General features: G+C 35.7%; 218 protein-coding genes, 10 tRNA genes, 1 other RNA gene and 1 pseudogene (2 of these 230 cut by a window edge). 83 read left to right on the top strand and 147 right to left on the bottom strand.

The features are described from left to right. The 3 genes from AC2A1G_RS05015 to sucC form a co-directional block, all read right to left on the bottom strand. Nucleotides 1-848: the 5' portion of a reprolysin-like metallopeptidase gene (locus AC2A1G_RS05015; RefSeq protein ID WP_484045842.1), read on the bottom strand. It extends 1,357 nt beyond the left edge of the window; the window shows 848 of its 2,205 coding nt (coding positions 1-848); it begins with the start codon at nucleotides 846-848; its stop codon lies beyond the left edge, outside the window. Nucleotides 849-865: 17 nt separating this feature from the next. Next, nucleotides 866-1,315: a hypothetical protein gene (locus tag AC2A1G_RS05010; protein WP_484045841.1), complete on the bottom strand. Its 450-nt coding sequence runs from the start codon at nucleotides 1,313-1,315 to the stop codon at nucleotides 866-868. A 117-nt stretch (nucleotides 1,316-1,432) separates the two neighbouring features. Continuing rightward, the gene (gene sucC, locus AC2A1G_RS05005; RefSeq protein ID WP_484045840.1) at nucleotides 1,433-2,623 is read right to left on the bottom strand and encodes an ADP-forming succinate--CoA ligase subunit beta; all 1,191 of its coding nucleotides are present in this window, start codon (nucleotides 2,621-2,623) and stop codon (nucleotides 1,433-1,435) included. Nucleotides 2,624-2,898: 275 nt separating this feature from the next. Between sucC and AC2A1G_RS05000 the strand changes: the two genes are divergently transcribed. Genes AC2A1G_RS05000 through AC2A1G_RS04985 form a run of 4 tightly spaced genes read left to right on the top strand, consistent with a single transcriptional unit; the run spans nucleotide 2,899 to nucleotide 7,957 of the window. Beyond that, nucleotides 2,899-3,570, top strand: coding sequence for a TetR/AcrR family transcriptional regulator (locus AC2A1G_RS05000; protein WP_484045839.1), 672 nt, complete (start codon nucleotides 2,899-2,901; stop codon nucleotides 3,568-3,570). Nucleotides 3,571-3,575: 5 nt separating this feature from the next. Then, nucleotides 3,576-5,243 carry a peptidase domain-containing ABC transporter gene (locus AC2A1G_RS04995; protein ID WP_484045838.1) on the top strand — a complete coding sequence of 556 codons (1,668 nt, stop codon included), beginning with the start codon at nucleotides 3,576-3,578 and terminating at the stop codon, nucleotides 5,241-5,243. Between the two features lie 13 nt (nucleotides 5,244-5,256). Further along, nucleotides 5,257-6,570 carry an HlyD family secretion protein gene (locus AC2A1G_RS04990; RefSeq protein WP_484045837.1) on the top strand — a complete coding sequence of 438 codons (1,314 nt, stop codon included), beginning with the start codon at nucleotides 5,257-5,259 and terminating at the stop codon, nucleotides 6,568-6,570. Further along, on the top strand, nucleotides 6,554-7,957 hold the full coding sequence (locus tag AC2A1G_RS04985) for a TolC family protein (RefSeq protein WP_484045836.1): 1,404 nt from the start codon (nucleotides 6,554-6,556) through the stop codon (nucleotides 7,955-7,957). Before AC2A1G_RS04990 ends, AC2A1G_RS04985 begins: the two co-directional genes overlap by 17 nt. A 335-nt stretch (nucleotides 7,958-8,292) precedes the next feature. Here AC2A1G_RS04985 and AC2A1G_RS04980 read toward each other — a convergent pair whose 3' ends face one another. The 3 genes from AC2A1G_RS04980 to AC2A1G_RS04970 form a co-directional block, all read right to left on the bottom strand. Continuing rightward, nucleotides 8,293-9,570: a chloride channel protein gene (locus AC2A1G_RS04980; protein WP_484045835.1), complete on the bottom strand. Its 1,278-nt coding sequence runs from the start codon at nucleotides 9,568-9,570 to the stop codon at nucleotides 8,293-8,295. Nucleotides 9,571-9,739: 169 nt separating this feature from the next. Next, complete coding sequence (locus AC2A1G_RS04975) at nucleotides 9,740-10,126, bottom strand: DUF423 domain-containing protein (RefSeq protein ID WP_484045834.1); 387 nt, start codon at nucleotides 10,124-10,126, stop codon at nucleotides 9,740-9,742. Between the two features lie 14 nt (nucleotides 10,127-10,140). Beyond that, nucleotides 10,141-11,469, bottom strand: a complete 1,329-nt coding sequence (locus AC2A1G_RS04970; RefSeq protein WP_484045833.1) for a hydroxymethylglutaryl-CoA reductase, degradative — start codon at nucleotides 11,467-11,469, stop codon at nucleotides 10,141-10,143. A 194-nt stretch (nucleotides 11,470-11,663) separates the two neighbouring features. Here AC2A1G_RS04970 and AC2A1G_RS04965 point away from each other — a divergent pair, with 194 nt between their 5' ends. The 5 genes from AC2A1G_RS04965 to gap all read left to right on the top strand — a co-directional run bounded on the left by AC2A1G_RS04965 (nucleotide 11,664) and on the right by gap (nucleotide 16,643). Then, nucleotides 11,664-12,923 carry a putative DNA modification/repair radical SAM protein gene (locus AC2A1G_RS04965; protein WP_484045832.1) on the top strand — a complete coding sequence of 420 codons (1,260 nt, stop codon included), beginning with the start codon at nucleotides 11,664-11,666 and terminating at the stop codon, nucleotides 12,921-12,923. 2 nt (nucleotides 12,924-12,925) lie between these two features. Beyond that, nucleotides 12,926-13,357 carry a hypothetical protein gene (locus AC2A1G_RS04960; protein WP_484045831.1) on the top strand — a complete coding sequence of 144 codons (432 nt, stop codon included), beginning with the start codon at nucleotides 12,926-12,928 and terminating at the stop codon, nucleotides 13,355-13,357. Nucleotides 13,358-13,584: 227 nt separating this feature from the next. Further along, nucleotides 13,585-14,343: a TIGR03915 family putative DNA repair protein gene (locus AC2A1G_RS04955; RefSeq protein ID WP_484045830.1), complete on the top strand. Its 759-nt coding sequence runs from the start codon at nucleotides 13,585-13,587 to the stop codon at nucleotides 14,341-14,343. Nucleotides 14,344-14,613: 270 nt separating this feature from the next. Beyond that, entirely contained in the window at nucleotides 14,614-15,600 is a 987-nt protein-coding gene (gene pfkA / locus AC2A1G_RS04950; RefSeq protein ID WP_484045829.1) for a 6-phosphofructokinase, read from the top strand. A 32-nt stretch (nucleotides 15,601-15,632) separates the two neighbouring features. Beyond that, nucleotides 15,633-16,643, top strand: a complete 1,011-nt coding sequence (gene gap / locus AC2A1G_RS04945) for a type I glyceraldehyde-3-phosphate dehydrogenase (RefSeq protein ID WP_484045828.1) — start codon at nucleotides 15,633-15,635, stop codon at nucleotides 16,641-16,643. A 57-nt stretch (nucleotides 16,644-16,700) separates the two neighbouring features. On the opposite strand, the gene AC2A1G_RS04940 is transcribed toward gap, so the two are convergent. Further along, on the bottom strand, nucleotides 16,701-17,084 hold the full coding sequence (locus AC2A1G_RS04940) for a hypothetical protein (protein WP_484045827.1): 384 nt from the start codon (nucleotides 17,082-17,084) through the stop codon (nucleotides 16,701-16,703). A gap of 463 nt (nucleotides 17,085-17,547) precedes the next feature. Here AC2A1G_RS04940 and AC2A1G_RS04935 point away from each other — a divergent pair, with 463 nt between their 5' ends. The 6 genes from AC2A1G_RS04935 to AC2A1G_RS04910 all read left to right on the top strand — a co-directional run bounded on the left by AC2A1G_RS04935 (nucleotide 17,548) and on the right by AC2A1G_RS04910 (nucleotide 25,916). Then, on the top strand, nucleotides 17,548-18,321 hold the full coding sequence (locus AC2A1G_RS04935) for a response regulator transcription factor (protein WP_484045826.1): 774 nt from the start codon (nucleotides 17,548-17,550) through the stop codon (nucleotides 18,319-18,321). A 316-nt stretch (nucleotides 18,322-18,637) separates the two neighbouring features. Further along, nucleotides 18,638-19,834 (top strand): oxygenase MpaB family protein, encoded by a 1,197-nt coding sequence (locus tag AC2A1G_RS04930; RefSeq protein WP_484045825.1) that lies wholly within the window; start codon nucleotides 18,638-18,640, stop codon nucleotides 19,832-19,834. 263 nt (nucleotides 19,835-20,097) lie between these two features. Further along, a complete protein-coding gene (recA, locus tag AC2A1G_RS04925; protein ID WP_056034424.1) occupies nucleotides 20,098-21,105 on the top strand; it encodes a recombinase RecA in 1,008 nt (335 codons plus the stop codon). Nucleotides 21,106-21,259: 154 nt separating this feature from the next. After that, nucleotides 21,260-23,152: a molecular chaperone HtpG gene (htpG, locus tag AC2A1G_RS04920; RefSeq protein WP_484045824.1), complete on the top strand. Its 1,893-nt coding sequence runs from the start codon at nucleotides 21,260-21,262 to the stop codon at nucleotides 23,150-23,152. A 99-nt stretch (nucleotides 23,153-23,251) separates the two neighbouring features. Next, nucleotides 23,252-24,385 (top strand): helix-turn-helix domain-containing protein, encoded by a 1,134-nt coding sequence (locus AC2A1G_RS04915; RefSeq protein ID WP_484045823.1) that lies wholly within the window; start codon nucleotides 23,252-23,254, stop codon nucleotides 24,383-24,385. A 118-nt stretch (nucleotides 24,386-24,503) separates the two neighbouring features. Further along, complete coding sequence (locus AC2A1G_RS04910) at nucleotides 24,504-25,916, top strand: serine hydrolase (RefSeq protein WP_484045822.1); 1,413 nt, start codon at nucleotides 24,504-24,506, stop codon at nucleotides 25,914-25,916. A 54-nt stretch (nucleotides 25,917-25,970) separates the two neighbouring features. On the opposite strand, the gene AC2A1G_RS04905 is transcribed toward AC2A1G_RS04910, so the two are convergent. Both AC2A1G_RS04905 and AC2A1G_RS04900 read right to left on the bottom strand, forming a co-directional pair. Next, nucleotides 25,971-26,765, bottom strand: coding sequence for an alpha/beta hydrolase (locus tag AC2A1G_RS04905; protein ID WP_484045821.1), 795 nt, complete (start codon nucleotides 26,763-26,765; stop codon nucleotides 25,971-25,973). Between the two features lie 178 nt (nucleotides 26,766-26,943). After that, nucleotides 26,944-27,240: an MGMT family protein gene (locus AC2A1G_RS04900; RefSeq protein ID WP_059136069.1), complete on the bottom strand. Its 297-nt coding sequence runs from the start codon at nucleotides 27,238-27,240 to the stop codon at nucleotides 26,944-26,946. 149 nt (nucleotides 27,241-27,389) lie between these two features. Between AC2A1G_RS04900 and AC2A1G_RS04895 the strand changes: the two genes are divergently transcribed. Then, the gene (locus tag AC2A1G_RS04895) at nucleotides 27,390-28,181 is read left to right on the top strand and encodes a glucose 1-dehydrogenase (protein WP_484045820.1); all 792 of its coding nucleotides are present in this window, start codon (nucleotides 27,390-27,392) and stop codon (nucleotides 28,179-28,181) included. A gap of 172 nt (nucleotides 28,182-28,353) precedes the next feature. Continuing rightward, nucleotides 28,354-28,500, top strand: a complete 147-nt coding sequence (locus AC2A1G_RS04890; RefSeq protein ID WP_185113222.1) for a hypothetical protein — start codon at nucleotides 28,354-28,356, stop codon at nucleotides 28,498-28,500. A gap of 146 nt (nucleotides 28,501-28,646) precedes the next feature. Here AC2A1G_RS04890 and AC2A1G_RS04885 read toward each other — a convergent pair whose 3' ends face one another. The 5 genes from AC2A1G_RS04885 to AC2A1G_RS04865 all read right to left on the bottom strand — a co-directional run bounded on the left by AC2A1G_RS04885 (nucleotide 28,647) and on the right by AC2A1G_RS04865 (nucleotide 33,004). Beyond that, the gene (locus tag AC2A1G_RS04885) at nucleotides 28,647-29,735 is read right to left on the bottom strand and encodes an acyltransferase family protein (protein ID WP_484045819.1); all 1,089 of its coding nucleotides are present in this window, start codon (nucleotides 29,733-29,735) and stop codon (nucleotides 28,647-28,649) included. A 66-nt stretch (nucleotides 29,736-29,801) separates the two neighbouring features. Beyond that, on the bottom strand, nucleotides 29,802-30,773 hold the full coding sequence (locus tag AC2A1G_RS04880; protein WP_484045818.1) for a deoxyhypusine synthase family protein: 972 nt from the start codon (nucleotides 30,771-30,773) through the stop codon (nucleotides 29,802-29,804). A 27-nt stretch (nucleotides 30,774-30,800) separates the two neighbouring features. After that, nucleotides 30,801-31,445: a hypothetical protein gene (locus AC2A1G_RS04875; RefSeq protein WP_484045817.1), complete on the bottom strand. Its 645-nt coding sequence runs from the start codon at nucleotides 31,443-31,445 to the stop codon at nucleotides 30,801-30,803. Nucleotides 31,446-31,501: 56 nt separating this feature from the next. Further along, a complete protein-coding gene (gene arfB / locus AC2A1G_RS04870) occupies nucleotides 31,502-31,894 on the bottom strand; it encodes an alternative ribosome rescue aminoacyl-tRNA hydrolase ArfB (protein WP_484045816.1) in 393 nt (130 codons plus the stop codon). Between the two features lie 39 nt (nucleotides 31,895-31,933). Beyond that, nucleotides 31,934-33,004 carry an AMP-binding protein gene (locus tag AC2A1G_RS04865; RefSeq protein WP_484045815.1) on the bottom strand — a complete coding sequence of 357 codons (1,071 nt, stop codon included), beginning with the start codon at nucleotides 33,002-33,004 and terminating at the stop codon, nucleotides 31,934-31,936. Nucleotides 33,005-33,102: 98 nt separating this feature from the next. Between AC2A1G_RS04865 and AC2A1G_RS04860 the strand changes: the two genes are divergently transcribed. Then, nucleotides 33,103-33,173, top strand: a tRNA-Gln gene (locus AC2A1G_RS04860). 245 nt (nucleotides 33,174-33,418) lie between these two features. Here AC2A1G_RS04860 and AC2A1G_RS04855 read toward each other — a convergent pair. The 9 genes from AC2A1G_RS04855 to AC2A1G_RS04815 form a co-directional block, all read right to left on the bottom strand. Then, entirely contained in the window at nucleotides 33,419-33,703 is a 285-nt protein-coding gene (locus AC2A1G_RS04855; RefSeq protein WP_484045814.1) for a hypothetical protein, read from the bottom strand. Between the two features lie 157 nt (nucleotides 33,704-33,860). Next, on the bottom strand, nucleotides 33,861-34,931 hold the full coding sequence (locus AC2A1G_RS04850; RefSeq protein WP_484045813.1) for a type I restriction endonuclease: 1,071 nt from the start codon (nucleotides 34,929-34,931) through the stop codon (nucleotides 33,861-33,863). 11 nt (nucleotides 34,932-34,942) lie between these two features. Continuing rightward, nucleotides 34,943-35,275 (bottom strand): YegP family protein, encoded by a 333-nt coding sequence (locus AC2A1G_RS04845; RefSeq protein ID WP_484045812.1) that lies wholly within the window; start codon nucleotides 35,273-35,275, stop codon nucleotides 34,943-34,945. 5 nt (nucleotides 35,276-35,280) lie between these two features. After that, the gene (gene yidD / locus AC2A1G_RS04840) at nucleotides 35,281-35,565 is read right to left on the bottom strand and encodes a membrane protein insertion efficiency factor YidD (protein ID WP_484045811.1); all 285 of its coding nucleotides are present in this window, start codon (nucleotides 35,563-35,565) and stop codon (nucleotides 35,281-35,283) included. Nucleotides 35,566-35,569: 4 nt separating this feature from the next. Beyond that, nucleotides 35,570-35,755 (bottom strand): hypothetical protein, encoded by a 186-nt coding sequence (locus tag AC2A1G_RS04835; protein WP_484045810.1) that lies wholly within the window; start codon nucleotides 35,753-35,755, stop codon nucleotides 35,570-35,572. Nucleotides 35,756-35,812: 57 nt separating this feature from the next. Beyond that, nucleotides 35,813-36,019 (bottom strand): hypothetical protein, encoded by a 207-nt coding sequence (locus AC2A1G_RS04830; RefSeq protein WP_484045809.1) that lies wholly within the window; start codon nucleotides 36,017-36,019, stop codon nucleotides 35,813-35,815. A gap of 129 nt (nucleotides 36,020-36,148) precedes the next feature. After that, nucleotides 36,149-36,814, bottom strand: a complete 666-nt coding sequence (locus AC2A1G_RS04825) for a response regulator transcription factor (protein ID WP_484045808.1) — start codon at nucleotides 36,812-36,814, stop codon at nucleotides 36,149-36,151. Between the two features lie 4 nt (nucleotides 36,815-36,818). Next, the gene (locus AC2A1G_RS04820; RefSeq protein ID WP_484045807.1) at nucleotides 36,819-38,480 is read right to left on the bottom strand and encodes a tetratricopeptide repeat-containing sensor histidine kinase; all 1,662 of its coding nucleotides are present in this window, start codon (nucleotides 38,478-38,480) and stop codon (nucleotides 36,819-36,821) included. A 68-nt stretch (nucleotides 38,481-38,548) separates the two neighbouring features. After that, a complete protein-coding gene (locus tag AC2A1G_RS04815) occupies nucleotides 38,549-38,761 on the bottom strand; it encodes a hypothetical protein (protein WP_484045806.1) in 213 nt (70 codons plus the stop codon). Between the two features lie 380 nt (nucleotides 38,762-39,141). Between AC2A1G_RS04815 and AC2A1G_RS04810 the strand changes: the two genes are divergently transcribed. Next, nucleotides 39,142-40,014, top strand: coding sequence for a hypothetical protein (locus AC2A1G_RS04810; RefSeq protein ID WP_484045805.1), 873 nt, complete (start codon nucleotides 39,142-39,144; stop codon nucleotides 40,012-40,014). Between the two features lie 59 nt (nucleotides 40,015-40,073). On the opposite strand, the gene AC2A1G_RS04805 is transcribed toward AC2A1G_RS04810, so the two are convergent. Then, complete coding sequence (locus tag AC2A1G_RS04805) at nucleotides 40,074-40,367, bottom strand: helix-turn-helix domain-containing protein (protein ID WP_484045804.1); 294 nt, start codon at nucleotides 40,365-40,367, stop codon at nucleotides 40,074-40,076. 439 nt (nucleotides 40,368-40,806) lie between these two features. On the opposite strand from AC2A1G_RS04805, the gene AC2A1G_RS04800 reads away from it, so the two are divergent. The 4 genes from AC2A1G_RS04800 to AC2A1G_RS04785 all read left to right on the top strand — a co-directional run bounded on the left by AC2A1G_RS04800 (nucleotide 40,807) and on the right by AC2A1G_RS04785 (nucleotide 50,143). Next, nucleotides 40,807-45,846 (top strand): translocation/assembly module TamB domain-containing protein, encoded by a 5,040-nt coding sequence (locus AC2A1G_RS04800; RefSeq protein ID WP_484045803.1) that lies wholly within the window; start codon nucleotides 40,807-40,809, stop codon nucleotides 45,844-45,846. Nucleotides 45,847-45,890: 44 nt separating this feature from the next. Next, nucleotides 45,891-46,382, top strand: coding sequence for a hypothetical protein (locus AC2A1G_RS04795; protein WP_484045802.1), 492 nt, complete (start codon nucleotides 45,891-45,893; stop codon nucleotides 46,380-46,382). A gap of 67 nt (nucleotides 46,383-46,449) precedes the next feature. After that, nucleotides 46,450-48,795, top strand: a complete 2,346-nt coding sequence (tamL, locus tag AC2A1G_RS04790; protein ID WP_484045801.1) for a translocation and assembly module lipoprotein TamL — start codon at nucleotides 46,450-46,452, stop codon at nucleotides 48,793-48,795. A gap of 415 nt (nucleotides 48,796-49,210) precedes the next feature. Continuing rightward, on the top strand, nucleotides 49,211-50,143 hold the full coding sequence (locus AC2A1G_RS04785) for a YihY/virulence factor BrkB family protein (protein WP_484045800.1): 933 nt from the start codon (nucleotides 49,211-49,213) through the stop codon (nucleotides 50,141-50,143). A 41-nt stretch (nucleotides 50,144-50,184) separates the two neighbouring features. Here AC2A1G_RS04785 and argS read toward each other — a convergent pair whose 3' ends face one another. From argS to AC2A1G_RS04770, 3 genes are all read right to left on the bottom strand, one after another. Further along, on the bottom strand, nucleotides 50,185-51,945 hold the full coding sequence (gene argS / locus AC2A1G_RS04780) for an arginine--tRNA ligase (protein ID WP_484045799.1): 1,761 nt from the start codon (nucleotides 51,943-51,945) through the stop codon (nucleotides 50,185-50,187). Between the two features lie 83 nt (nucleotides 51,946-52,028). Then, entirely contained in the window at nucleotides 52,029-53,666 is a 1,638-nt protein-coding gene (locus AC2A1G_RS04775) for a SusD/RagB family nutrient-binding outer membrane lipoprotein (RefSeq protein ID WP_484045798.1), read from the bottom strand. Between the two features lie 8 nt (nucleotides 53,667-53,674). Next, nucleotides 53,675-56,668, bottom strand: a complete 2,994-nt coding sequence (locus tag AC2A1G_RS04770; protein ID WP_484045797.1) for a SusC/RagA family TonB-linked outer membrane protein — start codon at nucleotides 56,666-56,668, stop codon at nucleotides 53,675-53,677. Nucleotides 56,669-56,875: 207 nt separating this feature from the next. Between AC2A1G_RS04770 and AC2A1G_RS04765 the strand changes: the two genes are divergently transcribed. Next, on the top strand, nucleotides 56,876-57,460 hold the full coding sequence (locus AC2A1G_RS04765) for a ribonuclease HII (protein ID WP_484045796.1): 585 nt from the start codon (nucleotides 56,876-56,878) through the stop codon (nucleotides 57,458-57,460). 121 nt (nucleotides 57,461-57,581) lie between these two features. Here the strand turns inward: AC2A1G_RS04765 and yidC are convergent, their stop codons facing one another. Both yidC and AC2A1G_RS04755 read right to left on the bottom strand, forming a co-directional pair. Continuing rightward, nucleotides 57,582-59,405 carry a membrane protein insertase YidC gene (gene yidC / locus AC2A1G_RS04760; RefSeq protein ID WP_484045795.1) on the bottom strand — a complete coding sequence of 608 codons (1,824 nt, stop codon included), beginning with the start codon at nucleotides 59,403-59,405 and terminating at the stop codon, nucleotides 57,582-57,584. 233 nt (nucleotides 59,406-59,638) lie between these two features. Beyond that, nucleotides 59,639-61,246, bottom strand: a complete 1,608-nt coding sequence (locus tag AC2A1G_RS04755) for a CTP synthase (protein ID WP_484045794.1) — start codon at nucleotides 61,244-61,246, stop codon at nucleotides 59,639-59,641. 693 nt (nucleotides 61,247-61,939) lie between these two features. On the opposite strand from AC2A1G_RS04755, the gene radA reads away from it, so the two are divergent. The 5 genes from radA (at nucleotide 61,940) to AC2A1G_RS04730 (ending at nucleotide 67,154) form a co-directional block, all read left to right on the top strand. Then, nucleotides 61,940-63,289, top strand: coding sequence for a DNA repair protein RadA (gene radA, locus AC2A1G_RS04750; RefSeq protein WP_191737756.1), 1,350 nt, complete (start codon nucleotides 61,940-61,942; stop codon nucleotides 63,287-63,289). Nucleotides 63,290-63,407: 118 nt separating this feature from the next. Continuing rightward, nucleotides 63,408-64,946, top strand: coding sequence for a zinc-dependent metalloprotease (locus tag AC2A1G_RS04745; protein WP_484045793.1), 1,539 nt, complete (start codon nucleotides 63,408-63,410; stop codon nucleotides 64,944-64,946). 245 nt (nucleotides 64,947-65,191) lie between these two features. Then, nucleotides 65,192-65,863 (top strand): class I SAM-dependent DNA methyltransferase, encoded by a 672-nt coding sequence (locus tag AC2A1G_RS04740; RefSeq protein ID WP_484045792.1) that lies wholly within the window; start codon nucleotides 65,192-65,194, stop codon nucleotides 65,861-65,863. Then, entirely contained in the window at nucleotides 65,860-66,567 is a 708-nt protein-coding gene (locus AC2A1G_RS04735; RefSeq protein ID WP_484045791.1) for a VanW family protein, read from the top strand. The genes AC2A1G_RS04740 and AC2A1G_RS04735 overlap by 4 nt, the downstream gene beginning before the upstream one ends. Then, nucleotides 66,564-67,154, top strand: a complete 591-nt coding sequence (locus tag AC2A1G_RS04730; protein ID WP_484045790.1) for an acyl carrier protein phosphodiesterase — start codon at nucleotides 66,564-66,566, stop codon at nucleotides 67,152-67,154. Before AC2A1G_RS04735 ends, AC2A1G_RS04730 begins: the two co-directional genes overlap by 4 nt. A 92-nt stretch (nucleotides 67,155-67,246) precedes the next feature. Here AC2A1G_RS04730 and AC2A1G_RS04725 read toward each other — a convergent pair whose 3' ends face one another. From AC2A1G_RS04725 to AC2A1G_RS04645, 17 genes are all read right to left on the bottom strand, one after another. Then, entirely contained in the window at nucleotides 67,247-68,017 is a 771-nt protein-coding gene (locus AC2A1G_RS04725) for a DUF3575 domain-containing protein (RefSeq protein ID WP_484045789.1), read from the bottom strand. Nucleotides 68,018-68,070: 53 nt separating this feature from the next. Beyond that, complete coding sequence (locus AC2A1G_RS04720; RefSeq protein WP_484045788.1) at nucleotides 68,071-69,042, bottom strand: T9SS type A sorting domain-containing protein; 972 nt, start codon at nucleotides 69,040-69,042, stop codon at nucleotides 68,071-68,073. A gap of 241 nt (nucleotides 69,043-69,283) precedes the next feature. Then, entirely contained in the window at nucleotides 69,284-69,868 is a 585-nt protein-coding gene (locus AC2A1G_RS04715; RefSeq protein ID WP_484045787.1) for a hypothetical protein, read from the bottom strand. 1 nt (nucleotide 69,869) lies between these two features. Then, nucleotides 69,870-70,634: a hypothetical protein gene (locus AC2A1G_RS04710; RefSeq protein WP_484045786.1), complete on the bottom strand. Its 765-nt coding sequence runs from the start codon at nucleotides 70,632-70,634 to the stop codon at nucleotides 69,870-69,872. A gap of 220 nt (nucleotides 70,635-70,854) precedes the next feature. After that, on the bottom strand, nucleotides 70,855-71,280 hold the full coding sequence (gene arr, locus AC2A1G_RS04705; protein ID WP_484045785.1) for an NAD(+)--rifampin ADP-ribosyltransferase: 426 nt from the start codon (nucleotides 71,278-71,280) through the stop codon (nucleotides 70,855-70,857). A gap of 118 nt (nucleotides 71,281-71,398) precedes the next feature. After that, complete coding sequence (locus AC2A1G_RS04700) at nucleotides 71,399-72,208, bottom strand: hypothetical protein (RefSeq protein WP_484045784.1); 810 nt, start codon at nucleotides 72,206-72,208, stop codon at nucleotides 71,399-71,401. A 90-nt stretch (nucleotides 72,209-72,298) separates the two neighbouring features. Continuing rightward, nucleotides 72,299-73,462: a Kelch repeat-containing protein gene (locus AC2A1G_RS04695; protein ID WP_484045783.1), complete on the bottom strand. Its 1,164-nt coding sequence runs from the start codon at nucleotides 73,460-73,462 to the stop codon at nucleotides 72,299-72,301. 335 nt (nucleotides 73,463-73,797) lie between these two features. Continuing rightward, a complete protein-coding gene (locus AC2A1G_RS04690; RefSeq protein ID WP_484045782.1) occupies nucleotides 73,798-74,064 on the bottom strand; it encodes a hypothetical protein in 267 nt (88 codons plus the stop codon). Nucleotides 74,065-74,264: 200 nt separating this feature from the next. Next, nucleotides 74,265-74,870, bottom strand: coding sequence for a Pr6Pr family membrane protein (locus tag AC2A1G_RS04685; protein ID WP_484045781.1), 606 nt, complete (start codon nucleotides 74,868-74,870; stop codon nucleotides 74,265-74,267). Between the two features lie 269 nt (nucleotides 74,871-75,139). Next, nucleotides 75,140-76,066, bottom strand: coding sequence for a Kelch repeat-containing protein (locus AC2A1G_RS04680; protein ID WP_484045780.1), 927 nt, complete (start codon nucleotides 76,064-76,066; stop codon nucleotides 75,140-75,142). A gap of 191 nt (nucleotides 76,067-76,257) precedes the next feature. Then, complete coding sequence (locus AC2A1G_RS04675) at nucleotides 76,258-77,241, bottom strand: DUF4062 domain-containing protein (RefSeq protein ID WP_484045779.1); 984 nt, start codon at nucleotides 77,239-77,241, stop codon at nucleotides 76,258-76,260. A gap of 178 nt (nucleotides 77,242-77,419) precedes the next feature. Beyond that, on the bottom strand, nucleotides 77,420-78,655 hold the full coding sequence (locus AC2A1G_RS04670) for a hypothetical protein (RefSeq protein WP_484045778.1): 1,236 nt from the start codon (nucleotides 78,653-78,655) through the stop codon (nucleotides 77,420-77,422). 86 nt (nucleotides 78,656-78,741) lie between these two features. After that, complete coding sequence (groL, locus tag AC2A1G_RS04665; RefSeq protein WP_267267484.1) at nucleotides 78,742-80,367, bottom strand: chaperonin GroEL; 1,626 nt, start codon at nucleotides 80,365-80,367, stop codon at nucleotides 78,742-78,744. Between the two features lie 110 nt (nucleotides 80,368-80,477). Beyond that, a complete protein-coding gene (locus AC2A1G_RS04660; protein ID WP_484045777.1) occupies nucleotides 80,478-80,834 on the bottom strand; it encodes a four helix bundle protein in 357 nt (118 codons plus the stop codon). Between the two features lie 52 nt (nucleotides 80,835-80,886). Next, nucleotides 80,887-81,165, bottom strand: coding sequence for a co-chaperone GroES (locus tag AC2A1G_RS04655; RefSeq protein ID WP_484045776.1), 279 nt, complete (start codon nucleotides 81,163-81,165; stop codon nucleotides 80,887-80,889). 146 nt (nucleotides 81,166-81,311) lie between these two features. Further along, complete coding sequence (locus AC2A1G_RS04650; RefSeq protein WP_484045775.1) at nucleotides 81,312-82,181, bottom strand: hypothetical protein; 870 nt, start codon at nucleotides 82,179-82,181, stop codon at nucleotides 81,312-81,314. 128 nt (nucleotides 82,182-82,309) lie between these two features. Continuing rightward, nucleotides 82,310-83,365, bottom strand: coding sequence for an NAD(P)-dependent alcohol dehydrogenase (locus tag AC2A1G_RS04645; protein WP_484045774.1), 1,056 nt, complete (start codon nucleotides 83,363-83,365; stop codon nucleotides 82,310-82,312). Between the two features lie 136 nt (nucleotides 83,366-83,501). Here AC2A1G_RS04645 and AC2A1G_RS04640 point away from each other — a divergent pair, with 136 nt between their 5' ends. Continuing rightward, entirely contained in the window at nucleotides 83,502-84,830 is a 1,329-nt protein-coding gene (locus AC2A1G_RS04640; protein ID WP_484045773.1) for a carboxylesterase family protein, read from the top strand. A gap of 98 nt (nucleotides 84,831-84,928) precedes the next feature. On the opposite strand, the gene AC2A1G_RS04635 is transcribed toward AC2A1G_RS04640, so the two are convergent. The 9 genes from AC2A1G_RS04635 to lpxK all read right to left on the bottom strand — a co-directional run bounded on the left by AC2A1G_RS04635 (nucleotide 84,929) and on the right by lpxK (nucleotide 97,796). Continuing rightward, entirely contained in the window at nucleotides 84,929-86,407 is a 1,479-nt protein-coding gene (locus AC2A1G_RS04635; RefSeq protein ID WP_484045772.1) for an alpha-amylase, read from the bottom strand. Nucleotides 86,408-86,445: 38 nt separating this feature from the next. Continuing rightward, entirely contained in the window at nucleotides 86,446-87,540 is a 1,095-nt protein-coding gene (gene dinB / locus AC2A1G_RS04630; RefSeq protein ID WP_484046035.1) for a DNA polymerase IV, read from the bottom strand. A gap of 240 nt (nucleotides 87,541-87,780) precedes the next feature. Further along, the gene (locus AC2A1G_RS04625; protein WP_484045771.1) at nucleotides 87,781-89,055 is read right to left on the bottom strand and encodes a hypothetical protein; all 1,275 of its coding nucleotides are present in this window, start codon (nucleotides 89,053-89,055) and stop codon (nucleotides 87,781-87,783) included. Between the two features lie 70 nt (nucleotides 89,056-89,125). Next, nucleotides 89,126-90,937 carry an OmpA family protein gene (locus tag AC2A1G_RS04620; protein WP_484045770.1) on the bottom strand — a complete coding sequence of 604 codons (1,812 nt, stop codon included), beginning with the start codon at nucleotides 90,935-90,937 and terminating at the stop codon, nucleotides 89,126-89,128. Between the two features lie 91 nt (nucleotides 90,938-91,028). Continuing rightward, nucleotides 91,029-91,955: a hypothetical protein gene (locus AC2A1G_RS04615; RefSeq protein WP_484045769.1), complete on the bottom strand. Its 927-nt coding sequence runs from the start codon at nucleotides 91,953-91,955 to the stop codon at nucleotides 91,029-91,031. Nucleotides 91,956-92,291: 336 nt separating this feature from the next. Continuing rightward, nucleotides 92,292-92,912, bottom strand: a complete 621-nt coding sequence (locus AC2A1G_RS04610) for a response regulator (protein ID WP_484045768.1) — start codon at nucleotides 92,910-92,912, stop codon at nucleotides 92,292-92,294. 95 nt (nucleotides 92,913-93,007) lie between these two features. Next, nucleotides 93,008-95,806, bottom strand: coding sequence for a sensor histidine kinase (locus AC2A1G_RS04605; protein ID WP_484045767.1), 2,799 nt, complete (start codon nucleotides 95,804-95,806; stop codon nucleotides 93,008-93,010). A 117-nt stretch (nucleotides 95,807-95,923) separates the two neighbouring features. Continuing rightward, complete coding sequence (locus AC2A1G_RS04600; RefSeq protein WP_484045766.1) at nucleotides 95,924-96,439, bottom strand: TlpA family protein disulfide reductase; 516 nt, start codon at nucleotides 96,437-96,439, stop codon at nucleotides 95,924-95,926. A 328-nt stretch (nucleotides 96,440-96,767) separates the two neighbouring features. After that, on the bottom strand, nucleotides 96,768-97,796 hold the full coding sequence (gene lpxK / locus AC2A1G_RS04595) for a tetraacyldisaccharide 4'-kinase (RefSeq protein WP_484045765.1): 1,029 nt from the start codon (nucleotides 97,794-97,796) through the stop codon (nucleotides 96,768-96,770). 284 nt (nucleotides 97,797-98,080) lie between these two features. On the opposite strand from lpxK, the gene truA reads away from it, so the two are divergent. From truA to AC2A1G_RS04565, 6 genes are all read left to right on the top strand, one after another. Continuing rightward, complete coding sequence (truA, locus tag AC2A1G_RS04590; RefSeq protein WP_484045764.1) at nucleotides 98,081-98,812, top strand: tRNA pseudouridine(38-40) synthase TruA; 732 nt, start codon at nucleotides 98,081-98,083, stop codon at nucleotides 98,810-98,812. Between the two features lie 75 nt (nucleotides 98,813-98,887). Continuing rightward, entirely contained in the window at nucleotides 98,888-99,229 is a 342-nt protein-coding gene (locus AC2A1G_RS04585; RefSeq protein WP_484045763.1) for a hypothetical protein, read from the top strand. A gap of 5 nt (nucleotides 99,230-99,234) precedes the next feature. Then, nucleotides 99,235-99,822 carry a Crp/Fnr family transcriptional regulator gene (locus AC2A1G_RS04580; RefSeq protein ID WP_484045762.1) on the top strand — a complete coding sequence of 196 codons (588 nt, stop codon included), beginning with the start codon at nucleotides 99,235-99,237 and terminating at the stop codon, nucleotides 99,820-99,822. A gap of 391 nt (nucleotides 99,823-100,213) precedes the next feature. Further along, the gene (locus AC2A1G_RS04575; protein ID WP_484045761.1) at nucleotides 100,214-100,984 is read left to right on the top strand and encodes an alpha/beta hydrolase; all 771 of its coding nucleotides are present in this window, start codon (nucleotides 100,214-100,216) and stop codon (nucleotides 100,982-100,984) included. Nucleotides 100,985-101,114: 130 nt separating this feature from the next. Continuing rightward, the gene (locus tag AC2A1G_RS04570; protein ID WP_484045760.1) at nucleotides 101,115-102,866 is read left to right on the top strand and encodes an ABC transporter ATP-binding protein; all 1,752 of its coding nucleotides are present in this window, start codon (nucleotides 101,115-101,117) and stop codon (nucleotides 102,864-102,866) included. Between the two features lie 477 nt (nucleotides 102,867-103,343). Further along, the gene (locus AC2A1G_RS04565; RefSeq protein WP_262149192.1) at nucleotides 103,344-103,556 is read left to right on the top strand and encodes a hypothetical protein; all 213 of its coding nucleotides are present in this window, start codon (nucleotides 103,344-103,346) and stop codon (nucleotides 103,554-103,556) included. Nucleotides 103,557-103,613: 57 nt separating this feature from the next. On the opposite strand, the gene AC2A1G_RS04560 is transcribed toward AC2A1G_RS04565, so the two are convergent. Both AC2A1G_RS04560 and AC2A1G_RS04555 read right to left on the bottom strand, forming a co-directional pair. Further along, nucleotides 103,614-104,138, bottom strand: a complete 525-nt coding sequence (locus AC2A1G_RS04560; RefSeq protein WP_484045759.1) for a DUF6702 family protein — start codon at nucleotides 104,136-104,138, stop codon at nucleotides 103,614-103,616. Nucleotides 104,139-104,412: 274 nt separating this feature from the next. Then, nucleotides 104,413-104,661: a hypothetical protein gene (locus AC2A1G_RS04555; RefSeq protein WP_484045758.1), complete on the bottom strand. Its 249-nt coding sequence runs from the start codon at nucleotides 104,659-104,661 to the stop codon at nucleotides 104,413-104,415. 66 nt (nucleotides 104,662-104,727) lie between these two features. On the opposite strand from AC2A1G_RS04555, the gene AC2A1G_RS04550 reads away from it, so the two are divergent. Together AC2A1G_RS04550 and AC2A1G_RS04545 are read left to right on the top strand one after the other, a co-directional pair. Then, nucleotides 104,728-105,306 (top strand): HupE/UreJ family protein, encoded by a 579-nt coding sequence (locus tag AC2A1G_RS04550; protein ID WP_484045757.1) that lies wholly within the window; start codon nucleotides 104,728-104,730, stop codon nucleotides 105,304-105,306. A gap of 61 nt (nucleotides 105,307-105,367) precedes the next feature. Continuing rightward, nucleotides 105,368-107,749 (top strand): M1 family metallopeptidase, encoded by a 2,382-nt coding sequence (locus AC2A1G_RS04545; protein ID WP_484045756.1) that lies wholly within the window; start codon nucleotides 105,368-105,370, stop codon nucleotides 107,747-107,749. Between the two features lie 125 nt (nucleotides 107,750-107,874). On the opposite strand, the gene AC2A1G_RS04540 is transcribed toward AC2A1G_RS04545, so the two are convergent. Then, nucleotides 107,875-108,243 (bottom strand): winged helix-turn-helix transcriptional regulator, encoded by a 369-nt coding sequence (locus tag AC2A1G_RS04540; RefSeq protein ID WP_484045755.1) that lies wholly within the window; start codon nucleotides 108,241-108,243, stop codon nucleotides 107,875-107,877. A 78-nt stretch (nucleotides 108,244-108,321) separates the two neighbouring features. Here AC2A1G_RS04540 and AC2A1G_RS04535 point away from each other — a divergent pair, with 78 nt between their 5' ends. Further along, a complete protein-coding gene (locus AC2A1G_RS04535) occupies nucleotides 108,322-109,206 on the top strand; it encodes an NmrA family NAD(P)-binding protein (RefSeq protein WP_484045754.1) in 885 nt (294 codons plus the stop codon). 78 nt (nucleotides 109,207-109,284) lie between these two features. On the opposite strand, the gene AC2A1G_RS04530 is transcribed toward AC2A1G_RS04535, so the two are convergent. Beyond that, nucleotides 109,285-110,646: an RCC1 domain-containing protein gene (locus AC2A1G_RS04530; RefSeq protein ID WP_484045753.1), complete on the bottom strand. Its 1,362-nt coding sequence runs from the start codon at nucleotides 110,644-110,646 to the stop codon at nucleotides 109,285-109,287. Between the two features lie 152 nt (nucleotides 110,647-110,798). Continuing rightward, nucleotides 110,799-112,073 carry an alkaline phosphatase family protein gene (locus AC2A1G_RS04525; RefSeq protein ID WP_484045752.1) on the bottom strand — a complete coding sequence of 425 codons (1,275 nt, stop codon included), beginning with the start codon at nucleotides 112,071-112,073 and terminating at the stop codon, nucleotides 110,799-110,801. A 278-nt stretch (nucleotides 112,074-112,351) separates the two neighbouring features. Here AC2A1G_RS04525 and AC2A1G_RS04520 point away from each other — a divergent pair, with 278 nt between their 5' ends. Both AC2A1G_RS04520 and AC2A1G_RS04515 read left to right on the top strand, forming a co-directional pair. After that, nucleotides 112,352-113,413, top strand: coding sequence for a YcjF family protein (locus AC2A1G_RS04520; RefSeq protein ID WP_484045751.1), 1,062 nt, complete (start codon nucleotides 112,352-112,354; stop codon nucleotides 113,411-113,413). Between the two features lie 85 nt (nucleotides 113,414-113,498). Continuing rightward, nucleotides 113,499-114,062: a uracil-DNA glycosylase family protein gene (locus AC2A1G_RS04515; protein WP_484045750.1), complete on the top strand. Its 564-nt coding sequence runs from the start codon at nucleotides 113,499-113,501 to the stop codon at nucleotides 114,060-114,062. Nucleotides 114,063-114,330: 268 nt separating this feature from the next. Here AC2A1G_RS04515 and AC2A1G_RS04510 read toward each other — a convergent pair whose 3' ends face one another. The 9 genes from AC2A1G_RS04510 to rpoB form a co-directional block, all read right to left on the bottom strand. Then, complete coding sequence (locus AC2A1G_RS04510) at nucleotides 114,331-115,074, bottom strand: T9SS type A sorting domain-containing protein (RefSeq protein WP_484045749.1); 744 nt, start codon at nucleotides 115,072-115,074, stop codon at nucleotides 114,331-114,333. Nucleotides 115,075-115,192: 118 nt separating this feature from the next. Continuing rightward, nucleotides 115,193-115,720, bottom strand: a complete 528-nt coding sequence (locus AC2A1G_RS04505; protein WP_484045748.1) for an ankyrin repeat domain-containing protein — start codon at nucleotides 115,718-115,720, stop codon at nucleotides 115,193-115,195. Beyond that, a complete protein-coding gene (locus AC2A1G_RS04500; RefSeq protein ID WP_484045747.1) occupies nucleotides 115,717-116,262 on the bottom strand; it encodes a YceI family protein in 546 nt (181 codons plus the stop codon). The genes AC2A1G_RS04505 and AC2A1G_RS04500 overlap by 4 nt, the downstream gene beginning before the upstream one ends. A 12-nt stretch (nucleotides 116,263-116,274) precedes the next feature. After that, nucleotides 116,275-116,616, bottom strand: coding sequence for a hypothetical protein (locus AC2A1G_RS04495; RefSeq protein WP_484045746.1), 342 nt, complete (start codon nucleotides 116,614-116,616; stop codon nucleotides 116,275-116,277). Nucleotide 116,617: 1 nt separating this feature from the next. Then, nucleotides 116,618-117,460: a DUF5777 family beta-barrel protein gene (locus AC2A1G_RS04490; protein WP_484045745.1), complete on the bottom strand. Its 843-nt coding sequence runs from the start codon at nucleotides 117,458-117,460 to the stop codon at nucleotides 116,618-116,620. Nucleotides 117,461-117,583: 123 nt separating this feature from the next. Next, the gene (locus AC2A1G_RS04485) at nucleotides 117,584-118,234 is read right to left on the bottom strand and encodes a Crp/Fnr family transcriptional regulator (RefSeq protein WP_484045744.1); all 651 of its coding nucleotides are present in this window, start codon (nucleotides 118,232-118,234) and stop codon (nucleotides 117,584-117,586) included. A 632-nt stretch (nucleotides 118,235-118,866) separates the two neighbouring features. Then, nucleotides 118,867-119,172: a DUF3467 domain-containing protein gene (locus AC2A1G_RS04480; protein WP_484045743.1), complete on the bottom strand. Its 306-nt coding sequence runs from the start codon at nucleotides 119,170-119,172 to the stop codon at nucleotides 118,867-118,869. A gap of 86 nt (nucleotides 119,173-119,258) precedes the next feature. Then, nucleotides 119,259-123,524 (bottom strand): DNA-directed RNA polymerase subunit beta', encoded by a 4,266-nt coding sequence (rpoC, locus tag AC2A1G_RS04475; RefSeq protein WP_484045742.1) that lies wholly within the window; start codon nucleotides 123,522-123,524, stop codon nucleotides 119,259-119,261. A gap of 96 nt (nucleotides 123,525-123,620) precedes the next feature. Next, a complete protein-coding gene (gene rpoB / locus AC2A1G_RS04470) occupies nucleotides 123,621-127,439 on the bottom strand; it encodes a DNA-directed RNA polymerase subunit beta (RefSeq protein ID WP_484045741.1) in 3,819 nt (1,272 codons plus the stop codon). 613 nt (nucleotides 127,440-128,052) lie between these two features. On the opposite strand from rpoB, the gene AC2A1G_RS04465 reads away from it, so the two are divergent. The 7 genes from AC2A1G_RS04465 (at nucleotide 128,053) to AC2A1G_RS04435 (ending at nucleotide 137,402) form a co-directional block, all read left to right on the top strand. Continuing rightward, nucleotides 128,053-128,226 carry a hypothetical protein gene (locus tag AC2A1G_RS04465; RefSeq protein WP_484045740.1) on the top strand — a complete coding sequence of 58 codons (174 nt, stop codon included), beginning with the start codon at nucleotides 128,053-128,055 and terminating at the stop codon, nucleotides 128,224-128,226. Between the two features lie 74 nt (nucleotides 128,227-128,300). After that, the gene (locus AC2A1G_RS04460; protein WP_484045739.1) at nucleotides 128,301-129,116 is read left to right on the top strand and encodes a hypothetical protein; all 816 of its coding nucleotides are present in this window, start codon (nucleotides 128,301-128,303) and stop codon (nucleotides 129,114-129,116) included. Between the two features lie 30 nt (nucleotides 129,117-129,146). Further along, on the top strand, nucleotides 129,147-130,307 hold the full coding sequence (locus tag AC2A1G_RS04455) for a hypothetical protein (RefSeq protein ID WP_484045738.1): 1,161 nt from the start codon (nucleotides 129,147-129,149) through the stop codon (nucleotides 130,305-130,307). Nucleotides 130,308-130,485: 178 nt separating this feature from the next. Then, nucleotides 130,486-131,142, top strand: a complete 657-nt coding sequence (locus AC2A1G_RS04450) for a hypothetical protein (RefSeq protein WP_484045737.1) — start codon at nucleotides 130,486-130,488, stop codon at nucleotides 131,140-131,142. Nucleotides 131,143-131,228: 86 nt separating this feature from the next. After that, nucleotides 131,229-136,007 (top strand): beta strand repeat-containing protein, encoded by a 4,779-nt coding sequence (locus AC2A1G_RS04445; RefSeq protein WP_484045736.1) that lies wholly within the window; start codon nucleotides 131,229-131,231, stop codon nucleotides 136,005-136,007. A 37-nt stretch (nucleotides 136,008-136,044) separates the two neighbouring features. Next, entirely contained in the window at nucleotides 136,045-136,653 is a 609-nt protein-coding gene (locus tag AC2A1G_RS04440; RefSeq protein ID WP_484045735.1) for a hypothetical protein, read from the top strand. A gap of 182 nt (nucleotides 136,654-136,835) precedes the next feature. After that, nucleotides 136,836-137,402 (top strand): TlpA family protein disulfide reductase, encoded by a 567-nt coding sequence (locus AC2A1G_RS04435; RefSeq protein WP_484045734.1) that lies wholly within the window; start codon nucleotides 136,836-136,838, stop codon nucleotides 137,400-137,402. A 496-nt stretch (nucleotides 137,403-137,898) separates the two neighbouring features. Here the strand turns inward: AC2A1G_RS04435 and AC2A1G_RS04430 are convergent, their stop codons facing one another. The 7 genes from AC2A1G_RS04430 to rplK form a co-directional block, all read right to left on the bottom strand. Continuing rightward, the gene (locus tag AC2A1G_RS04430) at nucleotides 137,899-138,504 is read right to left on the bottom strand and encodes a hypothetical protein (protein ID WP_484045733.1); all 606 of its coding nucleotides are present in this window, start codon (nucleotides 138,502-138,504) and stop codon (nucleotides 137,899-137,901) included. 17 nt (nucleotides 138,505-138,521) lie between these two features. After that, nucleotides 138,522-143,891, bottom strand: a complete 5,370-nt coding sequence (locus tag AC2A1G_RS04425; protein ID WP_484045732.1) for a beta strand repeat-containing protein — start codon at nucleotides 143,889-143,891, stop codon at nucleotides 138,522-138,524. A 63-nt stretch (nucleotides 143,892-143,954) separates the two neighbouring features. Then, a complete protein-coding gene (locus tag AC2A1G_RS04420; RefSeq protein WP_484045731.1) occupies nucleotides 143,955-144,608 on the bottom strand; it encodes a hypothetical protein in 654 nt (217 codons plus the stop codon). Between the two features lie 784 nt (nucleotides 144,609-145,392). Further along, the gene (gene rplL, locus AC2A1G_RS04415) at nucleotides 145,393-145,761 is read right to left on the bottom strand and encodes a 50S ribosomal protein L7/L12 (protein ID WP_055983830.1); all 369 of its coding nucleotides are present in this window, start codon (nucleotides 145,759-145,761) and stop codon (nucleotides 145,393-145,395) included. A 48-nt stretch (nucleotides 145,762-145,809) separates the two neighbouring features. Further along, nucleotides 145,810-146,397, bottom strand: a complete 588-nt coding sequence (gene rplJ, locus AC2A1G_RS04410) for a 50S ribosomal protein L10 (RefSeq protein WP_484045730.1) — start codon at nucleotides 146,395-146,397, stop codon at nucleotides 145,810-145,812. Between the two features lie 17 nt (nucleotides 146,398-146,414). Beyond that, entirely contained in the window at nucleotides 146,415-147,107 is a 693-nt protein-coding gene (rplA, locus tag AC2A1G_RS04405) for a 50S ribosomal protein L1 (RefSeq protein WP_055983824.1), read from the bottom strand. A gap of 11 nt (nucleotides 147,108-147,118) precedes the next feature. Continuing rightward, nucleotides 147,119-147,565 carry a 50S ribosomal protein L11 gene (gene rplK, locus AC2A1G_RS04400; protein ID WP_034679146.1) on the bottom strand — a complete coding sequence of 149 codons (447 nt, stop codon included), beginning with the start codon at nucleotides 147,563-147,565 and terminating at the stop codon, nucleotides 147,119-147,121. A gap of 220 nt (nucleotides 147,566-147,785) precedes the next feature. Between rplK and AC2A1G_RS04395 the strand changes: the two genes are divergently transcribed. Both AC2A1G_RS04395 and AC2A1G_RS04390 read left to right on the top strand, forming a co-directional pair. Beyond that, nucleotides 147,786-148,286, top strand: coding sequence for a hypothetical protein (locus tag AC2A1G_RS04395; RefSeq protein ID WP_484045729.1), 501 nt, complete (start codon nucleotides 147,786-147,788; stop codon nucleotides 148,284-148,286). A 7-nt stretch (nucleotides 148,287-148,293) separates the two neighbouring features. Then, nucleotides 148,294-149,028, top strand: a complete 735-nt coding sequence (locus AC2A1G_RS04390; RefSeq protein ID WP_484045728.1) for an LVIVD repeat-containing protein — start codon at nucleotides 148,294-148,296, stop codon at nucleotides 149,026-149,028. A gap of 3 nt (nucleotides 149,029-149,031) precedes the next feature. Here AC2A1G_RS04390 and AC2A1G_RS04385 read toward each other — a convergent pair whose 3' ends face one another. From AC2A1G_RS04385 to tuf, 5 genes are all read right to left on the bottom strand, one after another. After that, nucleotides 149,032-149,892 carry a hypothetical protein gene (locus AC2A1G_RS04385; protein ID WP_484045727.1) on the bottom strand — a complete coding sequence of 287 codons (861 nt, stop codon included), beginning with the start codon at nucleotides 149,890-149,892 and terminating at the stop codon, nucleotides 149,032-149,034. A gap of 153 nt (nucleotides 149,893-150,045) precedes the next feature. After that, nucleotides 150,046-150,588, bottom strand: coding sequence for a transcription termination/antitermination protein NusG (gene nusG / locus AC2A1G_RS04380; protein WP_056034714.1), 543 nt, complete (start codon nucleotides 150,586-150,588; stop codon nucleotides 150,046-150,048). A 17-nt stretch (nucleotides 150,589-150,605) separates the two neighbouring features. After that, nucleotides 150,606-150,812: a preprotein translocase subunit SecE gene (secE, locus tag AC2A1G_RS04375; RefSeq protein WP_056074831.1), complete on the bottom strand. Its 207-nt coding sequence runs from the start codon at nucleotides 150,810-150,812 to the stop codon at nucleotides 150,606-150,608. 12 nt (nucleotides 150,813-150,824) lie between these two features. Continuing rightward, nucleotides 150,825-150,895 (bottom strand) — tRNA-Trp (locus tag AC2A1G_RS04370). A 52-nt stretch (nucleotides 150,896-150,947) separates the two neighbouring features. Next, a complete protein-coding gene (gene tuf / locus AC2A1G_RS04365) occupies nucleotides 150,948-152,159 on the bottom strand; it encodes an elongation factor Tu (RefSeq protein ID WP_055983809.1) in 1,212 nt (403 codons plus the stop codon). A gap of 247 nt (nucleotides 152,160-152,406) precedes the next feature. Here tuf and AC2A1G_RS04360 point away from each other — a divergent pair, with 247 nt between their 5' ends. Next, nucleotides 152,407-153,915, top strand: coding sequence for a DUF4394 domain-containing protein (locus AC2A1G_RS04360; protein ID WP_484045726.1), 1,509 nt, complete (start codon nucleotides 152,407-152,409; stop codon nucleotides 153,913-153,915). 77 nt (nucleotides 153,916-153,992) lie between these two features. Here the strand turns inward: AC2A1G_RS04360 and pyk are convergent, their stop codons facing one another. From pyk to AC2A1G_RS04325, 7 genes and pseudogenes are all read right to left on the bottom strand, one after another. After that, nucleotides 153,993-155,438 carry a pyruvate kinase gene (gene pyk, locus AC2A1G_RS04355; protein ID WP_484045725.1) on the bottom strand — a complete coding sequence of 482 codons (1,446 nt, stop codon included), beginning with the start codon at nucleotides 155,436-155,438 and terminating at the stop codon, nucleotides 153,993-153,995. Further along, a complete protein-coding gene (locus AC2A1G_RS04350) occupies nucleotides 155,431-155,904 on the bottom strand; it encodes an IPExxxVDY family protein (RefSeq protein ID WP_484045724.1) in 474 nt (157 codons plus the stop codon). The genes pyk and AC2A1G_RS04350 overlap by 8 nt, the downstream gene beginning before the upstream one ends. Continuing rightward, complete coding sequence (gene rnc, locus AC2A1G_RS04345) at nucleotides 155,882-156,646, bottom strand: ribonuclease III (protein ID WP_484045723.1); 765 nt, start codon at nucleotides 156,644-156,646, stop codon at nucleotides 155,882-155,884. The genes AC2A1G_RS04350 and rnc overlap by 23 nt, the downstream gene beginning before the upstream one ends. A gap of 8 nt (nucleotides 156,647-156,654) precedes the next feature. Next, nucleotides 156,655-157,899 (bottom strand): beta-ketoacyl-ACP synthase II, encoded by a 1,245-nt coding sequence (gene fabF / locus AC2A1G_RS04340; RefSeq protein ID WP_484045722.1) that lies wholly within the window; start codon nucleotides 157,897-157,899, stop codon nucleotides 156,655-156,657. A gap of 37 nt (nucleotides 157,900-157,936) precedes the next feature. Then, complete coding sequence (locus tag AC2A1G_RS04335) at nucleotides 157,937-158,176, bottom strand: acyl carrier protein (protein WP_002976354.1); 240 nt, start codon at nucleotides 158,174-158,176, stop codon at nucleotides 157,937-157,939. 732 nt (nucleotides 158,177-158,908) lie between these two features. Further along, nucleotides 158,909-160,004: pseudogene (locus AC2A1G_RS04330) on the bottom strand (nuclease/transposase family protein). A gap of 1 nt (nucleotide 160,005) precedes the next feature. After that, nucleotides 160,006-160,821: an RNA polymerase sigma factor gene (locus tag AC2A1G_RS04325; protein ID WP_484045721.1), complete on the bottom strand. Its 816-nt coding sequence runs from the start codon at nucleotides 160,819-160,821 to the stop codon at nucleotides 160,006-160,008. Nucleotides 160,822-161,205: 384 nt separating this feature from the next. Between AC2A1G_RS04325 and AC2A1G_RS04320 the strand changes: the two genes are divergently transcribed. Continuing rightward, complete coding sequence (locus AC2A1G_RS04320; RefSeq protein WP_484045720.1) at nucleotides 161,206-161,427, top strand: hypothetical protein; 222 nt, start codon at nucleotides 161,206-161,208, stop codon at nucleotides 161,425-161,427. A gap of 21 nt (nucleotides 161,428-161,448) precedes the next feature. Here AC2A1G_RS04320 and AC2A1G_RS04315 read toward each other — a convergent pair whose 3' ends face one another. The 4 genes from AC2A1G_RS04315 to ssrA form a co-directional block, all read right to left on the bottom strand. Continuing rightward, on the bottom strand, nucleotides 161,449-162,288 hold the full coding sequence (locus AC2A1G_RS04315) for a hypothetical protein (protein WP_484045719.1): 840 nt from the start codon (nucleotides 162,286-162,288) through the stop codon (nucleotides 161,449-161,451). Continuing rightward, entirely contained in the window at nucleotides 162,254-163,297 is a 1,044-nt protein-coding gene (locus tag AC2A1G_RS04310; RefSeq protein ID WP_484045718.1) for a restriction endonuclease subunit S, read from the bottom strand. Before AC2A1G_RS04310 ends, AC2A1G_RS04315 begins: the two co-directional genes overlap by 35 nt. A gap of 13 nt (nucleotides 163,298-163,310) precedes the next feature. Then, nucleotides 163,311-164,702: a type I restriction-modification system subunit M gene (locus AC2A1G_RS04305; protein ID WP_484045717.1), complete on the bottom strand. Its 1,392-nt coding sequence runs from the start codon at nucleotides 164,700-164,702 to the stop codon at nucleotides 163,311-163,313. 464 nt (nucleotides 164,703-165,166) lie between these two features. Next, nucleotides 165,167-165,566: a transfer-messenger RNA gene (ssrA, locus tag AC2A1G_RS04300) on the bottom strand. A 605-nt stretch (nucleotides 165,567-166,171) separates the two neighbouring features. Here ssrA and rpsU point away from each other — a divergent pair. The 11 genes from rpsU (at nucleotide 166,172) to AC2A1G_RS04245 (ending at nucleotide 169,944) form a co-directional block, all read left to right on the top strand. Next, complete coding sequence (gene rpsU / locus AC2A1G_RS04295; protein ID WP_056028873.1) at nucleotides 166,172-166,369, top strand: 30S ribosomal protein S21; 198 nt, start codon at nucleotides 166,172-166,174, stop codon at nucleotides 166,367-166,369. 81 nt (nucleotides 166,370-166,450) lie between these two features. Beyond that, complete coding sequence (locus AC2A1G_RS04290) at nucleotides 166,451-167,338, top strand: tyrosine-type recombinase/integrase (RefSeq protein WP_484045716.1); 888 nt, start codon at nucleotides 166,451-166,453, stop codon at nucleotides 167,336-167,338. Further along, complete coding sequence (locus tag AC2A1G_RS04285) at nucleotides 167,335-167,625, top strand: HPF/RaiA family ribosome-associated protein (protein WP_484045715.1); 291 nt, start codon at nucleotides 167,335-167,337, stop codon at nucleotides 167,623-167,625. Before AC2A1G_RS04290 ends, AC2A1G_RS04285 begins: the two co-directional genes overlap by 4 nt. A gap of 110 nt (nucleotides 167,626-167,735) precedes the next feature. Continuing rightward, nucleotides 167,736-167,809, top strand: a tRNA-Thr gene (locus tag AC2A1G_RS04280). Between the two features lie 16 nt (nucleotides 167,810-167,825). Next, nucleotides 167,826-167,906 (top strand) — tRNA-Tyr (locus tag AC2A1G_RS04275). An 86-nt stretch (nucleotides 167,907-167,992) separates the two neighbouring features. Continuing rightward, a tRNA-Gly gene (locus AC2A1G_RS04270) sits at nucleotides 167,993-168,065 on the top strand. Nucleotides 168,066-168,157: 92 nt separating this feature from the next. Beyond that, a tRNA-Thr gene (locus AC2A1G_RS04265) sits at nucleotides 168,158-168,231 on the top strand. 20 nt (nucleotides 168,232-168,251) lie between these two features. Beyond that, nucleotides 168,252-168,332 (top strand) — tRNA-Tyr (locus AC2A1G_RS04260). Between the two features lie 86 nt (nucleotides 168,333-168,418). Continuing rightward, nucleotides 168,419-168,491, top strand: a tRNA-Gly gene (locus AC2A1G_RS04255). Nucleotides 168,492-168,530: 39 nt separating this feature from the next. Further along, nucleotides 168,531-168,602, top strand: a tRNA-Thr gene (locus AC2A1G_RS04250). Nucleotides 168,603-168,942: 340 nt separating this feature from the next. Beyond that, the gene (locus tag AC2A1G_RS04245) at nucleotides 168,943-169,944 is read left to right on the top strand and encodes a hypothetical protein (RefSeq protein ID WP_484045714.1); all 1,002 of its coding nucleotides are present in this window, start codon (nucleotides 168,943-168,945) and stop codon (nucleotides 169,942-169,944) included. A gap of 87 nt (nucleotides 169,945-170,031) precedes the next feature. Here the strand turns inward: AC2A1G_RS04245 and AC2A1G_RS04240 are convergent, their stop codons facing one another. After that, complete coding sequence (locus AC2A1G_RS04240; protein ID WP_484045713.1) at nucleotides 170,032-171,024, bottom strand: AlbA family DNA-binding domain-containing protein; 993 nt, start codon at nucleotides 171,022-171,024, stop codon at nucleotides 170,032-170,034. Between the two features lie 70 nt (nucleotides 171,025-171,094). Here AC2A1G_RS04240 and AC2A1G_RS04235 point away from each other — a divergent pair, with 70 nt between their 5' ends. Then, nucleotides 171,095-171,364, top strand: coding sequence for a hypothetical protein (locus tag AC2A1G_RS04235; protein WP_484045712.1), 270 nt, complete (start codon nucleotides 171,095-171,097; stop codon nucleotides 171,362-171,364). Nucleotides 171,365-171,366: 2 nt separating this feature from the next. Here AC2A1G_RS04235 and AC2A1G_RS04230 read toward each other — a convergent pair whose 3' ends face one another. Together AC2A1G_RS04230 and AC2A1G_RS04225 are read right to left on the bottom strand one after the other, a co-directional pair. Further along, nucleotides 171,367-171,642 carry a hypothetical protein gene (locus AC2A1G_RS04230; protein WP_484045711.1) on the bottom strand — a complete coding sequence of 92 codons (276 nt, stop codon included), beginning with the start codon at nucleotides 171,640-171,642 and terminating at the stop codon, nucleotides 171,367-171,369. A gap of 64 nt (nucleotides 171,643-171,706) precedes the next feature. Continuing rightward, entirely contained in the window at nucleotides 171,707-171,979 is a 273-nt protein-coding gene (locus AC2A1G_RS04225) for a hypothetical protein (protein WP_484045710.1), read from the bottom strand. Nucleotides 171,980-172,040: 61 nt separating this feature from the next. Between AC2A1G_RS04225 and AC2A1G_RS04220 the strand changes: the two genes are divergently transcribed. Both AC2A1G_RS04220 and AC2A1G_RS04215 read left to right on the top strand, forming a co-directional pair. Further along, nucleotides 172,041-173,015, top strand: a complete 975-nt coding sequence (locus AC2A1G_RS04220) for a DUF2806 domain-containing protein (protein WP_484045709.1) — start codon at nucleotides 172,041-172,043, stop codon at nucleotides 173,013-173,015. 75 nt (nucleotides 173,016-173,090) lie between these two features. Next, a complete protein-coding gene (locus AC2A1G_RS04215; RefSeq protein WP_484045708.1) occupies nucleotides 173,091-173,447 on the top strand; it encodes a hypothetical protein in 357 nt (118 codons plus the stop codon). Nucleotides 173,448-173,485: 38 nt separating this feature from the next. Here AC2A1G_RS04215 and AC2A1G_RS04210 read toward each other — a convergent pair whose 3' ends face one another. The 12 genes from AC2A1G_RS04210 to AC2A1G_RS04155 form a co-directional block, all read right to left on the bottom strand. After that, entirely contained in the window at nucleotides 173,486-174,049 is a 564-nt protein-coding gene (locus AC2A1G_RS04210; RefSeq protein WP_484045707.1) for an N-acetylmuramoyl-L-alanine amidase, read from the bottom strand. After that, nucleotides 174,046-174,609: a hypothetical protein gene (locus AC2A1G_RS04205; RefSeq protein WP_484045706.1), complete on the bottom strand. Its 564-nt coding sequence runs from the start codon at nucleotides 174,607-174,609 to the stop codon at nucleotides 174,046-174,048. Before AC2A1G_RS04205 ends, AC2A1G_RS04210 begins: the two co-directional genes overlap by 4 nt. Beyond that, complete coding sequence (locus tag AC2A1G_RS04200) at nucleotides 174,584-175,138, bottom strand: hypothetical protein (protein ID WP_484045705.1); 555 nt, start codon at nucleotides 175,136-175,138, stop codon at nucleotides 174,584-174,586. The genes AC2A1G_RS04205 and AC2A1G_RS04200 overlap by 26 nt, the downstream gene beginning before the upstream one ends. Nucleotides 175,139-175,154: 16 nt before the next feature. Beyond that, nucleotides 175,155-175,391 (bottom strand): DUF551 domain-containing protein, encoded by a 237-nt coding sequence (locus AC2A1G_RS04195; protein WP_484045704.1) that lies wholly within the window; start codon nucleotides 175,389-175,391, stop codon nucleotides 175,155-175,157. Further along, nucleotides 175,392-177,929: a hypothetical protein gene (locus AC2A1G_RS04190; protein ID WP_484045703.1), complete on the bottom strand. Its 2,538-nt coding sequence runs from the start codon at nucleotides 177,927-177,929 to the stop codon at nucleotides 175,392-175,394. It abuts the gene before it with no gap. After that, nucleotides 177,929-178,216: a hypothetical protein gene (locus AC2A1G_RS04185; protein ID WP_484045702.1), complete on the bottom strand. Its 288-nt coding sequence runs from the start codon at nucleotides 178,214-178,216 to the stop codon at nucleotides 177,929-177,931. Before AC2A1G_RS04185 ends, AC2A1G_RS04190 begins: the two co-directional genes overlap by 1 nt. Next, entirely contained in the window at nucleotides 178,213-178,869 is a 657-nt protein-coding gene (locus AC2A1G_RS04180; protein WP_484045701.1) for a DUF6712 family protein, read from the bottom strand. Before AC2A1G_RS04180 ends, AC2A1G_RS04185 begins: the two co-directional genes overlap by 4 nt. Then, nucleotides 178,859-180,100, bottom strand: coding sequence for a hypothetical protein (locus AC2A1G_RS04175; RefSeq protein ID WP_484045700.1), 1,242 nt, complete (start codon nucleotides 180,098-180,100; stop codon nucleotides 178,859-178,861). Before AC2A1G_RS04175 ends, AC2A1G_RS04180 begins: the two co-directional genes overlap by 11 nt. Nucleotides 180,101-180,314: 214 nt before the next feature. Then, a complete protein-coding gene (locus AC2A1G_RS04170; protein WP_484045699.1) occupies nucleotides 180,315-180,959 on the bottom strand; it encodes a hypothetical protein in 645 nt (214 codons plus the stop codon). A gap of 2 nt (nucleotides 180,960-180,961) precedes the next feature. Continuing rightward, nucleotides 180,962-181,552 carry a hypothetical protein gene (locus AC2A1G_RS04165; protein ID WP_484045698.1) on the bottom strand — a complete coding sequence of 197 codons (591 nt, stop codon included), beginning with the start codon at nucleotides 181,550-181,552 and terminating at the stop codon, nucleotides 180,962-180,964. Nucleotides 181,553-181,562: 10 nt separating this feature from the next. Further along, the gene (locus AC2A1G_RS04160) at nucleotides 181,563-182,693 is read right to left on the bottom strand and encodes a hypothetical protein (RefSeq protein ID WP_484045697.1); all 1,131 of its coding nucleotides are present in this window, start codon (nucleotides 182,691-182,693) and stop codon (nucleotides 181,563-181,565) included. Between the two features lies 1 nt (nucleotide 182,694). Beyond that, nucleotides 182,695-183,858 (bottom strand): ATP-dependent Clp protease proteolytic subunit, encoded by a 1,164-nt coding sequence (locus AC2A1G_RS04155; RefSeq protein WP_484045696.1) that lies wholly within the window; start codon nucleotides 183,856-183,858, stop codon nucleotides 182,695-182,697. A 225-nt stretch (nucleotides 183,859-184,083) separates the two neighbouring features. Here AC2A1G_RS04155 and AC2A1G_RS04150 point away from each other — a divergent pair, with 225 nt between their 5' ends. The 3 genes from AC2A1G_RS04150 to AC2A1G_RS04140 are packed head-to-tail and all read left to right on the top strand — an operon-like array spanning nucleotide 184,084 to nucleotide 184,896. Beyond that, complete coding sequence (locus AC2A1G_RS04150; protein WP_484045695.1) at nucleotides 184,084-184,278, top strand: hypothetical protein; 195 nt, start codon at nucleotides 184,084-184,086, stop codon at nucleotides 184,276-184,278. A gap of 7 nt (nucleotides 184,279-184,285) precedes the next feature. Beyond that, complete coding sequence (locus AC2A1G_RS04145) at nucleotides 184,286-184,588, top strand: hypothetical protein (protein ID WP_484045694.1); 303 nt, start codon at nucleotides 184,286-184,288, stop codon at nucleotides 184,586-184,588. Beyond that, nucleotides 184,585-184,896, top strand: a complete 312-nt coding sequence (locus AC2A1G_RS04140) for a hypothetical protein (RefSeq protein ID WP_484045693.1) — start codon at nucleotides 184,585-184,587, stop codon at nucleotides 184,894-184,896. Before AC2A1G_RS04145 ends, AC2A1G_RS04140 begins: the two co-directional genes overlap by 4 nt. Nucleotides 184,897-184,905: 9 nt before the next feature. Here the strand turns inward: AC2A1G_RS04140 and AC2A1G_RS04135 are convergent, their stop codons facing one another. The 11 genes from AC2A1G_RS04135 to AC2A1G_RS04085 all read right to left on the bottom strand — a co-directional run bounded on the left by AC2A1G_RS04135 (nucleotide 184,906) and on the right by AC2A1G_RS04085 (nucleotide 194,890). After that, nucleotides 184,906-185,172 (bottom strand): hypothetical protein, encoded by a 267-nt coding sequence (locus AC2A1G_RS04135; RefSeq protein WP_484045692.1) that lies wholly within the window; start codon nucleotides 185,170-185,172, stop codon nucleotides 184,906-184,908. Further along, on the bottom strand, nucleotides 185,163-185,477 hold the full coding sequence (locus tag AC2A1G_RS04130; RefSeq protein ID WP_484045691.1) for a hypothetical protein: 315 nt from the start codon (nucleotides 185,475-185,477) through the stop codon (nucleotides 185,163-185,165). The genes AC2A1G_RS04135 and AC2A1G_RS04130 overlap by 10 nt, the downstream gene beginning before the upstream one ends. A gap of 2 nt (nucleotides 185,478-185,479) precedes the next feature. Beyond that, the gene (locus tag AC2A1G_RS04125) at nucleotides 185,480-189,259 is read right to left on the bottom strand and encodes a hypothetical protein (RefSeq protein ID WP_484045690.1); all 3,780 of its coding nucleotides are present in this window, start codon (nucleotides 189,257-189,259) and stop codon (nucleotides 185,480-185,482) included. Nucleotides 189,260-189,326: 67 nt separating this feature from the next. After that, nucleotides 189,327-189,701 (bottom strand): hypothetical protein, encoded by a 375-nt coding sequence (locus tag AC2A1G_RS04120; RefSeq protein WP_484045689.1) that lies wholly within the window; start codon nucleotides 189,699-189,701, stop codon nucleotides 189,327-189,329. Then, nucleotides 189,695-192,256, bottom strand: a complete 2,562-nt coding sequence (locus AC2A1G_RS04115; RefSeq protein WP_484045688.1) for a hypothetical protein — start codon at nucleotides 192,254-192,256, stop codon at nucleotides 189,695-189,697. Before AC2A1G_RS04115 ends, AC2A1G_RS04120 begins: the two co-directional genes overlap by 7 nt. Continuing rightward, entirely contained in the window at nucleotides 192,253-193,149 is an 897-nt protein-coding gene (locus AC2A1G_RS04110; RefSeq protein ID WP_484045687.1) for a hypothetical protein, read from the bottom strand. The genes AC2A1G_RS04115 and AC2A1G_RS04110 overlap by 4 nt, the downstream gene beginning before the upstream one ends. Nucleotides 193,150-193,303: 154 nt before the next feature. After that, a complete protein-coding gene (locus tag AC2A1G_RS04105) occupies nucleotides 193,304-193,777 on the bottom strand; it encodes a hypothetical protein (RefSeq protein ID WP_484045686.1) in 474 nt (157 codons plus the stop codon). 9 nt (nucleotides 193,778-193,786) lie between these two features. After that, nucleotides 193,787-193,915, bottom strand: coding sequence for a hypothetical protein (locus tag AC2A1G_RS04100; protein WP_484045685.1), 129 nt, complete (start codon nucleotides 193,913-193,915; stop codon nucleotides 193,787-193,789). A gap of 4 nt (nucleotides 193,916-193,919) precedes the next feature. Continuing rightward, nucleotides 193,920-194,417: a hypothetical protein gene (locus tag AC2A1G_RS04095; protein WP_484045684.1), complete on the bottom strand. Its 498-nt coding sequence runs from the start codon at nucleotides 194,415-194,417 to the stop codon at nucleotides 193,920-193,922. Then, the gene (locus tag AC2A1G_RS04090; RefSeq protein WP_484045683.1) at nucleotides 194,417-194,695 is read right to left on the bottom strand and encodes a hypothetical protein; all 279 of its coding nucleotides are present in this window, start codon (nucleotides 194,693-194,695) and stop codon (nucleotides 194,417-194,419) included. Before AC2A1G_RS04090 ends, AC2A1G_RS04095 begins: the two co-directional genes overlap by 1 nt. A 123-nt stretch (nucleotides 194,696-194,818) precedes the next feature. Beyond that, nucleotides 194,819-194,890 (bottom strand) — tRNA-Cys (locus tag AC2A1G_RS04085). A 122-nt stretch (nucleotides 194,891-195,012) separates the two neighbouring features. Here AC2A1G_RS04085 and AC2A1G_RS04080 point away from each other — a divergent pair. Continuing rightward, complete coding sequence (locus AC2A1G_RS04080) at nucleotides 195,013-195,198, top strand: hypothetical protein (RefSeq protein ID WP_484045682.1); 186 nt, start codon at nucleotides 195,013-195,015, stop codon at nucleotides 195,196-195,198. 178 nt (nucleotides 195,199-195,376) lie between these two features. On the opposite strand, the gene AC2A1G_RS04075 is transcribed toward AC2A1G_RS04080, so the two are convergent. The 25 genes from AC2A1G_RS04075 to AC2A1G_RS03955 form a co-directional block, all read right to left on the bottom strand. Further along, nucleotides 195,377-195,955: a hypothetical protein gene (locus tag AC2A1G_RS04075; RefSeq protein WP_484045681.1), complete on the bottom strand. Its 579-nt coding sequence runs from the start codon at nucleotides 195,953-195,955 to the stop codon at nucleotides 195,377-195,379. 73 nt (nucleotides 195,956-196,028) lie between these two features. After that, nucleotides 196,029-197,249 (bottom strand): phage terminase large subunit, encoded by a 1,221-nt coding sequence (locus AC2A1G_RS04070; RefSeq protein ID WP_484045680.1) that lies wholly within the window; start codon nucleotides 197,247-197,249, stop codon nucleotides 196,029-196,031. Then, a complete protein-coding gene (locus tag AC2A1G_RS04065) occupies nucleotides 197,233-197,649 on the bottom strand; it encodes a hypothetical protein (protein ID WP_484045679.1) in 417 nt (138 codons plus the stop codon). The genes AC2A1G_RS04070 and AC2A1G_RS04065 overlap by 17 nt, the downstream gene beginning before the upstream one ends. A gap of 32 nt (nucleotides 197,650-197,681) precedes the next feature. Beyond that, nucleotides 197,682-197,909 carry a hypothetical protein gene (locus AC2A1G_RS04060; RefSeq protein ID WP_484045678.1) on the bottom strand — a complete coding sequence of 76 codons (228 nt, stop codon included), beginning with the start codon at nucleotides 197,907-197,909 and terminating at the stop codon, nucleotides 197,682-197,684. 162 nt (nucleotides 197,910-198,071) lie between these two features. Further along, complete coding sequence (locus AC2A1G_RS04055) at nucleotides 198,072-199,541, bottom strand: class I SAM-dependent methyltransferase (protein ID WP_484045677.1); 1,470 nt, start codon at nucleotides 199,539-199,541, stop codon at nucleotides 198,072-198,074. Between the two features lie 58 nt (nucleotides 199,542-199,599). After that, on the bottom strand, nucleotides 199,600-200,013 hold the full coding sequence (locus AC2A1G_RS04050) for a hypothetical protein (RefSeq protein ID WP_484045676.1): 414 nt from the start codon (nucleotides 200,011-200,013) through the stop codon (nucleotides 199,600-199,602). Continuing rightward, nucleotides 200,010-200,927 carry a hypothetical protein gene (locus AC2A1G_RS04045; protein WP_484045675.1) on the bottom strand — a complete coding sequence of 306 codons (918 nt, stop codon included), beginning with the start codon at nucleotides 200,925-200,927 and terminating at the stop codon, nucleotides 200,010-200,012. Before AC2A1G_RS04045 ends, AC2A1G_RS04050 begins: the two co-directional genes overlap by 4 nt. Continuing rightward, nucleotides 200,893-201,690 carry a DUF4373 domain-containing protein gene (locus AC2A1G_RS04040; RefSeq protein ID WP_484045674.1) on the bottom strand — a complete coding sequence of 266 codons (798 nt, stop codon included), beginning with the start codon at nucleotides 201,688-201,690 and terminating at the stop codon, nucleotides 200,893-200,895. Before AC2A1G_RS04040 ends, AC2A1G_RS04045 begins: the two co-directional genes overlap by 35 nt. Before the next feature lie 303 nt (nucleotides 201,691-201,993). Continuing rightward, entirely contained in the window at nucleotides 201,994-202,728 is a 735-nt protein-coding gene (locus AC2A1G_RS04035) for a hypothetical protein (RefSeq protein ID WP_484045673.1), read from the bottom strand. Further along, nucleotides 202,700-203,035 (bottom strand): hypothetical protein, encoded by a 336-nt coding sequence (locus AC2A1G_RS04030; protein WP_484045672.1) that lies wholly within the window; start codon nucleotides 203,033-203,035, stop codon nucleotides 202,700-202,702. Before AC2A1G_RS04030 ends, AC2A1G_RS04035 begins: the two co-directional genes overlap by 29 nt. 7 nt (nucleotides 203,036-203,042) lie before the next feature. After that, nucleotides 203,043-204,869: a DEAD/DEAH box helicase gene (locus AC2A1G_RS04025; RefSeq protein ID WP_484045671.1), complete on the bottom strand. Its 1,827-nt coding sequence runs from the start codon at nucleotides 204,867-204,869 to the stop codon at nucleotides 203,043-203,045. Nucleotides 204,870-204,880: 11 nt separating this feature from the next. Further along, the gene (locus AC2A1G_RS04020) at nucleotides 204,881-205,123 is read right to left on the bottom strand and encodes a hypothetical protein (protein WP_484045670.1); all 243 of its coding nucleotides are present in this window, start codon (nucleotides 205,121-205,123) and stop codon (nucleotides 204,881-204,883) included. Between the two features lie 2 nt (nucleotides 205,124-205,125). Next, a complete protein-coding gene (locus AC2A1G_RS04015) occupies nucleotides 205,126-206,892 on the bottom strand; it encodes a ParB/RepB/Spo0J family partition protein (RefSeq protein WP_484045669.1) in 1,767 nt (588 codons plus the stop codon). A gap of 185 nt (nucleotides 206,893-207,077) precedes the next feature. Then, entirely contained in the window at nucleotides 207,078-207,527 is a 450-nt protein-coding gene (locus AC2A1G_RS04010; protein ID WP_484045668.1) for a hypothetical protein, read from the bottom strand. Then, nucleotides 207,520-208,098, bottom strand: coding sequence for a hypothetical protein (locus AC2A1G_RS04005; RefSeq protein WP_484045667.1), 579 nt, complete (start codon nucleotides 208,096-208,098; stop codon nucleotides 207,520-207,522). The genes AC2A1G_RS04010 and AC2A1G_RS04005 overlap by 8 nt, the downstream gene beginning before the upstream one ends. 2 nt (nucleotides 208,099-208,100) lie before the next feature. Then, nucleotides 208,101-208,364, bottom strand: coding sequence for a hypothetical protein (locus AC2A1G_RS04000; RefSeq protein WP_484045666.1), 264 nt, complete (start codon nucleotides 208,362-208,364; stop codon nucleotides 208,101-208,103). Further along, nucleotides 208,364-208,558, bottom strand: coding sequence for a hypothetical protein (locus AC2A1G_RS03995; protein WP_484045665.1), 195 nt, complete (start codon nucleotides 208,556-208,558; stop codon nucleotides 208,364-208,366). The genes AC2A1G_RS04000 and AC2A1G_RS03995 overlap by 1 nt, the downstream gene beginning before the upstream one ends. Nucleotides 208,559-208,560: 2 nt before the next feature. Continuing rightward, a complete protein-coding gene (locus tag AC2A1G_RS03990; RefSeq protein ID WP_484045664.1) occupies nucleotides 208,561-209,292 on the bottom strand; it encodes an MBL fold metallo-hydrolase in 732 nt (243 codons plus the stop codon). Beyond that, nucleotides 209,289-209,546, bottom strand: a complete 258-nt coding sequence (locus AC2A1G_RS03985; protein ID WP_484045663.1) for a hypothetical protein — start codon at nucleotides 209,544-209,546, stop codon at nucleotides 209,289-209,291. The genes AC2A1G_RS03990 and AC2A1G_RS03985 overlap by 4 nt, the downstream gene beginning before the upstream one ends. Next, the gene (locus AC2A1G_RS03980; protein WP_484045662.1) at nucleotides 209,546-210,445 is read right to left on the bottom strand and encodes a recombinase RecT; all 900 of its coding nucleotides are present in this window, start codon (nucleotides 210,443-210,445) and stop codon (nucleotides 209,546-209,548) included. Before AC2A1G_RS03980 ends, AC2A1G_RS03985 begins: the two co-directional genes overlap by 1 nt. Nucleotides 210,446-210,449: 4 nt before the next feature. Continuing rightward, nucleotides 210,450-210,698 carry a hypothetical protein gene (locus AC2A1G_RS03975; RefSeq protein ID WP_484045661.1) on the bottom strand — a complete coding sequence of 83 codons (249 nt, stop codon included), beginning with the start codon at nucleotides 210,696-210,698 and terminating at the stop codon, nucleotides 210,450-210,452. Between the two features lie 18 nt (nucleotides 210,699-210,716). After that, complete coding sequence (locus tag AC2A1G_RS03970) at nucleotides 210,717-212,720, bottom strand: AAA family ATPase (protein ID WP_484045660.1); 2,004 nt, start codon at nucleotides 212,718-212,720, stop codon at nucleotides 210,717-210,719. 9 nt (nucleotides 212,721-212,729) lie between these two features. Then, entirely contained in the window at nucleotides 212,730-212,954 is a 225-nt protein-coding gene (locus AC2A1G_RS03965; RefSeq protein ID WP_484045659.1) for a hypothetical protein, read from the bottom strand. 179 nt (nucleotides 212,955-213,133) lie between these two features. Then, nucleotides 213,134-213,322, bottom strand: coding sequence for a hypothetical protein (locus tag AC2A1G_RS03960; RefSeq protein WP_484045658.1), 189 nt, complete (start codon nucleotides 213,320-213,322; stop codon nucleotides 213,134-213,136). A 3-nt stretch (nucleotides 213,323-213,325) separates the two neighbouring features. Continuing rightward, entirely contained in the window at nucleotides 213,326-213,571 is a 246-nt protein-coding gene (locus tag AC2A1G_RS03955) for a hypothetical protein (RefSeq protein ID WP_484045657.1), read from the bottom strand. A 113-nt stretch (nucleotides 213,572-213,684) separates the two neighbouring features. Here AC2A1G_RS03955 and AC2A1G_RS03950 point away from each other — a divergent pair, with 113 nt between their 5' ends. From AC2A1G_RS03950 to AC2A1G_RS03890, 13 genes are all read left to right on the top strand, one after another. Next, complete coding sequence (locus tag AC2A1G_RS03950) at nucleotides 213,685-214,401, top strand: S24 family peptidase (RefSeq protein ID WP_484045656.1); 717 nt, start codon at nucleotides 213,685-213,687, stop codon at nucleotides 214,399-214,401. 4 nt (nucleotides 214,402-214,405) lie between these two features. After that, complete coding sequence (locus AC2A1G_RS03945) at nucleotides 214,406-214,870, top strand: hypothetical protein (RefSeq protein WP_484045655.1); 465 nt, start codon at nucleotides 214,406-214,408, stop codon at nucleotides 214,868-214,870. Between the two features lie 3 nt (nucleotides 214,871-214,873). Next, the gene (locus tag AC2A1G_RS03940) at nucleotides 214,874-215,146 is read left to right on the top strand and encodes a hypothetical protein (protein ID WP_484045654.1); all 273 of its coding nucleotides are present in this window, start codon (nucleotides 214,874-214,876) and stop codon (nucleotides 215,144-215,146) included. 603 nt (nucleotides 215,147-215,749) lie between these two features. Further along, nucleotides 215,750-216,430: a response regulator transcription factor gene (locus AC2A1G_RS03935; protein WP_484045653.1), complete on the top strand. Its 681-nt coding sequence runs from the start codon at nucleotides 215,750-215,752 to the stop codon at nucleotides 216,428-216,430. A 1-nt stretch (nucleotide 216,431) separates the two neighbouring features. Continuing rightward, nucleotides 216,432-217,796 (top strand): sensor histidine kinase, encoded by a 1,365-nt coding sequence (locus AC2A1G_RS03930; protein WP_484045652.1) that lies wholly within the window; start codon nucleotides 216,432-216,434, stop codon nucleotides 217,794-217,796. Between the two features lie 215 nt (nucleotides 217,797-218,011). After that, nucleotides 218,012-218,788, top strand: coding sequence for an SDR family oxidoreductase (locus tag AC2A1G_RS03925; RefSeq protein ID WP_484045651.1), 777 nt, complete (start codon nucleotides 218,012-218,014; stop codon nucleotides 218,786-218,788). A gap of 5 nt (nucleotides 218,789-218,793) precedes the next feature. After that, nucleotides 218,794-219,240, top strand: a complete 447-nt coding sequence (locus AC2A1G_RS03920; RefSeq protein ID WP_484045650.1) for a DUF2147 domain-containing protein — start codon at nucleotides 218,794-218,796, stop codon at nucleotides 219,238-219,240. Further along, a complete protein-coding gene (locus AC2A1G_RS03915; protein ID WP_484045649.1) occupies nucleotides 219,237-219,452 on the top strand; it encodes a hypothetical protein in 216 nt (71 codons plus the stop codon). Before AC2A1G_RS03920 ends, AC2A1G_RS03915 begins: the two co-directional genes overlap by 4 nt. Before the next feature lie 7 nt (nucleotides 219,453-219,459). Further along, nucleotides 219,460-219,813, top strand: a complete 354-nt coding sequence (locus AC2A1G_RS03910) for a hypothetical protein (protein WP_484045648.1) — start codon at nucleotides 219,460-219,462, stop codon at nucleotides 219,811-219,813. A gap of 4 nt (nucleotides 219,814-219,817) precedes the next feature. Next, entirely contained in the window at nucleotides 219,818-220,732 is a 915-nt protein-coding gene (locus tag AC2A1G_RS03905; protein WP_484045647.1) for a helix-turn-helix domain-containing protein, read from the top strand. 174 nt (nucleotides 220,733-220,906) lie between these two features. After that, a complete protein-coding gene (locus AC2A1G_RS03900) occupies nucleotides 220,907-222,148 on the top strand; it encodes a TolC family protein (protein ID WP_484045646.1) in 1,242 nt (413 codons plus the stop codon). A gap of 8 nt (nucleotides 222,149-222,156) precedes the next feature. Beyond that, nucleotides 222,157-223,239: an efflux RND transporter periplasmic adaptor subunit gene (locus AC2A1G_RS03895; protein WP_262149288.1), complete on the top strand. Its 1,083-nt coding sequence runs from the start codon at nucleotides 222,157-222,159 to the stop codon at nucleotides 223,237-223,239. 195 nt (nucleotides 223,240-223,434) lie between these two features. After that, a complete protein-coding gene (locus AC2A1G_RS03890; protein WP_484045645.1) occupies nucleotides 223,435-226,536 on the top strand; it encodes an efflux RND transporter permease subunit in 3,102 nt (1,033 codons plus the stop codon). 224 nt (nucleotides 226,537-226,760) lie between these two features. Here AC2A1G_RS03890 and AC2A1G_RS03885 read toward each other — a convergent pair whose 3' ends face one another. The 4 genes from AC2A1G_RS03885 to hutI all read right to left on the bottom strand — a co-directional run. Then, nucleotides 226,761-228,053: an NAD-dependent succinate-semialdehyde dehydrogenase gene (locus AC2A1G_RS03885; protein WP_484045644.1), complete on the bottom strand. Its 1,293-nt coding sequence runs from the start codon at nucleotides 228,051-228,053 to the stop codon at nucleotides 226,761-226,763. A 258-nt stretch (nucleotides 228,054-228,311) separates the two neighbouring features. After that, complete coding sequence (gene hutG, locus AC2A1G_RS03880; RefSeq protein WP_484045643.1) at nucleotides 228,312-229,226, bottom strand: formimidoylglutamase; 915 nt, start codon at nucleotides 229,224-229,226, stop codon at nucleotides 228,312-228,314. A gap of 4 nt (nucleotides 229,227-229,230) precedes the next feature. Next, nucleotides 229,231-230,337, bottom strand: a complete 1,107-nt coding sequence (locus AC2A1G_RS03875) for a DUF695 domain-containing protein (protein WP_484045642.1) — start codon at nucleotides 230,335-230,337, stop codon at nucleotides 229,231-229,233. A 1-nt stretch (nucleotide 230,338) separates the two neighbouring features. Next, a protein-coding gene (gene hutI / locus AC2A1G_RS03870; RefSeq protein WP_484045641.1) for an imidazolonepropionase crosses the window boundary here: on the bottom strand, nucleotides 230,339-230,686 show its 3' portion. The gene runs 879 nt beyond the window's last position; only the last 348 of its 1,227 coding nucleotides appear in the window; its start codon lies off the right edge, out of view — the gene reads right to left on this strand; the stop codon is at nucleotides 230,339-230,341.

The following is a 230,686-nucleotide window of genomic DNA, read 5'->3' as shown; positions in this document are numbered from 1 at the left end:
GAATTTGTATTTGTCTGATTCTGCGTAATCATCGTTCCCGGGTTTCCGTTGGTATAAGGATCCGTCCCTGCATTGGTGTAAACAATAAGATTATTATTGGCAACCAATGTCATTGTAGTAGAAATCGTTTTTTCGTAGACGCCATTCACCCTGTTCATTGTAGTCACTATAGCCGCCATTGCCAAAGCAACTGTTCCACCATGAAAAGCGGTGTATTCTCCCGTGGCAGCAATTGCAGTTCTGTAATTTCTAAACTGCCCGTCAGAAACCAACGGTGCTTTGTTTGCTGAGCCACCGTTGTTTTTTAAATTATCCAGTTGATTTTCAATATGGCATTCGAAGAGCCTGTCATTTTTCGGAAGATCCTTTCTTTTGTAGAGAATAAAAGAAGAATGATCTTTCGCATAACTGTCGAGATAGCTTACTTCCCAATTATCAAAGTACATCACGCTGATTCCTGTAGAAGGTGTAGTACTGAAACGAATTGTATTTTCAGGATGATTTTTCTGCCAGCCGACGTAAGTACGGATTTCAGGAAATTTTGCCTGCAGCTCAGGTTCCATTATAGAAGCTTCCTGAACGATGTAATCTCTCGTTTTCCCATCAGAATCAGGAAATTTAATAACGAGATTTTCATTATTTGAAAAGCGCTGAGGCGCATTTTTCAGATCATTTTTAATTTTATCTAAATCAAGCTGATACAGAGAAAATGTGTTGGGAACAACCCATCTCGGGCTGAGATTTTCACGTTTCACTTTGTTATCTTTAAGTTTTGACCAGTAATTATCCTGAGCAAAAACCTGTGCCGCTGCCAGCAGACACGAAAGAATAAATGTTTTTGTTTTCATGTAAATTATATTAAATATTAGTATTTTGTGATTACTTTTTTAAACCTGATATTTCCAGCTAATTTTAAAAGAATATTTGGTGGTTTCCGGGCAGATTTTTCAAAATCAGGATTGTTAAATTCTTTTACTTTAAGATAAAGTATATTTTTATCCAAACTGATTTCTTCTATTAAAACATCATTGGAATTTTTTAATTTGGGCTTGATGACAACATAAGTTTCATCCTCCACAACTGCCGGAACAGGAGAATACCGGTTTCCTTTATTTTTTTGATGAATTACACTGAAAACCTCATCCATTTTTTCCTGAGAAGTTATAATCAGAAAATCTTTCTGAATTAAAATAAATGGATAATGATATTTATCTTCGAAGTGAATTACTTTAGATGGAGGCAAAGAATGGCTCTTACCAACCTGAGATTGACAATTAAGAAATAAAAACAGAAAAAAATAAAGATATATTTTCATTTTAGAACTTAACTGTAGTAAAATTAAGATTTTAAAATGAATCATTTATAATTATTTTAAACAAAAAAAACCGCTTCAAAAATTGAAACGGTTTAGATTTATATGAAAATTCTAGTCTTAAGCTAAAACTTCTTTTACTTTGTTTGCAGCCTCTTCCAAAGTAATTGCGGAGTGAATTGGTAATCCAGCTTCGTCAATTAATTTTTTAGCTTCTACAGCGTTAGTTCCCTGTAATCTCACGATCAATGGAACCGGAAGGCTTCCCATTGCGTTGTAAGCGTCTACAACACCTTGAGCTACTCTGTCACATCTTACGATACCTCCGAAGATGTTGATCAGGATAGCTTTTACGTTTGGATCTCTCAAAACGATTTCAAAAGCTGTCTGTACTCTTGCAGCATCAGCAGTACCTCCTACGTCAAGGAAGTTAGCAGGGTTACCACCAGATAATTTGATGATATCCATAGTTGCCATTGCAAGACCGGCACCGTTTACCATACAGGCAACGTTACCGTCTAATTTTACGAAGTTAAGACCAGCTTCACCAGCTTCAACATCTAAAGGATCTTCTTCTCTTGTATCTCTCAACTCAGCTAAATCTTTGTGACGGAACAATGAGTTACCATCCAAAGTTACTTTAGCATCTACAGCGATAATTTTGTTATCAGAAGTTTTCAAAACAGGGTTGATTTCGAAAAGAGAAGCATCAATTCCTACATAAGCATTATATAAAGAAGAGATGAATTTTGTGAATTCTTTGAAAGCATTCCCTTCAAGACCTAAATTGAAAGCAATTTTTCTAGCCTGGAAACCCTGAAGACCCAAAGTAGGATCAATTAATTCGTTGTGGATTAAGTGAGGAGTTACTTCAGCAACGTGCTCAATATCCATACCTCCTTCAGTAGAATAAACGATTGTATTTTTCCCTTCAGCTCTGTCTAAAAGAATAGAAACATAAAATTCTTTAGTTTCAGATTCTCCCGGATAATAAACATCTTCTGCAACCAAAACAGAGTGTACTTTTTTACCTTCAGCAGAGGTTTGTGGAGTGATCAACTGCATTCCGATGATGTTTCCAGCGTTTTCTTTAAGCTTATCCATGTTTGGAGAAAATTTTACACCACCACCTTTACCACGGCCACCTGCGTGAATCTGCGCTTTTACAACCCAAGCCTGAGCTCCGGTTTCAGCAGTCAATTTTTCTGCAGCTGCTACAGCTTCATCTACGTTGTTTGCAACGAAACCACGTTGGATAGCTACTCCATACTTTGATAAAATCTCTTTTGATTGATACTCGTGAAGATTCATATTATTTTTATTATTTTATTTTAATATTTAAAGGTTGACAAATTTAATAAAAATGAATAAGGAAGGAAAGAAAAATTATCGAACTTTTAAATGATTTAATCCCTTTGACATAAATTTCTTCCGATTTTAAAGATAATTACTGCTTCCCATGGATTTTTAATCCAAAGCAGTAAGTTTTTCTAATTACATTCTAATACTATTCTAATGTATAGTAATACTTTTATTGAAAACAGTTAATTATTTTTGAGAATACAGATTTTAAATAAATAATCTCAATGAATTTTCAGCTCAAATTTAAAGTAAACGACAAATTATATCTCAAAGATCCTGAAAAAAGCGAAGTTGGAAAATCCATCCTGAAACACGCTATAGAATTGATTTTCGATACCGGATTCGAGCATTTCACATTCAAAAAACTGGCAGCAAAAATCAACTCCACAGAAGCAACAATCTACCGTTATTTCTCATCAAAATACAAACTGCTGACTTATATTCTCAACTGGTATTGGTCTTACCTGGAATTTATGTCTGAGCTGAAAACTTCCGAGATTAAAATTCCATTAGAAAAGCTGGAGAAAATTTTAGAAATTATCACGCATCACAACAATTCCTGCGATGAAGTAGATGATTACGACATCTGTAAACTGCATTCCATTGTTATTGCAGAAAGCAGCAAATCTTACCTTGTAAAAGAAGTAGACGAAATAAGCAAAGAAATGATTTTCAACCCATTGGAAAGCCTCTGCAAATGTATTTCAAAGATTATTTCGCAGGCAAAACCAGATTTCCCCTACCCGCTTTCGATGGCAAGCACACTTTTAGAAACCGCTCACGACCAGCATTTTTTCAGCGAGCATTTGCCGAATCTCACAGACCAGCATCAAACCGGGCACACAGACTACGTACTTGGATATTTAAAACACATCACATTTAACCTTATCAAATAAGAAAAATGGCATTAAGATCAGCAAGCGACCACAGTAAAAAACTGTTTCGCTACATCACAAAAGAAAAAAAAGACGTTTCAAACATTTATTTTTACGCTATCCTCAATGGTTTGGTTTCACTGAGTATCCCGCTGGGAATACAGTCAATCATCAGCTTTGTAATGGGAGCCACGATGGTAACTTCCATCTATCTTCTGATATTTTTTGTGGTTTTGGGGACATTTTTGGTAGGCCATTTCCGCCTGAAAGTATTCCAGATCATCGAAAAAATACAGCAGAAAATTTTTGTTGAATTCTCTATGGCTTTTGCAGAAAAACTTCCACGGGTCAATCTTTCAGAAACCCGAAAATATTATTTACCAGAATTGGTCAACCGTTTTTTTGATGTTCAGAATCTTCAGAAAGGAATTTCAAAAATTTTACTGGAAATCCCGACAGCATTGATTCAGATAGTCTTCGGAATTTTGCTGCTCTCCTTTTACCATCCTTGGTTTCTGGCCTTCGGTGCTTTGGTAATTATCCTTGTCGTTCTTATTTTCATTTACAGTATGGAGAGCGGAATTAAATCCAGCCTCGAAGAAAGTGATAAAAAATATGACACTGCAGCCTGGATTGAAGATATTGCAGCATCTGTAAAGACTTTCAAAATGCATTCGGGTAAAAAAACGCATCTTCAGGGTACAGATTCAAGAGTTGTGGAGTATCTGGATCACAGGACTTCTCACTTCAAAATTCTTGTTTTTCAGTACAAAACCATTATCGCTTTTAAAGTCATCATCACATTGGCAATTTTAGCGATTGGAACGTATTTGATGATCAACCAACAGTTGAATATCGGAGCCTTTATCGCAGCAGAAATTGTGGTATTAACCATTATGTCGGCGGTTGAAAAACTGATTGTAAGCCTAGAAAGTTACTACGACCTTATCGCTTCTTATGCTAAACTGACAAAAGTAACTGAATTAAAAGAAGAAACCGATGGCGACATTGTACTATCCCAAAAAGACAAAGGAATTGAGATTGAATTTAAAGATGTTGATTTCGCATTTAATGATACACCGGCAATTTTATCGGATGTAAATTTCAGATTAAAAGAAAACAGTCTTACCGTCATCACCGGAAAAATGGGTACAGGAAAATCCTTGCTTCTCAATATGCTCGCAGGTTTTTATGAACCGAGTTCGGGAACGATACTTTTCGACAAAATTCCGCTGAAAAATTTAAATAAAACAGATTTCAGAAGTAATGTAGGTTTATATCTTGAAAATATGAAAGTCATTCAGGGAACCGTTTTAGAAAATATTTTGCTTGGGAATACCAACAGCAACACCGAAAGCATTCTTCAGCTTTCAGAAAAATTAGGAATTGACAGTATTTCGAGCAGTTTCAGTAATGGTTTTACTACAGAAATCAGTGATACAGATTCTGAGCTAACTTTCAGTTCTAAAAAGAAAATTCTGATGCTCCGCTCTTTACTGGGCGAAAAGAGACTGATCTTACTTGAAAATCCTCTGGCTGGAATGTCTGAAAATTTTCAGGAAAAACTGAGTGATTATCTTCAGGAATTGAAACAAAACTGCACCATCGTGATTGTTTCGCCAGACAAAAATATGATCTACAATGCCGATCAGCACATTCATCTGGAAAATGGAAGTTTAAATATTATTTCATAAAATTCAGCACAAAATGAAACTACAAGCATACGACAAAATATACCATATCAACAGAAAATCGAGGGTGAAGAGATGGTTTATATTCATTCTTCTCGCCGGAATCATCACCTTGTTTCTGCCATGGACACAGAATATTAAAGTGAAAGGAAATGTTTCCTCTTTGTATCAGTCACAGCGGCCTCAACAATTAAATTCCCCAATTCCCGGGAGAATTATTAAATGGAATGTAAAAAACGGAGATTACGTAAAAAAAGGCGATACGCTTCTTCAACTTTCCGAGATTAAGGAAGATTACATGGATCCGCTTTTGGTACAGAGAACCGAGCAGCAGGTGAATGCCAAAAAAGGAGTAAGAGATTATTACGAAGCCAAAGTAGGAACGGCTAAAAACCAACTCGAAGCTTTGAATGCGTCGAGGGATTTAAAATTAAATCAGGTTAAAATAAAAATTATACAGCTCAACAGTAAATTGATTGGCGAACAGGCCGAACTTGCAGCTGCAACAAATGAATTAAAGCTTTCTGAAGACCAGTTTGAAAGACAGAAAAGAATGTATGACGAAGGTTTGGTTTCTCTCACTCAATTTCAGCAGAGAAGTATATCTTACCAAAATTCAATTGCCAAGAAAACCGCTTACGAAAATAAAGTTGCGCAAACCCAACAGGAAATTCTAAATACTCAGATTGAGCAAAATGCTGTTACACAGGATTACAATGAGAAATTAAGCAAAATTGAAGGCGAGCGGTTTTCAAGTATGGGACAGATTGAAGGAAGCGACGGTGATATTGCCAAACTTCAGAATCAGGTTGCCAATTACAAAGCAAGACAGGGCTTATACTTCATCCTCGCCTCTCAGGACGGGCAGATTGTTCAGCTTAACAAAGCCGGAATTGGTGAAGTCTTGAAAGACGGTGAAAATATCGGAACGGTGGTTCCTACAACGGTTGATCACGCCGTGGAAATTTACATCAAACCTGTTGATTTGCCTTTGATCAAAGAAGGACAGCGCGTGATGAGTATTTTTGACGGATTTCCGGCGATTGTTTTCTCAGGTTGGCCGGATTCCAGCTACGGAACTTTTGCAGGAAAAGTTGTGGCTGTAGAAAGTAACATCAGCGCAAACGGAATGTTTAAAGCTTTAATTATTGAAGATAAAAACGAAAAACAATGGCCAAGAAAAATCAAAATGGGAACCGGCGTTCAGGGCATTGCGATTTTAAATGATGTTCCGATCTGGTATGAATTATGGCGAAACATCAATGGTTTCCCGCCGGATTATTATGAAGTTACGAATGCAAAATCAGCTAAAGATGAAAAGACAAAATAAATTTTTTCTGCTGCTTTTTCTGTTGCTGTTCAGCTTAAATTCTGCTCAGGATTCGTTGAAAATTTCCGCTTCCGAATTTATCAATGTTGTTAAAAACTATCATCCTTTAGCTTTAAAATATCAACTTCAAAACAAAATTGCAGAAGCCGAAATTACAAGAGCAAGAGGAAGTTTTGATCCCCTTTTGGCAGGAAAATTGGGCGAGAAAAATATCGACGGAACAAAATATTACGAACAGAAAAATCTGGAACTCGGGATTCCGACCTGGTACGGAATCGATGTACATGGAAGCTACAATCATCTTGACGGACAAAAATTGAACAACAGCGACACAAAAGGTGGCTTGTATCAATTTGGAGTTACGGTTCCATTAGCTAAAAATCTTTTATATGATAAGAGAAGAGCTATGCTTGATCAGGCAAAATTCGGTTTGAAAATGACCGAAGCTGAACAGGCTGTTTTAACCAATGATTTATTGCTTGAAGCAGAAAACACCTATTGGGAATGGGTTCAGAACTATGAAATTTACAAGCTAAAATCTGAAATTGTAGACATCAATAAAGAACGTTTAAAATTAACCCGAAAAACATTTGAGTTTGGCGAAAAACCTGCTATTGATACAATTGAAGCACTTTCTCAGCTTCAAAGTTTTGAACTTCAGCAAAGAGATGCTTTTTTAAGTTTTGTAAAAAGTACGCAGCAACTTCAGTTGTATCTTTGGAAAGACAATCAGCAGTTTTATGAGCTTTCAGCGATGATTTATCCTTCGGACAATCTTGCAGAACATTTAGCGTATTCTGATTTTGAATTTCTAATTCATGATGTTGAATCCAGACAAATCAATTCACATCAATCGATTTTATATTACAGTCAGAAGCAAAATATTCTCGAAAGCGAAAGGCGTTTAAAATGGCAAAGCTTCCTTCCGAAGGTTGATTTTACCTATAATTTTTTTAACAAAGAAAATTATTCCGCCGACTTTCTGCCTTTGTTTGATAATAATTTCCAGTATGGTTTGAAGCTTGAAATTCCGGTTTTTCAAAGGGAAGCAAGAGCGAATTACCAGATGGCGAAAATTAAATTAAATCAAAACCAGCTCGATACCAATATTAAAATCAGAGAACTTGATGTGAAAATTGAGACTTACAAAAACGAAATTCAAAATTATCACACTCAAATTGATTTATCAAGAAATAATCTTCAGAATTACAAAAGACTTTTGAGTGCCGAAGAAACGAGATACAGTAACGGGGAAAGCTCGCTTTTCCTGATCAATTCAAGGGAAAATAAAGTGATTGAAGCTCAGGAGAAATTTATTTCTATCAGAACAAAGTTTTTGAAAAGCTTTAATAAGCTAAAGTGGATGAAGGAGAATTTCACACTCTAGAATTTTAATTTGAACCATTAAGAAGATTCTCTCGCAAATTTTGCAAATGGAACAGATCAAAAAAACTGCATAATCTCCGAAATCTGCGAGAGATTGTAAAAACAAAAAGTTCAGGCAAAACCTGAACTTTTTGTGATGTATTAATCCGTTTAAGCAATATCCGTAATTGAAAAGAACTTAATTTTTACAGTTTGTTTGTCATTCCGCAGGAATCTCAACACAATTTAAATCAAGCAGTTTAGATTCCTACGGAAATCGAAGATTCGACGTAGTCAATGACAAAATTCCTGCTGATTTTATATTATGTTAAAAAAAATGACAATCGTAATCTGTTTTTATTCTTCTGAAAGTTTCTCAGACTGCGAGCCAATGAACGGAATCTTCGGAGCTAAGAAATAACCCGTCAAGCTCGCAAAAAGTATTGGAACGAAATAAGTAAAACCGGTTAAAGTTCCCAGAATAATTGTTGTACTCATCGGCGTTCTCGTGACACACGCATTGATGGCCGCCATACAACTTACAATTGCCAAAGTAGTATCAACTGTAGGAAATAGATGATGAATAATCAACCCTAAAGTCGTGCCCACAAAGAAAAGCGGAATGATAAAACCACCTCTCCAGCCTGATGTCACGGTGATGGCAATCGCTAAAATTTTAAATATTAAAATAATGATTAAAAAATTCAAAGTGTAGCCTCCATTGATGAGTTCATTCACTTCATGATGCCCGAAATATCTTGTTAATGGGAAGTAAAACGCAATAATTCCCAATAAAATTCCACCTACCAAAGTTTTGATGTAAATCGGGAATTTTCTGTATTCAAAAGCTTTTTTGAAAAATTTAACGACGAAAATAAAAATCCAGCCAAATAAAGTTCCTACAATTCCAAAAAGAGAAGCGTAAAGGAAATCGTAAACGCCGGTGTAATGATAAGCTTTCAAATCCCAAGTCGCTCCAATTCCTAAGTGGATAATCAAAGCAAACATCAGATAACTGAAACAACTCGCTACCAAAGCCGGAATAATCGCTTTGTAATATTCTACAGCGTGTTTGTGATGGAGAATTTCAAGAGAGAATAAACTTCCCCCAAGTGGTGCACCGAAAAGTGCTGTGAAACCTGAAGCCATTCCGGCGATACTCAACGAACGCAATTCTTCGCCTTTCAGCCTGAAAAGTTTACCGAGATACGTTCCTGTAGAACCAGTTACTTGTACCAAAGGCGCTTCGGGACCTAAACTTCCTCCGGATGCCACGCAAAAAAGCGACGACAGAATCATCGAAGGATTATTTTTCGGTTCCAGTTTTCCTTTATTGAATCTGATGTTGTTTACAATCAAATGAATTTCTCCCGGATCGCCGATAAAATGGATGACCAAACCCGCCAAAAGTCCTGCAATTGCCATGGTCGGAATCACCATCCATCCGTGAAACTGATGTAAAAACTCTGTGAAATGTTCTAAAACAATCCAGTATAATCCGGCGATAATTCCGCCCACCAAACCTGTGATTGACCACATAAAAAAAGTACGGCTGAATACGAAAGGATTGAACCTGATGGGTTGATCCAAAAGATTGAAAGTTCGTATCAAGCGGCGGCGTCTGTTGATTTTCATTTTAATTTAGTTTAAAATTACGATCATCATTTGTAGAAAGTGTGTTTTGTTATTGTGCGAAAAGGGATTTCGCCAAACTTAAGAATGCTTCGACAGGCTCAACGTGACAATTCTAATACTAACTGTTACTTAAGCAGTGTCAGTCTGAGCCTGTCGAAGACTTTTGTATTTATATTTTATTCTTGACAAAGTAAAAAATCAGCATCATCCAAGCTAAAATCATAAACAATCCTCCAAGTGGTGTGATTGGTCCTAAAAATTTTAGATTTAAACCAAAATGATCCTGTAAGCTCAGACCATAAATGCTGAAAGAGAACAGCAGCGTTCCGGCGATCATCAATATGGAAATCCATTTTTGTGATGACGTGTCAAATTTTAAAATATAGCCTGCAATCAATAAAAAGAATGCGGCATACATTTGATATCTTACGCCAGTTTCAAAACTTTCCAGTCTCTCTACAGACAAAATTTTCTTTAAAGCGTGTGCTCCAAAAGCGCCTAAAATAACGGATAACATTCCGAAAGCGGCTCCGAAGAATAAAGTAATTGTTTTCATTTTTATTTTTAGATTTATTTACTTCTCAATTTCTCCAGTTCCGCAATCACTTCATGATGACTCACCGTTTTATCTTTAAAGTAAGTCACAAAATGTTGTTTCTCTTCTTCCGTCGCTCCAAATTGATTTAAAATATTAAACAAATGCATTTTCATGTGACCTTTCTGAATTCCTGTGGTTACCAAAGATCTCAACGCTCCGAAATTCTGAGCCAGACCTGAAACCGCCAAAATACTCATCAATTCCTGAGCAGAAGGTTTTCCAAGCAATGCTAAAGAGAATTTTACCAATGGATGAAGATTCGTCAAACCTCCTACAACGCCTACAGAAATTGGCAGATCAATCCAGAATCTGAAAATTCCGTTGTCGATGGTGCAATGGGTTAATGAAGAATATTTTCCGTTTCTCGCTGCGTAGGCGTGTGCACAGGCTTCCGTGGCTCTGAAATCATTTCCGGTAGCGATCACAACGGCATCCACACCGTTCATAATTCCTTTATTGTGCGTTGTAGCACGGAAAGGTTCAATTTCAGCAATCGTAACGGCCTGTTTGAATTTTCTTGCAAATTCTTCGTTAGAAATTCCGCTGTCGTCTTTCAAATCTTCAATTTTACAGGAAACTTCAGCTCTTACTATACAGTCCGGAGTGAAATTGGAAAGAATATTCATAATAACCTGAAGGGAATTCTTTTCTTCCTGAGAAAAATCTTCACTTACTGCAATTTCCTGTTTTAAAGTTTTACCAAACTGCTCCAAACAAGAATTGATAAAATTGGCTCCCATAGAATCCACCGTATCGAAACTCGCTTTCAGCTGGTAATAATTCGGCATTTCCGCAGTCTTGTCGATGAGTTTTATATCTAAAATTCCACCGCCACGATTTCTCATGTTTGCTGTGATGCTTTCTGTTGACTCAAACAATTTTTTCTTTAAATTAAAATTAAAAAAATGCTGAAGTTTATGAGATTCTACGTCGATGATAAAATGCGTATGACCGAGTTTTTCGGTGTTGATAATTGTTGTTTTAAACCCTCCTTTATCAATCCAGAATTTGGCTGCTTTTGAAGCTGCGGCAACCACCGAACTTTCCTCAACAGCCATCGGAAGGGCAAATAATTTTCCGTCGATCAGGAAATTTGGGGCAATTCCGTAAGGCATGTAGAAATTGGAAATCGTATTTTCAGAAAACTCGTCGTGAAGTTTCTGAAGATCTAAATTTTCATTCCAATATTGATTAAGTATATTCTGATAATCGGTATTTCCTTCAAGATATTCGCTAACGAGCCAATCGATTTTCCCTTGTTTTGTCAATTTAGAAAAACCTTCAACGGGTTTATGATTCATAATATTATTTTTAAATTCTTAAAGATGACAATCGTCGGTTTACGATTTCACGCATAAATTAATGACCGTAAATATAGTAAATTTGTTAGTGTCTATTGTGGATAAGTTGCTTTAAAAAAGAGTGATATTTCTCAATTTTGGACTTATTTTTGAACATCGAAAATGATTTTCAATCTGATTCAAATTATATTTAAATGAATTTTGACCGCCTTAAAGAAAAACTGGAAATACTGGCTGATGCTGCGAAATATGATGTTTCGTGCTCATCAAGCGGTGGAAACAGAAAAAATAAAAGCGGCGGTTTGGGCGACAGTTCAGCAAGCGGAATTTGTCATACCTATACCGAAGACGGCCGCTGTGTTTCTTTGCTTAAAATTCTTTTGACGAATCACTGCATTTACGATTGTATTTACTGTGTTTCCAGAAAATCAAATGATATAAAAAGAGCCGCATTTACGGTGGAAGAAGTGGTAGATTTAACCATCAACTTTTACCGCAGAAATTATATTGAAGGCTTATTTTTAAGTTCTGGAATCTTCAAAGATGCCGATACAACAATGGAACGCCTAATTCGGGTTGCAAAAAAACTGAGAACAGAGCATAATTTCAATGGTTACATTCATTTGAAATCAATTCCCGGAGCGAGTGATGATTTGATGAATGAAGCCGCACTGTACGCCGACAGATTATCTGTAAATCTTGAAATCCCGACTGAATCCGGTTTAAAATTACTGGCTCCTGATAAAAATCGTGAAGACATGCTTCAACCGATGAGAATTGTTCAGAAAGGTATTCAGCAATATAAAGATGAGAAAAAAATCATCAGAAGTGTTCCCAAATTTGCTCCTGCGGGGCAATCGACACAAATGATTGTAGGTGCCACGCACGAAAACGATTTACAGATCATAAAAGTTGCCGATCATTTCTACAAAAATTATGGGATGAAGCGTGTTTATTATTCAGGATATATTCCGGTTACGGTCGACAACCGTTTGCCGGCAATCACTGCGGAAGTTCCTGTTTTGAGGGAAAACCGATTGTATCAATCAGATTGGCTGATGCGTTTTTATGGTTTTAAAGCAGATGAAATTTTAGATCCGAATATGCCGTTTTTAGATCTTGAAGTAGATCCGAAACTGAGCTGGGCTTTACGACACTTGGACCAGTTTCCGGTAAATCTTCAAACGGCAGACTATCAGATGATTTTAAGAATTCCGGGAATTGGTGTAAAAACTGCAAAGAAAATTTTGTCGGCGAGACGTTTTCAGGTTTTGACGATTGAGAATCTTCAAAAGTTAGGTGCAGCGGTAAATCGTGCAAAATATTTTATTGATTTCACTGCAGGAAATATTTTCCTAAGACATTTGACGGATTTGAATCTTAGAAAACTTTTGATAGGCGGAAGTCAGTCTAAATTCCAGAACCAGTTTTCGCAGCAGTTGACTTTGTTTTAATTATGAAAACTAAAAAAGCATTGATTCATTCTCAATTACAAAATAAAATAATTGATAGTGCAATTTCAAAATTCAGCCAACGATTGATGTCTAATTCAAAATGGGTTCGACTCATTGACGGCTTGGTTGAGAATATTGAAAATATAAATAAAATTCAGTTTAAAAAAGTTCAGACCGATAAAATTGGAGAATTGTATCTTGATGAAAACAGCATTTATGAGTTTGATTATTGGCACCATGGATTTGAAGGAAATAATTCTTTTGGAGAATGGCTGGAATACAGAGAAATTGAATATTTAATTTTCCCAAAAATTGTCAGTTCTGGAAACGATACCCAAGATTTAAGTCAAATAAAATCAATCATTGATAAAATTGGACAGTTTGGTGTTGAAATGAATGATGCTGAATTAAAACTAATTTGTTATAAAATTTAGATTAACACAAATTACAAGATTTGTCATCAAGACTTACACGCAATATTTCTAAATATAAACATTGTCTTTGTCATCCTAAAAGGATCTCAACATAAATTTTAAAATTTGCCTCTCTAATACTATGCTTAGATGCTTTCAGCATGACAAACTGAGGAGCAACACTTTAAAATTATTACCATTTTTTAAATTATCCCATTTCCAAATTATTTCATTTTCAAATTAAAAACATGACCACCCTCCTCTACGACGGCAGTTTCGACGGACTTTTCACTGCGATATTCGAAGTTTTCGAGTATAGGTATAAAGATGTGGAAATTGTGAGCAGGGAAAGATTTCATCAGGAAAATATTTTTGCGGAAATTCATGAAGTTGTAACTAATCAGGAAAAATCTGAGAGGGTTTTAAACAAACTGGAAGAAAACATCGGTAAACCTGGAATTCATGAATTGGTAAAAGTTTTTTTATCAGAAGAACATGATTTAGAACAGATTATTTTATCTGCAGTAAGGCAATCGATTCAATATCCGAAAGAAAATATTCTTCAGAATTATGCAGATCAGGATATTCTGAGAATTGCTAAAATTTCAAAATCGGTAAGTAGAGAACGGCATCGGATGACGGCTTTCGTTCGCTTTGAAAAGATGCAGGATGACGTTTTTTTCGCAAAGATAGATCCTGACTTCAATGTTTTACCCTTAATCAGAAATCATTTCAAGAACCGTTATCAGGATCAGAAATGGATGATTTATGATTTAAGAAGAAACTACGGACTTCTGCACGATCTGGAAACCTGCGATTTCTTTTATCCAGATGAAAAAATAGATTTGAAAAAGTATCAGGAAAAATTTCATGATGAGGAAAATCAATATCAGAAATTATGGCAGCGGTATTTTTTCAAAACCAATATTGTGGAAAGAAAAAATTTAAAATTACATATTCAGCACGTTCCAAAAAGGTATTGGAAATATTTGACTGAGAAGCATTAAATTCCGCACAGATCTCACAGATTTCCACAGATTTTTTTTTAAAATGTTAAAAAAAAAATAATCCAATCACGAATAAATCAAATTTGCACAACCTTGTCAGTAATTTAGACCTCCACCATCTTTTTTTTGCACTTTCTCACTCCACTTGGCTCTTTTTACTTTTTACTTGGCTCTTATTAAAGCAGGACACTAAAGGATGAAAAGTATTGTGAAGATACTGCAATTATCTGAACTTGTTTTTGTAAATTTGTGTTCGAAATTTTTTATTAAATGAAAGAAAGTGCTGTAAAAAAAATTGCAGTTTTAACCTCAGGAGGAGATTCTCCAGGGATGAACGCAGCATTAAGAGCGGTTGTAAGAACTGCCAATTACTATAACATCGAATGCTACGGAGTGAGAGAAGGCTACAACGGCCTCATCCATGATGATTTCCTGAAAATGGGACCTCGATCCGTAAAAAATATAATCAATCAGGGTGGAACGATTCTAAAATCTGCCCGTTCAGCAGAATTCAGAACCAAAGAAGGTCGTCAAAAAGCCTATGAAAATTGCATGAAATATGGAATTGAAGGTTTAGTATGCATTGGCGGTGACGGAACTTTTACAGGAGCAAAAATTTTCAACGAAGAATTTGGCATCAGAACCATCGGTGTTCCGGGAACTATCGACAACGATATTTTTGGTACAGACAACACGATTGGTTACGATACCGCTTTGAATACAGCAATGGATGCCATCGATAAAATTCGTGATACAGCGACTTCACATAACAGAGTTTTCTTTGTGGAAGTAATGGGTCGCGATGCCGGTTTTATTGCACTAAACAGTGGCTTGGCAACGGGTGCTCTTGATATTTTAATTCCTGAAAGAAAAGACAGCATCGAAGATTTATTCGGTAAATTCAGAACAGCTGAAAAGACAGGAAAAGCTTCAAGCATTGTTGTTGTAGCAGAAGGCGAAAAATTAGCCAACATTTATGAATTAGCTGAAAAAACCAAGGAAGAATTCCCTGATTATGATATTCGTGTAGCTATTTTGGGACACATCCAAAGAGGCGGATCACCAAGCTGTGCAGACAGAGTTTTAGCGAGCAGACTGGGTTACGGTGCTGTGGTAGGATTAATGAAAGGTGAAACCAATGTGATGGCGGGAATGCGTTCTAATGATTTGACCTACACCCCAATCGAAGAGGCCATCAAAAAACACAATGAAATCAACAAAGATCTTCTTTTGATTTCAGAAATTTTAGCAATCTAATATATTATATAATTAAATAAATCAAAACAATTATGTCAACAATTAAAGTAGGTATTAACGGGTTTGGTAGAATCGGTCGTCTTGTTTTCAGAGCAATGACTGAAAGAGACAACGTAGAAGTAGTTGGTATCAATGACCTTATCAATGCAGAATACATGGCTTATATGCTAAAATATGATTCTGTACACGGTATTTTCCCGGGAGAAGTTTCTGTAGACGGAAATGACCTTGTAGTAAACGGTAAAAAAATCAGAGTTACTGCAGAAAAAGACCCAAGCAACCTAAAGTGGGACGAAATCGGTGCTGACTACGTAGTAGAATCAACTGGTTTATTTTTAGATAAAGAAAGTGCTGCGAAACACCTTGCAGCAGGTGCTAAAAAAGTAATTCTTTCTGCTCCTTCAAAAGACGATACGCCAATGTTTGTAATGGGTGTAAACCACCTTGAACTTACTGATGACGTAAAAATCTTATCAAACGCATCTTGTACTACAAACTGCTTAGCTCCTTTGGCTAAAGTAATTCACGATAATTTCGGAATCGTAGAAGGTTTGATGACTACTGTACACGCTACAACAGCTACTCAGAAAACGGTTGACGGTCCTTCGATGAAAGACTGGAGAGGCGGTAGAGCTGCATTAAACAACATCATCCCTTCTTCTACAGGTGCTGCAAAAGCAGTAGGAAAAGTAATCCCTTCTTTGAACGGAAAACTGACAGGTATGTCTTTCAGAGTACCAACCGTTGACGTTTCTGTAGTGGATTTAACGGTAAGACTTGAAAAAGGTGCTTCTTACGAAGAAATCTGTGCTGTAATCAAAGCGGCTTCTGAAGGCGAATTGAAAGGTATTCTTGGATACACTGAAGATGCTGTAGTTTCTCAGGATTTCGTAGGAGATAAGAGAACTTCAATCTTTGATAAAGACGCTGGTATTTCACTTTCTCCAAACTTTGTAAAATTGGTTTCTTGGTATGATAACGAGATGGGTTACTCAAACAAATTGGTGGATATGTTGATTCACGCTTCTACACTATCTAAGTAGTAAGAAATTACCTATAAATAATGAAACCTTCCAGATTTGGAAGGTTTTTTTATATTTTTAATGAAAAAGAAAACAGTCGCAAGTAATGCCGACATCCAATTTCCCGTCAGATGAATAAGCTTGGTAAGCTTTACCTCCTTTTCCCTGAATACCTTTTATGGCAACTACCTTCCCTTTTTTGCTGAAAATCCAGCTAAAGCAACCGAAACTTTCAGGAGTTGCAGTAACTTTCCCTCCGCTTTTTTCCACCTTTAGAAAATCACAAACCTCATTAGACCCATCAAAGTGAGTAACAACATTTCTTACTTTAGATCGATCATATTTATCTACTTCTGGTAGTTTCGAACCATCAATAACCAGATTTTCAGGTTCTTTTTTTTCTTCTTGGGCAAAACATGTAGCAGACAATGCAAAAAATAGAATAAATGATAATTTTTTCATGGTAAATTTTATTAAGTTAAATAATTTAAAACTGTAAATAATGATGATTTGTTATTTTAAATTCAACACTTGAAGGTATTGTTGAAAATTTAATTTTTATGTTAAATCACTTGATTAAAGTTGTAACTATTATATTGGAAAAAAAATAACCCATAAAGGGTATTTATTAAATGCTTTCAGACATAACAATTTTAATTATCCGTGCACAAAAAAACCACTAATCTCTCTGACAGTGGCTATTTTGAAGGAATTTTAATTCTTTTTTTTTCATCATCAGAGCTTTTACCTTCCTGCTCTAAAGCTTTAAGAAAACGCAATAAAACTTTGAAAAATAACTCCAATTTTATAATAGAGTTTTCATGATTATTGTTTCTACAAAAATTGCAAATTATTTAACATAAAAAAATAGCCCTTTTGGGGTATTTTTAACAAATTTTAAGTATTTTAGTTTCAAATATAAAAAATGGAAAATCCGGAGGATAAACATTTACTTTCACAAATCTGGGAAAGCTTTGCAGGACAAGACAAATCAAAAGCTCTTACAAAGCCTTCCATAGAGAAAATTATTGGTGAAATGTTCTCCATAGGAAACTTTTACTATTATGTAATCAACCTCGCTGACTCTACCATTTCACATCATCACAAAAATATTCTTAAGATTCACGGTCTTTCAGAATATCCTACTTACCTCAGCGAAATTTTCAGTCTCATTCATCCGGATGATGTTCCTTTTGTTTTAAAGGCTGAAAAAATTGTCGTTGAAAAAATCAGGCAAATCGGTATTGAACATCAGCTTTTCCTCAAACCAAGCTATTGTTTCAGAATGAAAACCAAAAAAGGGAAATATGAACTTTTCCACCATCAGGCCATTCACACTTTGATGGATGAAAACAACCGCTTGTTTCAATCGATTAACATTCACACCAATATTCAGCACATTACGCCACAAAATCCATACACTGTTTTGATTACAGGCATCACGCCCCGAAAAGATTTTCACCAGTTTACTGTGCAGCCCACAGATGAAAAGAAAAGTTCAGATTCTCCGAATCTTACTAAAAGGGAAATTGAAATTTTGATTTTAATTGCCAAAGGTTATTCTGGCAAAGAAATTTCTGACATGCTTATTCTTTCAGAACACACCATCAGAAGCCATCGCAAAAACATCCTCAAAAAAACCGACTCACGAAACAGCAAAGAACTCATCAGAAAAGCTTTTGAATGGGGATTGGTTTGATGGGTAATGAGTGATGGGTAATTATTAAAAATGATTGATGATTGATGATTGATGATTGATGATTGATGATTGATGATTGATGATTGATAAATAATTATTTAATTAAAAATCCTAAACTAATATCAAATTCTAAAACTCGAATCCAGAATCCAGTACATCGTACCCAAAAACTCGAATCCAGAATCTCAAACCTCAAATTTCAAACCTCAAATTTCAAACCTCAAATTTCAAACCTCAAATCTCAAATCTCAAATCTCAAATCAACTGACAAATCTCACACAGTTTTTCATCTAAAATTTATGTAACTTTATCCTTAATGGAAAAGCAGATTTTACAGCCGAGATTTAAAGATTCACAGCATTTCAAAGATTTCTGGACGACAGGAAACGGGAAACAGCTGACTGATCTTTCCGGAGCTGAACTGAGTTTTAAAGATTTTGATAAGTTCTCACATTTCTTTTATCACGTTGACGAAATTGGTGATGAGGTGGTAAGAGAAGTTTATTTTAAAAAAAGCTATCCTGAAGCTTCAAGGGAAATTGAAAGTTACATCAGGAACGGCGTTTCAGAAAATGATAACGTTCCGGAAAGTGTAAAAAAACTTTTCCAGCAAACCCAAAACCTACCCGATTGGCTGGATTTAAATTTAATTAAAAGTGGAGCCGAACTCTGCATGCGAAGCAATCTGGACTCTCTGATTTCGCTCAGAGACTATTGTCTGATTGGCGGCTACGACTATTCTTACCTCAACAAACCTTTAATTGCCACCGAAGCTTTAAAAAAAGGTGCAGTGAAAAGACTTTCAGAAACATTGGATTTCTGGGTAAACGTTACCCGTTACGATGCTTTGGAAATTCATAAAAAAGGCTACGAATTTGCTATAAAAACCAGATTAATTCATTCTTACGCAAGACTTTCGATCAGAAAACATTATAAAAACTGGGATAAAGAAAACTGGGGCGAACCCATCAATTCCTGGGACATGATGGCGACCTACATTGGTTTCAGCCTTGTGTTTATGCACAGTTTGCTTAAATTAGGAAATACCATTTCCGAAGAGGAAGAAAAAGGACATTTCCACCTTTGGAAATACGTCGGATATTTGCTTGGAATCCCCGTAGAACTTCTTCCCGACAATAAAAAACAGGCAACAGAATATTTTTATTTGTGGACATCCATCCAGCCACCATCCGATAAAGATTCGGTTTTGCTGGCACATTCACTGTTGAACGAATCATTGGAAAATCCAATTTTAAAGTACAAATTTGAAAGAAAAAATCTGAGGTATCTGCACATTTGCTGCACTTGGTATTTATTAGGCGACGACGTTTGCAAAAGGCTGCAAATTCCTGAAGTTCCTTTCAGAAAAGGGTTTCCGGTGACAAAGAAAATCATCAATAAAATTTACGATTCCACCGTAAGCCGTGAGGCCAGAATTAAAAAAGGCAATAAAGACCAAATGAAAGTTTTGAAGGATTATTTGAACATTACCCAGAATTCTAATTTTCATTGATTTTTTCAGGAGCTTAATCCCGCTTTCTGCTGTATCTTTTTCACCAACGCTTTTTTGCAAAGCCATGCCAGAAAAAGGATGCCGCGACAATCGGGGCTAGGATCCAGCCTGTCACAAGAAATCTTTATTTTTAATTCTTTATTTGGCCTTTTTTCAAACTGAAACTTTATCATTTTTTAACGCTAAAAACAATTTCTGAAAACAAAAAATATTAGCATTTGAATTTAAAATTATGTAATTTTGATAAATTATTTTAACGAGATATGAGCAACATAGATGATAAGAAAAAAGCACTTGCATTGGTGCTTGACAAACTAGATAAAACATACGGAAAAGGAACTGTAATGACGTTGGGAGACAGTGCAATCGACACTACCATCGAAGTTATTCCTTCCGGATCTTTAGGATTAGACATCGCTTTGGGCGTTGGCGGATATCCGAGAGGAAGAATTATTGAGATCTACGGACCAGAATCTTCAGGTAAAACCACTTTAACTTTACATGCCATCGCAGAAGCTCAAAAAGCAGGCGGAATTGCAGCATTTATCGATGCTGAGCACGCTTTCGACAGAGGTTATGCAGGAAAATTAGGAATCGACTTAGAAAACCTGATTATTTCTCAGCCGGATAACGGTGAACAGGCTTTGGAAATTGCAGATAATTTGATTCGTTCGGGTGCAATTGATATTGTTGTCATTGACTCTGTTGCCGCTTTGACTCCAAAAGCGGAGATTGAGGGGGAAATGGGAGATTCTAAAATGGGGCTTCACGCAAGATTGATGTCTCAGGCTTTGAGAAAACTGACTGCAACGATTTCAAGAACAAAATGTACCGTGATTTTCATCAACCAGCTAAGAGAAAAAATCGGAGTAATGTTCGGAAACCCTGAAACTACAACTGGTGGTAACGCTTTGAAATTCTACGCTTCAGTAAGAGTAGATATCAGAAAAGCATCTGCGCCAATTAAAAACGGTGACGAAGCTGTTGGTAGCCGTGTGAAAGTGAAAATTGTGAAAAACAAAGTTGCTCCACCTTTCAAAATGGCTGAATTTGACATTATGTATGGTGAAGGCGTTTCTAAAACCGGCGAAATCTTGGATACTGCAGTAGATATGGGAATTGTGAAGAAAAGCGGTTCTTGGTTTAGCTACGGTGAAACTAAATTGGGACAAGGTCGTGATGGAGTAAGAGATTTGTTGAAAGATAATCCTGAACTGGCGGAAGAGCTTGAAAACAAAGTAAAAGAAGAAATCATTAACAAAAAGAACTAATTTTGTTTTGATCAAATACAGAGACAGCTGAGAGGCTGTCTTTTTTGTTTTAGAAGGAAGACCTATTTCTGCAAAATAAAAATGCCAATCTGTCACTTTCCGCTCAATGGTATTTCTTTTGAGAATTATTCATCAAATTTAAAATCCAAAAAAAATGACAAAAGGAAATATCAATGTTTCGGTGGAGAATATTTTTCCGTTGATTAAAAAGTTTTTGTACAGCGACCACGAAATATTTTTAAGAGAATTAATTTCAAATGCTACCGATGCAACATTGAAATTGAAACATTTAACCAACATTGGTGAAGCACAGGTAGATTACGGAAATCCGAAAATCGAGGTGAAAATTGATAAGGAAAACAAGAAACTTTACATCATCGACCAGGGCTTGGGGATGACTGGTGAAGAAGTTGAAAAATACATCAACCAGGTTGCGTTTTCAGGAGCTGAGGAGTTCTTAGATAAATATAAAGATTCTGCAAAAGATTCAGGAATTATTGGCCATTTCGGTTTAGGATTCTACTCTGCATTTATGGTGGCAGAAAAAGTGGAAATTATTTCTAAATCTTACAAAGATGAAACCGCAGTTCACTGGATTTGCGACGGAAGTCCGGAATTCACATTGGAAGAAACTACCGCAAAAACCGACAGAGGAACTGAGATCATCCTTCATATCGCAGAAGACTCGTTAGAATTTTTAGAAGAAAATAAAATCCGTGAATTGTTGACGAAATACAACAAATTCATGCCTGTTCCCATTAAATTCGGGACAAAAACTGAAACACTTCCATTACCGGAAGGTGCTGCAGAAGATGCCGTTGCAGAAACAGTGGAGGTTGATAATATCGTCAACAACCCGACTCCGGCCTGGACGAAATCTCCAAGCGAACTGAAAGACGAAGATTACAAATCGTTCTATCACGAATTGTACCCGATGCAGTTTGAGGAGCCGTTGTTCAACATCCATTTGAATGTTGATTATCCTTTCAATTTAACTGGTGTTTTATATTTCCCCAAATTGGCGAATAATTTAAACATTGAAAAAGATAAAATTCAATTATATCAGAATCAGGTTTTCGTAACCGATGAGGTGAAAGGAATTGTTCCTGACTTTTTGATGTTGCTGAGAGGGGTAATTGATTCTCCGGATATCCCGTTGAATGTATCCCGTTCTTATCTCCAGGCAGACGGTGCAGTAAAGAAAATTTCTTCTTACATCACGAAGAAAGTAGCCGACAAAATGGTTTCTTTAATCAATGAAAACCGTGAAGATTACGACAAAAAATGGAACGACATCAAAATCGTTATCGAATACGGAATGATTTCTGAAGACAAATTCTTCGAAAAATCTGACAAATTTGCACTGTATCCCACAACCGACGGCAAATATTTCCTTTGGAATGAATTAGAAGAAAAAATCAAAGCAAATCAAACCGACAAAGACGGAAATTTAGTGATTCTTTATGCTACGAATGCTGATGAACAGCACTCTTACATTCAGTCTGCGAAAGATAAAGGGTATGAAGTTATTCTTTTAGATTCACCGATTGTTCCGCACTTAATTCAAAAACTGGAATCTACAAAAGAAAAAATTTCTTTCGCCAGAGTAGATGCTGATCATATCAATAATTTGATTAAAAAAGACGAGCCTGCAATTTCTAAATTAAATGAAACTGAAAAAGAAACGTTGAAGAAAAATGTCGAAGAGTCAATCAATGACAAGAAATTCACAGTTCAACTGGAAGATTTAGACAGCACAGATGCTCCATTCACAATCACCCAGCCAGAATTCATGCGTAGAATGAAAGATATGCAGGCAACCGGCGGTGGCGGAATGTTCGGAATGGGTGGTTTCCCTGAAATGTATAATCTTGTAGTCAACTCAAACAGTGAATTTGCCACCAAAATTTTGGCTAATGAAAATGCTGATGAGAAAAGTTCTCAGATTAAGTACGCTTTAGATTTGGCTAAATTATCTCAGAATTTACTGAAAGGAAAAGAATTGACAGACTTCATTCAGAGAAGCTATCAACAATTGGAAAAGTAATTTAACTGATTATATTGTAAATCCGGAATGACTTTGTTGTTCCGGATTTTTCATGAAAAAATATCATAGAAGTATTAACTTTGGCTTTGATAAAAAAACATGGATCAGTTCAACTTTTTATATCTCGTTTCCTCAATTGGAATTTTCATGGTGCTTTTGCTTGCCCTGTTTTTGATTACTGTAAAAACAAAACACAGACTATCAAATTGGCTTCTTGCATTCTTTCTTTTTATAAATGCTGTAGATGCATTAAAGTTTTTGCAGCGGGAATTTCCAGTGAATCATATCAACCTTGAGGCTTTTCGTTGGGGCTTTGTCTATTTGGCTCCGGCCTCGTTTTACCTTTATGTATTGTCTATTTGTTATTCCAATTTTCGGTTAAAACCAAAACATTTGCTGCATACAATCCCATTTTTTGCTTACAATTTGTATATCATGTGGGGAATTTATTCTGTAGAGAGAGCCTCAAAAATCCATTTTATAAATGGCATGAATGATATGCCTTTAATGCAGTTTTTTCAATTTCTTTTTGAATTTCTGTTTCAAGTATATTTTATCGCTTCATTTCTGGTGATCAGAAAGTCCAGAACAGTCTATCTTGAAAATTACGCAAACCCGAATATTTCAATCCTTCAAGCACTTTATAAAATAACAATTCTGTACTACGTCATACATTTTATAGTCATTATAAGATGGCTGGTTACTTTCATCTATGGACCGGGAGAAATCCGAGCCTGGATTGTAACTCTTGATGGCTTTGCATTTTTATTTTGTACAAGTTGGTATCTTTTTGTTGCTTTAAACAATCCTGAGTTCTTCCGGGGCGTAAATTCTGATCTAAAACCTGTTGCAGAAGTCCCCAAACAAAAAAACAATTCATTAACAGATGATGAAAAAAATAAGGAAATGGAATTATTAAAAAATTTCATGCAGGATAAAGAGCCTTATCTGGATTCTTCATTAACTATTCAGGATTTGGCGGAGCAGGTGAAAATGCCGGTTAAAGATTTATCTGTTTTAATTAATTCTTATATGGATAAACATTTTTTCGATTTCGTGAATGAATATAGAATTCAAAAAGCAATGCAAATTCTTAAAGATCCTTGTCAAAAGGAACTGACTGTTTTGGAAATCTTATATCAAGTTGGATTTAATTCCAAATCTTCATTCAATACTTCTTTCAAAAAATATACAGGAAAAACTCCGACAGATTTCAGAAAACAATCTTTGTAAAATCAAATTATTTTCAAAAAATGAGTTCGATTTTTTTTAATCGGTCGCGTAGTAATGTGTTCTGACGCATTTTTGCATCAATATTAAATTGTTTTAAAGAAAATTAAACTTTATGAAAATGCATCATCTTGCAAGGAATATCGGCTGTTTTTTAGTTTTTTTAATCGTCTTTAGTTGCGGCACCAGAAGTTTTAAAACAGAAAAAAATGCTGTTTACATCAGTAAAATTGATTCCTTAATGACCAAATCTTATGAAAGAGGTTTGTTCAATGGAAATGTCCTTGTTGCTAAAAATAATAAAATCATCTATCAAAAATCGTTTGGTTTTGCGGATGAAACAAAACAAACTTATTTAGATAATCAGTCAATATTTAATATTGGATCTATCGCAAAGGAATTTAATGCGGTTTCCATCATGATTTTGGCAGAACGCGGTTTTCTCAGTCTTGATGACCCGATTTCCAAATTTAATTTAGGATTGCCAAAATGGTCAGAGAAAGTAACCATACGACATCTTGTTAATTATGCTAGTGGCATTCCCCGAATCGAGTCAGGTCTAACTATAATAAATGATGAAGATGCATGGAAAATTCTTAGAAACAATCAAAACTTATTGTTTGAACCAGGAACCAATTACAAATATGATAATGGCAATGTATTTTTGCAAAGAAGAATCATTGAAAAAGTAAGCGGCACTTCATATGAGGATTTTGTCATTAAAAATATCATTAAACCATTGAAAATGACCAATTCTGTATTTGATGCAAAATTGGGATATAAAAATCGAACATCTTGTTATGATATAGACAACGTACGATGCCCGGAATTGAAATTTATTAGCGGGTGGCTTTGGGTAGATATCAATGATTTGTATCAATGGATTGAAGCAATGAATTCTAATCGACTAATATCCAAAGAATCTTTTCAAACTCTGTTAAATAATCCCTATGCAAAAGACGAAGGCGGATCACTTGGCAGATATTTTGAAAAAGAAGATTTACAAAGACATAATGGAGTTTCTTATAAATTTGAATCAATCTTTTTAAACGATTTAAAAAATAATATTACGATTATTCTATTGTCGAATAATTTAAACAGGGTTTGGGATTTAGGACATCGTATTCACAATTTGATGTTGGGAAAAGAATATGAAATTCCTAAAAAATCTGTTTATCAAGCCATAAGAAAAGAATCCCCTACCGATATAAATAAAGCTTTAGGAACATACCGTTTACTAAAAGAAAATCAACCAAAAGAATATGATTTTGAAAACCCCAACGAGCTAAACAAATTAGGCTATGAACTGTTAAGACTTGGGAAAAAGAATGAGTCATTAGAAATATTTAAACTTGCTACGACAGAGTTTCCTGAAGATGCAAATTTATTTGATAGTTATGGAGAAGCTTTGTTAGTCAATAATCAAAAAGAAGAAGCGATAAAAATGTATCAAAAATCGGTTGAACTAAATCCTCAAAATGAAAATGGAAAACAAATGCTATTGAAAATTAACAAGGAGCTTGATTCAAATTGACGTACTTCAGTTGTCACGGCAAAGCAAATACTCCGCCGTGACAACTTTAAATTTTTACTTAATCAAAGCATCAACAGCTTTTACAACTTCCGAAGGCTTTTCTGTTACAGCACCCAAGTGATCTGCTGTAAATTCAAAAAACTGTTTCGGTTCAGGAGCATTTTTGAAAAGTTCTTCACCCTGAGAAAACGGAACTGTTTTATCATTTTTGCTGTAGATAAAAAGCTTTGGAAGTCCTTCTGTCGATTTAATATCTTCTTTCGCAGAATAAACAGAAGCCAGCATTTTTGCAAGAGCGTCTTTAAACTGCGGAGCAAAAACAGCTGCAATATCTGCAAACGAAGACATTCCGCCATCAATGACCAATCCTGAAATTTTATTTTTATTGTTTTTAGCCAAATGAACTGAAATCTGAGAGCCTAACGATGCTCCATAAATAATCAGTTTTGTATTTTTCACATCTTTTCTTTGAGCCATCAGATCAAAGAACTTTTGCCCGTCTGCTGCAACATTCATGTGAGTTGGCGTTCCCGTAGATTTTCCGTACCCTCTGAAATCGACCATGGCAACCTGAAATCCGTTTTCAATCAAAGGTTTCACCATAAAGAAATAAGAAGAAACATTTCCACCTGCACCGTGAAAAAATAAAATCGTTGCTTTTGGTTTTGCTTGAGGTTTAAAAAAGATGGCGGTAATGGTGTCTTTTCCTACAGGAATCGTAATGTCTTCAAACTTTAAATCGATAGGCATAAACTTTTTACTCGGCTGGTAAAATTTATCATCAATCTGAGCCTGAAATAATTGAGTAAAAATTACGAATAGAAATGTGATAGTAGATTTAGCTTTCATAATATTATTTTTAATTATGAAGCAAAGATATCTGTTACAAAGTTTTTTTGAAAAATTAAATCACTGAATGGTTATTTTTATATTCTGAACGGTAATTTTCTTAGCTAGAATAAAATTAATAGGTACATTAAAACGTTTTTTAGAAGCCAATAGCAAGAAGCTATTTGCCAAAAGCAATTTACAATTCTTCCAAAGGATTCCAGAATAGCTTTTTGAAATTTTTAATTCTGAAATTTTCCACCTCAATTCCTTCGGCTTCCAGTCTTTCCTGAAATTCCGGAACCGACAAAGTTCCCGAGCTGGAAATCACCCGATGCGCCGGAACATCTTTTGGACAACCGCCCATCGCTTTTCCTACATGACGGGAGTGATTTGGAAAACCAACTGCTTTAGCAATCGCTCCATAAGAAGAAACTCTCCCTTTCGGTATGAGTTTTGAAATTTCCCAGACTTGTTGTTTGAATATTTCGTTCATCTCATTTCATATTAGTTTTCAAATGTAATAATTCTATTCAATCAAAATCAAAGATTCAAGCAATTAAAATTTAACAAAGTTTTATCACAGATTAATTTAAGAAAAGGCATCATTGTTGTAAATTGAAGCATTAACAAACAACAAATAATATGTCAAATTTTAAAGGAAAAGCAGTAATCGTAACTGGTGCTGCGATGGGATTAGGATTGGCTGCTGCAGATGCATTAGCAGCAAAAGGAGCTGATCTTACGCTTGTAGATTTTAACGGCGAGGCTTTAGAAAAAGCAAAAGCAGATTTACAGTCAAAATATCCGAAAAGTAAATTTCTGACGGTAACCGCAGATGTTTCGGTAGAAGAAAATGTAAAAAATTACGTTGACCAAACCGTAAAAGAGTTCGGAAAAGTTGACGGACTGTACAATAACGCAGGAATAGAAGGAAAGCAGGCTCCGCTCATTGATTATGACATTGAAGTTTTCAAAAAAGTAATCGACATCAACCTTTTGGGAGTTTACTACGGAATGAAATATGTAATTCCTGAAATGCAGAAAAACGGAAGCGGAAGAATCGTCAACGTAGCTTCTGTAGGCGGAATCAGAGGTGTATTGAATCAAACTGCTTATGTTGCGACCAAACACGCTGTCGCCGGAATGACGAAAAATGCCGCTTTGGAATATGGAAAAGATAATATTTTGACCAACGCCATTGCTCCTGGAGCAATTTTAACGCCGATGGTGGCTGAAGCTTTTAATCAGGTAAATCCTGCAGACCCGAAAGCGGCTGAAAAAGAATATGCATCAAGAAATCCTACAAGAAAATTAGGAGATCCGAAAGATGTCGGAAATTTGGTTGCTTATCTTTTAAGTGATGAGAATGGTTATGTTTCAGGACAGGTAATTGCGATTGACGGCGGAGAATCTAATATGTACGGAAACCCATAAAGTGCTTCTAGCTAATGGCTTCTGGCTTTTGGCTATAAATAATTGTCTTCATTTTTGAGGGCAATTTTTGTTTTTAAAAACACTAAAACTCCCATCTTCCATCTTCCATTTTCCGTCTTCATACAGAACTGCACAATTTTTGAATTTTAAATTAAATCAAAAAATAGAAAGTATGAAAAAGTCTGTTTTTAAATTTTTAAATAAAATCAATAAGAAAATTTTGCCTAAACTAAGTGATAAAGATCCATTGAAGTTGACAAAGTTTCAGAAAGGAATTTTGGCGTATAGATATTTTGTGTTGATTAATTCTATGGATTGATTATCTCCCATAGATTTGAAGGATTTACACAGATTTTTTTAGCATAACTCTTAATAATCTAAAAAAAAAATCAATTTATTGATTCTTAAAACTACACAGCATCTTGCTTAAATTCTTTATGAACTTAATGTTTCAAAAAAACAGCATTAGATTTTCGAAATCCACTTTCTGCTAAGTTCGTACAATGGTTTTTCAATCAAGAGATAAATAATTATTGAGCAGATCCAAAGCAGTACAAAATTCTTATCCGGAAGATAAACATAAGATTTCAGTTTCATGTTGAAATAGCTTAGATGAATCAAGTAAAAAACAAATGAAGCATTCCCTAGAAGAATAAAGAATTTTGTGGAAAGAACTTTCGAAACCCACGTTTTTTCAGATATCAATCCCCAAAAGAACACGATCATTCCGATGGGTAAAAATAATTCGTGAATCAGTCTTCCTTCCCAACGTTCCACGCCGTGTACGAAATTATTTCTGGCAAAAAATCTGATACAAAAGATTAAAATAAGGACAGCAATTCCGCCCCAAAGTGTCGGTTTTTTAATCTTATTTAAAAACTGAACACCGTTTTCTTTTTTCATTAAATAAGCGAGCAACATTCCGAAGAAAAACTCCAGGCTTCGTCCGAAAAATGTGCTTCCGACCATAAATTTTAAAGGAGATAAAAAGCCTTTCGGGTTTCCGTTGAATTCTTTAAGACCATACCCGATTCCCCACCCTAAAAGGAAAAATCCTATTAAAAACAGAATGCAGTATCTCCAGCTTTTCTTTAAAAGTAAAAACAACAACGGCGATAATAAGTAAAAGAAAAATTCAACCGTCAACGACCAAGCCTGAACAATTCCCGAAACAGAATAGCTTTCAAACAAAGAATAAAACAAAGAATATTGCAGGAAATAAGTGTTTACATTTTTAGAATACGCTGCATCCAGAAAATAACAGCTCAGCAAAATCCAGTACAGCGGAAAAATTCTTGCAATCCGGAGAAGAATATATTTTAAATAAGATTTTCCGGATTGTAAAGGCTTCTCTTCATAGCGATAAGCCAGCAAAAATCCGCTCAACACAAAAAATAGGGTTACACCAACATGCCATTCGCTGATAAAACGCATAACTTCAAAAGGAAGATCGTTTCGCCAGTATTTTCGGTTATGATAAACAAAAACCATGATAGCGGCAATGGCGCGCATTCCCGTTAAAGCATCGAACTTATTTTTCTGAAGTGTTTCCAAGGTCTTAAAACAATAAAAGGCTTATTGCTAAGCCTTTTTAATATAATTAATTTTTAACTGTAAAAATTAGTTTTCCAAAATGTAAGAGAACATCAATGGTGCACAGATTGTAGCATCACTTTCAACGATGAATTTCGGTGTTGTGATATCTAATTTACCCCAAGTAATTTTCTCGTTCGGAACTGCTCCTGAGTAAGAACCGTAAGAAGTAGTCGAATCTGAAATCTGACAGAAATATGACCAGAACGGGATGTCATGCATTTCCATATCCTGATACAACATTGGAACAACACAAATTGGGAAATCCCCTGCAATTCCTCCACCAATCTGGAAGAAACCAACTCCTTTTCCTGCAGAATTTTTAGTGTACCAGTCTGCCAAATAGGTCATGTATTCAATACCTGATTTCATGGTGGTAGCAGTCAATTCTCCTTTGAGACAGTAAGAAGCGAAAATATTACCCATGGTAGAATCTTCCCATCCAGGAACCACGATCGGCAAATTAGCTTCCGCGGCAGCAATCATCCAGGAATTTTCTCTTGGAATTTCGTAATACTGCTCCAAAACTCCTGAAAGAATCATTTTGTACATGAATTCATGCGGGAAATATCTTTCTCCTTTAGCTTCAGCATCTTTCCAGATTTCTACGATATGTTTCTGCAGTCTTCTGAAAGCTTCTTCTTCAGGAATACAAGTGTCTGTAACTCTGTTTAAGCCTCTTTCCAAAAGATCCCACTCATCCTGAGCCGTTAAATCTCTGTAATGAGGCACTCTTTCGTAGTGAGAATGCGCTACAAGGTTCATCAAATCTTCTTCAAGGTTTGCACCTGTACAAGAGATAAAATCTACTTTTCCCTGACGGATCATTTCAGCCAAAATCTTTCCTAATTCAGCAGTAGACATTGCTCCAGCTAAAGTAATCATCATTTTTCCACCGTCTTTAAGGTGCGCAACATATCCTTTTGATGCATCTACCAAAGCCGCAGCATTGAAATGCAGATAATATTTTTCGATAAACTCGGTAATCGGTTTGCTCATTATTTTTAATTTTTGCAAAGATAAAACTTAAAAACGGAAAGTAGCGGCAGCACTTAAAGAAAGTCGTGTTAAACCTTCTTTTTGGTCTTCCTCAAATGTAACTTTTTGTCCGTTGAATGTCATGCTTGATAAAGTTCCTCCTGAAAGACCAATTTTTGGTCCTATCAAAATACGTTTGTGAATTTGATATTGGTACGCAAAATCGACTTCCGCACCCAAACTTGCTCCTTTTCCTTTTACATTTCCTGTTTTTGTGGTATAGGTAATAGCTCCAAGCGCTGCATCCATAATGAATTTATGTTTTGTATCTTCTTCAAAGTTTGTTAGTGAAAATAAAGGACCATAGAAATTGATCGCATCATTGGTCGCTACGGTAGCACTTGTGATATTTCCCATATTGTCGATTACGCTCAGTCTTCCGGTGTGTGAAGCACTGTAATTTGAATATTTAAAACCTATATTAAATCCGTTTTTCACCTCATAACGCAAGGCAACATCGAAGTTCATACCACTTTTAAGACCTTTTATGTAAGCTTTTTCCTGAGGACTTAAGTTATCCGGAATTTTGTTGACTCTCCATGCGTAGCCGATGGATGGAGTTAAAGATATTTTTTGAGCGAAAGAAACCGCTGATACCGACAGCATTGCTGTTACTAATAAATTTTTAATCATGATGGAATATTTCGGCAAAAATAAACCTTTTCCTTAAATGGAGAATTAACGAATAATTAAAATTTAAATCTTCTGTTTTCTTTTTTGTCAGAGAGTTTCTTTTTGGAATCCAGTCTTTTTTGAACCTTAGCTTTTGAAGGTTTTGTCTTAAAACGGGTTTTGGGAATAACTACAGAATCGTTCACAATTTCTAAAATCTTCTCAATTGCAATTTTTTTGTTCTGAAGCTGAGTTCTCGACTCTGAAACTGTTAACTGTAAAATCCCTTCAGAATTAATCCTGTTTTTGAGTTTAGTTTGAATTAAATCTTTCTGAAAAACATTGAAAAATTCAGATTCCTCCACGTTCCACATTACGGTAACTGATGTTTCCACTTTATTAACGTTTTGCCCGCCTGCTCCACTGCTTCTGGAAGTTTTAAAGCTGAGTTCTCTGGTGAAGTCTTTCATACTTTGATGATGGATGTTTGATGATGGATGATGGAAGTTTTAAATACCGTTGATTAAATGTAATAATTCTTTCCGATTTACCTTTCCATTCGGTGTTCTGGGAATTTCTTCAACAAAGATAATTTCTTTCGGTTTATGGAAAGACTTTTCAAATTTGAGATTTGAGATTTGAGATTTGAGTCTTCGACTACGCTCAGACTGACCATATTTTGAACAGTCAATATCTTCTATTACCAAGATGAGCTTTTCACCCAAGACCTCATCTTTTAAACCTAAAAATACGACTTCATTGGAAATTTCTTTTTTCACTAATGCCTCCAATTCTTCAGGAAAAATTTTTGCCCCACCGGAATTGATCACATTATCAATTCTTCCTAAAAACTTAAATTGTTTTTCGCCTTTAACATCAACTAAATCATTCGTTTGTAAAATCTCATCATTCAAATTTGGTGCGGAAATTCTTAAGCACCCTCTTTCATCCAATGAAATTTCAATATCGTTAAGAGTTTGAAAATATTCATTCCGTTTTGGATAAATTTCTTTTAAAGCAATGTGCGAGAGCGTTTCAGACATTCCGTAGGTCTCGAAAATTTGAGATTTGAAATTTGAAATTTGAGATTGCTGATGCAAAACTTCAGATATTTTAGACTTTAAAGATTCAGAAACGGAAGCTCCGCCAATAATTAAATTTTTGATCAGATGAATTTTGTCTAAAGAATTTTCTACCTGCAAAGGAGTCATCGCACAAAAATCGACTTCCTCATCCAAATCTTCCAAAGGTTTTGTGGACGGATTTTTAATTATTAATTTTAATTTTCTTTCAAAAGCCCTCACCACCATCATTTTACCTGAAATATACTCGATAGGTAAACAAATCAAAGCCGAATGATTTTCCTTTAAATTTAAAAAATCACAAGTCATTTTTGCTGAATTGAGCATCTTTTGTTTTTCAATTTCAAAAATTTTTGGTGTTCCGGTTGAGCCTGAGGTCTGCACCTTTACTGTTTCAGAGCCTGAAAGCCACTCTTCAATAAAAAAAGTTACTTTTTTTTCGAATTCTGTTTGATGTTCTAATTGGTTAATTTTTAGATTATTGAAGTTGATCAGCATATTTCCTACCGTTAAAATCTTTTGTAAATTTAAAAAAAATAAGAAAATGATTTGCAGATAACGAAAAAAGTTTTAAATTTGCATCACCAAAATAAAACAGACCTATAGTGTAACGGTAACACTCCGGTTTTTGGTACCGTCATTCGGGGTTCGAATCCCTGTGGGTCTACAAACCACTCTTTTAAAGGGTGGTTTTTTTATGTTTAATTGCTGGATATGACAATCTAAAAAAGGATCAATACCAAAACTTTGGATTAGCCACTAAGTTTTGATATTAATCCTAAAAATGAATGCAACATTTATACAAAGAATAAGATCATAAGATTGGCACTTATTACCTCAAAATTTAAATAAAGATATTATAAAAAGATTTTATATTATTTGATTTAAATTTCGCAGGACTTTTATTGTGATTTAGTTACAGCTTGAACAGTATGACCTGTCCACATATTCTTTACTGTTTCCCGCCATGTAGTAGCAACCACCTCTTTTCCCAACATATAAAGTATGCCCGTTATAAGTACATCCCTTATTTGTTGACGCAGAAGTAGTTCTTTTGTTTTTACTCTTTTTGCTTTTCTTTTTTTGTTTTGTTGTAGAAAGCTCTGTTTTAAATGTTGCTGAATTGTCAGCAGCTAAAGAGTTTGCCGGTAATAATGAACCTAATCCTAAAAGGCTTGTAAGTAATAGTTTTTTCATTGTAAATTATCTGTTATATTTTGAATTGAATCAATTTTGTGTCATAAAAATAAAAGTGAAGAAATCAATTATTGAAAGACAAAGCGGAATAAATGTCCAGCAAAACACTGAATACTGAACTTCCTTTTTTGGGGATTAACAATTGCTAAAACTCACATTATTGATAATTTTCCAGTGTTTTCAAAAGCTCAGCTTTGTAATTATAAATTTCATCAAGATTATTCAGCAGAATTTTTTCTCCTGCTTCTTTTCCGTTATGGAAAGTTTCAAGATATTTATTAGCTGTATTGAAATGCAATCTGCACAAAGGCTTTCTATTATTATCATCCAGTAAAATTCCGAAATAGGACAAAGTATCTCTGTAAGCAATTCTTGAAGAAGGAATTTTCTCTCTCAGAATCGCTTTCACAATTTGAAAACCTTCCAGTTCTTCTTCTGTGGTAACGATTTTAGAGTCGTTATTTTCATCGATTAGTGGAGATGTTTTTATATCATCTTCCCGTTTCTCGATTTGTTCGTTAATGCTTAATGCAGATTTTAACCTGTAACTGATTGACTCATTAATAGAAGTTGTTAATGCTTTCTTCGCATATTCTTTAAAAGAAATCATTCGGTTTGCGGTCAAAGGTTTTTCAAAAAAACGATTGACTAAAAGTTTAACCAATTCATCAGACGGATTTTCAATCTCTTTTTCAAACTCTTTTCTGATGGCTTTGATGTATTTTAGAGCTTCCGCAGAATCCAAAATACTTTCCAGGTTGTAATCTTTCTTGGTAAAACTTTCCAGAATTTTAATCGAGCTATCTTTTAAATCTTCAATATTTATGGTGAAAAAAGGTTTTTCATCCATAATATTAGGTTTCTCAAGATCTGTGTAGAAATTATAAACGATTCCATTTGTTAAAACTCCAAATCTTGTCTTTGAAACATGGTAATATCTGTGAAGCTGAGAATTGTGTGCATCTGCACTTTCTTTCCAGTGCTTACATTCGATGATAAAAATAGGCTCGTCATTATTTTTGATAACATAATCTACTTTTTCACCTTTTTTTGTTCCGATGTCGCAAACGTGTTCCGGAATAACTTCAGTCGGATTAAAAATATCATAACCCAAAATCTGTATAAAAGGCATTACAAAAGCATTTTTTGTAGCTTCTTCTGTACTGATTTGCTCTTTTAAGCCAACAACCTTTTGGTGAAGCTGTTCTAATTTAATTTTAAGATCCATGGTATTCAATTTTAAAGAGTTTCATCAACGATTTCAGCAGTTGGAGCGTTGGTTTTTATCGATTCAATTCCGTTATCCCTTGCGCTGGTCGTTGTATACATTTCACTTGTTCCGATAATTTCTCCGTTACCGGCTTTTAAATTGAAATAATATTGACTGTTTGAAGAAACCCTTCTGTCATAATGATTATCAAAAACAGCATTCGTTTTCACAGATTCAATTCCGTTTTTGCAACCTTGTTTTGTGGCATATCCTTGACTTGCAAGAATTACTTGCCCGTTTCCAGCTTTCAGATTGAACTGATAGTCGTCGTTTTTTCTTTTTGTAATGATAAATTTTCCCATAATTGTTATTTTTTTATAAATCTTTCAGAAATTTCTTTTTCATCAAGAATTTGATTGTTTGGTAAAATAATCTGAAAATTTCCTGTAATTGGATTTTCGATAAAATGAGCTCCTGCTCTACAATTTTCAAATCTGTATTTGAAAGCTTTTAGACCTGAAATAATTCCTTTATTAATAGTTTCCGAATAAACATATTTGGAACAGCTTGTTCTGAAAATGCATTTTCGCCTTTTTGAAGCCGGAATTATTAGCCAATACATTTTAATGACAAAGAGCAGAAGATATTTCATTTGTTTATTTCGTAAAAACAGCTACTTGATAAGACGTCATATATCCTGGTTTTTGCTGACCTATTCCAAAACAACCTTCTACCGGTTGAATGTATGTGGAAACACTTTCTAATCTTAAATATTTCCAGCCCTCTGCCGACTGAACCAAAATTAAATTTTCCAATTGTTGAGCAATAATACTTGAGCTCATGTTTTGTTGATTTGCTGTTGCAACAAAGGGTACTACTTTATTCCATGATTGATTTATTTAGCTTGTGTGACATTCATTTGAACATGTTTTACAACCATTTGATTTTGAATATTCTTTTTTAGCTTCTTTTACAGCATCTTTACAAGATGAATATTCACCAAGATATTTTCTATTGGAAACATCTGGAAGATATCTACAATCTGAAGTGTGAACTTCATGATCTCCATTAGTTTGAGCTTTCTTGTTTACATAGTATTTTTTCATAATAAAATTTTTATTGTTTAACATTCCAAAAGTATAACCCTTTAAATGTCAATCCTTACGGAAAACCATAAAACAAAAAAAACCTTCCAAATTATTTTGAAAGGTTTGATTTTAAATCAGAATATGTTTTTAGATAATCCCGCTGTCTTTGCAGATCACGATTAATTCGATATTGTTTTTTGCATTAAGACTTTCACGTAGATCATTCAGCTTTTTTTCGATGGAACTTTTGCTGTTGGGTGTAATGTTGTTTTCTTTAAAATGGTTTTCAATTTCCGTTTGCGTCCAGCCTTTTGCTAAATATTTCAAAATTGATAAATCATAATCTGTAATAATTTCCAAAGGCACATTTCTAATGCTGTTCAAAATACCCTGAGGAATAACGGTTTCCCCATTGTACACTTTATTCATAGTTTTTTTAAGCTCTTTGCCGTCATCTCGGCCCTTACTTACAAATCCGTTGATTTCATTTATTTTATAAAGATCATCAATTACTTTTGGCTTATTTTCTATTGAAAATACGATAACTTTAATATCTGGCTGTATTTTTCTCGCTTCAGCGATGAGTTCGGTACCGGATTTTATATTTTGGTTTATATGATTTTCATCAAAGGAAAGATCGGTAATAAGCAAGTCATAAGGATTATTTTCATCAACTGCTTTTTTTATTTTTTTTAAAGCTTCGTCACAATAGCTTTCAAATTCAAAATTTTTAATTTTAAGATTCGTGAGTGTATTGATCACTCCAAGATTTCTTATTTCGTGGTCTTCGGCAATAATAATTTTTTTAAACATATTTCTAATTTTTTGGAATAACAATTTGAATAATTAATCCTCCTTTAGGATTTTTTTCAAAATTAATATCTCCACCAATAACCTCAATACGGTTTTCCACATTAGAAATACCTGTGCCTTTTTTATTTTTTAAATCATCAATTCCTACCCCGTTGTCTGTATATTTTATATTTAGAGAAAGTTCATCTTTTTCGAATTTTAAAACAACCAATTTTGCCTGACTGTGTTTTTTCATATTCACCAAAAGCTCTCTTACACTGTAAAAAAGTTCTAGACGGGTATTATGTGAGAATTCATTCCAAATATCTTCATCGTATCCTACAGGCAGAATTTTTTGGTCAGGAGTACTGTAAGAAGCAATCATGTTTCCGAAACGCGTGTAAAAATCTACTTCAGTGGTATTTTCATGAGAAATATCTCTTGATTCTTCATACATTTTCTCAATATCATTAAGAATTTTTGTTTTGTCCATTTCAGGATTATTCTGAACATCAATCATCATGTGATAAAGCCCGTTAGCAACTACATCATGTACTTTTTTCGACATTTTGAGTTGATTGTTTTTTATTTCAAGTTGTTTTTCTTGTTTTAATTTTAACTGTCTTTTTCTGTAACCAATTACTATAAGAATTATAACAGCCATTAAAAGAGCCAATATAAAATACTGACGTAGAATATGATTATCTTTCTCTATTGCTGAAGCTTTTAGACTTAAATTTTCTGCTTTTTCCTTCTCAATACCATATCTGAAATAAGCAAATTGATTTTTAGCTCTGTTTCTTGAAATTATTAAGCTATCATTAAGCTGCTGATAATAATTAAAATATTTAATAATGTTTTCATCATCAAGTTTAATAAGCTTATCTAAAGCTTGAAGTTTATCCTCAGGGTTTCTCACATTTGTTGCCGTTTGTAGCATTTTTTGAGCATAAAAAAGTGCTTTCTTTTTATCTGTATCTTTGAAATAATCAGATAAAGTAGAATAGCTTGAGTTTAATCCCTCCAAATCATTAGTTTCTTGTCTAATTTTTATAGCTCTATAAAAATCAGGAAGAGGATTGTAATTTTTATTTTTCCAAAATTTAGCTTTTCCATAATTATTTAATGCCCGAGAATAATCTTTACTGTCTGAAGCTAAAATTGCATATTTTAAATACTTCAGAGCTTGTGTAGGTTTTTTTTTATACAATAAAGAAACAGCTAAATTATTATAATACGTAAACTTTTTATCTTCAGAAATAGAATATTCAATTGCTTGTTTATAGAACTTAATGGCATCATCATAATTATACATGAATGCTGATGCTATACCCATATTGTTAAAGCTTGAAGCTAAATCTCTTCTTACAATACTGTCTCTTGTATTTTTAAAATAAGAGTTTGCCTTGACAGAAGTTTCAATAGATCCGTAAAAATCTCCCTTGCCATTCTCGATGATTGCCATGTTAACCAAACACTGTCCAGCTCTCAACGAGTCATTATTTTTAATATATTCGTCTTGGGCTAAAGTGTAATAGTAAAATGCAGAATCAGTTTTTTTAGACTCTCTAAAAACCCTTGCTTTTTTATGTAAGGCATTTTCTTCTTTTTGATTTTCTTCCTTATTTTCTTTTTTTGAACAATAAAGTAGTATGACGGGCAAAATTATTAGAGATATTCTTTTCAACGTTTCTTAGTTTTTATACCGCAAAATAGTAAAAAGGACAGATTTGTACAATCTGTCCTTAGTAATTATTATGGATTTGTAAAAGGAGGAGGAGTTTGTCCTGTATCTCCTGTCGTTCCTCCCCCACTGCCTGGTCCATCCGGATCTACACCCTCTCCCGGATCTGTTCCGCCGCCGGGATTGGTGATTTGAGTAGTTGTCTGTCCGTTATTGTTACATGATGAGCCTGAGTTATGATTTCCAAATGCTAAGCCTAATAGCACTAAAATAAATTGTATCATTTTTTCAAAAAATTTAAATGTTAAAGCATTCGTGCTCTTCCCTGCGAAGCAGATCGCAGATAGTATTCACGTTTAAAAAAATTGAAGCGCTTCTTAAATTTTTTGGGAAGTAAACCATCAAAAACGGAAGAGAAACATCTGCTTCCCAACCCGGAGTTTTCTTCCGTTTTATCAGGTGAGTTTAGAAATCAGTTTTGTAAATTTGTTTTTGTAATGTTTTGTTTTTCACTAATCTCTGATGCAAAGATGCAGTAGATAACAAAGGAAGGGTTAGAAAGTTTTTGGAAAGTTTTTGGAAAGTTTTTCAATTAAATCTTTATGGAAAACCGTAAGGTGATAAATATAAATTTTTATAACTTTCACGCTAATAACCAACAACCATGTCAAAATTTTTACCCGAGAGAAAAAAACTATTGGAGGATGTATATGAAAAAGCCTCTAAGGCAACTCCTGAGACTTCATTTAGCGGAATTTTAAAAAATCTTGAAATTGTTTTACGCGATGAATACAAAATTACATTAAGCTATAAAACATTCGAAAACTACTATAAGGCAATTGTTAAAGAAGAAGGTGATTATCATACAAAAACGTCAGTATTGGATGATTTAAGCAAGTATTTAGGCTTCGACAGCTTTAGTGATTACTGTTCCGGTTGGAAAAGTTTTGAATACAAAATAACTCAAGCGTTGTCTAATTTGGCAATAACAGTCATTAATAAACCAATTATTAAAATGCCAGATTTCTTAGCCAAACAAAGCAACATGGGAATTATTGGGGTTTTACTTATAGTGGGTTTTTTTGGAGGAAACTACATAAATAAAAATCAAACTGCTGAAAAAGCCGACATTCCATTAAATCTTACAGATACATCTACTTTTCGAAGCAAACCAGCAGATGAAAAAGGCGAAAAAATGAGAGAACAGACTCCAAAGACTCAGATTGTAAGAATTTTAGGAACTACAGATGGCTCCACTTTAGAAACACCTCAATGCATGTATTGGAATGGCAAAGAATATATTGCTGAAGTTTGCAATTCTACAAAAAACGGGCTTATTGCACTTGATTTGAAAATCTTAGAAAATTTAAAAAAGATTACTTCTCCGGATACAATTACAGAAAAATCTTTAGGTAAGGTTTGGTATTCAAAACTGGACAACAATGTAGAATTTTTCACTTATGATGGGAAAAATCCTGAGAATGGTAAAGAATTAAAGAAATTAACAAAATATATGTTTGAAAAATATGCCCGATAGTTTTGAATAATTGTTTAGAAAAAATTTGCCATCTATTTTTCTAAAATGACATTTTTAAACTAAAGATATTCTTTTGGAATCTCAATCTTATTCATCTTCATGTAGTGGAGCAAATCCTTATATTTTTCTTCGTACTCATCATTTCCACACTTGTGCGAAATACTGCAGATATCTGAAGGCTTAATCTCCAAAATCCCGGAAATTTTTGTCAGAATTTCGATGTTCATTTTTACTTTAGAATTTTCGATGTCTGAATAGGCTTTCTGAGAAATACCCATTTCAAACGCCATGTATTCTTGGGTGTAATCTTTCTCTCGTCGTATTTTTCTGATGCTTTGTCCACAAATTTTCATGTGTTTTTATTTTAGAAGTTTTGGATATGTTTTAGAAGATTGCCGAATAGCTTAGAACAAAGGTAGTCAATACCTTTATCAAAAGATTATTACCCAATATGATATTTATGGTTTAAATCTAAAAATCAGTCTTCCAATACTTAATAGATATGGAGAAGCAAAAATTTAATTATGATAATCCTATGTTGTACCAGTGCTGTAATTTGCTTTCGTTTGTAAATTTTACAACTATTTCAAAATTAAACAAATGAAAAGAAGGCTTTTTGAACAAAACATCCTGACTTTGACAGTCACAGCCCAAACTATTCACTTGATTTTGACCTAAAACAGATACCACACAGATAGCCGGAGCAGGATTTATATTTACAATGGCGTAATCATTGCAGTAGGATTTAACATACCATCTTAAGGACTAATAAACCTACTAAAAACGCCACTTTTGACACTAAAAATAAACTATCGGAAGCTCTTCAAGCGTATCGGAATATTCATTATTTCGATTATTTTGCTGATCACAATTCTCCTCCTCAGTCTGCGTCTCCCAGCAGTTCAAAACTACATTAAAGACAAACTTATTGTTTATCTTGAGAAAAAAATCAAAACAAAAGTAAGTCTGGATAAAGTTTATGTTGGTTTTCCCAATAGTTTGGTCATTGAAAATCTTTATCTAAAAGGGCAAAACATCGACACCCTTTTAGCAGTAAGAAAATTTGATGTGGGATTGGATATGTGGAAACTGATAAAATCTAAGGCCGATATTACTTCCGTTGATCTCGAGGGTGTCCGCGCAAATGTAGTCAGAGATCCTAAAGGAAATTTTAATTTTGATTACGTAATTGATGCTTTTGCGACTTCTGATAAAGAGCAGGAGCAGAAACCTTCAAAACCTTTTATTATTTCTTTAGATAAAATCAGACTGAAAGATATTGGCGTCACTTTCAATGATCAACAGTCTAAAAATGATATCAAAGTTTATTTCAGTTCATTTGATACAAGGGTTAAAACGTTTGATCTTCAAAACAATAATTATGCAGTCAACGATATTAATCTGGATGGATTAAAATTAAAACTGAAACAGGATCTGGTAGAAGAAGTGGCCAAAAATGTAGAAGAAAAAGTAGATTCCCTGAACCAGAAAAAACCAATGAAACTGGGCTTGAAAGGAATTAAACTGACCAATTTCAATATCGATTACGGCGATGATAATTCCAAGACTTTTGCAAAAGTTTTATTTAAAGAATTAAGCACAAAAGTAAACAGCATCGACCTTGAAAATAACGATTACAATGTTGGAAATGTTTATCTGACCGGAGCAAACATCAACGCCAATCTATTTTTGCCAACAGAAAATGCCAATCCTAAAAAGGATGAGCAACCTGAAGTTTCTAAAGTTTCTACGAAGGAAAAAGCAATGAAAGTGATTTTAGGAAAACTGCTTTTGGATGATGTAAAAGTTGCTTACAACAACATGGCAGTCGCTCCTACCAGATCAGGAATGGATTTCAATCACCTGAATTTTGCCAAATTAAATCTTGATGTCCGCAATTTCAAAATGGTAAACAATGGTTTTGCCGGATCTGTAAAATCAGCAGAAATTCAGGAGGCGCAAGGTCTGAATGTTCAGAAATTCAATACTGATTTTGTGTACGGTGAAAAGCAGGCTTACCTGAAAAACCTTTATTTACAGACTCCGAAAACGATCTTGAGAGATGAAGTTGTTTTAAATTATAATTCGATTGAACAATTATCCTCCAATTTGGGAGCTGTACAGATTTCAGCCGATATCCGTGATTCTAAAATTGGATTTTCTGATATTTTAAACATCGTTCCGACTTTAAGAAATACCGCTCCATTCAATAAATACCCAAATGCAATTTTAAACGTAAACGCTTTTGTGAGAGGAACCGTTAATGATCTGTCGATTCAGAATTTAAAAGTTTCAGGTTTGGATCAGTTAAAAGTTATTGCTTCAGGAAAAATCAAAAATGCAATGAATCCAGACCAGTTGTATTACGACTTGAATGTTACGGAATTATCTACTGCGTCAAAAACCATTTATAATTTAGTTCCGAAAAACACGATTCCAAACAATATTACCTTGCCGTCTTTTTTTACGATTCGCGGTACTGCAAAAGGAACGACACAGGTGGTAGACACCAATTTACGTCTGACTTCCACATTAGGAAATGCTGCAATTATTGCAAAAGCAGATTTAAGAAGAAAAAACAGAGAAACATTTGATGTAAAAGCCAATCTTCAAAGTTTACAGATCGGAAAACTTATTCAAAATAAAGATTTAGGTAGCATCACAGCACAAATCAATGCAAAAGGACAGGGTTTTGATCCTAAAACGATGTCTGCAAACCTTTCAGGCGACGTGAGATCGGCGACTTATAACGGTTATACTTATCAGAACATGAATCTGAAAGGGAAAATCAACCGTGGTGCTTACGATATCGACCTCAATTCTAAAGATCCGAATGCCAATCTGCATCTTGCGGCTTCAGGAGTTTTCAATGACAATCCGACAGTGAAAGTGAATGGAAACATCAATAAATTAGATTTAAACAAACTCGGATTTTACAGCTCGCCAATGATTATTGCAGGAGCGATTGACGGTGATTTTAAAACCTTAGATCCGGACAACCTGAATGGATATTTAAATTTAAAAAACTTTGCTATTTCAGATACGAAAGAAGTTTATCCGCTTCAGGAAATTAATTTAAATGCAGTTTCGACGGCAGATTCTACTTTAATTAAATTTAATTCTCAGATCGCAGATGTTGAACTCAACGGAAAATACAAACTGACGCAGATTTTTGGAGCATTAACGCAGACCATCAATCAATATTATCAGTTTCAAAAACCTTCAACCGCTCAGAAAGTTGATGCCGGACAGTTTTTCACTTTTAATGCTAAAATTAAAAATGATGATCTGATCAGAAAATTTGTTCCTGAACTGAAAAGTTTTGAAACCATCAACATCAACGGAAATTATAATGCAGATTCCCAGCAAATCCTTTTGGATGCACAGATTCCGCAGGTTTTGTATGGGACAAATACTTTAGAAAATACGAGTTTAAAAATTACCAACGAAAATCAGGCATTACAATATGATTTGAGTGTTGCCTCATTGGCAAGTGAAAGTTTTGCCTTGAAAAAAGTCAATATCAATGGTGATGTTGCTGAAAATGTAATCAATTACAACATTACGACGAAAGATGATAAGGATGCGACGCAATTTCTGATTGCCGGAAATGCCAAGTCGATGAACGACATTACCGAGATTTCATTGAATCCAAATGGTCTGAAACTGAATTACATGGATTGGACGGTTGCCGAAAACAACAAAATCTCGATTTTCACTCAGGGAATTGTTGCCGATAATTTCACGCTTTCCAATTCAGGCGCTGAAATTTCTTTGCAGTCTGAAAGCAGTTCTCCGACAAGTCCTTTGAATGTTTCCCTGAAAAATTTTAAAATTGAAACCATCACGGAGATCATTAAAAAAGATTCTCTTTTAGCTAAAGGAACGATTAACGGTACGGCTCAGTTGAGAGATTTAACCAAAAATATGACCTTCACTTCGGATATTGATGTGACTGATCTGTTTGTCTTTGGAAGTCCGGTCGGTAATTTAGATATAAAAGTCAATAACCAGTCTGCGAACCTTCTGAACGCTGATATCGCACTTTCGGGGAACAGCAATGATGTGAAAATTTTAGGAAATTACAACACTTCGTCGAGCACATTTGATCTGGATTTAAATATGAATCAGCTTCAGATGAAAACATTGCAGGGTTTCACAGCAAATGCAATTACGAATACGGAAGGTTATCTTTCCGGAGATTTGAAAATTACGGGAACTACCACTGCTCCGAAGATTTTGGGCGATATTAAAATGAATAACGTCGGAATGATGATTTCCCAGACAGGAAGTGATTTCAGAGGAATTAACGATAAAATAGGATTTACCAACCGGGGAATTGAGTTTGATGATTTCAAAATCAAAGATAAGGACGGAAATGCTTTAAATATCGACGGACAGGTTCTGACGAAAACGTACAGAGATTTTGCCTTCAACCTTGATCTGGATGCGAAAGATTTCAAAGTAGTAAATTCAGAAAAGTCAAACGACGCTTTACTGTATGGAATTCTATCGATTGATGCAGCATTGAAAGTAAGAGGAAATTTAGATTTACCAAAAGTAGACGGAAGACTGGCCGTTTCAAAAACGACAGATTTCACATTTGTACTTCCGCAATCATCTCCTTCATTACAGGAAAGAGACGGAATTGTAGAATTTATTGATCAGGATCAGATTGCATTAAATAAAACCATTTCGGCAGATTCTATCAAAGCTGAAAGTCCGATAAAAGGTTTGGATGTTAATGTAAATATTGAGCTCAGCAAAGAAGCAAAAATGTCGATTGTTATTGACAAAGCGGCAGGAGATTTTGTAAAACTTCAGGGAGAAGCTGACCTTACAGGTGGTATCGATCCATCAGGAAAAGTGACTTTGGTCGGTGTTTATTCTGTTGAACAGGGTAGCTACGAAATGTCGGTAAGTGTTCTGAAAAGAAAATTTGACATTCAGAAAGGAAGTACAATCACATGGACTGGCGAACCGACAACGGCAAACCTCGACATCACAGCAATTTATAAAACACAGACCGCACCGATTGATTTGGTTGAACAGCAGGTCAATCAGGATGAGCTGAATCAGTACAAACAGAGAATTCCATTCAACACTTTGCTGATTTTGAAAGGAGAACTTATGAAACCAGTAATTTCATTTGATATTACTACAGACGAAAAAAACAATGCTGTTTCTTCTCAGGTAACCGAAACAATTGATGGAAAATTGGCTCAATTGAGACAGGATGAGAATGAAATGAACAAGCAGGTTTTTGCTTTGCTTTTACTGAACAGATTTATCGGGGAAAATCCGTTCCAAAGCAATTCCGGAGTTTCTGCGGAGACGATGGCGAGACAGAGTGTGAGTAAAATACTTTCTCAGCAGCTGAATAATTTAGCGGGAGATTTAATTAAAGGAGTCGATCTGAATTTTGATCTGGAATCAACCGAAGACTACTCTACAGGAACACAAAATACCAGAACCGACCTGAATGTTGGTTTAAGTAAAAGATTATTGAATGACAGACTGAAAGTTTCTGTAGGAAGTAATTTCGGTGTGGAAGGCGAAGCGAGACCTGATGAAAATACAACCAATATTGCCGGAGATGTACAGATAGATTACGCTCTTTCAAGAGACGGAAGATATACGCTGCGAGCTTACCGTAAAAACGAATATCAGGTGGCGTTGCAAGGGCAAATCGTGGAAACAGGACTTGGCTTTGTAATTACTTTAGATTATGATAAATTCAGGGATATTTTCAGAAAATCGAGAAATAACCGTAATCGTGAAGGCGTTCAGAATAAAAGAAATAAGGATAAGGAAGTCGTAGAATTCAAATAATGTGTTATGAGAAGGATGTTTCAACTAAATAGAACATACGAGTAATGACAACGGAAGAAATTATAGAGGATATTACTTCGAAAGATAATCATAAAGTTTGGAGATCGGCTTGCGAAATAATTGATATAGGCCAAAATCACGGAAAAATTGAATCTTTAATCGAGTTTTTACCATCAATAATTAAAAAAACCAATAATCTAAGTCTTGGAGGAATGTTTGCTTCAAATCAAAGGTTCGTTGACTTTGCAATTAAAACTATTGAGTTTCACAGATTCAAACTGGAATGTTACTGTGGTTTATATAGTGAAAAGTATCTACTAACAAATGATGTTGTGAAAAGAGAATTACAGTACGACTGTTTTAATCCTAATAAAGAACTTGAAAAAGGAAATATCAGTATTTTAGACACTATTTTGATAGAAAGTAAATGGATAGATTATTACATAGTTGAGTGTACAAAATGTAAGGAAATTTACAAAGTTGAGGAAAGAGAAGGGCATTATACTTTCTGGAATTGGAGCAAAATTAGCTTTTAAAGTTTTTCATTCAACAATTAAATAACTGGAAAAGGATAATTCCATTAACAAAAATCTAAATCTAAACATGAAGATCAATATAACTACCTATTATAAATATTTTTTCGCTTCTGCAATGACTGCGACGATTATCTCCTGCAGCAACACAAAATTTCTAAAAGACGGCCAGCTTCTTTACACGGGAGCAGAAGTAAAAGTAGAAAGTGATTCTTTAACCAAGAAAGAAAAATCCGCACTGCAATCAGCTTTGGAAGAAAATCTTACGCCAAAACCGAACTCTTCATTCTTGGGTTTAAGACCAAAACTGTACGCTTACAATGCGACCAAAGAACCGAAGAAAGAAAAAGGTTTGAGATATTGGCTGAAATATAAATTTGGGGAAGAACCTGTTTTGCTCGGCGATGTTGACAGAGAATTCAATAAAGATATTATCGTCAATTATTCTGAAAACAAAGGATATTTCAATGCTAAAGCGAAATACGATACCGTTTCAAAAAATAAAAAAGCTCAGGTCATTTACACGTTGAATCCTGGCGGAAGATACTTAATCAGCAATGTGAAATTTCCTGCAGATTCCAGTTTAATCAATCAGGAAATTCAGATTTTAAAAGATAAATCATTACTGAAAGCCGGAAATCCTTTTGACCTCGACGTGATTAAAGCAGAAAGACAAAGAATTGATGACGGACTGAAAGACAAAGGTTTCTACTATTTTAATCCCGACAACATCATCGTTCAGGCAGACAGCACCGTCAGCAAAGATCATAAAGTGGAAATGATTGTCAAGTTAAAGGACAACACACCAAAACTGGCGACAGAGCAGTTTACCATTGATAAAGTGGTGGTTTTCCCAAATTATAATCTTCGTGATGCCAAAAACGGACTGTACAATATCCCGATGAGCGAAGATTCTCTTAAAGGCTACGAATACAACGATATTTATGTCGTTGATCCCAAGAAGAAATTCAAACCAAGAATGTTTGACCGTGCGTTGTATTTTGACAAAGGCGATATTTACAACAGAAAAGACCACAATTTATCACTGAACAGACTCATCAGTTTAGGGGTTTTTAAATTTGTAAAAAATGAATTTGTGGTTTCAGATTCTTTGAATCATAAATTCGATGCCTACTATATTTTAACGCCGAGAGAACTTCAGTCTTTGCGTCTGGAAGCTTTAGGAAGAACCAACTCCGCCAATTATGCAGGAAGTGAATTAAATCTAAACTGGACTCAAAGAAATTTTTTCCGAGGAGCAGAACAGTTTAAAGCCTCTGTGTATGGTGCTTTTGACGTCCAGATTGGTGGCCCTGCAGATGCAGAAAATATTTTCAGAGCAGGAGCCAATGCACAGTTATCGATTCCTAGAATTGTGGCACCGTTTCGTTTTAATTCATCAAGTGCTTTTGTCCCAAGAACGAATATTAAATTGGGATATGAGTTTCAGAACAGAACCACTTTATACACATTAAATACTTTTAATGCGACATTCGGATATCAGTGGAAAGAAAATGTAAGAAAAGAGCATGAGCTTAATGTAATTGATGTTTCATTGATCGACCCTGCGAATGTTACCCCAAAATTTGATGAAAGAGCTAAAAACAATCCATATCTGCAGAGAATCACAGACCAACAGCTAATTTTCGGACCGACGTATTCTTATACCTACTCCACCACAATGCTTCCTCAGAAAAATACATTCTATTATAAAGGGATGCTCGATTTGGCGGGAAACATTACCGGATTAATCACCGGTGCAAACGAAAAGGAAGGAAAACAAAAAAATATTTTTGGAGTTCCTTTCAGCCAATATGCTAAGATTGAAAATGATGTCCGTTTCTATCACAAATTTACCGAAAAGACATCACTCGCAACACGTTTGATTGCAGGCGTTGCGCTTCCTTATGGAAATTCAAAGTACATTCCTTTTTCAAGACAGTTTTTTGTGGGGGGTAGTAACAGTATCAGGGCTTTCAGAGCAAGAACTTTAGGCCCCGGGAGCTACGATCCGAGAACACAGGAAGGTAATTTTGTATTTGATCAGGCAGGTGATGTTAAACTGGAATTAAATGCAGAATACAGAGCCAATTTATACAAATTTTTAAATGTAGCCGCGTTTGTGGATGCCGGAAATATCTGGTTAATAAACGATGAGTTTAATGAAGCTGGAGAAAACACAAGACCTGGCGGAAAATTTTCCAAAGAATTTTTAAGTGAAGTTGCTGTTGGAGCCGGTGTTGGTTTAAGACTAGACTTTTCAATTTTAATTTTAAGACTAGATTTAGCAATGCCTTTGCGAGTGCCTTACTACGAAAAAAGTGACAGATGGGTTCTTGACAGAATCAATTTTGGAGATTCCGGCTGGAGAAGAGATAATTTAATTTTAAATATTGCTATTGGATATCCATTCTAGGAAGCTTTTGGCTGATGGTAATTCGCTCTTGGCTTTTGATTGTATCACATTTCAATGAATTACAAAATAAAATATTAGTAGAAACGGGCTTTAGTCCGTTTTTTTTTGTTTAAAAATTCCGGAGGCTTTAGCTGAGAATTATATTTTCTATGTCTACCCGATTTATTCTCAAACATCAATCGATATAGTGGAATTGCAGGGTATTTAATCCTGATTTGCCGGAAAAAATTAATTTAAAGATTCTGTAAAACGACATTGTAGATTTTGCCATCTAATATTTCTCACTCATACAAATTATCGAACGAAATTTGTGACAATTTCCTTTAAGGAATAGTCTTTGCGTTACTTATAACAATCAATTTTTCCTTTCGAAAATAGAGATTTAAACCAAATCACACTTTTAAATATTTCAACTATGCTAAAAGAATTAAAATTTTTCTGGGAAACCGTCAAAGAAACATTTACCGAATACAACAGTTCATCTGCCTCCAATGATTCAGCGAGCCTGGCTTACTATGCTATTTTTTCCATTCCTGGATTGTTGATTATTATCATTTGGCTTGCCGGATATTTCTTTGGTGAAGATGCAATTCGCGGACAAATAAGCACTCAAATCAGCGGAATGATGGGTGCAGACGCGGCAAAAAGCGTGGAAGAAATGATTGCCGGTGCACTCATTGATAAAGAAAATATTTTTATGAAAATTGTCGGTATCGGTTCGTTGGTTTTTGGTGCAACAACATTATTCTTCCAGTTACAGCGATCATTAAATAATCTTTGGGATGTAGAAGCTGCGCCAAAAAAGGCCCTGGTGAAATTTTTACTGGATAGAGCCAACTCTTTAGGAATGATCCTTATTTTAGGCTTTTTGCTTGTGATCACTATGGTTTTGACTTTAGTAATCAGTATTTTAAATGATTTTATTGCCAGAACAATTGGTTTGGAAACATACTATATTATTGAAATAATCAACTTTGCAGTAGGTTTTGGAGTTACGACCCTCTTGTTTGCATTGATGTACAAAGTTTTGCCTGACGTAGAAATCAGCTGGAAATCTGTTTGGAAAGGGGCAATGTTGACTTCCGTTTTGTTTACTTTAGGGAAGTTTCTACTGAGTTTATACTTTAGTGAATTTAAACCAACTTCAGCATTTGGTACCGCTGGAACCATCATTTTGGTAATGCTTTGGATCAATTATTCCTGTCTGATGATTTTCTTCGGAGCTGAATTTACAAAGGTGTATACTTACAAAAAAGGTTACAGAATAGCGCCATCAAAACACGCCAAATGGAGCAGCGCAAAATTGTATAAAGACAGTCAGGTCAAAAATGAAACGCCTGCAGTATAAACATAAAAAAGCCTCTCAGAAATTTCTGAGAGGCTTTTGTTTTACATTCTGTTTACCGTTCCTATACCAAGAAGTGACAAAGATTTTTTTATAGTCAGCGCTGTGAGATTGGACAAATTCAAACGGAATTGTTTTAAATTTTCATCCTCAAGCTTCAAAATAATATTGCTCTGATAGAAGGAATTGTACGTTTTCACCAAATCATATAGATAATTTGCAACCAAAGCCGGACTTAATGATTCAGCAGCTCTTTCAACCACAGATTTATAATTTGTTAGTTGCATAATTAGTTCTTTTTCATGTTGATTTAGTTCTACTTCAGCAATTGGTTTGTTCATGTAGTTCGCCTTAATCAGCAGCGAATGAATGCGGGCGTAAGTATACAGAATAAATGGTCCCGTATTTCCATTAAAATCAATACTTTCTTCAGGATTGAAAAGCATTTTCTTCTTCGGATCGACTTTCAGCATGAAATATTTTAATGCTCCCATTCCAATATTTTCGTAGTTGATATTTTTCTCTTCCTCTGTAAAGTTTTCAAGTTTTCCAAGCTCTTCAGATTTAGATTTTGCAATATCAAACATATCCTGCATCAATTCATCTGCATCAACTACAGTTCCTTCACGCGATTTCATTTTCCCGTTCGGAAGTTCTACCATTCCATATGATAAATGGAATAACTGATCTGCCCATTCGTAACCGAGTTTCTTTAAAACTTTAAACAAGACCTGGAAGTGATAATCCTGCTCGTTTCCTACGGTGTAAATCAACTTCTGAAGATTGTTTTCTTTAAATCGTTCCACAGCTGTTCCCAAATCCTGAGTCATGTACACGGAAGTTCCGTCTGAACGAAGCAAAAGTTTTTGGTCTAAACCTTCATCCGTCAGATCACACCAAACCGAACCGTCTTCCTTCTGAAAGAGAACACCTCTGTCCAAACCTTCCTGAATAAGGTCTTTACCTAAAATATAGGTATTACTTTCATATTGAACCTGATCGAAATCTACCCCAAGTCTTTTGTAAGTTTCACCGAAACCTTTATAAACCCAAGAGTTCATTTCGTTCCAAAGATTTCTTACTTTTTCGTCTTCATTTTCCCAATCGAGAAGCATCTGTTGAGCTTCTTTCATCAGAGGCGCGTCTTTTTTAGCCTGATCTTCAGAAATACCCTGTTCAACTAATTCAGCAATTTCTTTTTTATATTCCTGATCAAATTTTACGTAGTAATTTCCTACAAACTTATCCCCTTTCACATGATCTGTTTCCGGAGTTTCTCCTTTCCCAAATCTCTCCCAAGCCAACATCGATTTACAGATATGAATTCCTCTGTCGTTAATAATCTGACTTTTGATCACATCATAACCGGCCTCCTCAAGAATCTGAGCCACAGAAAAACCTAATAAATTGTTTCTGACATGTCCTAAGTGAAGTGGTTTATTGGTATTTGGTGAAGAATATTCCACCATTACGGTTTCGTTTTTCTTTTCGATAGTTGAAAACTGTTCAGAAACGGTTGAAAACTGATCAACAAAAAACTGATTCTGAACTTTTACATTTAAAAATCCTTTTACGACGTTGAAACTTTCAAGCAATTCAGTCTGTTCAGTCAAAGCCTGTCCCAATTCAACACCAATACTTTCAGGGTTTTTCTTCAATTGCTTCACCAATGGAAAAGTAACAATGGTAAAATCGCCTTCAAACTCAGTTTTATTCTCCTGAATCTCCAGTTTTATATCTTTCAACTGATAGACATTAAGGATAACCTCTGCCAGTTTCTGTTCTATGATATCTTTAATATTCATTATTCTAATTTGAAGTACAAATATACGGAAATAAAAAAACCGCCCGAAGGCGGTCTATAGTATAATTTAAGCTTTGCTAAAAATTAGTTCTGATTCCAGAATGGAGTGTATTGGTTTTTAACGAATACATCTGCACTAGAAATATTTGGAACGTTCGCTGAGTTTGCAGCATATTCAGAGTTAGGATATACCAGTCTGTATGGTTTATTAGGATATTGAGCTGTAGTAGCCATTGGAGTAAAAGGATAACCAGTTCTATTATACTCAATAAACATTTCAGTAGGATTGATATTTGTAAGAGCAATCCATTTTTGAGTCATAATAGCTTCTATCTTCTGTGTATCTGTTCCAATCCATCCTAGTCCAACTTTAGTATTAGCATTAGTAATGTAAGTATTAACTTGAGAAGCAGTAGCTCCTAACCAAATTCCGTTTGCTGAAATAGAAGTATCAAATTTGGTTTTTGCATTAATAGTTGTGAAGATGGTAGGCCATCTAAGTGCGGCTTCTGCCTGTAGTAAATTACTTTCTGCTCTTGAAAATAATACGCCACCACGTAAATTATTTTGAGTAATTACCTGGGTCCACGTAGTGACAGCAGCGGCTCCGGAAAAATTACCTATTCCTAATTTTGACGTATTTACATTGGTTACAGGAACCCCTGGTTGCCCTGGTACATTTCCTTGTCTAACCCCTTTCAGACCAGTAAAAGCTGCACCAGTATAATCTACAGATGGTACTGCAGTAAACAATCTGGTTCTTCTAGGATCTTTAAGCCCTGTAAATTTAGTATAATTAGCATCATTTAATATTACATTTCCTTCCAAAGCATTTGCCATGTGCTCAGAAACCACAACAGTGGTATAATTCCCTACTTGTTGACCAGATGCATTTCTAGCCCAATTCAAAATGTAAGGATTCATCTGATCGTCATTATCCGCAGTATATCCCGGATTTACAGTAACTTCTTCATCAATAAATACAGCGTTGCTAAGACTTTGAAGTTTAGTATTTCGATAAACAGCTAAATCACCTGTTACCTTAGACATTCTTACAAGCATTCTTAATTTAATAGTATTAGACAATGCTTTCCATTTTGACATATTTCCTCCAAAAACAATATCAGACGTAGGTACCTCAGCAGGAGAATTAGGTAAATCAATCAGTGCATTAGCCTCTTCTAATTTCGTAATCAGACTTTTGTAGATATCTGCATCGTTATCATACTTAGGCGTAGTATTTTGCTGACCGAGAAATGCTTCGCTGTACGGAGCATCACCATACAAATCTACAATATACTGCATGTAATATGCTTTCATAATTTTGGCAATCGCAATATAGTAATCTTGCTTACGGTCTGCATTGCTAAACTTCTCTACCTGGTCAAAGTTAGCAATTCTTGGGTATAAGCCATTCCAGATTGCGCCATAAAATGTATTGTCTACACTTGCCAAACTAAATTCTCTTGAAAATGGACCAGCAATTGTATATGAATTTCCTGCCCAACTGTTCATCATAAGATTTCCAAACTGCATCATATTTCCAGCCTGAGTTCTGTATGCTGTACTTATAGCACCCGGAATCATAAGTTCAGGAGTAATTTTTTCTGCCTGAATTGCGTTCGGATTGTCATTCACATCCAGATACTCATTAGAGCAAGATGTTGCAGTGAAACATAGAGTGGCAGCCACTATTGTTCCAAAAAATTTATTATTTTTCATTTTTTTTTTTAAAAAGTTACATTAAGATTAAAACCATAGGTTCTCATACTTGGATACTGTCCCGTAACAGCAATCCCGGCAGCGTTTCCACTGGTATTAGCAGTTTCCGGATCGTTAAAGTTTCTGTTATCTTTAGCATAAATAAAGAATGGATTTCTTGCATACACACCCACTGTTAAAGAATTCACGAATGTATTTCTTAAAATTGATTTTGGTAAATCATAGGTTAATGCAATTTCTCTTACTTTTAAGGCAGTACCATCAACCACAAATTCTTCACCTACCGATGAATATGTTGCTGTTGTAAAGTAGTTCATCACACCAAAATAAGATCTGTCATTACCTACAGGTGTGGTATTGGCAACATACTGACCATTAACCAACTGCACAGAATTTGGAATTACATAACCTTGCGATCTGTCAAAATCTGCTGTTTTTTCCAAAGAACCTGTAGAACCTAAATTCTGTTTAGCTAAAGAAACAAAGCTGTTTCCTGTTCTGTAATCTGCAGTACCACTTAAAGTAATTCCTTTAAATTTAAATGAAGTACTAAAACCTAAAATATAATCCGGATTAACCTTTCCTAAAACTTCGAAAGTAGTTGTTGACAATGGATTACCGTTTGCGTTAACAATGATATTTCCATTTGGATCTCTTCTGTATTTAGTTCCTTTGATTACTGGGAAGCTCTCACCTTTTACGGCATAAATACCGAGGTTACCTGCAGTACTTAATACCACTTCATCAGCTCCCTCACTTAGTGATAAAATTTCCGTTTCATACGTTGAATAGGATCCTCTCATTTTCCATTCAAAATCTTTTGTTTTAATTGGTGTAAGTCCTAAATCTACTTCAAAACCTTGGTTTCTACTATTTCCAATATTATCCTGGAAATTAGTGATTCCAGAAGCAGAGGAGGTTGTGATTGTTGTAATAAAATTGTCAGTATCAGTTCTATATACTGACCCGTCTAAAGTAATCCTGTCTTTGAAGAAACCTAGCTGTAATGAAGCTTCTTTTGACTTAAAGAATTCAGGTTCGATATCCTGCGAATATATTACTGTAGCAGGTAAATAAGATGATGTTGAACCGAATGGAAAGCCTAAAGGAAAGTTACCTATTCTGTCTAAACCATAAGTAGGAATAGTAGAACTGTTTCCAACACGACTGTAGTTCAAGCTTACTTTAGCATAATTCAAAACATTCCCTTTAAGGCTCGCAAATGCTTTTGTAGGAATAAATGAAGCACCAAACGAGTAATATGGATATCCTTTATTGCTGAAAGGTAATTGAACACCCTCCGTAGTTACAGGATTAACACTTGTAGCTGAACTTTTCTCGTATCTAAAAGTAGAATTGAAAAATAAATAATCTTTATAAGCCAAATCTAAATTGGCGAACCAAGCAAATGATCTTGCTCTTGACTTATTATTATTAAGACTATAAAACTTATCAGGTTGTAAAACATTATTAATATGATACCATCCCGGAACCTGAAGATTTTCACCACCTACCTGAGAGGTTGATGAGGAACTATCCTGAATATTATGACCAACATTTAATTTGAAATTCAGATCATCTGTAAAATTATAATCAAAATTAGCCATTAAGTCGCCATAATATCTGAAACTAGAAGATACACTCTTATAGTAATTTGAAACGATAGGGTCTAGACCATAATCCGTCGGATGTGTTCCGTCAATTGGAGTTCCAGTACCATCATACTCCCTGTCAAAAGCAAAAGCATTTAAATGACTTTCCTGTATTGTAGAACCTGAAACGGCAGTTCCCGAGTAAGTAAATGAAATATTATCGTTTAGCTTATATTCCATATTAATCAATCCGGTAATTGTTCTGTCTTTGGTATCAGTTCTGTCATTATCAATCGTCCAATAAGGATTTACCTGATAGATACTATAACTTGCATCCGGAAGAGCATTTCTAAACTGTCTAACATCGACATTTGAAGACGTCTGTAGTAGCTGACCATAAAGATTAGAATTGGTATTGGATGTTTTCAGATCTAAATAATTAACGTTACCATCAATTCTAAATTTACCTAACTGTTTACCAGCTTTAAAAATGAAGTTGTTTCTTTTTAAATTATCTTTTTCTACTACAAAATCATTCTCTGCTCTGTTTACAGATAAGAAAACATAAGAGTCAGATCCTCCAGCTGTAACAGATACACCATTCTGCATCAAAACCCCAGTTCTAAAGAAATTTGACATACCATCTTCTTTATAACTAAAAGTTTCTCTTAACCATGTATTATCTGCCGCAGGCATACCCACTAACAATGACTGACCGCCTAAAGCTGATGAATAAGCAGGTCCCCAGTTTGTATTTTCATAAGGAGTCCAGTTTGCCCCTCCATAGTCTGTTAAATCAAAAGTATCCCCAGGATAACCTTGCCCATAGATTTTTTGTCTAATAGGCATTTTGAAGACTTTTGAGAAATCGATAGAGCTGGTAAGAACGAATTGTAATTTTTCGGACTTAGTTCCTCTTTTTGTAGTCACTACAATAACACCATTGCTACCTCTCTCACCATATATGGCAGCCCCCTGCATACCTTTGATAATGTTCATATTATCAATAATTTCAGGTGGAATATTTTGTAAGATTCCTAAGGTAGATATTACACCATCAATTACAACCAATGCCTGATTGTTTCCTGAGATTGATCTCGGCCCCCTCAAAACAACTCTTGTTGTAGGATTAACAGAGTTATTCGTTGTATTAATTTGTAAGCCAGAAACTTTACCTGTCAAGGCCTGAACTGCATTCGGGTTGTTTGCCTGAGTAATTTCTGCGCTGTTTACTACCTGGTTAGTAGATGTTACCGCATCTTGTCTTTTCTTTAAACCTAAAGCTCCAGTTACTATTACTTCACGGATGTCCTGAGTTTTAATAGAATCACCAGGTGTTTCCTGAGCACTTACCATCGCAAAGGATGATGTAAGAACTACCGCCAAAACACTAGTAGTTAATTTCTTCATATTTAAATTGATTATTTTTTACTAAATGCAAATATGTGAAACTTTCTTAAATTAAACAAATGTTTTGTTAAAAATATTTAACACAACGTGCAGATATTATAATAATTACAAAATTTTTACAAATGTATAAGTATAAACAGAGCTTTTTTATGATTTCAATAATAAAGAATTTGCTCTTATATTTGCACATATTTTTCAGTTTAAAAAATGAATCAGTTAATTAAAAAATACTCTGAATATATTGAAGCCGGATGTGATGAAGTGGGAAGAGGCTGCCTGTGCGGTCCGGTAGTAGCTGCAGCTGTGATTATAGATGAAACTTTTGAGCAGCATTTAATTGATGATTCTAAAAAACTTAATTTTAAAACAAGAATCGAGCTTGACTCTTATATAAAAGACCATGTGAAAAGCTATGCTATTCACGAACTTCCTCCATCCTATATTGATGAGTATAATATTCTGAATGCCAGTATTCATGCTATGCACGGCGCTTTGGATAAACTGAGTATCCGCCCTGAATTTATTCTTGTAGACGGTAATAAATTTCACCCTTACAATTTTATCCCCCACCAATGCATTATAAAAGGAGATTCTAAAATCCTGGCAATTGCAGCCGCTTCAATATTAGCAAAAAACTACCGGGATCTTTTAATGATGCAACTTCACGAAGAATTTCCGGAATATGGATGGAATACCAATTTTGGATATGCCACCAAACATCATCAGCAAGCGCTCATAAAGCACGGTCCCACTCTACACCACCGAAAATCTTTCAGATTGAAATATGATTAAACTAAATGTTAATTTAAGATTAATATATTATTAAGCCAAAGATTTTTATTTGAAATCAATCTAAATAAAAAAGAGAAGCATTTACTATGCTTCTCTTTGTATTTTAAATAGTTTAAAACCTTTATTTTCTGTTTGATTTTTGCTGACCCTGAGCTTTTTGCTGCTCCTGAGCCTTTTCCATCATCTCACGCATTCTTTTTTGGAATTTGCTTTCCGTTTTAGGCTTTTCTTTATTGGCCTGAATCTGTGCGTGAATTTTCTTTTCATCTAAAATCACATATTTGATAACCAAAATAATCAAAATGTTAATTGCATTTGATACAAAATAATACCAAGATAAACCAGATGCTGAAGTATTAAGGAAGAACAGGAATGTGATTGGGAAAATATACATTAATACTTTCATGTTCGGCATCCCCTCCTGTTGTGGCTGCTGCATATTTCCTGAAGTCATTACGGTATAGATTAGAATTACTACAGTACACGCAATAGCAAAAACACTTAAGTGATCTCCCAAGAATGGTACATTGAAAGGCAATTTAATCAAATCATCGTAAGCCGTTAAGTCTTTAGCAAACCAGAATCCTTGACCTCTCAAGTCAATAAAGTTCGGGAAGAAACGGAATAACGCATAGAAAATCGGAATCTGCACCAAAGCCGGAAGACATCCCGCCATTTGATTCACACCTGCTTTTCTGTAAATTTCCATGGTAGCCTGCTGCTTTTTCATTGGATCCGCATCCTTGAATTTAGCAGTTGCCTCATCGATTTCCGGACGGATCACCCTCATCATCGCACTCAACTTGTGCTGTTTGTACATGATTGGAGATAAGATTAATTTAACAATAATCGTCATTAAGAAAATCACCCAACCTGCAGACAATCCCCAAGTTGCGATGAAGTTGTACATCGGCATGAAGAAATAACGGTTCATTGCTCCGATGAATGACCACCCAAGTGGTAAAATCTCGTCAAAGTTTTTGTCATAAGACTTCAATAAAGGCAAATCCAATGGCATGAAGTACCAGGTAAAATCCTGATTCAGTTCGCCACCGCTCATTGCTACGAAACCTTCATAATTAAGTTTTTTAAGATATTCTCCTTCCTCGATTGTATCCTGATATCCTTTACTGTTGGTAAAACCAGTTTTAGATTCGATTACAGAAGAGAAAAACTGCTGCTTTACACCAATCCAGTTCAGCGTTTCTTCATCCTCAGTCATATCTGTTCTTCCGTCATAATCATAATCTTTATAATTATTGAACGCGTAAGAAAACTCAGAATGAGACTGCTCCTGTGCTCTACCCTTTTCAAGATTTCTCACATTATAATCCCAGATAAAATCTGCTTTGTTATCAGAAGAAATTTTAGATAAACCTTGGGTTTTCACTTTAAAATCTAAGGCATATTTATCTTTTAATTCAGCTTTAGAATCATTATTTAAAGTATAAATAAACTGAATAACAGCACCATTTAAATTAGCCGTCAACGTTGCTACATTTCCAGCAACTGAAGGAGTAAAAACTAAATCTTTAGTATTGATAGTTTTCCCCGATTTATCCTTAAACTGAAAACCATAGTTGGAGTTATTTTTAGTAATCAGATAAAGCGGAAGATCTGCAACATCAGTTTTTTTATTATAGGCTTTAAATTTAGCAAGCTCTACTTTAGAAACCTGACCTCCCAGACTTGAGAATTCAATTTTAAGCTCATCATTTGCAAGATTTACATTTTGAATCGCTCCGGGAGTTACATTAGTGTTGATTTGAGCTGCCTGAGTCTGCTTTACAGCGCTTTTTGCCTGTTCTGTTTTCTGTTGTTCAGCTTTCAGTTTTTCTTCTTCAGCACTATTTCTCTGGAAATAAAACATGAATCCGAAAAGAACCAAACATAAAACCGCAAAACTAATCATCTGACTTTTATCGAGTCCTTTGTTCTGTTGCATTTTATTTTTATTAAAATTTTTAAATTTTATGAAGTAATAATTTTATTACTTTTTTAAGTCGACAAAAATACTGTTTTTTTATCAGAACTCTATACTATAATATATTACTATATAATAAACTCAGGCTGAGAAAGATCAGTCTGAGTTCATCTATGACGTTTATAATTTTTAAATTACTTTATATCCATTCAAACCTTCAAGATTTTGAATACCCTGAAGATTTATAAATCGTGTTATTTTGCTGAACAAGCCTTAATGAAAGCTCTGAATAAAGGATGCGGTGTCGCAACCGTACTCTTGTATTCCGGGTGATACTGTACTCCCACGTAGAATGGGTGATCAGCCATTTCCAACGCTTCTACAAGGCCTGTTTCTGGGTTTGTACCTGTTGCATTGAAACCGTTATCTTCAAATTCTGCGATATAATCACTGTTGAATTCGTATCTGTGGCGGTGTCTTTCAGAAATATTCTTTGCTCCGTAAATCTCATTCAGTTTTGATCCATTCTTCAAAGCACATTTCCAGGCTCCTAAACGCATTGTTCCGCCTTTGTCTACTACATTTTTCTGCTCTTCCATTAAAGAAATTACAGGATGTTCTGTAGACGTATCAAATTCCATTGAATTGGCTTTAGCATATCCTAAAACGTTTCTTGCGAATTCTACAGTCATAATCTGCATTCCCAAACAAATTCCCAACATCGGAACTTTGTTTTCTCTTGCATACTGAGCCGTAAGAATTTTGCCTTCAATACCTCTGTCTCCAAATCCTGGTGCAACCAAAATACCAGAAACACCATCTAAAGCTTCCTTGATGTTTTCTTTGGTTAAATCACCACTGTAAACCCATCTGATTTTAACTTCAGTTTCCAAATCGGCACCTGCGTGTTTGAAAGCTTCTGCAATTGAAATATAAGAGTCCTGAAGAGAAATATATTTTCCTACCAAAGCAATTTCTACCGATTTTTTAGGATTTTGGAATTTCTTAAGGAAAGTTTTCCAGTCTTTAAGATCTGCTTCCTTGTCGCTTTTCAAATCTAATTCTTTAAGAACAACATCATCAAAATTTTGCTTTTGAAGGTACATTGGAACTTCGTAAATTGTTTCCAGATCTTTACATTCAATCACATTATCCAAAGGAACGTTACAGAATTGAGCCAGTTTTGCTCTCTGATCTTTCGGAATTTTGTGTTCGGTTCTGCAAACTAACACATCTGCCATAATTCCGCTTTCCATCAACTGACGAACGGAATGCTGAGAAGGTTTTGTTTTTAACTCCCCACTTGAAGCCAGATAAGGCAATAAAGTAAGGTGAATCACCATAGAATTTTTCTCACCCAGTTCCCATTTCAGCTGACGAACAGTTTCGATGTAAGGCAAAGATTCAATATCTCCTACAGTTCCACCGATTTCAGTAATAATAATATCGTAATTCTGTTTAGAAAGAATTTTAATTCTACGTTTGATTTCGTTTGTAATATGAGGAATTACCTGAACTGTTTTTCCAAGGAAGTCTCCTTTTCTTTCTTTTTCAATTACAGTCTGGTAGATTTTTCCTGTGGTAACGTTGTTGTTTTGAGAAGTCGGCGAGTCAAGATAACGCTCGTAGTGACCTAAATCCAGATCCGTCTCTGCACCATCTTCGGTAACGTAGCATTCTCCATGTTCATAAGGATTCAAAGTACCCGGATCGATATTAATATAAGGATCTAGTTTTTGAATTGTTACACTGAAGCCACGTGATTTTAGTAGAAGTCCAAGAGAAGCTGAAACGATTCCCTTTCCCAAAGATGAAGTTACACCTCCTGTCACAAAGATGTACTTTGTATTCTTTTTACTCATTAGATTAGGTTTGTGCAAAGTTAGGACAAAAAGAAAAGCAAAGCAATTTTGTTGTACTTTAAAATTAAAAATCAAACAAAAAAGGTTTCCAATACTGCTATCGAAAACCTTTACCCAAACCAAATTATATAATATGAAAAACTATTATAATCTTTTTAAAGTTAAAACAATCTTTAATTGCTTTAAAACGAATCAAAGATATGGTTTTCTATTTTATTGCACATTGATCTATGTTAAGATTTTTGTTTTGAAGAAATTATTTTTAAATAAAATAAATGAATTAAATACATTATCAGAAGCACAATAAAGGAATTAATATAAAAAAACAGTTTAGTCAGATTTAAATCTGAACTTTCTGTAAAATACAGGAAAGGATTTATTCCTGAAATCATAAGCATCAGTAAATAAAGTGTTTCAAACAAAACTGATATCCGAAATATTGAATCATAGTTTTTTCTAAAAATCATCACCGTTATTAACCCTATTATTGAAATAAAAATCAGCTCAATATACAGCATTGAATATTGAATTCCACTTACTTTTTTATATCCTGAATCCAGCAGTATTTTAGAACCGTTAATCAATTCGACGTTTAAAATACTCATCACCGCAAAAACAACTAAACTTTTAAGCAAAACATTTTTCATCTCCTAAAATTAAGAAAATTTCAAAAAAAATCTTCAACTTCGCAGTATGGCAAAACTCAAAACAGCATATTTCTGTCAGAACTGTGGTTCACAATACCCACAGTGGACCGGACAATGTAAAAATTGTCTGGAATGGAACACTTTGGTAGAAGAAATAGTGGAAAAAACTTCGTCTAAAACTCCTCCTTTTTCAAAATCGAAACAGCACGTCATCAACATCATTGAAGTTGAAGCCGTGGAAGAACCGAGAATAAAAACACCTTCCGATGAACTTAACAGAGTTTTAGGCGGTGGAATTGTTTTGGGATCGGTCACGTTGATTGGTGGCGAACCCGGAATTGGAAAATCTACCCTTCTTTTACAACTTGCCTTGAAGATGAAAAAGAAAATTTTCTATGTTTCAGGCGAAGAAAGTGCCTCGCAGATTAAAATGAGAGCCGACCGTTTGGCTGAAATCAAAAATCCAAACTGTTTTCTGTACACAGAAACTTCATTGGAAAAAATTCTTCATGAAGCAAAAAAGCTGGAGCCTGATTTTGTGATTATTGATTCCATTCAAACTTTGCAGTCTCAGCTGATTGAAAGCTCGCCGGGAACCGTTTCGCAAATTCGTGAATGCTCGAATGAGATTATAAAATATGCCAAGGAGAATAATGTTCCTGTATTTTTAGTTGGTCACATCACGAAAGATGGGCAAATTGCCGGACCAAAAGTTCTGGAACACATGGTGGACGTGGTTTTAAACTTTGACGGAGACAGAAATCACCTTTTCAGATTGTTAAGAGCCAACAAAAACCGTTTTGGGTCGACTGCAGAAATTGGTATTTATGAAATGGTTTCACAAGGTTTAAAGGAAATTAAAAATCCATCAGAAATCTTAATTACCAAAAAATCTGAAGAACTTTCAGGAAATTCAGTTGCAGTAACTTTAGAGGGAAACCGTCCAATGCTTTTGGAAATCCAGGCTTTGGTAAGTACAGCCGTTTACGGAACGCCACAAAGAAGCTGCACCGGTTTTGATTCGAAAAGATTAAATATGCTTCTGGCTGTTTTAGAAAAAAGAGCGGGCTTCCAATTGGGTGCGAAAGATGTTTTCTTAAATATTACAGGAGGAATAAAAACTGACGATCCTGCTTTGGATTTAGCGGTCGTTGCGTCTATTCTTTCATCAAATGAAGACATTGCCATCTCAGAACATTACTGTTTTGCGGGAGAAATTGGTTTAAGCGGAGAAATCCGTCCTATTGCACAGGCTGAACAGAGAATTACGGAGGCTGAAAAACTGGGTTACGAGAAGATTTTTATTTCCAATTTAAATAAACTCCCAAAGAAAAAATTCGGGATAAAAATTGAAGAAGTGAGCAAGGTTGAAGATTTTCACGAGAGACTTTTTTAAGTAAAATTTCCCTCAGAATCATTTTTATTTTTCGTTAATAAATTAAATTTAAACAGGTTATCAATATTATGCGGAAAAAAATTATATTTACAATATAAAACTTTTAACTCTACATGATATGAAAGGTAAGATAACCCTTTTAATGCTTCTTTGCAGTGTATTATTTCTTGCTCAAAACAAAATATTTCAAAATCCAATTAATGAAATTAATCTCAATCCAGAGGAAAAAATCAATCCGCTTTTAGCTTCAACTTACATTAAATCAAAGTATTATCACCAAGCGGCGTTTGATCTACAGTCTGATTTGGAAATCCCATTACCCGACGGCAGAAATATTAAAACAAAACTTTCAAAAACATTCTTTTACAGCAACAAAAGCAAATCGTATTCTTACACTGTAGAAAACGAGCCAAAATCTGAATTGGTTTTATCAACTTACGACGGGATAGTGACAGGAATGTACGCTTCAAATTTGGGTGAAAAAGTAATTTTCCATCAACTTAAAAGTAATCTGTTTGCGGTTTCCGTGGTCAACGAAGCCAGCCTTATCAGTCAGGATTCAAAAAATGACTTTATGCTCAGCGAAACTTCTATACAGCAAAAACTCAATGCGGATGTATGTTTGCAATCTACACCAATATGCGGTGCCAGCACTATTGACGTTTTGATTGTTTACACCACTGCAGCACAGACAGCATGGGGAGGTGCTCCTCAAAGCAATTCTTTTGTAGCAACGGCTATTACAAATTTCAATAACGCTTTGCAAAATTCTGGAGTTTCTAACGCGACAATTAATCTGGTTTATTCAGGAGAAATCAGCTATACAGAATCTGGAAGTTTAGGCACAGATTTACCGAGATTCAGAAACAATAATGATGGGTTTATGGACGATGTTCACACCTTAAGAACGACTTACGGCGCAGATATTTGCGCTTTAATAACCTCCTCACCTACAAACACTTGCGGACTGGGATACCTTAATACTGTACCCGGAAATTACAGTGCTAATTCAGCTTTTTCTGCAACAGTCTTCAGTTGTGTAGTTTCAAACTACTCTATGGCTCACGAGATGGGTCACAACATGGGTTTAAGACACGATTGGTATGTAGATACAGCTACTTCACCATGCAGCAATCATCATGGCTATATCAACAGAGCAGCAATTACTTTGGGAACAGCAAGTACCTCTTCACAAAGATGGAGAACAATCATGGCCTACAATGATGAATGTACTTCTGCAACAATCAGCTGCAGCAGAATAAACCGATGGGCAAACCCCAATGTAAACTACAATTCAGCACCAACAGGAATTGCTGCAGGAAATGCAAATCCTTCGGACGAAGCTTTCGGTTTTGCACGTTTTGCCTGTGTGGTATCGCAGTTTATGCCAACTTCAAATCTGGGAACTTTTGAAATTAAAAATCAAAATGTAAAAGATTTTACCATTTATCCCAATCCTGCGAAAGACGAAATCAATATCTGGATTAAAAACGATGAAATTTATACTTTTAAAATCATCAATGTCGTAGGACAGATTGTTTTAACTTCAGACAAAAAAACCATCGATTTGAGAGGATTGCCTTCCGGAGATTATTTTCTGAGCGTTTACACAGACAAGAATTCTTTTATCGGAAGCAAAAAGTTTATTATTAAATAATCTTGTTTTAAAAATAATGAATAATAAATTAAATTTCAACGGTTTGTTTTGTCATTGCGCAGGAATCTCAACACACTGAAAATAAAGCAGTTTAGATTCCTCCGGAATAACAAAATGACTGAAAATTTTAGTGTTATGATTAAAAGCTTACATTTATAAAAAATATAAATCCTCTGAATAAATTTATTCGGAGGATTTGTTTTTCTGCTTATCTTCATCTTTAATTTTATATCACAGTTTCAAGAATGAGCGAAAACAGTATCTATCAATATTATAACAATCTTGCGAAAACGTATGATGAAAACCGCTTTGAAAATTCCTATGGAAAATACATCGATCAGCAGGAAAGGTATTTTTTGAATTCATTTTTAAAGAATAAAAATTTTGATACGATTTTAGATTTAGGTTGCGGAACCGGACGACTGATGAATTTTGCTACTCACGGCACAGATTTTAGCGAGGAAATGATCAATATTTCTCAAAAAAAACATTCAGAAAAGACTTTTGAAATCGGAAATATTTCTAAGATTCCTTTTACTATTCAGTTTGACTGTATTTTTTGCTTCCATGTGATTATGCATCAAACCAAAGAAGAAACAATAAAATTTCTGGATGAATGTGATTTAAAATTAAATCAAAACGGAGTTTTAATCTTTGATTATCCTACTAAAAAAAGAAAGAAAAGCATTTCACCACAGGAAAGCTGGCACGCCAACAACGCATTTACAGAATCTGAAATTTTTGATCTTGTAAAGAACAACTGGAAGATTACAAAACAATCCGGAATTCTCTTATTTCCTATCCAAAGGTTTCCGAAAAAATTGCGACATCTGTTTTTGGGTTTAGACATTTTTCTGTGCAAAACCTTTTTGAAAAAATGGGCTTCGTACAACATTATTGTTCTTGAAAAGAAATGAGAAAAATTGCCAGAAAACTTCTTCCGAATTTTTTAAAACTGCAAATCAAACTTTGGCAGAGACATCTTGGTGAACGAAAAAAGCCATTTGTTTATTCTAAAAATTTTAGTGAAAATTTGATTGGCGAATTTAAAACAGAACTGAAACAAGCCATCAGAAAAGGAGAATTTCATGAAAATAAAATTCACAATCTTAAAATTGTAGCCGAAAAAATTAACCACCTCATCATTCAGCCTGACGAAGTTTTTTCATTTTGGAAAACTGTAGGAAAACCGGATTCAAAGAATAATTTCAGAAAGGGTCGGAATTTGATTCAGAATAAAATTTCAAATGATTTTGGTGGCGGAATCTGCCAGTTTTCATCAATTATTTACTTTTTAGCATTACAGTCTGGTCTGAAAATTATCGAAAGACATGCTCACTCAATCGACATTTACAAAGAAAATGAACGTGTGACACCATTGGGTTCAGACTCTACGGTTGCCTTTGGATATAAAGATCTTCAGATTCAAAATACATTTTTATTTCCGGTTCAGTTTGATGCTGCAGTTCATGAAGAGGAATTGATTTTAAATTTAATTTCTCCCAATAAGATAGATTTACAGAAAATTTCATTCAATTACACTAATTACGAAAAAGGAGTTTGGGTTGAAACCATTTTAAATAGCGAAAGTCTGCTTAAAAATTTCTATATTCGTTTATGAACTTCCTCGCCCACTCTTTTCTATCTTTTTCCGACGGGCAGATTGTCGGGCAGTTTCTGGAAGACCATATCCGGAATAAAGACCGCTTTTCGTTTCCCAAAGACATCCAAAACGGAATTACGATGCACCGCGCCATCGACACGTTTACAGATTCTCATCCTGCAATTCATGAGGCAAAGAAAGTTTTCAGTCCGCTTGTCAGATTATATTCAGGAGCATTTGTAGATGTTTCGATGGATTATTTTTTAGCTAATGATTTAACAGTTAATTCATTACAAGACTGGAAAGCACATTCGAAAAATGTTTATAAAGTATTAAATCAACACCTACATCTTTTCCCTGAAAATTTCAAACTGATGCTCTCAAGAATGGAATCTGATGACTGGCTTTACAATTACCGGAGTGACAAAAACATTGGTTTCAGCATGAAGAATGTTTTAAACAAAGCGAAATATTTAGAAAAAGACATTCCTGTCTTTGAAGCGTTTTCAGATAACAAAAAATTCCTGAAAGAATGCTATGACAACTTCTTTCAGGAACTGTATTTACATGCAAAAGAGACCAATGATCTGATGACGCAGTTTTAGATTTAAACCGAAAATTCAGTCAGTTTTTCAAAACATTTTCTACACAACATATTCTTCGACGGACTCAGGATGACATGGACTAAGAAAATCTATCAGAATCTATATCCTATCGATAATCCGCTTCTGAAGCCAGCCCACGGACCATCTACTTTTATTTTTGCACCTTCGGTATTGGTTTCTACCGTGTAATCTACAAAAGGAACATCAAGATCTTCAATTTCTTTCTTAAGCTGAGCCTGCATTTCCGGGGTAAGATAGATGTCGCTTGTCAGGGCAAAATCTCCTTTACCGGTTCCATAATGTGCTCCGGCAATCCAAAAATCAAGAACTAGATTCTGAGCTTTATTAAGAAAAAACTGAGCTCCAACCATCAAACCTCCGCTGTGACCGCCTGCTTCTCCTTTTCCTACTAAAGGTATTGGATAAACAACGCCATTTACGGGCTGAAAATTATAGTAAAAATCAAAATTATTTGATTCTACACTTGAATAACGGTAATATGGAGCAAAATAAAATCCTTTTCCGTACCCGTGACCGATGTAGAACCTTGGTTCTAAAGTAAAGTTGGTTGCTTTTATTTCTAAATTTTGGAATTGCTTCTCATCATCGTCATCCAAAAAAGAATTGATAAAAGGAACTTTTCCTTCAGGCATTGTTCCAAATCCTATCGTCAGTGAAAACCATTGATTGATGGATCTTTCGTAGGTAAGGTTAAAATTTCTGAAAGCATATGCCGTCACATTGGTTTTAACGATATTCATTTTTTCCGGAACTTCTGCAGCCGGCGGAATCGGACTTTCAATCTGAGCCTGCATAAAGGACATTATGCTTATGGCCAAAAGTGAGGTAATTTTTCGGGTCATGATTTGGTGATTTTGGTGTGAAAAATCTATATCAAAAAGCAGGCAAAAATGAATTATTTTTTAATCAGCTTTTTAGTTTCAGATAAAGTACCGTCTTTTTCAGCGGTAATGAAATAAACTCCAGACGGTAAATCTGACACCTGAACAGCCTCGTTGCTCTTTTTAATCTGCTTTAAAATTTTTCCATCTGCGTTATAAATCATCACATTTGCATTTTCGGCATTTTTAAAATGCACAACATCTGTTGCAGGATTAGGATAAAATTCAAGTTTGTTTTTCAGCTGCGCATCCTGTACAGCAAGATACACTTCATTTAATGCCTGCGCCACATCGCTGTTTTGAGGTGCACCAGTACCCACTGTAATTACAGCGTTGGTAGTTGTAAACAATGGCGCTTTATGTGAACTGTCATAATAGGCGTAAGACGTATTAACCACAGTTCCTAAAGTTGAACCGAAAAAGGACATTGTAAAATTCTGTATAGATTTTACCCTTAAAACATTGTTGTATGTTTTTGGACCCACAAGTAATGTACCTGAAGCGTCAGCATTAATATTGATAGTTCCGGAAACGTTCCCACTAATCCCCGAATAGCTAAAAACACCAGAAGCAGTATCTGTTTCTGTTGTATTATATGAAGTCGGATAGCTTAGAAAAGTCCCGTTATTGGCATTCAGATTAATTGTTGCCTCGGGTGTTATTAATGCAGTAATTTCTAATTTCGCAGCAGTCTGCTTGTAAAAAACAGTAGTTCCACCGTTCACATATTTTAATGTAGATCCTGGGTACGAAGCTATCTCTGAGGCAGCAGGTGTGGAATATGTTCCCGGGCTTGCGGCTCCCTGCGTAAGTGATGAATTATCAAACAATGTATTGGCGCCGGTTGCTGTATTATTTGGCGTACCATTCAGGCTTACATAATTGTTAACTTCACCCGCAGATGGGTCGTGAAATGCTTTGGTAATCGTAGTTTGAGCGTTAGCTAAAGAAGCACAAAGTGTTAAAGACAGTAAAGTTTTTTTCATGATGTAAATTTTATCTAAAATTACACAAAAAAAGAGATGTCATTTCAAATTAATTTTAAGAATTTTTAACATTATTGAATAGTGATATTTCTTAACAGTAATTCTTAATAACTTCACTTTCTTACTGACAATTTCACCGTTACTAAATTTGACAACGACTTAGATAATCGACCGCTGAGTATGCTTTTGATTATTGCTGCACTGGAATTTATTGCTGTTTTCTTAATGAAAATACGACAATTTATTCTCTAGATTTAATCTTTTTATTTAATTCTTCCAATTTTGCTTTTTGTATTGCTGTCAACTTATCCATCGCAAAGGGTTTTAACAAAACTACTTCTTCTGCAAGATCAGCATCTGAAATATTTAATGCTCTTTTGTAAAGATAGTTATCAACCATATCTTCTTTGATTTCAAATGATTTCGGGTTGATAGACAATTTAAAATTGTTTGAATAATATAATTGATTTTTTAAAAGAAATTTAATTCTGACTTCCGTATGATATTGACCTTTCTCGTATTCTACTTCTGTAAGTTCTGTAGCATTTGGTGGAATTTTCGCAGACTCAAAATAACTATTTCCACAAGATGAATACTTCCAAAACTCTATTGGCTTCCAAATCCCAAATTTATTTTTGGCTTCTTTAAGCATGTAAAATTTAGAATCCTGAGTTCCAATAAAAAGAGAGTCTTTTGTAATATTTTTAACTGAAACTTTAATGATTGAATCATTTTCAACCTGAGCAAAAAGTTCTACCAAACTCTTACTTTGAGATGAATATAATGAAGAAACAAAAATTAAAAGAAAAAATCCTAAACATCTCATCTTACTGGGCTTTAAAATATTTCTCATCAATACTTCCATCAAACTCATTAGAAACAATATTTCCCATTCTGTATCTAAATTTTGTTTTAAAATCACCCTTTAAACGAGGTACAAAAACCGTTACAATTTCGTTTGGCTTTATAACAAAATAAGAAATACCTACTCCACAATGGTATCTTGTAACTCCAATTACCTTTTTCCAGACATTATTTTTGTCTAGTGCTTCAAGTTCCATAGCTACGTTATTTCCATACCCAATCACTCTTTCCTGCTCTTCAAAATTATATATCGTAACCGGAAAACCATCATAAAAGATTGTCTGATAAGGAATTTCATCTTTAATATTAAATCCTGCGGCTAAGCTGTCAATTCTCATATCAGCGTCTACCACAGACATTTTTAAAGTATCTAATTCTGTTTTAAATAGTGGCGTCTGTTGTTTGTAATCTACATGAATTGCAAATTTTTTGAAGTGACGTTGTTTAAACCCACTATTCAAAGCTTCAAAGTTTTCTTTTCTATAATATTGCTCCAAAAATTTTGTTCTTGTTTCTGTGTAGATACCAAACTCATATTCAATATTTATCTTTTTCGAGAGCTTACCAATATATGCGACCTGCTTATAATCAAATAAATAGGGGTCATTTGTTTTTCTCAATTCTACTTTATTGATATTTTGCTTAAATACATACTTTGGAGAAATTATTTTCTGTGAAAATAACATCAGCGAAATAAGAGTAAAAGGTATTATGAAAAAATTCTTCATGGTTCCAGTTTAAAATCAGAACGAAAATATATTATGTTAATTATATTGATTTATGATTTTTTCTCAACTCCAACAATTCCGTGAGGTATACATATTTCGATAATCTGCTGTAAAAATTTTTTCCTGCGAATAAGATAAAATTCCCAAAATGGTCAGTATAAAAGTAACTAAAGATTTCATCTTAAAATATTTAGAGATAAAAATAACACTTCTAAATCAATCAATTGATAATTTCCGCATCTGGATTTTCACGGAGCTTTGCTATTCTTTCTCTCCAGTTTTGCAGTTCTTCATCAGTGAGCCTTATCCAATCTTTCAGTTCACCTACGATTTTTAAAGGTTCTGTACTTCGGTAAGATCTTGTAGGATTTCCGGGAAATTTTTTATCGGTAACGTTGGGATCATTTTCAAACTCACCGGTAGGTTCTACAATGTAGATTCTATCGTGACCGTTACCTTCAGCCAATGCGGCAGCCAGCCCTGCCCCATTTGGTAAAGCTGTGAAATAAATGTGATTCATAATGACCTCAGATTTATAATTTGAATTAAAACCCGCATTTAGCAAATCTCCAATGTTCAAATCAGCTTTTGTACCGTGGTAAAATGGGCCTTCGTCTAAAACTTTTCCGTCTTTTTTGTCTTGCATGATGAGTATGTTTTTGAGGTTGGAAAATCTGTAAACTTAGGAATTTGTTTTGAAATAAGAAAACCGCTCATGACAGAGCGGTTTTATGGTTTAGATACTGGCTGAAAAATAATTGTACCTATATTTTCCAGTTATTTTTTAGTGCTTCCAGTTTTGGGATGAGACATGATTTATTTTCATCATTTTCGGAAACAAATATTTTAATCAAATCACCGGATTTTTTCTCATTTAAAACAGAAAAATCAGTCGTGGTAGATTTTCCGAAGACTTTTTGACCATTTTTTCCTGTGAAAAAGTAATTGATTGCTATAGTTTGGCTACCGGTTCGGTAGCTTTTAAAACCATTTTTTGATAATACGTTGGTGTTGACTTCCATAGAAATCATTTCGGCATCTTTTACAATTCCGCTTTTGTAGAGATTGTAGTTTTTCAGGGACGGAATTACTGATATCAAAAAAAACGGAATTCCAACCAGCAGAAAAACAGATGCTAAGAGAAAAACAAAATAGACAGGAAAAACAAAATGTTCAATATCATTTATAACAGATTGGTTTTCGAAAAATTTTATCTTCACTTCTTTTCCAACATTCAGATTCGGTATTTTATCGGATTCTAATGTTTTAAATTGATCTGTTGTTTCTTTTCCTTCATGATTAAATTTATAGGTAATAATTTTCACAGATTTCCCGTTAACCGTAGTATTCGTGTTTTCAATATCTGAAATTACAGCGTTTTTCTCAGTACCATTTTTCTCTATCTTGTCATAATCATAGCTTTCGAATGGCTGTTTGTCTAAATTTAAAATGATAATTATGATAGTAGGGATCAAAATTGCCGACAGAGGAAATAAAATTCCCAAAATAGAAAAAGGTCTTCTATCTTTTAATAAATTGATGAACGCTGAAAATGGGACGTTTCTTTTTTGCATTGCTTTTAACTATCGTTTATGTAGGGAAATCTTTGATGAGCATGATTTAATTATGATAAAAAAGAGTATTTCCTGCAATAATTATCGTAACTATTTTTTTATTATTTTAATCTGCTCCAAAAGTCCTTTTTCATTTTTAAAACTAAAAATATAGATTCCCTTTTCCAAAATTGACAAATCGATATTTTGATTAAAATTGGCTGAACCTTTAGTGATCTGCTTTCCGTCTATTGAAAAAATAATATACTCAAACTGGTTGTCGTTTTTATTTTTAATGACGAAATTATCTCTGAACGGGTTCGGATATGCCTGTATTTTAAACACATTATTTTCATTTACAGAAAGTGTAGCTTCACTGATATCTGCAACCTGAGCACTTTTAATTGATGAAGTAATCATATCTGTAGTATTACCTCCAAAAATGTATAATTTGTTGTTATGTACCTCCGCCACCGAATGTCTTCTACCAATCATATTGGAAGATAACTGATGCAGTTGATTGGTAGTAGTATCAAAATAGGCTAAAAATGTCTGGTTAGTATACTCGCCAACAATAAAAATCTTATTGTTAGATACCGCTAATGAATGTCCTGAAACCCCAACCGGCATTGTATATTGATTCGTCCACTGATTGGTTATGAGGTCATAAACATCTATCACATTAGAATTGGTACCGTTATAGCCTCCAATCACATACAGTTTGCTATTAACGATTTTACCTTTCGTTTCTTTTGCTGTCGGCATGTCTGGCAATTGATTCCAGGTGTTTAATGCAATATCGTAATACTGAAATTTGTTGGTATAGGTGTAGGTTGAACCACCGTTCAGTCCACTCCCGCCAAACACATATATTTTTCCATTGTAGATTGCGGAGCCTAAATTTCCTGCATAATTAGGATTGGTTGCCCCGTTTGACAAAGTGTTTGTTGCAAGATCTAAAATTTCAACATTGCTGTTTGCCCAACCATTAAAGACATAAATTTTATTGTTGTAAGTTGCCGAACTGGCAAATCTTTTGGGCGTCAACATCGTATCGAGAACATCCCAGCTATTATTGTTAATATTATACCTTTGAATATTTCCGGTTTCTCCGTTTGCAGTGTAACCGGTGCTCACATAGATGTCATTATTCACGAGTACACTTGTGCTAGCCCCTACTCCGGCAGGCATATCAGTAAGATTTTGAAAAGTCAGGCTTTGTGCATTTGCAAATAACGAAGCAAAAAGAGGAAGAAGTAAAAATTTTGTTTTCACTGTTTTTTAAATTAAAAGTTGGGATTTATTTTCTGTTGAGATTTCGATTTCAATCTAAAATCGCTGGCAAATATAGTTAAAACTCACAGATTATAGAATATTGAATTCTAAGTTTAAAGCTAAGTTTTTTTAACATTAGAAAATAATACAAATTGAAAGTTATGGCTTGGAAATCTAGGATATCTTTATGTAATTATTTAATATGAAAACCGCTTTTGAGGAAGCGGTTTATGTTACGAACGTCACGGATTGCAAATCCTGGATATCAAGTCAGTATAAAAGTAACACAACAGTTTGATTGGGAAAAACAGAACGCTGCATGATGTTAAATTATTTCAGGAAATTTTCGCCAGCCTCACAACCTGATATACCGCATGATTCTTCAAAGAAAGCGATCTAATAATTTCGGGAATTGCCTGAAGATGCGCTTCACATAAGTAACCAAATTCCAGAGCTTTGATGACTTTACAATGCTCTGAGATAATTTTCTTTAATTTTTTATCTGCCTTGTACAATTCTATATAAACCAAATATCTGCTGTCTGAATAATCCCTTGGAGTTCCGATGTCTTTGATGTATTTTTCTAAATCTTTATTGGGCATATTGGTCTTTTTTAGTTTAAAATAAATTTAAAAATTCGCTATTTGAGGTACATGTAATTTGAACACTAAGAACAGGAGGATCTTTTATAAGCTTAATATTATAAGTCCTCAGTTGTAAACTTATAAAAGACCACAATAATTTTCAAACAAAATTGATTATCAATAAATATCACCGTCGCTGACGAAATTAAAGTCAAAATCTACTTTTTTTCAAACCGATTATTAATGGCAATCAATGCAGAGCCGCTTACCAAAAATATGATGAGCATGATGAAAATATTAATTAAAACCTGCCCAAAACCCAATTTGTCTACATTTAAAAAAGGATAAGGATACCAACCGACAATCGAGCCGCGAATCAATGAATAGATCAGATAAATTAATGGAAATATCAGCCAGTAAAAACCGTTATTCCAATTGAGTTTTCCTTTATTTACCAAAAACAGCCAATACAGAATATACAAAATCGGAATGGCTACGTGAAGCATATTGTCTAAAAACAACTGCCATCCGGTGGGTTTCCAGATTCCTCGCAAAACGGTGTTGTACACTACAAACACAATAAAAATATACAATGCAACTGCCGTTTTTACAGACAGGCCTGAAAAGAATTTCCCAAATGTAGTTTTCGGGAAGAAAGCAGAATACGTGAGGCTTACCGCAATTAAGGAATTACACAAAATCGTAAAATAACTGATGACATTGGTAAAAGTGTCGGGCGAAATGTAAAACTGAAGGATGACGCAAAACCAAGTCATCAAAGCCAATAGCGCTGCGGAAACTGTCTGGATTTTTGTGTTGTTCATATTCTGATGATTATTAATTTGGTGTATTTCAAATTTAATAATTATTGGAATGGTTTGTTGGGTTTTTTGGGGAAAATTTAAATCGTTGTGGGTACGAGCGAGACTCTCGCACCAGCGTAATTAACGTTTGGAGTCACGGATTGCAAATCCGCGACATCGGAACAATTTATAAAAAAAATCGCAAAATGTAGAACGGTTTGTTATTTAAGATAAGATTGCTTCGTACCTCGCAATGACGTTACTTAATCATTCCTTCTGTTATTAATAGTTTATTTAGCAGAAAGCACCTCTTCGCTAATATCTGCAACCTGAATGCTTTTAATAGATGATTTGGTTGAGGATGCTGTACTTCCGCCCATGATGTATAATTTATTGTTATAGATTTCCGCAGCAGCATGTCTTCTGGGAATCATATTGGATGATAACCTATGCAGCTTGTTAGTTTCTGTATCAAAATAGGCCAGAAAATTTTGATTATTATAACCGCCTGCAATAAAAATCTTAGTACCGGATACCGCTAAAGAATGACCGGATATCGCAGCAGGCATCGTATATTGCTCAGTCCACTCATTTTTGTTGAGATCGAACACGTTGACCAGACGGGATGATGTACCGTTAAAACCACCGATTACATAGAGCTTATCATTCACAATTTTGCCCCTTGCTTCTCTGGCTGTTGGCATATTCGGTAAAGTATGCCATGTGTCTGAAGCAATGTCATAATATTGGAATCTATCAGAAAATACTGTGGTCGCGGCATTGTTGAGCCCACTTCCGCCGAACGTATATATTTTTCCGTTATGGATGGCAGAACCTGCATTTCCGGTGTAGGCACGATTAACAGCTCCTTTCGTTTTTTTATGAGTTTCAAGGTCTATAATTTCAAGATGGCTGTTTCCCCACCCGTTAAAAATATAAACTTTATTACCGTAAGTCTCCGAATTGGCGAATCTTTTTGGAACCAGACTGGAGTTTATAACACTCCACCGGTTATCTTTAATACTATATTTTTCAATAATTGTAGCATTACCATCAGAATCTTTATACCCGTTGCTCACATAGATATTGCCATCTGCAATTGTACTGGTTATCGCCCCTCTTCTCACAGACATATCCGAAAGATGTTTAAAATTTAAGGTTTGTGCATTGCTTAAATATAAACCGAAAAGTGAAAGGAGTAATAATTTTGTTTTCAAGGGCGTTGAGGTTTGGGTTAATTGATTTTCTGTGTGGAAAAATATGTTTTAAATATAGGGAAAAGTGATGGATAAGAAATGTGAGATATCGACTTTGTTTATGAATGGAAAAACCGCTCGGATGTGAGCGGTTTTTATTCTTGTTTGTACGAGCGAGATGTTCATACCAGCGAGGAGAAGTAAATTGGAAACTACTTTTTAACACTGCGCAATTCGTACATAAGTTGTTCTCCTGATTTCGTTAATTTCCAAAATAATCCCATTTGTCCATTTGTTGCTTTAGAATATATTATATCTACCAATTTTAATAATTTAAATTGGATTTTAATTGTTTCGTATTTTTCGGAGTTTATAGTTGGTGAGTGTCCGCCATTATTTACTTTATTAAATAATTCGCGTGATAATTTCCCTCTCACCGTTGAATCTATCGGGTTTTCTAATAAATAGGGAGATATAACGTAAAAGAGTTCTTTCCAAGTTGTCTTAATTTCCCAGTTTGAAGAATATTTCCCCAAACTTTTTCCAGTAACTATATACTCTTGATCTAAATCTGCTAAATTCTCCACAGCAGGTTGCTTATTAAGACTTTCCTTTATTTTCTGTAATTCCATTCTTAAATCATCATTAATCTTTCTCTGCTGATTTAATTCTTCAAGCGCTTCAACTTTCGAGGTTGTATTACCTCTGACCCATCCGATTGCGGGATAAGTTTTTATAGTTTTAGATAGACTTAAAGCTATTAAACCAGCTAGCTCATCTGTGCTGTTCCAATATTTTACCAATCTACCAGTTGATACTTTCTTTTTGAAATCATCTAACTTGTGCCTTAAACTATTATCTTTTTCAGATTTACCTAAAGGAATTGAATCGGGATTACCGTGGATCAGAGCAATAACTTTAATTTTTTTCTCTAATGCATAATCATATTCTTTCTCTGTATAACTAACTCCATCTTCAGATAAGGTTCCATATCTACCTCCAATAATCAGAACATAATAATCGCAATCATCAATTACTTTTTTAATAAATTCAAACTGCTCTTCATCAATTGCTGGAAATATTTCCATTCCGGCAGGAATACAATCCAATTCCATAATTGTTTGAATTACTTTTGATCTTTCATCTTTTAAATCGGTAAACGTAGAGCTAATAAATACTTGAAATCTTTTATTCATGTTTATAATATTAATATGGAGAATTTAACTTAAAAATAGATTTATGATACACGTAAATATAAAATTTTTCAAATGACTATTTATTAGTTAAGCGAGCTAAACTGAAAATGTAATTCAAGAAAATCATAAATCGCTTGGATGTTGAAACTATTTTTTAAAAACAATTTTCACATTTTTTTTATGAAATATCATCAATTGTTTGATCCAAATTACCTGAAATATTTTCGTCACTTTTTAACAGATATAAAAATCCATTAATATCAATTTGAATTGTATCAGCATCCAAAATTCCTTTTTGTGCTAAGTCAGAAAGTTTTTCAATCATATCAAGCTTATCATTTGCATTTTTTATTCTCATTTGCTCGTTTTCTAAAGCCATTTTTTCCAAGTTAAGTGCATTTAGAATTTCTGCCTGAATATCCGAAGGTTTTGCTCTAAGTTCCTGATCTAAATATTCAGTTTCTTTATGTATTTTCTTTATCTCAGCATTTTTAAATTTTGTTTCAACATGTGAAACCTGTCCAGCAGAAAGTGCTTTTACAACGCCTTCTTTAGTTGTTTCTAGTAATGCTTTAGTTTCTTCTTTGGCAAATAAATCTTTAATGTGAAGCCTGATTTTAGCTAATATACTACCAACTTGCAAATCATCAAATTTAACTTCAACATTTTCAATACTAGCTAAAGCATTTATTATCATGAATAGCGAGCTTGAAAGTTTTGAAGCATCATTTGTGGAATTGGAAATATGTAATTTAATTTCCATTTCATATGTTTTTTTAGATTTGATAAAATTTAATTTATCATTTTTCAAAATAAGTTCATAAACAGCATAATTATTTGTATAAGCCCAAAATCTTTTGTTAGGTGATTCAATATCAATATGATTATAAAAATCAGAACTTGTAATACCAAATTCTCGACTAATATCATTTTCTGTATTAGTAAATTGAAAGATATTACTACTGTAGGCAATCCAATAAGGAACAGCTTCATTTCTAGGAAAAACATTATTGTTTGAATTTTCTTTTATTAACGAGGGAAAATTTTGTGTAATATTTCTAAAAAAAAATTCCTCATTATTAATACCAAATGATTTGTCCAATAAAAAAGTTGAAAATTTTATAAACCTATTTAATGCCCAATAAATAGGTCTATCTGAAAAACTTTTAGTTTTAAATATAGCTAAAAAACTAAATAAACATTGGTCAATATATTTGTAAACAATTTTGTTTGAAACTTCGCTATTTCCGGAACTAAATTCTTGAAAAGCTATATCAAAATTATATAAGTTTTTATATAATGAATTTATTGGAAATGAATTATCCATAATTCTGTATTTCTCAATTAGTTCGTAAAATTCTTCAAAAATATTTCTTTCTCCTAAAGCGGAATAATTATCTTTTGTTATTTGCATGATTATTTTTTTTTATAAAAGTAATAAAAAACCGCTCAGAAAAATCTGAACGGTTTTAAAAAATATTGTCTCGGCGACACGCCGCGTTACATCATTCCTGGCATTCCACCTCCCATTGGCATAGCTGGTTCTGCGCTCTTGATTTCAGTGATTACACACTCAGTGGTTAATAGCATTCCAGAAACAGAAGCTGCATTTTCAAGGGCAACTCTTGTTACTTTCGTAGGGTCGATGATTCCTGCTTCAAGCATGTTTACATACTCGTCAGTTTTAGCGTTGTAACCGAAATCTGCAGTTCCTTCTGCAACTTTAGCTACGATTACAGAACCTTCACCTCCTGCGTTGGCAACGATTTGTCTCAATGGCTCTTCGATCGCTCTTTTTACGATTTTAATACCTGTAGTTTCGTCAGCGTTGATGCCTGTAAGATTAGCCAAAGCTTCAATAGCTCTTACCAAAGCAACACCACCACCTGCAACGATACCTTCTTCAACTGCTGCTCTTGTAGCGTTTAATGCATCGTCAACTCTGTCTTTTTTCTCTTTCATTTCAACTTCAGAAGCTGCACCTACGTAAAGTACGGCAACACCACCAGCCAATTTAGCCAGTCTCTCCTGTAGTTTTTCTCTGTCGTAGTCAGAAGTAGTCGTTTCCATCTGAGCTTTGATTTGGTTTACTCTACCTTTGATTTTGCTTTCTTCACCACCACCATTTACAACTGTTGTGTTGTCTTTGTCGATTGTTACTTTTTCAGCAGTTCCCAACATATCAATGGTAATGTTTTCCATTGTGAAACCTTGCTCTTCAGAAATTACCTGACCTCCAGTTAGGATAGCGATATCTTCCAACATTGCTTTTCTTCTGTCTCCAAATCCCGGAGCTTTTACAGCAGCAATTTTAAGAGAACCTCTTAATTTGTTAACTACCAAAGTTGCCAAAGCTTCACCTTCCACTTCTTCAGAGATAATTAATAAAGATTTACCTCCTTGAGCAATTGGTTCAAGAACTGGAAGTAATTCTTTCATTGAAGAGATTTTTTTCTCTACTAAAAGAATGTATGGATTTTCCAATTCAGCTAACATTTTCTCAGGATTCGTCACGAAATAAGGCGACTGGTATCCTCTGTCAAACTGCATACCTTCCACAACGTCTACTGTTGTGTCGATACCTTTAGCTTCTTCTACAGTGATAACTCCTTCTTTACCCACTTTTCCGAAAGCTTCAGCGATTAATGAACCGATAGTTTCGTCATTGTTTGCAGAAACTGAAGCTACCTGCTTCACCATTTCTGTAGAATCACCCACTTCTTTAGACTGCTCTTTAAGGTTTGCAACAACAGCTGTTACCGCTTTGTCGATTCCTCTTTTCAAGTCCATTGGGTTTGCGCCTGCAGCTACGTTTTTAAGACCTTCTCTTACGATAGCCTGTGCCAAAACAGTAGCGGTAGTAGTACCGTCTCCTGCAATATCATTGGTTTTGGAAGCAACTTCTTTTACCATTTGCGCTCCCATGTTTTCTACTCTGTCTTCAAGTTCGATTTCTTTTGCTACAGAAACACCATCTTTAGTTACGTGAGGTGCACCGAAAGATTTTTCGATGACAACGTTTCTACCTTTTGGTCCTAAAGTTACTTTTACTGCATTAGCCAATGCATCAACACCTCTTTTTAGAGCGTCTCTTGACTCGATATCGAATTTTATTTCTTTTGCCATATTTTTTTTGCTTTTGGCGAATTGCTTTTGGCTTTTGGCTTTAGCGATTCGCTGTATTAATTGATAATTTGATTTTAATATTTTCTTAGCTATCAGCTAGTAGCTAAAAGCTAATTTCCGTTGAGCCTGTTCCAAAGGGCGACAAGCTTCTTTTTTAGTATTGTTAATTCGTCCGAAAGGATTTGGAAATCTTTTTCTGACAGATATTCTAAATCTTTTGAAAGAATTAATTGGTTCTCGGCTTCGTTAGATGATCCTAATGCGATGTTGATGAAATTAGCAAATTCTTTATCTGAATTTCTACCACTACCTTCCGAAATATTATATCCGATAGAAGCGAATGATCTTCTGATTTGAGAGGTGACACCAAATAATTCCTCTTTTGGAAAAACTCTGGTTGCTTTGTAAATTTTCAAAGTCAGCTGATGACTTAATTGCCAAACTTCAAATTTCTTAAAATCTCTCATTGTCTATTTTCAACGCTGGAAAGCCACCTGCCATTAGCCAATAGCTATCAGCTTAACCTATTACTCCTAATAAATCAGACTCTTTAGCGATAATGAAATCTTTTCCGTCTAATTTTAATTCTGAACCTGAATATTTTCCATAAAGAACTTTGTCACCTACTTGTACAGTTGTAGGCTCATCTTTTTTACCAGGACCTACTGCTATTACGGTACCTTCTTGTGGTTTTTCTTTTGCAGTGTCTGGAATAATAATACCTGAAGCTGTTTTAGTTTCTGCTGCGATTGGCTCGATCAAAACTCTGTCTGCTAAGGGTTTAAAGTTTACTGACATAATATGTTATTTTTTTAAATTATTTCTCCGTTGAAGTTGTCTAATTGTATGCCAACGGGTAGATTTAAAGATTTTGGCAGATTTTTAATTTAGAGTGGAAATTTTGGCAGAAAAAAACCTCCGAAATTTTCAGAGGTTACTGTTGTTTATTTACTGCATTTCTTGTTGTAATCATCTACCAATTGAAGGTAAGGCTTCATTCCGTACTCTGCATCAACTTTCATTTGAAGGAAATTTTCTTCTGCTTTATTTTTAGTCTGCTTTCGGATTTGCTTTTTCTTTTCCTCTTTGTCATAATACATTTGCTTTAAATCTTTTTTCTGACTTTTTTCAAAAACCTTCATGGTTTCGTCAATATTAGCCTGAAACTCCGGACATTCTTTCGTTGCTTCTTCTAAAGCTTTTTTAAATTTACTTTCCAGTTTTCCTAAATTAAAAAGATTCATTCTGTTGATATCGAAGGGCAAATAAGCATATTCGCTGTTGGAACTTTTAAGGTAAGGAATAAATAATGTCGTTAAATATTGGTTCGCAGGACCTCTGGAGTACGGACTTGCCTGCCCATAAGCCACAATCGTAATTCCATAAAGATTTAGTTTTCCCTCCTGTTCCAAAGGAAGAATGACTGTTTTATTAAGGTCAACAACTTCATTTTTAGAGTTGATGGTTTTCAGTTTCATCTTGTCGTAAACCAGTCTTTCAGAGCCATCATTATTCAGAAGTACAATTCTTTTTAAGTCTGAAATATTGATCAACTGAACTGCAGAACCCGTTCCTTCTTTGAATTTAAATTCTTTTACCTCAAATTTGAAATTTTTCTCAATTCCACTGAAAGACTGTACATCTCCATTGTAAAACCTGTCGCTTTGGAAATCCTGAAGAAATCCAGTTTTGACATCTCCATTTTCTAAAATGACTTCTGCTGCTACGAGCTTCTTTTTTCCGAAGTAAACATCCTCCTGAGCGAAAATAGAAATAGAAAACAATACGAATAATAATGCTGTTAGTTTTTTCATTAAGGCTTCAATTTTTCACGAAAATACTAAAAAGACTCAAGAAAATTGCATTTTTTGATTGTCTGGTTAAAAACAAGCATCGGCGGGCCAATGGCCCGCCGATGCTTTCAAAATATTTAAAATAAATTCTAAGACAAAGACTGCATATCAATCACAAAACGGTATCTCACGTCGCTTTTCAGCATTCTTTCGTATGCCTCGTTGATGTCCTGCATTTTGATCATTTCAATTTCAGAAACGATGTTGTGCTCGCCACAGAAATCCAGCATTTCCTGAGTTTCAGCAATACCACCGATTACAGATCCTGCAACAGATCTTCTTCCCATAATCATTGGCGGTGTGAATAATGCCTCATCCATTTTACCGATAAATCCTACCAAAACCAAAGTTCCGTTTATATTTAAAGTATTCACATAAGGATTGACATCATGATCGTAGGGAACGGTATCAATAATCAAATCAAATTTTCTCTGAACCGTTGCCATTTGCGCATCATCAGTAGAAATAATCACGTTATCTGCACCTAAATTTTTAGCATCTTCAGTTTTTCCAGGAGTTCTTGAAAATAAAGTAACCTCAGCGCCCAAACCTTTTGCAAGTTTAATCGCCATGTGACCCAAACCACCTAAACCAATTACAGCAACTTTAGAATCTTTACCAACATTCCAGTGTCTCAAAGGTGACCATGTCGTGATACCTGCACAAAGAAGCGGTGCAACGGCAGCCAGATCAAGATTGGCAGGAACTTTTAATACGTGACCAGCATCTACAACCACTTTCTGAGAATAACCACCGAAAGTGTGTCCACCCAAATGTTTGTCTTTCCCATTGTAAGTTCCGGTAAATCCGTTTTCGCAATATTGCTCAAGATCGTGTTTGCAGCTGTCGCAATGTCCGCATGAATCTACGATACATCCAACACCGGCAAGATCACCTACCTGAAATTTAGATACATCAGCACCCACTTTTGTGATTTTTCCAACGATTTCGTGACCTGGAACTGACGGATATTTTGTTCCGCCCCAATCGTTTCTTGCGGTATGCAAATCGGAGTGACAAACCCCGCAGTAAAGAATTTCAATCTCCACATCGTTGGCGGTAATTTCTCTTCTTTCAATATTCATTTCTTTAAGGTCAGCCTCTTTGGATTCTGCTCCAAAAGCTTTTACAGAAAATGTGCTCATAATTTATTGATAATTTTAAATGTAATCTTTTGTCTTACAAATTTCCGACCTTTTTTCGAAAAACCACTTACCAATTCTACAGATTATTTACCCGGATTACTGTTTTATTTCTTAATTTTCGGTTTTGAACCGGAAGATGAGTACAAATCAGCAACTACACAATCACACTTTTGAAACTTCATTCGGAAAAATTTTAGCTTTTAAGGAAAATGGTGTCATTAAAGCTAAAAGCATTCGCTATGCTCAATCTGAAAGGTTTAAAAAGCCAATACCATTAGATTTTGCAGAAAATTTCGTTTCAGATAAAACTCCGGTTTGTCCGCAGAAAATCAGTCCACTTTTGGAAAGGTTAATTGGTAAAACAGATTTGGAAAAATTTCAGCCGGAAGAATCAACTCAATTCTTAACAATCACCAGACCTGAAAATTTAGTTGAAGAAAAACTTCCCGTTATCGTTTGGATTCATGGTGGTTCGTACGAAATTGGCTGTGGAGATTTGCCCACTTCCGATCCTTCGGTTTGGGTAAAAGAACAGAATGTTATTGTCGTTTCAGTGTCCTACCGTTTAGGTTTATTTGGATTTCTGGGAGGCAATGATGAGCGACCTGCGAATCTCGGATTGTTTGATATTATTGAAGCTTTAAAATGGATTAAAAAATACATTTCCGGTTTTGGAGGAAATCCTGATAACATTACACTTTTCGGTCAATCATCAGGTGGCGATGCGACTGCTCATCTTTTAATTTCAGAAGGTGTGGAAGAGTTATTTAAAAGAGTTATTATTCAAAGTGCACCGCTGGGTTTCAGGTTGAAACGAGAAAAAATGTATACCGAACTTTTTAGTCAGACTGATTTTCTGAAAACTGAAAAAGATGTTCTGAAAATGGTTGATTCTTACCAGAATTTTCTTCCATCCAGTTTTAAATATGGTTTAAAAGCAGCCATGCCTTTCTGTCTCAAGTACGGGTATGCTCCACTTCCCGAAGAAAATTTCACTCTTGATAAATGGAAACAGAACGCTTCAAAAATTGATGTTCTGATTGGTTTTAATGAAGATGAAACTTCCTTTTATGTAAAAACCGCTCAGGAAGGCATCTACACTTATCTTCCGGAGAAAATCCTGAACAGAATTGTCAGAACAACGACCAAATCAATTTACGGAAAACCAGCTGAAGTTTTTGCTCAAAACTATGCTTCAGGAGGCGGAAGTATTCATTTATATAAAATCAGATCAACTTTAAAAAACCATTTTATAGGAGCATCGCATTGTTTTGATCTTCCCTTAATCTTCGCTAACAAAGAGGCATGGAAAGAAGCCGGACTTTTAGTAGATGTTCCATGGGATTATATTTTTAAGCAAGGAAAAAAGCTGCGTTCCGTTTGGGCAGAATTTGCCAGAAACGGAAAAATTTCAGATCCGAAAGACAGACCTGAAATTTTAGATATTAAAAAAGTTAAAAATTAAATCGTTTTTACCAATATTTCGGTGCTTCGCACCTTACCTTTTAACTATGTAAATTTTCTACCAACATATCGCGACTTCATTGCTACAACAGTAAAAAATTAATTTTCTGCAAGCCAGACACTCACATTGCCAGCCGGAACAGGAAAATTTCCCCAACCGTTTTCGTCAATCACAATTTTATCTTCAGATCTTCCCAAAACATCATAAAATGTTTTTCCGATGTATCTTTCACCCATTTCCATAGGTTTTTCGTACGCATCTTTGTTGCTTAAAACTACAGCACAACCGTCGTGCTCATCATCTCCTTCACGCACCCAGCCGAGGCAGTTGGCGTCTTCAAAATAATCTCTCTGATCACCGTGGGCGTTATTTTTTCTGGCTTTTAAAAGCTCTTCAATACCGTCGACTTTATTGAGGAAAATCTCATATTCATTACCGTCGTTGCCATTGTCTTTATAGCTTGCTCCAAATAAATCGGGATAAAAAACGCAAGGATAACCATCAACACGTAATAAAATAAGTGCATAGGCCAAAGGTTTAAACCACTCTTCCACCGGTGCTTCCAGATCCTGAAGCGGTTGCGTATCGTGATTATCAACCAGACTCACCGAATGTAAAGGATCTGCCTGTGTAAGCGTCTGCTCAAAAATCTGTCTTAAATCGTAGGAATCTCCCTCCTGAGAAGCTGTGTGAAAATTGTTGTGAAGCGAGCTGTCGAAAAGACTCATGCAGCCTTCCGTCGCATCAATATATTTTTGTAAAAGATTGAGTTGTCCCGGAGCCCAGTATTCTCCAACGGCAAAAATGTTTTTTCCTGAATTGGAACGGAGCATCGTGAGCCATTCTTTATAAAATTCAAAGGAAATATGCTTTAAAGCGTCTAATCTTACGCCATCAAAATCGGTTTGTTCGAAATACCAATTCGCCCATTTATTGAGCTCTTCACGCACATGAGGATTTCTATGCTCTACGTCATTGTACATCAGGTAATCGTAGTTTCCCTTTTCATCGTCAATCATTTCTTCCCAATCGTCGCCGTATTCAGATTTGATTTTGTAGATGTGTGATTCTTTTCCTTCGGCATAGTCTACACCGCTGAAGCAGGTGAAATTCCATTCAAAATCGGAGTATTTTTTTCCACGTCCGGGAAAAGTAAATTTGGTGTAAGATTCAATATCAATTTCGCGGGAAATTACTTTATCACGGTTGTTTTCATCGACTTTTACGACTTTAAATTTTTCCAGTTCATCACCTCCGGCTTTGTGGCCTAAAACGATGTCAACAATCACCTGAATATTTTTTTTCTTTAATGCTTTAATGGCTTTAACGTAATCTTCTTTGGTTCCATACTTTGTAGGGATGGAATTTTTCTGGTCAAATTCTCCCAAATCGAAAAGATCGTAAGCATCGTAACCCACTGAATTTCCACCGTTTGTGCTCTTGTAAGCCGGAGGAAACCAAACGGCACTGATTCCTAATTCTGAAAGATATTCTGCGTTTTTATTGGCTTCGTTCCACAGTGTTCCGTTGCCTTCGGAATACCAATGGAAGTATTGAATCATTGTTGGGTTTGTCATCTAAAGTTGATTTTGATCAATAAATAGTTTGTAAGTGATTACAACTCGTTCCGAAATTCCTCAAATGGGATTTTAAGCTGTACAGAAACCTGCTTTTTTTCTTCGGTGTTGAGTTGTGACACGGATAATCCCAATAATCGTACCGCTTTATCATAAGGACGCAGTTCCCAAAGCTTTTTTCCGGTGTTGAAATATTCTTCCGCTGATGAATAATATTCTTCTTTTGTGAAACTTCTTGTAAATAATGAGAAATCTTTATACTTTATTTTCAAAGTAAGCGATCTTCCCATGATGTTGTTTTTTTGCAGTCTGCTGTGTAATTCTTCACTCAGACTCTGGAGTTTTTCATCAATTTGCTGCTGATCAAAAAGGTCTTCAAAAAATGTACGTTCTACCGCCACACTTTTCTGAATCCGGTGAGGCTTCACTTCAGAATTGTGAATTCCCCGCACGACGTCGTAATAGTATTTTCCGGACTTACCGAAAAGTCTCGTTAAATCTTCTACCGTTCTTTTCTTTAAATCTATTCCTTTATAGATCGCCAGACTGTACATTTTGTTGGCGGTCACTTTTCCTACACCGTAAAACTTTTCAACAGGCAAATCTTCCAGAAATTTTTCTACTTTATCGGGATGAATGGTCTTTTGTCCGTTGGGTTTATTGATATCTGAAGCGACTTTGGCTAAAAATTTATTGATGGAAATTCCTGCAGAAGCCGTTAAGCCTGTCTGCTCAAAAATTTTCTGACGGATTTCCTTTGCAATCTGATTGGCAGATTCTATTTCTTTTTTGTTTTCGGTAACGTCAAGGTAGGCTTCATCCAGAGAAAGTGGCTCTACCAAATCTGTGTATTCATAAAATATCTCACGAATTTTTTTTGAAATTTCTTTGTAACGTGCAAATCTTGGTGGAACAAATATCAAATGTGGACACTTTTCTTTCGCAGTTTTGCTGGGCATTGCCGAGCGAACGCCGTACTTTCTGGCCTCATAACTCGCCGCAGAAACCACGCCGCGATGACCGCCTCCCACAGCAACCGGCTGACCTCTGAGTGCAGGATTATCATGCTGCTCCACGGAAGCATAGAATGCATCCATATCGACATGAATAATTTTGCGGTTGGGAAAGCTCATCAGTACAAAATTACAGACAATTTTTTGAATTCTGATTTCATTTTTCTGACAGCGAATTGCACGCGCCCCGACCTGAGTGGAGCTCGTCATTGCGAGGGACACACAAGCTCTACCAAAAGATTGCTTCGTTCCTCGCAATGACAGCGGGAACGGAGGGCGGATACAGGCGCCCAAATAAAAAAACCTCAACCCTGAAGGCTGAGATTTTAGTTTTACAAAATGGTTATCAGTTTTTATTGATTATTTTGAAATACAGGTGCATTGGTCGGCATCTATGACATCCACATCGCCGATATCTCCTTTCATAGCAAAGTTATAAACCGGTGGGTTGTAGTCTATAAATAAATCTGTGGAAGGTGCTGTTGCTACGGTATTTCCGGTATATTTTATTCCCTGTATGCCGTAAACTCTTCCTGGATTTATTGATGCTGCTTCCAAATAATTGCCGCTTACCCAAACAAACTCTTCGCATTTTACAAGGTTTTTATCATCTCCAATATACTGGAAATCTACTCCGCCAGCCGCGTTTTTACCGGTAAAACCACCGACGGCATATTGCGTATTGAAATTCCATCCGCTTCCGGTCTTGCTGTAACTGAACGCAATAGCATCATGAGGATCTCCTCTTTCTGACAAAATTATTTTTTTGGTATCTGCCGAAAACTCAAGATCTGTAATGGCTTCTGCACGGCCTGGAAGACTGGTAATTTCCAATGCAGGGGCTGAAGTTGGCATTGCTCCACCGGAATTTAAGGTTATTGAATAGAGATTTCTATTTGCAAGAAGTGTAGAAGGAACTGTAACTCTCGGAAAATAGACTTTTACGTTTCCGTTTTCGTAATTGACGCCGATTCCCCAGATTCTTTCGTCCTGAATTGTGATATCCGGCGCTCCGGAATCGGCTGCAAAAGGATCATAGGTTTGAAGTATCGAACCCGTCATTGAGATTCTGTAAATCTTGCCGTCATCAAGGTTTGTTGCAAAAAGCTGATTGTTGATTTTGTCGTAGGCGACATTCCCAACTCCGTTCAAACTACCTGCTGAGCTGGCGTAGGACATGGGTAAATCTACAAATGGAGCGGTAGAGTAAGTTCCTGCCATGGCTTTGTAAATTCTACCGGGAGTTGCATTTTGGTAAGGTGTATTCAAAAAGTTTTGACCATAAACTCCCGATGTAGCGAGGTACACATTTGCGTTTTTATCTGTTGCAATGCCGAAGATTCTACCCAGTTTACCCAAGGTCCAGTCTGCGGGTTTTGTAATTTTGCCTCCTGTGCCGAGAGCGGGTGCCCAATCTGTTCCCACGGGTACTGAAGCGTTGTTTCTTGTGTCATAAATTGCCGCTACAAAATCAGTCGGGTTGTCTGCGTTGAACGTGACGATGGAAATGCCGGATTGCCCGGTGTTATTTCCCAGCGGTTCGCAAGTGGTTACGTATTCGCAGGTTTCTTTGTCGCAGCTGATGAGTAGAAATGCACTGATCGCTGCAATTGTTTTTATATTGAAAAATTTCATGTGTTTAAATTTTGAAATGAAACACTCAGTAAGCTTTCACTTTATTTTCTGAGCGTTTCATTTTGTTAGGTTAATAGTTTTCTACACAAAGGATTTTAAATTCTGTTCTGCGGTTGATGCGATGCCCTTCTTCGGAACATTTTACGTTATCGGCACAAGAATTCAGCAATTCCGTTTCTCCTGCACCCCGTGAAACCAATCTGCTTCTGTCAATCCCTTTGCTAACGATATAGTTGACGCTGGAATCTGCTCTTCTCTGAGACAGTTTCTGATTATAAGCATTGCTTGCTCTGGAATCTGTGTGAGAAGAAAGTTCAACTTTGATTTTTGGATTTTTCTTCATCAAAGTCACGACATAATTTAAGTCTGGTTCTGATGCGGGCAAAATATCTGATTTATCTAAATTAAAATTGATATTATTCAATCTGATCGCCTTACCACACGGATCTACACACACTTCAAACTTGATGAACAGTGATTTTGATCTGTCGTACGTGGCGGTGTTGATTTCCATTTCGTTGGAGAAATATCCGTCTTTGTTTCCTTTGATTGCATATTTTGTATTCTTACTGACATTGAAAATATACTCTCCGGATGAGGATGAAATCGTATTCTTTTTGGTGTTGGAAGCCAGATGTGACATTTCTATATTTGCACCTTCGATGGTTTTAGTCGTATTGCATTCGAAGACCTGCCCTTTCAAAACAAAATTATCATCCGTGTAAAGAATTTCTTTTTGAATAACGCCTCCGTTGGCTTTGCACTGATCAAAATCAGCCTGAGAAATTCTGCTTTCCTGTAAATTGACATTGTGAAGTTTCCCTTTTACAGAATACTCTCCAGCCTGAACATTATCAAAAACGACCACTCCAAAACTGTTTGTTTTACCTGATTCTACAATTGTTCCGTCCTGTCTGTGAAGAACGACGTCGGTTTCATTTAAGAGTTCTCCACTGATTTTATCTTTAGCAGTAATTGAAATTTTGCAACCGCAAACCGTACAGGCAGCGACACACATTGGTGGCTCATGCACTTTTTTGCAGACCGGACACATTTGGCAGGTTGTACATTCTGTTTTTTTTGGAAATCTCAGCGTAATTCCTGCGTAAATTCCTGTAGAATTAATGTTGCAGTTGCAGGCTTTATTTCTATAAGTTGGGTCTAAATTTAAATCATTTCCACCTCCCTGATTGGTTTTAAAATCATAATAACTTGAAGCGTAGCCCGTTGCCGGATCTACCAGTTCCTCCACTTTAAAATGATTGATGTGATAAATTCCCAAATGCAATCCCAAAGATTTACTGATAAAATAATTGTACTGCAATGAAGCTTTTCCGGACAGAACATTTTTTGCATCGTAGCCCGCATGTTGATTAAGAGCAATATTCATTGGTGTCGGAACGATTGGAACAGTTCCTTCCAGCATGGTATAACCGCCTTTAATGTTGGAAATTCCGCCTCGCAGTTTTAATTCAAGATTCCATCGGTCATTTTTTTTGTATCTGAAATCCGGTCCGATTCCTAAAAATGTTCTGGAAATATAATTTTCCTTTAGCTGAAACTGATTGATTGGAAATCCGCTGTACAAAAGGTTTGTGGTAGGATAAATACTCTTCGGATTATTCACCAGATAATCAAAATCCACCCCAATTCCCCACCAGCGGTTGAAATAATAGTCTATACTTCCGCCGGCCATCCAGTTTCCGTCATAATCGATGTATGGAGTATTATTATCGTAAACAGGAATCGCATCGAAACCTCCTCTGAGAGAGATTTGGAATCCCTTATTCATATCGTTTGTAGAACTCAGGCCTGCAGTTTGTCCGAACATAAAATTGAAACAAAACTGAAGCATTATTAAAAGTAAAATTTTCTTTTTCATAGTAAGTTTTTTATTGTTTTTCATTTGATGTATGCAATCGCCGGAATCTTCAAGATAACTTATCAATCTAAACCACGGCGATTTCATTGTTTTAATTTAGTTGTGAAATACTGCTTACGAAATCTGCGCTTTTACCGATTTTGGCATCTTTTAAATCAAAATAAATGGTGTGATTGGCTGCCAGGGTTTGTTCTTTTACAATCCACATAAAGTTTCCATTGTTCTCCGAAATAAAAATCAGATAACACTGCAATCCTACAGGAAATTTTCCATAGGTTGTCCCCAAAGCGTTGGGAATATTTTTAGCCAGAATAAAAACCTGTGAAGCATTTCCGTATCCTGCAGGAACGTTTGCTGTAATGCTCGTTTTTGGCTCAGGATAGTTTGAAAATTTATCACAATTGAACCATCCAAATCCTGGAAGAGCCATCACATATTTATTGGGATTCGTTTGCACATTTGTCACTACATCCCAGCTTGTGGTTGGTTCCCAGGTGAGCGCATTATTGGCAATCACTCCGTTGAAAGCCTGCATCCCTGCAACTGTTCCGCCTGAATTTGCAGTAGAAGTTTCTACGACAATCGGGCAGGTTGTGGTGAGTGTATTTCCGTCTTTTTTGATGTTGATATAAAATTCCCCGCCTGACAGAAGCATTTCCTGTTCGCCGGAAACTTTTTTTCCCATTGTAGGCTTGTTGGATGCCATCATTTTTGCACGGTCATACATTTCTACAAATTCCAGAATAACAGTTCCGGTGATTGGTGCACCGTTTAATCTGAGGCAGGTTCCGTTTACTTTTACGGTTGTGCCACGGGCAGTTGTGTAAACATAATTGGTAAGTGACGAATCAAAATGGGCAAAAGCTTTTTCGTTGGTTACGCCCTGATCAAACAGTGCATTCAAACGTTCTGCAGATGGTGGTGCAAAACTTTCTTCTATAGTCATCTCTTTGTTGTTGCATTGCAAAGACATGACGGAAAATATAATTCCTGTAAAAAATAAGCTGTACTTTTTCATTGTATTTAGTTTAAATATTTCAACAAATTTTAAGATTTTTTTAACACAAAAAAATCCCTAATTGTAGGGAGTGAAATTTTGAAGAAGTTTCGGGAATGATTTGAATAAAAGTGTAATTGATGTTTCTGTAATTATGCTTATTAAAACTTTATTTTTGACAGTGAATTGCACGCGCCCCGACCTGAATGGAGCTCGTCATTGCGAGGGCCAAAACAGTGCTACCAAAAGATTGCTTCGTTCCTCGCAATGACAGCGGGAATGGAGGGCGGAAAAAGGCGCCCAAAAAAAAAATGAGTTCACACAATGGAATAGTGCGTATGAGCAAGCTAAGAATAACTAATTGATATTATTTTTATAATACCAAGAAATCGCTTCACCCAGCGATGAAATGTGTAGTTTTTCGTAGATATGTTTAGTATGCGTGTTGATGGTAGAGTAACTTACGCCAAGCTTATCCGCGACCATTTTGTAGCTTAAACCTTCTGAGAGAAATTTCAGCACCTCTTTTTCTTTCGGAGTGAAATTTTCTTCTGTTTTTTTTGGGAGAAAATATTCCATTACCTTTTTTGCAATTGCTGGATTCATCGATGCTCCGCCTTCATAAACTTCTTCGATCGCCTGTAAAATTCTGGTTGGATGATCTGATTTTAAAATATAACCACTCGCCCCGTTCGAAATTGCTCTGAAAACCTTGTCACTGTCATCAAAAGCTGTCTGAATCAATACTTTAATCTGAGGAAATTTAGATTTTATTCTTTTCAAACCTTCAATTCCGTCTACTTTTGGCATGTTGATGTCCATCAAAACAACATCGGGGGAATACATCGTCATTTCAGCCAAAACGTTTTCGCAACATTCTGCATCGCCGATGTACGAAAGATTGTCGCTCAAAGAGATCAATGCCTTCAAGCTTTGTAGCCGCTCCGGACTATCATCGTATGCGAATATTTTAATCATTGTTTTGGTGTGAGCTTAATTTAATAATCTTAGAAAGTTTGAAAACCATGGTTATCAGTTTTCTTCAACAAATTTATCAGTAAAAACACGATTTCTCAATCCCTAATTGTAGGGATAGTAATTTTGATGCAAGTCCCAACATTGCTGCAAATTTCAAAATGCCCGTTCATTTCTTCTGTTCTTTTTCTCATATTATGCAGACCGTTTCCTCTTTTTTCATCAGGATTGAAACCAATTCCGTTATCTGAAATTTCTAAAATATATTGATTTTCTTCCTTGATTAAATTTAAATCAACTTCAGTTGCCTGGCTGTATTTTGCGATGTTATTTAATGCTTCCTTGCAAATCAGCACAATATTTTTTCGCATGGTAAAATCTGTAATTTCATTATCGATTGCAGAATTTATATTAATTTCAAAAGGAATTTCTGTATGACCTAAAATTTCGTTGGCAGAATTGATAATTCTTGTGCTTAAAGACATAAATTCATTTTTACCCGGCTTTAAACTCCAGATGATGTCGCCAATATTTTCCGAAATATGTTTTGCCTGAGCTTCAATTTTCTGAAGAATTTTCTGTGTCTGCGGAATATCTTTTTCCAGTAATTTCTGGGCGATTGCACTGTTGATCTGCAAACTGCTGAGCGTTGCTCCCAAATCGTCATGCAGATCAGCCGTAATTTTGTTTCGCTGATTATCTAAGTCAGATTGATGGTGGTAAAATTCCTGTTGTTTCAAAAAACGCCATCTTCCGTACAACGCAAAAATTCCTCCGAAGAAAAAACCGCTGACAATGATCCAAAACCAAACCTTCTCATAAAAAGGAATTGCGACGTGAAAAGTGATTTTTTTGATCGTCTTTCCGGCGTTGTTATTGGTATCCACAGCACGAATTGACAGTTCAGTGGTTCCTCCTTTCAACTGCAAATTGATTGAATTACCGGAAACGGGAATCCATTTTTTCTGGTTATTTTCCAAATACTGTATCGCTTTGGTATGACCGGAAAGTTCGATCCCAGAAAGAACAATACTGATGTTATTTTCATTTTTCTTCAGGAAATATTCGTTTAATATCGTCGTATTTCTGTTGTTGATTTTTACTGAAATAACTTCTGGTTTAATATCAAAAATTTCAGGAATATAATTTTCGGGAATAATTGAAATTCCATTTTCTGTGGCTACGCAAATATTGTTGTCATTCTCCGTTATATCAAAAATACTGTTTGAAGCAAGGCCGTCGCTTTTGGTAATTCTGAAAATCCTGTAGTTGAAAACACCATTATCTTCCTTAAAAATCATCTGGTACAACCCGTCTTTTCCAGCCATCCACAGTTTATTTTTACGGGTGAAAATTTTGGAAATTGTCGTTGGTAGATTTTCAGAATTTTTAATGGTTTTGATTAGTTTTCTGTTCTTGAAAACCGAAATTTCACCCGATAAATCACTTACAAAAAACAGATTTCCATTGACAATTCCTTCTGCCAGATTCAGTTTCTGCCACAGATCATCTCTCGTATTGTTTGCAATATTGTAGACCGAGAGTCTTTTAGAAGAAGTTACGAGCAATTCGTTTTCAGAAATTTTATCAATACTGCCGATTCTCTCTTCGGGAAAATTGAGAAATCTGTATTTTTTCGTCAAAACATTTAACCGGATCAGACTGTTGATAGAACCAAGAACAGCAATGCTGTCGTTCAGTTTCATTCCGTTTTTCAAAGATTTCGAAACGTCCCCGACCAATATTTTGTCCAGCTTTTTAGATTTGTAGGCATATCCGTAATCTGAAATAAGGAGCGGAGCATTTTTGAAAAATAATATCCTGCGAATTCTCTCTTTCACATTTTCCAATTCAAACACTTCCTTTTGTCCGTTTTTGCTCACCAAAATGATTTGCCCTGAATAATTTCCTGCATAGAGATTTCCATTTGAACCACTTGCTACGCTGAGAAAATTTTCATTAACCTTTACATCATCCAAATCTATTTTTTGAATGGCAGAAGAAGTATACAACTGTAATCCTCCATTGGGAACCGAAATCCAGATATTGCCCGAATGATCGATAAAAGCATTGGAAAAAGCTTCTTTAAATTTGATTTTCTTAACGATTGAAAATGTTTTTAAATCTATAACAGTCAATTGATTATCAACTGTATTAATCAAAAGCTGATTTTCATAGAAACGCTTCCACTGAATTTTCGCCGGAAAAATAATTTTCTTTTTCGGACTTGTAAAGGGATCTTTTTTTAATGCTGAAATTTCAGTTATCATTTTTCCCTCAAGATTATCGAACACATAAATTTTTTGCTTTGCAAAACGAAATAAAATGTTTTTGTCGGCATGAAACAGTTTATTCAAAGTGTTGAAATTTAAGGTTGCATTATCTCCGGTTTTTGATGAAATGGGATAGAAATCATTTTGAATACTTTGTAATTTACCGTTGAGATAATACAGATGAAATTGGTGACCGTAAAAGACAATTCCGCCCTGCAAAGGAAAATAATGCAACATTACAGTATTGCTTTTCGCCTCTATTTCAGAACTTTTTTCTGTAACAAAACGGTTGTTTTTTTCATCGAAATAAGAAGGAGGCTGCTTAAAACAGTTGGCCCAAATCCTGCCGTTTTTTTCTTTAATTACTGAAAGAACTTCGTTTGAAGGAAGACCGTTTTTTACCGTATAATTGAAGAAATTTTTACCATCGAAACGGCTCAGTCCATTCTCTGTAGCCAGCCATAGAAAGCCTTTAGTGTCTTCTTCGATGTCATAGATGATATTATCGGCAAGGTTAGAATTTTCTGTATTAAAATTCCGGATGAAGTGATGATTTTGTGCAAAAAAAGAACCACTCAAAAAGAGAAGAGTTACCACTCCCAATATTTTTAAGAGATTCATCATGATTAGTTTTAAGTAAATTTAAATAAAATTTCATCATTAAAATCAAAAAAAATCATCCCTAAAAGAGATGACTTTGTATATTTTTTCTAAACCTTAAACTTTGCCTCAGCCTTAACCTTATTTCGAAAGCCTATCAATCGTTTTCTGAATTTCCGGATCTTCAGGAGAAATCGCATAATATTTTGCAATGGCTGACTTCTGATCAATCACCATGTATCTCGGTATCCAGTTCAGCTCGATGTAATTATTGAAATCATTTTTCCAGCCTGTAGAAAACCAATAGTTTTCTTTATCTTTCATAGCATGTTTTTCCAGACTTTTGTCAAATCCTTCTTTTGATCTTTCGAGTGAGAAGAAAACAAAATCAATATCTGGATTGCTTTCTTCAAGCTCTTTTGCTTTCGGCATTGCTTTCAGACAGTCTCTGCACCAGCCAGCCCAGAAATCGATGACCAAAACTTTTCCTTTATGCTGATTTAAAATTTCCTGAACAGTGATGTTTTTACCATTTTCATCCTCCAGTTTCTGTTGTAAAGCTTCCTTGGAAAATTTTGTTTTAGAAACGTCCGGCGCTTTTTGTGAACAACCCAACGTGAAAATACTCAACATCATAAAAGTCAGTAACTGCTTCATATTTATTTTTTTTTACAAATCTAAACATTGAAAAGTAATTTTTATAAAGATACTGTATGATTTAACATAATTTGAGCGATTGAGAAATTCTATTCGGAAAATTAAATTTTATTAAACGCAATGTGCGCAAAGATCTTATTAAATCATTGGAAATACTTTCCGTTCGCAATGGCGTTTCACTCAGCCACGTTTTACTGCTGTCATTTGCTGAACGAAGTGCCCTTGCGAACTAAAAATATGAAGACAGATGAAAGACAAAATCTTTGCGAGACTTCGCGTTAAAATCACAACTTTTCTCGCCTTAAATTTTTATCCTGAACAAATTTATTTAATATTGTTTTCTGACGAAATTCATAATCTCCTGATTGAATTCTTCTTTTTTATCGATGACAACATTGATTGGCCAGTAGTAAACGAGATCTCTTAAATAATCGAAAGTTTTCAGACGGACGAAGTCTTTTTCTGTTGTTAAAATCAATTTGTACTCGCCCAGTTTTTTATATTCAGCTAATATGTTTTTGATGTCTGCATCAGTAAAATTATGATGATCTCTGAATTTCAAATGTTTTACACGCTGGGAAAATTTAGCCAAATGAGTCAGCAGAGGTTTCGGATTGGCAATTCCTGTAATCAGAAGAATATCGTAATAATTCAGATTGTTATCAGGTAGCATTTTTTCTCTTCCGTACACGTTTTCATCATATCCGATGGAGGAAAAAAATACTTTTTGCCCACGCTCAGGCCGTATTCTTGAAATGTAATACTGCTTGGTTTCATCCGTGAGTTCATCCGGACATTTGCTTACCATAATGATGTCTGCACGTTTCACTCCGGCGCGCGATTCTCTTAAATCTCCGGCAGGAAGCAAATAATCTTTAAAATAAGGATCATTAAAATCAGTCATCAGAATATTTAATCCCGCCTTAATCGCTCTGTGCTGAAACGCATCATCGAGAATTAAAACATCAAGATCCATATCTTCAATCACTTTTTTGGCTCCGGGAACACGTTCTTCAGAAACTGCAATGACGAATCTGTTTTTAAATCTTTCAAAAAGCTGCATCGCCTCATCGCCTACCGTTTTGTAGTTGCTCTCGTAGTTTGTAATGCCATAACCTTTAGTTAATCTTCCATAACCTCTTGACAAAACGCCGGTTCGATATTGTTTGGAAAGACTTTTCGCCAGATACATGACCATCGGCGATTTTCCGCTTCCGCCCACGGACAGATTACCGACGTTGATCACCGGTGTGCGAAATTTTGTAGATTTAAAAATCCCCAAATCATAGAGTGTATTACGCAAACCCGTTACAGTCTTATAACCCAGAGAAAAAGGATAGAGATACCATCTTTTCATATGTAGATATCTATTTTTTTTTAATTGCCATATGTTATCGCCATATCTTCATTGGTGTTTACAACAAAATTTTTTTGTGATGGCGATTTCATACGGTGGCAAAAATAAGAATTTTAAAACCTATAAAAGGATGTTTTTAATCAGTTTTCAAAATAATCTATAAATTTTTATCATCAAATTAAAGTATTTTTGCAGGATGTTTTAGGAGGAAGGTAAATGCAGATTATTTAGAATAAATGATTTCTTAATTTGAATTTATTTTAAAATTAAATTTAAAAATTGCTTTGAGATATTTTATTGAATTTTCATACAACGGAAAAAATTATTTTGGTTACCAGATTCAGCCAAAAGATATTTCTGTGCAGGAAGAACTGGAAAAAGCGCTCTCCACTATTTTAAGGGAAGAAATTAAAACTACAGGAGCGGGACGAACAGATACCGGAGTTCACGCAAAAAAAATGTTTGCCCATTTTGATACCGAACAAATCTTAAGTGACCAGCTTTCACATAAACTCAACAGTTTTTTGCCTGCAGATATTTCCATTAAAAGAATTTTTAAAGTTAAAGATGATTTCCATGCCCGTTTTGATGCTACTTTCAGAACGTATGAATATTATATTTCTTTGGATAAAAATCCTTTTACACAGGATTCAGCCTGGCAACTCTGGAGAAGGAATATCGATGTTGATAAAATGAACGAAGCCTGTAAAATCCTTTTTGAATACGAAGATTTTACCAGTTTTGCCAAACTCCATACCGACAACAAAACCAATCTCTGCAAAATCTACAAAGCAGAATGGGAACAGAACGGAACTGAATTGAAATTCACCGTTTCAGCCAACCGTTTCCTCAGAAATATGGTGAGAGCCATGGTAGGAACGATGATTGAAGTCGGTGCCGGCAAAATACAGCCGGAAGATGTACGAAAAATTATCGAAAACAAAAACCGAAATTCTGCAGGAACTTCTGCACCTGCGCACGGATTGTATCTGGTGGATGTGGGATATGAGTTTTAAAAAAACGAATTTCACAATAAAACACACTTTATAACCATAATAATTTTTATATTTATTATCTAAAAACTAATAAATATGCTTTCAATTTTTATTTTAGTAGGTGCTTATCGTTACTACGCACAACTGGCAGAAGCCTACAGAAAGGTCAAATGGCATTATGGTGTGTTGGCAATTGCAATATACATCGGTTCTCAACTGATTTTCGGAATATCATACGGTGTTTATCTGGTGCTGACCGACCCTGACTCAGTTAACAATATGAACTATACCGGTTTTTCTCTAGTAAATATAATTGGTTGGATTCTCTCCATCATTGTTGTTTATATCGTTTATACATTTTTAAAAAGTAATTTTAAAAAACAAAGCTTAAGAAAGCCTGCTTACGAAATTGAAGAAATAGGAAAAAAAGAACTGTGACAGATATGACGGCAATCGAAAATTTAGCTTTTGCTCTGAACCATTTCGCAGATCTTTCAGAAGAAGATTTCAAACTTTCTGAAGACTTCTGGCATCCGAAAGAGTACAAAAAAGGAGAATTTTACAATCTTCGCGCAACGGTTTGTACTTATTTTGGGTTTATTGTTGACGGCGTTTTCCGATCTTATACAATTGACGAAAAGACAGGAGAAGAAAAGAATGTTTTTCTGTATTCCGCCAACGGATTTGTGGTCTCTTTCAAAAGTTTTATCAACCAGATTCCCTGTGATTATCATACGCAGGCTTTGACGGATGCTACCATTATTTACATTCGCTATACAGATTTGATCTCATTGTATCAGCAGTCGCATCAGTGGGAAAAATTCGGAAGACTTTTGGCTCAGGAAGCTTTTAATGTGACGATGTCAAGGATTGAAGGCTTTATTCTGAAATCTCCCGAAGAGCGGTATTTAGATTTGATGAAACAGCATCCTGATATTTTCAATAACGTTCCTTTATATCATATTTCTTCATATTTAGGAATTCAGGGACCGTCTTTAAGCAGAATTAGAAAAAGAATTTCAGGGAAGTAAATTAATTATTCTTATTTTTTATTTGGGCAGCTTCACCTTCTTCCACTCCCGCTTTTTTGTCTCCGCTTTGCTCCGGCAAAAAGAGCTCCGTTCAAGCCGGGCTGCTGCAATTCGCTGCTAAAAGAGATAAGTGAAAAGTAAAAAGAATCAAGTAAAACTTTCCCCCAATTTTCCAAATCTGCGCAAAATATTTTACTATATGTTCTTTGCTGAGTTTACGCCTTTGCGAACAAAAATGTTTTCAATAATTTTAAAAAAATCTTTGTCCCGAAAATTCGGGATTAAAAGTCAAAATTAAAATTTAAATTAATTCTTACGATTTTAACCAAAGTTAAAATTATCTTCAGTTAATCTGTGCAACTTTGTCTCATAATTTAAAACAATATTTATTATGAAAACAAAAACTATCGTATTGATTCACGGGTTGTTCGTAAACAATACAAGCTGGAAAAACTGGAAAACTTATTTCGAAGCACAGGGTTTTACTGTTCACACTCCATCCAATCCCGGACATGAAGGAAATCCAATTGATTTAAAGAAAAATATTCCTTCAGAACTGAAAAATGTAGGTTTTGATGATACGGTACAAAATTTAGTAAAATTCATAGACAAACTACCTGAAAAACCTATCGTAATTGGACATTCATTTGGTGGACTTATGGTGCAGAAACTGATTGATATGGAAAAAGCTGTTGCCGGTGTAAGCATCGATGGCGCTCCTCCAAAAAATGTGATGGCACCTTTTTCAACAGTAAAAATTGTTTGGCCTGTTGTGAATTTTTTCAAAGGAAACTCTCCGTTTTTAGGATCTAAAGAATGGTATCACAAAGCTTTTTTCAATAATTATTCTAAAGCGGAAAGCGATAAATTGTATGAAACTGTTGCCGCTCCTGAGAGCAGAAAATTAGCAAGAGATCCGCTTTTCAAATCTTTAGCAAAATTAGATTTAAACAAACCTCACGAACCGTTATTATTCATCGCCGGTTCTAATGACAATATTTTTCCTGCAGCATTTTCCAGAAAAATCGCAGAAGCTTATAAGGACAGAAACAGTATTGTTGATATTAAGGAATTTGAAGGCAGAAGTCACTTTATCGCAGGCGAAAAAGGTTGGGAAGAAGTTGCAGAATACATTTTGAACTGGTTGAGAAAACTGGCGTAAGATATATTTGCTCAATTACAGTAATCGGAAATATTTCATGACTATTTATTGACTTGTAAAGGCTGTAAAATTTTAAAGCCGTAAATTTGCAGAGAATTTTTCAAAACAATTCTTTACGTCAATTCTATAAATGAAAAAACAAGATACCTGGGCAATTGTAAAAAGGCTTTTCTTCATCGGTATGAAGTTTCGCACCTGGTTTATTTTTACCCTGATTATTTCTATCATACTGTCTATCGTTTCTACTTACAGGCCTTATCTCACAATGCAGATTGTGGATAATGACATCACGAAACTGAAAGACAAAGCCCTGATGATGAAGCATATTTATGGCTTGGTCGGATTGGTTTTTGCGGAGACGATTTTAAATTTCTTTTTGGTTTATTTTTCCAATTATATTTCACAAAATGTTATCAGAGACATTCGTGAAAGGCTTTATAACAAACTGATTTATTTCAGAACTGCTTTTTTCGATAAGACACCGATTGGTCAGTTGGTAACGCGTGCCGTGGGCGATGTTGAAACGATTGCTACGGTTTACACAGATGGTTTTCTGATGGTTTTCGGTGATGTTTTGAGAATTATTTTCGTCCTGTTTATGATGTTTCAGGTGGATGTGCATTTGAGTTATATTTCTTTGGCGATTTTACCTTTGATGGTGGTAATCACGCGATTTTTCCAGAAAAAACTTAAAAAAGCTTTTGGGGATGAAAGATCATGGACTTCAAATCAAAACTCGTTTGTGCAGGAAAGACTTGCGGGAATGCCTATTATTCAGGTATTTAACAGACAGCAGGCTGAATTTAAAAAGTTTGACGACATTAATATTACTCTGAAAAGTGCTTTACTGAGAACGGTATTCATTTTCTCGCTGTTTTTTCCTGTGGTTGAATTGATTTCTTCACTTTTCATCGGATTTGTTCTGTTTTATGGAGGTTATATTACCATCAGTGCAGGGGTTGTGATTGCATTCATTCAATTTATTTCGATGTTGATTCGTCCTTTGCGACAGATTGCAGACCGATTTAATAATATTCAAAGAGGAATTGTAGGTGCCGAGAGAGTTTTGGGAATAATGGACGAAGATTATGCGATGCCAAACGAAGGTAAAGTTTCCAAAGATCATTTTGAAGGAAAAATTGAGTTTAAAGATGTCCGTTTTGCCTATGACGATAAGCAGGAAGTTTTAAAAGGAATTGATTTTAAAGTAAATCCGGGAGAAACTGTAGCGATTGTCGGGGCAACAGGTGCAGGAAAATCCACGATTATCAGTTTGATTACAAGATTGTATGACATTAATTCAGGTGAAATTTTCATTGATGATGTTGAACTGAAAGATTACGAACTGTATAATCTGAGAAGTCACATTGGCGTTGTTCTGCAGGATGTTTTCCTCTTCCACGGCAGTATTTTTGAGAATCTGGCGTTTGGTGACGAGAGCGTTACTCTGGAAAAAATAAAAGCCGGTGCAAAGGAAATTGAAGTCGATGACTTTATCGAAAGTCTTCCCGGCGGTTACGAATATGTGGTAAGCGAAAGAGGTTCATCTATTTCACTTGGACAAAGACAGTTGCTTTCATTCTTGAGAGCTTATTTATCAGATCCAAAGATTTTGATTTTAGATGAAGCGACGTCATCAATCGACCACGAAAGTGAAAAACTGATTCAGAGAGCGACTGAAAAAATCACCAAAAACCGAACTTCAATTATCATTGCCCACCGACTTTCGACCATTGAAAAAGCCGACAAAATCATTGTGATGGAGCACGGAAAAATTGTTGAAGAAGGTAAACATCTTGAGCTACTCGATAAAAACGGCTACTACTCTACTTTGTACAAAGCGCAACTCAGACATGAATTAGAAATTGATGAAAAACTGTGATACTTTAAAAATATCTGCATCAGTTTTTCATATTTTTTTATTTGTTGCATGTTTCCGCGTATTAATTAGCTTAAATAACGTCAAGATCTCAAGAAAGATCCCCGTTTTTCCATAGCTTAAAGGATTTTTAATACCACAAAACCCATAAAGTTTAAATTTTTTTAAATTTTTTTTTCTGCTTGATTTTGACAATACCCAGCTCGCCTTTCTTAAATGATTCGTTCAGAATCATTTATGCAAAGTCTCATCAATTCAACATTTGTTAATATTCAGTTAATATTAAATTCACTTTTGATTAATAACTATTCACTTAGGTATAGTTTTTGTAATTAAGTTAAAACTTAAATTTTAGACGCAACCCTATGGTTAATCGAAAACAAATTGCTATATTTATTAAAAATTTAGCAAATCTTTGACTTTACAAGGGGCTAAAACTAAAATTACTGACAAATTTTTAACTTAATACAAAATATAAAGATGAATAATATTCAAGACGAATTTCTAGTTTTAAAAGAAGAATTGAAAAAACTGAACATTGATGTAGAGAAAATTGTAAAAGTAGGGAACGGCAGCATGGATTTTCATGAAGTTTTCTATAAATCTCCAAGATACGAGGAGGTAAAAACCGTGTACGTACAGCGTCACAATCTTGACCATCTGATAGAGAAATTCAAGGAGGTTTATCCTTAAACATAAAAAGCGTCGCATTTCAATTGAACTGCGACGCTTTTGTTTATGTATTCACTATCAGAAATTCCCGAACAGATACCGGTTGGGATAACTTAATTTTTCACTCTTCCGGTTTCCATTGATAATTAAATGTACAATGTTGATTTGATCATCGAAATAATTGTACAGAAAACTTACAGCGGCTTCCACTTTCTTCGGTTTTTCAACCGGTTCAGTTTCCAGATAGACATTTACCGACTCATGATCTTCTTCGTAACCAACATAATTTATCTTTAAAAATTTTCCGTCGGATTTCAGTTTTAAATATTCTGCACTGTAATTTTTTAAGGCTTCATTGAGTTGAATTTTAAATTTGGGATCATTAAAATGAAAAGGCTTCCCATATTTTTTTCCTAAAGCATTTTCCAAATCATCCATAAAAAACCTTCCAGTAATCTCAAAGGTCTTTGAAGTTTTATTGTGATTAATTTCTACAGAACCAACGTGATAAGGGTGCCTAAAAGAAGTAAGAAACAAGGCAAAAGAGCCAAGAAGCAAGTAAAATGCGAGAGACAGCAGCGATTTGAAGAGTTTTTTTTTCATTGAAGAAGTTCTAAAATTTTTCATGGGTCTTGTCGCATATCAAAAAAGAGAAGGATAGTGATTAGATTATCGTTTTCTTTGCGAAAAAACATTCTAACGTGCTTTTTACCAATTAAAGCACTTTTTGTTTTATAAACAGAATTCTGAAAACGATTGTAATTACCATTTTCAAGATTATTAATAACTCCTCTAACGTCTTTTAAAAAATTAGATACTTCTCGATTTGTCCAAATCCGTTTGAGAAATATAATATTCTCAGAAAGTGTCTGCATGGCTATTTTTGAGAATCTAACTTCCATAGTTCTTCATCAAGAAATTGATCAAATTCTTTCTTAGAAATCATATCTTCTTCATTTAAAGTTTCACCATACTTTTCGATAGCTTCAAAAACATGAACCGGCAATCCTTCTATATTTTCGTATTCATTTTCAATAGACACCGATTTCACACCCTTTATCTTCTCTAACAATTGTTTTATAAATGCGAAATCCTCCTTATTTTCTAATTCTATATTGACAATCATGACACTGAAATTTGGACAAAGTTAAAATAATTTCCGTATAATCGCTTTTTTAAAAACGAAACTGAAATGCAGGATTTTTTATTCTATCTCAATCTCGGCTGGGAACACATTATTTCTCTGGATGCACTTGATCATCAATTATTTGTCTTAGCTTTAATCGCAATCTATTCGTATTCCGACTGGAAAAAAATACTGGTTCTGATTACCGCTTTTACCATCGGACATTCCGTTACTTTAGCACTTAGTATATTAGACATTGTAAGATTGCCATCAGACTGGGTGGAATTTCTGATTCCTCTGACCATTGTTCTGACGGCTTTGGGAAATATTTTAATGAAAAATAAAAAACAGTCGGGGAATAAAACCAATTACTATTTAGCCTTATTTTTTGGTCTGATTCACGGTTTGGGATTCGCCAATACAGCACGTGTGATGATTGCCAAAAGCCAAAGCATTGCTGTACCGCTTTTCGGTTTCAATGTTGGACTGGAATTGGGTCAGATCGTGATTGTCGCTACAATTCTGGTGATATTGTTTATTCTTTTAAACCTATTTAAAGTCAACAAAAAAGACTGGATTCTCTTTGTTTCATCGGGTGTTTTTGCACTTTCCCTGAAAATGACTCTGGAAAGACTTCCTTTCTGATCGATTTTATTTAATTTACAATTACTTATCATTATATTTACAAATTCTTAAACTGTTGATAATGAAATTCAAAATAACCGCATTTGTCCTTTTGGTTTTTTCTGCTGCTCAGGGGCAGAATATCCTCAATAATCCGGGAAGTAACCATGGAAATAAATTTGAGCAACTGGGAGGAATTTTACCTACTCCAAATATATACAGAGCTGCTTCAGGAGCTCCGGGACATGGCTATTGGCAGAATAGAGCAGATTATGATATCACTGCTTATCTGGATGAGGACAAAAGAAATCTTAAAGGATCTGAAACAGTTACTTACTACAACAATTCACCTGACGATCTTGATTACATTTGGCTCCAGCTCGATGAAAACCAACAGTCCACCGTTAAAAAAGCAGACTATCAGTCGTCTTCAACTTTACCTAAAGCAACCACCGACCAGCAACTGAAAGCTACAGAACTTCCTGTAAAAAATAACGGTTATGGAGTGAATTTAGAAAAAGTAACAGACGCATCAGGAAATCCTTTGAAATACACGGTCAACAAAACAATGATGCGGATTGATCTTCCAAAAATTTTAAAGAAAGGTGAAAAATTTGTCTTTAAAATTAACTGGAATTACAACATTCCGAACCGTATGCAGATGGGCGGCAGAGGCGGATATGAAAATTTTGCAGAAGACGGAAATGACCTTTACACCATCACACAATGGTACCCGAGAATGTGCGTGTACAGCGACTTTCAGGGTTGGCAGAATCACCAGTTTACAGGACGAGGGGAATTTGCCCTGGTTTTTGGAGATTTTAAAGTAAAAATGAATGTTCCGGCTGACCATTTGGTGGGTGGAACTGGAGAATGTAAAAACTATAGTGAAGTTCTAACTGCTGCACAGTATTCAAGATATCAAAAAGCTGAAAGCGCTTCTGAACCGGTGGAAATTGCCACTTTGGATGAAGCTAAAAAAGCAGAAAAGAATCATTCAAAGCAAAGAAAAACATGGGTTTTTGAGGCTAAAGATGTAAGAGATTTTGCGTGGACTTCCTCAAGAAAATTTGTCTGGGACGGGATGAGAGTTACTATTCCTGAAAACAACAACAAGGTAATGGCAATGAGCTTTTACCCAAAAGAAGCTTACGGTTTGTATAGAAAATTTTCAACAAAGGCTGTTGCTCACACCATTAAAACCTATTCAGAATTCACGATTCCTTATCCTTATCCGGTAGCGCAGTCTATCGAAGCTTCCAATGGGATGGAATATCCGATGATCTGCTTTAACTATGGACGTACAGAGAAAGACGGAACGTATTCTGAAGCTATTAAAAACGGAATGATTGGCGTTATTATTCATGAAGTCGGGCACAATTTTTTCCCGATGATCATCAATTCAGATGAAAGACAGTGGAGCTGGATGGATGAAGGTTTAAATACTTTCACAGAATACCTTACCGAAGAAAAATGGGACAATAAATTCCCGTCAAGAAGAGGACCGGCATGGACGATTGTGGATTATATGAAACTTCCAAAAGATCAGCTGGAACCGATTATGAGTAATTCTGAAAACATCATACAATTTGGACCAAATGCGTATGCAAAACCGGCTACAGGACTGAATATTCTTCGTGAAACCATTATGGGAAGAGAACTTTTTGATAAAGCTTTTAAAACTTATGCAAAAAGATGGGCTTTTAAACACCCTGAGCCTGCAGATTTCTTCAGAACAATGGAGGATGCATCCGGTGAAGACCTCGACTGGTTCTGGAGAGGATGGTTTTACGGAACTGATCCTGTAGACATTTCTATTGAAAAAGTAACAGTTGCAACTCCCGATTTCGACACTCCGCCAAGAACTGCTTCGGAAACAAAATATAAAGTAGATGCACCAGTTCAAAATAAATACGATGACATCTCAAAAATGCGAAACAGAGAAGATAAATCTATTGTTTTTGAAGTTGAAAAAGACAAAGATCTTCAGGATTTTTATTACAGATACGACCGCGGACAGGAAAAAGTGAATACCGACAAGGAATATTCATTTAAATCTGACGCCACTTCACCACTGGAAAAATCTGATAAGGAAAGACTGAAAAACATTACTGCCTATCAGATTGACTTTGCCAATAAAGGCGGTTTGGTAATGCCACTGATTTTGGAATTTACATTTGAAGACGGTTCAAAATTAAAAGATAAAGCTTCGGCTCAGATCTGGAGACAAAACGAAAAGAAAGTTTCAAAAACCTATTATTTCAGTAAAAAATTAAAATCGATTCAGCTGGATCCTTTGAGAGAAACAGCAGATATTGATACAGATAATAATTTCTGGAGCGCAGACAACAATACAGCTGAAGCTTCAAAATTCCAGTTGTTTAAGCAAAATCAGCAGGGATCTACAAGAGGCGCAAGCAACGGAAAAGTGAATCCGATGCAGGCTGCGGGACAGAAAAATTAAGATTGTTTCAATATATAAAATAATTCCGGCGAGCTCTCAGAGTTCGCCGGAATTGTTTCCAACAAATTTAATTTACCAGATAGATTTGCATCTTAGCCTTTATAATATCGTTCCGTTGTGATTTTTTATTTCTTTATATATTGTCCTTCCATTTCTTTAAATGCCCATTCTGCCATTGAATGAATGACAGGAATTAAACCTTTTCCAGATTCGCTCAAATGATAAGTTACATGTGGAGGAACAACAGGTTTTGCAGTTCTTATAACTAAACCATCGCTTTCCAGTTGTTTTAAATGTTGAATAAGCATCTTTTCTGTTATTGCAGGAATTGCCCGTTTCAGTTCACTATATCTTTTCTCACTCGTTGAAAGATGATATAAAATAATAGGTTTCCAATATCCACCGATTTTTTCCATCACATAAGTAACTGGACAAAGATCTAATGCATATTTTTTATTCTGCTGAATGGTAGAGCTTTCTTTAATCGCAGTCATAATACATACTTTAGGGTAAGTACTTGTATAAAAGTTTGTACAAATATACCTTTGTCTCAGGAAATAAAAAAATATTTTATGAAAATTGTAATCACAGGTTCATTAGGAAATGTAGCAAAGCCACTTGCTCAGCAATTAATTGCAAAAGGAAACAATATTATTATAATCAGCAGTAATGACAACAGGAAAAACGAAATAGAAGCTTTAGGAGCAAAAGCAGCCATTGGATCTATTACAGATTTAGATTTTTTAATTGAGACTTTTGAAGGAGCAGATGTCGCTTTTTTGATGACACCTCCAAATATGGGTGGAATAAATATTGTTGAAAATACAATTAATGCAGGAAAAAATTATGCAGCAGCCATTAAAAAAACTGGAATAAAGAGTGTTGTAATGTTAAGCAGTATCGGGGTAGAGTCTCCTGTGGAAAACGGACCCATTAAAGGCTTGCATTTCATTGAGCAATTCTACAATAAGCTGGAAAATACTTCTGTTACCTTTTTGAGAGCTGGGTATTTTTATTTAAACTTTTTTAATGATATTCCTTTAATTAAAAATGCTGGAATTATTGGAGCAAATTTCCCTGAAGATGCTACAGTTCCATTAGTTCATCCTATCGATATTGCTAAATCTGCAGCCGAAGAATTGCTTAAAAATTCAGAAGGTAAAAATATAAGATACATTGTAAGTGATGTGCGTAAAGCGTCTGATTTTGCAAAAATCTTTGGAAATGCTATTGGAAAACCTGAGCTTCCATGGGTTGAATTTAAGGATGAAGATTCTTTAAACGGTATGCTTCAGGCTGGAGTTCCACAAGAAATGGCAGAATTATATACAGAAATGGGAAGAGGAATCAGAACCGGTGTTGTGCAAAAAGATTTTATTGAACATGGCTCTGTTGTTGATGGCGATATAAAGCTGGAAGAATTTGCAAAAGAGTTTGCAGAAAAGTTTAATTCTTAATTTTAATAAAAATAGTTTCGGCTTAATAATACTTGCCGAAACTATTTTTAAACCAATTTTATATTGTAATATTCTTTGCTATTCTTTAATAATTTTCTGCTGAATGATTTGTTTTTCAGTTTTGATTTTAGCAAAATAAACTCCCGGGGGAAATACCGAAAGATCAACTACTTTTTCTGATGATTCCTGGCTCCACACTCTGTGACCTACAACATCGAAAACATCGACAGATACAATCTTTTCACCAGTTTCAATTGTAAATTCTGAATGAGTAGGATTTGGATAAATACTTAGAGCCTTTTTACCTTTTGCATCATTTACAGACAAAACGATACATTCTACATAAGTAGGTACATTTTTATCAAGAGTGGTATTATCACCGATCTGACCATAAATATTGTATCCGTAGGTCCAAAGCGTCCCATCATTTCTCAGGGCAAGACTATGTAAATTACCAGAAACCACACTATTCCAGGTAGAAATATTACCAATTTGTACAGGCAAATTTTTATCTGTAAAAGTTCCGTCACCTAAACTTCCATACGTATTGCTGCCCCAACTCCAGAGAGTTCCATCAGATTTCACTGCTGTACTGTATAAAGTTCCGGCACTGATGCTCTGCCAATTTGCGGAACTTCCAATTTGTGTAGGAATTAATCTGTTGACGTTGGTGCCGTCGCCCAGATTTCCATTTTGATTTGTACCCCAAGCCCAAAGCGTATTATTTGTTTTCAAAGCCATGCAATGAGCCGGGCCTGCGCTGATGCTTTGCCAATTGGTATCTGCCCCAACCTGCTCTGGGATATTGATGATGTAACCTACACCATTATTTCCTAAGAGGCCACTTACGTTTTGTCCCCACGTCCAGATTGTCCCATTACCTGTAAGAGCCATGCTATGCCTTTCTCCCGCACTGATTTTTGACCAGTTAGTAGACGTCCCTATCTGAGTAGGTATATTTTTATGCACAGTCGTTCCATCTCCCAACTGACCTTCGGTATTTCTTCCCCAACACCATAGCGTACCGTTGTTTTTTATGGCCATACTGTGCTGAAAGCCACCGCTGATACTTTTCCAATCGTTTGCAGTACCCACCTGTACAGGATAATCTTTTTTAACGGTTGTGCCATCACCAAGCTGACCTGTGGCATTCCAGCCCCATGCCCAGAGCGTTCCGTCATTTTTTATAGCTAAAGAATGCGTATATCCTGCCGCAACCATTTTCCAATCTTTCTGCGTTCCCAATTGTACAGGTATAAGCTTATTGATATTTGTACCATCACCCAATTGTCCATTATTATTCCAGCCCCAACCCCAAAGCGAGCCGTCACTTTTTACAGCAATGGTAAAACAACCTCCTCCACTTATACTTTTCCAGCACTGTGACTGGCCAGCGACAGAATGAACGATTAATAAAAAAAGTAAAATTATTATTCTCATATTTCAATAATTTAAATTCAAAACAGATAAAATCACAACACAAAGGCAATAATTCTATAAATTTAGAAAAAACAATTTAAAAATCACTTATTGAAGAACAACAATCGATTCATTATGAGAATATTCTGTAGAAAAAAATGAAAATTTATATTTTATTTCAGCGTTTTTTTCAGAACTTTTAGTTTTCCGTCTATTTTATTTTCAATTTTTAAACCTAAAATTTCGGTTACGAGTGGATAAACATTTACATTTTCAAACTCTTCTATCACCTGATGATTGCTGAATGAATACCCCCAAGCGAAAAAAGTAGCCTTCATCTCAGGAACTATTTTCGGATCATAACCATGTTTTCCGATGGAAGTTTTCTGATCTTTAAACAGGAAAACTTTTGGTGCTTTTGGAATCAGCAAAATTTGTCCGATTCTGTTGTATCGATCATCCCTTGTTGCAAAATGCAGATATTTTGGTAGTTTTTTATCTAAATAAACTTCGTAATCATCCGTTTTACTTTTCTTTAATTCGTTAAAAACACTTTTAACCTCATCATTATTTTTAACATAAACTCTCAACAATGTTTGAGAATTATAAAGGTCAAATCTGTTTTTATCTAAAAGCAAAGCCGGAATTTCAAGCGGATTTCCTCCATCAACGGTAATCATTCCATGATCTGAAACAAAGATGAAATTGACATTCTTTAAACCTAAATCATTTACTTTTTTCACCAATTCTCCAATGGCATCATCCACTTCATGAACTGCCTGTTCGGTTTCCTTGGTTTCAGGTCCGAAATGATGTCCTGCTCCATCAACTTCCGGAAAATACAGTGAGATAAAATGTGGTCTTTTTTCTTCCGGAAGCTTCAACCAATTCACAACTTTATCTACTTTTTGTGATGGTGAAAATTTTTCGTGATAATGATAATAGTAGGTCGGTCTTTTTCCACCTGCATCACTTCCAGAACCTACCCATTGCAACGATGCCGACAAAACTCCCTGTTTTTCAGCCAAAGCCCAAAGCGGAGTTCCACCGTACCAAGTTCCGTCTTCTGCTTTTTCCTGCTTGCTCATCAGGTACATTTCGTTTCTTTTATAATCGAAGAAAAAATTATCAATTAAACCATGATGAGAAGGATACATCCCCGTAATCAACGACCAGTGATTGGGAAAAGTAATACTCGGATAACCCGGAATCATTGCCTTTGCCTGAACTCCCTGATTTGAAAACTGTAAAAGATGTTGAGCGTTATATTTTTTAGCATAATCATACCTGAAACCATCCGCAGAAATCATAATAACGTAAGGTTTAGACTGAGCTTCAATGCTATTCTGCCTGTTCGGAATTACAACTTGAGCGGTGTCTGCAACAGTATTTTGAGCTGACGATAAAAATGAAATAATGAATAATAAGAATGAAAAAATTCGTTTCATGAAGAAAATTTCTGCAAAGGTAATATCTTAATTCTTTAGGTTAAAAATTTAGAGTTTAAATAAGAATTAACTTTCCAGTGAAATAAAAAATTTACTATATTTCACTCACAAAAACTAAGACCAATAAACTTTCTCCATTTACGGCAACCCGTAAAAAATCTCAAGGACCTTTATTTAGCTTAGCGTAAAAATTTTAAAATACTTTTTACACGGACGTGGTTTGTCTGGGTTGGGGAGTAGATTTGTGGAATTATAAATTATAAAGAAATAAAATTACAATGACAAATTTAGATGACATCATTAAAGAGGCTATGGAAAAAGCAAAAGGAAAAATGAAAAAAGTAAATATATTAATAGCTGGAAAAACAGGTGTTGGAAAATCCACTTTAGTAAATGCTGTTTTTGACGACAACCTAGCTACAACAGGATCAGGAAAACCCGTAACTCAAAACATTACAGAATACAGAAAGGAGGAATCACCAATAATTCTAATTGACACAAAAGGTCTGGAAATTCAAAATTACAAGAGTATTATTACTGATTTAGAAAATTATATTAATTCAAAAAATAATGACTCTAATCCAGAAAATCACATCCACATAGCATGGATTTGTTTAGATGAGAATTCTAGAAGAATAGAAGATGCCGAAATTGAATTGACAAAATTTTTATCGGAAAAGATTCCGGTTGTGGCAGTTATAACAAAGGCAATAAATGATGATGGTTTTAGACAGAAAGTAAAAGAACTTTTACCTAATATTAAAAATGCTGTACGTGTAAATTCAGTACCTTTTAAAATCGGAGAGATAGATGTTCCACAATCAGGTTTACACGATTTAGTTGAACTATCTATGGAACTTTTACCAGAGGCACAACGAAATGCCTTTGCTGCAGCTCAGAAAGTTGACATAAGTCAAAAAGTCAAAAGATCACACAAAATCGTTGCAGCTGCAGCAATTACTGCAGCTGGTGCAGCTGCAACACCAATCCCTTTTTCAGATGCAATAACAATTGTCCCAATTCAAGTGAGTATGTTAGCTGGAATCTCTTATGCATTTGGTTTAAAAACTGACAAAGCTTTACTACTAACTTTAGTGAGCTCAACAATAACTGGAGGTGCAGGATCTCTTGCTGGTAGAGCAATTGTTTCAAATTTAATAAAGTTTATTCCTGGAATTGGTTCAATAGCAGGTGGCGCAATAAGTGCGACGGTAGCAGCAACAATAACTACTCTTTTTGGAGAAGCTTATTTAAGAACACTTGAAGTTTTAAGTAAAAAAGGAACAATTAATATGTCTGATGTTACCGAAGAATTTAAAAAACAACTGAAACTTAAATAATATCTATTCTAAGAATCAATCTGTATCTAAAACCTAACGGGTTTTAAAAACCCGTTAGGTTTCTTTCTTTTAAAACAAAAAAACAATGCCCCACCTCAGCTTCTCCCCCTGGATTGGAAAAAACTACAGCCAATCACGCTACGGAAAACTTTTAATCATCGGAGATTCTCATTATTTTAATAATAGGCCTCCTAATAATCTGCAAGATTTCACTAAAGCTCAGATTGCTGAATTGGATGATATTGCGGGAAGTTTTCATAAAACGATTCTGAAGATTTTTGGCTATAATCAACATGCAGACTTTTGGGAGAATGTGGCTTTTGCAAATGCTGTTCAAAGTGCATTTACAAGTTCAGACCAGATTCCGACTATGGCAGAAAAAAATAAGGCTGAACTAGCTTTCAGAGAATATTTGGATATTTTAAAACCTAAAAAAGTGATTGTTTTTTCGAGCCGTTTGTGGGAGCATTTTTTTAATAAAGCAGGATGGGGAAATCATGTAGGAAAAATCAATGACCGATGGAATGTAAGAGATTTAGATTATTCGGGAGGAAACTGTATAGCGATTGGTCTGCATCATCCTTCGACAAGAGGTTTTAATGTTTCTGAATTTCAAAATATTGTTTCTGAATTTCTCAGGAGTTATTAATCAAGAATTTCAATTACAAAGGTGTCGCTCCTACGGAGCTTCATATGTCTATGCTAGGATTTTCTACAAAGGTTTTGCTCTTACAGATCAATTTAGGATAATGCCAAGAATGCATGCATTTATTACAATATGGTTCGATTTTAATTATAACTATTGATGGAAACGGCAATAATAAATGTTTCAATAGCGCTATTGTACTAAATAAAAATCATTAGAACATTTGTTACATAAAACAAAAAAAACCTCAGCTTTCACTGAGGCTTTCATCTTATTGTTTAATCAATTTCTCAAAGGTCTTGCTGCCATCTTTTAAAGCAATTTCAAAATAGTAGCTGCCAGATTTTAAATCAGAAACATTCAGGGTTCCCCCATCTAACGTGACAGATTTAACTTTTCTACCGGTTGATTCAAAAATATCAACAGACTTTATCTGATCTGCATTTTTGAAGCTAACGGATTCTTTAGCAGGATTTGGGTAAAGCACAACTTTTTTACTTTCTGCCAACAAATCTTTTGTGCTTAATGTAGCACCCATCGTTAAAGAAGCATAGCCACGGCTTCCGCCATGATAAGCGATTCCTGTCCCTCCACCTGTTCTTGCGTAGAAAATATTGATTGTCCCTGCAGTATTGGGAATGGCAAAATCGCCCGCTCCGCCTGTCAGTGATCTCGTTGCTACAACGGTTCTTGTGCTTCCTGAAACTGTATTTGAAGTTTCAGTCCAATCTTGAACAGTGTCTGGAGAAGGTGTTGTAAATCCACCAAAAGTATAATCCCGGCTTGCCGATGAGTTATAAATAAAGCCATCCGCTCCACTTGCCATCCCTGAAGATCCAAAGCCAATTCCCATCATAGAATTGCTGTCGCCAATCAAGGTAATTGTAGCTGTAGTGGCGTTTGTGTCTAATTTCACCGTCATGGAAGCAGCTGATAAAGTTACTGTTCCGGATGAAAACTGAGCCTGTGCAAAGGTTGCAAAAGCCAAACTTGAAATGAGTAGAAGTTTTTTCATATATGGATATTTATTATTTTTTAATTGTCATCCCGAACAGTCGGGACAAGTTATGGAATCGCTCATGATTATCAGTGTTTGTGTCTCAATTTTGGTTGATGGCGATTTCATATAATTTTTAATTTTTTAAAAGGTTTACAATTTCTTTATTGTCTGATTTTAAAGCATATTCAAAAGGTGTCATTCCCTCTGAATCTTTCATTGTTTTGTCGGCTTTATATTGAAGTAAAAGCCCGACCAACTCTTTGTTTCCAGCTTTCACTGCCCAAAATAATGGTGTCGTTCCCGTGCTGTCTGCAATATTTGGATTTGCATTTTTCTTTAATAAATGCTCTGCCAAAGATTTGTTATAACGTACTGAGAGTCCAGCCAAAGCTGTACCATCCTGACTTTTGTAATCGAGATCTTTCACATTGTCTATTAAAAAATCTGCGACCTCAACATTTCCCCGATAGCACGCTAAGATTAATGGTGAAAATCCGTTTTCATTGGTTTGATTGATGATATCCGGATTTGTTTTCATTAAATCTTTCAATTCTGCCACCGTTCCGCTTCTTGCAATATCAAATACTGATTTTGCCTTTTCCTGAGCAAATCCAAATGATAAACTCAGAAAAAAAACTGTGAATAGAATTAGTTTATTCATTGTTTCACGAGTGTATAATTGTACTCTACGTTCACATTTTCAGCAACTTTTTTCATCACCATTTTCGGGATGGTTACTTTGAAATCTGCTGATTTTGCAACAAAATTTCCTTTCAGATAGATCTTTCCGTCTTTGGCTGAAATCGTTGCCGCTGAAGAAACATTTCTGTCAACACCGTGAAAGTTTAATACGCCCTGAACGGTAACTTTCTGAGGGTTTGCAGTCAGTTTTGTTTTATCAAAACCTACCACTTTTCCTTTAAATGTTGCCTTTGGATATTTTGCAGTTTCTGCATAGCTTTCATTGAAATGCTCTTCCATCAGTTTCACTTTAAATTTAAAGTTTTTCACCACTGAAACCGACGCCATTTCTCCGTTATCCGCGTTGAGAACCACGACATTACTGTCATCCTGCGCAAAAACATCTTCAAACATCGGAACGGATGCTTCAATGGTTACTTTTCCCGTCTTGGAACTGTATTTCTGGGCTAAAGCAAGATTGCTCAGCAGTAATGAAGTCAATATTAAAAGTAGATTTTTCATTTTAAATAATTTTTAGTTTTCAATAAGACCGTCAGCTTTCCATTTGATGAAAAGATTGATCTGAGTGGCTGACAAAGATCCGCCCTGAGGCATTTTCAGAGGATCTCCGCTTGGTCTTTGAATCCGGTTAATAATAATATCGATGTTTGCTTTTACCAGATTGTAATTATTGAGAGGTTTGAAACCTGACACAGAATGACAACTGGTACAATTGCTTTCCATAATCGGTTTTAAATCTGATTCATATTTTACCACACTAGTAATCGGCGTGTTGTCTGAAATCTCTTCGTAGGTTCTGCTTTCACAGGATGTAATGAAAAGAATCAGCGCTGCTGTGTACAATATTTTTTTCATTTTAAAATACTCTGTAAAGGTTAAACCCAAAGAAAATCTGTCCTTTTTCCCACTTTCCGGTTGCGTTGGTCAGGTAACCAATATCAGAATTCAACTGGGAATTACTGAACAAAAGCTGAAAAACGTGACCTCCGGTTTCAATATCCATTCCCAGAGACAATGGATTTTTGTAGAAACTGTTTTTATCAAAATTCACAAAATACTCTGCGTTGATGGAAATTCTTTTTGAAATTTTGTAACGTCCGCCCAATCCTGTCAGGAATTGATTGTCGTTTTCAATCGTTGGTTCGTAGAGATTTTTGTGAACGTAAGACGGCGATAACTGAAGCGAAAAGTTTTCATTAAATCTTCTTGAAATCAAAGCCTGCGTGAGGTAAGAAAGTCTGTCGCCGAACTTAAGATGCGGATAGGTATCTTTATCCAAATCTGTATTCAAAGCCATCACATTGTACCCTACCAAATCTACCGGTACGTTTTCGTTTTGTTTCAGTAGCCTGTATTTTGCTCCTAATTCAAAGGTTTTCATGTTGGTTTCTCTGGATAGGCTTAAAGAAATTCCGTCGGTCAAACCATAAATCGCTCCGAGTTTGGTGGAAGCGTCGTCTAATCCGAAAAAGTTTTTGAAACCTTCGCTCACATCTCCAAAACGGTGTGCGACTACAAAATACCACTCATTTTTTGCAGTGAGTTTAGTAGATTGTCCGGTAACGATTTGAAGGGCTTTAAAAGCTGGTGGCGAGGCTGTGCTGTTGGTTGAAATGGTGTCGATATCTTTGAGCAGATCTTCCTGCGAAAAGGCAAGAACTGAAGAAAACATCGACAAAAATAAGAGAGTTTTTGTCATATAAATTTAGTTAGAAATTAATACAACAAACTTAGAGACTTCCCTTTTTAAAAGTTGGTGATAAAAGTCACCGATGATATTGTTTTTATCAATTGAAATTATAAAATTATTAAAACAAATTTATTAGAATATACTAACATTTTCAGCTTCTGAAATTCTAATGCCTTCCCGGCTTTGGGAAATTTCGCCTTCGTTCTCAATTTTTTTCATAACTCTGCTCACCACTTCCCTTGATGTGCCAAGGTTGGTGGCAATTTCACGATGGGTCAGTTTAATAGGATGATTGCCTGTGATGGCAATCTGCTGTTTTATGTAGCTGAGAATTCTCTTGTCGAGTTTATGAAACACGGCTTCATTGACCATATTCATGACGTCTGTGAAACGTTTGTCATATTCCTGAAAAAAAAGTTTGCTGATGGCAGGAAAACGGAGCAACCAGTCATGCATCACAGAAACCGGAATGAGCAAAACTTCAGAATCTTCTTCTGCTACTGCATAGATCCGGCTGATGTAATCGGAAAAAATAGAAGAGAACGTCATCATACAACTATCATTTTCTCTCACGTAATAATAGATAAGTTCGCGGCCGTCATTAAGTGTGAAAACTCTGACGGAACCTTTGATAAGAAAAGGTACGAACTTGTTTTTCTGCCCTTCTCTTACGATTTCAGTTTTGGCTTTTACGGTAGAGATGAGGGCATGTTTACTGATTTCTTTTAAAAATTCTGAGCCTAAAAACCCAAATTTCTCAACAATAAACTGATTATCTAACATATTTTTCAAATAATTACGGAATCAAAGGTATAAAATTGAAAATTATGGATGTTAATTATTTTTAATGTGTTGTAATTTTGAGTTATTCTAAATAGTTGATGGTGGGAAGATGGGAGAAGGGAGATGGGAGATTGTTGAACCCTTCGGGTTCTTTTGTAGTGCGCATTATTTTATTACCATAGGTTTCACCTACGGCTATTAAAATTTAACCCTGCGGGTTCTTTGTGATGTGAATAATTTTGCGTCCACAGGTTCACGTAAAGCTATTCGAATTTAATCCTGCGGGTTTTTTGTGATGTGAATGATTCTTTTCTACGAACACAGGTTCACGTACAGCAATTCGAATTTGACTCTGCAGGCTTTTTGTGATGTACATAATTTTGCGTCCAAAGATTCACGTAAAGTTATTCAAATTTAATCATACGGTTTTTTATGAGATGTTGAGAAAAAGCGGAATTTTACGCCCCGACCTGAACGGAGCTCTTTTTGTAAGCGAGGGGAAATGCAGTGGCACAAAAAAGCGGGAGTGGAGGGCGGATAAAGGCGCCCAAATAGAATATACCAGAGTTGTAAGCACAAAAAAATACCCTGACTTGCGTCAAGGTATTCTTTATATTTGATTAAGATAAATCTTAAGCGTTTACGTTGTTTCCTCCTAATACGAAAGGCTCAACTTCCTTGATTTCTCCAAACTGCTGCTCGTAGTTGGTGATATTTTGCTGAAGTGCAGCCAAAACTCTCTTCGCGTGAAGAGGTGCCAAGATTACTCTTGATCTTACGTTTGCCTGCTGTACACCTGGCATCATCTGGATGAAGTCTACTACAAACTCAGATGGTGAGTGGTTTACTAAAGCAAGGTTACAGTAAACTCCTGAAGCTACCATTTCGTTTAACTGGATGTTGATGTTTCCGTCTTGTGGATTTTGATTGTTGTCCATTTTATAAATTATATTTTTTAAAATTGAAATTTGAGATTGTGAAAGTATAAAAATAATTTCAAACCTCAAATTTCAAATTATTAATTTTAGTTAAGATCTTCGAATTCTTTTCTAGAACCTACGATTACATTCTGATACTCTTTAAGACCTGTACCTGCAGGAATTCTGTGTCCTACAATTACATTTTCTTTAAGACCATTCAAGCTGTCTACTTTACCTGCAACCGCTGCTTCGTTAAGAACCTTAGTCGTTTCCTGGAACGATGCTGCAGACATGAATGACTTGGTCTGAAGAGCCGCTCTTGTAATCCCCTGCAATACAGGCGTTGCTGTAGCTGGTAAAGCGTCTCTTACTTCAACTAAAGCCTGATCTTCACGCTTCAGTTTAGAGTTTTCATCTCTCAGTTCTTTTGTGGTAATCATCTGTCCTGGCTGGAAAGTTTTTGAATCACCAGCTTCAGTTACTACCTTAAGACCAAATACTCTGTTGTTCTCCTCAAGGAAGTCGTATTTGTGCTCAAGTGCACCTTCAAGGAACTGAGTATCACCTCCGTCAACGATAGATACTTTTGTCATCATCTGTCTTACGATGATTTCGAAGTGCTTGTCGTCGATTTTTACCCCCTGAAGACGGTAAACTTCCTGAATTTCGTTTACCAAATATTCCTGAACCGCAGTTGGTCCTTTAATCTTCAGAATGTCGTCTGGAGTAACTGAACCGTCTGAAAGTGGCGAACCAGCTCTCACGAAGTCATTCTCCTGTACCAAGATCTGATTAGATAATTTAACTAAATAAATTTTTCTTTCACCAGTTTTAGCTTCAACGATCAATTCTCGGTTACCTCTCTTGATTTTTCCGTAAGAAACTACACCGTCGATTTCTGTAACTACAGCCGGGTTAGATGGGTTTCTCGCTTCGAATAATTCGGTAACTCTCGGAAGACCTCCGGTGATATCCCCGGTCTTAGCAGCTTTTCTCGGGATCTTGATCAAGACTTTACCAGCCTTAATTTTTTCACCGTCATTTACCATTAAGTGGGCTCCTACAGGTAAGTTGTAACCTTTTTGCTCAACACCTTTAGAATCTACTACCTTCAATGTAGGTACCGCTTTCTTATTTCTTGATTCAGAGATTACTTTTTCTTCAAATCCTGTCTGCTCATCGATCTCCAGCTGGAATGAAATACCCTGGATGATATCCTCGTATTCTACCTTACCAGCAGTTTCTGCAATGATTACCGCATTATACGGATCCCACTTACAGATCAGATCACCTTTACTTACTTTATCACCTGGTTTTACAGCTAATATAGCACCGTACGGTACGTTGGCAACCATTAATGGAGTTCTGGCTTCATTATCAGTCACCAATCTGAATTCTGTTGTACGTGATACAACAACTTCAGCAGTATTACCATTTTCGTCTTCAGAAGTAATTGTTCTTACTTCATCCAATTCTACGATTCCGTCTCTTCTTGCAACGATTGAAGGGTTTTCTGATACGTTGGTAGATACACCCCCTTGGTGGAAGGTTCTCAACGTAAGCTGAGTTCCCGGTTCACCGATGGATTGTGCAGCGATAACCCCTACAGCTTCACCCATGTGGATGGTTTTACCTGTAGCAAGGTTTCTACCGTAACATTTAGCACAGATACCTTTTTTAGCCTCACAAGTTAATGGAGAACGTACTTCAACAGCTTCCAAACCAACCTCTTCGATCTGCTTAGCCAAAGCTTCGTTGATTACCTGATCAGCATTAACGATGATTTCATCTGTTTCAGGATTGTAAACATTATGTAATGAAACTCTACCTAAAATTCTTTCAGAGATTTTTTCAACAATCTCATCATTCTTCTTAAGTGCAGTTACTTCTGTACCTCTTAGCGTACCACAGTCGTCTTCAGTAACGATAACGTCCTGTGCAACGTCTACCAATCTTCTTGTTAAGTAACCTGCATCGGCAGTCTTAAGAGCGGTATCCGCAAGACCTTTACGGGCACCGTGGGTAGAGATAAAGTACTCAAGGATGGAAAGACCTTCCTTAAAGTTTGCAAGAATCGGGTTTTCGATAATTTCCGCACCGGTAGAACCAGCTTTTTGCGGTTTTGCCATCAAACCTCTCATCCCTGATAACTGACGGATCTGTTCTTTCGAACCCCTCGCTCCAGAATCAAGCATCATGTATACAGAGTTGAAACCACCTTGATCGGTTTTCATTCTGCCCATGATCATTTCTGTTAGGTTTGCGTTGGTAGTCGTCCAAACGTCAATTACCTGATTATAACGTTCTGTATCGGTAATAAGACCCATGTTATAGTTGGCTCTAATTTCGTCTACAGTTCCGATAGAATCAGCAATCATTTTCTTTTTCTCAACAGGAACTACAATGTCACCTAATGAGAATGAAAGACCTCCTTTGAATGCGTTTGAATAACCTAAGTCTTTCATTGCATCCAGGAACTTCACAGTAGTAGGGAAATCTGTATCAGCAAGTACTTTACCAATAACATTTCTTAATGATTTCTTTGTAAGAAGTTCATTAATATATCCTGACTGTTTAGGAACGATTTGGTTAAATAAGATTCTACCAACAGAAGTTTCAGTTAATTTCGTAGTAATTTCACCGTTTTCTTTAATTGGAAGTCTACATCTTACTTTAGCGTTCAATGAAACTCTACCTTCAGCATATGCGATTTCCGCTTCTTCCGGAGAATAGAATGCAAGACCTTCTCCCAATACTTTTTTCTCATCTGTAGAGCTCAATTCTTTGGTCATGAAATAAAGACCAAGAACCATGTCTTGAGATGGTACTGTAATTGGAGAACCGTTTGCAGGGTTCAAAATATTCTGAGAACCTAACATCAATAACTGAGCTTCCAAAATCGCTTCTGGGCCTAACGGTAAATGTACCGCCATCTGGTCACCATCAAAATCGGCGTTGAATGCTGTTGTTACCAACGGGTGAAGCTGAATCGCCTTACCTTCGATCATCTTAGGCTGGAATGCCTGAATACCCAATCTGTGAAGCGTAGGTGCTCTGTTTAGTAAAACAGGGTGACCTTTCATCACGTTTTCAAGGATATCATACACTACAGGTTCTTTTCTGTCGATGATTCTCTTTGCAGATTTTACTGTTTTTACAATTCCTCTCTCGATCAGTTTTCTGATGATGAACGGTTTGTAAAGTTCAGCTGCCATATCTTTAGGAATACCACATTCGTGAAGCTGCAAGTTTGGACCTACAACAATTACCGAACGCGCCGAGTAATCTACCCTTTTCCCTAGTAAGTTCTGACGGAAACGACCTTGCTTACCTTTCAATGAATCTGAAAGTGATTTCAATGGTCTGTTTGATTCAGATTTTACAGCAGAAGATTTTCTTGTATTATCGAATAGTGAATCTACAGATTCCTGAAGCATACGCTTCTCGTTTCTCAAGATTACTTCAGGAGCTTTGATCTCCAATAATCTCTTCAAACGGTTGTTTCTGATGATCACTCTTCTGTAAAGGTCATTTAAGTCAGAAGTTGCGAAACGTCCTCCATCCAATGGAACCAACGGTCTCAATTCTGGTGGTATTACAGGAAGCACACGCATAATCATCCACTCCGGTCTGTTGATCATTCTTGTATTGGCACCTCTCAATGCTTCTACAACGTTCAATCTTTTCAGAGCTTCAGTTCTTCTTTGTTTTGAACCTTCGTTGTGAGCTTTGTGTCTCAAGTCGAAAGACAATGCATCAAGATCGATTCTTTTTAATAATTCCTCAACAGCTTCAGCACCCATTTTGGCGATGAATTTGTTTGGATCTGAATCGTCAAGATACTGGTTTTCTACTGGAAGAGTTTCCATGATGTCAAGGTATTCTTCTTCTGTAAGGAATTCTTTGTCATCAAAATCAGAACCATCTAATTTCTTAGCGATACCCTGCTGAATAACAACATATCTCTCGTAATAGATGATCATATCTAATTTCTTGGAAGGAATACCCAAAAGGTAACCGATTTTGTTTGGTAAAGAACGGAAATACCAAATGTGCGCGATAGGAACAACCAAACCGATGTGTCCGATTCTTTCTCTACGTACTTTTTTCTCCGTAACCTCTACACCACAACGGTCACAAACAATCCCCTTGTAACGAATTCTCTTGTATTTACCACAAGCACATTCGTAATCTTTGATAGGACCGAAGATTTTTTCACAGAACAAACCGTCTCTTTCAGGTTTGTGCGTTCTGTAGTTAATGGTTTCCGGCTTTAAAACCTCCCCTCTGGAATCCTGTAAAATGGATTCCGGAGAAGCTAAACCGATGGTTATTTTATTAAATCTACTTGATTTATTTTTATTTGACATTGTTTTATTTTTAGATTTAAAGATTAAGAGATTTGAGATTTGAGACTTTGATTTTACAATTGTCTCGTATCTCATGTTTATACGTCTCTTGTCTTATTACTCTTCCAATCTTACGTCTAATCCAAGACCTTGTAACTCGTGAAGTAATACGTTGAAAGATTCAGGAATACCTGGTTCAGGCATTGCTTCTCCTTTCGCAATCGCTTCATAAGTTTTTGCTCTACCAATCACGTCATCCGACTTCACAGTAAGGATTTCTCTCAGGATGTTTGATGCACCGAATGCTTCAAGTGCCCAAACCTCCATCTCTCCGAAACGCTGTCCACCGAACTGAGCTTTACCTCCTAAAGGCTGCTGAGTAATCAATGAATAAGGTCCGATAGAACGTGCGTGCATTTTGTCGTCTACCATGTGCCCTAATTTCAACATGTAGATGATACCAACTGTTGCTGCCTGAGTAAATCTCTCTCCGGTACCACCATCATAAAGGTGAGTGTGACCGAATTTAGGAACTCCTGCTTTCTCTGTGTACTCAGTGATCTGATCAAGAGTAGCACCGTCGAAGATTGGCGTAGCGAACTTCATTCCCAGTTTCTGACCAGCCCATCCAAGAACTGTTTCATAAATCTGTCCGATGTTCATACGTGAAGGTACCCCAAGTGGATTCAATACGATATCAACCGGTGTTCCGTCTTCAAGGAACGGCATATCTTCCTGACGGACGATTCTCGAAACGATACCTTTGTTACCGTGACGACCTGCCATTTTATCTCCAACGTTCAGTTTACGTTTTTTAGCGATATATACTTTAGCCAGTTTCATGATACCTGCCGGTAGCTCATCTCCGATAGAAATTGCGAATTTCTCACGGTTTTTAACCCCCTGAATATCGTTGAATTTGATTTTGTAGTTGTGAATCAACTGTTTGATCAATTCATTCTTATCGTTATCAACCGTCCAGTCTGAACCGCTAACGTTTACATAATCTTCTACAGACTGAAGAAGTTTTAAGGTAAATTTAGTTCCTTTACCGATGATTTCTTCGTCTAGGTCATTAGTAACTCCCTGAGAAGTTTTACCTCCAACAAGTGTATTTAATTTTTCAATTAAAGTATTTCTCAACTCGTCAAACTTCGCTTTGTAAGTGTTTTCAATCTCTTCAAGCTTCAGTTTTTCTTCAGTTCTCTTCTTTTTGTCTTTGATGTTTCTAGAGAACAGTTTTTTGTTGATCACAACACCTCTTAATGATGAATCTGCTTTCAATGAAGCATCTTTCACATCACCGGCTTTGTCACCAAAGATTGCTCTAAGAAGTTTCTCTTCCGGAGTAGGATCTGATTCACCTTTTGGAGTAATCTTACCAATCATGATATCACCAGGCTTCACTTCAGCACCGATTCTGATCATTCCGTTCTCATCAAGATCTTTTGTAGCTTCTTCAGATACGTTTGGAATATCTGCTGTCAGTTCTTCCATACCCAATTTGGTATCACGAACTTCAAGAGAATACTCATCCACGTGGATTGAAGTAAACCAGTCTTCACGCACAACTTTTTCGTTGATTACAATTGCATCCTCGAAGTTGTACCCTTTCCAAGGCATGAAGGCTACCACTAAGTTTCTACCCAATGCCAATTCTCCGTCTTCAGTTGCATAACCGTCGCATAGAACCTGACCTTTCTGTACTACATCACCAACTCTTACGTTTGGTCTCAATGTAATGGTAGTACTTTGGTTGGTCTTTCTGAATTTAGTAAGGTTATATGTTTTAGTAGCAGACTCGAATTGTACCAAATCTTCGTCTTCGCTTCTGTCATATTTAATTACGATTCTGTCAGCATCCACATACTCTACAGTACCTGTACCTTCAGCATTGATCAAAATTCTTGAATCTCTTGCAACCTGCTGCTCAAGCCCTGTACCAACGATTGGAGCCTGTGGCTTCAACAATGGAACTGCCTGACGCATCATGTTTGATCCCATCAATGCACGGTTCGCATCATCATGTTCCAGGAATGGAATCAATGAAGCTGAAATACCGGAAATCTGGTTTGGCGCAACGTCAATCAAATTAACTTCAGAAGGCTCAACTACAGGATAATCACCATCTAATCTGGCAATAATTCTGTCTGTTAAGAACGCTCCGTTATCATCTAACTCAACGTTTGCCTGAGCAATTACTTTGTCTTCTTCATCCTCTGCATTCAAGTAAACCGGAGCATCGTTTAGTGCAACTTTACCAGCTTCTACTTTTCTGTATGGAGTTTCGATGAAACCAAGTCTGTTGATTTTAGCATAGATACCTAGTGAAGAGATCAAACCAATGTTTGGTCCTTCAGGAGTTTCAATAGGACAAATTCTACCATAGTGAGTATGGTGAACGTCACGTACCTCGAAACCTGCTCTTTCTCTTGATAAACCACCAGGTCCCAGGGCAGAAAGTCTACGCTTGTGCGTGATTTCTGATAGAGGGTTGGTTTGGTCCATGAACTGAGAAAGCTGGTTGGTACCAAAGAATGAGTTGATTACTGATGTTAAAGTTTTAGCATTAACAAGGTCAAGCGGAGTAAAGATTTCGTTATCTCTAACGTTCATTCTCTCTTTAATTGTTCTTGCAATTCTCGAAAGACCTACACCGAACTGTCCTGCCAATTGCTCACCAACAGTTTTAATTCTTCTGTTTGATAAGTGGTCAATATCATCAACCTCAGCTTTGGAATTTACCAATTCAATTAAGTGTCTTACAATCGCAATGATATCTTCTTTTGTAAGAACCTCAGTTGTAGTAGGAATATTTAGACCTAACTTTTTGTTCAGTCTGTAACGTCCTACTTCACCAAGTGAATATCTTTGCTCAGAGAAGAATAATTTTTCGATAATTCCTCTTGCAGTTTCCTCATCTGGTGGATCTGCATTTCTAAGCTGACGGTAAATGTATTCTACCGCTTCTTTTTCTGAGTTGGTAGGGTCTTTCTGTAAAGTATTCTGAATGATAGAGAATTCGTTTGCATTTTCTTTGTGAATCAAAATAGATTTCACACCTGCATCCAAAATAAGATCTAAATGTTCTTTTTCAAGAATAGTTTCTCTGTCTAAGATGATTTCGTTTCTTTCGATAGAAACTACTTCACCGGTGTCTTCGTCTACGAAATCCTCGAACCAAGTGTTCAATACTCTCGCAGCTAAAGTTCTACCTTCTACTTTCTTAAGGGCAGCTTTAGAAACTTTCACTTCTTCTGCAAGGTCAAAAATCTGAAGAATGTCTTTATCAGATTCATAACCGATAGCTCTTAATAATGTAGTTAAAGGTAATTTTTTCTTACGGTCGATATATGCGTACATTACGCTGTTGATATCGGTTGTAAATTCCATCCAAGATCCTTTGAAAGGGATAATTCTTGAATAGTATAATTTTGTTCCGTTAGCGTGGTAAGTCTGTCCGAAGAATACACCCGGAGATCTGTGTAACTGAGTTACGATTACACGCTCTGCTCCATTGATAATGAATGAACCAGAAGGAGTCATATAAGGAACCGGACCTAAATACACATCCTGCACAACAGTCTGGAAATCTTCATGTTCCGGATCTGTACAGTATAACTTAAGTCTTGCTTTTAAAGGCACTGAATACGTCAGTCCTCTTTCCACACATTCGTTGATAGAATAACGTGGTGAATCTACCAGATAATCAATAAATTCTAAAACGAATTGATTTCTGGAGTCTGTAATAGGAAAATTCTCCTGGAAAGTCTTATACAAACCTTCGTCTGTTCTGTCTTCAGGAAGTGTGTCTAGCTGAAAAAACTCTGTAAACGACTCAATCTGGATGTCCAAAAAGTCCGGCGTTACGATTTTTCCTTTCGCTGTTGAGAAATTAATTCTCTTTTCCTGAGTTGTAGCTGTTGTTTTACTCATAAAACTTTTAAGAAAGGGGGTTAAAAAATATTTTGTTTTAAAAAATATCAGAAACAAGAAGAAACAAGATAAAAGTAAAAAGGCAAAAGTGTTTTTGGCGCACAGAGAACCTTAATATTAACATATTGATTTCTAATCATCTCTAACTGCAACGCTGGTATATCTTTTCACAGCGTAATGCAAAATACTTTTAATGACTTCTGAGGCTGGAAATGAATAAATTCTTATCAACCAAAAACAACAAACCCTCTTTCAAAACAGATGAAAGAGTTGATTTTTAGTATTTTAAGAATGTATAAACAAATTTTTGCGCCAAAAGAGTCTGCAAATATACATTAATTATTATTAATACACAAACAGCCAATTATTTACGTTCAATTTCATTTCAAAACACTTGTTTCGTTTCAAAAAACATTTTTTACAAATAAAATTTACATTAAAACAAATAATAAAACAAATAATTTAAATAAATGAAAACCAATATTAAAATATTTTTAATTGAATAAACTAAAAAAGTGCAATATTTTTATTTTTATAATAAAAAAGATTATATCTTTGTCCTAAGTTAAAAAAATACACCAATTGTATTTTAATACTTAAAAACATCATACCAATGAAAAATTTAAAAGAAAAATTAGCTGACCTTAAGATTGAGCAGCTAGAAGAAAGAAAGGAGTTCACTTTCTACAAAGTTAAAAACTGCAACCCTCAGCCACCATGTGGACCAAACCCTCCAACTACACCAGATCCAGGAAACGGAGGTGGAACAGGCGGTGGAGGTTGGTAAAAAACTTTCATAAGCTAAAAAAAGCGAGCTTCCGGGCTCGTTTTTTCTATTTCTAACCAATCCTTCTCCATACGATGAAAAAAGAAAGCAGCATAGGTTATTACCTGTTTCAAAATCTACTACTCATCATATCTACAGGGTATAAAATAAATGACAAAAGCAAATTTTCCACATTCCAAAATGGAGTGAAAGAATATAAAGATTTTGTTTTTTTACAGGATGGAGTAATAGACAACGATATTGACTGGGTTTCTCAGGTAGAAAACAGCGAGAACGCTCTAGCCCAATCTAATCAACATTACAAAAATGCAATCTTTTCTTTATTACAAATCTTCCCTGCTGATCATCAGTTTTGGGATTATCTTGCTGTAGAAGAGAAACTGTATTATTCGTATATCATCAAAGAAAAATACAACAATATCAGAAAACCGACATTGGAAATTTCCGATTTCGAGGAAATGTCTTACAACAAGCACAGTCTTGCACTGGTTCCTATCAGAGGTATGAATTGGCTTTTTGAAGCGAAGGCAGATTACGATGATATTAAAAATATTTTCACCTGCCTGTTCAACGGAATGCAGATGATGGATGATATTGATGATTTTGCAAAAGATTTGAATTCCGGACAGTGGAATTTACTTCACAGCGACGTAAGAAATATCATTACTGATGAAAATTTGGTAAATGATGAAAATTTAGACCGTTTTGAAGAACGTATTTTCTACGCATCGGGACTGTGCGAAAAATACAGCCTTTACGCTTTAAATCAATACTACAACGCTTTGATGCATTCTGAAAAATTTGATTTTCCTGAACTTAAAATCTGGCTTACTCAAATTATTGAAGAAGTAAAGGAGAGCATTCAACTGGTTAACAAAATTACTCAATAAAGCAATTGCAGAACATCAAAAACTGAAGTGATGATGAATCTTCTTGGTGCACAACCCATATTTACCAAAAAGAAAAACGGTAATTATGTGATGGAAATCGAAAATAGCTTTTTCGACATCGACGAAGAAGTAAAAACAGTAATGCTTGCACTTTCACAAGCCGAAAATTACACTCAGGCATCTGATCTTTATAATGAATACACGCACGAGATTTACTCGGAAGAAGATTTTACTTTTTATAGCAACGAACTGCTAAAAAGATTCGATTTTAAAAACAAAAAGAAAAGCTTTCTTTTATTTGAAAAAATACTGATTCCTGAAAGAACAGCCGGTAAAATATCCCAACTCATCAGTTTTTTATTTTACCCGCCATTATTCTGGCTTGCATTTACTTCACTGATTTTCTTTTCAGTTTACAGTATCTTTTTTGATGTCAACGTCAACAACAAAGGAAATTTTTCAGTTTCTATCATTTATACATTTGCTCTCTATTTTGTAACGATAATTTTTCACGAGTTCGGTCATGTAGCGGCTTGCAGAAGATTTACAGGAAAGAATGGAGGTATCGGCTTTGGAATTTACATCCTTTATCCCGTTTTCTATTCCAATATCAGCGCGGTGTGGCATGCAACAAAGCAGCAGAAAGTCATTGCAAATCTGGCAGGAATCTATATGCAGCTTTGGTTTGTACTTATATTTTATATTATAGGCAGTTACAGTGGAAATAATTTCTTTGTTGATTTTAGCAAAGTGATGGTTTTCATGTGCTTTATGCAGATACTTCCTTTTATAAGATCAGACGGTTACTGGCTTTTGAGCGATTTGACGGGAGTTGCTAACTTACTTGATAAATCAGGTAAAAAAGTGAATGATTTTCTTAAGCATCCTTTGTCGTTTTTCCACTCAAAAAATTACATCCATTACTTCTTGTTTTTATACGGAATCTTCAATCTATTTTTCGTGATCTCGTTTTCTTATTACGAGATAAGATATAACTACGAGGCTATTTTTGATTACCCATTTTATTTTTGGGGATTAATCAAGGAATTTACTGATGGAGATTGGCAAAAAATAGAATTTGATGTAAAATATTTTTCCGTTACACTCTTTTACTATATAATTTACAGCTACGGAAAACAGCTTTTCCAGAAGATTTTTGGTAAATCTATTCAGAAAAAACATCATACCTGACGTTGAAATATTAAAAATCTACATTTTTCACAAATATTTAGCATTAAATCACAAATAATTTAAAATATTAACCATATGTAATAAATTAGTTTAATAATATAAATTTATTTTTAAATTTTATTAAAAAATATAATTACATTTGTATCGCACTATTGAAAAAATTTAAAAACTAATAACCTTGGCTAATTCCCTTTGCCTTCCCATGGTTTTTACCGTAAAGCGTTTCCCATTCTGGGTAATGCTGTTTTTCGTTTTTTCACTTTTCAATAGTAAGTTAAATGCGCAGGTAGGTTTGGAGACAGCCAAATCTGAACAGGTGGGAATATTTTTAAAAGGAACTGCTACCGTTTATTCTTCAGATGAAATATTTAATGCTCAGATAGAATCTCAAAAGATAAAGATTACAAATGATCAGCAGAATCTTCTGAGTATAAAAAAAGTAGGCTCAAAAATTATTATTAAAAATCAAGCAAAAAAGATAAATTTTGCTGAAGAGGTGAAAGTAGCCAAGAAAAAGAAGATTGACGAAGTAAAGAAATCTGTTGATAAAAAAATAAATGCCGCACTTTCAAAGGTAAAATATAGTTTAAAAGACAATATAAAAACTCATTCTTCGGAGCAGTTTGCCCATTTGGGAGGATCTCTGAAGTCGAATTTCATTACCCCTTCCCCAACACACGATTTCCAGAAGGGAATTTCAGAAAAACAATATGCAGTCCTGATCAGATTATTCAATTATCTGCAGGAGAAAAAAATACTCGATTACAACAGCCAAAGCAAAAAATTTGGTTTCACAAAAGTCTTATCTGTAAGACCTCCACCAGTTTTATGTTAATCATTCATTTTATTTTTTAAATAAAACTTTTTTTAACTTAAAACAACTTAATAATGAAATTTAATTTTATTAGTAAAATCTTGATTATGCTCGTATTTACTTTTATCGGAGCATTTATCAAGGCACAGCATTTTGAAAGTATCATAATTACAAGTCAAGTAACGGGTGGCAGTAATACGCAACGATTATATAATGCAACAGTAACTTACACAAATTCTACAACAGCAAATATTAGAATTTTAGCCAGTACAACGGCAGCGAATGGTACATTTACTCAAAGTGGCGATAATATCCAATTCTCTCAAGGAGCAGCAAGTCCAGCAAATTTGGAATTTAGATTTCTAACATCAGGATCTACTATTACCTCTCAAACTCTTTTAGCTCCCTTGGATTTGAGATTTGCTATTACAGATATAGATGGAGACCCGGGATTTGAAGTCCTTAGAACAAATTGCGCTGCTGATCCAAAGTTTTTAGCAGTAGCATTAGCTCCTGCATCGGCGCTCACAGTTAATACAACTGGACAATTACAGGTTACAGGCACAACAAACTTTACCTCTACTGCTTATGACGAGAGAAGTACTGTTGTATTTGAATATCAAAAGAAAAATATCATAACTTTTACAAGTGAAGGTACTAGTGGATATCTAAAAAGATTTAATTTAAATAATGCTTTCGCACTTGCAAACCCACACTATTATATTTGTCCAAAAGATTCTGACGGAGATGGAATTCTTGATGCAATTGATTTGGATGATGACAATGATGGTATTCTTGATGACGCTGAATCTAATAGTAATAATCCGAATGGTGATGCTGATGGAGACGGATTACCGAACTACCTTGACACTATTAATAATTTAGGCACTAATACAGTTTATGTATCTGATGGTTCTTTAACAAATTACACAGACACCAATAACGACGGAATCCCGGATGTTTTTGATACTGATAGTGATGGAATTCCTAACCATTTAGACTTAGACTCCGATGGTGATGGATGTTTTGATGCGATAGAAGGCGACGAAAAAGTTTTAGCTTCACAGCTGAACACTAATGGAAGCATTGATATTGTTGCAAACCCAGGACTTACATCCGGTGTTCCAAATTTGGTAAATTCTGGCACTTACGACATTGGTAATGATCTTGGACAAGGTATAGGATTATCATTAACTAACGCCGCAAATGGTTGTTTAGATAGCGACAATGATGGTGTAGACAATATTACTGACTTAGACGACGATAACGACGGTATTCCAGATTCTTTGGAGGGCTACTGCGCCATAGCACCAATCCTTATAAAATCAGGAACCTTCTCCGCTACAGGAGCAGGATCCGCAGGAAGACCAGTGATTAATTTTGATGTACCTAATACAGGATCAGGAAGAAGAGCGATGTTACTTCTTATTACTACAGAAAGAGATCATACTGGTACCGGTGGCTTGGGAGGCAACTGGGAGTCAGGAGCACATTCAAGCGCTGGTAACACGGCATCAATGCCAGACGTAACCTTTGGAACTTCAGCTATGGAAAAAAGAAATTTCAACTTTTCTTTTGATGCCGCACTGAATCAACCAAGTACACAGGCACGTCTAAGCAGAACACAATATGTATATGCATTGTCTGACACAAACACAGGCGGAATACCTACAGGTACTCAAAGTATTAATTTTAGTAATTTCACTGCAGGTTTAAGTGCGGGCGATGAATTTTCTGCACAAATATTAGTTTATGATCAAGTACGGGATATTGAGCTTGCAACACCAAATGTTGCATACGCAAGCCAAAGTAATTATCCTACATCAATAACTATTGGATATAATGCAGCTAATACAACCCAATCTGCACCACTTACAGCCAATGACATCTTGGTTGCATTTGGAGGAAATTCAAACGGTAGCGGAATTTCTTTATCACCTACATGGACGCCTATCTTCAACAGTACCCTAAGCAATTCAGGAGGGTCTTATGCTAGTTTTACCGGTATACCATCTGGTAGTTCAGAAAATGACGGACTTTCTACAGCAGTAGCAACCAGAACAGGAGTAACAGGAAACCAAACAATTGCATTTACTTTTAATAATAACAATGCTTTATTAGGAAATGCTACCATGTACAGAATCAATGGATTTGGAGCTGCTTGTGTTATCAGAGATACCGACAGCGATGGAATTCCTGATTATCTGGATTTAGATTCTGATAATGATGGTTGTGTAGATGCCATAGAAGGTGCAGCTACAATTACAAATTCTCAACTTTCAACTGCGCTTGGATCATTAAGCGTAGGAACAGGCTCAACGGCAGCAAATCAAAACTTGGGAACAAGCGTAGGAAATACACCAACAACCAATGGTATTCCGACAGTTGTAGGAACTGGACAAGCGATTGGAACGTCAACCAATTCTGCAGTAAATACATGTTATGTTGATGCTAAAAATGACATTAACCAAACTCCTTTAAACACTCCTGTTTCAGGTTTATTAGTCAGAAATGATGTAAGTGGAGAAGGTGCTGTAACTTTAGTTTCTGCTCAGTATAGAAATTCTGCCGGTACTTTTGTTAATTTACCTTTTACTACATCAACTTCAATTTATACAGCAACAGGAACTTTAGCAGGTAACATTACCCTTGCGACAGACGGAACTTATACATTTACACCGGCAACTGGCTTTACAGGTATCGTTCCTGTAAATTATACAGCATCGAATTCAGCAGGTAACACAGATACAGCCTCTTTAGAAATTCAGGTAGTACCAGTTGTTAATTCATCATTAAACAATCCACCGGTAGCACTTAACGATACAGGAGTGACAAAGGCTGGAGTTACTTTAAGCTCTAATGTTTTAGGAAACGACAGTGATCCAGATTCACCTTCAACATTAACCGTTACACCAATTGCTTCTACAGTCGTAGCTGGGGTTAACTCAGCAGGTACAGCAGTCACCAACGCAGGTACTATTACATTAAATGCAGCAGGAACTTACTCATTCATTCCGGCAGCTGGCTTTACAGGTACAGTGAATCCTGTGACTTATACGTTAAATGACGGAGCCGGAGGTGCAGATACTGCAGTGATAAACATTGAAGTAAAACCAGCACTGGCACCGCAGAATATGTTTGCAAACGACGATGCCAAAGTAACACCACAAGGAGTTTCAGCTACAGGAAATATCGTTTCTAACGACACAACTTTGGGTACAGGACCAATTACTGTAACGTCTGCAGGATATATCAACGCTGCAGGGACTTTAGTTCCTCTTACTTTAGGAACAACTGTTACTATCACAGGAGTAGGAACTGTAAATGTAAGCGCTACAGGAGTTTATACTTTTGTGCCTGAAAATGGTTATGTAGGAACTTTAAGAGTACCTTATACCTCTTGTGACAGTAGTACACCTACCGCCAACTGTTCTACAGCAACATTGTATCTTACTTCTCTTGAGGCAGGATATGCAGATGCTAAAAACGACATTAACCAAACTCCTGCAAACACACCGGTTTCAGGTAATGTAATGACAAATGACACAGGAACTGATACACCAGCAATTACAGGTGCTACTTACCTGAATGCAGCCGGTACAGCTACTCCGCTACCAGTCAATGGAACTTCTACACAGATTTATAATGGTGGAGTATTGGCAGGATCTATTCAGTTTAATGCGAACGGAACATACACATTTACCCCTGCCACAGGATATGTAGGTACTGTACCTGTAAATTACACATTGACAAACGCCTTAGGACAGACAGATACTGCTCAACTTGAAATTCAGATTATACCAGTAACTAACCCGGCAACTAATGATGCACCAGTCGCGCTAAACGATACAGGTGTAACCAAAACTGGTGTAATATTAACTTCCAACGTTTTAGGGAACGACAGTGATCCGGATGTAGGAAACACAATTACCGTAACAGGTGCTACACAAGGATCTACCACTATCGGAAACGCAGGAGCTGCTGTAACCGTAACAGGAGTAAATTCATTAGGTGCAACAGTTACTGCAGGTACATTTGCTTTAACAGGTACAGGTGCCGGAGCAGGAAACTATACATTTACTCCAGCTACCGGATTTGTAGGAACTGTAAATCCTATTACTTACACCATAAGTGACGGTAACGGAGGAACAGACACTGCAATTGTAAATATTGAAGTAAAACCAGTAAGTGCACCACCGGTAGTTTTTGCTAATGATGATGCAAAAGCGACTGTAAAAGGTCTTCCTGTCAGCGGAAATATGCTTACGAATGACACAACAACGGGAGCAGGAACATTAACTGTAACAAGTGTGACGATTAACGGAACACCATCTGCACCTCCAGCTATAGGAGTTCCAACTCTTATCACGGGTGTAGGTACTGTGACAATCAGCTCTACGGGTGCTTACATATTCTTACCACTTCCTACATTTGTTGGAACGTATGTAATTCCTTACACTACGTGTAATAGTGCGACACCAACGCCTAATTGTTCTACAGCTACTTTATACCTTACTTCACTAGATCTTCCGGGATACTGTTATAAAGAAGCAATTACAACAACTGTCAAAAACCAACCGGTGAAACATGGTATCACAGCACTGAACAGAGCCGGATCAGGAAACGCAGAATGGCCAACAGGGAGACAGGGAGCATGGACAGTGCTTGAAGCTAAAACAAAAGGCTTCGTTATCAACAGAACGACCTTCGTTGATGAAGATGGTAACCCAGCTACTCCGCCTACCCCGCCTACATCTGCAATTCCTGCAGCTAACTATGTAGAAGGAATGATCATGTATGACAACGGTGTACATTGTCTGAAAGTGTATACAGGAACAGCGAATGGATGGCAGTGCTACAACACACAGGCTTGTCCGGACTTTTAATAATTTAAGTTTAACATTAATTTAAATTCAAAAAAAAATGAAAAAATCATTCAATATAATCCTGATTTGTGCAGCACAGCTTGCTTTTGCACAGATCGCAATCGGGAAACCGTCTGTAACGTCGCTGCCTTCACCAGCCGCCCCCAATACACCCAATCCATCTATTTCGTTAGAGTTTGGTGATTATGCAGGTCCGCAGTTGGGAAGAGGAATTATCCTTCCTTACGTAAACTCAGCATCAGCTGTGGCAAATTCTGTAGAAGGCACGTTCTTTTATGATGTGAGTGATAAGATTGTGAAGTTGAAAAACGGCACAAACTCTTATTTCAATTTGTCAAAAAATGAAACTACTCTCGTAGGAACGAATCCTAATTTTGATACTACGGGTGTTGTATCTACAGCTTTACAGGACGCTTCAAATATCACAGAATCTCCAGATGCGAAAGTAAATATTGGCTCTTCAACCTCATCTACTCCTCCGGGAATTTTGGTTTTGGAGAATACCAATCAGGCAATGATTCTACCGAAGGTAGCCAGCCCGCATCTCAACATTATTAACCCTGAACCCGGAATGATGGCCTATGATACCGTAACAAAACAGATTGCTGTTTACAACGGGAAAGTATGGTCCTTCTGGAAACCTTAGGTTTATTTTTTTCACACCAAAGCGAAGAGCTGTCGGATTTTTTTCCGGCAGCTCTTTTTTAGATGTAAATTTTCGTCAACAATATCAATAATTACTATCTTATGCTAAGATTTTAAATCTTACCTTTCGATATTATTATCATTTAAATCAAATCTTTACAGTCCAAATTAAAAAAGCTTTCAATGAAACAAAACATTTACCTTATTCTTCTTTTCATTTCGATGAGTTTCTCTGCTCAAAACACAAAAGCATGCAGTCTTCAGAAATCTGATGCATCTGAAGCTTTAAAGGTCGAGTTGAATGACCTGATCTGCCTTGCTAAAAATTCGGATAAACCTTACACCGTTTTTTATACCTTAGCTTCTTGGTGCGCCCCTTGCAGACTACACTTTCCTGATGCTGTAGAACTCGAAAAAACCGGAAAAGTAAATCTTTTTGTAGTGCTGGTAGAATCTGAACATGATAAAAGACTAGGAAATGCCATCAATTTTATTAAATCGAAATCTGAAAATGTGAAATTTGGAGTTTTAAAAGATGAACTTTACGGTACCAAAACAGGAAGAAGAAATAAAAAGCTTGCCACTGAAATCACCCCAAAACACAATGAAATGATTGACGATTACGGAAAATTCATTTTAGTTGACCAAGGAGGAAACGTGCTTTACACTACCAACTGGAAAGATTACAATAAAGATTGGCAAAATTCTAAGAAAATGCTTGAGAACAAGATTTTGCCCTTGATTAAATAAAATTTATCAGACAAATTACGTATTTATACTGAATGAAATCTTATTTAAACCTTTTACATTTGTAGTGAAAAAAAAAAAAAAAAAATTAGTTCGCTTAATTTTATGTCCTGCCATTGGTGGGACTTTTTTATGAAAAAAACTTGAGTTTTGGAAAATTTTAATTGAAGAATAAACCATGCATTTACACTCGCAAGAAATATAATTCGCAGAAGCCAATCCCTTAATCTGGCTTTTCATTTTGAAAACCAATCTCTAAAATTGTGTTATTTTTTATCTAAATTAAATCATAATAATGAGCAGAAAATTACAGATTCCATAATACTGAAGCAAGAACCATCAGAAAATTTTGTCGTTTTAGAATGTTCTGCTTTTAAGAATAACCACATTAATTTTGAAGAAATAATAGTAAAGTTTAGACTGAATAAAATTCAGATAAAATAAAATTCCGCCCCTTTGCAGAGGCGGAATTATTATTAAGTGGAAATTCTTAGTTGATTTAAGGTTTCCAGAAAGACCAGACTTTACCATTGTAGATAGCAAGTTGTCTTGCATCCGTATCATATACCATCGTACCCGGCTCCGGGTTTACAATATTAAGATGCGGACTTGCTACTTTCGGCAAAATCATTGCCTGAGTAGCGCTTTCTAAGACAAGGATTCCCGGTACATCCGGTGTAGCCAATGTTCCTATACTTGCTTTAGCATTTGCTCCATCTGAAAGACCATTTTGAAGTGATGTATTAACAACACCAGTGGTATCAGAATTTGGAGTTGTACCTACATAAGTGGTTTCGTTTTTTGAAAGTGCTTTCCAACCTGTCTGTTCTACCGAAGTAGGCACTTTGTATTTCACGATTTTATCAGTCACATCATAGATAATAGTGCCTGAAACCGCCCCTGTAGTAGCTCCCGCAGAGTCTACCCACGGAAGAACCAAGCCTTTACCCTGTAACGCTCCTGCATAATCTCCGAACTCCAGAGAAACTGAAGGATTGGGATTTACAGTAGAAGGAATGGTTGAAATACTTGCCTTTCCTATCGCAATCTGAGCAAAAGCAATATTTGCTGCAGAAATCATTATTATAGTGATTACTTTTTTCATTTTGCTAGATTTTAAAATTAATTCGGACATGCTTGAGTTGTCATACAATACCATGCGAAAGTAGTTCCGCCGTTCGTAGAGGTATACATTTTCAGACAGTTATTGGTTGTATCATACACCATCATACCTTCGATAAAGTTTGCAACAGGGATTCCTACCGGATTTCCTGAGCCATCAAAAGCCATTCTGTTTACCACAAATCCTTTTGTTTTAGCTTCCAGAACTGTCCAGGCACTTTGTCTTACACTTGGCCACTCTGCAGTTGCAGATCCTGCTCTGTTTAGGGCCGTGATACCGTGTTTTACAGGAGATGTAATTCCTGCATTGGTATTAGGAGCTCTGTAGCAATATGCAGAAGTTTCTAAAGAAGTAAGGTAAAGTACAGCCGGCGCACAGTTTTGCGGAGCATTGCTGTCACATACTGTATAAGATACTGGTGTTGTTCCTACATAGGTTGCCAATGGTGCGAAAGTATATGTACCATTTGCATTAATTGTAAGATTACCTACACCCGGAATTGTAGCCTGTACTCCTGGTGAGATTGCTGTAGCTCCTGCCGTAGCTCCAGTAAATGAAAGTGTTCCACCGCCTGTTGTGGTATCATTACCTAAAATAGTACCTGTAGTAGAAACTCCTTTAGGAGTTGCTTTTGCATCATCATTAGCAAAAACTACCTGTGGGGTTGTAGTAGGCTTCACATCTATACTTAATATAGCAGAATCTACACCTCCATTACCATCAGAAATTGCATAGTTAATAGGATTTACCGTTCCTACAAAACCTGTGGCTGGGACAAATGTATAGTTTCCGTTTGCATTCAGCGTAAACTGACCTGCATTGGTAACAGCAGCACCTGTAGCACTTACCCCAGATACTGTAATTGGCGTTGCCACTACGATTGGAGTTGTACCTTGCAGACCTGCAGTAACAACAAGTGCGTTGGCATCAGGATCACTGTCGTTAGCTAAAACATTTGAGTTTAAAGTTATATTCACCTTAGTAACTCCTGTATCATTAAGCGCTACGGGTGCATCATTAACTGACGCATTTGCCACAGGAACCACTTTAATCTGAAGAGTTGCGGTATCCGTTTGCCCTGTTGCATTTGTCAATGAATAATTCACAGGAACATTACCTGTAAATCCTGTAGCCGGAGTAAATGAATAAGTTCCGTTTGCATTGAATGTCATTGAACCTGCTAAAATACCTGGCGCTGAATACACGTTTGCAGCAGTACCGAATGTGAAAGGAGTTGCCACGCCTGCCGCATTAAGGTAAGTAGCTCCACTTGCAGGAATAGTAATAGCACTAGATCCTGAATCATTGGTAACAACCGATCCTGAAACAGCAACGTTTACCGGAGTTTGGTTGATATCATTTTTAGCATCTACATAAGTAGACTCTAATGATGTAAGGTATAATGTAGCCGGAGCACAGTTCTGTGGTACAGAAGCTTCACAAGTTGTATATAATACCGGTGTAGTTCCTACATAATTAGGGAGTGGTCTAAAGATGTAAGATCCATCTGTATTAAGTCTTACAATACCAACTCCAGCGATGGTAGTTTCTGAACCTACCGTGAGAGCTGTACCATTTATTGAAGCGCCCGTTACCGTTAAAGCAGTTGGGCTAGTTTTGGTATCGTTGGTAAGAACATTTCCTGAAGTCTGCACCCCTTTAGGAGTAGCTTTAGCATCATCTGTTGCAAATACAACTGGTGGCGCCGTTGCTGGTTTTACCTCAACACTTACTATTGCTGTACTAGTACCTCCATTTCCATCTGAAATGTTGTAGTTAACCGGGTTTACCGTACCTACAAAGTTTCCGTTTGGAACAAATGTATAGTTTCCGTTTGCATTCAATGTGAAAGTACCGGCATTGGCTACCGCTACACCGCTAGAGTTCACTCCAGAAACAGTAACCCCCGTTCCAGGTGTAAGTGTAACTGTAGCTCCTACAGAGTTTACCGTAGTTCCTCCTGTTACTGTAATTGCGTTTCCGTCTGCATCACTGTCGTTTGCCAGAACGTTCGAGTTTAATGTAACTCCCACTTTAGTAACACCTGTATCGTTGATTGCTACCGGTGCATTATTGGCAGTAGTGCTTACTACAGGTAATACTCTAACTTCAAGAGAAGCTGTATCTGTAAGACCTGCAGAGTTTGTTGCTGTATAATTGATTGGAACAGCACCTGTAAATCCTGTAGCAGGAGTGAATGTATAATTTCCGTTTGCTGCCAAATTCATACTGCCTGCCAATACCCCTGTAGCTGAATAAACGTTTGTGGCTGTACCCAGAGGAAGTGTTGTAACTACCCCTGTAGCGTTTAAGTATGTAGCTGAACTTACGGTAGCCGTTCCTGAGAAAGCATCATTTGAAAGTATCCCACCTGACACCGGAGTGTTTACCGGAGTTTGGTTGATATCATTTTTAGCATCCATAAATCCTAAATCTAAAGATGTAAGATATAGAGTTGCTGTGGAAGTATTTCCGGCACCATCAGATATCTGATAAACAACAGGAGTTGTACCAACATAATTTGGCAATGGTGTGAAAGTATATGCACCTGTTGTTGGATTGATAGAAACCGTTCCTACTCCAGCGATTGTCTGAGCGTTACCGTTTACCGTTACTGCCGCACCGTTTACCGTTGCGCTTGTAACCGTTAAAGTACCTGCAGACGTTTTGGTATCATTCGAAAGAATGTTTCCTGATGCAGCAACTCCTTTTGGTGTAGCTTTTGCGTCATCGCTTGCAAAAACAACCGGAGGCGTAGTAGCAGCCTGAACTTCGATATTTAGATTTGCAGAAGAAGTACCTCCGTTTCCATCAGTAATTGTATAGGTAACTGTATTGATAGTCCCTGTAAAATTGTTTGTCGGAACAAAAGTATAAGTTCCTGCCGCGTTTAAAGTTAATGTTCCTGCATTGGCTACAGCAGTTCCTGCAGAATTTGTTCCTGAGACAGAAATACCTGCACCAACATTAGCTGCTACACCATTCACAGCACTTACTGTAATGGTATTTCCATCAGGATCAGAATCGTTTCCTAAAACTGTAGAAGCAAGGTTGGTATTAATCTTAGTAATTCCATTATCATTCAAGGCAATCGGTGGATTGTTGAAATAGGTATTGACATTAGAAACTACTTTAATTTCTAAAGAAGCAGTGTCTATAAAGCCTCCTGCACTTACAGCAGTATAATTTACAGGTACAGTTCCGATAAATGTTGCCGTAGGTGTGAAAGTATAAGTTCCGTTTGAATTGATCGTCATAGAACCCGCCAACACTCCGGCAGCCGAATATACGTTTGCCGGTGTTCCATACACAAATGCTGTAGCAACGCCTGAAGCATTAAGATATGTCGGCAGTACTGTCGTAGACATCGCAAGTCCTATCGCTATGTCATTAGTAAGCACCGAACCAGACACCGCAGTATTTCTTGGTGTCTCAGTGATGTCATTTTTAGCGTCAATATAACACTCATTAGCTGTTGCACTCTGAGAAGTGCCTACAGTCTGTCCGCCAGCCTGCGTATATCCTGTAGTTCCTGCAGGAACTGCAGCTACACCACTACCATTTACCGTAGTATTCAATCTGTTTCCTGTAATGTATGAAGCACCATTTTGGAAGTTTGCACCACCTTCGATGACATCAGGACAACCGTCGTTATCCGAATCCGGATCAAGGTGATTTGGAATACCATCACCATCAGTATCTGTAGAGAAGCAGTAAGAAATTGAGTCCATGTGCCCAAAATCACTTACTAACATTCTAATTCTGTAAGTTCCGGCCGGTAAAGCAATATTAGAGACAGCACTCTGATACCAACCTTCATCACCCATTGCCACAGTAAAAGATAATTGATTACCCTGAGCAACTGCCGCATTTGTTGCAGTATTTATTATTTCAATTCTTGTAGTATATGGCACGTACCCCGCAACATTAGTTGCTCTGTTAGCAAACCATGCTGAAGCTGAAACTACAGTGGGTGTTGTAAAAGTAAAATCCTGATACACATAAGCATCTGCGCCATTGATATCTACATATTGCGATCCGGATTGTGCAAAATCAGGTCCTAAAGAATAGCCTGTACCGTCTACCCTTACAATATTGAATGCGCTCGCTGGCAACAAAGCTCCTGTAGTAGGATTCGCCGCAGACCATCCATTAAATGGATTGGTTGTCTGGATATTATTACCATTTGTTGTTAAAGGCGTATTCGTTAGAGTTGTATCAAAACCATCTCTAACAACTAAAGAAGTTGTAGCACACAATCCTTCTGCACTGTCTAAAATACCATCATTATCATCATCAAGGTCAATACTGTCAATAATTCCATCACCATCAGAATCTGCTGCATCTGCCGCTATTACTGTAACACTGATATTTGCACTGTTAGAAGTAGCAGGAGCACTTACACCGTTTTGAGTATAGCTATCTCTTACTGTGTAAGGTATAGTTGCAACTCCTGTAAATGTTGAAACCGGTGTAAATGTGACAACACCAATGGAATTAACAGACCAAACTCCTTGCCCAGGAACATTGTAAGTAATATCTATTGCAGTTGTTGCAGGGTTTAAATCTACTGTTGCTACGTTAACAGCCCCACCAGGATCAGAGTCATTCGTAAGAATATTGAAACTTACCGGAATATTCTGTAATGTCTGAGTGTTATCTGACACAGCAATAGGTACTGTATTTACAGCATTTACTGAAACTGATAACTGAACAGTTTCCAAACCACTATATACAATTGCAGATGAAGTACCTACACTTGCATTAGTTCCAGGTCTGATGAGTAAACTATGCGTAGTTGCGGTTGCAGTAAAACGAAGCTTACTCACTCCCCAAGTATTTACAGTCACAGGAGTTACTGCAACTGGAGTTACTCCACTCCCCACAATTTCCATAAAAAACTGATCTATGTATGTACCAGCATAGTTGACAGATGAGTTACCATTTGTACGCGTAACTGCTGTAGCAGAAAATGCTACAACTTCATAAGTCCTGCCAATAGTCAATCCACTAATGGTAGTTGTTACTGACTCTTCAGCTTGTAAAGTACCTACATCTCTTAAAGAAAGCCATGTGGTATGATTATTTGGTGGATTAGGTAAAGTAAAATTAGTTGTACCTCCTATTGAAGCCGTCCAATTCGCTCCCACACCACTACCTCCAGCACCACCGGTTACACCAGCTGTTGTACCATTAGCGATGTCTGGAGTACCACCAGTATTATTCCAACCTGTCGGCGTACAATTACCACAAGGTGCACTACCTGCTGTAGGTGCGCCATTAGTGGCAGGCATAGTCTGAGCAAGCAAAAGATTACAGCTCAGCAGAAAAAGTAAAGAGAAAATTATTTTCTCAAATTTTAAATTCATATTGAAAAATATTAGTTAATAAAACTTTATGAATGACATTTTATAACATCATTCTACAAAAGACTAAACAACTAATACTGGCGGTGGACGCAATGAATAGGTTTCAGAATATCCGTCTGTCTTAGAACGTGTATTAAAATAGAAGTTATTATTTTCAAAAATGAGAATAAAGACTTGCAGAATCTCTGTATACTGAGCTAAATTGCTTTTTATGGAAAGATTTTGAGAGTCAGGAACAATAAAATTAATTTGCGAAACATTTCCAGCATTAAAAAATTTATCAGACACATGGCTTTTAAAGGCAATTCCGTTTTCAGCTGCTTTTTTCTCAATTTTTTTAAGCTTTGCTAAAACAGACTGATCAATAGGTTTGATAATTTTCCTTTGTGGAAGCTTTGCTTCTGCAGGCAGATTTTTTGTCTTATTGACTGAAGTAATTAAAATGGTGCGATCATCGGATTTGTAATTGATGACAGCAACAACCTTTACTTTTTGGTCGGCAATAATTTTATTAAAGGATTGATCTGAAGAATAAATCTGTGCTTTTCCAATGACAGTAATCTGTGTTTCGTCAGAAATTTTAGACTGAAGACTGTCTTGTGCAGAAATGGATGAAGTAAGGAATAAAAACAGTACGACAACAAACCTACAAAGCGCAGGTAGGTTTTGGGAATTCACCCCCAAATGAAGTTTAAAATCTGCATAAATGTCTTTCAATACTCGTTTTTATTGCTTCGGCAAAATTAACTCTAACAAATCAGACAGCAAAAAATCTATATTTTTTTCATTGTTTCTTTTAGAATTAAATATATCTTTAAAACTATAGACGATAATTATTTAAAATTTAAATTAATTAACTTTTTTTAAAGAAAAAAAAACAGGGTAAAAAACCATAAATCGAGCAATTTTCAACATTTTTATTTTAAATTATGTTAATATTCAATATTTTTCGCTAAAAAAATAAGGCCTTTTTTGAAAAACGAAGAAATAATCTTAGTTTTTTCTCCTAAACTCATAATTGTTTCATTTTAAAATATAAATGACAGCACAAAGCAAAAAAAGCTTTTCCAAAGGCTCTTAAAAAGATAAAAGTTTTGACCATTGCAAATAGCCAATTGATGCACACTGGTATCGCAAACTATTCTAATTGCAGCGAATCGGTATTGATGAATTAGCATAAGGGATGGCAAGCCTATGCAATTTTATCGGCTTCAAAACGGCTCAATTATTATTGTCTTTATTTATTGAATGTGAGCATCGTGAAATTATGTAATCCTACATTCATGAACTGAATCATTTAGCATGAAAAAATATTTTATATTGTAAACATAGTGTCGCGATGAAAAAGGTCAATTGCGAAAATTGGGAATCTAAAACCATCACAACCTAAATCCACAAAGTTTAAACAAAGTAGAAACAAGACTGCTATATATTTAAAATTAGATCACAAAAAAAGCGGTAAACTTTCGTCTACCGCTTTCTTATATTTTAAAACTGAAAATTATTTCAATTCTACTTCAGCACCAGCTTCTTCTAATTGCTTCTTAAGAGCTTCAGCTTCGTCTTTAGAGATACCTTCTTTGATTGCAGAAGGAGCTCCGTCTACGATGTCTTTAGCTTCTTTAAGACCAGCACCAGTTAAATCTTTTACCAATTTAACGATAGCCAATTTAGAAGCACCTGCAGACTTAAGAATTACGTCGAATTCTGTCTTTTCTTCAGCAGCTTCACCAGCACCAGGACCAGCCATTACTACTGCAGCAGCAGCAGGCTCGATTCCGTACTCGTCTTTAAGGATAGTTGCTAATTCGTTTACGTCTTTTACTGTTAAGTTTACTAGCGTTTCAGCTAAATTTTTTAAATCTGACATTGTTGTAATGTTTTTGTTGATTATTGATTGATTTTTTTGAGAGTCTAATTATTCTGCAGCTGGAGCTTCTCCTTCTGCAGCAGCTTCTGGAGTTTCAGTAGCTGGAGTTTCTTCCACTGCCGGTGCAGCAACTTCTTCAGTTGCAGTTTCTGCAGTTTCAGCTTTATTTTGAAGAGCAGAAACAACTCTTTGGATTGGAGACTGAAGTAATCCGATGATTTCACCGATCATTTCTTCTCTAGACTTAATGCTTACTAACGCATCAAGGTTGTTGTCACCAACATAGAATGTTTCCTGTACGAAAGCTGATTTTAAAGCAGGCTTCTCGTCTTTCTTTCTGAAGTCTTTGATTAATTTCGCTGGAGCGTTTGCTGTATCAGCAACCATTAATGCAGAGTTTCCTTTGAAAGTTTCGAACATTTCAGAGAAATCTACTCCGTCAATCTGCTCCATTGCTTTTTGCAAAAGTGTATTTTTCACCACTTTTACTTTGATATTTTGCTTGAAAGCCTGTCTTCTGAAATCAGAAGATTTAGCAGCGTTCAAACCGTCTAGATCAGCTACATAAACTACTTTAGCATCCTGAAGCAAATCTTTGATCTCTTGTATTGCTACAACTTTTTGGTCTTTTGTCATTGTCTTAAGGATTATAATTAGTTAACAGCTTTTGTATCAATTGCAATACCCGGGCTCATTGTAGAAGACAAATAAATGCTCTTCACATAAGTACCTTTAGCAGCAGTTGGTTTCATTTTGATCAAAGTAGAGATCAATTCCTGAGCATTCTCCTTGATTTTAGCAGCATCGAAAGATACTTTACCAATACCAGCGTGGATAATACCGTATTTGTCTACTTTAAAGTCAATTTTACCAGCTTTTACTTCAGTTACTGCTTTACCAATTTCCATAGTTACAGTACCTGATTTTGGGTTAGGCATCAAACCTCTTGGTCCTAATACTCTACCCAATGGTCCTAATTTACCCATAACAGCCGGCATAGTAACGATAACGTCAACATCTGTCCAACCTTCTTTTATTTTCTGTAAATATTCGTCAAGACCTACATAGTCAGCACCAGCTTCTTTAGCTTCAGCTTCTTTATCTGGAGTTACTAAAGCCAAAACTTTAACATCTTTACCAGTACCGTGAGGAAGAGATACTACACCTCTTACCATTTGGTTAGCTTTTCTAGGATCAACTCCTAATCTTACAGCGATATCTACAGAAGCATCAAACTTTGCAGTGTTCACCTCTTTTACAAGAGCAGAACCTTCTTCAAGGTTATAGATTCTTCCTTTTTCTACTTTGCTAGCAGCTTCTTTTTGCTTTTTAGTCAATTTTGCCATTTCTCTAAGTATTAAGCGTTAAAAGTTGGTTTAGTTCCTGTTACTCTTAATCCCATAGATCTAGCAGTACCTGCAACCATAGAAACTGCAGAATCCATAGTAAAGCAGTTTAGGTCAGTCATCTTGTCTTCAGCAATCTTTTGAACCTGAGCCCAAGATACAGCACCTACTTTGTTTCTGTTTGGTTCTCCAGAGCCACCTTTGATTTTAGCCGCATCCATTAACTGGATTGCTGCAGGAGGAGTTTTGATTACGAATTCAAAAGATTTGTCTTCGTATACTGTAATTACTACAGGTAAAACTTGTCCTGGCTTATCTTGGGTTCTTCCGTTAAATTGCTTACAAAACTCCATGATGTTCACACCTGCAGAACCCAAAGCTGGACCTACTGGTGGAGATGGGTTTGCTGCTCCTCCTTTTACCTGGAGCTTAACCATTTTAAAGACTTTTTTAGCCATTGTTTGTTTTTTAAATTTGAATAATTAATGAGTTTGGAAGCATTTATTATTCAGCAGGTTACCGCACTCACATAAAGTAAACCTACTTTTCGGACTGCAAAATTATGAAATTATTTTTAATTACCAAATACTTAGCACATTAAAGTTCAGAAATAAAATTAAATTATTTTAATATCTCTGTTTCATTTAAATGTTTATTTTTATCGCAAATCTCCACACAATGAAAAAATTACAACTTTTTATGCTGTTTGCAAGTCTATCTCTGTTGCAGTCCTGCTGGTTGTTCAACTTTGAAGACGATCCTATTGCAGAACCTCAATCGATGTACGAACCTGTTTATGCTACCAAAACACAACTCGCTGACATTAAAGTTCAAAATCCCAAACCAACTACAAAAAATGCCAAGATTTATCTGAAAGATCAGTACATTTTTGTGAATGATAACCGTGACGGTTTTCATATAGTCGACAATTCTGATCCGGCCAATCCTAAAAAATTAAAATATCTGAAAGCTTTAGGTTCAACCGATGTTGCAATCCGCAACGATATTCTTTACCTTAATCAGGCAACAGATTTAGTTACATTAAAAATCAATACAGCTACCAATGAGGTTCAGGTTTTAAAAAGAATTGAAAACGTATTTCCTGCCATTCAGTCTCCGGATGGTTTTGACGGTGCACCAATGACTGATAAAATAATTGTTGACTGGAAACTTAAATAAAAACACCATGAAAAATTTATCATTTATATTTCTTCTTGTCTTTCTCTTCAGCTGTAATAATGACTCTTCGGACAAACAAAGCAGTGACGGAAAAGAAGGTTCCACGGCCACATTTATTCTTAAAAATAACAATATGTATGTGGTAGACCACTCAAATCTGAATGTTTTCAGCATTACAAATCCCGAAAATCCGGTAAAAGTAAGAACAGTAAACGTTGGTTTTGATATTGAGACACTGTTTTCCAACGGCGATTACCTATTTATAGGATCCCGAAATGGCATGTTTATCTATAACATTGCTGCGGAACCGGAAAATCCGAAATTTGTATCACAGGCATTACACCTCAGAGCGTGCGATCCGGTAGTTGCCAACAGTACCCATGCTTTCGTTACTTTACATGCCAATACGGTTTGTGGTGGCGCAAATAATGTTCTGATGGTTTACAAAACTACCAATATTCAGCAACCACAACTCATAGCACAACGTGATCTTTCTGAAGCAAAAGGTTTAGCCTTAAATGGAAATTACCTTTACATCTGCGACAAAAATGATATTGTGATTTTCGATATCAGCAATCCTCAAAATCCAAGTGTGGTAAAAACCATTGCCAATGTTCCTGCACGTGATTTGATTATCGACAATAATCATTTATTTGCTTTTACCAATTCTGAAGTGAAGCAATACAGTATTGATCCTGCAAATATTCAGAATATCAATTTAATCAGTTCTTATACTTTATAAATATTAAAAGAATTTCGGGGTCAGTTTCTTTAACGGAAGCTGTAGTCCGATTCTTATCTGCTCGTAAGGGAAATATCGGATTCCATGCTGGAACTGAAGAAACCAAACGGTTCCCGAATCATTCTGAAGATTTATCTTTGATGTAATAATCATTGGTCGGTCACCATAATCCTCTACTCTTGTTATCCAGCCATTGTAACCGGATAGAGTATTTTCCCAGCTGATATTTTTGTGTTTTAAAATCAGTTTCCCTCCATACATTATGGCATCATCCTGAACGTTATTTTGCGGCGTCAGCACATCCCACGAAAAGAATCCCAAATCTGCAACTACACGAATTTCATTAATAAAACCATTCATCCTAAAAGATTTCGCCATTTCAACATCAAAATAATAACCTGTGGTATTGAAAAAACGTCGGTTCTTAAAATCACTTCCTGACGCGGTTTTTAAAGTAGAATTTAAAACTAAATCGGGTTTGGAGTGACCTTCAGACAATAACTTAATTCTCGTCTGCACATAAAAATCTCCTGTGGCAAAGCCTTCATTCTTCTGCATCTGTCTTCTTACAGCGATTTTATCTGAAACAGAATAGTGTTCTATAAGAGTTTTCCAGACTTTTACTGAAACTTTTTCAGCTATTAATGGAATTTCAATTTTGGTAAGATTCGAAAACGTTTCGTCGCCGCGACCGAAATAATAATCCCCTGTAAAACTTACCTGGGTAAATTTAGGAATGGTAGCATCTGTAAATTCCGGAACAGGATTAGCATTTGGTCCAAAATAATTGGTCGTATGGTGAATGAGATTTTGTGCAAGACAAAATTGGGCTGAAAAGAACATCAGCAATTGAAGCTTTTTCACAGGTTTTAGTTTTATATTAATTTTGATTTAGTTTAACAAAATTAAATAAAAGTGAAACAACAAAAGTGAATGATTCAAAAAATTAAAATGAAATAATTACAAATAAAAAAACCAACCCTTTCGGATTGGTTTTATAATATTTAAAAAAAAAGATTAAACTTTCTCAACCTGCATGAAACTAAGCTCCATCGGTGTTTTTCTTCCGAAGATTAATACAGAAACTTCAATTTTCTTTTTGTCTTCAAGAATTTTCTCTACTGTACCGTTGAATCCGTTGAAAGGACCATCGATTACTTTTACATTCTCACCAACGATGAAAGGAATTTCAAGATCTGTAGCAAATTCTGAAAGTTCATCCATTCTTCCGAGCATTCTGTTAATTTCAGATTTTCTCATTGGAACTGGGTCACCTCCTTTAGTTAAACTCAAGAAAGAAATTACTCCCGGAATGTTTTTAATGACATGTGGAATCTCCCCCATCAAGTCTGCTTCTACCATTAGGTAACCAGGATAATATGGTTTTTCTTTAGGAACTTTTTTACCGTTTCTAAGAACGATTACTTTTTCCATAGGAATCACTACCTGAGTAACATACTGCTCAAACCCTAAACGTTTGATTTCTGTCTCAATATAGTTTTTCACTTTATTTTCCTGTCCGCTGATGGCTTTCAGCACATACCATTTCAATTCACTCATTATGGGAAAATCCTTTTTTAGTTGAACATATTGATTAGCATTCCGATGATGTTGCTGATTGCTTTAGAGAAAAGCTCATCAACTCCAAAGGTAAACAATGCAAGAATCACAGTAGCTATAGTCACTACAATTGTAGAAGACTGAAGATCTGACCATTTTGGCCATTCAACTTTATGTCTGAATTCGTTATAAGAACCTTTTATAAAATCAACAAATGAACTCATAAATTATATTTGCACGGGCACAAGGATTCGAACCCTGATCAACGGTGTTGGAGACCGGTATCCTACCATTGGACGATGCCCGTAGATTAAAAGTTCCGTAAGTTTCCTTACGGAACTTTAATTATATTAAGATGATTAGTCTAAGATTTCAGTAACCTGACCTGAACCAACTGTTCTACCTCCTTCTCTGATCGCAAATCTAAGACCTACGTTAAGAGCGATTGGCTGAAGCAATTCTACAGTGATCTCTAAGTTATCACCAGGCATTACCATTTCTACACCTTCTGGTAAGAAGATCTCACCTGTAACGTCAGTAGTTCTTACGTAGAACTGAGGACGGTACTTGTTGTGGAATGGAGTGTGACGTCCACCTTCTTCCTTAGAAAGGATATAAACAGAAGCTTTGAATTTCTTGTGAGGCTTCACAGAATCTTTCTTAGCGATTACCATACCTCTCTTGATGTCAGTTTTTTCAATACCTCTCAACAATAGACCTACGTTATCTCCAGCTTCACCTCTGTCAAGGATTTTTCTGAACATCTCAACTCCTGTAATAGTAGAAGTTAATTTTTCTTCACCCATACCGATGATATCTACAGGATCTCCTGTGTTGATAATACCAGCTTCGATTCTACCAGTTGCAACAGTACCTCTACCTGTAATAGAGAATACGTCTTCGATTGGCATCAAGAAAGGCTTATCAGTATCTCTTGGTGGTTGCTCGATCCAAGTATCAACAGCATCCATCAATTCTTCAACTGATTTGAACCATTTGTCTTCAGTATCAACAGTAGCAGCAGTAGCAGCAGTAAGAGCTCCTAAAGCAGAACCTTGAATTACTGGAGAGTTATCACCGTCGAATTCGTAAGTAGACAATAAGTCTCTCAATTCCATTTCAACTAACTCTAACAATTCAGCATCGTCTACCATGTCAACTTTGTTCATGAAAACAACGATTCTTGGTACGTTTACCTGACGACAAAGAAGGATGTGCTCTCTAGTTTGAGGCATTGGTCCGTCTGTAGCAGCACATACAACGATAGCACCGTCCATCTGAGCAGCACCCGTTACCATGTTCTTTACGTAATCCGCGTGACCTGGACAGTCAACGTGAGCGTAGTGTCTTTTTTCAGTTTCGTACTCGATGTGAGCAGTATTGATCGTGATACCTCTTTCTTTTTCTTCAGGAGCAGAGTCAATAGCAGAGAAATCTTTTTTCTCAGCAAGACCTTTGCTCGCTAATACAGCAGAAATAGCTGCAGTAAGTGTAGTTTTACCATGGTCAACGTGACCAATAGTACCAATGTTCAAGTGTGGTTTGTTACGATTAAACGTTTCCTTTGCCATGATTTAAATTATTTATTTTATTGTTATTCAAATTTTCGGTGTGCAAATATAACGATTTTTTGAATATCAAAAACTTTTTATTAAAAAAACTTTTAAATACTAAACCAAAATACTCGCAAACCATAAGTTTTTCCGCAATGGAAATGCAAATTTAAACAAATTATTCAATTAAAAAAATCTGTTTTTAAAACCGATTTTATTTTTGGCTCGTATATAGCTATATTATTAAAACCAAATATTAAACATTATGAACAAACTTTTCTCTCTCCTTCTTTCTGGAGTAATGGTCGCAACTGTATTATCTTGTAATGACGACGACGTCAACGGAATGGAGCCCATGGTACAGGGGCCTGATCTTATGGTATATGGCCTAACGGACAATAATGAAATCACTTCATTCAATGCCAAAAATACCGGAACTTTTATCTCTAAAACTGCAATAACCGGTATCACAGCCGGCGAAAAACTGATGAGCATCGATTTCAGACCTGCCACCGGTGAGCTTTATGCATTATCCAGTGCCAGTAAACTGTATGTTATTAATACTACTAACGCATCGGCACGAGTGGTAAGCACAACAGCTTTTACTCCGGCAATTTCCGGAACAATTGCTTCGATTGACTTTAATCCTACTGTTGACCGAATCCGCTTGGTAACCAGTACCGGACAAAATCTGAGATTACATCCTGAAACCGGAGCAACTGCCGCAACCGACGGAGCTATTGCAACAACATCATCTATTACAGGAATTGCTTACACCAACAGCACATCTGGAGCTGCAACCACTGCTTTATATGATATTGATGTGACTTCAGGAAAATTATTTAAGCAAGACCCACCTAACAACGGTACTTTGGCAGAAGTAGGAAATTTAGGTTTTACGTTTACAGGTCAGGCTGCTTTTGACATCAGTCCCGATAATAAAAATGCATTAATGGCAGTAACAAGTGGTGGACAAAATGCTTTATACAGTGTAGATCTTGCTACAGGAAAAGCTTCGAGTATTGGTGCTTTACCTTCAAAAATAGTTGATATTGCAATCCCAACCAATCCTGTAGCTTATGCCATTAATAACGCTAATGAGCTGCAAATCTTTAATCCTAACGATCCTTCACAGGGACTGGTTTCTAAGACTATTGGAGGTTTACAAACTGGTGAGGGCATTTTAGGAATTGATTTCAGACCGCTAAACGGGCAACTTTATGCTTTAGGAAGCACAAGCAGAATTTACACTATTAATCTTGGAACTGGTGCTGCAACTCAGGTTGGTACAGGTACACTTACAACTCCTTTAGTTGGAACTGAGTTCGGATTTGATTTTAATCCTACAGTTGATAAAATAAGAGTTGTAAGTAATACAGGACAAAACTTAAGACTTGATCCTATTACCGGTGCTGTTACAGCGATTGACACTGCACTAAACCCGGGAACACCAACAGTAAGTTCAGCAGCTTACACAAACAACTTTGCCGGAGCAACTGCTACAGAACTTTATGTAATTGATCATAATACTGACAAACTATACCTTCAAAACCCACCAAACGGAGGTGTTTTGGTTGAAAAAGGTGCTTTAGGAATTAACATCACATCAGCTAACGGATTTGATATCGGTGCAATGTCTCAGAAAGCTTATCTTTTAGCCTCTGTTGGTACTGATAATAAAATCTATGTTGTAAACCTTACAACGGGAGCTGCTGCTTCATCAGTAACATTCCCGAATCCGGTAAAAGGATTTACAGTTGGTTTAGGATTCTAATTCAATTCAAAAATAATTCAAAAAAAATCTCACGGATTAATTTCCGTGAGATTTTTAATTTTTAGACTAAACTTAGATTAAATAGTTGTCAGTCTTAAGGTATTTGTTTTGCCTCCTTCAAAAGATGGTGTAGCATTGATGTTGATTACAAAATCACCAGACTCGATATAACCGTAATTATGCGTCAGCATATTGACCTGAATAATGGTTTCGTCAGTCGGTTTGTTCATATCGTAATAATAAGCTCGTACTCCCCAAAGAAGATTCAGCATATTGATTACTCTTTTATTTCCGCTATAAACGATGATGTGAGAATTTGGTCTGTGTGCAGAAAGCTGGAAAGCTGTGTAACCGGAGTTCGTTAAAGTTACAATCGCAGAAACATTAGTCGTTTTAGCAATTCTTACTGCGGCAAGACACACACGATTGGTGATAAATCTTTCGTCGATACAGTTGTAATCTTTTTCAATCGGCTCGTTTTTGTGTTGGTAAAAATGAGTCATCTCAATATTCTTCACAATTTTAGCCATGTTTTCAACTACCTGCACAGGATACCTTCCTACTGAAGTTTCACCTGAAAGCATCACGGCATCAGCACCATCCAAAACAGAATTGGCGACGTCATTCACCTCTGCTCTTGTCGGAGTAAGGCTGTTGATCATTGTTTCCATCATTTGAGTAGCAATGATTACAGGTTTTGAAAAGAATCTTGCTCTTTCAACCAGATTTTTCTGAATAGCAGGTACTTCTTCCATTGGAACTTCCACACCAAGGTCACCACGGGCAACCATTAATCCGTCACATTCCAATAAAATTTCGTCAATATTTTTTACTCCTTCAGGCTTTTCAATTTTAGCAATAATTGGCGTTTTAAACTTACCGTTAGGGTGATTCGCAATTAATTCTTTTAAATCAATAATATCCTGAGCATGACGTACGAATGAAAGTGCGATCCAGTCTACCTCCATATCCATCATAAAGTTGGCATCCTGAATATCTTTCTCAGTTAAAGCAGGAAGAGAAACGTTAGTATTCGGAAGGTTAACCCCTTTTTTAGAACTCAAAGGTCCACCCTGAATCGTTTTTGCTTTTACAGTATCAATCTGATTGGTCTCAAGGACTTCCAACATCAGTTTACCATCATCAATCAGAATTCTTTCCCCAACTTTTACGTCCATCGGAAACTGCTGATACGTCATGTAAACTCTCGTAGAATCTCCTTCAATTTTCTCATTAGTAAAGGTCAATACATCACCAGGGTTAAGGTACGAACCTTCTTTTACAACCCCAACTCTAAGTTTCGGACCCTGAAGATCTCCAAGAATTCCTACTGAATAGCCATATTCTTGATTAAGCTCTCTGATAATATTGATATTACTACGTACGAGGTCGTAATCTGCGTGTGAAAAATTTATTCTGAAAATATCAACACCAGCCTTCATTAATCCCAACATGACTTCTTTTGAAGATGAAGCCGGACCCAGCGTTGCAATAATTTTTGTCTTCTTTAAATACTTATTCATAATACTGTATTATTTGATAAAGTTCTTCTTCAGAACTCAAAATATAATCCTGTATAGGAAATACAAGATTTTCAGGGAGCAAAATTACGGAAAAATCAGCATACTGTTCTGAACTGTGCAGAATATATTCCACATCGGGCTGATTATTTAATAAAAATTTAATGTTATCTTCTTCCGCAAAGAGTTCGGTCTGAATTTTTTTTTGCCTACTTTCAGATGATCTGTTTGAGATGAAAGTGTAGCATGTTTTTGTAAATTTATGATATGCTTCAAAACGGGAAAAGCAATAATCATAATAAGAACCGTGAAAAACGAGATCTTTTATTCTGGAGAAACTCAGATCAGAATTCTGATTTATTTTAAAGAAAAACTCATGATCCTGCATAGATTTTACCAACCTCACCAAACCAATGGTGATATCTTCGGATTCTATCTCATCCAGATCATAAAGCTTTTGTACTTCCAAGAATATTTTCTTTTTTGTTTAAAATATAAAATGCGCGTTGTGCAGCCTTTTCTTCAGCTTTTTTCTTTGAAGTCTCTGTAGCATTGGCAATTTTCTCTTCACCAAACCAAACGTGACATCTGAAAACCACTGCTTTCGTAGGTTGAATCTCTTCGCAGGTTTCGTACTTTATATTGAGTTTCTTTTTTTGGCTCCATTCCAGAAGGAGACCTTTGTAGCTTACAATTTTATTTTCAAGCTTAATAATTTCTGAAGGTGTAAGGAGTCTTTCTAAAACGATGCTTTTACAGGTTTCATAATGAAAATCGAGATATACAGCACCTACTAAAGCTTCAAACAGGTTACCACAAATATTTTCACCCAAAGCTGTTACAGCACTTTGCTTTTGCAAAAGCTGTGTAAGTTTGAGATCTTCACCAAGTTTATTCAGGTTCTTGCGATTCACAATTTTAGATTTCATCTGCGTAAGATATCCTTCATTTGCTTTAGGATACGTTTGAAACAAATGACACGAAATAATCGTCCCCAAAACGGAATCACCTAGAAACTCTAATCTTTCGTAGTTTCTATCGTTGTTTTTCGAAGAACTTTTTAATGAAAAAGCTTCACGGTAGAGCTCAAGATTTTGTACCTCAGCACCTAGAATTTTGTATAGTTCTGTGCTCAGGAAAGAGTCTCTCTCTGTGAGTTTTCTTTTTCTTTGCTTGAGAAGGAATTTAGAAAAGTATTTCTGTAACTCCATCAGTACATTTAGATTTTCTTAAAAAGAACGCAAGCGTTGTGCCCACCAAAACCGAAAGTATTGCTCATAGCCACTTTCACGTCTTTTTTAGCAGCCTGGTTGAATGTAAAATTCAGTCTGCTGTCAATCTTTTCGTCATCTGTAAAATGATTGATGGTTGGCGGTACTACACCGTGTAAAATAGTTCCCAAAGCCGCAATAGCTTCGATAACTCCAGCAGCCCCCAAAAGGTGACCTGTCATAGATTTTGTAGAATTGATCTGAATATCAAAAGCATGCTCACCCAATAATCTTGAAATTGCGTTTGATTCAGCGATGTCTCCTAATGGAGTAGATGTACCATGCATATTGATATGATCTACTTCATCAGCAGTTAAACCAGCGTCTTCAAGACAGTTTTTCATTACTAAATAAGCGCCAAGACCTTCAGGATGCGGTGCAGTCATATGATGTGCATCTGCACTCATACCACCTCCCAGCAATTCTGCATAAATTGTAGCGCCACGCTTCACAGCGTGCTCGTATTCTTCAAGAATAATAGTTCCCGCTCCTTCACCCAATACAAAGCCATCTCTGTCTTTATCAAAAGGTCTTGAAGCCGTTGTTGGGTCATCATTTCTTGTAGAAAGTGCCATCATTGCGTTGAAGCCTCCTACTCCACTTGCCGTAACGGCAGCTTCGGAACCTCCACACACGATTACATCAGCTTTACCTAACTGGATAAGCATTTTTGAATCGATGAGGGCATTAGCTGAAGATGCACACGCAGAAACCGTAGTATAATTGGGACCATGGAAACCATACTCAATAGAGATGTGTCCAGGTGTAATATCCGCAATCATTTTCGGAATAAAGAAAGGATTAAATCTTGGAATATCTGTATTTGCCCAGCCCAGAACTTCTGTTTCAAAAGTTTCAAGACCACCAATACCAGACCCCCAGATTACACCTACTCTATGTTTATCTACCTGATCTTCAATAATTCTTGAGTGGGCTACTGCTTCTCTTGCAGCAACCAAACCCAATTGGGTATTTCTATCCATCTTCTTAGCTTCTTTCTTATCGAAATGCTGAAGCGGATCGAAATTTTTCACCTCGCAGGCGAATTTTGTTTTAAAGTTTGTGGCATCAAAAAGAGTAATCGGAGCGGCACCGCTCTCACCTTTTACAAGATTTTCCCAGTATTCTTGCGCATTATTACCAATAGGCGTTATCGCTCCAAAACCAGTTACAACTACTCTTTTTAATTCCATAAACTTTGTTTAAATTTCTTTCTTGTTGAAGAGAATATTATTTATTTACTACTTCTTCGATATAAGCGATAGCGTGACCTACAGTAGTAATTTTTTCAGCTTGATCATCAGGGATTTGAATATTGAATTCTTTTTCAAATTCCATGATTAACTCAACTGTATCTAGTGAGTCTGCTCCTAAATCGTTTGTGAAGCTAGCCTCAGGAGTCACTTCTGTTTCTTCAACGTCAAGCTTATCAGCGATGATAGCTTTTACTCTTGATGCAATGTCTGACATAGTAAATATTTTTTTTATTGTTAGATGGTGCAAATATATAAAATTCTTTACGATAAAACATTTTTTTAGTCTTTTTTGTCGGTAGACTATCGTTATTTTATCATCGTGAGCTTTAGTATTTTCGTAATCAGGAGTTTAGGATTATTAGAGAAAGCATTAAAATTAACAATTATTTTCACCTACAAAGATTTTAGATGTTTTTCAACTCAAGATCATGTTTTCTATTCAGATAGACATTAATCCGATTTTTTGAAAGATCATTGTATGTAATAGATTACAAAATCCATCCGGATTTCAGTGTTCACTAAAGCACAAAACTTAACATAATTGAAACAAGGCTTAAAGTGGCATTAAGGTGGCTTTATCCTGCCCTTTGAGCAGTAGTAAAAAGCGATCATCTCCCCTCTTCCATTATGGTTTTTTAAAATTCAATCTGTAAATTAAAAAATTTGCAGATAAAATGATGATTATGAAAGCGGATATATAAAATGTAGGTATTTTTTTTCCATATAATTCTTTTGTGGACAGCCGTAAAACATAATTTAATACATAAAATTCTGATGTCATTTTTCTTCCCCATCCCCGAAGGGTAGAAAAATGACTTCAAAATTAAAATGCAAATAGGCATGTTTTAAAAAAAAGAGCCCACGCCGTTGTATATACTAAAAGTATTTAGTGAGTGTATCATGACCTCACCCTGCGGGTTTACAAGCACCCTCGTTGTTTTTTAAGTTATCCGATGATCAATTCGATACCGGCCTTTTCTGCTTTGTATTTTATTTTGGTCTGCAATTCATAATAACTCCAGTTGCGGAGCACAAATTCCTGTTCTTTTGCAATGCCGATTTTATCTTCCTGATTTTTGAGAATCAGTGTTCCTGCCTGTTGCCGGATGCAAAAATCAATAAGCTTCCTGCTGTACATATGGAGCCGATGGCTTACATAACGGCTTTCCAGATTTTCTGTTTTATGCATTGCCTTTTGTTTGCGTTTGGTTCCATTTCCGGAACGGGCATAGGGAATGCCGTTCTGAATCCTTTTCTGACTTGCCTGAATCGCCAGCCTGCGGTATAAAAACTCCTCTTTCGAGCCAATACTGATCCGCACATTGTTGGCTTTTGCTACGATTGGATGTTCCAGAGACAGAGAAGCTTCGGCAATGATTTCAGGTTTTAAAGAATGTTCCTCCTTTTCAAATTCAAATACGGCAAGCCAGAATATTTTTCCGGCTTTCAGCTGGATCTGCGATGTACAAAGTTTTATCTCTCCCTTTAAAAGCCGTTCCATTATCAGTCGCTTATCCGAAAAAGTCTTTCCCGAGGTACGTTTTAACGGGAATCGCAAACATGTTGAAGCAAAACGCTTTCTTTTCAGGATCATATCTCATTTTGCTGATGCATTTCACCGGAAGCGGGATGGGAATATCTCTTTTAAAATTTCTCAGTGATTTTACCCCCTGCCAATAGTCGGCTTTGTTTTTGGAAAAAGTGGACTGAATTGTATTGTTAAGGCTTCCCAGAATATCGGTTGGGATCTCTCCTTTGAAACGGTCGAAAACCATGCGTGCCGTTGTGTTTGTTTTCGAACGGGTGAACATTCCCATTTCATCTTTGTTTGCATCGGTCAGTTTGTATTTGATTTCTTCTGTGAGGTAAAAGAAATCCTTCATCATTTCCTGAACATAGAGATGGGAAACAATAAAATTAGCCGCCCTGAAACACCTGTTCTGGTAGCGGTAGAGTTTTTCCCACATCTCTTTTCTTTCATTTTCGGAAAAGTCAATCAGCATCTGAATTTTTCGGGTCAATGTAATCGTGGACTTTTCCATTTCAAAAAGATATTTCAGATGTGTTTTTATTTTGCAGATGTTGGTAGGCATACAGAAATTCGCGATGGACTTCCTTTTCAGGTAATTTGAGTTGTCGGGCAATCACTGCGAAGGAAGATTTGTGTTCAAACCTTCTTCTGATGATCTCAAGCTGCTGACTGCTGAGCTGTCCTGACTGCTCTTCAGTACCGGAAGCTTTGTCTTTTGACCGTTCAAAAGAATCTCTGTTTAAAATTTTCCTAAGATCATCTATGGCTCTGTTCACTTCATTGCTGATGTCTTTTATGCTGCTGCCCATTGCTTCTGCGATAGGTTTGTACTCAAAGCCATATTCAAGGCAAAGATCGATCAGGTGTTTTCTTTTGGAATCCAGCACATTTAAAACCTTTTTCACTTCATCGTAATTTTTCTGCTCGGATTCCTGAGTGAGAAGATGCTCGGTATCATGCATGGGATCGTAACCCACAAGATAGTTCTGATAGTTCTCAAAACTTTCAAGAGAAGCCGTCAAGCGTGCGAATTTGCTTCGGGAAGAGCTGAAATAGGTGAGGCAGTCTCTTTTTAAAACAAAACGTAAAAAACCGCGAATATGATCGGGCGTTTCAATGGAATCGCGGTGAAACCACAGTTTGAGGAATGTATCCTGCACAAGTGTTTCTACGACAAAATCATCATCGAGGATCTGTTTTCCGAGCCAGAACAAAAGTCTTCTGTACCGTGTATGAATGTAGTTTAATGAATTTTCGTCTCCTTTTTTCAGCAGATTGTATATCTGAAGATCGGTTAACTTCTTTGGCTGAGATTCATTTTTATTCATAAGCAGTGTTTTTTTAGTTACATGATAACCGGAAGGAACTGCTAAGATCAATAAGGATGAATTCTCTGCACCATTCAAAACGCTAACCCACTACATCTTGCCCAAAATAAAGGCGTGGAACTCAACTTACCGACTGGAGGTACTGGCATACCGAGCAACGATAAGAGAGCCCACGCCAAGGTCGTGGGCACATTTACTTATCAACCCGTTGCTGTTTGAAAAGTGCCAGTTTTCCAATCGAGAATCTAAGCAATAGCTTCTTTATTTTTTTTGAACTATCGCAAAGTTACATTCTTGTAACTTGTATTACAAATATATAAAAAATTTCATTAATTCGGATTTGAGTCCGAATTAATTTATTGAATATCACTTTTATTTGCTTCTATGAAAATTGCAAATAGAAAGATTGTTGAATTTATAAGGGATACATGGGTTATTCCAATGAATAATAATAGTCAATTTGCAACCGAAAATAATATCGACGAAAAGACTGTAAGAAGAATAAGAGAAGACGATGATTATCAAATAAGTTTAATTACTATAATGAGAATTTGTGAGGCTAAAAATATTAAATTATCTAAACTTTTTGAAATGGCTGGACTTTAAAAGAAAAAAGGAATTAGATTTTTATAGCTCCATCATACTCATATCAATATCATTTTCTTGAATTTTGTTTTTTTGTTCTAAATAGGACATAAGAAATCCATCGTTAGATAAAAACCATATTATAAGATTGCGTTTGGGAATGAGACCTTCTTCAGTTGAAATAAATAGATATTCATATTTATAAATGTTATCTAACAAGTATTGAAGTTTTGCTTTAACTTCTGTCAATAAATCAATTATTTTAGAATCGATTGAAGTTATAATTTTATTAATGAGTGGTCTTAGATTTTCTTGAATATATTCACAATATCTAGACTTAATATTAAACACTCTATCCCAACTATTAATTTTTTCTAATGTTTCTGTATCATCTGGATTGACTGGCTGAATATCAATGATCCAATTTCCTTTCCATTTATTTGAATTATTAGGAGTATTAGTACAAGATAGACTGATATCGTAAAGTTCAAAAGGATTTGGTGGAAGGCTATACGGATAAAATGCAATTGTTTTATGTGTGCGATTTGTATCGGTAAATAATAAGTTTTTTGCACGTTTTTTTGTGTTACAATGATCTCCCATCGGTGTAAGATTTTTTAGATTTATGGCACTAAAAACATATAGTGAATCACCTTTTGGCAAAAGATGGTCGTAATCAGGACGACCTTCTGAATCTAAAAGTTTGAGGGGTTCTAATCCGCAAAATGGACATAAAGTAAAATCCTCTTCATAAAAACTACTGTGATCTCTTAATCCTAAATAATGTCCTCCTATATTTGAACCAATTTTTTTTGAAAATGTACTTTCTTTTTTTGCTAATTGAGTTTCATATAAAACGTTGACAAATACTTGACCTATCAATACTTTCAATTTGCGATCTTACCATAGGTGAATGCAGACAGAAATTTAAATATTTTGCGTTTATAAGATTCTTTTTAACTCTTATACGGATTAAATAACCCGCAAACCCAAGACCAGCTTCTTTTTCAGTAACCAAACAAGATTTTCCTAGCAATCCAATACTTCCATTCGAACGTATAATTAAGATATCATCTATTTCCAATTTTAGTTTTAAATATTCACTATCGGTTAGGATTGCATATTTAAGATTTGTAAGATCGATTTGAAACTCTTTTAAATTTGGAATTCTTAAAATAGCAGTTCCTTTCGGAGCTGTTCCCATGGGCTTTGCAGTTCCGTAATTAACGCTTTCAATAACATCAGACAATTTTACATTATGCTTAAATTTAACATTTGGAAATTGTTCACTTTCTTTCAAAATATGACTTAATAATGAATTTTTAAAATTGTTTGGAGACAAATTATTGTTGTCAATATCATTAAGTTTTAAAAAATTTAATTCAGAAATTAATTTCTTATTTATCATCTTTCCAACTGCATGAAAATCATTTTCAAATTGTGACCAAGAAGCTTTTAAATTTTCTACTATTTTTAATTGCTCCGAAAGAGGAGGAAATGGGACTTGAAGATTAAAAAATAGCTCAGTATTTAAATGAGGTATGCTATCTCCAGTTTTATTTGATGTTAAGAATGAATACTGAGATTTAAGAAAATAGAATAAAAAATCACGATTAATTTTCACAGGAGTTAGGCATAATAATGTTGAGCCTACTGCACCATCTTTTCCTTTAAAAATTAGACCACTTCTTGAACCATCAGCAACTATTAATAAATCTTTTGAAGAAGAAATAGTTGTTGAATATTTGTCTGAAAATCTAAGAGTTTCACCTAATTCTAAGGTTTCAATATCTAAATATGGAATGCTATCCTCAAATGCTGTTTCAGCAATTCTCTGTGGTTTTTTTCCTTTCTGTGAAATGATTAATTCTTTTAACGGAATTGTTTGCATTGTGAGTAGCTTTTTAGGAATTTAAATTCTTTTTTAATGACTCTAAAGCAATGATTTTTAATCTGTAATCTTCAATCATTTGTTCTATAATCTCATTAGGCAGTTGGAAGGTTTTTGGCTGGGTCATTTCGACAAAAGAAATATCATAATTACGATTAACTACCTCTTTTATAGAATGTGATTTGAACCTTTCAGATTCGAATCTCTGATCTTTTCCATTTGGGTCAGATCCATATAAACTAATAAATTCGGAAAAATGGTCTATTCTAAGCATATTACTTTTAGTAGTGATCTTTTTCATGTTCTTTCTCATATCATAAAGCCATATATCATTTGTCCTGTTACCCTTCTCAAGAAAAATAACACACGCTTTAACACCATTAGCGTACGCTGCGAAAACCCCATCAGGTAATTTCAAGATTGTATGCAAATTACATTGTGATTTTGATTTTTTATTTGGATTCAAGTAAAATGACCAAATTTTTTTTGCAGCATCACTCGATAAGCAACTATCAGGAAGTACTATTGCTGCTCTTCCATTTGGCTTAAGTTTTTCAATAATATGTTGGATGAAATTTAGCTGTTTATCACTTGTTTTGACTGGAAAATCTCTTTCGGGAATTTGGTTTGCACCCTTGTTTCCGAAAGGAGGATTTGATAAAATGCAGGAAAATGTATTTTCATCCGGAGCACCATAGATGGTATCACCTAAAACAATATTCGCATTTATTCCATGCAAGAACATATTCATTAATGCCAACCTTCTAGGTCTTTGAACAAGTTCTTGTCCATAATAAGTACTATTAACCAGTCTTTTTTGATCTCGACTACTTAGTTTGCTTAGGTCAAAGTTTTCTTTGAACCATTCATACGCAACAATTAAAAATCCTGCTGTACCTACTGCAACATCTCCAATATTAAAACTTTTATTTTCCAAAGGATTTGGCTTAATTACATTTACAATTGCTTGGATTAAGGGTCGTGGGGTGAAATATTGACCAGCCCCTTTCTTACCTTCGTTTGCCACCTTTCCAATTAATTCTTCAAATGCTAATCCGACAATATCTCCATCGAAATCACTCCAGTTTATATTATTAATTTCCTTAACTAATTCTCTTAGAATAGTTGGATTTTTTACTCTAGATACTGGTTCAGCATAAATTTCTCCGAGAATTCCTGATTCACTATTTAATTTTTTGAATATATTTTCGAGATGTTGTATGATATCTTCGTTGGAGTTTCTAACAAGTGATTCCCAATCATATTCTTCCGGCACTAAAATTCCCTTTTCTTTTGCCATTTTTAAGAAAAGAAGATATGTAAGTTGTTCAATATAATCTGCTGGGTCGACCCCATCATGCCTTAATTTATTACAAAATCCCCAAAGCTTGTTTACTAAATACATCTGATCAAAATTGATTGCTAATATACGATACTTTAAAATAATGTAGTTTAAATATATCTATCCATAGGCTTATAAATGTAATTAATTAAAAGCTTCGGATCGGAAAAAATCAACCCGTAAATATGCAATATCAGCATAATTTCAAAAAGTGAGGGTGATAAATTTATTGTGTGTAATAATTAATTTTAAAGGTTTCAATATAATTTAGAACTTCATCTTTTACAAGTTTATATAGATGGAAATTCCGAAAATCGGAAGATATTCTGAACTAATAAAATAAAATACACCTCTGATGCTTACAAGAATCAGAGATTAGTGATAACGTTTAGTTATTACAATGATTTTAAATCTTCGTCCAACGATTGTGTTAGAACGAAAAAAAATGAAATTGTATGATTTTAAAATAGCATCTTGAATAGCGTTTAAAAATTAAAATCCTGCAAATCAATAATTTACAGGATCTCAAGTGGAGTTGGAGGGATTCGAACCCTCGTCCAAACAAGCAATACATAAGATTTCTACATGCTTATTTTACTATTGGTTTTCGACTGGAGGCAGAGAGCAAACACCCAACTTCCAGCTTATCTTCTGAGGTTTTCGAGCCTCGGCCAAAGCTTCCGAAACCTTATTTCTGCATTACTATATCTCAGAATCAAACGCCGCAGAACAGAGCATTTGTGAGACATCTTGCTTCCTTACTATCTTCGGGAAAGCGCTTAGAATCTTACTTTATTCGGATTAAGCTGCAAGAGCGAACTCTTCGTTGCCAGTTAAAATTGTGTAGCAAGGGATTTAAGAGATCGCGCTACGGTTCTCTGCATGCTTACTTACCCATTGACCTTGCTGTCGAAACCAGTCAACCCCATGTTTAAGTGAAGGCAAAGATACAATTTTTTGTTTACATTTTATTCATATTAAGACGGACATTAAAAGAACGGGGGAAATAAAAGATTGGAAAAGACGTTTTCAGACTAAATCCCTTATACACCAATACTTTGTTATAACTTAATTTTGATTGATTTTGTTTTTTGCTCTGTAATAATAAATTAAAAATAAAAGTAGTTTGGATTGACTTCGTCGAACCACTATGTTCGGTTTCCTCCGGAATGACAAAATGACTGTTGATTTCAGCGTTACTATCAAACACACGAGACAAAAGTAAAGCAGTTGAGATTGACTTCATCGAACCACTTCGTTAGTTTTCCTACGCAACGACAAAGTGGCTTTTGATTTTACTGTGATATCAGTGACTGTTTATTTTAAAAGTTATAATTAGAAGAGAACATTTAATTTATCATTTCTAAACATACCTTGAAAATCTCATCAAATTATAGCGTTTAGGGGTTAGTGGAAAGGTAAAGTTGATGGACATCTAAAATGAATTTAAAATAAAATCAATATTTAATTAGAAATACTTTGGTAATCAATAATAAATTTCTATTTTTGCAATCCAAAATGAGATGTAATTTATGTTAATAATTCCAGTAAAAGACGGAGAGTCTATCGACAGAGCACTTAAAAAATATAAGAGAAAATTTGACAAAACAGGTACTGTTCGTCAATTAAGATCAAGACAAGCTTTTATTAAGCCGTCTGTAACTTTAAGACAAGCAAGACTTAAAGCTGCTTACAAGCAAGTAAATCTTAGCAAAGAAGAGCAGGCTTAAGAAATTTTCTTAACTCGCATACTAAATTCACTCTTTAAATAGTTATATTTATTGAGTGAATTTTTGTTTTCACACCTTTTTATGATTGACAAATTTCTTCAATACATTACGCACGAAAAACGCTATTCTGCACACACTGTAACGAGCTATAAAAAAGATCTGGAAGACTTTTATGAATTCTATCTTCGTACTGAAGGTTCAGAAAATCTTTTAAAAGCAGACAAAAAAATCATCCGCAATTTCATCGTAGAACTCAGCGAAAAAAATATCGCCAAAAGAAGCATCAACAGGAAGGTCTCTACCCTTCGCAGTTTCTATAAATTTTTACTGAAGATTCAGGAAATTAAAGTTTCACCTGTAGAAAATATCAGTTCAATTAAGTTTTATGCAGAAAAGCAAATTCCAATTTCCAGTGATGAAATGAAAAGTCTTGATGAGAAAATATCTCTGGAAACAGACAACCTGCTGGAACACTGCATTATCGAAACACTTTACCAAACCGGCATCCGGAAAGCCGAACTTTGTGGCTTGATATTTGAAAATGTAAACCTAGGAGCACAGGAGCTGAAGATCATAGGAAAAGGAAACAAGGAACGCTACATTCCCATTTCGGAGAAACTTACCCAACTTTTATCTGACTATTTAAACATCAGAAAACCAAAGGAAAACTTTGGTGTTTATTTTTTCGTCAATAAAAACGGTAAAAAACTCACCGAAAAATTTGTTTACCTTACCGTTAATAAGTACCTTAGTCTTGTAACATCCAAAGAAAAAAAGAGCCCGCATATTTTAAGACACAGCTTTGCTACACACGTTTTAGATAATGGGGCAGAAATTTCAAAAGTAAAGAAGATATTAGGACATTCAAGTCTTGCCAGTACTCAAGTCTATACGAATGCCAATATAGAGCAACTAAAAAAAGTGTTTAATCAGGCTCATCCAAGAGCCGCAAAAAAAGAAGAATTATGAAGATCACAGTACAGTCAATTGGTTTAACACCACACGAGCCACTAGAAGATCACATCGAAAAAAAAGTAAACAAGCTGGCTACTTTCTACGACAAAATTCAGGAATGCAAAGTTTTTTTAAAAGTAGAGAACGCTTCAGACAGAGAAAACAAAACAACTGAGCTTATTTTAGCTGTTCCGGGTGACGATATCGTCGTAAAAAAGACCTGTTCAACTTTTGAAGAAAGTTTAGACCAGTGCGTAGATACAGCTAAGAAACTGTTAATCAAGAAAAAAGAATTGGCTTAATAAAAAAGTTAAAAAAAAGATACTAAAAATTTGAGAATTCAAAAAATCCGTTCTATATTTGCACACGCAAAAAAGGAATAGAGATCTTTTGAATTCTTTTTGTTTTATAAGCTTCCATAGCTCAGTTGGCTAGAGCAGCTGATTTGTAATCAGCAGGTCGTGGGTTCGAGTCCCTCTGGAAGCTCATTTAATATAAACTCGGGGAGATTCCAGAGTGGCTAAATGGGACTGACTGTAACTCAGTTGCTTCGGCTTCGTAGGTTCGAATCCTGCTCTCCCCACGGTTTATATTAGAAAAAAAACTTGCAGGTTTAGAATGAAATTCCTAGATTTGCAAACCGTTACCAATAATTTTGGAAACAAAATTGCGGAAGTAGCTCAGTTGGTAGAGCGTCAGCCTTCCAAGCTGAATGTCGCGAGTTCGACCCTCGTCTTCCGCTCAAATTTCACTTCAAACATGATGTGATTTTTTTTAACTGCTGATGCAGCACAGAGTAGAATTTCTCTGATAGCTTTCAGTTTTTATTAAATTGCTTCCATAGCTCAGTTGGCTAGAGCAGCTGATTTGTAATCAGCAGGTCGTGGGTTCGAGTCCCTCTGGAAGCTCAATTTAATATAAAATATCTGGGGAGATTCCAGAGTGGCTAAATGGGACTGACTGTAACTCAGTTGCTTCGGCTTCGTAGGTTCGAATCCTGCTCTCCCCACATTTTATATTAGAAATAAATTTGTAAATTTCGAGGGTTTTCCCTAAGTTTGCAAAGCGTTTACCAATAATTTTGGAAACAAAATTGCGGAAGTAGCTCAGTTGGTAGAGCGTCAGCCTTCCAAGCTGAATGTCGCGAGTTCGACCCTCGTCTTCCGCTCAACATAAATCACGCTTCTGGTGTGATTTTTTGTTTAAGGCCGACTTAGCTCAGCGGTAGAGTGCTTCCTTGGTAAGGAAGAGGTCACGGGTTCAAGTCCCGTAGTTGGCTCTAATCGGAAAACCCTTCCCACAATGGGTTTTCCGATGTTTTTAAAGTACTTCAACAAAGGCAGAAAATGTTTAAAGGTAACTATCACGGTAACTATTAACATTTCGCCATCATGAAACAAGAAGCAAAAAAACTATTAAATGGATGTTCGCGTTCAGCAGTATTCATTTCCCCAAAAAATTACAAATCTCTTTCAAGTAAATCAGCATTTCCCAAAAATTGGTTTGTGCAATGCAGGTTCTTTGACCCCAATCACTCAAAAGAATTTCAGTACCGGAAGAAGTTTTCAAGCGCAGATCTTCAGGAACTAAAATTAACGGCGGAAATCTTCAAAGAAGAAATGGAACTGATGTTGGACGTGAAAAACTTCAATCCCATTACAAAGCAATATATGACTGACAGGCGAAGTTCTTTTCATCCATATATGCCTTTTGTAGACGCGTTGAAAAAAGCTCATGAAAAACTTGCTAAAAAATACACTGAAGATTATTCGTATGAAGTTGGAAGGTGTATCACTAATATTGATAAGATAAAAGAATCTTTAGGCTTTGAAAATTTACTAATCAATGAAATTAGAACCTGGCACGTCAAAAATATTTTAGATGAGATGAATTTACCGAATTCTTCATTCAATAAATTCAGAACTTATTTATTAGGATTATTTAAAGAACTTACGGAATTAGGATGTTCCGATATCAATCCTGTGAGAGATCTTAGTAAAAAAGTTGAAACCATTACTATTCGTGAAGTAATTACTAAAAAAAAGCTTTCTATTGTTTTAAAATACCTAAAGAAAAACTATTATACATTTTATCGCTATGCACAAGTATTTCATTACTCAGCAGCAAGATCTACCGAACTTTTTAGTGTCCAAAAAAAACACATAAATTTAGAGGAGCAGGAATATACTGTTTTGATAAAAAAAGGCAAACAATATGTCTGGGTAAAAAAAATCATAATTCCTGCAGCAATTCCATTTTGGAATGAAATTATTGATCAGTGTAAAAACGAGGAAGATTATATTTTTTCTAAAGGCCTTTTCCCGGGAACCTTTCCAATAAAGCCCTATCAAATAACTAAGCGATGGAAAAGGTTGGTGAAAGACTCGAATAAAATTATAGATCCGGAAACAAGAAAAGTGATAAAAGTGACAGAAGATTTTTACACACTAAAACATTTATTCTTGGATATTTTGGATGAAATGAATAATATTCCAATAATCCCTATTGCCGGACCCGCTCAAAGGATGGCAAATCATACAACTGAGGATACTACAGATATTTATACAAAAGGTAAGAATGCGAGAAAGAATGAGGATTTAAAAAGATTGATGATAAGTTAAAAACCCAGACGGGAATCTGGGTTTAAGATTTTCAAAAGTCCATTTAAGCAATGAGTGGGACTTTTTGAAGGACAAATCTAGTGAATATTAAATTGTAAGTAAGGATAAAATTCTGTCATCGTCAGTACCGTCTTCGAAATCTGTAGGTAGTTGATTTTCTTTTTTGCTAATTAAATAAAGATCTTCATCTTGCACATAACCGTACTGTAAATTATTTGAGAAATTATAATTGTATAATGACATTTTTGCTGGGGATTTTTCACCTCCAAATTGTAATATTATCGAAATATTTTCATTAAGCTTATTCTTATATATCGATACCTCAAATTCAAACATTTCAGGACGCCCATTTGCAAGAATATTTAATTCATTTAAGAAGCTGTTGCCTTGAAATTGACCCTTAATAAATAATTTACCTGGTGGTTGTACCACCAGTCGCGAATAGGAATTTATTTCATTATTGAAAACAGAGGTATTATATACTAGATTACGAAAAGTAAAAATATAATTATAATCATGACCTTCTCTTATATCAACTAACCTGATATGCCCTCTGACATGTGGATAGTCTTTACTTAGAATAAGTGCTTTTACAAGGTAATGTGGAGCTGGGCGTGTCTGTCCGTCGATTCGTACATAATAAATATTATCATATTGGTGTGGTCTCTCCAAACTTTTATCTATTTCAAAAATAACAATGCTTTTTTCTGCTTTTCTAATGAAATGAGCCTTTACACCTATTGGCATAGGCGAAATTACATCAGATATCTTATTTACTATCCTATCTTTATCAAGCTCTGTGTCAAAAAATGTGAGCGCACCTATGGCTGTATTTTTACCAGATTCATTTTTTATTTCCTCAGGAGCTCCCCATATTAAAACTCCGCCTTCAGAATTTAGCATTGCACATATTCCTTTTATTACAGTTTTTTCTTTATCCTTTTGGCTTCCACCTTTTTCAGTATTTGATTTAAATTCTAAATGAAGATTTTCTTCTCTTACCGTTTGGAAATAAGTTTCGACATCAGAAAGAGATAGGTCGAAAAGATCTTTTCCGAAAATTATTTTTGAGTATGACATTATTAAGTTTTAAATTCAAATTTATTAATTTTAATATAGAATTTTACAATGTCTTAAAATATTTTAAATTATGAAGCTTAAAGCTAGAATAATAGAAGAAGTAAAATCTCCGGACAAAACTATTATAGTTGAATTTGTTGGCGATGACAAAAAACAACATTTTGAAGTGAAATGCTTGTTCAGTCCATTTTATAAGGAAATGCGAAAATGGGACATCTGGCTTTTGAATGTGAAGATGGAAAGCGAAACTTTCACAGAAGAAAAAACAGGAGCGAAATCTTATTTTACTCACTTGGTTTGTAATAAGGCTGAATTGGTCAGCTCACATTTTAAAAAGTAAATTTACTTAAATCCTAATGAAACAACATTTCTAATATAACCGGCTGCTTCTATATCGTCAAAGTAATTATTATCCATATCACTTTCGATTTTGTGTCTGATTTTTAAAACTTCAGTTCTGTATTCTTCTGGACCTTCCAATTGATCAAATAAATTAAAAAATTCAGTTCTTAAATTTTCATATTTATCAGTTTCATTGCTATCACATGCAGTCATATAATTTACAAGCAATTCCCTGAGAGGCTTTATTTTGGTGCTAAAACTTTGGTATCGGTTCATTTTGCAAAAATGTTACAATTCAGAACATTTACAAAATAATTCTTGATACAATTTGTAACAATATTTATTCATTGCTTCTTGACTCTTTTCCTAAGGGTCTTGGTAACCTCCAAAAATCAGGCTCATCGACTTTATAGAGATCAAAAATAACAAACCTGCTATCTCCAATTTTACATGAATGAAACTTTACGCTTCCTCTAAATTTATCTCCTTTCTTTAGGTGGCTAACAATGTAGTTGTCACTCTTTCGGTAGACCAGATCTACTTCAGTACCATCTTCCATAATGATTCTTGTATGCCGCTTTTTTACTTTTAAAACTATTCCCGTTATTTCCATAATAATATTTTGTGAAATAAATGTAAGAATATTTCTATATTAGTAGAACTAAAAACTACTAATGGAAGAAGAAAACAATCCAATAGATTCACTTGCCAATACAGTCGCCTCAGTGGCTACCGGAATTCCAGCTCCCATCCAAAGAAACTTATTGAAAGCATTTGGACAATTATGCACGGCAGCTGTTGACGTCCCTATTTCTTGGCTGGAAGGCCAAGCTGAAATTAGGAGGGCAAATACAGAAGCACGTAAAAATATAATTCAAAATATTTCAAAAAATATTGGTGAGAATGTTGACGTTCCCCAATTTTACTCTGATAAGGCTGTAGAAAGATTTGCGTCCAAAATTGTAAAGTATCAGATTAATGTAGATAAAGTTGTAGAAAATGCAGCTAAAGAATTATCCCAGAGTAACCCTAAGACTCCAATGGATCTAATGGAAATCACAGAGGATTGGTTAAATATGTTTGAAGAAATTGCAAAGTTGAAATCTAATCACGACATGCAATTACTTTTTGGTAAAATTCTTTCTAATGAAATTAAGTCTCCAGGTAAATACTCTCTAAAAGCATTGAACACGATTTCTGAAATAGATTCTGATATCGCCTCATTATTTTTAAAGGTATGCAATTCAAGTTTTTATACTATGAATGATTTATCAGTTGATGTTGCTTTTCTTCCCGATTTCAGACTTAATAATGATGACTTTGATTTAGAATATTTCGGGGTATCTTATTTAAACATGTCAAAACTGCAGGAATATGGGCTTATAAATGCTACAAAGTCTTCTTTAAATCTTGGTATTGAAGGTGATGATAGTTATTTTTTCCATTCATCCAGGAAGTTTACTTTAACGCTTGAAGATACTGAAACTGGCAAAAAAACAATTAATATTACTGGATGGACATTTACTCAAACAGGTATGTTGTTACTAGGAATATTATCAATGAGCGAAAATGAAATTTTTGTTGAAAAAGCCTATAATTTCTTCAAACAAAAAAAAGTAACGTTTAAGGCCTATAAAGATTTCGAATAATTTTCAGAAAGACTTTACTTCAACTACAGAATTCATTACTTTATATTAAGTTTATCTAATTAAACGATTTAAATTATGGAAGAATCAAATTACGATTTTAGCGCAGCGTTCAATGCTTACGAAGATAATATCGGCAATATAACAAAAAAGTATGTTGACGAAATAAAATTTCAAAATTTATCACATTATGAGATGAGTAGTTTTATCACACATAGAGCTAATGAATTGGAGTGCGAATTAATTAGCGAATTAGCGCAATTTGCAAATGATCATATTAATCAAACAGAACAAACAAGAAAAGAAGCTGGTTTCGGAATTAATTCGGAGGTTTTGAAAAGTTACGTGATACACATAAACAAACCAAAGTTACATGGTTTGATGAATTTTTACAGTGCAGAAGCAGATATTATTCTAAGAAGATTTAATCCTTAAAAAGAGAGGGCATCAAAATATTTTGATGCCCTCTCTTTTTAAATTAAATCATCCCACTTTTTAAGAATCTTTGCAAGGCCTTTCCCGATAAAGTCTTTTTTGAAAGTAATACTTTCTACAGCTCCGATCCCGGTAATGAAATCAACTTCTACCAAAACGGAAATACCGGAACCTAGATTTAATATTCCTATTCTGGTATGTTGAGAATTGTTTTCAGGCTTCACGCCGCGGTTTTTGATTCCTAAAGTTTCCGATAAAAATTTATTGACTTCATCCGCCATCTTGTAAGAATTCGAATTTTTGTTTTCAAAATCCTTTTTGTTGACGTAGCATTCAACTCCACGTGTCATGTTGCTTGCTGCTGCATTAAGGTGAATATCAAAAAGAACTGATCCGGAACCCGGCTTAATTCTCTTTTGATATTGGGAATTTGTTTCCCAGTCTTTATCGATGACGATATCTTTGTCTTCAGAATTATCGACTATCGCATCTCTGATGATTTTTGTTACATCAGCTTCTTTGTGGCCATTTGCCACTGCTCCCGGGTCTGTATTATTATGACCTGCAGATAAGAATGTTCTAAGTGGTGAAAATAGTATCATTGTTTTCGGTATTTTTTAAAGTAAATAAATAAGGTAATTAGAATTAACACGACTGCGACGACTGCGAAACTCCAGAAAGTTCCGGTGATTGTCGTAACTTCCTTAGATGAGTTTTTGATCTCATTTCCGGTTTTCTTCAGGTTATCTTCGTTGACGATGCTTTTTGCGAAATCTTCAAGTTTATTTTTCGATTCTAAACTGGAAGATTCTTTCTTTACCTGATTCGAATTACTGGTTTTTGTTCGTATCGAAACGTCAGCATTTCCGGTAACTTTAATAGTTTGAAGAGTGTCGCCGTTCTCAATGTTGTAGAGTTCAATCGGTTTGCCATCTTCAGCCTTGCCCTTAATCTCAATATCGGTTTGGTGTTCTTTTTTCTGATCAACCAAATCAATCTTTTTTGTTTCCTGCTTGTGCTCAACTTTCTCAATCTGTTTTTCCTCTTTTTTTTCAGAAATAATCTGAACTGTTTCAAGTTCTGAAGCTTTTGTTTTCAGAACTTTTTTTGATTTACATCCCAAAACAAGGAACGTGCTAAGAATTATCAGTAGTGCTTTCATCTTTTTTGGTTTTAAATTCGGTTACATCTAAATTTTCCTGAAACCTTTCAAGTTTTTTCATCCATCCAATCGGCGGAAACTTTCCACCCGTTAGAATGCTCATATTTCCCATTGCGGATCCTGCCGGCCATATAAAGACTATGAACTGAATCAGGACTTTAAAATAATCTGCTATAAAAGGAATGTCTTTGAAAATCTCATGGATCATCACAAACAAAGAATAACCTGCGATGCAGAAGCTTATTTTCATCAGAAAACCTTTGGCATTCTTCTTTATTGTAAAGTCTTTTTTAATGAAGGCGTGAACGATGGAACCCAAAATATGATCTATTGCAATCGCATAGAAAACATAAATCATAAACCATTGGTTCACGATGTACCATTTTGAAAGACCTTCAAAAACGCTGATGAAGATTGCCGGAACCGCTGCTATTTTTACCGCTGCCAAAACCTTATCGAATCCAATCCCGTTATGAATGGAATTTAGATTTCTGATAAAGAATCTGAATATACTAAGAACTGCTTTCATTTTTTTTATTTAGTTTTTATTCTGCCGGATCCTCGGGTTCTTCTAGAAGCATAAAGTGAGTTACTTCAAACTCTATAATTCCCTTCCCACTTGAATAAAAATATTCATTAAAACTATCGTAATAAGCAATAGCTTTTTTGTTTTTACTCTTATCTTCATGACCGAAGTCTATGAAGACCCAATATCTTTTCCCCTGTTCTGGTTTAAGTTCTCCGTTGTTCTTAATCCAATTGTTTTCTGCTGTATTTTCCACTTATAAAAATTTAGGTTGATTTAATAATATTACATTGCGTTGCTCAAATTCGTAATTAACTCCAGTTAATTGAGGGTAACCTATAATAATGGGCTGAATTCCTCTTTTTAAAGTCCTATCTGATATATATTTCATGTTAGGCAACCACGTTGTTGGTATAGTGTATGCACTTAGATAAGGTGCCCCATCTCCATACATACTAATACTGCTAAACTCCCAAGAGGGTACTGAATTTGAATCATTAATCCAAAAATTTGTGACTAAGTAGGTGGGTTTTTCCGGGCATAAATCTAAAGCTTCATCAACCCAATGAGCCCCCCAAGCACTGGTCATGCCACCTCTACCTATCAAGTAAAATTCCGTATTAATTCCTTTTTCAAGCAAATAAGATTTAACTCTTTTAGGGAAGTAAGACAGACCTCCAACGCTGCTCCCGTCAGGTCTTGTCGCTGCCTGTACTCCATCTACTATCTCCTGATTGGTAAGTAAAGGAAAACCTCCCCAACTATCCATGAAATAGGCAATACTATCTCCATCTTTAAATATTGAGACGTTTTCCTGATATGTTTCAAATATCTCTATATCATTAATTGTAAAATGAGTTGTTGTGTTATCAGTCCAAATTATTTCCAGAGATATATTTTTAATATTTCTGTTAAGCGGTCTGATAAGTTCATTAACCCCCTTTTTCAAGGTTGTTTCAGTGTAGAAGATATTTCCGTTTTGGTCTTTAAAATTTAACTGGATTGGATTGGTAGAAAGCTCATTGATGCCATAAACAAGTCTCATAAAACCGTTAATACCTGCAACAAACTTAAATTTGAAACCAGAATTGGCAGTTCGTTGGGCAGATTCCCAAGAGCGGCTGTATTTACTGTACATTCTCGGGAATGAAATATTTCCTGCAAGTCCATATCCGCCAAAAAAAGTTTCACCACCTTGACTCCAAGCTCCTCCTAATTCAACAGTCCCTATAACCTCAGTTGCAAGTAATGTCACTCCATTTTTAATCCAATCCCTTTCGTAAGGATTGCAGGCTAACGAATACACACCAAACAATTTTTTCTTTCTAAGAATGGTTTTAAGCAAACAATTATCAACAAACCATTCAGCCATCGCTAAATAACCCCATCTTGATAAGTGAATAGAATCACCCCAGAACCAAGACCACTGAGTAAATGAGGCAGGAAGAGGAGCATAAGTTGAAACAATGCCTGTTACTCTGTTTATCGTACATTTGATAACGACATGTTTACCGGTTATGGAATCTTTAACAACAATATTATGATTTGCATTATCATAGGTAACATCAGATATTTCAGATATTATAGTAGTAAATTGAAAATCATTATCTCTTGATATGACATTCATTATTTTAGTAGCATGATTAAAAGATGTGTCAAAACCTTTTTGTAAACTTGTCGCCATTTCAATATATAATGGCTGCTTATCAATAGTCATATCTTCCAGTTCTTTGACTAAATCCCCGATAGTATTCGCTTGAGTATCCACTATATGTTCTAAAACAGCAATTTCATCTTGCAAAGGTTTAACAGCATCAGCATTTAATGCTTTCGTGTCACCAAAATTTATTTTATCTGTTGTATTGTCTTTTAACAGATCGACACCGTAAGAGACAGAAATTTCCGAACCCGAAATACAACCAATTCTAACATAAAAAGCGTTGGTCAAATCAAAATCAGTAGCTAATAATCTGTTTACGGGACCCGTGTTTGCATCAGTCAATAAATTAGCTGTTTTACCTTCTATCAAAACTTTGTTTTCATCATAAGTAATTACAGTAGGATTATTGCTATATAAGAATGTGTTGTAAACAAAAGACAAATCTTTTATTTTAATAAAATCTGTAAAAAAGAAAGTTTGTGTTCCTTGAAAACTACCATCAGGATATAACCACCCATAAGTTGAAGCAGGTGAATTTTCATCAAACACTAAGTCGTTTTTTCCTGCAAACAAAATAACATCTTTTAATGCTGTAGCAATTTGCTTTCCTCCTTGTGGTAGTGTTTCTGTGTTTGGGTTAAATTGTGGAGATACAGGAAAAGATTCTCCATTTGTCACTTCGAAATTTACAGGAGTAGATCCATCAGTAAATGAAATGGTATAAGTATCAACAAAACCTACAGATGAAGTTTTTTCAATATCATCAATTGATTTTACAGGAATGTTTATTTCTAATTCTTTCCAAACGGTGTCAACTCGCGTTAGGATAGAAATTTTGCCGGCTTCTACAACAATACCTCCGGGATAATTTCCTTCTCCAGCAAAAGCCCAAATGTCACCTTCCGGAATTACTGAAGCAGGTGTAATTGCTCCGGCAAATTCGGTTCCTGTTACAGCTAATGCTTTTGCTTCATTGATAAGATCTAATATTTGCGACTGTGTAAAACTTTCATACTTATTTGATTTCTCCGAGTTCAAAAGCTCTAGAGTGCTGCCCATCCTTAGAGCGGTATTTTCTCCAGGCACTTTAGCCGATTTTATGGTCTGTATTAAATTATTAAGTTCTGCGCTCATTATTCAAATGTTTTATCGAAAGTGTAATTGAAAATTTTATATTTTGGAGAAGTACTTATATCGCAGCTACAGCTATAATTAAAAACTGTTTGTTTTACTATTTGTAATGTTGCTGCAATACCATCTATTTTTACGTCTGCAATATTTCCTAGATCTACTCTTGAATCAGAATGAACATCCCTTAAAATCAAATGTCCTTGCCTGTTGACAAAAGCATCATAACTTCTTACTAAAATGCTATCCTCAATCTTGAAAGATTTTGAATCCAAAGTATATAGGTTGATCATCTTTTTATTGTTGAATATTTAAATCCGGTTAGTTTATTTGTTTTACCACAGGAGCAGTTGCCAGTGCATCCACAACTATTTTTGCAATTGCAATCGTCGAATTTTGGAAACAGAATTTTGTTTAAGCATAAATATCCAAGTAAGCTTTGATAAGCTTCTTTTCCCATGCTTCTGTATTTATTCGACAGTGCCGTGATTTCTCCAAGCGGAGTCGGAAGAGAAAATTCATTTTGTTTTCCGACGGTACCATTAGCCGTATCGTTGTAATTGTTAATCAGCTTGTATCGAGCGTATGAATAATAAACCCAAACACGTAATAAACCTAAATTCTGCTGAGTCTTTGAGTGCTTATCCTGATAAGTACTACCAAAAACCAAATCAAAATACTTTTGCTCAAAATCAGGATTGATCATTTGCTGAGGGTTTGAGATGGATTCCGGTTGAGTTCTATCGTAATCAGGATTATCAATTTTTTTCAAAGCCTTATTCCAATTCTCCAATACATCATTAACGAAATCAAAGCAGAACAAAGGAATAATGTCAAATTGTTTCGCCTCTTCGATTCCGATGTCAAGTTTTTCCAGGTTACAGTGTTTTGCAACCAAGGCAACACATTTGAAATCTACTGCAGTTATGTATTTTCTATTGCTCATTACCTGCCTTTTTTGGAGTTCCTAACATTCTTCTGGCGGTTTCTTCAGCAATACCGAAAATTTCTTTGATTACCTCAACTGCTGCATTAACATCTGTAATTCCTTCAGAAACTGATTTTTGAATCTCAAGCAAAGCAGTAACACCTCCCACGGAACCTTTCAGCTGTGCCTGAGATTCTTTTCTTAATTTCTCATCTTCATCAATATTTTCATCCTCTACTCCACCCAAAGGCAGAATATTTACTTTAAATTCTAAAAGCTTCTCTAAAGTTTTTTCAAGCTTAAACCTTTCGGTTTCTGTTTGCTCCCAATAAAATTTCTTTGCCTCCTTATAAGTTTCAGAGTTAGGACCGAACAACGCTCCAGAACCTGCAAAAACTAAAATTTCCGGAATGTTACTGAATGCACCCATGATACTTTTGCGAATGTTATCGGTGGACTTATCAAAAAGCTTATCATCAAATTGCGCTTTCACTTGCTCAACGTTGAATGCTTTCTTAACATCGTCAGTCGCTGAAGTCGGAACTGAAATCACAAGAACATTGTCTGAGTTTTCGGCACCCATATTTTCTTTGATAACGTCATCGAAGGATGTACCGGTGGATCTTTCATCTTCTTCTTCATCATCGTCATACTTAGTAATGATTGTTTTACCAAGCCATCCCTTTCTTGCGTTATTATTGATATACCGTGAAATACGATGCTCAGAATCCATATCATCATAAACTACATCGGAAATCGGTAGAGCGTACTGAAATTTTGGTGTAAGATTTAAATATAAAACCTGACCTCTAAAATTTTGAACCAGTTGCTTCGGAGTAGGCTCACTAATTCCTTTTAGCTTACAATCATTTTTCATCTGTGACAAAATCACTTTTGAATCAGGATTGTATGGATAATACCAAGTCGTTTCATCAGTAACTTTTTCAAACTCATCAGAGCCTTCTTTCTGATCTAATAAATAAAGCTTCCCAGGAAATCCATCATCATCTTCTTTTGATAATGCTACCGGAACATAATCCAAAACCTTTGTAGATTTTCTTTTAAATTTTAAAGCTTCGATTGAGTTTTCAATATCTACTTGGTAAGTCTGAAGAAAATATACTCCGTAGTGATATGCTATGTCAATTGATGCCTGATCAATAATATCATTTACCGTTTCTCCTTTTCTATTTAGCATAATATCAACATTTGGTTCAACACCGTTTCCGGCAATGAATTTTGACATCATATATGCACACCTCTTTCCAGTTGGAGAGTTATTTATAACTTTCTCCTGGCGTAACGGTGCAAGGTTATCGGCATCACGAGAATAAATTCTTTTATCATCGTTCTTTGATACAGAAATATCCCTGCTTTGCAGTTCGACATTCGATGCTCGCAGGGATTTCTTATTTTTATTTTTGTCAGGACTCAACATCTTTGAGTTTAAGTATTTGGATTATTTATTCCACTGGAGCATCGCCTTGCTCTTGATCTTCTGAATCATTTACTGCATCTTCATCGATAGTATTTTCTTCAGTTTCTACGTCTTCTTCAGTTTCTAACTCCTTACCTTCCAGATAAGCGATCATGTCAGCCTTTCTTGTGATCTCTGAATATTCTTCAGCAGGATATTTTTTCTCAGCTGCAAAATTTTTCATGTCAACAAGTTTCTCAGGGAATTTGTTGTCCGCAGGAGCATCGCCTTGCTCTTGGAATTTTTTAGGAAGAATTTTAAACTGCTTTTTTCTTTCAGCAATTTGTTCCGGAGTTCCATGTGAAAGATATTCTTCAGCGAATTCTTCCGTCATGATATTCCCGTAACTTCGGGTTCTTCGAATCGTATTTTTCTTCTTATCTTCCTTGTCGTAAGTGTAAATAATTGAGTTGTCTCTTAATTTGAATGTATTTTCAGACATAATTTCTCGGTTTGAAATGTTTTGATTGTTAATTAATCTGTTCCAATCAGAATCGAATGTGCAACCGGCACAATCGGGTTCTCTTCCGAATTTCTCGGCAAATAATTTCTTATAAGCAGTAAGGAGGTCAGAACTATATCTAACCTCACTTTTCCCTGCTTTTATAAGATCTTCAATTGAAATTGCCATTATTAAGCTGCTTCAAATTGTTCATTGAAATCAGCATTAGCATCACCGCCGGTCTGTGGTTTGTAAACCATTGGAAGCATAGATTCCTGTCCGTCTTCATCAGATTGTAAAACAATCAAACCTCCACCGCCTCCTGCTGCAACATCGTAGGTATAATCTCCGGTAGTAATACCATTTTCCCAACCATAAACTTCCGGTGTTCCATCTGTCAATTGCAGTACGACTACGTAACGGCCGTGGTCAAGCTTATCCATCTGACATTTAGCTTGAGCCGAAGCACCCAACATTAAGATTTGAACCTGATGCAGATATTGAACAATACCGTTCTCTGTCTTGGACTTGTTGGTGTAACCTTTGATCGCATTTCCAGTTTCTGGAAGCTTAACCATCACGCCTTTTTTTAGTGATTTTAAAACCATCTGAACTGTATAATCACAAGTGGAACCTGCAATACCTCCAACTACAGAATTATCTTTGTCGACATCATTAAGATTGATAAAGACGGCTTCTTGAAAATATTTCTTTGCGAAATTCCGAGGGCAACTGTTGTCAATTGACCCTGTTAACTCCGCACAAATAATAGGATTTGCCATATTTTTGTTTTTAAATTGCTAGTAAATAGTTATCCTTCTCAGCAATAGCAGCCCCGAAGTAAGATCCTCCCTTCATGTAGATTTTATCGTCATCTTGCGAATGCCAGATGTCGAAGAAATTCAAGTTACTTTGCTCCTGAGTTCCCATAACCAAGTTAGAAGCATACGTCAATAAGAATCTGTTCGGATTCACTCTTTTCGCATTTGGAGTAGCGATTTTTTTACCGTTCCAGCCAGGATTCAACTCAGCAGTTTTGTTGATTACCTCATCCCAGATCTTCATTACTTTGATTGGAATTCCGTAAAATGTCAATCTTTCGAAATCAAACTGTGGTGCAGCTACAACTTTCTCAGGATCCAAAATCTGAACACCATCACAACATTTCTTATCTTTCAAAGTGTTGTAATACAAAGTCAGAATCATTGCATTTTGCTTTGTGATTCTGAATTCAACCGGCTTGTCTGTGAACCATGAACCAAGGAAATACTTTTGATACATATCAAGAAGAATTTCATAGATTCTTTCTCCAGTTAATCTTTGAGCTGTAAAGTTTGCGCCATCGTTTTCAGCAATAGTCACGATGTGATCCGCTCCACCAGCTTCAGCTTGAGTAAACCATCCGTCGATTCCGTTAAACAATGCAGATGTACTGGCTTTATCACCGAAGTAAGCACCTCTCCATTGAGCTGCTAAATGATTTTTCTTGAACTTGTCAACCATGAACTGAATCAATGCTGAGTTCATATACTCTTCATTTTTCGCAGCGTCCGTTTGGATCATTTTGTACTGGTTCCAGAAAACAAGGAAATCGTCATCGAAGCTTCTCAAACAGATTGGTACTTTACATTCGATCAAACCTAAATCCCACTTTTCTGTAGAATAATCAGTGCTGATGTCACACGCAGGAATCGCACAAACATTAGGATTTGAGAAAGGAAAGCTTTCATAATTTGCTTGGTCGTCAATGATTGGAACATAATTTCCGTGACGAATACCAGTAAGTACTGTGTGTTCTTTGGTAAGATCAGTAACTTCTACTGAACCTTTGAAAAGAGCCTCTGAAAACTGCATCTTTTCTTGTTTTGTAAGACTACCAACTACATCGGTAATCTGAGCGGTAAAATTTGTATCTATTGCCATTTTATTTTACGTGTTTAAAAAGGTTACGCTTTGCTGGAGCAGAATTTCTGGAAGTCCTTTTCTTTGAATCTGGTTTTTCATCTTCTTCTTCCTCATCGTCTTCCATTTCCTCTTTGAAATTCTTAATAATGGATTTAGCATCATTAAGCTTTGTATTCAAAGTAGCTTTCTCAGTCTTTAGGTTTTTAACTTCCAGCTTGAGATTTTCAATTTCTTCTTTCAATTCTGAATTCTCAGTTTGTAAGGCTTCAGTCTCAGACTCCTCATCTTCTTTAGGAAGAATTTCAATAAGCTCTTCACCGTCGAATTTGTAAGTTTCCCCAGAAGGCATTACATATTCGCCGTCATTGCTTTCTCCGGCAGGTTTGCCGTCAAACTTAGCTTTGTCTCCGGCAGTTTCTCCATCTTTTGCTTTTGGAGTTTCATCGTCGCCTAATTCGTAGAAATCAAGCTCAGAATTATCTGCAGTGAAAACAATTTTGTTTTTTGTACCCTTGAAAAAATCATCTATTTGATTTCTCAATTTGTTCCAGGTACTCTTTCTGTTTTTCTCTGACATATTGTTTTTGAATTTTTGTCTGTTTTCAGAATGATTTTTTTTAATTGAGTTCATTACCTCAACCTCGATGACCTCTACATCTTCCAATTCCGTGAAGAATCCATATTCAAGAGATTTTTGAGCAGTAACAAATCCTTCAGAGTTCATGAGCGAAACCGCTTCCTCTTTGGAGATGCTGGTTACTTCAGCATAAAGATTTGAAATCTGATCATCAACTCTCACTAGATCCTCTAAATGTTTCTGATGTTCGTTTTTGTCGCCCATAGTCCACGTCCATGCATTATGGATGAATGGCTCTGCATAAGAATTTCCAATTCTCTTTTTTGTGCTGGCAAGAAGAATGATCACACCACTCGAAGCACACCAACCATCTACTCGGGTGGTGAGGCTTATGTTGTTTTCCTTTTCAAATCTTTGAAGTTTATTTCTAATTCCGAAAGCAGTTGCGGTGCAACCTCCATAAGTGTGAATATTTGCAATGAGCTCATCACCTTCAGACACAGTCAATCTTCCCAAATCTGCGTTCAAATCCTTGAGAGAATATTCATCGCCCCAACCGGAATGGAAGGGGACAATGTCGCCGTAAATATTAATTTCATGAACCATAAGAAAAACTACTTGCTCTCATACAAATATTTGAATAAAAAGCAGTAATTTTGAAGGTATATCAAAAGTGTAAAATATTGCCTAAATCTTTTATTCAAAGGCTTTTAAACACTGTTCGTAATTTTTTAAAAGAATATGGTTTTCATTCTATTATTTATTTTACTTAGCTTAGGAGTTTTTTTTGTTTTCAGATACATCTCTTTGTTAAAAAAGATGGTTAAACCTGTGAACGAAAAAAATAAATACATTGAAATTCATGAGAAGAAATTAGTTGATGATAATGAATACAATGAGTATTTGGAATGGTGTAAAATGAAAGGGGAAATTGCAGTTGATAAAGAAGGTTACAATGAACACAGAATGAAAGAATATTTGATGTATCGGAAACTTATCAAATATGGAATTAAAGGATTAAAATAATATGGTTATGAAAGAGATAGAATTTAATAATGAAAATATTGACCACATTCTTAACTTGATACTTTGGGATATCAATAAATTGAGAGAAAGGGGTATCGATGACTCACGAATTATTATTTCCATACCAACTGTAATTAAAAATGCAGTAGAATCTAAAAAAGAAGAAATGCAAAGCCCAATTCAAATACAAAAGACATTATTTGGTTTTGAGGTCGCACTTGGTTATAATAATCAAATTTGTGTTTTTGATAAGATGGCTGAAATAAATGATGAATTTAATAATCCAATACATTTAACTTTTGCTGGATGAAAAAAATAATTTTACTAATTGGAGTCGCAGCTTTATTTACATCATGTGGAAAGGATGACAAAGATTGTGAGTGCTCACAACAGCGTTGGGAAAGAAAAGCAACTTACACCGTCGCTACTTCTAATGGTCAAAGTACGTTTGTTTCAAGTACAGACTGGCAGAAAGCCGGAAATCCAGAATCAATAGATTCGGATGATTGTGGTAAGAATGGAAGTCTTGCAGGAAATGGTTCTTCAAATGGAACTTTAAATCCAGGAAACAATACTTACACAGTTACCGAATATGAAAACAGAGTTACCTGCCAATAATTGAAAATCCTACAAAAGTGTAGGATTTTTTTTATCTATTTTTAATTGCTTATTCATCAGGCATAACGCCTTTTCAACCGTACTCACAGAAACTTTGCAGGCTTGAGCCACAACTTTTTTTCTCTCCGTTTCTTTATCAATCCACAAATATTCCTGATAAGCTTTGTAAATGTGCATCAGATCAATTGCAGAACTGATTGACTTCACACCAACAAGATCAAGTTTAAAGAACACTTCAAGGTTACTAGAGATTAAATCTTTTACTGCTATTTCCAAAATTCACATTTTTTTATTGATTGTCTTAATTTATATGATAAAACGCATCCGCAATTACCACACATTCTTCCGCTCAGTTCCGGGATTGAATTATCTATCACTCTCATATCATCAACCGGTTCTTTCATGTTGAAATCACAGCCTTTACAAAAGTTTTCCAGACGTTCTTTTGCGAGTTGAGATTTATGACCAAAGTAAAAATTGGTCATTCCGGATATCGCAGCCTTCACACTTTTAACTGCATCTGGATTAGTTTCTGTTTCCAGATTTTCTTTCATTCTTTTTATTCCTTCGAGTAAATCCATAATTAAAAATTTGAAGAGTTAGCGATTTTTCTGTCTTGTGCTAGATCCGACAGACCATTTTGTGATCCGGAATAGATTGCATCTTGTAAAAGTCCTACAGCATCTGAATCTAAAGTGATCACAGGGTTGACTGTTCTAATTGTATTTTGAACTGTTGCCAAGTTACTTCCGATAACTCCACCATTAGCATAAAGTGGAACTCCACCACCAGCAACATTAATATCAGAAATTAACCCGGGAAACATCTGAAAAGCTTTTTTAGTCAAAATTGGTTCACCACCTTCGGCTTCGATCATTCCGTTAGGGGTAGAAATTGGAACCCCACCCCCATCATGGGAAGGACCATTGATCAACATTCCCTTTGCAGCCTTGTCAGCTTTAACTGAAACAATTTTTTTGACATTTGATAAACCGGAAGCAACTGCAAGACCCGCGAGTATCGGACCCATCACTGCACCAAGAGGTCCACCTAATGAAGCACCGGCAGCATAAGCGGCAGTTGCAGCTTTGTAAGTATTGATAGTGGTTTCCGCAATTGCAGCAGCTTTTCCTACAGCAGTACTTTCCCCGAATAAAGACTTTATAGAACCAAATGCACTGGCGTAAGCTTCCAATTTTGCATCATTAACAGCTTTGTCTAGCTTTTTCTGATTAGCTGCATATTGAGATTCGATGACATTTAGCTGGTCTAACTTATTTTGGAGACGAAGTTTTTCGTTTTCATCATCTAAAAGAGCAATCTCATTTTCAAGTTGTTTACGCTGAGTAATGATTTCGGCATTCAGATCATATTCTTCCTGGTCTAATTGTCTTTTTAATTCATTTTCCTTCAGGAACTGCTCCAGTCGCTGTTGTGTATCGGCTTCAAGTTGCGTGCGTTGAATTTCAGCTTCAAGCGCATTATTTTCTTCAAGCTTAATAATTCGTTGCTGGAATGCTAGAGCTTGCTTTAAATCGCGTTGTTCTTGAAGGTCAGTTTCATACTTTTTTTCAAGTTCCTTCTTTTTCTCATTCGTAGAGGCCGTGAGTTCAACTTCACGATTATTGAATTCTTGACGAATATTCTCAATTTCAGCTAGAAGAATTTTTCTTTCATCAAAATCATTTTGATTTAATTCTTTCTTTTTATTTAATTCATCAACTTTTTGTTGAATAGAAAGAATTTTAGCCTTTTCTTCATTGTCGTTGGCTGCCTGCTGTAAACTTCTTACTTCATCATAATAAGAAGTTTGTAAATCTAATTTGCTTTTAAGAAGAGATTTATCATTCTTAAGTTTGTCGGCATTGTCGAGAATATACTTTGCTAATTCTGTTTTGGCAATATCAGCTTTTTGCTCGGCTTCACTTTTTGCGATTTCCAAAGTTCGCTTAGATTCTTCCTCCAAAGCTTTTTTCGCATCTTCAGCAGCTTTTCTTGCATCAGCAATTCTTTTTGATTCTATTTTTTTTGCATCAGCTTCGGCTTTTTTTCTAGCTTCTTCAGCAGCCTTTGCGGCGGCTTCCCGATCTGCCTGAGTAGTGGATTTATTTTTGTTGCTCGCTTCGGTCTTCTCTTTTATCGGAGCTTCCTCAATTGCTTTTTGTGCTTTATTAGCTTTGTTCAATGCGTAAATTCTCTCTGCTTCTTTTCTCGCAGTTGTAAATTCTTTACCTAAATCAATATCTTTAAGTTTTTGTAAACCACCTTTCAAGTCTGCATTCATAAATAATGCAGCAGCTTCTGCCAATTGTTTAAAAATTGATTTAGCAGAAATTGCGAAAGTTGAAAGCATCAAACCTGTATTTGTGATCACTCCTCCAAATAATTTCACAGCACCTGTCAAAGCATGATAAATACCTTTCAAAATATTCAAAGGATTCATCATTTTTAAAACATTTTTAAGGAATGATTGCGACTCTGAATTATTGATACCGAGTGCTGAAGCAAGGTTAGAAAAGGCGTCAAATATCTCTTCAATCACAACCCAAAGTGCATCTGCATATTCTGTTGCTGCATCCCAAGTTTCACCTAAAATTTCCGAACTTCCGGTAATTTGATCAAGCCAAGACATCGCATCAGTCAGGCCACCCACGAATTTATACCATAGCGTTTCAGCTTTGATCATGAATAAATCCATATCTCCCATGAAATCCATAAGAGCATCAGATTTCAAAGCTTCATCCTTCGTTTTTGCTAATTCTAGATTTGCCTTGCTTACGGCAAGAGTTCTCTGCTGTAACTTCGTGAGAGGCTCCTGTAGATTATCTATGCCTTCATAGATATTTTCAAACATAACCTGAGCACCACCAATATCTTCTCCAGCACCTTTGAAAACATCAGCTGTGAGAACTCCGAACTGCTGAACCGAAAGGCCTTGTTTTTTAGCTTCAGCGGACATCAACACAATTGCGTCCTTCACGGTCATTACACCGGAATTTACATCATGGGAAACTTTATCGGCAAACGGTTTACCAAAAGCGTTGGCAATAGCATCAGATTGAGACTTGGTAAATTCTTCAAGCGACAGTCCTGCCTCCTTAATCGAATCTTCGAACTTGTCACTGAAAAGACCTTGCTCCTGTGCTTGGATCTGCAGACCGATAATCTGATCTAAATCGAATCCATATTTATTAAGTAATGGACCATATTCACCTAAACGATCAAGAAAATCGCCGTTGGCATTCGCACCACGGATATAACCTTGTTCAATTTTGTCAAATGCTTCATCGAATGTAATACCTAGCTGCTTTGCTAAAGTGTTGGCGGTATTCAGAGTTTTTTCAAAGTCATCTTTAAAAGTATCTGACAATGCTTTTGCCCTAACTCTGATATTGTCGGCAACAGCGCCAGTAGTTCCGGTGAGATCTTCAGTAAGTTTTTTCGCTTCCTTGATTTCTTCGTTGTAGTCGATTATCGCATTTACTCCGGAATAAACGCCAACAGCCAAAGCAGCGAAAACAGCAATCAGTGCCGTCAAAGGATTGGCGAGGATAAAAGTATAAGCTTCAGCAGCAGCAGTTTTAATTCCATTAAACCCAGCTTTAATTGAGTCAAAACCTTCTTGAACATTTCCACTCAACATTTGGCTTGCTCCCTCAGATATTTGTGAAAAAGCAGAAGTAAATGCTTCTTGATAATTACCAACATTTCTTTGATTGTCTCCAACTGTTCTATCAACAGCCAAAAGTTGATCATTAAGTTCCCGAGCACGAGTAGACGCTTCAGCAAATCTTGCAGCTAATTCGGCATATCTTTCCGGTTCAGATTCTCGCATTCCGGAATTTTCCATCTGAATTAATTCTGCACCAAGATTTTTAACTTCAGTTTTTGCAGCACTCAATTCTGTTGTAAGTTCTTTATACGCACCCTCGTTTCCTTGAATCTCTTCACGACCGGCAGCCAGCAAACGGTTGAGTTCTCTCTGCTCAGTATTTAGTTCAGTTATTTCCCGTTGCGTGGTTGTAATTGAAAGCGCTAATTCAGCTTGCGAGCGTACCGCAGCCTGTTGTTCTGTAATAAATGACTCGATCGCTTCGTTGCTGGTAGCAACTGCTTCTGCATATTCTTCCTGAGAAATCACACCTTCAGCAAGCATTTCGTTAAATGCTTGCTGAGCTTCGTTCTCTGCTTCAATGCTTTTTTCTAAATCTGAAATTAACTTATTATAGTTTCTGACAGACGCTGTACTTTCAGTGATAGTACTTTTCAACTTTCCTAAGTGAAGATAGTTGGCAGCTACTTGATCTGAGAGTTTTGTGGAATCCCATGTGAAGGTTCCAAGTTCTATGTTTCGATTGCTCATCCCAAAAGTTTATTATTACTTTCAGGGGGTTTACTTCTTTGAGGTCTTTTTTAAAGCACGGGGATGCTTATTGTAATAATTCTAATTTCTCCTGTATTAATAATTGTCTTCTGAAATCTAATTGTGGAAGAATTCGGTTATAATATTTTTCCTGGTAATATGGTGTGATTACCTTTTTTCCTTCAATTATGGCAAACTGTGGCAATTTTTCCTCAATGAAAATATCAATATTAAAATCCTCACGCAGAATAAATGCACGCTGGCCACTTGTAGAATATTTTGAGTCTGTTGTATATTCTGTATATCCTTCGAGGCCTTCCAGATCTGTAACAACAATGTCAATATCTGCCGGAACTACATTAATTCCCTGAAGCATCATTGCCACGCTTCCAACGAAAACAAGATTCTGTTTCGCTGATAATTCATTTAATAATTCTAACATACTCCTAATTCATTTAAAGTTCCGTTACTTAGCACTGTTCCTTCTCTTGCGCAAAATGGTCCGATTGTAAGCGACTGACCAACGCCACTTGCATACTGTATAATTGATTGATCTGAACCATTACAATCAATAAAGCTTACAGAAAGGTCATCGCCGGAACCGCCATACTTAGTAGCTTCATAACTCTTACAAGGAATAACCGGACAGTCAATAACAACCTGATTTACCAATAATGCACCTCCGTTATTTAAAATTTGTTTTGCTTCTAAACTTTTAACTTCAGAAGATGAAATGAAATTCAACACTATCATATCATTCATTCCTAATAAATTAATAAACTGAATTGTTCTTGGCAACGCTTGCAGACTTGTAAAATCAAATCTGTAACATTTATCCGGATCTGTCTCTATTTTTCTCTCATAATAAATTGAATTTGAAAAACCTGAAGCGGCTCCATTGGTGTAAGAAACACGAAATTCATTAAGCCCAAAACCAAACAGTAAATTGATATTTGTAATGTTTGAAGAAATATCAGTCCAAGAACCATTGTTCAATCTTTTTTGCCAAGTGTATGTTGGGTTTCCGGTAATAGCTGCAACAGCATCATAATTGGATCTTGTAGATGTTGTATTTATATTTGCGTCAATCCAGTCTATTGCTACACCAAGATTAATCAGTGCAGAATCAGCAACTCTTTTTACACGGATAAATTCTCCCGGAGATTTTTTGCTGTCAAAATTAATTTTGTTTAATATGTAGTATTGCTGCTCCTGTCTGAAGTAATAAAGCTTTTGGAAATCCAAATGAATCATATCAATAATATTGCAATCCAAATCAATAGTGTGTAACCTGCTATCGTTTAAGATAGTCGTGTAGTCTCCATAATATTTGCCAAGTAAATTTTGCCAATCTAAGCCGCTAAATGATCCTACAATTGCTGTAGTTATAGATTGAGACTCGTTTGTCGCTTCACTACCGATAACTACAGAATGGACTCCGGAAACCTCCTTAATAAAATAAAATCTTTTTTCAAGGCCTTTATACTTAGGAGCATTGTTAGGATTGTCGTCTGGCTGTTTTTCATAAAATTTAAAAACATCAGAATCAATCTCAGTTAAATCATTGAGGAAAAATTTTGTTTTAATTCTTTCCGGAGCGTAAGTTCTAGATTTAAAAATGCTTTTTGAAGCTGCTATATTTTGATTTGAAACATCAATATATCCATCGTAATAGGTTCCTTCTTTATCATTGTACTGATATTGAAAGAAGTTTCTTTGAGCATAATTTGTTGAAATATACTCTTCATTTGTTCTCTCAATGTATTTATCTGTCCAATCTATAACCTCAGCAGTTCTAACGCGTTCAGCAATGGTTTTATATGAAAGCTGATTTGAATGTTCTTTCGGAAAAATTGTCAAAGCATGAATGTTAATGACCTCTTTCACAAAATCCTGAATCGAAAAATCTGCAAGACCATCTTGAAAGTTTACATCTTCTTTGTTTACTTTTTCAATTCTGATTGCGAAAGCAATATTGATTGGTAGTGCCGTTGGAATTCCTCCTTTTTCAAAAAACAACTGCAAAACAGATCCTGCTGTCAGCGAAATAAAAAATTCTTTTGTTGTAGTTTGTGATGTAGATGTTGAAACGAGAAGTAATTTATTCGTAATATTTTGTAGTGGCATTCCTTCAGAATTTATTCCCATCCAAAAGTTAACATTCGAGTAGACATTCTGAACATTTACTTCAAAACGAACTCTGTAATTTCCATCTTCAGGAACGTCTAAAAATTGGGAATATCTCCAAGGTGATCCAGCGGTACTATTTGGCAACAATGGAAGATATGGTGAGAAGTTAGTTTGCCAAACTTGACTATTATTTGCTTGAGTTAATATTTTATAGAGTTCTGAAATGTTTGGTGCCTTTGGAAATGTCAACCAAAAGTTATTAAAATCAGGAGTGTCAAAAATTTCTCCGTCGTAAGGAAAATTAAATTGTTCATGAATTTTATCCCACAAATATTTTAAACGAACACTCGGAACCAGGTAATCAATATTTATAATATCCGGATTACTTAGAAAGTGAGTCTGGCCATTATAGTCAGCAAGGAAATAACGGTAAGGAGAATTCCCATTATATGAACTTACTACAGTTGATAAATCTTTGACATGGTTTATTTCGGAAAGATCAAGATCATTTCCAAGAGTTTTATTTTCAATCGCTTTGAAAAATTCGATAATTCCGGAATACAAGTAAATTTTATAATTGTCTCCAGTGTCAGTAACATTCATCCAACCTTTGACAATGACATCAAATCCTTCATACTTCATTTTGCAATCAGGCTTTAAATACGGAACTCTTGAGGTGTCAGAAGGCAAGCCCAAACCTTTTAAAATGCGAACATTGTTGTTTGTCTTTGGAGCAGAAAAAGAATTAGTGAATGATGTTTGTCTGTCCTTGAGTTCAGAAATATCATTCACTTGAAAAGTATGTTTTATAGTGGCATCGGAATAAAGATCTATCCTTTCACCTTCAACCCAAAGATCTATTATCATGATGTTTTATTGTAAAAATTTGCAAAAGAAAATTCAATTTTATTTTCGTACTTCCTGGTCCAATTGTTTTCAATCGATTCATTATTTCCAAGTTCTAAGAGCTCCCACTTCGAATCATTGTCAGTTCCATCAGGATGATAAAGAAAAACTTCCGGAGAGTTTACAAGTTCTGTGAATACCTCCTGAATTTCCCAAGGAGTTAGTGTTTGGAATTCAATTGTTCTTTCTGAAGTAGATGAAGAATTTTTGAAATTATCTGATCTTAAACGATTTGTTTTCTTCGTAATAGTTTTTCCTTTTTTAGTAGGTGTTTTGATCTGATACTTCTCAAAAATAAAAAACTGATATCCTCCGATTGAATTAAGGAATTTCAAAAGTTTGTAGTCACATGAAGGATTTGAAATTTTAAAAGAAGTTGTGGGAATGAAATCTACAACTAAGCTTCCCTGAATCTTTTTTGCAAATCCAGGCAGATCAAGACCACGCCATTCAATCCACTTTCCAATAATAAGTTCTTGAGTTGATGACAAAAACCATTCTGAACCAGCTGATTTGTTTCGACCACCTCGAACGAACAACTTTGTCAATGAAATTGTTTGATCAGCAATACTACTATCATCAAATTTTGCAGTAAAATCAAGTTGAAATGATTGTAAAGAATTGACTGTAATATGATCTGTGGGAGGGAACATATATTTTATTGGGATACAGATATTAAATTCAAAATTATTATCCGGAGATGGCGACAACTCAAATGCAGGAACTGAAACTCCTGTTGTTAGATTTTTTACAGTTATTTCCAAAATGGAAACACTTTCAACAAAACCATCAACGGTAATCCAATTATCGTTGAATGCTAAATAGTAATTATTTTCTAAGCCTGTTATTGTCATTTTTCTTCTTCATTAATAATTACTAAATGATCTACAGGTATTATTGCTACTAATAGTCCATTAACAGAGAAAACGTATGATCCATTATCTCTGAACATTTCATTCGCAGTGAATTTTCTTACATAAACACCATTGAAGTAAATTGTATAATTTGTCATCTAAATATTTCTTGTGCGTTTCTAATCAGTTCTAATTCAAGCATTAATTGAAATTTACCTCCAATCTCTTCTTGAATATATTGAAGCGTACGAGGTTCATTCAGGATCTCCATCAGATTCGAGCCTCCTTCCTCGTGCCACGTAGTTCCTCTCTGGAAAATCTTTTCCCGAACTGCAAAAGCTACCGGCGTTGCATCTTTTTCTGAAAGATTAAATTTTGCCATTGCCCATTTGATCAGAGGACCTACCGGAACTTTCTTTCCTGGTGGGAGACCTTGAACTAGTTGCTCTGTGTATTGTCTTCCTTTAATTGATCCTGAGTTTAAGCCGGTAGCTTCAGCTGATAGGTTTTGTTCCCAGTCTCCAGTTGCACGCATTCCTAATTCTTCAAATCGAGGTAAAATAAATAACTCAATTACTTTGTTTAAGATTTCTTCAGTTTCGTCAATTGAAAGGTAAATCGCAGCCATCGTTTTAATTTATCCCCAAATCCACCAACCGATAAAAATTCCAACGCCGATGATCGGCAAGGAAATGATTGTGAATAATAGAGCAGTTAAAAATATTCCGGCAACCTTTACCCGAAGTGGTCTCTTTTTTTTGTCCATAATTTTATTGTGTATATTGTCTGAAAATTCCAAGGATTCTCCATCCTGTGTAATTATTATCTTGAAGAAGTCTCACCACTTTCATATTCCATTTGAAGATTTCAAACTCATATCCCATTTCGCAGAGGTCAAATTCATTTCCATTACCAAGACAATTTTGCAGAGGTTCAAGAATTGTTTTCCAAAGGCTTTCATCGATTGGATGACCCGCTTGTTCGTTGTAAGTGTTTACTCCAAGGTCAGAATGCTTTACTACATATAAAGTAAAAATATGATCACACCAAGCACGGTTAACTAAATTCGTATTTGGATCTCTAGTGTAGCCGGATGATGTTTCATAATCTGTCACATAAAGATGGTTACAACAAACTTGATCTTCCGGAGCCTCCTGTGAATTCATATTTTTTTCTGAAAGTGGAGCGCCAAAAGTCCAACATGAATTGCACTTTAATTCTGCATTCCATTTTTCTGCAAGCTGTTCAAAAAAAAGTATTGCGTTCATTATCTAAATCTTCTTTTATTGTATTTGCGGTCATAAGGATTTACTGAACTTTTAGGTATTGGAGCAGATGTGGCCTCCACAAATCCATTTAAGGCCAGTGCAGCTTCATTCATTGAATCGGCAATTGTTTTTGTATTTTCAATTCCTTGAGCGAGAGTTACCGGAACCGGGGATTTATCAACAATTTCTTTGAGTAACCTTAACCCTTCATAAGCTTCTGATGTAGATCCTGAACATCCAAAATTTAATGCTATTACTAAAATTTCTTTACAACTCATTTCTCAAAATTTAAAAAACCCGACCGGAATATTCCAGCCGGGTTAAAACTAATAACCATGAAAACTCAAATTAAACATGAGAATCACAATACAGACGCAATTTCCTGTAGCTAATCTGTATAGAGTCAAGTAACGGATTCGAACCGCTGGACATTTGGGTTGCAACCAACTCCCTTTCCTCTCGGGCAACTTGACAAAAAAAACGGTTTCCAAAAAATGTGGAAACCGTTCCACCAAATCACAAAATATTAATATGAAAATTAAATTCGTTTCTTAAATTATTCCTACATTTGAGATTAACCTTAAAATTAAAAACTATGTTTATTGAAATTCAAATGTTCCAGGGATCACTTACTGCAATTAATTTTCAAAATGTCATCAGCATTTCTCAAGATGTAAATGGTTTTGCAATCTTAAAAATGATTAATGGTTCAGAAATTAAAACAACAAATAAGTATGATAATCTCAAAAGACACATGAACACTTTAGGTTTATTCAAATAAAAAAATCAACGTCCTCCAATGATTCGGGGTTCGGTAATGAACCCCTTTTTCAATGCCCTTGTAAGATTTAAAAGAAAGAAGTAAAACATCAACTGATCGAATCTCTTATGCAATCTTACTGTGTCTATTCCAACCATTCGGGATGTGGTGCCAGGAGTTATTCATCGATCAGTTGCCCCTATTTTTTATTTTTTATAATCTCAGCATAAGCTTCTTCAATTTCTCTTTGGATCTTATCAAGCTTTAATTTTTCGTAGACCTTGTAATACGGAAGCTTTTCGATTTTGCTATGATTGAGAATGTTACCTGATGATAAACTGTCAATTGTTACATAGCTTCCAAATTCATCTAACCTTTGAATTCCTGCTGCCATAAGTTCAGGCTTCGGAATTGATGAAAGATTATTAATTTCAATGTTATTGATGAATTCTCGTTGTTCTTTTACCCAAAGAAGGAAACATAAATATTCGTTTCCGGAGACTTTAGAAATATCAACCTTTTCAAATTGACATTCAAGAAGCAATTCGATAGCTTCTTGATCACGTCCCTGCTTTTGTAGAAGTGGTAAATCTTTTTTGACAACACCGTAAGGAAGTTCAATGAACGCTTTGCTTTTGTATTGTCCTATGGTGTCTGAAGGCTTTCCGTATTTTATCATTCTTTCAAAGTCCTTATGAGAGACCGTTGAGAAATCAATTTTTGACTGATCATCAACCGGTATTTCAATTGGCTTTTTCTTTTTCCAGAATAATTTCATAAACAAAAGGGTGTATATTATGCAACCTTTTGACAAATATAGATATTATATTTTAAATGGCATTAAAATATTTTTAAGAAATTTTATAAGATACTTTTGTTGCTTTTTGATTATAAATAAAATATCCTCCGGCTTCAGTAATATGATCATAACCAGATGATTTATCTGGTTCGCCATTTTTATAAGTTTGCCTTTCTAAAGCTTCAGCATAGGTAGGACATTGTTCATCATTTACTAAGTATGAGCGAACACCGTCACTATCACTGAAGGCTTTATTAACCGCGTTTACTCTGTCTTTTACGAATGGATTTTTATTTGGCGCTCGAATGATATAACCATATTTTCTGATGATATCGTGATCCGATTTTCCGCTAGTGTTTCTTGCACTTCCGGCAGCATCAGGATAAATTATTATTTTAAATCCATTATATTTTTCTTTCAATAATTCGCAAACTTCTTGAGTGTCGTAGGCATTAGCAATTTCATCGACGGCATATTTAAACTGATTATCCATTACATGAATTACAGCGTTCATTTTTGTAATGTTAAAATCCATTCCGACATGTAAAACATCACTTTTTTCAACGATCCGTTGAGTTCCATTTTTGATCCGATCATAGTTTCGATAAACATTCCCAGCAGTAAGATTTACAAATTCTCCACTTAAATATGCTTCCAGCTGCTGAGGTGAATAAATTGCTTCCAGTGTTTTGATGTATTCCGGAGGAAGAAAAGGATTGTCTTTTGTTTTCGCCCGGATAATAACACGGCTCTCACCTTTTTCTCTTACGAAAAAATTGTAAGCCCATTTGAATCCTTCCGGAGTTCCAACCACATCTGTACAGTTAAAATCATCATTTGGTAAAACAGATCTGTTTCTTCCGGTAACCATTGCGAAAACTTCAGACATTTTTACTGTCGGCAAAATATCTGTTTCATCAACAAGAGAATAACCAACTTCATAACCAACTATTGATGCTGGATTATCCATTGATCGTAAAATTATAGTACCGTAAGGAGTTATGATTTCTTTATCTGATCGATTAAGTTTAAACTCAATATTGAATTTAGTAAGTAGTTCTGAAAATTTAGGAAAAGCAATATCACGGATCAGCCCGTAAGTCGGTAAGTAGTAGGCAACATTTATTCCTGGATATTTTAATTTTGCAAGAACTGTTTTAAGTACTCCAGCGTAAGATTTCCCACTACCATAACCACCAATTAATCCGGTGTGTTTAGCGGTGGAAAAGATGAAATCTTCCTGATGAGGTAAAACCTCAAGCTTTATCTTCATTAGTTATTCTTACTATTTCAATGGCCTGTAAAGTATGAGTTAACTTCACTGGCTTGTCTGGATCTCCTCCTTCGACAGATATTTTTTTTGCAGGATACAAAGCTTCAAGTTTTGAAATCTCTTTTGCAAATGCCAATAGTGTTCTTTTTCCCTGAGGTGTATTTTTAAACTTTGAATCTAATGAACGAATCTCATTTTGCAACCAAGCAATCCGTGTTTGCCTTTTTTCTTCAACCGTTGCTGCGGTTTCAGTATTCCATTCTTTGAAAGCCTCATCAAGATAACGAACTGCTTGACGTCGGGAAAGATCCCAATTGTTTATGATTTGTTTAATGATCAATGAATTCGGTACTGCATCAATCAACCAACCTTGAACAGTGAATATTCGCTGCTCTTTCATTATTTTGGTAACCTTATTTTCCCGTGGCATTTTTAATTATTTGGAAACATTTTCTTAATGACTGCTACATCACGAAGACCTTTATTGATTTCAGTTCGAAGTTTGATTGCTTCAACTTCTCTCAATCTTCTTAGTTCCGGATCTGAATCCTGAATGACACTTTTCTCGAAAGTTTCTAAAGCTGAACGATTCCGCTCAACTTCTTCCATTAAATAATCGATGATATTATCTTTCATATTTCTTAGTATTTCGTAACTCATTGCAAAATTTTTGCTCAAAATTACTTTGTTTTAAATGAAACCGGTAAGGTTACCGTTAGGCAACCTTACAATTTTTTCAGGGGTTTTGTTTTAAGGTCAAAAACCGGCTCAAAAAACCAAGCATGGAAAAAATACAGCATAAGACCTGTAATTGCTGTTGAATTACAGAGCAATATTAGGTTGACTTAAGAGGTTATCCAAGTCAATTTCTAAGTTAAGTTCGCTGAAATTTTCCTTTATTTTAGAAGTGTCTCCCTTGTAGAAAATCAAAACATTCTGATGAATCTTACCACACTTTCTTCCGGTGTTAAATTGTTTTCGCAATCTGATTGCCATGCTTCCAATTTGATTTATTAAAATCATTTCATTGTAAAGCTTCATTCCGGAATCAATAAAAGCCTGGATAGTATCTGAAACAAAATTCTTGTAAGTTCCATCTTTCTTATCTCTGATATCGCCAACTACAAAACAAGCAAAAGAATTATCTTTTAGATTATCTACAGACTTTGAAATGATGTTTCGATATTTAACTAAAAAGTCCTCATACTTCATATTGCTGAGGTCATCAGGATCATTGGAGTACTTTTCGAGATAGGCATAAGGAGGGCATGAAAAAATGAAATCGCAAGAATAATCCAAATCATCAAGAACTTTATCTGAATCACCAGCAACCCACTCAACGCCGTCCACGTCTAGTAAATTCGCCTGCTTCCGGTTTGCTTCTACCTGATCACCTCGCAAATCAATTCCCAAGTAATTAAACCCAAGCATTCCGGCAACTATTCCCCGAACGGAACCACCGGCGAACGGATCTAATATTCTTGCATTCTCATTGCAAAACCACCTGTAAGCTAATTCACATAAAACAGGATCAAAAATACTTGCACCTTCAAATACGTAAAGTCCTTTATCTTTTGCCTGAGCAATGATTTCATCCCATTCCGGATCGCGACCTAATGCAACTCGCATCTTATTTCTTAGTTCGTAGATTGGCGACGATTGTCCGGATTTTGCAATTAGTTCAACATCTTCTCGAGTTTCTTGAGAGTTGAAACCTAACTTTAACCATTGCTTTTTTCTTTGCATCCACTGGGCGGTTCTGGTGTCAAGGATGCTAAATGGAACTATGACGAAACTATCTGAAAGGTTTGGATGCTCTAACTTTTCAACTGCTTCTGGATTAAACAAATCACTGAGAGTTAATAAATCGAAGGATGGCAAATTGAATGCTTCAAATTTTGGAAGATCAATCTCGTATTTTTCAGTGAAGTTTAATAATCCAGTTTTCGTAATTTGAGCGTAAGCAGATGAATAAACCAAAACAAGTTCTGCAGCTTCTTCCAAATTTTCGCAATCAAGAAAAATAGCCGGAAGATCTTCCGGAACCTGAATGCCTTGCTTGATTAGTTGCTGAAGATCAATAGTTCGATGTTTACCATCCAAGCAATATATTTTACCATCATTTTTCCAAACTTTGAAAGGATCAACGAACTGATATTTGAGCAATGACCTCAACAATTTTTCATCACCATTGAGAATCCATTCTTTAAAGTCTGCATCCTGGATAAACTCCAGCTCCTTCCATTTGATCGATTCGGTCTTTAGAATCTTAGATTTAATTTCTGTAACCATAATTTTATAGGACATATCCGACACAAAAATATAGAAAAAGGATGAATAAAATACCCTCTTATTTTTGAAAATTTTTTATTTCGTTCAAGTCAGTTTCGAGATCTAAGTAGTTTTTAGCGGTGTACCTCAGTATCTTCCAACCTTTCTTTGTTGCTAAATTATATTTGACAACATCCTTTGAGTACCCCGTGACGGTAGTGTGTCCGGATTTCTCTGAAAAGATACCTTCGTATTCAATGGCTAGGTTTAATTCTTCAATTGCCCAGTCGAACCGGAACTTTCGTTCTGAATCAAAAGCTAATTCTGTGACGAACTTTAAGCCGGAACGTTCCAAAACTGATGCAATATGAAGTTTATATGGTCCGATTTCCTTCGGAATTTCAATTTTATTCTTTGGTTCTTCGGGAAAGAGGACATTTTTTATTTTGCCTTCTTTTTCAAGTTTTTGTAAAATTGCTTTGCTCCAACTCATTTTCTTAAGCTTTCACCTTTTAGTTCAATTACGTTGTATTGCTCAAAAAGCCTGTCAAAAACTCTATCCCCGTAACGATTCCCAAAAGCATTAAGTGTTTTATCAATATCCTTTTGGATGCCATCCTGCTCATCAACGTAATTAATACTAATCATTGTTTTGGCTTTATTTGCATATCTTTTCTCAAACATTTTACGGAAAATGTCACGCTTTCCAAAATTGCTGGCCATCTCTTCTGCCATGATATCATCAAAATATTTAAATCCGAACGCATATTTTTTATTGAACGCTTTTTTATCAAGGTCATTTGAGCAAAGTTCGTAAGCATCAACAACCTCATCAGCTGTAAAATATCCAAATCCTAACTTATATCGTTTTAATTTCTGATGAGTTCCTTCAACATCTTCTACTGTCAGATCATAGCTTCCGGCATAGAAAAACATTTCGTTGAAAGTTTTCATTATTGAGGTTTTCCCGATGCCTTTTCCGCCTATCATCATAATTCCCTTACTGAGGTCTGGTTTGGAGATTTCTTTATTTATCAAGGGGCTTTTCAAAAATGACTTTTTGCCAAGGAGATAAAGACAAATTGTTCCTGCCAGAAGTTTTCCTTCGCCATTGTTAACTTCCTCATCAAACTTTTTTCCATTGAAGAATTCAAAAGCTTCCAAAAATCTTGAATATAAACTTTTAAAATCAATTTCTTTAAGTTCCGGAAGTACAATCTTTGAATCACTTTTAAGTTCTAATGCATGAATCTGATCATTTAAATTTTTCTCATATTCAGCAGTTTGTTGATTATATTTCTGAACGAGATGATGATCAGGTTTAACTTTCAAAAGCATTTCAAGTATCGCCGTCTTTCTCGGTGGATTATTTTTATCCTCTGTAGAGTTTTCGTTGTGGATTTCCATTGTTCACGTTTTTAAAATTATTCTTCTCCGGTTTAGGTTTTGAATTAGAGTTTAACCAGAACTCAAAGTTTTTAATCATATCGCTTTCATTTTCCCATTTAAGATTTTCTAAATTCCTGGATTTATAATCTGCAAATTCATCAATACACTCTTTGATTCTTTCTACGGAAACTTTATTCTTCATTGCCCACTGGTCAATTGATATTTGTCTTGAGAGTAATAATTTTTTAGTTGTTGGAGGTGGAAACTTTTCTTCTCCATTTACTTTTATTTCCTTTACTTTTATTTCCTTTACTTTACTTTGTGTACTTTTTCCGGAGTTTATAGGTGTTGTTTCCGTTTTTACTTTAGTTTCTTCCGAATTAATTGCTATTTCTTCCGAAGAAATAAGATTAAATTTTTTTATTTCAGACTTTCGTTTTGCTTGACGACAAATTAAATCGTAGCGTTCTTGAATTCCATGCGATGTTAAAACACCTTCCTGATCGAATATTTTAGAATCAAACAGATCTACTTTTAAGCAGCATTTAATCACCTCCTGTATATAACCCTCTTCAAAGCCCGTAATTTCGGAAACGATGAAAGGAAGCTCTTCATCCCACAGAATGTAATACCCATTCTCATAGATATTACATAGCAGGCAAGCATATATTGAGATTGATTTACCGCCTTGGTATTTGATCAGTTTTCTAATTTTAATATCAGAAAAGAATGTTACATCGAATGGGAAATAATCAAGTCCCTGTTTAATCTTTCTAGCCATAATAAAATTATTTATCAGATCCTCTTAATGCATAAAGGCATATAAGGATGAATAGTGCTAAACACAATGCTGTGTTTTCGTGGTTCTCTAATGTTTTGAAGAATTGCTCCATTAATTTTATTTATTATAAATTTACAGTCCAAGGTGGAGAACTTTATAAAAGGTGTAGCGCTTGAAATGCTGCTGCATTTTTTCAACATATTGACAATCTAAGCTTCCTTGGCTCTACAGATAAATAACTATATAAGGTTTGTTACCGTTTTGTATTCGCTGATAGCTTAATCTCCATCTTGGTTTATATGTTTAAAATATTACCTTTCGATTGGTAGCTTGATGATTGTATACTTTTTCAATATTGTAGATGTAATCCTTTGGAGAGGCCTGCTTGTCCATTAAATTTGGGTTTGATTTGATCTTCTTAAGAAGTAGTTCAAAATCACAAAGATCTTTTTCTCTGATCATTTGAACAGCTCTAAAAAGATCACGATCAGCTGAGAATCTATATCTTCCGAAAAGGCTATGGATAAGTTCCAGAAGTTCACGAGCGTCTTCCTCAGAGTTTACTTTGAACTTTCCTTCCCTGAAGGAGTTTAATGTGTCTTTTCCACCAGTATATTTTCCATGCATTAATAGCTCTGCCAGAACTGCAATCCCCACATTAAATTCAATCAGGAAGTCGTTTAGAATTTTGTAATCCTGAATACCAAGTTCCATGTAACAATTAAGGAAATCCTTTTCTTTCCACTTGTCCTGCTTGCTGTTCATTGTAGCAATTTGCAGTAAGTTCAATTCTTCTGAGGTCACGTAATAAACCGGAAGTCCAAGATCTTTTGAAACAAAAAATCGATGCTGGCCATCTACAATATGTAACTTTTGGTCTTTCTCAAAAACAATCACTGGACAGTACGGCAATAGGTTTAAACCGTTCTGTATGTCATTTTTGATCTTTTCTATTTTTAATTTATTTACCACGCGGTTTCCGGTGAGTAAAACGAACGTTTCATAATCTTTACGAAACTGAATTTTTGGTGCTGCCATTGTTTTGGGTTTTATTGTTTACTAAAAAAGTTTCTTCATTGCCATGCAGAAAAAGTTTTCCACGATTTAAACAGACTCCACGTCCGCTTTTTGACTCATATTTTGGACAGAATGCTTTTTTGCATTCATTTTTTTCTGTCACCTCTCCATGATGCGTACACCATACATACCCTTCAGTGCCATCATCTGGAATAGCTTCTATGAGGGTGACTTCTTTCAATTCTTCATCAGCAGCTTCCGTCAGGTGATCTTCCAACGAATAGCAATGAGTGTCATCGATTGATTTGAAATAAAATTTTTTATTCATAATAAATCTATTTTTTAAAAGCGTTCATAATACTGTCAATCACACTTACCGGAACAATATCTTCAGCGCCGGTTACTGCGTCAGCAATTTTCTTTTTCTCCATGATCAATTCGTAGAGCCATTTATCAAGAGTATTCTCTCCAAGCAAAGAAGTACATCGAACTGAATTCTGTTGTCCAAAACGATGACACCTATCTTCACATTGTTCCAAGTCGGCAAATGTCCACGGTAGTTCTAGAAATAAAACTTCTGAGCTCGCGGTCAAAGTCAAACCAACTCCGGCAGCTTTATGAGAGCCAATGATCAGATTCGTTTTAGAATTCTTTTGAAATGAATCAACTGAAGCTTGTTTCTGTGTTTCATTCTCAGAACCGGTTACTCTTACTGCCTGAGGAAATAATTTACAGAGTTCATCAACAACAACTTTATGTTTGCAGAAAACAACAATCTTTTCTCCGGAATCCAGAATTTCATCAATGTATTCTTTGGCAGCTTCAATCTTTCCTTTGGCGGAAATTTGCAGGAGCATTGTTATCTTTACAATGACTTCTGATTTTAATTTCTTCCGGATCTCTGCATTTGAAAAATCATTTTCTTGGAGATACTTTTTAAAATCTTTCTCAACTTTATTGTATTCATCTTCATTTGTAATAGTTGAATAAATTGTCTGACGAACTTTTGCCGGAAGATCTTTCAAAACCTCATGCTTTTCCCGGCGGAAAAAACAGTTTTTGTTGAGTAAGAAATTCAATTCTTTTAGATTCGATGCTCCGGAACCTCCCTCACAATATCTCGTTTTGAATCCTTCCGGACCTCCAAATAATTTTAATCTTGAAATGATGGCTAGCTGAGTCCATAAGTCGATTGGTTTGTTTACCACCGGTGTTCCGGTTAATGCGACAACATATTCTTTTCCCTTGGTGATTCTAAGAGTAATTTTAGTTCGTTGCGAATCTTTGTTTTTAAGCTTGTGAACCTCATCGATAATAATTGATTTAAGAAGGTTTATTCTTTCATCCATTATGATATCAGCTGAGCTTTGGAGGTCTTCTTTCTTAGGATATTTTTTAACGAAAAATTTTCTCAAGCTTTCATAGTTCACAATGAACACATCTGCAACCTGCATTTCCCAGTAACGGTGCCAAGTGTTTTTAACTTTGTCATCGAGTATCATCGCTTGCTTATCAGTCCACATTTCAAATTCTCTTTTCCAGTTAATTTTTAAAGCTGAAGGACATATTACCAAACATGGGAAAGTGATGTTTCCCTGAATTTCTGCACCGACAACTGTGGCGACTGATTGAAGAGTTTTACCAAGTCCGGGCATATCACCATTGATAAATCTTTTCAGCTGGAGACCTCTCGCAACTCCTTGCATTTGGTAAGGTCTCATTTCTCCCTGCTTTAATGGAATACTAACTTCCAGTTCCGGAAGTGTTGGAATAACATCAACCTGTTCCGGAAGCTGCTCACCAATTTTAATGTGTGAAGCTTTGCATTTTTTTCCAATCTCATAAACCTCGCGGATGAATTCTCCAGGAATGATCCATGCTTTTTTTTCCCAGTTCCAAGTTGCTACACTTACATAGTTTCTAAAAACAATCTCAGTGTTGTTTTTAGAGTGTTCAAATGGAGTGTTGATCTTTTCCATTTCTTCTTTTGAAAGAATAATATTCCCAACCACGGCTGGTTTCTTGATGTAAGCGCCACTAAAAATACTGGAAGTCCACTCCATAATTTTACATACAGCTTTTATTCTTTCTGTGTGATAATTCTTCCAGCGACCGAAATCAGTCTTGATATGGAACTCATTTGTAAATTCGACTACCTGCATGCTACCAATGTTTATTTAGAATTCTCATATCTTCTGGAAAGCTTATCTGCTGTGATGTATCTTGCATCCTGGTCGGGAACAAAGTCTTTGTAAATTGTGATAAAATCGTTAATAGTTTCATGTTGGATTTGTTTTTTAAATGTTTCAATCAATTCGAGAGCTTCTAAAGTTGACTTGCATTTTCCGCTGTTATCAGGAAAATAATATTCTGATAATGATCTTTTCAGAAGCTCTAAAAATTGATGATCTTTCATGATTATTTGCTCTCACTGATGGCACATGGATGACAGATTCCATCCTTAAACATTCCCGGATATCCAAATTCTTCCAGGAAATCTTCATTTGATTTGAAGCATTTAGAGCACCTTTCCTCATGGTCAGCTTCGTCTTGGTCATTTGCTTCAGGTGTTGTTTCTTCTGCAGATGATTTAAAATCTTCAGAAATACTAGGGATGTCAGTAGAAGATGACTTAACAATCTTCTCAAGATCCTTTATCTTTTTATCTGATCTTTCAATCCTTTTAGCTGCTACATCGTTCTGCTCGTCGGTAAATAACTCTACTTCTTTTGGGAAGTAATCTTTAAGAATTTCAAAATAAAAGCTTGGATTTTCTTGCTTTTTATAATCCAACAAGCTTTCCGATACGAGTTCTCTTTTTAGGTGTTTACGGATAACAGCGTTCAATAATTCGTCTGAATAATATTCACGAATAAAATCTGCTCTAGTTATAGAATAACCTATGTCTTTAGCACCAGTTAATTCCTTTAGCCACTTTTCATTATCATAAGACATTAAAGTAGAGAATAAAGCTTTCTTTTCATTTTCTGAAAGAGGATTCATTGAAAACAAAACTTCTCTTTTGGTTTCATCTTTTACCAATTCGTCGATGGATCTCTTGTAAATTTTCTCTCGATCTAATTCCAGAGCACGGTTGGCTCTGTCCTTTAAACTTGAAATTTCCTTCTTAATATTTTCGTTTGGATCTGAAGAAACATTTTTAATTTTCGCACCCTCTTTCAAAATGATGTTTACGTAGTGTAATTTATCAAGATGAAAAGCAACTGTATTTCCGCTATCATCTTCTGAGTATTCAGAGTAACTTTTCAGGACAGTTTTATCATTTTCTTTTAAGAGTGATTCAATTATTTTGTCCTTGGAGTTATAATAATTATCAATAAATATTACACCTGGGTTTTCTTTGATAACAGAATCAACTTTCTGATAATAGAAAACTGATTCTTTTTCTTTATAGCAAAATTTATCAAAACAGAGATTTTCTTCTTTTTCTTCAGGGAATAAGATGGGATTAGCAAATGAATTTTTAGAACAATTCATACATGCTCCTGCTTTCGGAAGCAATTGCTTGTCAGCAAGTGGAAATATAGCTTCGTCTAAATCATAGTTACTCCTTTCTAAGGATTGTTTAAGTTCGCTAACGGTTCCGTACCCTGGATTCCATTTGTCTTTAGAGCCTTCAAAGATTTCTTGTTGCTGATCGAGTCCTATCCGAGATAACAATACTGCGTGACCAACTCCAAATTCATTTTTAAGGAATTCATTTTTTAATTCCGGAATAAGATCATTTAATTTTAATCGCTGAGCAACAAATGTTTGAGTCTTCGCTATTTTAGCAGCAATATCTTCTATTGTATATTTTCCGCTGTCTAGCATCTTTTTGAAAGCAATAGCCTCATCCATTGGATGAACATCTTTTCTCTCTAGGTTTTCAATTATCTGTAGTTCAAAAACTTCATCATCATTAAGTTCTCTGATTGATGCAGGTATGGTCTGTGATCCTGCAAGTATGGAAGCTCTATACCTACGCTCACCACACACGAGTTGAAACACATCGTCATTTTTAGCAGCTTCATCTGGATGGTACCGAACAATTATGGGCTGAAGAATGCCGTGGATTACAATGCTTTTTGATAATTCTGAAAGGGATTCAGTATCAAATTCAGTTCTTGGGTTGGTTGGTCCAATATCTATTTTATCTAGTTGAAGTTCTCTAAATTCACTCATTGCTATTGTAATTTTTATTGAAAATATTTTCTATTTGCTTATTGCATGTCCTGCGTGTCTTAGCACTTTTTTGCGCTTCACCGTTGAGGTAGAAAACAAAATGTTTTCTACCTACTTTGTCTATATTGGTCATCAAACCAAGCTTATCGAGATAGCCTTGCATAAAACGATATCTCAATTTTGATTTAGGTGGCGTTGGGATTCCCATTCTTTTTTCGAATTACATAGTCCGGATAAGGACATTGTTTCTGCGGATCTTCTATAATCAAACTTAAATGTCTCTTTCTGATGGTTGGAACGAAGTACTTATTAGCACTTCTACTTAAATCAGATATCATACATTTACCTTCAACCACTCCGAGATGAAAGCGGATACTGATATGTCTTTCGATTGTCTGAGAAAAACCCTCATCGCCGGGAGCTTTGATTGTTGTGATTACCGGAATAGTTTTTCTGGTCTTCTCCCAGGCTACGATGTCACCATAAATAATTTTAGTTTCCTTAATCGGGATGATGTCAAATTCCTTCTCCAACTCGTCTGCAAACTCAACTTTTGTTTCTATGCCGGTTCTTTTCAAAGCATAAGTAAGACATGTATCCTTCTTGTTGATTGATGTTTCAAATAGCTTATTCATCAGAATCTGTATTTACTGTTACACCCTCAGGTAATTGGAAAGACTCTTCCTCTTCGTCTTCATCAAAGTTTAAAGTCCCTACAACATGTCTGGTTCCATGCTTGCCATCCATGTATTCAAGAACTTCATTCTTCAAATGCTCCACAGCGTCATATAATTCTTGAGAAAACTCGTACTCTTCATCATCAAACTTTTTATCAGGAGTACTAAAGGAAACTGATTTTCCTGTTTTCAAAAACTTCATTCCGGAAATGACAACGCCTTCATTGTCTTCAGAACCAGTGATTGAGATTCCAGTTACTTTATATTTTTTCTCAATATCTTCCGGAAGAATAAAATCCTCATCGGGATCTCTTGTAATTACATTTCTTATTTTCTCAGTAACTTCAGATTCTTCTGTGATAATTATGAAATGTGGGACGAGGTTGTCAAATGATCTTTCAAGGTCATCGTGAATTGGAGCATCAGAGTCTTGCTTAATTTTGTTTTCAACCTCATTTTCTTTTGCGGTATATGCGTATGAAAGAAATAAGCGACTTCTGATTTTAGCGTTTTGGATTTTTATTTTCATTTTTATTTAATGTTTAAAAGTTTTGTTACTCTTTGAAAATTCAAGTCTTCGATTGGCCTGTCTTCTTCATAATTGTTTGCCCGATCAAGAAACATTTCGTAATCTTTCTTACAATACCAATGATTTAAGACTGCGATGTAAAAACCACTTGAGTGTGCTTCTCCACACCAATCACAGATTCCCATTCCTCCGAAAACTGCAGCAACTTCTGGCATGCTCATTTCTATGACTTTGAATTGCTTTTTATTGTTTACTATCTGTGCCATTATTTTTTGGTTTTCGAAAGTTTAATTTTAAAATGAATAAGTGCTTCTGCCCACAATGCTCCTGTTTTGAAATGAGACATAATTTCATCTCGAGCAACTTTATTTTTTTTGAACTGTTCTTCACCAAGAACTGATATTGCCAAAGCTTTTGAATGATCTAAAATTTCTTTGTTCGTTAATTTTGTTTTTGCCATGATTAAAAAGGTGTTTTGTTAAAATTGATTATTAGTCCATTGTTAGCTGCTGTAACTGTTTTCCCCGTGATAGCTGAAACCTTCTTTGCAAAATTGATTTCGTGAGAGTTGCTGTCGGAAAGGTGTATCAAAACAATATTGTTAACCGCTGACAAATCATTTGCTTCAAGAAATTCCATACAGGTTTCAAGACTCATGTGACTGTTGTAGATTCGGTCCCGGAGAAACTTTTTATCTCCAAGCTTTTCATCAATAATATCCTGATCATAATTCGCTTCAACGATGATGTTATTCAACCCCTTGAAAGTAAATCCGGAATAAACCGTATCAGTCAGAAATAGAACCGTTCCGCAGTCATTGTGATTAATCAGAAACCCACACGGCTCAGCAACATCATGAATAGTTGGAAATGAAATCACTTGGAAGTTTCCAACCTGGAAATGTCCTTTCTGAGAAATTACTTTCTGTCTGTGACTTTGCTTTTTTACCGAATTGGAAAATGTTCCCGCAGTTGCATAAGTATTAATTCCGGCAGCCATTACCTCGTTGATTGATTTAGCATGATCTCCGTGCTCATGAGTTACCAAACATCCTGATATTTTTGAGATATTGAAGTTCACAGCTTTTTTTATGTCCATGATATTCACTCCGCATTCGATGAGAAGCGCTTCCTGCTCATTTTCGAGCAGGTAAGCATTTCCTTTTGAACCAGATCCTAAAACTTTTAAAATCATTTTTTTAAATCTTTAGGGAATTCATTGAATCTTCTGGCAATTTCATTAGCTAAAGAATAAGCGCTATCAAGTACAGCATCTGCTTCTATAGCAAGATCTTTCGAATGGAGTTTTATTTCAGCAAAGGTTATATTCATATTTGCCTTAAAACACAGACAAACCGATCCGTATTTAGGATTTTGAACTGCTACAAGCTCTCCGGTAAGGGTATCGAAATCGCCCTCCACATATTCTATTCTGTGAGATATTTCCATTAGAATGATGGTCCTGAAGTTTCTTCTACAAGTTCATTTTCTTTCTGAGGTTCATTCTCCTCAGCTACTTCTTCATACTCAACAGCATCAGAAATATCCTTGAAACCAATTTCTTCTTTGTTGGCATTGGTTTTAATATCATGCTTCACATTCTCGGCAACTACATCAATAGTTCTTTCTCCTTCGCCATCGGTCTCACTGTAAAGAATAGCGTCATTGGAAGTTCTTATCAAAGGCTTACAGGCTCTATTAACAACAGTTTTCATCGCCATTTGATCCGGAAAGTTTTTGTGTGCTGGAGAATTTCCCTTCATTGCTCCCTGATTCCAGGAATCTTTTATTTGCTCGATACTCATGATCTCCATATCTCTGGAACCATCGGTCATTTCGATGATAGCATAAGCTCCAATTACTTTTTTAGAACCCATAGACTGAAGAGTCTGAGTGTGTTTTACCAGCTTGTTTCTTCCGGTTTCAGGATCAACTTCAAAAGCAAAGTCATCACCTTCAAAGACAGCTCTCGGCTTGATATCTTTGAGACCACCAAATCTTTTTGCCAAAGCAATGTTTCCGGTATATTCAATTGAGCATTCAAGCTTATCTCCGTACGGAATAAAGTCACATTGCTTTTTCATCGGAGAAAGTCCCCAAACTACCATTTTAAGAAGAGCGTTTGCAATCGATGGTTTTGTGCAAGCTTCTAGAACGGGTCTGCCGTTATTTCCTCCAACCTTTTGTTCCGAAAGGATTAGGTAAGCCGATTTCAATGCATTCTCCGGTGAGTAGTCTGACGGAAGCTTTAGTTCTCCAGCTTGTTGGAATTGATCTACTTTGGCTAAAACCTGTGAAGAGATATCTTTTTTAATCTCTGCAATCTGTGTGTTGTTTTCTTGTGACATGATGTTATTTGATTATTTGAGGTTTGTAAATTGCGTTAAGTGAAGCTTTATCGAGATCGAATGTGATGATTACACCGCCGTCTAAACTTTTTAGACTTTTGCTTCCTAGCGAAAACATGTGCCCGAGTTCTAATCTTGAAAGTTCTCTTTTGATAAAGATTTTTGCATCGTTTATTTCTTCAACCCATACGATATTTAATTTTTCACCTGGGAACAATTCTGATAATTGTTGTTTAAAAGTTTCTCTATCCATTTTATTGATGTTTATTAATTATGCTATTCTGATTTTTTTATCTTCCGGAGAAACGAAAAGGTTAATGATCTGAGAGTTGCTGTGTAAGAGTTTGACAACGCTTTCCCTGTTGTCGATGAAAATCGGAGCTGAAACACTATAGTACTCGCAAAGCGTATTGATGATGTCAATTCCTGCATTGATTTTTGAAGCGGTATTGGCATCAGAGAAAGGAACACCATTGATTAAAGCTTCACAGCATTCTACCAAAGCACCGTTTATTTGCTTGTCGAAAAGTTTGAATTTCACGTAGTCAAACTTAGTATTGATCTTATCCTCAACAGTATCAATTTTCAGCTTGATGAAATTTTCAATGATGTATTGAGTCTTTTCAATGTCGGCAATACTCTGAGCAAGTTTTTTCTCTTCATCCTGAAGTTCCTGAATACGTTTGTCAGCGTTAGCAATCAGATCATTCGATTTTAAAGAATCTCTTAATTCCTGAATTTCTTTATTCAAATCTGATTTCTCCTGAGAATAAGCATTTCCCTGTGCAGGAGTTTCGAATGTCAAGCCTTCAAGGCTTTTGATGTCAGCAATGATAGCTTGGTACTCATCATTTTCAGAAAGCATAACCTCAACAACCAAATCTAAAGAAGGCTTTTCGGTAGTTTCTGACTCGGCATCCTTCAGACTTTCTCGCAATTCAACAATCTCCGCAGACACACCTTCAATGTAATTTTCTCCGGAAGTAATTCTCTTGAGCAATTCCTGAAGCTCTGCCTCTGCATTTTCTTTTTTCTCCTTTATAGCTTTACCTTGAGAATTAATTTCATCAAGCAATTGTTTTTTATTAGAATTGAAATTGGACTGCAGTTCTTTTCTATTCTCTTCTACCGCTTCCGCATCAAGCGCTCTATTGCAGCATGGACAAACAGGCGCATCATCTGAGAATACAAATGTTTTAGCATTTTCAATATTCCACAGTTCTCTTTTTTCCTGCATTGATTTTTCATATCCGGAAATAGTTTGAGTTAATGTGTTTTTCTCTTTAGAAAGTCTGTTTAACTTTTGTTGGCCAGGAACTAATTCTTCGGAATCTTTTTTATGGATCTGAGATTTGATAGTGTCAGCTTTCGAAGTTGACTCTGCTAATTTTGTCTTTGCAGTTTCAGTTATCTGAAATACCAAAGAATTTTTTCTTGATTTTAAAGCGAAGATCTGATTCTGATTATCAGTTTTCTTCTGAATCAAATCAGCATTGGCAGAAGATTTATCTGCAATCTTTCTGTCTATATCATCAAGCAATGTTTGCTTTTTAGAAATTTCAGCATTGATAGTTGTAGAATCTACAGCTTGGGGTTTGCTTCTCTCAACCTCATCAATTCTAGTTGGTATAGCCTTGATATCATCTCTGGATTTCTTGATTGTAGCTGCAATCTGCTTTTTATACTCGTCCAGAGTCTTGTTTGTAAGCTGTGAGAGCAACTGTAAGTAATCAGGATTTCCTTTTGCTAGTTCCTGATCAGAAATATCTCCGGCGACTTTTATTAAGACGTTTCGTTTATCCTGCCATTTCAAAGAATTGAAAGCAGTAGGGGAGGTGATCAGTTTGAAAACCTGTTCGTCAAGAATTTCGCTCACCTTATTTCCAAACTCTTTCATGGAAAGCGGAACGTCATTCCAATAGTACAGAGTTTCATTACCAGAAAACTCAGCCTCTAATGCTCCTTTTGTTTTAACCCATTTTTCTTTAAGGATTCTTTTTACAGAAATTATGTCGCCGTTAACTCCCAGTTCCGCAGAAACTTCGTGTTCAATTTTTGGGATAATATTATTTTCTGAATCCAGGGTTTTAACTTGAAAATCCTTTCTGTCTGAAGAGTCTTTTCCGAAAAGTAACCATGTGAAAGCGTCAAATATTGATGTTTTCCCGGTTCCGTTGTCGCCGTAGATGTTTGTATTGGCGTCGAAATCAATTGTTAAATTTTTTATTCCCTTAAAATTTAACAGAGTTAATTTTTTTAATGTGATTGTACTCATTGCTATTGGTTATTGTAAAAATTCGTAGTCTATATTTTCAATTCCATCAAGAAGGTTTTCAACCTCATCCAAATGTTGTGTCCATTCTTCTCCGATTTCGCTTTCCTGCCATTTTTCGGATTTTTCTTCACACCATTCCCGTTTTTCTTCCAGATTGGTTCGGGTCTGCTCAGCAGCTTCCATTACTTTGTCAAGAAGACCTTTGATTTTTGATAGTCCTTTTAGTTCTGGCATGTCTCAGAATTTTGATTGTTAGACCTTGGGTAAACATTTGAGGCCACTGCTAAGCCTAAAATGAACATTGTACAATACTCAGCTGATTTGCCGTTGTCTGTAAAGGGGATTCTGTCAATCCGGATGAACGTTTTGAGGAACCGTTTAAGAATTTTTTTCATTGCTTTTAATTTTAATTGTTATGAAAATCTTTTTTTTGCTTTATTTCTTATTTCTTCAATCTTATTTTGCTTAGAAGTTTTTCTACTGTCAGGTTGCTTATTCTGGACGGTTCCCACGCCGTCCAGAAAAGCTGAAACTTCTACTTCAACATAGGCAGAAATTGATTTTATTAATTTATCTGTTAGGATTTGTTTTGAATTGTCCATGATCTATGCTTTAATTTGTTCTTTTTCAAAAATTTCAGCATCTTTCCAACCAGTGTGTTTTTTGAATGATTGTATCAAAAAATAATTTTCAAGAGATTTCGCATTACGGTATGCAGCCAAGTACAAAGACGATTCTCGCATATCCATATCATTCGCAATTTTAACCCTCAAATCGTAATCTTCCTTGATTTTACGGGAAACCGTTTCCTTTAGTTTATTCGGATTTGTTATATTTGTGCGTTCTTTCATTTTGTAATTACGTTTTGTTCTTACAAATATATAACAAAAGCGAACATAACCAAACATAAATATAACAAAATAGAACAAATTGTTATTATTTATAATCATTATAAATAGTTAAAATGAAAACTAAAAAGGAACGTGTAGATTACCTCAGGAAGGTAAAAGGATTAAAATATGCTGATCTCGTGGGGGATGATTCCATTGTAACTCCTGATAATTTGAGAGTAACAGTAGCACGTGAAAATGATAAGCTCGATTACTACCTGCGACTCATAGCGAACAAACATAACATATCCGAACAGTGGCTTATTGAAGGCCTCGGCGAAATGAGCATAGAACACTTCAGACCAAAAGGCGAATTACTTGAAAAAAAATACACAAGCACTTTAGAAGTTAAAGTTGTTACTGTTAAAGCCAGAGCTGGATATGCAGATTCTTATTATTCTGAAGAATATTTAAATGATTTACCTTCAGTGCTTATTGAAACTGACAAAGAATATAAAGGTAAATATCTGGCTTTTGAAGTTGATGGAGACAGCATGGAAGATGACTATCACAAAGGAGACGTAGTTATATGCCGTGAGGTTCAACGACACCTATGGCAATACAAATTACACTTTAAAGACTATGATTTTGTAATTGCCCACGGAACAAAGGGAATTATGCTTAAAGAAATTACAGATCACAATCCGGAAACTGGAGAGATCACATGTCACTCATTAAATAATGATGATGGCCAGCATGAAGATTTCATACTTAACCTTCGGGAAGTTGCTTTCTTATACAATGTAGTTGAACATAGAATTTCCGGAAAATCCAAAAGAAGAAAAAGATAACATTATGAGAAAAATAATTTTACTATGCAGCGTTATAATTTCAACTTGTGCATTTGCACAGGCAGAAACCAAAACTGAAACAACTGTTATAAAAAAGAAGTATGCTGAGTATGTCCTTCCGGAAGATGTTGTGAAATCAGATAAAGGATTTTATTCAATAGATAAAACTGTACAAATAAATGATGGAAAGAGTCAACTTGTAGATGTGAAATTTTCAGTTGGTTTTAAAGATTATGAACCGTCAGCTAGTGATTTGGGTAAGATCAATATCAATACAGATCAAACATTATGGTTAGCTAAATTCAATTTGAAAAACAAAGCTTCATTCCGTCCATTCGATATCTTAGTTTCAAAAAATGCAAAATCTTGGACAATCTTCTTGAAGTACACAGCTGATAATGATTTAGGGATTGAAAAAGAGGGCTTGAAAGTTTACAAATATGATTTAACAGGTAAAGAAATTAAATAAGATATGTTTGAAACTGATAAAAATATGATTGCAGCAATTGATCTTCTGAAAAATTCCGGTGAGATCTCTTTCAAGCAAGTTGCTTATGATGTTATAAAATGGGAAAAGTCGCGGATAAGCAAATTGAAAAATCAAAATCAAGAAAATTACAAGCAAGCTTATCACTTTTCAGCAGAAGATATTCGTGTGTTCTGTGAATACTTTAAAATTAATGTAAACTATATTTTTGGATTTGAAGCAAATTTATACCGTGTACAAAGTAAAGTAGAAAAATAGGACGGTAATTGTCGCGGTAACTTTAACAATGAAAATTAATAAAAGATAAAATTAGAATATTACTTAAATAGTTGATTATTAAATCATTTTCTTTCTGACGGCATTATGAGTTCCTCTTTGGTAAGGAAGAGGTCACGGGTTCAAGTCCCGTAGTTGGCTCCAGCAAATCCCGATTATGTCGGGATTTTTTTGTTTCTTGAAGGTTTGTAACTGTTTTTTTTCTGATAGTGTTCAGACATTTTATTTACTTTTAATTTGAATCTACATCCATTTTAAAAAGTTTCATGAGTTTATTTTAGTAGTAATAGACTTGTCCGGCTTGTTTGTCATTCCGCAGGAATCTCAGCACAATGAAATAAGCGGTTTAGATTCCTACGGAAATCGAAGATTCGACGTAGTCAATGACAAAACTAGTGTGAAATAAGCTTTAAGATAAAAATGGACTTTCATTAAAATCTGTAGTAGAAAAAAAAAACTTAAATCATTTCTGAAGATTTATAAAAACTTAATCATAATTAAAATTTAATTAAACCTTCCTCTCCAATACCATTTTCAATACACATCAAAATTTTTTTTTCTACTTTAGTAAAAAATTAGTTCCTGATGAATATTCTTTTACTGGAAGACGACCTTATTCTTTCCGCAGAATTGTGTAAATTTTTAGAATCCAATCAAATTACCTGCTCAAAGGTTTTTGATGGCGAAACTTTTTTGAGAGAAATTAAAAATAATTCCTACGACCTCTATCTTTTAGACATCAATGTTCCAAAAATGAACGGTCTCGATGTCTGCCAGACTTTAAGAACTTTTGATAAAACCACGCCGATCATTATCCTGTCGGCGTACGGAGATCTTTCAGATAAAAAAGATGCGTTCACGAGACTTGCGGATGATTATTTGGTAAAACCTTTTCAGTTTGAAGAACTATTATTGAGAATCAACTCTCTTCTTCGCAGAAAAACGCAGTCCGAAAATATAGAATTAGATGTCATAAGAGTTGATGACCTCATCATCAATAAAACCGAACAGAAAGTCTTCAGATCCGGAAACGAAATTGCGCTGACTTTAAAAGAATTCCAATTGCTGGTTTATCTTGCCGAAGCACAGGGAAGAACGGTTTCAAAACAGCAGATTACAGAACACGTCTGGGAACATAATTTTAATACCAATACCAACACAGTTGAAGTATACATCAACTTTTTGAGGAAGAAACTAGATAAAGATTTTCCTGTAAAACTGATTCACACAAGATCCGGTTTCGGATATTACTTAAGTCCATTATAAAATGTCTTTAAAACGGAAAATCGCTTTAACGTTAAGTATTACCTTTTCGATTCTACTGGGGATTGTAATGGTAATTATTTATATTTTATTCAATGATTTCAGACGTGATGAATTTAAGCAGAGATTTGTGCAGAGACTTGAATTTACTTCGCACTTTATTTTAAAATCTAAAGATTTCGAAGAAGAAGCTCCTGTATTTTTTAATGAAAACTCAGACAATGTACTTCTCAATGAAAAGATTCTCATATTTAATGCCAATAAAGAACTGATCTATTCTACAATTAAAGATCAAAAGGTAACGTGGGATCCTAAACTTCTATCAGAACTCGACAATAAAAAATCGGTCTACACAGAAAAATCCACTCCTGAAATTTACGCTGCAAAAAGAGCGATCAACGGAGAGAATTATTACATTCTTACCAGCGCAAACGATACGACCGGTAAATCTAAACTTGCCTATCTTAAATATCTTTTAATTACGGCATACATTACAAGCACTCTTCTCATCGGCTTCTTCAGCTATTATTTTATGGGAAAATTCCTTCATCCGCTTGAGCAGCTCAATCAGGAAGTATCAGAGATCACGGCTCATAAGCTGAATACTCAGCTTCCTGTAAAAGATGCTAAAGACGAAATCAGCATTCTCGCTCACTCCTTCAACACCATGATCATAAGACTGAATGATGTTTTTCAGTCTCAAAAAGACTTTACGGCAAGTGCTTCTCACGAAATCCGAACTCCGATTACACGAATGGCTTTCCAAATTGAAAACCTCATCAAACTTGAAGAGCACTCTCCTACTACGCTTTCGGCACTTCAGCAGATGCTCAGAGATGTTTATGTACTTTCAGATCTTACCAATTCACTGCTTTTACTGACGAAATTTGACAAAGAAAATATACAGACCATTTACGAAGAAGTACGTATTGATGAAGTGATATTCGAATCTTTTGACCGTGTAAAGAAAAGTTTCCCCAAACTGAAAATGGATTTCAATATTGCTGAAACCTCGCACGAAGATGCATTACTTACCATTAATGGCGTGCAGTCTTTGTTGATTATTGTATTTATCAATCTTTTGAAAAATGCAGCCATCTATTCAGAAACAGAAGAAGTGAATATTTTACTGACCGAAAATGAAAACGGGATTGTCGTTGATGTAGACTCATTTGGACAAACCATTCCGGAAAAAGAGCGGACAAGGCTTTTTGAGGCATTTACCCGTGGCAATAATTCTCAAAATATTTCCGGTTCCGGACTGGGATTAAGAATTGTAAAAAGAATTCTGGAATACCACGGAGCCGACATTTTGTATTCTTCTCCCGCAGAAAATTTAAATCAATTCAGTATTATTTTCAATAAATGATTTCTCCTGATTTCATGCGGATTCGGAACGCCCAGAAATTTCATGCGCATGAATGAATCAATTCATGCGGATGAATTAACCAACTCATGCTGATAAACTGACCAAATCATGCGCATCAATTCTTAAACTATCTTTTCAGCTACAACAACACGACTTTTGGCTACATCGTTTTTCTTTCAGCTGCAGAACTTTGCAATATCAAAAAGAAAGACAAAATGGAACTTAAAAACAGCACCGTTCTCATCACCGGCGGAACCAGCGGAATAGGCCTGGAACTCGTAAAACAATTAACAGAGCAAGGCGCAAACATCATCGTCACCGGACGAAATACCGAAGCTTTGTACAATGCAAAATCGATATTCCCAAACATTCATACCTTTCAAAGTGATGTAAGCAAGCCGAAAGACATCAAAGATCTGTACGATACAGTTACTACACTGTTTCCGGATTTGAATATCATTATCAACAACGCAGGTTTAATGCGTCTTATTGATTTGCAGGACAAAAGTCCCGACCTCGAAAATATCAATCTTGAGATTACTACCAATCTTTCCGGAACCGTTCAGATGGTTCATCAGTTTCTGCCGCATTTGCTTAAAAAGAAATCAGCAGCCATTGTAAATGTATCTTCAGGCATTGCTTTTATGTCCTATTCTTCTGCTCCTATTTACAGCGCAACAAAAGCAGGCGTACGTGCTTACACACAGGCTTTGAGACTGCAGCTGGAGAACACCAACATTAAAGTTTTTGAGATGATTCCACCCGGAGTCAATACCAATCTTCAGAATGAATGGGCAGTAAAACCCAACCCGAGAATGATGATGGATGTTGATAAAATGGTAAATGTCGTAATTAAGGGAATGCTGAAAAACAAAAAAGAACTGAAACCTCCAATGATTGGAATCATCAAACTGGCAACGAGGCTTTTTCCCAATGCGATGCTGAATTTCGGACATCGTGAATTTAAAAAAATCAAAAATCTTAAAAATTAAATATAATGAGAAAACCGTTTTTTTTTATGATGATGATTTTAGTATCATCTCTATCATTTGCACAAAAGCTCTCAGCAGATAAGATTACCGGAAAATGGGAAAGTATTGATGGCGAGGTGAAGCTGAAATTTGAAATCTTTATGCAAAACGGAAAATATTTCGGGAAACTTCTTTGGGCATCAAATATGTTTGAAGCTGACGGAAAAACTCCAAAAAAAGATTTAAAAAATCCTGATGCAAAATTAAGAAACCGTTCCCGTCAAAATATGATCAACATCACCAATCTTACATTCGAAGACGGTGAATATACCGGCGGAAAGCTATACAATCCTACTGATGGAAATTCTTACAGTCTGAAAGCAAAACTTACCGATTTAAACAATCTTCAGTTCAGAGGATACATGGGAGTTTCGCTGCTTGGGAAAACAATGAAGTTTAAAAGAATACCATGACATTAAAAAAATTTCAGATGAGCAATAATGAAAAACTGGCAAAACATTGGGCTTTACTATCTCAGATGATGCCTCCGGTAGGAATATTTCTGTATTTCAGACACAGAAATTCTTTTCCACAGAAAGCAAAAGGAGCTTTAAAGTCAGCGATGATAGGAATTCCCGTCGGATTGGCAGTCAATTATTTATTTTTTAAATTTATCTTTAAATAAAAATACAATGATAAAAAGTATAATTTCTTTGATCTTACTCATCATTTCAGTCATTCTCAATTTTAAACATGGCTGGGAAAGTCTTAATTACAAAAACAATCCGCAGTCTCTCAAAATGATGAACGAGCTGGGAATCAGTGCAGCTTACATTCCTGTTCTCGGTGTCTCTATCATTCTTATTGCAGTTTTGCTGATGATTCCAAAAACTTTTTTTCTCGGAAACGTGCTTAACGCAATGTCGATCTTGTTAATAATGGCTTTGGCGGTGAATACAGGTAATTTTAAAATGGTTTTAATGGAAATTCCTTTTCTGATGATTCCATTGATTATGATTTGGCTGAAATATCCTTTTAAAAACTGATCTTATGTATTCAAAACCCATCCGTTTTAAAACCATTACAGAAGCACACCGTGCATTTGGCTTACCAAGCCCTGAACATCCGTTGATCAGTGTTTTGAATTATGCTGATTTAAATGTTCCGACAAGCAATGAGGAAATAACAGCAACATTCGATTTCTATTATATTTCGCTGAAAAAAGGATTTACCAACAAGCTTTTTTATGGTCAGCAGACTTATGATTTTGATGAAGGAATGCTGTACTTTGTTGGTCCGAATCAGGTTTTAAGAGGAGCAGGACCGGAACCGGATGACGACCTTTCCGGCTGGGTTTTGCTTATTCATCCCGACTTTCTTTGGGGAACTTCTCTGGCAAAGACGATCAAGAAATATGAATTTTTCGGTTATTCTGTGAATGAAGCGTTATTCCTTTCAGATAAAGAAAAAAATATTCTGAACGGGATCGTGGCAATCATTCAAAACGAATATCAGTCGAATATCGATAAATTCAGTCAGGATATTATGATTTCACATCTGGAAACACTCCTTAATTATTCTGAAAGGTTTTACCAGAGGCAGTTTCTTACCAGAAAAAAAAGCAGTCATAAAATTCTGGAGCAAATGGAAGAATTTCTCAAGAATTATTTTAATGATGAAGATCTGGTAACGAAAGGTTTACCAAGTGTACAGCTTATCGCAGATTCCCTTCACATTTCGGTAAAATATCTGGGAAGTCTTTTGAAACAGTTAACAGGTCAGACCACTCAACAGCACATTCACGAAAAACTGATTGAAAAAGCCAAAGAAAAGCTTTCCACTACTGAATTATCGGTAAGTGAGATTGCTTACGAGCTTAGTTTTGAACATTCACAAAGCTTCAGCAAATTGTTTAAAATGAAAACCAGTCAAAGTCCGTTACAATTCAGAGCGGCTTTTAATTAGCTTTTCAGATCTTGTACAACAGATCAAAATTCACAATATCGTTACATAATATACAGACTTCCGAAGATATTTGACGGAAGTTTTTTTCTGAAAATCACAATTTAATTTTTTTTTAAGCCTCCTTTAAGTTCCTTTTAATCGGGTAGCCGCACTTTTGTCATCAAAATAATGATAATGAACAAATTTGCAGGGCTGTTGATTGTTGTCTCGTCTTTCCTGACAGCACAGCAGCAAATGTCGCTTCAGGATTGCGAAAATGCCTTTCAGCAGAATAATCTTCAGCTGCTAGCTGAGCAGTACAGCATCAGCATGGCAGATGCCGATATTCTGCAGGCGAAAATTTGGGAGCTTCCGCAAATGAGCGGCTACATCAATGCCTATAACCCCGAGGATAAAAGATTTCTGGATGCAGGAAGAGCCAAAGGCTTTGAGGTAACGCAGCTGATCTACATGGGGGGAAAAAAGAAAAATGAAATCGCATTTGCAAAATCCAATAAAGAACTGGCACAACTGCAGTTTTCACAGCTTTTGGTGGAACTGAGAACACAGCTTCACACCAATTACTACAATCTGTATTACGAAAAACTCAAGCTTGAAAACATAGACAAGCAGCTGGGTTACATGAATGATCTTCTGAAAGCATACAAGGTGCAGTCTGCCAAAGGAAATGTATCCCTGAAAGATGAAGTGAGACTTCAGAGCATCGTCATTCAGCTGAAAAATGACAAAGTAGGCATCAACAAAAATCTTCTGGAATTTGAGCAGAATCTGAAAGTGCTCACGGGAATTACAGAAAATATCGAACCCGAAATCTCCGCAGACGAGGCAAAACAGCTTCTGAAAGAGCAACCTTTAGGCGACAGCGAAGATTTAAAAAGAAAAGCTTTGGAAAACAATGCAGATTATCTCTTCATCCTGAAGATGATTGATAATTCCAAACTTTATGCGCAGTGGCAGAAATCCCTGAATGTTCCCGATCTGAACGTCGGTGCAGAGTACGATCAGGCATCAGGAACTTTTAATAACGAAATAAACCTGAAGGTAGGAATTCCGATTCCTTTGTGGAAAAGCAACCGCGGGAACGTGGCCAGAGCAAAATTTGCCATCAGCCAGAATGAGAAAAACGCAGCATTTCAGAAACTGAATCTGGAAACAAAAGTGGAATCTGCTTTTCAGATCTGGAAAACACAGTTTGAACAGTTATCGGAAATCAGAACTGCCGATCTCAACAATCTTGATCTGGTGTACGAAGGAATGCTTAAGAATTTCAGAAACGGAAACGTCAGCCTCATCGAATTCACCGATTTTATGGAAAGCTACCGCCAGACCGCCTTACAGATCTACGACATGAAAAATGAGCTGATGGAATCTGCCATCAGACTCAATCAATTGGTACAAACTAAAATCTTCTATTAAACAATACAATGAAAAAATTAATCATACCCCTGTTTTCAGCTTTGCTTTTATGGTCCTGCTCCAAGCCCGAAGCTCCAAAAAACACCGAGCCTAAAGGTTTTGAACTGAGCAATACCATGCTTGAATCTATTTCTACAGCAAAAGTGGAAAGCAGAAATATAGAGGATTTTTACAGTTTTTACGGCAAAATTTCCGCCGACAGAAACTCATACATCGACGTTTTCCCATTGGTAGGCGGAAATGTAATGAGCGTAAATGTGGAACTGGGAGATTACGTGAGAAAAGGTCAGGTTTTGGCGACCATCAGAAGTACCGAGCTTGCTGAAGTGCAGCGTGATGTAAGTGATGCAAGAACAGATTTGCAGGTAGCAAAAAACAATCTCCGTGTTGCCAGAGAAATGTACGAAGGTAAACTGAATACAGAACGTGATGTTCTGGAAGCGAAGAGCCAGCTTCAGAAAGCAGAAGACCAGATGCAGAGAGCCTCGGCGGTGAGCACCGTGTATAATGTTAAGAACGGCAATATTTACAGCGTTCTCGCACCCATCAGTGGATACATTGTTCACAAAGACATCAACAAAGACATGCAGCTGCGAAGCGACAGAAGCGAGAATATCTTTGATGTCGCCAATACCACTAATGTCTGGGCGATTATGAACATCAACGAAGCTGATATCGATAAAATAAGCCTCGGTATGCCTGCTCAGGTTTCTACCCTTTCTTATCCAGACAAGATTTTCAACGGAAAGATTGATAAGATATTTAAAATCATCGACCCTGAAACCAATGCAATGCAGGCAAGAGTGGTTCTCGACAATGCAAACGGGTTGCTTATTCCTGACAGTAAAGCGACAATAAAAGTTTCGAAATCTGAAAATAAAAATGCACTGTCCATACCTTCGAAAGCAGTCATTTTTGATGATGACAAAAGCTATGTTGTGGTTTTCAAATCAAGAAATGATGTGAAGATAAAAGAAATTCAGGTTTTAAAACAGGTGGGTGAATTCACCTACATTTCTGAAGGTTTAAAGGAGGGTGAAAACGTGATTACCAACAATCAGCTGCTCATCTACCGTTCTCTGAACAATTGATTTCAACAGACCATTGAGGCATTTTACAGTAATTGAGTTTTATAGGTATTTCTCTTTTCATTTAATCATTCTCATAGTTCCGATGCTGCTTATTTAATTTAAATACACCTGTTCTCAATGGTTTGAAATCATTCAGATTTTATCAAACATTTAGTTATTCATTCAATATCTAAAGTCTAACCTTTAATTTCCATCATGAATAAATTCATAAAAAATATAATCTCATTTTCACTTAAAAACAAGGCATTTACCTTTATCTGGGTCGCTGTTTTGGCGGTGGCGGGATTTATCAGTTTTAAAAACATGCCGATTGAGGCTTTCCCTGATGTCACCAATACCCAAATCGTCATCATCACGCAGTGGGACGGAAGAAGTGCCGAGGAAGTTGAACGTTTTGTAACTACACCGATTGAGTTGGCAATGAGTCCGGTTCAGAAAAAAACGAGTGTGAGAAGTACCACGATGTTTGGTCTTTCCATTGTAAAAATTCTTTTTGATGACGGTGTAGACGATATGTTTGCCCGAAATATGGTCAACAATCAGCTTAGAAATATCAGCCTTCCCGAAGGCATCGACCCTGAAGTACAGCCTCCGTACGGACCAACCGGAGAAATTTTCAGGTATACGCTGGAAAGTAAAAAGAAAGATTCCCGTGAACTGCTTACATTGCAGAATTGGGTGATTGACAGAGCACTTCGCGGCGTTCCGGGAGTAGCTGATATCAATGTTTTCGGTGGTCAGGACAAGGTTTTTGAGCTGAGTATCGACCCGAGAGCTTTGGATAAATACAATCTGACGCCGCTGCAGGTTTATGAAGCTGTGACAAAAAGCAATTTAAATGTGGGCGGAGACGTGATCGAAAAAAACGGACAGGCCTACGTGGTTCGTGGAATCGGCTTGGTGCAGTCGACGGATGATATCGCCAACATCACGATTCATAATGACAACGGAAACCCGATTTTGGTTAAAAACGTTGCTGAAGTTCATGAAAGCTCAAGACCAAGAGTTGGACAGGCCGGTCTGAACAATCATGACGACACCGTGGAAGGAATTGTAGTGATGCGAAAAGGCGAGAATCCCCGTGAAGTTTTGGTAGGTGTAAAAGCTAAAATTGCCGAACTGAACGAAAAAATTCTTCCGAAAGATGTAAAAATGGTGACTTTCTACGACCGTGATCATCTGATGGATTTTACCACAGAAACCGTAATGCACAATTTGCTCGAAGGAATCATCCTTGTGACTGTGATTGTTTTAATTTTCATGGCCGACTGGCGAACGACGCTTGCCGTTTCCATCATTATTCCGCTTTCATTGCTGTTTGCTTTCCTTTGTTTAAAGCTTTGCGGGATGAGCGCCAATTTACTGTCACTGGGAGCTGTAGATTTCGGAATTATTATTGACGGAGCCGTGGTGATGGTGGAAGGAATTTTCGTAATGCTTGACCATAAAGCCAAGAAATACGGTCCGGAAAGATTCAACAAAATGGCAAAAGCCGGTTGGATCAAACAGACAGGAACAGGTTTAGGAAAAGCAATTTTCTTTTCAAAGTTAATCATCATCACCTCTCTGATTCCCATCTTTGCCTTTCAGAAAGTAGAAGGCAAAATGTTTTCACCATTAGCGTTTACATTAGGTTTTGCATTAATGGGAGCTCTGATTTTCACCTTAACTTTAGTTCCTGTATTGACTCATTTGCTTTTAAATAAAAATGTAAGAGAAAAGAACAATCCGTTTGTGAATTTCTGGGATAGAATTGTTTTAAAAGGCTTCAGATTTACATTTAAAAACAAGAAAATAAGTTTAATAGTTTCTATTTCAATCGTTGCCGTGACTTTATTTTCAGGGAAATTTTTAGGAACAGAATTTTTACCGCAGTTAAATGAAGGTTCACTTTGGATTACCGCCGAAATGCCGATGAGTTCTTCTTTAAATGAATCTTTAAAAACCGCAGATATTCTGAAGAAAGACATTATGAGCGTACCGGAAGTGACAGATGTTTTGGCTCAAACCGGACGAAGCAACGACGGAACCGACCCGAACGGATTTGGATTTGTGCAGTTTGCCGTCAACCTCAAACCCAAAGATGAATGGACGCGTAAAATCACTTATGACGAATTGATTGAAGACATCGACAAAAAACTGAGCAATTATCAGGGAATCACTTTCAATTATTCCCAGCCGATTTCTGATAACGTTGCTGAGGCCGTTGCCGGATTTAAAGCTGAAAACGGTATTAAAATTTACGGTGACAACCTTCAGACTCTGGATGAACTGGCAGATAAAGTTTTGAAATCGATAAAAGATGTGAACGGCGTTCGCGATGCAGGAATCATTAAAAATATTGGTCAGCCTGAAGTCAATGTGGTTTGGGACAGAAATAAAATGGCTGCTTACGGCGTGATGCCTGAAGACGCGCAAACCGTTCTGGAAATGGCTTTCGGTGGGAAAACGGCTTCAGAAATGTACGACGGTGAAAGAAAATTCCCGATCCGTCTGAGATACTCTCACGAATATAGAAAAGATGAAAACGATATGGCCTCTCTGATGATTCCTACGCAGGACGGAACGATGATTCCCCTGAAAGAAGTGGCAACCATCGAAAAAAATAACGGTGCAGCATTTATTTACAGGGACGATATCAAGCGGTATATCGGGATTAAATTCTCGATTCGTGACCGTGATTTGGGAGGAACAATCGCTGATGCACAAAAAGAAGTAGCTAAAATCGATCTTCCAGAAGGCTACAAAGTGGGCTGGACCGGCCAGTTCGAAAACCAGCAGCGGGCAACGGCGAGATTAACGCAAGTGGTTCCGATCAGTATTTTGGGAATTTTCTTCCTGCTGTTTATTCTTTTCGGAAATATGAAAGATTCATTTTTGGTTTTAGCCAATGTACCTTTTGCCCTGATCGGCGGAATTATCGCACTGCATCTTACAGGAATGAATTTCGGAATTTCTGCCGGAGTCGGAATGATTGCCCTGCTCGGGATCTGTATTCAAAACGGTGTAATTCTGATTACCGAATTCCATCAGAACATAAAAGACGGTTTGGGGCTGGATGACGCCGTTCTGAGCGGTGTAAAATCCCGAACACGACCCGTAATTATGACCGCTTTGATGGCATCCATCGGATTGTTGCCGGCAGCGCTATCTACAGGAATTGGTTCGGAATCTCAGAAACCTTTGGCCATCGTCATCATAGGCGGATTGATAACGGCGACAGTTCTTACTTTACTTATTTTTCCAATTATATTCTGGATTTTTAACCGCAGTAAAAAATCACAGGAAATTATATAATTGTTTTTTAACCTAAAGAAATCTCCCGAAAATTTCGGGAGATTTTGATTTTATGATTCAATTTTGAACCATTAAGGACATTGAGTTGTTAAGAAATTTTTGATGGAGATTTGTTAAGCTTTACGAAGGTAAATCATTAAGTGATGTGCTTAATCAATTCATTGATTCTTAACCAATCTTATTCACTTACAAATCTTAATGGTTTAAAATTCAATTGAATAAGTTTATTTCCCTATAATCGTTTTGATATTTACAAATTCTTTCAACGCGTGTAAAGAAAGTTCGGTTCCGTAACCGGAAGTTTTCGTGCCGCCGAATGGAAAACGGGGATCTGAACTTGTCATTCTGTTGATGTTGACCGTTCCGGATTCTAATCCTTCGATAAAAAACTGCTGTCTCCTTTTGTCATTCGTCCAGACTGAATTAGACAAACCAAACGGAATGTTATTAGCCATTTCAAGGGCTTCATCATCATTTTCAGCAATCATAATCATTCCTAAAGGACCAAATAATTCTTCCTGCAAAATCGGATTGCCTTCTTCCACTCTAATAAGCCCAGGATTAAATTCGTTTTCAGAAATTCTTTCTAACGGAATAATTGCTTCTGCACCATTATCTAAAGCTTTTTGATATTGTTTTTCCAAATCATCAGCCAAATCAGGTCTTGCCATTCCTCCTAATTTTGTTTCCTTTAATTTAGGATCAGCCGGAACATATTTTTTGTATTCTTCAATAAATTTTGGTAGAAAATCGAACTCAATATTTCTCTGGATAATAAATCTTTTCGCAGCGACACAGGTTTGTCCGCAATTCTGAAGTCTTGCCAACGCACCAACTTTCGCTGCTTCATCAAGATCAGCATCATCCAGAACGATAAAAGCATCGCTTCCGCCTAATTCCAATAAAGACTTTTTGATATTTTTTCCGGCGATTGCGGCAACTTCCGCTCCTGCTTTTTCGCTTCCGGTAAGACTTACACCATGAATGGTTTTATGTTCCAAAACTTCCTGAACTTCTTTATGTCCAATCTCAAGATTCTGGAAAACGCCTTCAGGAAAGCCGGCTTCAATAAAAACTTTCTCGATTGCATTTCCACTTCCGAAGCAAATTGAGGCATGTTTTAAAACAACTGTATTTCCCGCCAGAATTGCGGGAGTTGCAAATCGTAAAACCTGCCAGAAGGGAAAATTCCAAGGCATCACACCGAGAATTACACCTTTAGGAACGTAGTGAATTTCTGAAATACTGTATTCGGAATCAATTTTTTCCGGATTTAAAATATTTTCTGCTTCCGCATAATAATTCATCATTAATGCACACTTTTCAACCTCTGCAACAGATTGAGAAATGGGTTTATTCATTTCTTCAGTAATGATTTCGCCAAAAGTTTCAGAGTTTGATTTAAAAATTTCTGCAGCTTTTGCAATGAGTTTCTGCTTTTCTTCAAACGGAACTTTTTTCCATTCCTGAAAAGCTTTGTCAGCTTTTAAAAGCTTGTTTTCTATTAAATTTTCCATGTTAGATTTCCATTTTTAAAGATTCGGTTCAGAATCTTCTGCTTTTGGATAAAGCATTTTTAAGGCAACAAATTTTGTTCCTTATAACTTTTATTATTACTGATAAATTCTATGATTTGTATTTATTAAGGCTAAAACTTTTTATATATTAAATGAAATTAATCTATAAGATTTAGTTCAAAAATTCTCACGCAGATTGCGATAATTGAGCGGATTTTCTATGACTTTAAATCGCTCAATCAGCAATCGAAAATTTCATCAAATCATAAACCATTCATTAGCCAGACCCGCAGCCAGTCTTGCCGTACGTTCCTGAATATCAAAATGCGGATTTACTTCTGCGATATCGAGCGCAACCAGCTTTTTATTTTTCAGAATGTGTCTGTAGATATTCATAAAAGCAGCATCCGCAAAGATACCGTTGTACGCAGCAGCGGAAACTCCCGGAGCAATCGAAGCGTTGAAAACATCCATGCAAATTGTTGCATATAAAACATCCACAGAGTCGACCAGTTCATTGATTCTCTCAAGTACCGACGGAATATTTTCAAAAAATAATTCATCTGCCAGAATGTATTTCATTCCAAACTGATGTGCGGTATCGAATAATTTTAAAGTATTCGAATTTCTCTGTATGCCGATATGAAGAGAATTGATTTCTCCTTCCTGTGCAATTTGCCAAAATCCTGTGCCGGAGCTTGCTCCCACTCCATTTTCAGGTTGTCTGTTATCGAAATGGGCATCAAAATTTATAATTCCAACTTTCTGTTCCTGAAAAGCCGTCTTTACGCCACGGTAATGAGCAAAAGTTACTTCATGACCGCCGCCGATGACCAAAGATTTGCCGCCTTTCAACAATACTTTTGAAACACCTTTCGCCAGCTCGTTCTGCGAATTTTCGAGATTTCCGTCTTCACAGGTAATATTTCCAAAATCCAGCAGTGAAAAATCCGGACGGATCACCGGAAAATTAGACATGTTTTTTCGGATGACATCCGGCGCATCTTTCGCACCCTGTCTTCCTTTATTTCTGCGAACGCCCTCGTCAACGGCGAATCCGTGTAAAACGAAATCATTAGTTGAAACAGAATCGTAATTATGTTCCTCTTTTACTCTCTGAAATATTCTGTGATGCAATAATTCATCACCATCATTCCTTCCCTGCCAAATCATTTTATTAATTTTGATTTACATTATAGCGTTCAAAACTCTGCCAGTATTTATCCTTGTATATTTCGAGTGACATTTTATATTCCGGATGATGTTTAATAATATTTTGCAAAACTTTTGACACTTTTCTGAAATCTTTGCTTGCAAAATAAATCTCTCTTACATTATTGGCACTTTCTCTCCCAATGTAAACGCTTCCACCTTCATTTTTTAGGCTTTGATAAGCATTTTCTTCGATACTGTCCAGCTTTTCATAATCACTGCTTTCCGGCAAGCCGTTGTTTTCATTTCCGTTATATTCAATTTTCAGGGCAGAAATCCAAGGGTAGGATGCTTTGGATTCGTAGTTCAGTGCAGTGGTATTTACTGTGGCAATCAACGGTAATCCGTTATTCAGGATAGCTTCCAAAACCGAATAAGCGTCTTCATCTCCCATATCTTTGAGGTTTTTATATTTTTCAATAAATTCTCTTTCCCTCCACGATAAAAAGTCTTTCAATTTGGAAACAGGAACAAGCTCAGCTTCAGCCTCATCTTTACCAATAACATTAAATGTATCGATTTGCGTTGCAAAATTGAGTTCGCCCAGAAAATTATCCAGAAAAATACAGACTCCGGTTACGCAGTCGTTTTTGTTTTCTTCAGTTAAGCCTTCGTAAACAAAAGTTACATCAATCTCGTCGGGATATCCCTCGATTTCATTAGAATAGAAAAAAATATTATCCTGTGAAAAATCTCTTCCATCCATTTTAATTCCGTGGTCGAGATTCATTTCGGGTTTCAGTGCTGTGAATTTCCAGTGTTCCAGTTTTGGTGCTTCGGCGATAATTTCTTCTGCAAAAACAATATTTTTGATATCTCCATCTGCTGTAATTATTAATTCTGCAACTGCATCATCGCTCATTCCGCACAGAAAATAATAACCTTCATTGAGCTGTTTCAGTTTAGGTGAAATTTCATCAAAAAAATCTTTCTCGATGTTTTTATGATTTTTAATGACTTCATAAAAATCCTTTTCTTTCGTTAAAAACCAATCCCAGAAATCTTTATAATTCCTGATTTCAACTTCCCCGTTTTTCTCTTTCTTTCCGAAAACTTTATTAAAAATTCCCATTTTATTTTATTTTTTCACCGTCAATAAAAACATTTTCTGCCTTCAGACTTCCCTGATTGTACAGTACATTCTGGAAATTATCTGTTTTAAAGGTAACAAAATCAGCTTTCATACCTTCTTTCAATATTCCTCTGTCTTCCAAACTCAATGCAAAAGCTGAGCGGAAGGTCATTCCTGCCAAAACTTCAGCTGTCGTCAGTTTTTCAAATGTGGCTAAGATGGAAGCCTGTGTAATAAGATTTCCCATCGGCGCTGAACCAGGATTCCAGTCGCTTGCGATGGCGACAATTGCTCCAACATCCAGTAATTTTCTTGCAGGAGTAAATTTTTCTCCTAAACCTAAACTTGC

Source organism: Chryseobacterium sp. HNCC26DJ240 (assembly GCF_057180485.1).
This window is presented reverse-complemented; position numbering and strand designations above follow the sequence as displayed.

What these genes read in the sequence shown, in the direction of transcription:
- AC2A1G_RS03900 (WP_484045646.1), top strand. Translation starts at nt 220,907, where the DNA reads ATGAACAAATTTGCAGGGCTGTTGATTGTTGTCTCGTCTTTCCTGACA.
- rnc (WP_484045723.1), bottom strand. Translation starts at nt 156,646, where the DNA reads ATGGAGTTACAGAAATACTTTTCTAAATTCCTTCTCAAGCAAAGAAAA.
- AC2A1G_RS04675 (WP_484045779.1), bottom strand. Translation starts at nt 77,241, where the DNA reads ATGAATAAAAGATTTCAAGTATTTATTAGCTCTACGTTTACCGATTTA.
- AC2A1G_RS04325 (WP_484045721.1), bottom strand. Translation starts at nt 160,821, where the DNA reads ATGAATAAAAATGAATCTCAGCCAAAGAAGTTAACCGATCTTCAGATA.
- AC2A1G_RS04285 (WP_484045715.1), top strand. Translation starts at nt 167,335, where the DNA reads ATGAAGATCACAGTACAGTCAATTGGTTTAACACCACACGAGCCACTA.
- AC2A1G_RS04000 (WP_484045666.1), bottom strand. Translation starts at nt 208,364, where the DNA reads ATGGCACAGATAGTAAACAATAAAAAGCAATTCAAAGTCATAGAAATG.
- AC2A1G_RS04090 (WP_484045683.1), bottom strand. Translation starts at nt 194,695, where the DNA reads ATGAGTTGTAAAGAAATTTTAGTAATAGCATTAAATTTTGGATGTTCA.
- AC2A1G_RS04095 (WP_484045684.1), bottom strand. Translation starts at nt 194,417, where the DNA reads ATGAACGCAATACTTTTTTTTGAACAGCTTGCAGAAAAATGGAATGCA.
- AC2A1G_RS04915 (WP_484045823.1), top strand. Translation starts at nt 23,252, where the DNA reads ATGGATCAGTTCAACTTTTTATATCTCGTTTCCTCAATTGGAATTTTC.
- AC2A1G_RS03980 (WP_484045662.1), bottom strand. Translation starts at nt 210,445, where the DNA reads ATGTCACAAGAAAACAACACACAGATTGCAGAGATTAAAAAAGATATC.
- AC2A1G_RS03910 (WP_484045648.1), top strand. Translation starts at nt 219,460, where the DNA reads ATGATAAAAAGTATAATTTCTTTGATCTTACTCATCATTTCAGTCATT.
- AC2A1G_RS04755 (WP_484045794.1), bottom strand. Translation starts at nt 61,246, where the DNA reads ATGAGTAAAAAGAATACAAAGTACATCTTTGTGACAGGAGGTGTAACT.
- AC2A1G_RS04445 (WP_484045736.1), top strand. Translation starts at nt 131,229, where the DNA reads ATGCTCGTATTTACTTTTATCGGAGCATTTATCAAGGCACAGCATTTT.
- AC2A1G_RS04685 (WP_484045781.1), bottom strand. Translation starts at nt 74,870, where the DNA reads ATGAACAACACAAAAATCCAGACAGTTTCCGCAGCGCTATTGGCTTTG.
- AC2A1G_RS04435 (WP_484045734.1), top strand. Translation starts at nt 136,836, where the DNA reads ATGAAACAAAACATTTACCTTATTCTTCTTTTCATTTCGATGAGTTTC.
- AC2A1G_RS04520 (WP_484045751.1), top strand. Translation starts at nt 112,352, where the DNA reads ATGACAAATTTAGATGACATCATTAAAGAGGCTATGGAAAAAGCAAAA.
- AC2A1G_RS04220 (WP_484045709.1), top strand. Translation starts at nt 172,041, where the DNA reads ATGGAAGAAGAAAACAATCCAATAGATTCACTTGCCAATACAGTCGCC.
- AC2A1G_RS04930 (WP_484045825.1), top strand. Translation starts at nt 18,638, where the DNA reads ATGGAAAAGCAGATTTTACAGCCGAGATTTAAAGATTCACAGCATTTC.
- AC2A1G_RS04115 (WP_484045688.1), bottom strand. Translation starts at nt 192,256, where the DNA reads ATGATAATAGATCTTTGGGTTGAAGGTGAAAGGATAGATCTTTATTCC.
- AC2A1G_RS04775 (WP_484045798.1), bottom strand. Translation starts at nt 53,666, where the DNA reads ATGAAAAATAATAAATTTTTTGGAACAATAGTGGCTGCCACTCTATGT.
- AC2A1G_RS04065 (WP_484045679.1), bottom strand. Translation starts at nt 197,649, where the DNA reads ATGAAAGAGCAGCGAATATTCACTGTTCAAGGTTGGTTGATTGATGCA.
- AC2A1G_RS04640 (WP_484045773.1), top strand. Translation starts at nt 83,502, where the DNA reads ATGAGTACAAATCAGCAACTACACAATCACACTTTTGAAACTTCATTC.
- AC2A1G_RS04515 (WP_484045750.1), top strand. Translation starts at nt 113,499, where the DNA reads ATGCCCCACCTCAGCTTCTCCCCCTGGATTGGAAAAAACTACAGCCAA.
- AC2A1G_RS04740 (WP_484045792.1), top strand. Translation starts at nt 65,192, where the DNA reads ATGAGCGAAAACAGTATCTATCAATATTATAACAATCTTGCGAAAACG.
- AC2A1G_RS04500 (WP_484045747.1), bottom strand. Translation starts at nt 116,262, where the DNA reads ATGAAAAATCTACTTTTAATATTGACTTCATTACTGCTGAGCAATCTT.
- AC2A1G_RS04075 (WP_484045681.1), bottom strand. Translation starts at nt 195,955, where the DNA reads ATGAAATTATTCTGGAAAAAGAAAAAGCCAATTGAAATACCGGTTGAT.
- AC2A1G_RS03895 (WP_262149288.1), top strand. Translation starts at nt 222,157, where the DNA reads ATGAAAAAATTAATCATACCCCTGTTTTCAGCTTTGCTTTTATGGTCC.
- AC2A1G_RS04145 (WP_484045694.1), top strand. Translation starts at nt 184,286, where the DNA reads ATGAAAGAGATAGAATTTAATAATGAAAATATTGACCACATTCTTAAC.
- AC2A1G_RS03920 (WP_484045650.1), top strand. Translation starts at nt 218,794, where the DNA reads ATGAGAAAACCGTTTTTTTTTATGATGATGATTTTAGTATCATCTCTA.
- AC2A1G_RS04635 (WP_484045772.1), bottom strand. Translation starts at nt 86,407, where the DNA reads ATGACAAACCCAACAATGATTCAATACTTCCATTGGTATTCCGAAGGC.
- AC2A1G_RS04995 (WP_484045838.1), top strand. Translation starts at nt 3,576, where the DNA reads ATGGCATTAAGATCAGCAAGCGACCACAGTAAAAAACTGTTTCGCTAC.
- AC2A1G_RS04390 (WP_484045728.1), top strand. Translation starts at nt 148,294, where the DNA reads ATGAAAAATTTATCATTTATATTTCTTCTTGTCTTTCTCTTCAGCTGT.
- AC2A1G_RS04335 (WP_002976354.1), bottom strand. Translation starts at nt 158,176, where the DNA reads ATGTCAGACATTGCATCAAGAGTAAAAGCTATCATCGCTGATAAGCTT.
- AC2A1G_RS03935 (WP_484045653.1), top strand. Translation starts at nt 215,750, where the DNA reads ATGAATATTCTTTTACTGGAAGACGACCTTATTCTTTCCGCAGAATTG.
- AC2A1G_RS03930 (WP_484045652.1), top strand. Translation starts at nt 216,432, where the DNA reads ATGTCTTTAAAACGGAAAATCGCTTTAACGTTAAGTATTACCTTTTCG.
- AC2A1G_RS04100 (WP_484045685.1), bottom strand. Translation starts at nt 193,915, where the DNA reads ATGGACAAAAAAAAGAGACCACTTCGGGTAAAGGTTGCCGGAATATTT.
- AC2A1G_RS03925 (WP_484045651.1), top strand. Translation starts at nt 218,012, where the DNA reads ATGGAACTTAAAAACAGCACCGTTCTCATCACCGGCGGAACCAGCGGA.
- AC2A1G_RS04170 (WP_484045699.1), bottom strand. Translation starts at nt 180,959, where the DNA reads ATGGCAATTTCAATTGAAGATCTTATAAAAGCAGGGAAAAGTGAGGTT.
- AC2A1G_RS04060 (WP_484045678.1), bottom strand. Translation starts at nt 197,909, where the DNA reads ATGAGTTACGAAATACTAAGAAATATGAAAGATAATATCATCGATTAT.
- AC2A1G_RS04715 (WP_484045787.1), bottom strand. Translation starts at nt 69,868, where the DNA reads ATGAGATGTTTAGGATTTTTTCTTTTAATTTTTGTTTCTTCATTATAT.
- AC2A1G_RS04545 (WP_484045756.1), top strand. Translation starts at nt 105,368, where the DNA reads ATGAAATTCAAAATAACCGCATTTGTCCTTTTGGTTTTTTCTGCTGCT.
- AC2A1G_RS04980 (WP_484045835.1), bottom strand. Translation starts at nt 9,570, where the DNA reads ATGAAAATCAACAGACGCCGCCGCTTGATACGAACTTTCAATCTTTTG.
- AC2A1G_RS04540 (WP_484045755.1), bottom strand. Translation starts at nt 108,243, where the DNA reads ATGACTGCGATTAAAGAAAGCTCTACCATTCAGCAGAATAAAAAATAT.
- AC2A1G_RS04990 (WP_484045837.1), top strand. Translation starts at nt 5,257, where the DNA reads ATGAAACTACAAGCATACGACAAAATATACCATATCAACAGAAAATCG.
- AC2A1G_RS03905 (WP_484045647.1), top strand. Translation starts at nt 219,818, where the DNA reads ATGTATTCAAAACCCATCCGTTTTAAAACCATTACAGAAGCACACCGT.
- AC2A1G_RS03995 (WP_484045665.1), bottom strand. Translation starts at nt 208,558, where the DNA reads ATGGCAAAAACAAAATTAACGAACAAAGAAATTTTAGATCATTCAAAA.
- AC2A1G_RS04605 (WP_484045767.1), bottom strand. Translation starts at nt 95,806, where the DNA reads ATGATGAATCTCTTAAAAATATTGGGAGTGGTAACTCTTCTCTTTTTG.
- AC2A1G_RS04030 (WP_484045672.1), bottom strand. Translation starts at nt 203,035, where the DNA reads ATGAATAAAAAATTTTATTTCAAATCAATCGATGACACTCATTGCTAT.
- AC2A1G_RS04690 (WP_484045782.1), bottom strand. Translation starts at nt 74,064, where the DNA reads ATGCCCAATAAAGATTTAGAAAAATACATCAAAGACATCGGAACTCCA.
- AC2A1G_RS03940 (WP_484045654.1), top strand. Translation starts at nt 214,874, where the DNA reads ATGTTTGAAACTGATAAAAATATGATTGCAGCAATTGATCTTCTGAAA.
- AC2A1G_RS04655 (WP_484045776.1), bottom strand. Translation starts at nt 81,165, where the DNA reads ATGTCAGTAAACTTTAAACCCTTAGCAGACAGAGTTTTGATCGAGCCA.
- rpoB (WP_484045741.1), bottom strand. Translation starts at nt 127,439, where the DNA reads ATGAGTAAAACAACAGCTACAACTCAGGAAAAGAGAATTAATTTCTCA.
- AC2A1G_RS04425 (WP_484045732.1), bottom strand. Translation starts at nt 143,891, where the DNA reads ATGAATTTAAAATTTGAGAAAATAATTTTCTCTTTACTTTTTCTGCTG.
- AC2A1G_RS04230 (WP_484045711.1), bottom strand. Translation starts at nt 171,642, where the DNA reads ATGAACCGATACCAAAGTTTTAGCACCAAAATAAAGCCTCTCAGGGAA.
- AC2A1G_RS04225 (WP_484045710.1), bottom strand. Translation starts at nt 171,979, where the DNA reads ATGGAAATAACGGGAATAGTTTTAAAAGTAAAAAAGCGGCATACAAGA.
- rplA (WP_055983824.1), bottom strand. Translation starts at nt 147,107, where the DNA reads ATGGCAAAATTGACTAAAAAGCAAAAAGAAGCTGCTAGCAAAGTAGAA.
- AC2A1G_RS04955 (WP_484045830.1), top strand. Translation starts at nt 13,585, where the DNA reads ATGACCACCCTCCTCTACGACGGCAGTTTCGACGGACTTTTCACTGCG.
- pfkA (WP_484045829.1), top strand. Translation starts at nt 14,614, where the DNA reads ATGAAAGAAAGTGCTGTAAAAAAAATTGCAGTTTTAACCTCAGGAGGA.
- AC2A1G_RS05000 (WP_484045839.1), top strand. Translation starts at nt 2,899, where the DNA reads ATGAATTTTCAGCTCAAATTTAAAGTAAACGACAAATTATATCTCAAA.
- fabF (WP_484045722.1), bottom strand. Translation starts at nt 157,899, where the DNA reads ATGGAATTAAAAAGAGTAGTTGTAACTGGTTTTGGAGCGATAACGCCT.
- AC2A1G_RS04600 (WP_484045766.1), bottom strand. Translation starts at nt 96,439, where the DNA reads ATGAAGCAGTTACTGACTTTTATGATGTTGAGTATTTTCACGTTGGGT.
- dinB (WP_484046035.1), bottom strand. Translation starts at nt 87,540, where the DNA reads ATGAGCTTTCCCAACCGCAAAATTATTCATGTCGATATGGATGCATTC.
- AC2A1G_RS04895 (WP_484045820.1), top strand. Translation starts at nt 27,390, where the DNA reads ATGTCAAATTTTAAAGGAAAAGCAGTAATCGTAACTGGTGCTGCGATG.
- AC2A1G_RS04935 (WP_484045826.1), top strand. Translation starts at nt 17,548, where the DNA reads ATGGAAAATCCGGAGGATAAACATTTACTTTCACAAATCTGGGAAAGC.
- AC2A1G_RS03965 (WP_484045659.1), bottom strand. Translation starts at nt 212,954, where the DNA reads ATGCCAGAACTAAAAGGACTATCAAAAATCAAAGGTCTTCTTGACAAA.
- AC2A1G_RS04240 (WP_484045713.1), bottom strand. Translation starts at nt 171,024, where the DNA reads ATGTCATACTCAAAAATAATTTTCGGAAAAGATCTTTTCGACCTATCT.
- AC2A1G_RS04080 (WP_484045682.1), top strand. Translation starts at nt 195,013, where the DNA reads ATGTTTATTGAAATTCAAATGTTCCAGGGATCACTTACTGCAATTAAT.
- AC2A1G_RS04770 (WP_484045797.1), bottom strand. Translation starts at nt 56,668, where the DNA reads ATGAAGAAATTAACTACTAGTGTTTTGGCGGTAGTTCTTACATCATCC.
- AC2A1G_RS03950 (WP_484045656.1), top strand. Translation starts at nt 213,685, where the DNA reads ATGAAAACTAAAAAGGAACGTGTAGATTACCTCAGGAAGGTAAAAGGA.
- AC2A1G_RS04700 (WP_484045784.1), bottom strand. Translation starts at nt 72,208, where the DNA reads ATGCAAAAAAGAAACGTCCCATTTTCAGCGTTCATCAATTTATTAAAA.
- AC2A1G_RS04615 (WP_484045769.1), bottom strand. Translation starts at nt 91,955, where the DNA reads ATGAAAAAGTACAGCTTATTTTTTACAGGAATTATATTTTCCGTCATG.
- AC2A1G_RS04835 (WP_484045810.1), bottom strand. Translation starts at nt 35,755, where the DNA reads ATGAGCTCAAGTATTATTGCTCAACAATTGGAAAATTTAATTTTGGTT.
- AC2A1G_RS04460 (WP_484045739.1), top strand. Translation starts at nt 128,301, where the DNA reads ATGAAAAAAGAAAGCAGCATAGGTTATTACCTGTTTCAAAATCTACTA.
- AC2A1G_RS04140 (WP_484045693.1), top strand. Translation starts at nt 184,585, where the DNA reads ATGAAAAAAATAATTTTACTAATTGGAGTCGCAGCTTTATTTACATCA.
- arr (WP_484045785.1), bottom strand. Translation starts at nt 71,280, where the DNA reads ATGCAAGACAAAAAAGACGGAAAAGTTTTAGACGAAGGCCCATTTTAC.
- AC2A1G_RS03915 (WP_484045649.1), top strand. Translation starts at nt 219,237, where the DNA reads ATGACATTAAAAAAATTTCAGATGAGCAATAATGAAAAACTGGCAAAA.
- AC2A1G_RS04865 (WP_484045815.1), bottom strand. Translation starts at nt 33,004, where the DNA reads ATGCTGATCAACTTCAATAATCTAAAAATTAACCAATTAGAACATCAA.
- AC2A1G_RS04720 (WP_484045788.1), bottom strand. Translation starts at nt 69,042, where the DNA reads ATGAAAAAAACTTTACTGTCTTTAACACTTTGTGCTTCTTTAGCTAAC.
- AC2A1G_RS03970 (WP_484045660.1), bottom strand. Translation starts at nt 212,720, where the DNA reads ATGAGTACAATCACATTAAAAAAATTAACTCTGTTAAATTTTAAGGGA.
- AC2A1G_RS04430 (WP_484045733.1), bottom strand. Translation starts at nt 138,504, where the DNA reads ATGAAAAAAGTAATCACTATAATAATGATTTCTGCAGCAAATATTGCT.
- AC2A1G_RS04235 (WP_484045712.1), top strand. Translation starts at nt 171,095, where the DNA reads ATGAAGCTTAAAGCTAGAATAATAGAAGAAGTAAAATCTCCGGACAAA.
- radA (WP_191737756.1), top strand. Translation starts at nt 61,940, where the DNA reads ATGGCAAAACTCAAAACAGCATATTTCTGTCAGAACTGTGGTTCACAA.
- AC2A1G_RS04105 (WP_484045686.1), bottom strand. Translation starts at nt 193,777, where the DNA reads ATGGCTGCGATTTACCTTTCAATTGACGAAACTGAAGAAATCTTAAAC.
- AC2A1G_RS04015 (WP_484045669.1), bottom strand. Translation starts at nt 206,892, where the DNA reads ATGAGTGAATTTAGAGAACTTCAACTAGATAAAATAGATATTGGACCA.
- AC2A1G_RS04455 (WP_484045738.1), top strand. Translation starts at nt 129,147, where the DNA reads ATGATGAATCTTCTTGGTGCACAACCCATATTTACCAAAAAGAAAAAC.
- AC2A1G_RS04290 (WP_484045716.1), top strand. Translation starts at nt 166,451, where the DNA reads ATGATTGACAAATTTCTTCAATACATTACGCACGAAAAACGCTATTCT.
- AC2A1G_RS04610 (WP_484045768.1), bottom strand. Translation starts at nt 92,912, where the DNA reads ATGATTAAAATATTCGCATACGATGATAGTCCGGAGCGGCTACAAAGC.
- AC2A1G_RS03875 (WP_484045642.1), bottom strand. Translation starts at nt 230,337, where the DNA reads ATGGGAATTTTTAATAAAGTTTTCGGAAAGAAAGAGAAAAACGGGGAA.
- rplL (WP_055983830.1), bottom strand. Translation starts at nt 145,761, where the DNA reads ATGTCAGATTTAAAAAATTTAGCTGAAACGCTAGTAAACTTAACAGTA.
- AC2A1G_RS04490 (WP_484045745.1), bottom strand. Translation starts at nt 117,460, where the DNA reads ATGACAAAAACTCTCTTATTTTTGTCGATGTTTTCTTCAGTTCTTGCC.
- yidD (WP_484045811.1), bottom strand. Translation starts at nt 35,565, where the DNA reads ATGAAATATCTTCTGCTCTTTGTCATTAAAATGTATTGGCTAATAATT.
- AC2A1G_RS04190 (WP_484045703.1), bottom strand. Translation starts at nt 177,929, where the DNA reads ATGAGCGCAGAACTTAATAATTTAATACAGACCATAAAATCGGCTAAA.
- AC2A1G_RS03990 (WP_484045664.1), bottom strand. Translation starts at nt 209,292, where the DNA reads ATGATTTTAAAAGTTTTAGGATCTGGTTCAAAAGGAAATGCTTACCTG.
- AC2A1G_RS04525 (WP_484045752.1), bottom strand. Translation starts at nt 112,073, where the DNA reads ATGAAACGAATTTTTTCATTCTTATTATTCATTATTTCATTTTTATCG.
- AC2A1G_RS04785 (WP_484045800.1), top strand. Translation starts at nt 49,211, where the DNA reads ATGCTAAAAGAATTAAAATTTTTCTGGGAAACCGTCAAAGAAACATTT.
- lpxK (WP_484045765.1), bottom strand. Translation starts at nt 97,796, where the DNA reads ATGAAAAGATGGTATCTCTATCCTTTTTCTCTGGGTTATAAGACTGTA.
- AC2A1G_RS04910 (WP_484045822.1), top strand. Translation starts at nt 24,504, where the DNA reads ATGCATCATCTTGCAAGGAATATCGGCTGTTTTTTAGTTTTTTTAATC.
- AC2A1G_RS04035 (WP_484045673.1), bottom strand. Translation starts at nt 202,728, where the DNA reads ATGGCAGCACCAAAAATTCAGTTTCGTAAAGATTATGAAACGTTCGTT.
- AC2A1G_RS04825 (WP_484045808.1), bottom strand. Translation starts at nt 36,814, where the DNA reads ATGTTTAAAAAAATTATTATTGCCGAAGACCACGAAATAAGAAATCTT.
- AC2A1G_RS04795 (WP_484045802.1), top strand. Translation starts at nt 45,891, where the DNA reads ATGACAACGGAAGAAATTATAGAGGATATTACTTCGAAAGATAATCAT.
- AC2A1G_RS04725 (WP_484045789.1), bottom strand. Translation starts at nt 68,017, where the DNA reads ATGACCCGAAAAATTACCTCACTTTTGGCCATAAGCATAATGTCCTTT.
- AC2A1G_RS04880 (WP_484045818.1), bottom strand. Translation starts at nt 30,773, where the DNA reads ATGAGCAAACCGATTACCGAGTTTATCGAAAAATATTATCTGCATTTC.
- AC2A1G_RS04125 (WP_484045690.1), bottom strand. Translation starts at nt 189,259, where the DNA reads ATGAGCAATCGAAACATAGAACTTGGAACCTTCACATGGGATTCCACA.
- hutG (WP_484045643.1), bottom strand. Translation starts at nt 229,226, where the DNA reads ATGATTTGGCAGGGAAGGAATGATGGTGATGAATTATTGCATCACAGA.
- AC2A1G_RS04560 (WP_484045759.1), bottom strand. Translation starts at nt 104,138, where the DNA reads ATGAAAAAAAAACTCTTCAAATCGCTGCTGTCTCTCGCATTTTACTTG.
- rpoC (WP_484045742.1), bottom strand. Translation starts at nt 123,524, where the DNA reads ATGTCAAATAAAAATAAATCAAGTAGATTTAATAAAATAACCATCGGT.
- recA (WP_056034424.1), top strand. Translation starts at nt 20,098, where the DNA reads ATGAGCAACATAGATGATAAGAAAAAAGCACTTGCATTGGTGCTTGAC.
- AC2A1G_RS04485 (WP_484045744.1), bottom strand. Translation starts at nt 118,234, where the DNA reads ATGTTAGATAATCAGTTTATTGTTGAGAAATTTGGGTTTTTAGGCTCA.
- AC2A1G_RS04815 (WP_484045806.1), bottom strand. Translation starts at nt 38,761, where the DNA reads ATGATACAATTTATTTTAGTGCTATTAGGCTTAGCATTTGGAAATCAT.
- AC2A1G_RS04120 (WP_484045689.1), bottom strand. Translation starts at nt 189,701, where the DNA reads ATGTTAGAATTATTAAATGAATTATCAGCGAAACAGAATCTTGTTTTC.
- AC2A1G_RS03945 (WP_484045655.1), top strand. Translation starts at nt 214,406, where the DNA reads ATGAGAAAAATAATTTTACTATGCAGCGTTATAATTTCAACTTGTGCA.
- AC2A1G_RS04730 (WP_484045790.1), top strand. Translation starts at nt 66,564, where the DNA reads ATGAACTTCCTCGCCCACTCTTTTCTATCTTTTTCCGACGGGCAGATT.
- AC2A1G_RS04010 (WP_484045668.1), bottom strand. Translation starts at nt 207,527, where the DNA reads ATGAATAAGCTATTTGAAACATCAATCAACAAGAAGGATACATGTCTT.
- secE (WP_056074831.1), bottom strand. Translation starts at nt 150,812, where the DNA reads ATGAGTTCATTTGTTGATTTTATAAAAGGTTCTTATAACGAATTCAGA.
- AC2A1G_RS03955 (WP_484045657.1), bottom strand. Translation starts at nt 213,571, where the DNA reads ATGAAAGAACGCACAAATATAACAAATCCGAATAAACTAAAGGAAACG.
- AC2A1G_RS04040 (WP_484045674.1), bottom strand. Translation starts at nt 201,690, where the DNA reads ATGGCTAGAAAGATTAAACAGGGACTTGATTATTTCCCATTCGATGTA.
- AC2A1G_RS04735 (WP_484045791.1), top strand. Translation starts at nt 65,860, where the DNA reads ATGAGAAAAATTGCCAGAAAACTTCTTCCGAATTTTTTAAAACTGCAA.
- AC2A1G_RS04245 (WP_484045714.1), top strand. Translation starts at nt 168,943, where the DNA reads ATGGAACTGATGTTGGACGTGAAAAACTTCAATCCCATTACAAAGCAA.
- AC2A1G_RS04830 (WP_484045809.1), bottom strand. Translation starts at nt 36,019, where the DNA reads ATGAAAAAATACTATGTAAACAAGAAAGCTCAAACTAATGGAGATCAT.
- AC2A1G_RS04310 (WP_484045718.1), bottom strand. Translation starts at nt 163,297, where the DNA reads ATGCAAACAATTCCGTTAAAAGAATTAATCATTTCACAGAAAGGAAAA.
- AC2A1G_RS04130 (WP_484045691.1), bottom strand. Translation starts at nt 185,477, where the DNA reads ATGGATTTACTCGAAGGAATAAAAAGAATGAAAGAAAATCTGGAAACA.
- AC2A1G_RS04395 (WP_484045729.1), top strand. Translation starts at nt 147,786, where the DNA reads ATGAAAAAATTACAACTTTTTATGCTGTTTGCAAGTCTATCTCTGTTG.
- AC2A1G_RS04940 (WP_484045827.1), bottom strand. Translation starts at nt 17,084, where the DNA reads ATGAAAAAATTATCATTTATTCTATTTTTTGCATTGTCTGCTACATGT.
- AC2A1G_RS04985 (WP_484045836.1), top strand. Translation starts at nt 6,554, where the DNA reads ATGAAAAGACAAAATAAATTTTTTCTGCTGCTTTTTCTGTTGCTGTTC.
- AC2A1G_RS04855 (WP_484045814.1), bottom strand. Translation starts at nt 33,703, where the DNA reads ATGAAAAAACTATTACTTACAAGCCTTTTAGGATTAGGTTCATTATTA.
- AC2A1G_RS04535 (WP_484045754.1), top strand. Translation starts at nt 108,322, where the DNA reads ATGAAAATTGTAATCACAGGTTCATTAGGAAATGTAGCAAAGCCACTT.
- AC2A1G_RS04440 (WP_484045735.1), top strand. Translation starts at nt 136,045, where the DNA reads ATGAAAAAATCATTCAATATAATCCTGATTTGTGCAGCACAGCTTGCT.
- AC2A1G_RS04055 (WP_484045677.1), bottom strand. Translation starts at nt 199,541, where the DNA reads ATGGTTACAGAAATTAAATCTAAGATTCTAAAGACCGAATCGATCAAA.
- AC2A1G_RS04550 (WP_484045757.1), top strand. Translation starts at nt 104,728, where the DNA reads ATGCAGGATTTTTTATTCTATCTCAATCTCGGCTGGGAACACATTATT.
- AC2A1G_RS04905 (WP_484045821.1), bottom strand. Translation starts at nt 26,765, where the DNA reads ATGAAAGCTAAATCTACTATCACATTTCTATTCGTAATTTTTACTCAA.
- AC2A1G_RS05010 (WP_484045841.1), bottom strand. Translation starts at nt 1,315, where the DNA reads ATGAAAATATATCTTTATTTTTTTCTGTTTTTATTTCTTAATTGTCAA.
- AC2A1G_RS04585 (WP_484045763.1), top strand. Translation starts at nt 98,888, where the DNA reads ATGCTTTCAATTTTTATTTTAGTAGGTGCTTATCGTTACTACGCACAA.
- AC2A1G_RS04025 (WP_484045671.1), bottom strand. Translation starts at nt 204,869, where the DNA reads ATGCAGGTAGTCGAATTTACAAATGAGTTCCATATCAAGACTGATTTC.
- AC2A1G_RS04565 (WP_262149192.1), top strand. Translation starts at nt 103,344, where the DNA reads ATGAATAATATTCAAGACGAATTTCTAGTTTTAAAAGAAGAATTGAAA.
- AC2A1G_RS04505 (WP_484045748.1), bottom strand. Translation starts at nt 115,720, where the DNA reads ATGAATAAACTAATTCTATTCACAGTTTTTTTTCTGAGTTTATCATTT.
- AC2A1G_RS04005 (WP_484045667.1), bottom strand. Translation starts at nt 208,098, where the DNA reads ATGAAAATAAAAATCCAAAACGCTAAAATCAGAAGTCGCTTATTTCTT.
- AC2A1G_RS04765 (WP_484045796.1), top strand. Translation starts at nt 56,876, where the DNA reads ATGAATCAGTTAATTAAAAAATACTCTGAATATATTGAAGCCGGATGT.
- AC2A1G_RS04045 (WP_484045675.1), bottom strand. Translation starts at nt 200,927, where the DNA reads ATGGAAATCCACAACGAAAACTCTACAGAGGATAAAAATAATCCACCG.
- AC2A1G_RS04070 (WP_484045680.1), bottom strand. Translation starts at nt 197,249, where the DNA reads ATGAAGATAAAGCTTGAGGTTTTACCTCATCAGGAAGATTTCATCTTT.
- AC2A1G_RS04175 (WP_484045700.1), bottom strand. Translation starts at nt 180,100, where the DNA reads ATGATGTCAAAATTCATTGCCGGAAACGGTGTTGAACCAAATGTTGAT.
- AC2A1G_RS04890 (WP_185113222.1), top strand. Translation starts at nt 28,354, where the DNA reads ATGAAAAAGTCTGTTTTTAAATTTTTAAATAAAATCAATAAGAAAATT.
- AC2A1G_RS04185 (WP_484045702.1), bottom strand. Translation starts at nt 178,216, where the DNA reads ATGATCAACCTATATACTTTGGATTCAAAATCTTTCAAGATTGAGGAT.
- AC2A1G_RS04625 (WP_484045771.1), bottom strand. Translation starts at nt 89,055, where the DNA reads ATGAAATTTTTCAATATAAAAACAATTGCAGCGATCAGTGCATTTCTA.
- arfB (WP_484045816.1), bottom strand. Translation starts at nt 31,894, where the DNA reads ATGAAAGACTTCACCAGAGAACTCAGCTTTAAAACTTCCAGAAGCAGT.
- AC2A1G_RS03885 (WP_484045644.1), bottom strand. Translation starts at nt 228,053, where the DNA reads ATGGAAAATTTAATAGAAAACAAGCTTTTAAAAGCTGACAAAGCTTTT.
- AC2A1G_RS04210 (WP_484045707.1), bottom strand. Translation starts at nt 174,049, where the DNA reads ATGATACTATTTTCACCACTTAGAACATTCTTATCTGCAGGTCATAAT.
- AC2A1G_RS04650 (WP_484045775.1), bottom strand. Translation starts at nt 82,181, where the DNA reads ATGAAAAAACTAACAGCATTATTATTCGTATTGTTTTCTATTTCTATT.
- AC2A1G_RS04320 (WP_484045720.1), top strand. Translation starts at nt 161,206, where the DNA reads ATGAAAATTGCAAATAGAAAGATTGTTGAATTTATAAGGGATACATGG.
- AC2A1G_RS04670 (WP_484045778.1), bottom strand. Translation starts at nt 78,655, where the DNA reads ATGCAAATAACAAAAGATAATTATTCCGCTTTAGGAGAAAGAAATATT.
- AC2A1G_RS03985 (WP_484045663.1), bottom strand. Translation starts at nt 209,546, where the DNA reads ATGGAAATATCTCACAGAATAGAATATGTGGAGGGCGATTTCGATACC.
- AC2A1G_RS04960 (WP_484045831.1), top strand. Translation starts at nt 12,926, where the DNA reads ATGAAAACTAAAAAAGCATTGATTCATTCTCAATTACAAAATAAAATA.
- AC2A1G_RS04020 (WP_484045670.1), bottom strand. Translation starts at nt 205,123, where the DNA reads ATGAAAGATCATCAATTTTTAGAGCTTCTGAAAAGATCATTATCAGAA.
- yidC (WP_484045795.1), bottom strand. Translation starts at nt 59,405, where the DNA reads ATGCAACAGAACAAAGGACTCGATAAAAGTCAGATGATTAGTTTTGCG.
- groL (WP_267267484.1), bottom strand. Translation starts at nt 80,367, where the DNA reads ATGGCAAAAGAAATAAAATTCGATATCGAGTCAAGAGACGCTCTAAAA.
- AC2A1G_RS03960 (WP_484045658.1), bottom strand. Translation starts at nt 213,322, where the DNA reads ATGGACAATTCAAAACAAATCCTAACAGATAAATTAATAAAATCAATT.
- AC2A1G_RS04745 (WP_484045793.1), top strand. Translation starts at nt 63,408, where the DNA reads ATGAAAGGTAAGATAACCCTTTTAATGCTTCTTTGCAGTGTATTATTT.
- tuf (WP_055983809.1), bottom strand. Translation starts at nt 152,159, where the DNA reads ATGGCAAAGGAAACGTTTAATCGTAACAAACCACACTTGAACATTGGT.
- rplJ (WP_484045730.1), bottom strand. Translation starts at nt 146,397, where the DNA reads ATGACAAAAGACCAAAAAGTTGTAGCAATACAAGAGATCAAAGATTTG.
- pyk (WP_484045725.1), bottom strand. Translation starts at nt 155,438, where the DNA reads ATGAATAAGTATTTAAAGAAGACAAAAATTATTGCAACGCTGGGTCCG.
- AC2A1G_RS04965 (WP_484045832.1), top strand. Translation starts at nt 11,664, where the DNA reads ATGAATTTTGACCGCCTTAAAGAAAAACTGGAAATACTGGCTGATGCT.
- AC2A1G_RS04205 (WP_484045706.1), bottom strand. Translation starts at nt 174,609, where the DNA reads ATGAAAGCACTACTGATAATTCTTAGCACGTTCCTTGTTTTGGGATGT.
- AC2A1G_RS04155 (WP_484045696.1), bottom strand. Translation starts at nt 183,858, where the DNA reads ATGGTTCATGAAATTAATATTTACGGCGACATTGTCCCCTTCCATTCC.
- AC2A1G_RS04805 (WP_484045804.1), bottom strand. Translation starts at nt 40,367, where the DNA reads ATGAAAATTTGTGGACAAAGCATCAGAAAAATACGACGAGAGAAAGAT.
- argS (WP_484045799.1), bottom strand. Translation starts at nt 51,945, where the DNA reads ATGAATATTAAAGATATCATAGAACAGAAACTGGCAGAGGTTATCCTT.
- AC2A1G_RS04710 (WP_484045786.1), bottom strand. Translation starts at nt 70,634, where the DNA reads ATGAAGAATTTTTTCATAATACCTTTTACTCTTATTTCGCTGATGTTA.
- AC2A1G_RS04810 (WP_484045805.1), top strand. Translation starts at nt 39,142, where the DNA reads ATGTCAAAATTTTTACCCGAGAGAAAAAAACTATTGGAGGATGTATAT.
- tamL (WP_484045801.1), top strand. Translation starts at nt 46,450, where the DNA reads ATGAAGATCAATATAACTACCTATTATAAATATTTTTTCGCTTCTGCA.
- AC2A1G_RS03890 (WP_484045645.1), top strand. Translation starts at nt 223,435, where the DNA reads ATGAATAAATTCATAAAAAATATAATCTCATTTTCACTTAAAAACAAG.
- AC2A1G_RS04530 (WP_484045753.1), bottom strand. Translation starts at nt 110,646, where the DNA reads ATGAGAATAATAATTTTACTTTTTTTATTAATCGTTCATTCTGTCGCT.
- AC2A1G_RS04850 (WP_484045813.1), bottom strand. Translation starts at nt 34,931, where the DNA reads ATGGATCTTAAAATTAAATTAGAACAGCTTCACCAAAAGGTTGTTGGC.
- AC2A1G_RS04570 (WP_484045760.1), top strand. Translation starts at nt 101,115, where the DNA reads ATGAAAAAACAAGATACCTGGGCAATTGTAAAAAGGCTTTTCTTCATC.
- AC2A1G_RS04620 (WP_484045770.1), bottom strand. Translation starts at nt 90,937, where the DNA reads ATGAAAAAGAAAATTTTACTTTTAATAATGCTTCAGTTTTGTTTCAAT.
- AC2A1G_RS04575 (WP_484045761.1), top strand. Translation starts at nt 100,214, where the DNA reads ATGAAAACAAAAACTATCGTATTGATTCACGGGTTGTTCGTAAACAAT.
- gap (WP_484045828.1), top strand. Translation starts at nt 15,633, where the DNA reads ATGTCAACAATTAAAGTAGGTATTAACGGGTTTGGTAGAATCGGTCGT.
- AC2A1G_RS03975 (WP_484045661.1), bottom strand. Translation starts at nt 210,698, where the DNA reads ATGGATAGAGAAACTTTTAAACAACAATTATCAGAATTGTTCCCAGGT.
- AC2A1G_RS04200 (WP_484045705.1), bottom strand. Translation starts at nt 175,138, where the DNA reads ATGAAAGCAGTTCTTAGTATATTCAGATTCTTTATCAGAAATCTAAAT.
- AC2A1G_RS04305 (WP_484045717.1), bottom strand. Translation starts at nt 164,702, where the DNA reads ATGTATTTAGTAAACAAGCTTTGGGGATTTTGTAATAAATTAAGGCAT.
- AC2A1G_RS04510 (WP_484045749.1), bottom strand. Translation starts at nt 115,074, where the DNA reads ATGAAAAAACTTCTACTCATTTCAAGTTTGGCTTTTGCAACCTTTGCA.
- AC2A1G_RS04580 (WP_484045762.1), top strand. Translation starts at nt 99,235, where the DNA reads ATGACGGCAATCGAAAATTTAGCTTTTGCTCTGAACCATTTCGCAGAT.
- htpG (WP_484045824.1), top strand. Translation starts at nt 21,260, where the DNA reads ATGACAAAAGGAAATATCAATGTTTCGGTGGAGAATATTTTTCCGTTG.
- AC2A1G_RS04900 (WP_059136069.1), bottom strand. Translation starts at nt 27,240, where the DNA reads ATGAACGAAATATTCAAACAACAAGTCTGGGAAATTTCAAAACTCATA.
- sucC (WP_484045840.1), bottom strand. Translation starts at nt 2,623, where the DNA reads ATGAATCTTCACGAGTATCAATCAAAAGAGATTTTATCAAAGTATGGA.
- AC2A1G_RS04360 (WP_484045726.1), top strand. Translation starts at nt 152,407, where the DNA reads ATGAACAAACTTTTCTCTCTCCTTCTTTCTGGAGTAATGGTCGCAACT.
- AC2A1G_RS04845 (WP_484045812.1), bottom strand. Translation starts at nt 35,275, where the DNA reads ATGGGAAAATTTATCATTACAAAAAGAAAAAACGACGACTATCAGTTC.
- rplK (WP_034679146.1), bottom strand. Translation starts at nt 147,565, where the DNA reads ATGGCTAAAAAAGTCTTTAAAATGGTTAAGCTCCAGGTAAAAGGAGGA.
- rpsU (WP_056028873.1), top strand. Translation starts at nt 166,172, where the DNA reads ATGTTAATAATTCCAGTAAAAGACGGAGAGTCTATCGACAGAGCACTT.
- AC2A1G_RS04180 (WP_484045701.1), bottom strand. Translation starts at nt 178,869, where the DNA reads ATGAGCAATAGAAAATACATAACTGCAGTAGATTTCAAATGTGTTGCC.
- AC2A1G_RS04495 (WP_484045746.1), bottom strand. Translation starts at nt 116,616, where the DNA reads ATGAAAAAAATATTGTACACAGCAGCGCTGATTCTTTTCATTACATCC.
- AC2A1G_RS04970 (WP_484045833.1), bottom strand. Translation starts at nt 11,469, where the DNA reads ATGAATCATAAACCCGTTGAAGGTTTTTCTAAATTGACAAAACAAGGG.
- nusG (WP_056034714.1), bottom strand. Translation starts at nt 150,588, where the DNA reads ATGAGTGAATTGAAATGGTATGTGCTGAAAGCCATCAGCGGACAGGAA.
- AC2A1G_RS04110 (WP_484045687.1), bottom strand. Translation starts at nt 193,149, where the DNA reads ATGACAATAACAGGCTTAGAAAATAATTACTATTTAGCATTCAACGAT.
- AC2A1G_RS04165 (WP_484045698.1), bottom strand. Translation starts at nt 181,552, where the DNA reads ATGGCAAATCCTATTATTTGTGCGGAGTTAACAGGGTCAATTGACAAC.
- AC2A1G_RS04645 (WP_484045774.1), bottom strand. Translation starts at nt 83,365, where the DNA reads ATGAGCACATTTTCTGTAAAAGCTTTTGGAGCAGAATCCAAAGAGGCT.
- AC2A1G_RS04875 (WP_484045817.1), bottom strand. Translation starts at nt 31,445, where the DNA reads ATGATTAAAAATTTATTAGTAACAGCAATGCTGTCGGTATCAGCGGTT.
- AC2A1G_RS04050 (WP_484045676.1), bottom strand. Translation starts at nt 200,013, where the DNA reads ATGAGTTGGAGCAAAGCAATTTTACAAAAACTTGAAAAAGAAGGCAAA.
- AC2A1G_RS04555 (WP_484045758.1), bottom strand. Translation starts at nt 104,661, where the DNA reads ATGATTGTCAATATAGAATTAGAAAATAAGGAGGATTTCGCATTTATA.
- AC2A1G_RS04975 (WP_484045834.1), bottom strand. Translation starts at nt 10,126, where the DNA reads ATGAAAACAATTACTTTATTCTTCGGAGCCGCTTTCGGAATGTTATCC.
- AC2A1G_RS04480 (WP_484045743.1), bottom strand. Translation starts at nt 119,172, where the DNA reads ATGGACAACAATCAAAATCCACAAGACGGAAACATCAACATCCAGTTA.
- AC2A1G_RS04465 (WP_484045740.1), top strand. Translation starts at nt 128,053, where the DNA reads ATGAAAAATTTAAAAGAAAAATTAGCTGACCTTAAGATTGAGCAGCTA.
- AC2A1G_RS04160 (WP_484045697.1), bottom strand. Translation starts at nt 182,693, where the DNA reads ATGGCAATAGATACAAATTTTACCGCTCAGATTACCGATGTAGTTGGT.
- AC2A1G_RS04215 (WP_484045708.1), top strand. Translation starts at nt 173,091, where the DNA reads ATGGAAGAATCAAATTACGATTTTAGCGCAGCGTTCAATGCTTACGAA.
- AC2A1G_RS04660 (WP_484045777.1), bottom strand. Translation starts at nt 80,834, where the DNA reads ATGAGAGATTTTAAGAAATTTGAAGTTTGGCAATTAAGTCATCAGCTG.